This window comes from Nocardia sp. NPDC058640, from assembly GCF_042716995.1.
GTDB lineage: Bacteria > Actinomycetota > Actinomycetes > Mycobacteriales > Mycobacteriaceae > Nocardia.
This window is the reverse complement of record NZ_JBHXRG010000001.1, coordinates 1-224,054: the sequence shown is the minus strand read 5'-3', so window position 1 is coordinate 224,054 and position 224,054 is coordinate 1. Positions and strand designations below refer to the sequence as shown.

Genomic DNA, 224,054 nt, shown 5'->3' with positions numbered 1-224,054 from the left:
CGAGACCGTCGCGCTGCTGGGCCCCAGTGGGTCGGGCAAGTCGACCGCGCTCAAAGCGCTGGCCGGCTTCGTTCGACCCACCACGGGTTCGGTCCGCCTGGCGGGCCGCGACGTCACCGATCTGTCGCCCGCCAAGCGCGGAATCGGTGTCGTCGTGCAGTCCTACGCGCTGTTCCCGCACATGAACGTGCACAGCAATGTGGCGTTCGGTCTGAAATCGCATCGGGTGCCGCGCGGTGACATCGCCGCGCGGGTCACCGAGGCGCTGGACATGGTCGGCATGGGCGGATACGCGAAGCGGCTGCCTCGCGAGCTGTCCGGTGGACAGCAGCAGCGCGTGGCGATCGCTCGCGCACTGGCCATCAAGCCCAGTGTGCTGTTGCTCGACGAGCCGCTGGCCGCGTTGGATGCGCAGTTACGTCACTCGATGCTGGGTGAACTGCAGGCTCTGCGAAAAGCGTTGCCCGACACGGCGATGCTGTATGTGACGCATGATCAAGCCGAGGCGCTGGCGCTGGCCGACCGGATCGCGGTGATGCGCGATTCGCGTCTGGTCGATATCGACACTGCCGAGAACTTGTGGCGGCGTCCACCCACCGACTTCACCGCCGGGTTCCTCGGTGGCGCAAACCTGGTGCCCTGCACGGTCAATCACGTCACCGGCACCGCCGCACTGGTCACTGCGGGCGACGCCACCTTGCGCGCGGAAGCTCCGCAACCCGGTGTGGGACTTGCTGATTGGGCACCCGGCGACGACGCCCTACTCTGCATCCGCCCGCACACGATCACGATCTGCAAGCCCTGCGACCGAGATGCCTTGCGCGCCACAGTGTTGACGTCGGTATGGCGTGGCGCGACGACCAGAGTCGAACTCGCGGTCGACGGGCTCTCCGACGCGCTGGCCGCCGATGTGGCGGGGCACTTCACGGCGGAGATCGGCGCCGTCGTCGGAGTGAAACTCCCGGATCCAGCGGGAGTGCTCATCCCGCGCGCAGTCGGTGACACAGCCACCAATTCCGGGAGCGCGTCATCGTGAGTGCCGTCGTTCTAGAACACCCCGATGCGTCCCAGCCGACCAACGCACCACGGCGTTCGTGGTTGCCGATCCTGTGGACCTTGCCGCCCGTGCTGGTCGTGCTCGGCATCGCCGGCTATCCGATCCTGCGGGTGCTGACCGAGTCCACCCAAACCCCGACCGGCCGCGGCACCGAAGTCTGGACCTCGGTACTCGGCTCGGAAGCATTCCGAGAAGCCTTGTGGCGCACGGTATCCATCGCCGTCTGCGCCACGGCGGGTTGCCTGGTCCTTGGCACCTTCCTGGCGATCGTGTTGGCTTTCGTCCCGTTCCCCGGATCGGGTGTGGTCGGCAGGCTCATCGACACGATCCTGACGCTGCCGTCGTTCCTGATCACCCTCGCCTTCACCTTCCTCTACGGAACAGCGGGCGCGGTGAACGCCCTGATCGCCGAATTGACCGGCGCCACAACACCTGTCATCGACTTCCTCACCACCCCCCTCGGCGTGATCCTGGCCGAGATCACCTACTTCACCCCGTTCGTAGTGCGCCCGGTGCTCGCCGCCTTCGCGCAAATGCCGCGCGAACAACTCGACGTAGCAGCAAGTCTGGGCGCCTCACCCTGGCGAGTCCTGCGCCAGGTGATCCTGCCCGAGGCGTGGCCCGCACTCGCCGCAGGCGGCTCCCTGGTCCTGCTGCTCACCCTCAACGAGTTCGGCATCGTGCTGTTCACCGGCGCCAAGGGCGTCATCACCCTGCCCGCCCTGATCTACACCCGCGGCATCATCACCTTCGACCTCCCCGGCGCGGCCGTGCTCGCCTCGGTCCAGGTCCTGCTGTCGTTGAGCCTGTACCTGGTCTACCGGTTCGTCTTCGCCCGCTTCATCGCCCGCCCGAAGGGGGACTGATCATGCTCGTCTGGACGCCACGCGGAAAAGCCCTGGTACTGGGCGCCTTCGCCCTGGTGGTCACGGTGGTCTTCATCGCCCCCATCGCCACCGTGATCGCCGCCGCCCTGGCAGGCAGCTGGACCGGCCCCCTGCCCTCGGACCTGGGCTTCACCAACATCGGCAACGCCCTGACCGGCGAACAAGCCGCCAGCCTCTCGGTCAGCCTACAAACCGCCCTCCTAGCAGGCGCGATCTCCCTGATCCTGGGCACATGGGCAGCCCTGGCCTCCCGCGAAGCCCCCACCTGGCTACGCCGCCTCACCGACGCCGTCTTCCACCTCCCCGTAGCCGTCCCCTCCGTAGCAGTAGGCCTAGGCGTCCTCATCGCCTTCAACGAACGCCCCCTCCTCCTCGGCGGCACCAAGTGGATCGTCATAGTCGCCCACACCGTCCTGGTCCTGGCCTACGCCTTCAGCGCAGTCTCCGCCGCCCTCGACCGCCTGGACCCCGCCTACCGCCAAGCCGCCGAATCTCTAGGCGCAGGCCCGGTACGAGTCCTCTGTCAAATCACCCTCCCCCTCCTACTCCCCGCCCTAGGCGCCGCCGCAGGCCTGGCAGTAGCCCTGTCCATGGGCGAACTCGGCGCCACCATCATGGTCTACCCCGCCACCTGGAAAACCCTGCCCATCAGCATCTTCGCCCAAACCGACCGCGGCGAAGTCTTCGACGCCGCAGCCGGAACGACGGTGCTCGTAGTGGTCACCTTGATCGTGCTGGTAGTCCTCGGCCGCGTCCGAGGACGTGCCGCCGTCCGCTGATCCGGCTCGATGCGCGGGTCGCGCCAGATCAGCACCGGCCTGCGGGTGCGGCGGCCCAGAGTCGAATGCGCATCGAGTGGGCCACGCTGAACGCCCACTATTCGCACAAACGGTGCGATTCTCGACCCAAATTCGAAGTTGTGGGCGCTCAGCGTGGTGTGACCTACCCGAACGCCCCAGCGGCGACCGCGGTCAGTCCGCCATCGACGCGAAGGTCGTGGCCATTGACGTAGGCGGCGTCGACCGACCCGAGGAACGCGACAGCGGCGGCCACATCTTCGGAGGTACCGACACGGCCCGCAGGCGGCAAGGTCGCCACGGCACGCCTCGCATCCTCGGGCATTTCCCGATGGAAGGCAGGGGTGTCGATATAGCCGGGGCTCACCGAATTCACCCGGATTCGTCGCGGCGCCAATTCCGCCGCGAGACTGCGAGTCAGGTTGTGAACCGCGGCCGTGCTCGCCGAGTACAGAGCCGAGCCGGCGACACCGAGATGCAGACCGAACGACGCGTTGATGACGATCGAGGCATGGTCGGGGAGCAGCGGCAGAGTCTTCTGAACAGTGAAGAAGGCACCCTTGAGGTTGCTCCCGATCACGTGATCGAAGAGCTCACCGGTGACCTGATCGATCGTCTGGAACGAACCGATGCCCGCATTGGCGAACACCAGATCGAGGTGCCCGAAGTGGTCGCCAACCGCCGCCGCGAGGATATCGAGATCATCGAGATCGGTAGCGTCACCGGCAATTCCGTGCGCCTGACCGCCGAGCTCGGCGACAGCCCCATCGAGCCGTGTCTTGTCCCGCCCGGTAATCACCACCCGGGCCCCCTCCGCGATCAACCGATGCGCGGTAGCCAACCCCATCCCGCTACTTCCGCCGGTGATCAGCGCGGTCTTGCCATCGAATCGAGAACTGTTGTGTGTCATGGGATTCAGCGTGGTGGATGGTCGGCGGAGTAGGCAGTGCGCAGTTATCAGGGGTGTGCCACCACCAGGCTGGCTTGATGTATCGCGAGCATTGCTCAGCATCCGCTGCCCGACATGGACTCGACCAGCGAGCACGCTCGGATCACGCGGATTCGGTCAGTCGCAATCGCGGAAGTCCGGCTAGACGTTGCGCGGTGTCGGTCTCGGGCCGCGGGTTGTAGAGCACCAGTGACCAATTCGGGTGGTCAGCGACAGTGAGCGTAGTGGCATCGAAGTACAGATCCCCGACCTCGGGATGGCGCAGCGCATTCACAGCCTGCAGCGGCGCACCGACTTCGTGGCGTTCCCAGAGTTCAGCGAACTCCGGCTCGGAAGCAGCGAGTTCGCTTGCCACACGCCGGAATTCGATGTCGTGCGGAACGAGCGCCGCATCCGCCCGATACGCGGCAACCACACCGGGCGCGGCCTCGGCCCACACCTCGGGCAACTCCCGGTAGCGGCGGCTGGTGAAGAACGTAACCAGGCAATTGTGCGGCTCACCGTCCTCGCACCCGAACACCCGCCCCGCAATCCCGTTGAACGCCAAGATGTTCCAGTACCGATCCCGCACAATGGCGGGCCCCCGCTCCCACCCGTCGAGCACCGCCCGAATCTCCGCAGTAACGTCCACCGCGGACCCACCAGCCACCGGCGGATTCAACCCGGCCAACACATACAAATGCGCCCGCTCCACCTCACTCAACCGCAACACCGACGCCACCGCATCGAGCACTTCCCCCGACACCGTGATGTCGCGCCCCTGCTCCAACCACGTGTACCAAGAAACCCCGACCCCCGCCAACATAGCGACCTCCTCCCGCCGCAACCCAGGAGTCCGCCGTCGCCCGGCCGCAGGCAACCCCACCTCACCCGGCCCGATCCCTTCCCGCCGCGACCGCAGAAAATCGCGCAGCTCTTCGCGCCGCCGGGCAGATGCCGCACTGACCATGCAACCAAGGTAACAACGTCGGAGTCGCCGCGGCGGCGGTGAGCCGGTTCTACTCGGGGCGAGGCCCGGTGCGATCAGTGGTGGAAGATGCGACTGGTCACCTCACCGGTGGCGATGAGGGATTTCGTGGTGTCGACGACACGGACATGGGTCAGAGTCGAAGAGCGGGTTCGGCTCACCACGGTCGCTTCGGCGGTGAGCTCGTCGACTGCCGGCGCGAGGTGGGCAAGCCGTTCGACGACTACGACGATCCGCAAGCTGTGATCGCGGCGTCCTTCGCGGTGAAGTAGCGGGTCTGGGCTGTAGTGACCACGGCCGAATCGCCGGACCCCAGCGCCAACTTGTTCAGTTCGGTGCCGAAAGCGTGTGCGGCAGAAGCATATTCGGTCAGGGCGGTGTTGAGGCTGGTCGAAACCTTGTTGGCGGCCAATGCGGTGTCGACCTTGTCGCCCGAGTCGTCGAGTGCGGTCGCCGCGTCCTGGGCGGCGGTCCGCGACGCCGCACGGTCGTCCTTCTCGTCGAGCCGGCGTTTCAACGCGTCGATCTTGAGTTTCACCTGCAGCGCACTGGTCAGAAACGGCCCACACACCGCCCCCTGCGCGGCCCTCGCCTTCGACGACGACGTGGCCGCAGCAGCGCTGACCGAGGTGACATGCGCCGCCCGATCGGCCTCATTGACAGTGGCTTGCCCGCTCACGGTATCCGCGCATCCGACGGTGATGAGACCGCCGAAAACCGCCACTACCGCCAAGATCAAACCAGCAATACGCCTGTTCACTGAACCCCCACGTCGAGTACCCACAATCCCGATCCCGTTGTGCGACAAGCACGCCACCGCCGCGCCCGAGCAGAATACAGGCAAGACCGCGCCCGAACCGCACCGATCACCCCACCGACCACCGCTCCCGTTCGTCACGAGTAGCGAAGTGTTGTGAGTGTGGATAGGGATCCACAGCAGCGCCGCTTCTGCGCGGACACGGTAGCACTGGCGTAATCGACCACTTCGTCGCCGAATTGGCGGAAAACGGGCTGGATGGTGGGCGAAGTGGTCGATTACGCCGGGCTCGGCGTGGACGGTCGGCGAGGCGTGCCTGGGTAGCTGCAGGAGTTCTAGACTCACGCTATGACAGCGTGGATCGAGGTTCTGACAGCGCTTACTGATGGTCCTGACCTGCCTATTCATGGCACTATTCGGGAGGTTGCTCCCGCGGATCGGGCTGAGCGGTCCGTCTCGGTCGGGTCGCGAATGCCCATGATGGTCGTCGCCCGGGACGGATGTCGCGTGTGGCGAAACGGGGAACGGCTGCGGGTCGATCAGGAAGATGGGCGGCCGATCTTCATCACCGATGGGGTCAAGGCGTGGGATTTCACCGCAGATCCTGAGCGTCCCCGCGTCGGTCCACCTGACCGCGTTCGTTACCTCGGGCGGAATCAGTTCCTGTTGCGGCGACGCGATGCGGCGGACTGGGCGGGGGAGGATTTCACCCGGCCTGTCGGTCCGGTGGAAGAGGTCGAGTTCGTCGGGAGGGCGTGTTGGACTGTCGAGTTGGCTCCGCCTCCGAACAAGCCGACGCCGCTGCGGATTTGGGTAGACATCGAGTCGGGGCAGATGCTCGGATATCGGTCCGAGGAGGCTGGTGTGGGGGCGCAGTTCGTCGACCTTCACGTGGGCGAGGACATCGACGATGCGCGGTTCGTGTGGGACGGTCCGGTCTACACGCCGGAGCAACACCAGCAGATACAGAGGGAGCAGTTCGAGGCGGTGAAGCGTGCGCAGACTGAATGGTTTGCTGAAACAGTCACTGCTGCACCGATTGTGGTGCGCGTGCCGATCGACTTCACGCCGGACGCCGTGCCGTTCAGTGATCCCGAGTCAGGGGCCTTCGACGCCATGAACCGGAACACGTCGATCTCCCGCCGCCCGCGCAGTGAGGAAGGGTGGGCTCCCCGTTCGGGTGTGCTGCAGTATGTCTGGTCCACCCCGAATTGGGACTGGGCGGCCGCCGCGCACGACGCCGACCTCGACGACGAGGCGATCCGCGATCTCCAACAGACCCTGCATCCCGACGATCCTGTCGACCGGCAGCAACGCGTCGATCCACCAGGCCGAGGCAAAGTCGGCTGACCCTGTCCTGCGCAACGTCCGACCGAATCCAGAATTGAGGAGAACGATGAGCACGACAGTGACCGACGAACAGATTCAGGCTTTGGCTGCGACTGCGAAACCGTTCAGTCTGGTGCTGCTTCGGTGGACCACGGAGCGGACGATGGACGGCGCCGACGCCATCGAACTCGAGCATCAGCGGCGGATGGTTTCGCTGCGTGCCGACGGGGTGATCGTGGTTCTGTGTCCGGTGGGCTCCGATGACCTGGCCGGCGTTGCGATCATGATCGGGCCTGTCGAGGAGGCGGCCGAGATCATGGCCGAGGACCCCTGCGTGCTGGCCGGAATGATGACGTACGAGGTGCATTCGTGCCACGGCTTCCCCGGAGACGCTGTCCCCGCATGAACGCCGCGCTGGGTTGGCGTGCATTGTCGGTGGGGCGGTTTACGCTGGGCGCGTGTCGGTACTTCCACTGATTTTTACCGCGGGCTGGGCCAGCGGGATCAATGCGTATGCGGTGGTGTTTCTGCTCGGGTTGTTCGGGCGGATCGGGTGGGCGGGGGAGGTGCCGCCGGGGTTGCAGCGGACTGATGTGCTCGTTGCCGCTGGGGTGTTGTTCTTGATCGAGGCGGTGGCGGACAAGATTCCGTATCTCGACTCGTTTTGGGACGCCGTGCATACGGTGGTGCGGCCTGCGTCAGGCGCGATCGTGTCGGGTTTGATTGCGGGGCAGGATGATTCGTTACCGACAATGTTCGCCGCGGCGGTGGGTGGGACTACGGCGTTGCTCAGTCACATCGTCAAGGCGGGGACTCGGATGGCGATCAATACTTCACCGGAGCCGGTGACCAATATTGCGATGAGTACCGCTGAGGACTTCACCGTCGGTGGCGTTATCACCTTGGCGGTGTTCTTTCCGGTGTTGGCGGCGGTGATCGCCGCTGTCCTGCTGGCGATCGGTTTATCGGTGGTCTATCTGTGCGCCAGTCGAATCCGCCGGTACCTCCGACGAAGGAGGGAACGCGACGGTGCGCGGAAGGCCGGCATCGATCCCGCCGTCGAGTGATTCCGGGCGTCGGGGACCGATCTCACCACTTCCGCGCAGCGCGCAGGCGACTGTCAGAGCACTGACAGTCGCCTGCGACGAAACACCCTCGGTCGGCGCGAGTTTCACCGCACCTGCGGCGCCACCTTCGTGCCCAGCAGGTCGATGCTGTGCAGCACCTGCTCGGGCGGCAGCGTCCCCACGCTGGTGTGCAACATGAAGCGGTCCAGCCCGAGCGTGTCGCGGACCTGCGCGATCTTGTCGGCCACGTAGTCGGCAGTGCCGACGAACAGCGAACCGCTGGGTGAGCGAAGGCCGTCGAACTGCTGGCGCGTCATCGGACCCCAGCCGCGTTCACGACCGATGGTCGACATGGCCAGGGCGTACGGCTCGTAGAACTCGGCGACAGCCTGCGCCTCGGTGTCGGCCACATAGCCGTGCGCGTGCACCGCCACCGGCTGCTTCTCGTGGCCGCCTTCGGCCAACGCCCGGTGATACAACTCGACCAGCGGCTTGAACCTGGCAGGCTCGCCGCCGATGATCGCGATAGCCAACGGCAAGCCGAGCAACCCGGCGCGAATCACCGATTCGGGACTGCCACCGACCGCGATCCACACCGGTAGCGGCCGGTCGTCGGTGCGCGGGTACACCGTCGCGTCGTGCAGCGGTGCACGGAATCGGCCCGACCAAGTGACCGGTGATTCCTCACGCAGACGCAGCAGCAGCGCGAGCTTCTCTTCGAACAGCGCATCGTAATCGGACAGCTCGTACCCGAACAGCGGGAACGACTCGGTGAACGACCCGCGCCCCGCCATCAACTCCGCGCGCCCGTTCGACAGCCCGTCCAGCGTCGCGAAGTCCTGATACACGCGCACCGGATCGTCGGAGCTGAGCACGGTGACCGCGCTGGTCAGCTGGATGCGCTCGGTGCGCGCGGCGGCGGCGGCCAGCACGACGGCGGGGGAGGACGCGGCGAAATCCTTGCGGTGGTGTTCGCCGACGCCGTAGACATCCAGGCCCGCGGCCTCGGTCGCCACGGCCTCGTCGACCACCTGGCGCAGCCGCACGGCGGCGGTCGGCGCGGGCTGGTCGCCGGTGGGGTACAGCTCGGCGAAGGTGGTGAGCCCCAGTTCCATGGTGAACCCTTTCTGCGGTATCCGGTCACCTTCTAAACGGACCGCAGTCCGATAACATTCCCGCGCGCAGTTGTGGATGTATGCGGATTATCTATGACGAAACTATAGTGGGCGGTATGACCGCTCTGGCGCCCACGCGCAACGAACCCGACCTGTCGTTCCTGCTCGACCGCACCAGCCACGTCCTGCGCACGCAGATGGCGGCGGCGCTGGCCGAGATCGGGCTGACGGCCAGGATGCACTGCGTGTTGGTCCACGCGTTGGAAGCCGAGCGCACGCAGGCGCAGCTCGCCGAACTCGGTGACATGGACAAGACGACGATGGTCGTCACCGTCGACGCGCTGGAGAAGGCGGGCCTGGCCGAACGCAAACCGTCGAGCACCGACCGCCGCGCCCGCATCATCTCGGTGACCCCGAAAGGCGCGGAACTCGCCGCCCAGAGCGCGGAAATCGTCGATGACGTCCATCGGGGCGCGCTGGATTCGCTACCGAAGGCGGAGCGCGAAACCCTGCTGCGTGCATTGAATCTCCTGGTGGAAGGCCCTTTGTCGACGCTGGTCGAAGCCGCGCCCGCGCGTCGCGCCCGGCAATAGTCCGTTAGAGATTGTCTGCAACGAAACTATCTAGTAGTGTCACTCTTGTTCGAGACGAGCAGGAGATGACCCATGACGAAGTCCCAGCGCACCGCCCTCGCGGTGCTGTCGGCAGCGATGCTGATGACCATCCTCGACGGCAGCATCGTGACCGTTGCCATGCCGGCGATCCAGGAAGACCTGGGCTTCACGCCCGCCGGTCTGAGCTGGACCGTGAACGCCTACCTGATCGCGTTCGGCGGACTGCTGCTGCTGGCAGGGCGCCTCGGTGACCTGATCGGCCGCAAGACGATGTTCGTCACGGGCAATATCGTTTTCACCGCCGCCTCGGTGCTGGCAGGCGTCGCGACCACTCCCGCCGTGCTCGTCGCGGCCCGTTTCCTGCAGGGCGTCGGCAGCGCGATCGCCGCGTCGGTGGTGCTCGGCATTCTGGTGACGATCTTCACCGAACCACGCCAACGCGCAACGGCCATCGGTGTTTTCAGCTTCACCGGCGCCGCGGGCGCCTCGATCGGGCAGGTGCTGGGCGGGGTGCTCACCGACGCGTTGAACTGGCACTGGATCTTCCTGATCAACGTGCCGATCGGCCTGGTGACCGTGCTCGTCGCGCACAAGGCCCTGCCCGCCGACCGTGGTCTGGGCTGGTCCGCCGGTGCTGATGTATTGGGCGCCGTCCTGGTCACCGCCGGTCTGATGCTGGGCATCTACACCGTGGTCGAGGTCGAACGCTACGGCTGGGTCTCGACGCACACCCTGGGTCTGGGTGCACTGGCTGCCGGGTTGCTCGCCGCGTTCGTCCTGCGTCAGGCCACCGCCGCAAACCCGCTGCTGCCGCTGCGAATCTTCCGCTCCCGCACCGTTTCCGGCGCCAACGTGGTGCAAATGCTCACGCTCGCAGCGATGTTCGCCTTCCAGATTATCGTCGCGCTGTACCTACAGAAGGTGTTGGGCTACAACGCTTTGCAGACCGGCTTGGCTATGCTGCCCGCCGCTGTCGCGATCGGCGGAGTGTCGCTGTTCGCGTCGGCTCGCCTGATCACCCGCTTCGGTGAGCGCGCGGTCCTGATTGCCGGTCTGACGCTACTGCTGGCCGGAATGTCCTGGCTGACCAGGCTGCCTGTCGACGCCACCTACCTGACCGACGTGCTGCCGGTCATGGTGGCCATCTCCGGCGGCGGCCTGGTGCTGCCCGCCCTGACCGCGCTGGGTATGTCCGGCGCCGAGGCCGACGACGCGGGCCTGGCGTCGGGTCTGTTCAACACCACCCAGCAGGTAGGCATGGCGATCGGTGTCGCGGTCCTGTCGACCCTGGCCGCCGCGCGAACCGGCACCGACCTGCTGGCCGGTGCATCCAACGCCGAGGCTCTGACCAGCGGTTACCGGCTGGCGTTCACTGTCGCGGCCGGTCTGCTCGCCACCGCCCTGCTCATCAGCGTCACTGTGCTGCGCAAGCAGCAGAGCGCCGACATGACGCCGACAGACGAGCCGATCCTGGCCGCGTAACCCGCCGAGCGGACATCCACCCCCACGGTTCACCCCCCGGGTGGATGTCCGCCCGGGGGTTCGGTGGTGTCCTCGAAGAATGCTGACCGATCGCACGACGTTGACCCAATTCCTCATCGAAGAGCGCCGCCGCTATCCCGGTTCCAGCGGTGAGCTCAATTCCCTGATCCTCGACGTCGCGCTGGCCTGTAAGGCGATCTCCAAACGCATCGCCTCGGGCGCCCTCACCGGCGTGCTCGGCCATGCCGGGGTGGTGAATGTGCAGGGTGAGCAGCAGCAGAAGCTCGACGTGGTCGCCAACGACTTGTTCCTGCGGGCCAACGAATGGGGCGGCCAGTTAGCGGGGATGGTGTCGGAGGAACTAGACGATCCGTATCCGATCCCGCCGGACTACCCGCGCGGAAAGTATCTGTTGGCCTTCGATCCCCTGGATGGCTCCTCTAATATCGACGTGAATGTCGCTGTGGGCAGCATCTTTTCGATTCTTCGTGCCCCGACACCGGGCACAGACGCGACACCGGAGGACTTCCTGCAGCCCGGCACCGAACAGGTCGCCGCGGGCTACGCGATCTACGGTCCCGCAACACAACTCGTGCTCACCGTCGGCACCGGCGTGCACGCGTTCACCCTCGACCCCGAACTGGGCGAATTCTTCCTGACCGGCCAGAACCTGCGCCTGTCGGAGTCCACCTCGGAATACGCGGTCAACAGTTCCAACCGGCGCTTCTGGGAACCGGCCGTGCGCCGCTACATCGACGAGTGTCTGGCAGGCGCGACGGGCCCGCGCGAGAAGGATTTCAACATGCGCTGGGTGGCGTCGCTGGTGGTGGAAACGCACCGAATCCTCACGCGCGGTGGCGTTTTCCTGTATCCGCGCGACTCCAAAGACCCATCTAAAGAGGGCCGGTTGCGGCTGCTGTACGAGGCCAACCCGATCGCGTTCCTGATCGAGCAGGCCGGCGGTCTCGCCTCGACCGGGCGGGAACGGATTCTCGAGATCGCCCCCACCGAACTGCATCAGCGGATCGCGTTCATCTTCGGTTCGCGCGACGAGGTGGCCCGGATCGTGAGATACCACGCCGAGGCGCCCGAAGAACCCGATGGCCAGTGGAGTCCGCTGTTCGGTCTGCGCGGTCTCTACCGTTCCACCACCTGAGGAGGAGTTTCATGTCCGCCAAGCACCCCGTCGTCGCCATTACCGGATCGTCCGGTGCCGGAACAACTTCGGTGATGCGCACGTTCGATCAGATCTTCCGCAGGGAAGGCATCGATGCCGCGTATGTCGAGGGCGACAGCTTCCACAAGTTCGACCGGGTCGGCATGAAGGAGGAACTGGCTCGGGCCCTGGACGAAGGCGACCACACTTTCAGTCACTTCGGTTCCGAAGCCAACCTGTTCGAGGACCTGGAGAAACTGTTCCGCGGCTACGGCGAGAACGGGACCGGTCGGGTGCGAAAGTACCTGCACGACAAGGAAGAAGCCGCACCGTACAACCAGGAGCCCGGAACGTTCACCCCGTGGGAGGACATTCGCCCCGGCACCGACATGCTGTTCTACGAGGGCTTGCACGGTGCGGTGGCCAACGACCAGGTCGACGTCGCGCAGTACGCGGATCTGCTCATCGGGGTGGTGCCCGTGATCAACCTCGAGTGGACCCAGAAGTTGCACCGCGACAAGGACAAACGGGGCTACTCCACCGAGGCGGTCACCGAGACGATCCTGCGCCGCATGCACGACTACGTGAACTTCATGTGCCCGCAGTTCTCCCGCACCCACGTGAATTTTCAGCGGGTTCCCGTGGTCGATACATCGAATCCATTTGTCGCACGGACGATCCCGACGCCTGATGAGTCCATGCTGGTGATCCGGTTCGCCGACCCGCACGGCATCGACTTCCCATACCTGCTGTCGATGCTGCACGACTCGTTCATGTCCCGCCCGAACACGATCGTGTGCCCGGGCGGGAAAATGGACCTCGCCATGCAGTTGATCTTCACGCCGATGCTGTTGCGGCTGATGGAACGCAGCCGCTCCCGCCGTTGATAATTCGACGACCACCTCATGCGAGGTGGTCGTCGAACCATGTCACCAGTTCCGGGTCGTCGAGTCCGTCGGCGACCAGGACCGCCGCGGACAGGTCGTCGGTGCGTGTGTAGGCGTTCTGCGCCGCCACGCACCGCAGTCCGGCAGCCACGGCGGATCGAACACCGTTGGCTGAATCCTCCACGGCCACAACCTGATCAGCGGACAGCCCGGTCTGGATCAACACGTCCAGGTACACCGCAGGGCTCGGCTTCAAGATGGGCACTTCGGTTCCCGTGGTGACCGTGTCGAAGGGGTCACCGAAGGCGTGCTTCAGCAGCGGTTCGACCCAGGCGCGGGTGCCGGTGGTCGCGACATGCAACCGGACACCGCGCGCCCGCAGCCGTTCGATCAGTTCCCGCGCGCCAGGACGGGCACTGATGCGCCCGTCCGCAGCCATCTGCCGCATGATCCGAGTCTTGTTGCGGTGCAACTGTTGTGCCAGATGCCGGGCCTGCCCGGCGGGCATACCGTGCTGTTCGAACCAGAATGTGAGCCGCTGCGCGCCGCCGGCGACCTTCAGCAGGTCCCCGTACTCGTCGACGTCCCAGCGGTCGGGTAGCCCCGCCTCGGCGAAGGCCGTGTTGAAGGCCACCCGATGGCCGTCTCGTTCACTGTCGACCAGCGTGCCGTCGACATCGAAGATCACTGCTCGAAGTTCGGTCATGGTGTGCCGTGCAGGTATTCGCGGATGCGGTCGAGCACGGCCGCCACGGTGAAGCCGTGATGGGCCATGACTTCGTCGCCGGGACCGCTGTGGCCGAACTCGTCGATACCGACCGCCAAGTCGACCAGACCCGCCCAGCCTGCCGTGCTGCCGGCTTCGAGGCTGATCGTGTGCGCGGCGGGGTCGGGGGAGAAGCGGGACCGGTCCAGTGCCGACACCACCCGCACGGTGTATCCCTCGGCGCGCAACTGCTCGGCGGCGGCCGCTGCCAACGCGACTTCCGAACCGGTAGCGACGATTTCGACAGAGGCGGCAGTCGGTGCATCGGGGATGTCGAGCTGAGGCAATGACTGGCGCGACAGGATCAGCGCGGTGGGCCCATCGGTGCGGGTCAGTGCGAGTTCCCACGCGAGGGCGGTCTCGGCATCGTTGGCCGGTCGCAACACCTGCAGGCCGGGGATCACCCGCAGCGACTCGACATGCTCGACCGGCTGATGCGTCGGTCCGTCCTCACCGACCGCGATCGAATCGTGCGTGAGCACATAGATCACCGGCTGTTTCATCAACGCCGACAACCGCAGCGCCGGCCGCAGGTAGTCGGCGAACACCAGGAACGTGCTCCCGAACACCCGGAACCCACCGTGCAGGCTCATCCCGTTCAGAATCGCGGCCATCCCGAACTCGCGGATACCGAAAGCGATAGCGCTGGAAGCGAAGTCATCGCGCGAGATCACGTCACCACACACCGTCCCCGTCGACCCGGCGAGATCGGCCGACCCGCCGACCAACTCCGGCATGGTCGACAGTGCCGCGTTCAAACACGCCTGCGACGACTGCCGGGTGGCACGAGGTGCGCCCGCGACGACGGATTCCAGTGCAGGCAACAGTGTTTCAGGCAGCAGTCGTGCATGAGCACGTCGGAACTCCGCGGCTCGCGAAGGCGCAACAGCGTCGAAGGCCGCGAACTCGTCGAGCCAGGTTGCGTGCTCCTCACCACCCAGAGCCGCCAACGCCGCACACGTCGCGGCAACTTGCTCGGGCACCGAAAAGGGCGGAAGCGACCATCCCGCAAGGTCTTTGGCTTGCGCCAACCGCTCGGCACCCAACGGCGCACCATGCGCCTTGGACGTCCCCGCGACACCGGGCGCCCCATGCCCGATCACCGTCCGCACCGCCAGAAAACTAGGCCGAGGATCACCCTTGGCCCGGGTCAGAGCAGCATCGATCGCCTCGATATCGGTCCCATCCGAAACCACCTCGGTATGCCACCCATACGCCGCGAACCGCGCCACCTGGTCATCACTACACGACCGCCCGACAGCACCATCGATGGTGATCTCGTTGTCGTCCCACAGCACGACCAACCCACCAAGCCCCAAATGCCCTGCGAAAGAAGCAACCTCGTGGCTGACACCCTCCATCAGGCACCCATCACCCACGATCGCGTAGGTCCGATGCCCGGTGATCTCGGGAAACCGGGCAGCAGTCATCCGCTCGGCCAAAGCCATCCCGACCGCCATCGCCAACCCCTGCCCCAACGGCCCGGTCGTGCATTCGACGCCGGGGGTATCCCCGTACTCCGGGTGCCCCGGCGTCGCCGAACCCAACTGCCGAAACCGCCGCAACTCCGAAACGGGCAGGTCATACCCGAACAGGTGCAAAAGCCCGTACAGCAACGCGGACCCGTGCCCGGCGGACAGCACGAACCGGTCCCGATCAACCCACTGCGGGTCAGCCGGATCATGACGTAAATGCCGACTCCACAGCGTCCACGCCATCGGCGCCGCCCCCATCGGCATCCCCGGATGCCCGGACTGGGCGGCCTCCACCATGTCGGCGGCGAGGAACCGCAGCGTGTCCACGGCCAGCCGGTCGGTCTGCACCGACGGAACGAAAGCGATATCGGTCATCAGGCTGCCTCTCCCGACGTGGTGGCGGCATCGCGCAAACGCTTCACCGCGGCCGCTTTGCCCTCGGGATACCCGTACATCCACGACCCCGAAATGAACACATCAGCCCCCGCCGCAGCCGCGCCACCGATGGTGTCGGCGGTGATCCCGCCGTCGACTTCCAGCTCGATGGACCGCCCCGACTCGTCGATCATCCGCCGCAACTGCGCGATCTTCGGCTCGACAGCCGGAATGTAGGCCTGCCCGCCGAAGCCCGGATTCACGGTCATGGCCAGGATCAGATCGGTCTCGGCCAACACGTGGGCCACGGTTGCGGCGGGCGTGTGCGGGTTCAGCGCGACCCCGCTGCGCGCCCCGAGATCGCGGATCCGCGCCAGGGTGCGATGCAGGTGCGTGCAGGCTTCCGCGTGCACGATGATCAGCTCGCACCCGGCGTCGATGTACTCGGGCAGCAGCTCGTCGGGGTTCACCACCATCAGGTGCGCCTCGAACCCGACGGTGCTGTCCGCGCGCGTGGACGCGATCACCGCGGGGCCGAACGTGAGGTTGGGGACGAACACACCGTCCATCACGTCCCATTGGATCCGGTCGACGCCGGCCGCGCACAGATCACGCACCTCCTCACCCAGTCGAGCGAAATCTGCGGGCAACACCGAGGGCACTATGAGCGGCCGGGGGACTGGGGACTGCGGCATGGCACGGCCTTTCTGATCGGGTCCGTTCATCGGACCGCACCGGCGCACCTTCGGGGCTCCCCCTCGGGGGTGGAGGTCCGGGTGAGATCTCGTCAATGCCGGTAGCGCGGACTCCCGCCCGCCGTAGGGTGGAGGGATGCCGGAGTTACCTCCGACCCCGTTGAAGCTTGTGCTCGTCGACGATCACGAGATGGTGCTGCACGGGCTCGACGCCATGCTCGGCCACTTTCCCGACGAGGTCGTGATAGTCGGCCAGTCCACCACCGACACCGCCGCGTTGCGGATGGTCGCCGAACACCAACCCGACATCGTGCTGTGCGACGTGCGCATCGGCAAGGCCAGTGGCCTGGATCTGTGCCGTCAGATCACGTTGCAATATCCCGACACCAAAGTCGTGCTGCTGACCGTGTACGACGACGAGCACTACCTGTATCAGGCGCTGCGCGTGGGCGCCTCGGGCTACATTCTCAAACGCGTCGACGGGCGCGAACTCGTCGCCCAGCTGCGGCGCGTGCAGGACGGGGAGACGGTGGTCGACGCGTCGCTGGCCGGCCGGGTGGCATTGGCGGCGGCCAGGCTCAACGCGGGGCAGTTCTGGTCGGGGGCGCACCTGGGGCTGACGCAGCGTGAATCAGAAGTGTTGGGGCTGTTGGTTTCCGGTCATTCGAACCGTGCGGTGGCGAGCAAGTTGGTGGTGAGTGAGGACACCGTGAAAACCCATATTCGCGGGTTGTATCGCAAGCTGGGCGTGTCCGATCGCAGTGGGGCGATCGCGGTTGCGTTGCGGGAGGGGCTGTTTCGGTGAGTTACGCCGGTGGCGCGGTTCCTACGGCGGCGGAGCTCGCGCCGCTGCTGGGCGCTGACGGTGTGCTGCTGTACGCGATCGACGGCCAGGATCTCAGCATCGTCGACATGTGGCCGGTGCATCCGTCGGCGAGTTCGCTGCGACTGCAGGTGGGGTTCGGCGTGACCGGGCTGGTGGCTCGTACTCGCAAACCCGTGCTGATCGACAACGACTCGCCGCGAAATGCCTTGCACCGCAGGTTGTTACGACTGGACCCCCACCAGACCCTCGCGCGCATGTGCCTGCCTTTGCCGGGACTGGAGGGCGAGATAGTCGGCGTGCTGGCGGTGCATCGCGATCCGCGAAATCCCTTCGGGCAGCAGGATTTAGACGGCGCGCAGCACTACGCCGCCGTGCTCGGCCTGTGGTTGCACGCGCAGCGCCTGTTCCGCACCGTCCATCGTCAACGCACCGAACGCGACCGTCTCGTCGAGCAGGCGATCACCGCCCAGGAAGCCGAACGCCGGCGCATCGCCTTCGACCTGCACGACGGCGTCACCACCGCCCTGGCCTCGATGTCGTTCCACCTGTCCGCCGCCGACCTCACCGTGTCGGAACTGGTCGCGCACGTCGACGTCACCGACGAGGCCAGCCTGCGCGACCTCGCCCGCGCCCGCGCCGAACTGGTCAGCGCCCGCGAGCTCGCCGATTTCGCCTACAACGAGACCCGCGCCGCCATCTCCGGCCTGCACAGCCTGGTCCTGGACGACCTCGGCCTGGTCGCCGCGATCGAATCGTTGGTGCGCACGGTCAGCGGCGACGGGCCACCGGAGATCGAATTCCTCGTCGACCCCACCGCCGCCATCGACGACATCCCCGACCACGCGGCCGCCACGCTGTACCGCATCGCGCAGGAGTCCCTGGCGAATGCGGTGAAACATGCTGGGGCACAACGAATTGTGGTCTCCCTGCGTCGGGTCGGTGATTCGATCGTGCTCGGATGTTCCGATGACGGCGAAGGTTTCGACCACGCCGAACGTCGCGCGAACCGTGCCGCCGACCTCGACGGCGAACAACACTTCGGCCTGACCTCGATCGCCGAACGCTGCGCCATCATCGAAGCCTCGCTGCGCGTGGAGTCGATGCAGGGACGTGGGACCACCGTCCTGGTGGAGCTGCCCGTTCGCTCGCCGGGGCTTTTCCCCTAGCGTCCCTAACTCCACCCCTCCGCGCCCCCAATTGCCGTTTTTGGTCGTGACCTGCGGAAAGACTGGTCATACCCTGGAATGAGATCACCGACAGGTCCCCCCGGTCGGACTCCCAGAAAGGGGTAGGTACATGACCGATCCGAGCACCCCGATGCAGCGCCACGCCGCCCGGATGCAACGCGCCCTACCCCAAGGATGGCTGGTCGACATCGTCGAAGAGCCGATCCCCGGGGGAGTGGGCACGCGACCCGTATTGCGGTTACGCCCGCCCAGCGCCTTCGTCGCCCGCCTGTTCGGCTATTCCGCCGCAGCCTGAGCCGCGGCTGCGCAGTTGTCGAGCAGAACCCCTTGTGCGGCAGTGACTTCGGCCGGCGATCCCGCCCAGGTGTGTAGCGCGGCGCTCACGAGCGCGCGACCGAACGAGAACGTCACCGGCCACGGTCGACGATCATCCGCGGCGAGCGCGCTGAGAAATGCGCACACGTTCGCGGTCGGATGCCCACCGGACAGGAACGCGATCCCGGCGACTTCGGCAGGCACGTGTTCGTTCAACACCGCGAACGTGGCCGCCGCGACCTCGGCCGCGGGAACCGGCGAGGCGTCCAGCCCCGGCGTGACGAAGTTCGGCTTCAGCACGATCCCGCTCAGCTGCACCCCCGCATCGACCAGCGCCTCGAACACCGCGCCCAACGCCAGCGAGGTGGCCGCCGCCGACGCCGCGAGGTCGTGATCGCCGGTGCACAGCACCTCGGGCTCCACGATCGGCACGATGCCGTGCTGCTGACACAGCGCCGCGTACCTGGCCAGGGCCTGCCCGTTCGCCCGCGCCGAGTACGGCGTGATCGTGTGCACGTCGAACACCGCCCGCCACTTCGCGAACGCCGCACCGCGCTGTGCGTACGACGCCAACCGCGCACCCAGGCCGTCCAGACCCTCGGTGATCAGCGCCCCACCCTGACCCGGCAGCGGAGACGTGCCGGTATCGACCTTGATCCCCGGCAGGATCCCGAGTTCGCGCGCCGCGATCGGGAACGGCCGCCCGTCGGCGAGATCCTGGCCGAAAGTCTCGTCGCACAGGATGATTCCGCTGATGCACTGCGACAGGTCGGCGGCGGTGAGCAGCAGTGCGCGGTAGTCGCGCCGGGCGGTCGCACTGGCGGCGATCCCCTCCTGTTCCAGGCGCGATGACATGGTTTTGATCGACTCGTCGGCGGCGAGGATGCCGCGGCCGCCGCTGGTCAGCTGTCGGGCGATATCGGCGAGGGCGGTGGCGGTAAGTGTCGTCATGACGACCAGCATCGCGGCACCCGCGACCGCCGTCCTCACCCCTTCGGGCGAGAGCGGGTGTGAAACGCGGCAGCGCCCACCTGGTCCGGATCGCACAGATGGGCCACGAACAACCGGGTCGCCGAGGTCGGTTCCGGGGTTGTGCAGACGTGCCACGGCCGGTCGAGGGGTGTTCCGGGCAGGTCGTAGGCGACCAGTTCGCCCGAGGCGAGTTGCTCGCGCGCGGCCTCCTCGTGCACGAGGGTGACCCCGAGTCCCTCGCGCGCGGCGGCCACGGCGGCGCCCGACGTGCCGAGGGTGAGTAGCGGGGGCGCGGCCTGTAGCCGGCTCAGCAACGACAGCGCGGTATCGCGCGTACCGGACCCGACACCGGTCAGCAGCCAGGGGAGCGTGAGCGGGTCATCGAGCAGTCCCGGCCGCCCGACCAGCAACAACCGGTTCGCCCGCCGCGCCGCCGTGACCAGCCCGGACCCCGTCGGCGGCCGCCCCGCCAACGCGATATCGAAGACATGATCGGCCGCGCGCGCGAACAGCTCCCCGCGCGTGAGCACCGACAGCGACAGCTCGACATGCGGATGCGCCTGTGCGAACGACGCCATCAGCGCGGGCAGCACGTACTCACTGGCCGTGGCCACCGCCCCGATCCGCACCCGCCCCCGGTCCGCATCGTGCACCGCCCCCGCCGCCTCGGCCAGCAGTCCGAGCAGTTTTCGCACGTACCCCGCGAAGATCTCACCCGAATCCGTCGCCACGATCCCACGCCCGGACTTCCCGAAAAGCCTTGTGCCCAAAGCCTCTTCCAACGCGGTGATCGCCGCCGACACCGCAGGCGGCGTGACATGCAGTGTTTCCGCCGCCGCCCGCACACTGCCGGTCTCGTACACGGCGAGAAACGTGCGCAACCGACCCCAGGTGGCGGCGGCGGGCAGGTCCGGGCTGGCGAACATCGTTCAATTATGCCTTAACAGTTCACAGGAAACATTCCATTGTCGTTGAACAATCGCGCCCACACACTGGAAGAGCTTCTCCAGGCGTGACCGAAAGGAACGGCGATGACCACGATCGAGAACGAGGGACCAGTCACCAAAGAACGCTGGGATCCGGGCGTGCAGAGTTACGCCGGAATGGGTTACTGGAACCCCGATTACGTCCCCAAAGACACCGACGTGCTCGCCGTATTCCGTGTCACCCCGCAGGACGGCGTCGACCCCATCGAGGCCGCGGCCGCCGTGGCAGGCGAATCCTCCACTGCCACTTGGACTGTCGTGTGGACCGACCGGCTCACCGCCAACAGCCACTACCAGGCCAAGGCGTACAAGGTCGACCAGGTTCCCGGTCGGCCCGGCGAGTACTTCGCCTACATCGCTTATGACATCGACCTTTTCGAGGAAGGCTCCATCGCGAACCTGACCTCGTCGATCATCGGCAATGTCTTCGGCTTCAAGCCGCTCAAGGCCCTGCGCCTGGAAGACATGCGCATCCCCGTCGCCTACACCAAGACCTTCCAGGGCCCCGCCCACGGCATCGTCATGGAACGCGAAATGCTCAACAAGTACGGTCGACCGCTGCTGGGCGCCACCATCAAACCCAAGCTCGGCCTGTCCGCGCGCAACTACGGGCGCGTGGTCTACGAGGCCTGTCGCGGTGGACTGGACTTCACCAAGGACGACGAGAACATCAACTCCCAGCCGTTCATGCGCTGGCGCGACCGCTTCCTCTACGCGATGGAGGGGGTGAACCGGGCAATGGCCGAAACCGGCGAGATCAAGGGCCATTACCTCAACGTCACCGCGGGCACCATGGAGGAGATGTACCGGCGCGCCAACTTCGCCAAGGAACTCGGCAGCGTCGTGGTGATGATCGACCTCACCATCGGCTACACCGCCATCCAGTCCATGGCGCACTGGGCGCGCGAGAACGGCGTGCTGCTGCACCTGCACCGGGCAGGCCACTCCACCTACACGCGCCAGAAGACCCACGGCGTGAGCTTCCGGGTGATCGCGAAGTGGTCGCGACTGATGGGTGTCGATCACGTGCACGCAGGCACGGTCGTGGGCAAGCTCGAAGGCGATCCGGCGACCACGCGTGGTTTCTATGACACGTTGCGCGACAACGACGTTCCCGCCAACCTGGGCAACGGCATCTTCTTCGATCAGGACTGGATCTCCATGCCCGGCGTGATGCCGGTGGCCTCCGGCGGCATCCACGCAGGCCAAATGCACCAGCTGCTGGACCTTTTCGGCGACGACGTGATCCTGCAGTTCGGCGGCGGCACCATCGGCCACCCCTACGGCATCGCCGCGGGCGCCGAAGCCAACCGGGTCGCGCTGGAGGCAATGGTCAAGGCGCGCAACGAAGGTCGCGATCTGCTCCTGGAGGGCCCGGGCGTGCTGCGCAACGCGGCCAAGCACTGCGCACCACTGCAGGCGGCCCTGGACACCTGGGGCGACATCACCTTCGACTACACCAGCACCGACGCGCCCGACGTGGTGGCGACCCCGGTGCCCTCGATCTAAGGAACACCCGATGAAACTGCGCTACGGCACCTTCTCCTACCTGCCCGACTTGACCGACGACGAGATCGCCGCCCAGGTGAAATACGCCCTCGACCACGGCTGGCCGGTCTCGCTGGAATACACCGACGACCCGCACCCCCGCAACGTCTACTGGGAGATGTGGGGGCTGCCGATGTTCGACCTGACCGAACCCGACGGCGTGCTCGCCCAACTCGCGGACTGCCGAGCCACCTTCCCGCAGCACTACATTCGCCTGCTGGCCTACGACGCCACCCTGGGTCGACAGTCCACCGCGATGTCGTTCCTGGTCCAGCGCCCCGCGCACGAACCGGGCTTCCTGCTCGAACGCGTGGAGGGACCCGACCGCACCCAGCGGTACTCGGTGAAGTCCTACGCCACCGCCCGTCCCACCGGCGATCGGTACACGGGCGAGTGAACTGATGGACACACCAAAGGGATTCGGGTTCCACCGGCCGGGCGTGCACGGCGCGACCGACACCGCCGTCGACGAGGAAACGCGCGAACCCGCGATTCTCGGCGACGACGAGGTGCTCGATCTCTCGGCCGACGAGGCCGCGGCCAGGGTGACCGACACCCTGGCCGCACTCGACGCCGAGCTGGTCGGCCTGGCCGCGGTGAAACGCCGCGTCCGCGAGATCGCCTCACTGCTGCAGGTCGACCGGGCCCGGCGCCGGTTCGGCCTGACCACCACACGACCCACGCTGCACATGAGTTTCACCGGCGGCCCCGGCACCGGCAAGACCACGGTCGCCCTGCGGATGGCGGCGATCCTGCACGCCCTCGAGTACATCAGGGCGCCGCGCGTGCACACCGTCACCCGCGACGACCTGGTCGGCCAGTTCATCGGCCACACCGCACCCAAGACCAAGGAGGCGATCGCGCGCGCCGCGGGGGGCGTGCTGTTCATCGACGAGGCCTATTACCTGTTCCGGCCGGAGAACGAACGCGACTACGGGCAGGAAGTCATCGAGATCCTGCTCACCGAGATGGAGAACGAACGCGGCGACCTGGTGGTGATCTTCGCCGGCTACCCCGACCGGATGGCCACGTTCTTCTCCGCCAATCCGGGCCTGAGTTCCCGTGTGCCGCACCATCTCACGTTCGAGGACTATGACCATGCGGAGCTGACCCAGATCGCCGGTCTGATGGTGGAGTCGGAGGGGTTCGCCTTCGACGACGACGCGCACAAGGCGTTCGCGGAGTACCTGACGTTGCGGATGCAACAGCCACGGTTCTCCAACGCGCGCAGCGTGCGCAACGCCATCGAACGCTGTCGACTGCGGCAGGCACGACGGCTGGTGGCGCTGGACCGGCCGCTGGGCAAGGCCGACCTGATCACGCTGACCGCCGAAGATGTCTACGGCAGCAGCATTTTCGAGTAATCGCAAGGAAAGTGGGCGGCCCGATAACCTGTACCTATCAGGCGATCGGGCTTTCCACTTTGACATCGGTGAGCATTGTGAGAAGCCTTTGATCACAGATGTCGAACTGAAAAGAAGCTGATACATGACCTCGATCGAGGACCCCGAAGACGATCTGCGCGTGACCCCGCCCAAGACCTGGGCGGTTGGCGTACCCGCGGTAGTGCACGCGATCGAATACTCGCTGTCGCAGAACTCCCCGGCCCGCACGGCGCTGACCCTGCTGAACATCAATCAGACCAAGGGATTCGACTGTCCGGGGTGCGCGTGGCCGGAGCCGAAGAACCGGCACCTGAACGAGTACTGCGAAAACGGTGCCAAGCACATCAACGACGAGGCCACCACCCGTCGCGTGACCAGGCAGTTCTTCGCCGAACATCCCGTGGCCGAGCTGGACACGATGTCGGACTACTGGCTCAACCAGCAGGGTCGGCTCACCGAGCCGATGGTGAAGCGCCCCGGCGCCACGCACTACGAGCCCATCGGCTGGGACGAAGCCCTCGATCTGATGGCCCGCGAACTGCGCTCCCTGGACACCCCCGACCAGGCGCTGTTCTACACCTCGGGCCGGCTCAACAACGAGGCCGCGTTCCTGCTGCAACTGTTCGCGCGCGCGTACGGCACCAACAACCTGCCCGACTGCTCGAACATGTGCCACGAGTCCAGCGGTTCCGCGTTGCAGCAGACCATCGGTGTCGGCAAAGGCACTGTGTCCCTTGACGATATCTACGAAGCGGACCTGATCTTCGTCGTCGGCCAGAACCCCGGCACGAACCATCCGCGGATGCTGTCGGCGCTGGAACAGACCAAACGCAACGGCGGCAAGATCGTGGCGGTGAACCCGCTGCCCGAGGCCGGGTTGATCCGGTTCAAGAACCCGCAGAAGGCGCGCGGGGTGATCGGGCGCGGCACCGAGATCGCGGACATCTTCCTCAAGATCCGGCCCGGCGGCGACCTCGCGCTGTTTCAGATGCTGAACAAGCTGCTGCTGGAAGCCGAGGACGCCGCGCCGGGCACGGTGCTGGACCGCGAGTTCATCGCCTCGCAGACAACAGGTTTCGACGAGTTCTCCGTTTACGCCAGGCAGGTGAGTTGGGAGCACACGCTCACCGCGACCGGTTTGACGCGCGAAGAGATCGAGGCCGTGCACCAGCAGGTGCTGGGCAGCAAGAAGATCATCGTGTGCTGGGCGATGGGTTTGACCCAGCACAAGCACGGCGTTCCCACCATTCGCGAAGTGGTCGACTTCCTGCTGCTGCGCGGCAATCTCGGCCGACCCGGCGCCGGGGTGTGTCCCGTGCGCGGGCACAGCAATGTGCAGGGCGACCGCACCATGGGCATCTGGGAGCGGGTGCCGCAGTCGTTCCTGGACGCGTTGGGTAAGGAGTTCGACTTCACCCCGCCCGCTGAGCACGGGCTGGACGCGGTGGATTCGATTCGGGCCATGCGTGACGGCGAGGCGAAGGTATTCGTCGGTGTCGCAGGCAATTTCGCGCGCGCCACGCCCGATAGCGACGTCACCGAGGCCGCTTTGCGGAAGTGCTCGCTGACGGTGCAGATCTCCACCAAGCTCAACCGCTCGCACACGGTGTGCGGGGAGACGGCTCTGATCCTGCCCACGTTGGGTCGCAGCGACCGCGACATCCAGGCCACCGGTGAGCAGTTCTACACCGTCGAGGATTCGATGAGCCAGGTCCGCACGTCGCGAGGACGTCTGGATCCGGCCTCGCCCGACCTGCTCAGCGAGGTCGCGATCATCTCGCGGCTGGCGCGCGCCACGCTGGGGGAGCAGTCCACGATTCCGTGGGAGGAGTTCATCGCCGACTACGGCACCGTGCGCGACCGGATTTCCCGGGTCGTGCCGGGGTTCGAGGACTTCAATGCCCGCGTCGGTCAGCCGGGCGGAATGCTGCTGGTCAATCCGGTCAACGAGGGCATCTACAACACCGCCAGCGGTAAGGCCGAGTTCACCTGCAACGGGTTCGACATGATCGAACCGCCGCCGGGATACCTTGTACTGCAGTCACTTCGGTCGCACGACCAGTGGAACACGATTCCGTACGCCGCCAACGATCGCTACCGCGGCATTCACGATGCGCGTCGGGTCGTGATGGTCAACCCGGACGATCTCGCCGAACGCGGCATCGCCGACGGGGACGTGGTCGACATCGTGAGCATCTGGGAGGACGGCACTGAGCGTCGGGCGGAGAAGTTCGTCGCGGTGGGGTATCCGGCCAGTCGCGGATCGGCGGCTGCCTACTACCCGGAGACCAATGTGTTGGTACCCCTGGACAGTGTGGCCGACATCAGCAACACGCCGACCTCCAAGGGCATCATCGTTCGCCTGGAACCGGTTGGCTGACACCGCATTTCGGCCCGGTCGCCATTGATCGGGCCGAAACGGTGGCCTACATGACCGCGTGCTGCGCCAGGCGCATCGCGCCCGTGTAGACATTCATGGACGAGCCGCGCAGGAAACCCACCAGCGTCAACCCGTTGTCGTGCGCCAGATCCACGGCCAGCGACGACGGCGCGGACACCGCGGCCAGCATCGGAATACCCGCCATCAGCGCCTTCTGCACCAGCTCGAACGAGGCCCGACCGCTCACCATCAGGATCGTGCCGCGCAACGGCAGCATCCCCGACTGCAGCGCGTACCCGATCACCTTGTCCACGGCATTGTGTCGGCCGACATCCTCACGCAGGCACAGCAATTCGCCGTACCCGGTGAACAGCCCGGCCGCGTGCAAGCCGCCGGTGGTGTCGAAGACCCGCTGCGCGCCGCGCAACTGTTCGGGCAGGGTCGACAACACCCCGGCGGTGCTCTGCATCGGATCGTCGGCGACCGACCAGGTCGTGTGGGTGCGCACCGCGTCCAGGCTGGCCTTACCGCACAGCCCGCACGAGGACGTGGTGTAGAAATTGCGTTCCAACGAGGCATCGGGCGGGGCCACGCCGGGCGCGAGCACCACGTCGACGATGTTGTAGGTGTTGCTGCCGTCGTCGGTGGCGCCCGCGCAGTACCGGATGGTGGCGATGTCGTCGGGCGACCGCACCACCCCTTCGCTGACCAGGAAACCCGCCGCCAGATCGAAATCCGCACCGGGCGTGCGCATCGTGATCGTCAACGGTGTGCCGCCGACCCTGATCTCGAGGGGTTCCTCGGCGACCAGGGTGTCGGGCCGTTCGGAGTACTGACCGTCTCTGATGCGCAGCACCCGTCGCCGCGCGGTCACTCGCCCCACTGTGTACTCCATTCTCCCGAAGCCGGCTCCGGACGTGCGGTGCTCGTCAGCGGACGGGCACTTCGAGCAGTTCGGCGGTGGCCCGCACGTGTGCGTCGCAGGTCGCGCCCGCACGGATCACCTGGTCGCGCAACTGGTCTCGCATCCGCGGGTCCCAGTACTTGCGAATATGCGTGGCCATCACCGACGCCGCCTCCTGCTGCGGCAGGTCACGGAACTGGGCGGCGATCTCGGTGGCCAGCCGCATCGCCTCGGGCAGGTGCTCGCGATGCGAGGCGTCGCGCAACGGCGAACCCAGGGCCACCTGCACGGCGGTCACCTTGTATTCGGGGCAGTTGGTGGCCCAGTCGGAGTTGTCGGTGGTCACGACATTGGCCCCGGTGGTGGGGTAGTGGAACGTCGTGTACACCACGCCCGGCGGCATTCGATCGGAAATCACCGCGTGCAAACGGGTTTCGCCTGCCCGGCTGGCCAGGCTCACCTGAGCGCCGTCGGTGATGCCGCGGACCTCGGCGTCGTGCGGGTGGATTTCGAGGATGTCCTCGGCGTGCCACACCACATTGGCGGTGCGGCGAGTTTGCGCACCCACGTTGTACTGGCTCAGGATTCGGCCCGTGGTCAGGATCAGCGGGAACCGGCGGGTAGCCCGTTCGCTGGTCGGCACGAACGTGGTGGTGACGAATCTGCCCTTGCCACGCACGAATTCGTCGACATGCATGATCGGTGTTCCGTCGGGCGCGGTCGCGGTGACCGGCCACTGCAGACTGCCCACCTGATCCAGCTTCGCGAACGACACTCCAGCGAAAGTCGGTGTCAGCGCCGCGATCTCGTCCATGATCTGACTGGGATGGTCGTAATCCATCGGGTAACCCATGGCCTTGGCGATCTCGCACGGAATCTGCCACTCGTGCTTGCCGGTGGCGGGCGCCATCACCGGACGCACCCGGTTGATCCGCCGCTCGGCATTGGTGAAGGTGCCGTCCTTCTCCAAAAACGAAGTGCCCGGCAGGAATACGTGCGCGAACTTCGCGGTCTCGTTGAGGAACAGGTCCTGCACCACCAGCAGATCCAGTGCCGCCAGGGCCGCGAACACGTGCTTGGTGTTCGGGTCGGACTGGGCGATGTCCTCGCCCTGCACATACAGGCCACGGAACGTGCCGTCGATGGCCGCGTCGAACATGTTCGGAATCCGCAGGCCCGGTTCGGCGGAAATCGGTCGCCGCCACAGGCTTTCGAACACCTCGCGCACCGCATCGTCGGACACGTGCCGGTAGCCGGGCAGTTCGTGCGGGAACGACCCCATATCGCACGAGCCCTGCACATTGTTCTGCCCGCGCAGCGGGTTCACGCCCACCCCGTCGCGGCCGATATTGCCGGTGGCCATGGCCAGGTTCGCCATGCCCATCACCATCGTGGAACCCTGGCTGTGCTCGGTGACACCCAGGCCGTAGTAGATCGCGGCATTGCCGCCGGTGGCGTACAGGCGGGCGACCGCGCGCAGGTCCGCGGCGGGGATGCCGGTGAGGTCGGCGACGGCTTCGGGACTGTGTTCGGGCTGGGCGATGAACCGCGCCCATTCCTCGAAGTCCTCGCAGCGGCTGTTCACGAACTCGGTGTCGACGAGGCCCTCGGTGACCACCACGTGCGCCAGGGCGTTCACCACCGCGACATTGGTGCCCGGCCGCAACGGCAGGTGGTACGCGGCCTCGATATGCGGCGAGCGCACCAGGTCGATGCGACGCGGATCGATTACCACCAGCTTCGCGCCCTCGCGCAACCGTCGCTTCATCCGCGACGCGAACACCGGGTGCCCGTCGGTGGGGTTGGCGCCGATCACCACGATCACATCGGCCTTCGCGACCGACCGGAAGTCCTGCGTGCCCGCGGACTCACCGAAGGTCTGCTTGAGCCCATATCCGGTGGGGGAGTGGCACACTCGCGCACACGTGTCGATGTTGTTGTTGCCGAACGCCGCGCGCACCATCTTCTGCACGACATACACGTCCTCGTTGGTGCAGCGCGAGGAGCTGATCCCGCCGATCGCACCCGCACCGTGCCGGTCCTGGATGGCGCGCATCTTCTCGGCGACATAGCCGATCGCGGTGTCCCAGTCCACGACTCGCCACTCGTCGGCGATCTTCTCCCGGATCATCGGCTCGAGCATCCGGTCGGGGTGCGTGGCGTAACCGAACGCGAAGCGGCCCTTCACACAGGCGTGGCCCTCGTTGGCGCCGCCGTTCTTGTCCGGGACCATCCGCACCAGTTCCGTGCCGCGCAGCTCGGCCTTGAACGAGCAACCCACACCGCAGTACGCGCAGGTGGTCGACACGGTGCGCGTCGGAATGCCCAGCTGCACTACGGATTTCTCCTGCAGCGTGGACGTCGGGCACGCCTGCACACACGCGCCACAGGAGACACATTCGGAGTCCACGAACGACTCGCCCGCTCCCGCCGACACTTTGGAATCGAACCCGCGGCCCTCGATGGTCAGCGCGAAGGTGCCCTGGATGTCGCCGCACGCGCGCACACAGCGCGAACACGCGATGCACTTGGACGGATCGAAATCGAAATACGGGTTGCTGGTGTCCTTTTGAAGGTCGAGGTGGTTCTCACCCTCGTAGCCGTAGCGGACCTGACGCAGCCCCACCACCCCCGCCATGTCCTGCAGTTCGCAATCGCCGTTCGCGGGGCAGGTCAGACAGTCGAGGGGATGGTCGGAGATGTAGAGCTCCATGACACCCTGGCGCAGCTTCTCCAGCTGCGGTGTCTGGGTGCGCACCCGCATCCCCTCGGTCACCGGGGTCGTGCACGACGCGGGCGTGCCACGTCGGCCGTCGACCTCCACCAGACACAGCCGACACGAGCCGAACGCGTCGAGACTGTCGGTGGCACACAGTTTCGGAATGTCGATACCGGCCAGGGCGGCGGCGCGCATCACCGAGGTGCCCTCGCCGACTGTCACCGGCAGGCCGTCGATGTCGACAGTGATCGGGGCGGCATCCGACGGTGGTGCCGGCGTGCCGAGATCTCTTTCTGGTAGGAGTGTCATCTCAGGTCTCCTCGGGTGGTGCGGGGGTGAAGTCCTCCGGGAAATGCAGCAGCGCGCTGCGAACCGGGTTGGGGGTGAGTCCGCCCATCGCGCACAGGGATCCACTCACCATGAGGTCACACAGGTCGTTGAGCAGGGCGAGGTTGCCGTCGGTATCGACACCGCCGGTGATGCGGTCGATCACCTCGACCCCGCGCACCGCGCCGACCCGGCACGGGGTGCACTTGCCGCACGACTCCTCGGCACAGAACTGCATCGCGAAACGCGCCATCCCGGCCATGTCGACGGTGTCGTCGAACACCACGATCCCGCCGTGCCCCAGCATCGCGTCAGCCGCGCCGAACGCCTCGTAATCCGTTGGCAGGTCCAGTTTGTCGGCCGGCAGGTAGGAGCCCAGCGGCCCGCCGACCTGCACCGCGCGCACCGGCCGACCCGAACGGGTGCCGTTGCCGTACCTGTAAACCAGATCGTGCAGCGAGATACCGAACGCGGACTCGAAAACCCCGCCGCGCGCGATGTTTCCGGCCAGCTGGAACACTTGGGTGCCACGCGAACGGTCGACACCCAGTGCCGCGTAAGCCTTTCCGCCGTCGGCGAGGATCGCGGGCACGCTCACCAGGGTGAGCACATTGTTGACCGCGCTCGGCTTGCCGAACAAGCCGCTGATCGCGGGGATCGGCGGTTTCGGGCGCACCATGCCGCGTTTGCCCTCGAGGCTTTCCAGCATCGAGGTCTCCTCGCCGCAGATGTAGGCGCCGCCGCCGATCCGCAGGTGGATGTCGAAGGTGAAACCGGTGCCGAGAATGTCGGTGCCCAGCCAGCCCTGGTTGCGGGCGATCTCGATGGCCTGTTCGAGCACCGAGGCCGCGTCCGGGTATTCCGACCGCAGGTAGATGTAGCCCTCGCTCGCGCCGACCGCGTACGCGGCGATGGTCATGCCTTCGAGCAGGCTGAAGGGGTCGCCCTCCATCACCACCCGGTCGGCGAAGGTGCCGCTGTCGCCCTCATCGGCGTTGCAGCACACGAACTTCAGCGGACCCTCGGCGTCGGCCACGGTCTGCCACTTGATCCCCGCCGGGAACCCGGCGCCGCCGCGCCCGCGCAACCCGGACTCGGTGACTTCCTCGATCACCTGTGCGGGGGTGAGCTCGAACGCGCGGCGCAGCCCGGCCAGGCCGCCGTGTGCCACGTAGTCGGTAGGCGACAGCGGATCGGTGACGCCGACGCGAGCCAGGCACAGTCGCTGCTGCTCGCGCATCCACGGAAGATCGTCCACCACACCGTGATTCAGCTCATGTGGCAGACCGTCGAGCATGCCCAGTTCGACCAGGTCGTCGATGTCCTGGGGTCGCACCGGCCCGAAACCCACTCGCCCACGGTCGGTTTCGATCTCGACCAAAGGTTCCAGCCACAGCATCCCGCGGGTGCCGGTGCGCACCACGGTGATCTCCCGGCCGATCCGCGACGCCGCCGAGTACAACCCGATCACGACCTCGTCGGCCCCGACCGAGGCGGCGGCGGAGTCGCGCGAGACATAGACCTTGGTGACCTTGCTCATTCTTCCTCCGCCAGCACGATCTGCGCGACGCGGTCTCGGTCGAGCCGGCCGTATACCTGTCCGTTGATCAACGCCGACGGCCCCAGCGCGCAATTGCCCACGCAGAACACCTGATCCAAGGTGATCCGGCCGTCGGGAGTGGTCTGCCCGGTCTTGGTGCCCAGCCACTGCTCCAGGTCACCGGCCAGCTGTTCCGAGTCCACCGACCGGCAGGCCTCGGCCCGGCACACCTGCACGCAGACCCGACCCACCGGCTCGGCGCGGAAGTCCTTGTAGAACGTCACCACGCCGTGCACGTCGGCCCGCGAGAGATTGAGTTCGGTCGCGACCAGACCGACGACCTCGGGCGGGATATAGCCGAGCAGATACTGCAGGTCGTGCAGGATCGGTAGCAGCGGCCCGCGATCGTCGCGGTGCTTGTCGGCCACCGTGCTGACCAGGTCGGCCAGCTGTCCGGTCGTGTCTTGCATCGGGTCCCCTCTATCCGCTGAAGAGTTTGAGTGCGGCTTTCACCGCGTTGAAAATCCCGTAGGCCAGCGGTATTCCGACAGCGAGCCAGGAGATGACCAGCTGCGTGCGGTAGCTGTGCGGTGCGGGAGTATGTGTTTCGGTCATGATCGGAGCTCCTTACGTGCGCGCCAAGGGATTTCAGGTGCGAACCGCGGCCGGCGGGGCAGCGCCGTCGGCGGCATCGGTGACCGGCTGCTTCTCGTGCCAGCGCGCGGCGACCGGGCGGACCAGCAGGTTCGCGCAGAACCCGACGGCCAACACACCGACCATGATGAACAGCGCGGGTCGGTAGTCGCGGGCCATGAGATGCCCCGGTTCGCCCTGGGCGTCCAGCACCCGGTTCACGATCAGCGGCCCGAGCACACCCGCGGTCGACCAGGCGGTGAGCAGTCGGCCGTGGATCGCGCCGACCTGGAAGGTGCCGAACAGATCGCGCAGATACGCGGGCACCGTGGCGAAACCGCCGCCGTAGAAGGAAATGATGATCACGCACAGGATCACGAACAGCGCGGTCGCGTTCGAACCGATCAGCGCCAGCGTCAGATACGCGGCCATGCCCACGCCCAGGTACATCATGTACGTGGGTTTGCGGCCCAGATAGTCCGAGGTGCTCGACCACACGAACCGGCCCGCCATGTTCGCCACCGACAGCAAGCCCACGAACCCGGCCGCCACCGACACGCTCACCGTGGACACGCCGTCGCCGTTGCGGAAGAAGTCCTGGATCATGTCCGCGGCCTGCTCGAGAATGCCGATGCCCGCGGTCACGTTGCACAGCAACACCACCCACAGCAACCAGAACTGCGGCGTCTTGATCGCATTGGCCGCGGACACATTCGCGGTGGTCACCATCGGCTTCGCCGCGATCGTTTTCGGATCGAAGCCGTCGGGCTTCCAACCCGGCGCGGGCACCCGAACGGTGAACACACCCAGCATCATCACGATGAAGTACGCGATGCCCAACGTGATGAACAGTTTCATCACCGCGTCGCCACCGGCCGCGGCACCGCCGAAGCGCGCCAACAGTTCCCGCGACAACGGTGCGGCGACCATCGCGCCACCACCGAAGCCCATGATGGCCATGCCCGTCGCCAGACCCGGCCGGTCGGGGAACCACTTGATCAGCGTCGACACCGGCGAGATGTAGCCAAGGCCCAAACCGATGCCGCCGATGAAGCCGTAACCGAGATAGACCAGCCACAACTGTTCGGTGGCGATACCGGCCGCGGCGACCAGGAAGCCCGACGACCAACAACACGCCGAGGCGAACATGGTCTTGCGCGGGCCCACCCGATCCACCCAGGTGCCGAAGATCGCCGCCGACAGCCCCAGCATCACGATCGCGATCGAGAAGATCAGGCCGATCGCGGTGAGACTGGAATCGAAATGCTTGACCAACGCGTCCTTATAGACGCTGGTCGCATACGCCTGACCGATGCACAGATGGATGGCCAACGCGGCCGGTGGAATCAGCCACCGGCTGTAGCCGAGGGGAGCGATCGTGTGCTCCCGGTCCAGAAAAGTAAGCGCAGGCACTGCGCACCTCCTCGAGGTGTCCCTCAGTAATGGGTCACCGGTGCGGTGGCTGTGGCGAGGCGGCACAAAACACCGACGGCGTTGCGGCCATCGGTGTTTCGACGTCGAACCCTGCTCATGATCACCTGCCGGTCAGCGGGCCGCGCTGCGCCGCTGATCGCGCCGCGCCGTCCCGTGTTGTGAATAGTGCGGCCGCAGTGTGATCAGCGTCAAAGTTTCATTTTCGATGAATTGATAAGCGTCAGTTATCAGAAATCGTGTGTGAGCACGCGGGCCAGACCGCGGTCCAGCTCACCGGCGATATCGAGTTCGCCGACCGTGTCCACCAGCGTGCGCGCCAGGATCGACCGGGGGTCCTTACCGGCCAGTACCAGTCCCACATGGAAGGATCGGCGCGGCTGCGGCATCGACAGCAGCTTGGCTCCCCGCGGGATGTCGAAACTGTGCAACCACGCGTGCGGGATGACACTGGACAGTCCCATCGACTCTAGATGAGCGTAGATCGCGGAAACAGTGTCTGTCTCGACCACCGGTTCGATCCGAGCACCCGCCTCGGCGAAATGCCCGTCCAGGATCCGCCGGTTCTGCATCACCGGCGTGAGCAGACACAGCGGCGCGGTCGCCGCATCGGCCCAGCTGATCGACTCGCGGCCACCGAACTCACCGTCGGCGGGGGTCAGGAACAGGTAGCGCTCGCGATACAGCGGCACCACCCGCACCCGGCCCAACGGATCACCGTCGACATAGGTCATCCCGATATCGATATCGAAGTCGTTGAGCCGGGTCGCGATCTCCCGCGACGACATCGACTCCAGCGAGAACCGCACCATCGGATGCCGCAGATGCAGCGGCGTGGTCACCAGCGACGCCGCGGTCAACGCCGTGGGGATCGCGCCGATCCGCAACACACCCGTGAGGCCCCCGCGCATCCCCGACAGCGTCGAATGCAACTGTTCCTGCTCGGCGATCATCCGCTGCGCCCACTCCAACACCTCGGTGCCCTCCGCGGTGAAGCCGCCGAATCGCTGCCCACGCTGCACGATCTGCACCCGCAATTCGCTTTCCAACTTGCGGATGCCCGCCGACAGCGCGGGCTGCGACACATGACACGCTTCGGCCGCGCGACCGAAGTGCTGCTCGTGGGCCAACGCGATCAAGTACTCCATCTGACGCAGCAGCATGAGCCCATAGATACACTGCAGGCATGTCCGTTCGCACCCGTCAGCCACTAGTTCCCGGTACCCAGTCGCCGATCCGGGACGTCCCGCGCTCCATCGAGCGCCCCGAATACGTGTGGAAGAAGACGGCGAACGAGGGCAACGAGCCCTGGGTGCAGACCGCCGAGACCATCGAGAAGATGCGGATCGCGGGGAAGATCGCGGCGCAGGCCCTCGACGAAGCGGGCAAGGCGGTAGCGCCCGGCGTCACCACCGACGAACTCGACCGCATCGCCCACGAGTACATGTGCGACCACGGCGCCTACCCCTCCACGCTGGGCTACAAGGGCTTTCCCAAGTCCTGCTGCACCTCGCTGAACGAGGTCATCTGCCACGGCATCCCCGACTCCACGGTGATCGAAGACGGTGACATCGTCAACATCGACGTCACCGCGTTCATCCACGGCGTGCACGGCGACACCAACCGCACCTTCCTGGCCGGCGATGTCGACGAGGAAGTGCGGCTGCTGGTCGAGCGCACCGAAGAGGCCACCAACCGGGCGATCAAAGCTGTCAAGCCGGGTCGCGCCCTGAACGTGGTCGGCCGCGTCATCGAGGCGTACGCCAACCGCTTCGGATACGGGGTGGTGCGCGACTTCACCGGGCACGGTGTGGGGCCCACCTTCCACAGCGGTCTGGTGGTGTTGCACTACGACCAGCCCAACATCGAGTCGGTGATCGAGCCCGGCATGACGTTCACGATCGAGCCGATGATCAACCTCGGTGGGATCGACTACGACATCTGGGATGACGGTTGGACCGTGGTGACCGCGGACCGCAAGTGGACGGCGCAGTTCGAGCACACGTTGGTTGTCACCGAGACGGGCGCTGAGATTCTCACGCTGCCGTGAGCACGCCCCTGCGTGGCGCACTGCTGATCGCGGGCACTACCTCCGACGCCGGGAAAAGCGTTGTGGTGGCGGGTATTTGCCGGATGCTCGCGCGGCGCGGGGTGCGGGTGGCGCCGTTCAAGGCGCAGAACATGTCCAACAACTCGGTGGTCACCCTCGATGGTGGGGAGATCGGGCGGGCGCAGGCGTTGCAGGCTCGGGCGTGTGGGTTGGAGCCGAGTGTGCGGTTCAACCCGGTGCTGTTGAAGCCCGGTAGTGATCGGCGTTCGCAGTTGGTGGTTCGGGGTAAGGCGGTCGGAACTGTTGGCGCGCGTGACTATTTCACGCGTCGACAGGAGCTACGCGAGGTCGTCGCTGCTGAATTGGCTTCGCTGCGAGCCGAATTCGATGTGGTGATCTGTGAGGGCGCGGGCTCGCCTGCCGAAATCAACCTCCGGGCAACCGATCTGGCGAACATGGGTCTGGCGCGCGCCGCCGACATCCCCGTCCTCGTCGTCGGCGACATCGACCGGGGCGGGGTCCTGGCGCATCTGTTCGGCACCGTCGCCGTCCTGGAACCCGAAGACCAGCAACTCATCTCGGGTTTCATCATCAACAAATTCCGCGGCGACGTATCGCTGCTGCAACCAGGCCTGGACCAACTGACGGCGTTGACCGGCCGCCCCACCCTCGGCGTCCTCCCGTTCGCCGAAGGCCTCTGGCTCGACGCCGAAGACTCCCTCGGCACCATCTCCGGCGCCACCGTCGGCCGCCCGTCCCCACCGCACGGCACCGACTGGCTCACCGTCGCCGCCATCCGCCTACCCCGCATCTCCAACTCCACCGACATCGAAGCCCTGGCCTGCGAACCCGGCGTCTCGGTCCGCTGGGCCGACAGCCCCCACCAGATCACCACCGCCGACCTCGTGGTGATCCCCGGCAGCAAGTCCACGGTCTCGGATCTGGAGTGGTTGCGCGCCAACGGTTTAGGTGAGGCCATCCGAGCCCGCGCGGCAGCGGGACGCCCGATCCTGGGCATCTGTGGCGGGTACCAAATGCTGGGCACCCGCATCGTCGACGGCGTGGAGCACGGCGCGGCGCAAACCCTGGCCGCAGGTGCTGACGTGGCACCCCACACCGCAGCCGGCCTCGGCGTACTCGACCTCGACATCGAATTCGCCAACCCGAAAATCGCCCGCCAGGTACACGGCACCGCAGCCTCGATTCCCGTGCACGGCTACGAAATCCACCACGGCAGAGTCACCCGCACCGCCGACCCCGCCTGGCTGACCATCGACGGCACCCCCGAAGGCAGTGCACGCGAAGCAATCTGGGGAACCCACGTCCACGGCCTCCTGGAATCCGACGAGTTCCGCCGAACCTGGCTCACCGAAGTAGCCACCCGAGCAGCCCGCCCCGGCTTCACCCCCGCCCCCACCACCTCGGTAACCGCCACCCGCACAACCCAACTCGACCTACTGGCCGACCTGATAGAAACCCACCTAGACCTCCCCGCCCTGGAATCCCTGATCAACCAAGGCGCCCCCACCACCCTCCCCACCATCGCCACCGCCCTCCTCGACCCACGGCAACCCTGACCGGCTCACTCCCGAAGCGCCGCCGAGCCCCTGGCGGAAAATGGGGCGACTGGGTCGGATCGTGCCTGGTAGAACGTAGTCGGCAGTTGCCACGTCGATGACATCGAAAGGCGCGGAGCGTGAATGACTGGGAACGGCTCACCCCGGCTCGGATCGTTTGTGCGGGGGACTGGCATGGCAACAGCTTTTGGGCTGATCGGGCGATTCGGTACGCGGCTGAGCAGGGGGCTCGAGCGATCCTGCACGTCGGTGATCTCGGATATAAGTTCGCGCCGAACTTCCTTGCGCGGGTGCAGCGGGCGCTCGAGGACACCGGGCTGTTGATGGGGTTCGTGCCGGGTAATCACGACTCCTACGACTACCTCGACCCGCGCGAACACGAGCATGGATGTACAGCGATTGCGTTGCGCCCGAACATCTTCTACCTGCCGCGCACTTATCGATGGTCGTGGTCGGGGGTGACGTTTCTCGCGCTGGGCGGCGCGCATTCGGTGGATCGGTTGTGGCGGGCGCGGGGTGAGTGGTGGGAACGGGAAACCATCACGCTGTTCGAGGCGGCGAAAGCGGCGAACGGTGGGCCCGCGGATGTGATGCTTTGTCATGACGTCCCGGACGGCGTCCACATTCCCTGTATCGAGGGCAATCCGCATGGGTTCCCTGACTCGGAAATCGCTGCGGCGCAACAGCATCGCGAGCTTCTGCGGCGGGTCGTCGATGTCGTTGCGCCGGGGAGCCTGTTCGCCGGGCACTATCACTGCCGCCTCGACACAACCCTTGATGATCCGGCGCACGGGTACCGGACCGATGTGCACGTTCTGGACATGGACGGTGGTCAGCTGACCGAGAATCTGATGGTTGTCGACCTGGCGGACCTACCGGTAGCGCGAGGGCGTCGGCTCTGACCTGTCGGAAGCCGGGGTCCTGCCTGCTCCTCGCGTGCGGTCCGTCGCTACCAGCGTGTGGTGTGCGGGCCGTCTCGCCTCACCGTGTGCAGCGGCGGGTTGTGACAGGTCTGTCAATTCTTGTGTCCGGGGCGGTGAAAGGCCAGTACACGGGGGTGTCGGGGCTGGCCGGTCGCAGCGGAACAACCTGTGCGGTTCAGCGGGGCCGTGTACCGTAACCCGGCATGAAATCTCGGCAGATCACGGTCGGTGACCAGGCCTGGACAGTGCGGGTCGACGGCCCAACTTCGCGGCACAATGTGCTGCTGCTTCCCGATGCGGACGACCCTGCCGACGTGTTCGACAAGGTGTGCGCGCGGCTGCACGAATCCGAGTTGCAGACCGTGGTCGTGGAGTCCGCGGGCGGCCTGGATCCCCAGGGGGTGCTCGCGATTCTCGACGAGCTCGAGATGCCCTATGTGAACGTCGCCGGACGTGGCACGGGCGCGGAGTTGGCTTGGAGGGTATGCGCGGGACGATTCGGGCGGTTCATGAGCCTGGTCGTGGCGGACCACGGCCACCCGGCCGTCCCCGGCGCCGACGGCACCATCCCCGACGCGACTTGCCCACCCCTGGAGCTCCCGGTCACCATGCTGGTCACCAAGAGCCTCCCGCGCGCCACCGCCGACGCGTCGGGCCGCTACGTCTACGGCGAATTCCGCGTAGTCCCACTCGAAGTCGACAACATCGCCACCGAAGCAGGCCACGAACTCGCCACCGAGATCGTGCTGCGCACCAGCCTCTGGTAGTCGACCAAGATCACCACGCTGTGGTGGCGCAGGCCTCTCGGGCGATGCCGCCATCACAGCGTGGTGATCAACCGTCCAGGACTAGGACTTGCGGAAGGCCGCTAGCCAGTCGAGCCAGTTGTCGGTTTCTTGGAAGGCGTTGGCGCGTACGGACTCCGAGGACAGGAAGACGTCGTGGCGGGCGCCGTCGATGGGGACGATCGAGGTGCGTTCGCCCAGGCAGCCTGCCCAGCGTTGGATCTGTTTGACGTCGAGTACGGCGTCGGCCACGTCGACGGCGGGGGAGTGTTCGCGGGCGAACTTGGTGATCCGGGAGCGCAGGATCAGCGCGGGCACGCCGATGGTCAGACCCTGGTGCAGGCGGGCCTGGCCGTGGCGGATCGCGCGCAGCCAGCCCAGACGCACGGGTTCGCCGTTGAGCGGCTTCCAGTCCAGGTTGTAATCCCACTCACCCGAACGGGTGTTGTGCAGGCTGTCGCCGTACGCGGTACTGACCCCGCCGGGCAGCTGGGCGAACGCGCGGAATCGGCCGACCGCGTTGATCACCGGCGTGCCGATGGTGCGGTAGAACGACGGGCCCTGCAGGTCGAACCAGGGGCTGTTGAGCACGACACCGGCCACCCCGGCCGCCGCGCTGCCGCCCGCGGATTCGAGCCGATCCAGCCACAGCGGCACGATCAGACCGCCGGTCGAATGCGCGAGGATCAGCACATCGTTGCCGGTTTCCTCGCGGGCGATCCGCAGCGCTTCGTTGAGCTCGGCGTCGTACAGCGCGAGATCGCTGACGTAGTGCGCGCTCTGTCCTTCGCGGCGCGAGCGCCCGCATTTGCGCAGGTCGAGGGCGTAGAACCGGTGCCCGCGGGAAGCGAAGTGCTCGGCCAGGTGCTCCTGGAAGAAGTAGTCGGTGAACCCGTGCACGTACAGCACGGTCGGCTCGACCGCGGGGGCCGCGGCGTCGGGCAGGTAGCGCACCAGCGTGGCCACCACGTCGCCCTCACCGTCGGGGTCTACACCCAGCGGCAGGGTCCGCTGCTGATAGGCGGTACCGAGGACATCGGGCTGCCACTGCTGCCCGGCGAGGGTTTCGTTCGTCACACCGCTCAATCTAACGCGCGGTCGCGGGCACGCGCAGGGTTGGTTTGCGTCACATAAGTGACCTCCGTTGCAGAAGTCCGCCGCACGCAGGTGCACAATTGGCGTCAGGTGAACGACGGGTAACCTACCTCCCGGCGATTCACCGCGAGTCGCCGCAACACCGCCAAAGCGCCCGCGCCAAGCGAACTCACCCGCCGGTGAGTAGCTGAGAAGGACAAGGAAGTCGATCTACCCGTGTCGAACGCTGCGAAGATGGAAAAGACCGATGTAGTTCTCATCGGCGCAGGCATCATGAGTGCCACGCTGGGCGCGCTGCTGCGGCAGCTGCAGCCCGACTGGACGATCTCGGTGTTCGAGCGCCTCGACGCCGCCGCCGCGGAGAGCAGTGACCCGTGGAACAACGCGGGCACCGGCCACTCGGCGCTGTGCGAGCTCAACTACAGCCCGCAGAACGCTGACGGCTCGGTCGACGTGAGCAAGGCCGTCGACATCAACGAGCGCTTCCAGGTCTCGCGCCAGTTCTGGGCGTCCGCGGTCGACACCGGTGTGCTGGACGACCCCAGCGGCTTCATCAACCCCATCCCGCACGTCAGCTTCGTGCACGGTGCCGACAACGTCGACTACCTGCGCAAGCGCTACGAGGCTCTGGCCCCGCACCCGCTGTTCCGCGGCATGGAGTACATCGACACCCCCGACGAGTTCGCCGCGCGCCTGCCGCTGATGGCCAAGGGCCGCGACTTCAGCGACCCGATCGCGCTGAACTGGACCGACGGCGGCACCGACATCGACTTCGGCGCGCTGACCAAGCAGCTGCTGGCCTACATCGGCTACTCCGGCGGCGAGATCGCCTTCGGCACCGAGGTCCGCAACCTGGACAAGCAGGCCGACGGTTCCTGGAACGTCACCGTGCGCAACCTGCGCACCTACCAGTCGCGCACGATCAACGCGAAGTTCGTGTTCGTCGGTGCTGGTGGTGGCGCGCTGCCGCTGCTGCAGAAGGCCGGTATCGCCGAGGCCAAGGGCTTCGGTGGCTTCCCGATCAGCGGCCAGTTCCTGCGCTGCACCAACCCCGACCTGATCGCCGCGCACGAGGCGAAGGTCTACGGCAAGGCCGCCGTCGGCGCGCCGCCCATGTCGGTGCCGCACCTGGACACCCGCGTGATCAACGGCCGCAAGGGCCTGCTGTTCGGCCCGTACGCCGGCTGGACGCCCAAGTTCCTCAAGGACGGCTCCAACGCCGACCTGTTCAAGTCGATCAAGCCCAACAACATCGCCTCGCTGGTCGGCGTCGGTCTCACCGAGATGGGCCTGACCAAGTACCTGGTCGAGGAACTGCTCAAGTCGCAGAACGGCAAGGTCGGCGTGCTCGAGGAGTTCCTGCCGCGTGCGCAGGGTCGCGACTGGGAGCTGATCACCGCCGGTCAGCGTGTGCAGGTCATTCGTCGTAAGGGTGCCGGTGGGGTGCTCGAGTTCGGCACCGCGGTCATCTCCGCCGAAGACGGTTCGATCGCGGGTCTGCTGGGTGCGTCGCCGGGTGCGTCGACCTGTGTGACCGCGATGCTGGATGTGATGCAGCGTTGCTTCCCGCAGCAGTACGCGGGCTGGGAGCCGCGGCTGCAGACGATGATCCCGTCGCTGGGACAGAAGCTGTCGGAGAACCAGGCGCTGTTCCAGGAAGTGTGGGACTGGACCAACTCCACGTTGAAGCTGGACCGCAACCACGCGCCCGCGGCTGCTCCGAGCTTCGCGCAGGTGTGAATGTCTCGCTGAGGCGGTCGTGGGCGGCGGATCTGGATGCCGCCACCCTCTACCGGCTGCTGCGGTTGCGGGTGGATGTGTTCGTCGTGGAGCAGGAATGCGCCTATCCGGAATTGGATGGGCGTGACCTGCTGCCTTCGACGCGGCATTTCTGGCTCGATGACGGGTCGGTGCTGGGCACTTTGCGGCTGCTCGAAGAGGTTGTCGATGGGGTGACCAGTTTTCGCATCGGTCGGGTTTGTGTGGCGTCGGACGCTCGCAAGCATGGGTACACCACTCGGTTGATGCAGGCCGCTTTGGCTGAAACCGGTTCTGCCACTGTGCGATTGGATGCGCAGTCGCATTTGGTGGGGATGTATGCGAAGTTCGGGTTCGTTGTCGACGGGGCGGAATTCGATGACGACGGGATCATGCATACGCCGATGCGGCGCGGGTAGTCCGGTTTGTGCGAAGGACCGGCGTAATCACGCACTTCGCCTCGTTTCAATCAGAATTCTGATTCTGCGGGGACCATTTGTGCGTTTACGCCGGTTCGGGTCGCTGATGCCCGAGGGTTGGCGGCGATCGCAGCACGCATAGAGTTGGGGCGTGCCTGGTTTTGCTGATGTTGCCGCTGGTCCGCACATTCCCGCGCGTGTGGGGGGTGAGGCGGGGTTTCCGTTCTCGGCTGTGGTGGGGCAGGAGCGGTTGCAGTTGGCGTTGATCTTGTCCGCTGTGCATCCGGGGATCGGTGGGGTGTTGGTGCGCGGGGAGAAGGGGACCGCGAAGTCGACTGTGGTGCGGGCGTTGGCGCAGTTGCTGCCGCCGGTGGTGGACGAGACGGGGGCGCGGCCCGCGAAGCTGGTGGAGTTGCCGGTGGGGGCGACCGAGGATCGGGTGGTCGGGTCGCTGGATCTCGAGCGGGTGTTGCGGGATGGGGAGCAGGCGTTTCGGCCTGGGTTGTTGGCTGCGGCTCACCATGGGGTGTTGTACGTCGACGAAGTGAACTTGCTGCACGATCACCTGGTCGATGTGCTGCTCGACGCGGCTGCCATGGGGCGGGTGCATGTCGAGCGGGATGGGGTGTCGCATTCGCATCCGGCGCGGTTCGTGCTGGTCGGGACGATGAATCCCGAAGAGGGGGAGTTGCGGCCGCAGCTGTTGGACCGGTTCGGGCTCACTGTCGATGTGGCTGCCTCGCGTGAGGTGAATGTGCGGATGGCGGTGGTGCGGCGGCGGCTCGACTACGAGGCCGACCCCGACGCGTTCGCCGCTCGGTATGTGGACGCGGATCAGGTTGTGGCGGAACGGATTCTGACCGCACGGGATCGGCTGTCCGAAGTGGCGCTGGACAATGCGGAGTTGCGGCGGATCGCGGCGCTGTGCGCGTCCTTCGATGTGGACGGGATGCGGGCGGATCTCGTTGTCGCGCGGACCGCGACCGCGCACGCGGCGTGGCGTGGGCGGGACCGGGTTACCGAGGACGATGTGCGGATCGCGGCGGAGTTGGCGTTGCCGCATCGGCGGCGGCGGGATCCGTTCGACGAGCCGGGGATCAGTGAGCAGCAGCTCGACGAGGCGATGGAGTCTGCTGCTGCTGAGGTCGAAAAGGCTTCGGGGGATGAGGAGTTCGATGGTCCGTCGGGAAACGGGCGTCACCGGGCTGAGGACGAGTCCGCACTCGGTGATGATGGGGCGGGTGGCGATTCTCGTGGGCGCACCGGGGGCGATGGTCGTGCGGCGGATGATCGGCGTCTCGACGGGGGGCGGGATCGCCGGTTCGATGGTGGGCCGGACGGCCGGGGGCCTGAGGATGGGCCCGACGGTGATGGCCCGGATGGTGGTGGTCCCGAGGGTGGCGGTCCGGATGGTGGTGGCCCGGATGGTGGTTCGGCCGGTGGTTCCGATCGCGGTGGTCCAGACGGCAGTGGACCTGACGACGGTGGACCTGACGGCGGAGGCCCTGACGGTGGAGGACCGGGTGGTGGTGGATCGAACGGCGGTGGGCCGAACAGCGGTGGTTCCGGCGGTGACCGCTCGGATGGTTCTGATCGCGACGGTTCGCGGCCGGGGCCCGAAAGGCTGACGGGCACACCGACTTCGACCGGAAAGGCGATCCCGCGCTGGGAAGTCCCCGGTATCGGCGAAGGCGCACCCGGCCGACGTTCACGCGCCCGCACCAGAACCGGCCGCACAGTGCGCCCCGATGCCGACCCTTCGACCGGCCTGCACCTTCTCGGCACCGTCTTCGCCGCTGCGCCAAAGCAATTCGAGCGCGGCCGACTCAGTGGCCCCCTCGCGCTGGCCGCAGAGGACTTGCGCGGCGCGTATCGCGAAGGGCGAGAAGGCAATCTGGTCGTGTTCGTGGTCGACGCGTCGGGCTCGATGGCCGCGCGTGATCGTCTCACCGCGGTGACCGGCGCCATCGTCACCCTGCTGCGCGACGCCTACCAGCGCCGCGACAAGGTGGCCGTGATCAGCGTCCGCGGTAGCGTTGCCGAACTGGTCCTGCCGCCGACATCCTCGGTCGACATCGCCGTCCGACGTTTGGCGGGAATGCGCACCGGCGGCAAGACCCCCCTGGCCGCGGGTTTGCTGAAGGCCCGCGAAGTGATCGCCCGCGAACACGTCCGCGACCCGCGCCGCCGCCCCATGCTCGTGCTGCTCACCGACGGCCGAGCCACCGGAGGCACCGACCCCCTCCCACGCGCCCGCACCGCCGCCCGGCTGCTGGCTGCCGAAGGCCACACGGCGATGGTCATCGACTGCGAACGCGGCATGATCCGCCTCGGCCTGGCCGGCGAACTGGCCCGCGACCTGCGCGCGCGCTACCTGCGCTTGAACGAACTCACCGGCGACACGGTCGCCGACGTAGTCCGCGCCACCGGGCTGCCCGCTCGCGCGGCGTAGACCGGTGACACGGTCGTCGGCGCGGTCCTCGCCACCGGCCCCGCCGTCCACTCGGCATGGACCGGCGTAATCGACCAATCGGTGCGCTCGGAGTCGGTTTTCGGGGCTTCGGGGCATCGAAATGGTCGATTACGCCGGTGCAGCGCGCACTCGGGGCCCGGCGTAGGTTCCTACCTGCTCACGACGTCGAGGTCACCGGGTGCGCCCTGATAGAAATGGTGGACCGGCGGCCGGAGATCGACCGGCGAGGTTGCGAGGAATGCGCACAGCGCGTGCGTCGAGAAGAGGAGTTTCTGTGCCCAAAGGTGTTCCGGACAGCGTCCCCGAGGACGGTCTGACCACTCGGCAGCGGCGTAATCTGCCGGTGCTGGCCGTGCACACCGGGCCGGGCAAGGGGAAGTCCACCGCGGCGTTCGGGATGGCGTTGCGGGCCTGGAATCAGGGCTTCGACGTGGCGGTTTTCCAGTTCGTGAAAAGTGCCAAGTGGAAGGTCGGCGAGGAAGCCGCGTTCCGCACGCTGGGCACCCTGCATGACGAGACCGGGGTGGGCGGCTCGGTCGAATGGCACAAGATGGGCGAAGGCTGGTCCTGGACTCGCAAGCACGGCACCGAGGAAGATCACGCGGCCGCCGCGCTGTCGGGCTGGCAGGAGATCTCCCGCCGTTTGGCCGCCGAACAGCACCGGTTCTACGTCCTCGACGAGTTCACCTACCCGCTGAAGTGGGGTTGGGTCGACATCGACGAGGTTGTGGAAACCCTCACCCACCGCCCCGGCAACCAGCACGTGGTCATTACCGGCCGCGACGCACCGCCTGCGCTGATCGAGGCCGCCGATCTGGTCACCGAGATGACCAAGGTCAAGCACCCCATGGACGCGGGTCGCAAGGGCCAGCGCGGCATCGAATGGTGATGTCCTTCGTGACCGGTGACCGGCCGGCCGGGCTCGCCATGGCCAACGGTGCCGCGCTGCGGCGCGCAGCGGGCTGCGGTGCCGCGGTCGCTGCGCCGATCGCCGCCGGGCAGAACGCGCCGGGAGATCGGCGTCGGCGTGGGGTCGAGGACGGATGTCAGTGGTGAGCGCGCCCGCGGTGGTGATCGCCGCTCCTGCGTCGGGCAGTGGGAAGACCACCCTTGCCACCGGGCTCATCGGCGCGCTGCGGCGGGCCGGGCATCGGGTGGCGCCGTTCAAGGTGGGGCCGGACTACATCGACCCCGGCTATCACGGGCTCGCGGCCGGGCGGCCGGGGCGAAATCTGGATCCTGTTCTGGTGGGCGAGGATCGGGTGGTGCCGCTGTATCGGCACGGCGCGCAAGGGTGCGATATCGCGATCGTCGAGGGCGTGATGGGCCTGTTCGACGGGCGCATCGACGAGAACCGCACCGACGCGATCGCCGAGGGTTCCACCGCGCAAGTGGCCGGGCTGCTCGGGGCGCCGGTCGTGCTGGTTGTCGACGCTCGCGGACATTCCCAGAGCCTGGCCGCCCTGCTGCACGGTTTCGCCACCTACGACTCCTCGGTTCGCCTCGGCGGCGTGATCCTCAACCGCGTGGGTAGCGAACGCCACGAACAGGTTCTGCGCGCGGCGTGCGACCGGGTGGGCCTGCCGGTTCTCGGCGCGCTGCCTCGCATGGCCGAATTGGAAGTTCCCTCACGGCATCTCGGCCTGATCCCCGCCGTCGAACACGGAGCCGCTGCCACGGCTGCGGTCGACGCGATGACGGAACTCGTTGCGGCACATGTGGATCTGCGCGCGATCGTCGATCTCGCGGGTGGCTCGGTGCAGGGTGCCGCGTGGGATCCGGTGGCGGAGTTGGCCGCATCCGCCGAACACCGTGCGAGCGGAACAGAATCGGTGCGCACACAAGCCGAGTTCGAAGGCGGTACCTCGGGACAGGGGCCGTTGATCGCGATGGCGGGTGGGCCTGCCTTTACCTTCGGGTATGCCGAGCACCGGGAACTGCTGGTCGCGGCCGGTGCGCGGGTGGTGGTGTTCGACCCGCTGTCAGACGAACTCCCAGATGGCACTGCGGGTTTGGTGCTTCCGGGTGGTTTTCCGGAGGAGCATGCCGGGCAGCTCTCGGCCAATGAACGGTTGCGCGTCGCGGTGGCCGATGGGGCTGCCAGGGGGTTGCCGATTCATGCCGAGTGCGCGGGTTTGCTCTATCTCACTCGCTCGTTGGACGGTCACCAGATGGCGGGTGTCGTCGATGCCGATGCGGAGTTCGGTCCTCGTCTGACGCTGGGTTATCGGGATGCCGTGGCGTTGCACGATTCTGTGCTGTGGCGGGCTGGGGCGCGGGTGCGCGGGCACGAATTCCATCGCACGCGATTGGTTCGCGCGGGTGCCGAGACTGCCGCATGGGGTTGGCGGGCAATGGGTTCCATGACCGAGGGTGCTGTGGTTCGCCAGGTGCACGCCTCCTACCTGCACACCCACCCGGCCGGGAACCCTGACGCGATCGATCGATTCGTCGCGGCAGCAACAAAATTCGACTCCTGATGGGAGACCAGCCCGCGCACTCCCGCCCAACGGTGGCGGTCGGAGTCGGTGTTCGGCCGGGCGCCGATGCGGAGCGGATCGTTCGTGCTATCAGCGCAGTGGTCGGCACGGCCGGAATCGCTTGCCTGGCAACGCTGGATCGTCGCGCCGACGAACCCGGCATCCGTGCCGCCGCGCAGACCCTCGGCGTGCCCGTGGTGGCATTCACCGCCGAGCAATTGGCAGCGGTGGACGTGCGGCACACTTCCGATCGGGTGTCGGCGGCCGTGGGCACGCCCAGTGTCGCGGAGGCCGCAGCCCTGCTCGCCGGCGGCGGTGAAATCGTCTGCGGCAGAACCATTGTCGAAGGCGTCGTGGTCGCCTCAGCCTCAGCCTCAGCCTCAGCCTCAGCTTGAGCCTGAGCCTCGGCTAATGCCCCAGCCCCGGCCTCGGCGCCTGCCTCGGCTTATGGTCCAGCCCAGCCTGAGCCTCGGATACGGCCCCAGCGTCGGCGACGGTCCGAGCGTCGGCGACGGCCCCAGCGTCGGCGACCGCCCCGCCTCGGCCCCGGTATCTGCCTCGGCTAAAGCATCGGCCTGGCGCCTGGCGCCCCCGAGCATCCTTGGCAGCAATAGGTTTCACCGACAATCAAGAAATCGGAGCCGCCGCGACCTCGTTGTCGCGGCGGCGCCTTTCCTCTCGCGCGAGAGTTCCGTCAAGGGGCGACGGAGGACCAATCGGCGAAACCTGTGGGGTCGTGGCGGCCCATGGAGGCGTGTTCGAACAGGCCCCAGCCTTCGGCGTCGCCGCAGCGGGCGTGGCCGATGTGGTCGATCACGCCGTAGGGGGTGCGGGCGATGATCGACGGGTCGGTGAGGTCGTACGTTGTCGACAGCGACCAGTTCTCGCCCATCCAGTGGCCGTGGGTCCAGTCGGGGTCGGCGCCGTACCCGCAGCCCACGTGCAGGGCGATGCCGGGGCGCGATTCGATCTCGACCTCGAGGGGTTTGCCGTCGGGGGTGGTCATGTCAAGGCGCACCGACTGCGGGTGTCGGGTGCCGGGTTCGTAGGTCCACTGCATGCGCGGCCAGCCCAGTTGTTCTTTGCGGCCGTCGTTCCAGATCCGGACCGCGTTGTTGAGCGTGCGGGTGCCGTCGGGTTCTTCCTGCACGATCACGATGATCGAGAAGTCGGCGAACCGCAGCGGTGCGTACAGCCACCAGAAACCGTCCATGCCGGTGGGGCGACCGGCCGGTTCGGGCTCGCCGGAGGGTCGGATGCCCCACGAGCGGTCGCGACTGCCGGTCCATGCCGTCGGGTCGACCGTGAAGTCGATGCCGTCGACGGCGAGAGTTCCTTCCCACGAACCCAATTGGGCGAAACGGGAGGCCTCGATGATCGGCCGGGTGCCGGACAGGATCAGGTGCGGCTGTTCCTGCACGGCCGGTTGCGCGCCGGTCCAGGTGAGGTCGAAACCGAGGTCGTCGTGCTCGCACACCACCCGCAACTTCCGCAGCGGCTCGAGCACTTCGATCCGATAACCACCCACGGCGGTGTTCAGGTCGCGGGAGGTCAGCGCGTCGGAGAACCGGACGCTGCGCTGGGTCCGGCCGTGCCGCACCGTCGCGAACGCGTCGACCACGCCGAGGTTCGGGTAGACGCCGAATCCGGTGATCAGCATGGTGTCGCCGGCGGGGTCGAAGGCGTTGAAGTAGTAGCGGTCGTAGAAGTTTCGGTCGCTGGTGGCCACGCGGGCCAGCGACAGCGGGGTCTGATGGACCGGGTATTCGTCCAGGGGGACGGGCATGATCGCGGGCATGGTCAGTCCCATTCGTAGGTGCCGTCGAGCAGCGCTTCGAGGCTGAGGCGGTGCATCACGTAGTCGTCGAGGTCGTCGGGCACGGTGTCCTCGCCGAAGTGGATCATCCGGCATTTGATCCGCGCCATCACGATCGCGTGCCGCAGTGCCGCGTAGACGATGTAGAAGTCCAGGTCGCGGACCGAATGTCCGGTCAGCGCTTCATATTTCGCCACTACCGCGTCGCGGCGCATGAAGTCGGGCAGGCCGGGCTGGTCGAAGCGGGTGGCCAGATCCTGGAAGAACCGGTGGATGAAGATGGTCCAACCCAGATCCAGTTCGCGCGGCGCGAATGTCGCCATCTCCCAGTCCAACACCGCAGTCGGGACGAACCCGTCGAACAGGATGTTGCCGGGACGGGCATCGCCCCAGTTGAGCACCTCGGGGCTGGGATCGGCGGGCCAGTGGGCCTCGAGCCAGTCGAAGGCCCGTTCGATCAGCGGTACTTCGACGTCGTGGTCCAGCAGCGCCCACTTGTACCAGTCGCGCTGCGCCTGGAAGTGCCTGCGCAGCGCGGTATCCGGACCGTCGAGCAGCGGAAACCGTTGGGCCACATCGTCAATCGCGTGCACCGCGGCGATCACCTCGACCGTCGCGTCGGCGATCAGCGCGCGCTCGGCGGGGGTGGCATCGAACAGCCAGCCGAAGAACACGTACGGCGGATTGTCCGTGGGCGCGCGGCCCCGCACCTGTTCCATCACCAGGAACGGCGACCCGAACACCGACTCGTCGAGTTCGAGCCAGCGCACCGGCGGCACCGCGACCGCCGACGCCGCGCCGACCCCCGCCATCACCTGATACTGCATCGCCAGGTCATAGGACTCGAACACCGGAAACGAACTGTCCTCCGGCGCCATCCGGACGACGAAGGATCCCTGCTCGGCGCCCGACCAAGAAGCGTCGAAAAGGATTGTGGTGCTGGACATTCCGCCACTGGACGGTTTGCTCAGATTGCTGGTTGTGGCCTCGGCGCCGACCTTGTCCGACAGCCACCGCGCCAATTTCCCCGCCAGCTCGTCCAGATCGCGCTCATTGACCGTGAGCGCCATCCGAACGGCCGGATCCAGATCTTCGGACATCTGCGGGGTACCCCTGTCAGCAAAACTGTAACGTGTGTCACTACTGGGTACCGGAAGACCGCTCGGAATGTAAGTCCCGCGTCGGTGAGTGGGATTGCGGGTTGACAGGACGCGGATCGTGGAGCGCGGAAGCCAGGCGGCAGGCGCGTTCGGGCCGCGTGGACGCACGAACTAGGCTCGGACACTGTGCCGAACACCTCTGACACCGCATCGACCCCGCCCGCAGGCGACCCGAACTACCTGGTCGGGCTCGATCTGCGAGGACGCAGAGTGGTTGTGGTCGGCGGTGGGACCGTCGCGCAGCGCAGGCTCGGACTGCTCGTGGCCGCCGGTGCGGATGTGCACGTGGTGAGTCGAGTGGTCACGCCGGCCGTGGAAGGGATGGCGACCGCGGGGCAGATCAGTGTCGAATTGCGTGCCTATGCCGACGGCGATCTCGATGACGCCTGGTACGCGATGGCCTGCACCGACGAGCCCGAGACCAACGCCGCCGTGGTGGCCGAGGCGACCGCCAAGCGCATCTTCTGCGTGCGCGCCGACATCGCGCGCGACGGCACCGCGGTCACTCCCGCGACCGCCCGCTACGACGGACTGTCCCTCGGCGTGCTCGCGGGCGGCGCGCATCGACGATCCGCGGCCGTGCGCAACGGACTGCTGGAAGCATTGCAATCCGGTGTGGTGACCGATGATTCGGAACCGGTGACCCCCGGCGTCGCCCTCGTCGGCGGTGGCCCCGGCGACCCCGACCTGATCACCGTGCGCGGCCGCAGGCTGCTGGCGCGCGCCGATCTGGTTGTCGCCGACCGCCTCGCACCGCCGGAACTGCTCGCCGAACTCGGCCCGCACGTGGAGGTCATCGACGCCGCGAAGATCCCGTACGGCCGGTCGATGGCGCAGGAGGCGATCAACCTCGCGCTCATCGAGGGGTACAAGGCGGGCAAGTTCGTGGTCCGGCTCAAGGGCGGCGACCCGTATGTGTTCGGGCGCGGGTACGAGGAACTCGAGGCGTGCACCGAAGCGGGCATCCCCGTCACGGTCGTGCCCGGCATCACCAGCCCGATCTCGGTACCCGGCGCGGCAGGCATCCCGGTGACCCATCGCGGCGTCACCCACGAATTCGTCGTGGTCAGCGGCCACGTCGCCCCCGACCATCCCGATTCGCTGGTCGACTGGTCGGCGCTGGCCAAGCTGCGCGGCACCATCGTGCTGATGATGGCGGTCGAACGCATCGACAAGTTCGCCACCGCCCTGCTGGAAGGCGGCCGCCCGGCCGACACCCCCGCCACGGTCATCCAGGAGGGCACCCTGCGCACCCAGCGCGTGGTGCGCGCGGACCTGGCCACCGTGGCCGCACGGGTCAAGGAAGAGGGCATCCGCCCGCCCGCGATCATCGTCATCGGGCCCACCGCGGGCTTCGGAGCCGCGTTCGACCCCCAGCCCTGAGATCGTCGGCCGCACGATCTGGACCTGCGCCCTTATCGGCGTCGTTTACAGTGTTCGACTGTGCTCGAAAACCCCGCTGCCTCGCCGCAGTCCCCCGTGAAGCAGTCGGCCTTCGGGCTAGCCATCATCGTGCTCAGCGGTTTGCAGTTCATGGTCGTACTCGACGGCACGGTGGTGATCTTCGCGTTGCCCCGGTTGCAGGAGGAATTGGGGCTGTCCACGTCCGGCGGCGCCTGGACCGTGACCGCCTACGGCCTCACCTTCGCGGGATTGATGCTGCTGGGCGGGCGACTGGGTGACGTCTTCGGACGCAAACGCACCCTGATCGCGGGCGTCGGACTGTTCACGGTGGCCTCGCTGGCGTGCGGTCTGGCCCAGGGCGAGTTGACCCTGCTGATCGCGCGAGCCTTCCAAGGCGCCGGTGCGGCGATCGCGGCACCGACGGCATTCGCGCTGGTGGCCACCACTTTCGCCCCGGGCAAGGCACGCAACCAGGCGATCGCCGTGGTGGGGTCGATGGCAGGCATCGGCTCGGTCAGCGGCCTGGTGATCGGTGGCCTGCTCACCGAACTGTCGTGGCGGTTGATCTTCCTGATCAATGTGCCGATCGGCGCGCTCATCGTGGTCGGCGCGATCTACACCCTGTCCGACACCGCCCATCACCGGGCGCCGCTGGACATCAAGGGTGCGATCCTGGGCACCCTGGCCTGTGCGCTGGTGGTTTTCGGTGCGACCGAAGGACCGTCGTGGGGCTGGGGCAGCCCGGTCATCGTGGCGTCGCTGATCGCCGGTGTGGTGCTGCTGATCGTGTTCGTTTTCGTCGAACGCAACGAGCCCGACCCGCTGCTGCCGTGGTCGCTGTTCAACAGCCGCGACCGCAACGCGACCTTCCTGCTGATCTTCCTGGCCGGCGCCATCCTCGGCTCGATGACCTTCTTCGTCGCGCAGATGCTGCAGAACTCCATCGGCTACAGCCCCCTGCAAGCCGGCATCGCCTGCATCCCGTTCACCATCGGCATCGGCGTGGGCGGCGCACTGGCCTCCAAGGCGGCGCTGCTGGTCTCGCCGCGCTGGCTGCTCACCGGCGCCTCGGTGGTCCTGGCCGCCGGGCTGCTGTTCGGCTCCACCCTGGACCGGCACATCGGCTACTTCACCACCCTGCTGCCGCTGCTGATCGTGATCGGCTTCGGCGTCGGCATGGCGATGGTCCTGGCACCACTGTGCGTGCTCGTGGATGTGCCGCCGTCGGATATCGGCCCGCTGGCCGCGGTCGGCCAGATGTTCATGAACCTGGCCACCCCCATCGCCATCGGCCTGCTCACCCCCGTGGCGGCCTCGCGCACGCTGTCGCTGGGCGGAGACACCGACATCAAGGTCTCGATGATGAACGGCTCGCAACTGGACGCCCTCACCAGCGGGTACACCACCGTGCTGCTGGTGTGCTTCGGCATGGCGGTGCTGACCGGGGCGGTGGCGTTGACGCTGCGCTTCACTCCCGGACAGCTGGCGCAGGCCCAGCATGTCCAGGAGGAAGCCCAGAACGTCTGAGGGCGGCCGTCAGCGGCTGCGGAAGATCAGCTGGTGCCAGGACTTGTCGGCGACACCGGTGAGTTCGGCCATCACGTGCTTGACGTTGGTGTACTCCTCGAACGAGTAGGCCGACATGTCCTTGCCGAAACCGGAGGCGCCGAAGCCGCCGTGCGGCATTTCGCTCACGATCGGGATGTGGTCGTTGAGCCACACGCACCCCGCGCGGATTTCGCGGGCGGCGCGCTGGGTGCGAAAGACATCGCGCGACCAGGCGGACGCGGCAAGGCCGTAGGGGGTGTCGTTGGCCAGTGCGATGGCTTCGTCGTCGGTGTCGAACGGCAGACACACCAGCACCGGGCCGAACACCTCGTGCTGCACGATCTCCGAATCCTGGGTCGCGCCGGTGATCAAGGTCGGCTCGTAGTACGCGCCCGCGGTCGGCATGTGTTGCGGAATGCGGCCGCCACGAACAACTTTCGCCCCCGCGGTGCGCGCGCGGTCGACCATGGCGACGACTCGGTCGCGGTGGGTGGGGGAGATGAGTGAACCGAGGTCGGTGTCGGGATCGTCGACCGGGCCGATCCGCACGCCGTCCATGAGATCGGCTACGCGAGAAACGAATTCGTCGAAGCGAGGTCGTTGAATGTAGGCGCGGGTGGCCGCGGTGCAGTCCTGTCCGGCATTGATCAGCGCGCCCGCGACCGCGCCTCGGGCGGCGGCCTCGAGGTCGGCATCGTCGAACACCACGAACGGTGCCTTGCCGCCCAACTCGAGGTGCACCCGTTTGACCGCGCCCGCCGCGGTGGCGGCGACCTGCTTGCCGACGGCGGTCGACCCGGTGAACGACACCATCGCGACGTCCGGGTGCGCGACCAATGCGGCACCCGCTTCGCCGCCCGTGCCGGTGACCACATTGATCACGCCCGTCGGAATCCCTGCCTCGACAGCGGTTTCCGCGAAAACGAGTGAGGTCAACGGCGTCAGCTCGGAAGGCTTGAGCACCACGGTATTTCCCGCCGCGACTGCGGGCAGGATCTTCCACGCGGCCATCTGTAGGGGGTAGTTCCATGGGGCGATCGAGCCGACCACGCCGATCGGCTCGCGCCGCACCGAAGACGTGTGCTCACCGGAATACTCCGCTACCGCACGGCCTTCCAGGTTGCGGGCCGCACCGGCGAAGAAGGCGATGTTGTCGATGACGCCCGGTAGGTCGAAACCCTTCGCCAAGGAGATCGGCTTGCCACCGCCACGGCTTTCCATGGCGGCCAGTTCGTCTGCGCGCGAGGACAATACGTCGGCCCAGCGGTACAGGGCGGCCGACCGTTCGGCAGGCGCCGAACCCGACCAGGCAGGAAATGCCGCTCGGGCCGCGGCTACGGCATCGTCGACGTCGGCGGTGGACGCGGCCGCACCGGTCGCGATCAGGGCACCGGTGGCAGGCTCGGTGATCGTCAACTGTTCGCCGCGTCCGGGGCGTCGTTCGCCGCCGATGTACTGCAACATCACGTCGTTCATGAATCGGGACTCCACTGAGAAGGCCGCCGAACCTGCTCGGCGACAACGAAGTTGGATGCGCGAAGCCGGGCTCGGCGACTATCTCCGAGCCCGGCCGCGTGGTTCGCCGATCAGCTCGACGCCCCCTCGACGGTGTGCGCGTCGGCCACCGTCAGCGCCTGATCGAGAATGGCCAGTCCTTCCTTCGCCTCGGCCTCGGTGATCACGCACGGCGGGACCACGTGCAGGCGGTTGAAGTTCACGAACGGCAGCATCCCGCCGGCGCGGCAGGCGCCGATCAGTTCGTTCATCGCGGGGCTGGTGCCGCCGTAGGGCGCCAGGGGTTCGCGGGTGGTGCGGTCGCGGACCAGCTCCAGGGCCCAGAACACGCCGAGACCGCGGACTTCGCCGATGCTGGGATGGCGTTGGGCCAGTTCGCGCAGGCCGGGGCCGATGACGTTCGCGCCGATGTCCGCGGCGTTGTCGACGATGCCTTCTTCGGTCATCGCGTTGATCGTCGCGACGGCCGCGGCGGTGGCGAGCGGATGGCCCGAATAGGTGAGCCCGCCGGGGTAGGGGCGGTCGGCGAAGGTGGCCGCGATCGCCGCACTGATGGCCACACCGCCGAGCGGGACATAGCCCGAGTTCACGCCCTTGGCGAAGGTGATCAGATCGGGGACGACATCGAAATGCTCGATGGCGAACCACTTTCCGGTCCGGCCGAAGCCCGACATCACCTCGTCGGCGATGAACACGATGCCGTGCTTGTCGCACAGTTCGCGCACCCCGCGCATGTACCCCGGGGTCGGCACCATGATGCCGGCGGTGCCAGGCACGGATTCCAGGACGATCGCGGCGATGGTGGCCGGACCCTCCATTTCGATGGTGCGCTGCAGGTGGGCCAACGCCCGTTCGGTTTCCTGGGCCTCGTCGGTGGCGTGGAATTCCGAGCGATACAGGAACGGGCCGAAGAAGTGCACGGTCCCGGTGTTGCCGCGGTCGTTGGGCCAGCGACGCGGGTCGCCGGTGACGTTCACCGCGGTCTCGGTGCCGCCATGGTACGAGCGGTAGCGCGACAGCACCTTGTAGCGGCCGGTGTGCAGGCGCGCCATGCGCACGGCGTGCTCGATCGCGTCGGCGCCACCATTGGTGAAGAAGATGGTGTCCAGGTCGCCGGGGGTGCGTTCGCTGATCAGGCGAGCCGCTTCCGAACGGGCGTCATTGACGAATTGCGGTGCGACCGTACACAGTTTGGCCGCCTGCTCCTGGATCGCGGCCACGACCTTCGGATGCTGATGGCCGATATTGGTGTTCACCATCATCGACGAGAAGTCGAGCAGGCGGTTGCCCTCGCCGTCCCACACGTAGCAACCCTCAGCCGCGGTGAGCACTGTCGGCGTCAAAGCCGCTTGCGCGGACCAGGAATGGAAGACATGGCGGCGGTCGAGCTCGTAAGCCCGAGCGGCTTCTTCAGAAAGCATTGATGTCTCCTCGAGTCACTTGTTCTGCGGGAAGCCGAGTTCCAGGCCGCCGTGGCTGGGGTCGAGCCAGCGCGTGGTGACCGCCTTGGTGCGGGTGAAGAAGTGCACGCCGTCGGTGCCGTGCGCGTGCGAGTCGCCGAACAGCGAGTTCTTCCAACCACCGAAACTGAAGTAGGCCATGGGAACTGGGATCGGCACGTTGATGCCGACCATGCCGACCTCGACCTCGTGCTGGAATCTACGTCCCGCGCCGCCGTCGTTGGTGAAGATGGCGGTGCCGTTGCCGTAACGGTTCGCGTTGATCAGCGCCACGGCCTCCTCGTAGGTGTCCACGCGCACGACCGACAGCACGGGGCCGAAGATTTCGTCGGTGTACACGCTCATCGTGGGGGTGACATTGTCGAGAATCGTTGGGCCGAGCCAGAATCCGTCCGGCGCACCTTCCACGGTCAGACCGCGGCCGTCGAGAACCACACTCGCACCGGCGGTTTCGCCCGCGTCGATGTATTCCGCCACGCGATCACGGTGGGCGAGGGTGATCAGCGGGCCCATCTCGGCGCCGCTGGTGCCGTCACCGGTGACAATGCTCGACGCCCGCTCGCTGATCTTGGCTACGAGCTCGTCGGCCACCCCGCCCACGGCGACGACCACACTGATCGCCATGCACCGCTCGCCCGCCGACCCGAAACCGGCGTTCACGGCGGCATCGGCGGCCAGATCCAGATCGGCGTCGGGCAGCACCACCATGTGGTTCTTAGCCCCGCCCAGCGCCTGCACGCGCTTACCCGCCGCGGTGCCGCGCTGGTAGACGTACTTGGCGATCGGGGTCGAGCCCACGAACGAGATCGCCTTGATCCCCGGGTTGTCCAGGAGTTCGTCGACGGCGACCTTGTCACCCTGCACCACATTGAACACACCGTCGGGCAGGCCTGCCTCCTGCCACAGCCGAGCCAACCACAGCGCCGCCGACGGATCCTTCTCGCTCGGCTTGAGCACCACCGTGTTGCCCGCGCCGATGGCCAGCGGGAAGAACCACATCGGCACCATCGCCGGGAAGTTGAACGGTGCGATGATCGCGACCGGGCCCAGCGGCTGGTGGATCGAGTAGATGTCGACATCGGTCGAGGCGTTCTCGGTGAACCCGCCCTTGAGCAGATGCGGTATGCCACAGGCGAATTCGACCACCTCGAGACCGCGGGTCACCTCGCCCAGCGCATCGGAGGCGACCTTGCCGTGCTCGGCGGTGATGATCGCGGCCAGGTCGGCCTTGCGCTCGGACAGCAGCTCGCGGAAGCGGAACAGCACCTGCGTGCGGCGGGTGAGCGAGGTGTCACGCCAGGACGCGAACGCCATCGTCGCGGCGTCGATGGCGGCGCGGGTATCGGCCACGTTCGCCAGGGCCAGCTCGCCGGTGACGACGCCGGTGGCCGGGTTCGTCACCGGCGCGGTGGACTCACTGGTGCCGTTGACCGACTTGCCGTCGATCCAGTGGCCGATGGACTGCATGAGTGCCTCGTTTCGCTCCGGGTGATGTGGTGCTTCCACCATGGACTATCGGAGGGCGCACAGTGTCGGACGATCTGTACATAATTCCGAGTTCCATATTACGATTCGTCGGGTGTTGTTGACTGTGGCCGATGTACTCGCGATGCCGGTGGTGCAAGCCGGACAACCCGAGGTCATCTGTGCCGCGAACCTCGGGCGGGCGGTGCGCTGGGTGCACGTCAGCGACCAGGCCGCGGTCGCCGATGTGCTGGTCGGTGCCGAGTTGATCCTGACCACCGGGCAGGCGCTGGCCGCACCGGAACAGGCGCGGATCACCTATCTGCGATCGTTGGCGGCAGCGGGAGTGTCGGGGCTGGTCGTCGAACTCGGCAGCTATGTGAGTGAGCTCGGTCCGGTCGTGGCCGCCACGGCCGCCGAACTCGGGATGCCGGTGATCGCGCTGCATCGGGTGACCCGTTTCGTGGAGATCACCGAAGCCGTGCACCGTGCGATCGTGGCCGATCAATACGCCGAGCTCGAATTCGCGCGCACCGTGCACGAGACCTTCACCGAGCTGAGCGTGCGCCGGGCCGCGTTGGCCGAGATCGTGAAGACCGCGGCGAGCATGCTCGATGCCTCGGTAGTGCTCGAGGATCTCGCGCACCGGGTGCTGGCCGCCACCGCTCGTCACACGAGTTCGGCTGCGCTGCTGGATAATTGGGAGTCCCTCTCGCGGATGCTCGCGAGCGGGCCGGGCGTCGTCGCTGTCGGCCCGCACACCCAGCGGTGGGGCAGGCTGATCCTGCGCTCGGAACGAGTCCAGACACCGCGCGCGACCATGGTGCTCGAACGCGCCGCGCAGACCCTGACCCTGCACCGGATGATCGACAAGGACCGCTTCGGACTGCATCGCCAAGCCCAGACCGGGCTCATCGACGACCTGGTGGACGGCCGCGTGATCGACGAGAACGACGCTCAGGCGCGCGCCGCCGCGTTGGGACTGGCGCGTCGGGCCCGCTACGTTCCGCTGTCCATCGAGCTCGAGACCACCGCCGAAGACGACCCGGTGTCGGCGCAACGGCGCAGCGCCTCGATCGTGGAAGCGGTGACGCACGGGCTCGGGCTCGCGGACGCGTCGGCGCTCAGTGCGCTGGAACATCGGCCCGCCGTGCGCCCCGCGCCTGCCGTCGGGCGGCCGGCGAACCGCAGAATCGCGGCTGACGGCGATCGTGTCGCGGTGATCCTCGCTGTCGCGCGCGGTGCGAACCTCGACGAACACCTGCGATCGGTGTGTGCCACGGTGCTGGCGGAAGTCCTGCGCGTGGACGGCGTGCGCCGGGCGGTGGTCGGACTCGGCGCCGACTCGGATTCACTGCTGGACACCGCGCACCAACTCGCGCACGCGGCCGGGGTCGCGGCCGTCGCCCTGTCGATGCGCGGGGTGGTGGTCCGCCCGTTCTATCGCAGCGCCGACATCCGATTGCGTGGCCTGCTCTCGCTGATCCGTGACGAACCCGGCGTGCAGAGCTTCGCCGAAACCGAACTCAGCGCGCTGCTGCGCTACGACATCCGCCACGCCGCCGACCTCACCGGCACCCTGCGCCGCTTCCTCGAACTGGCAGGCAACAAAACCGAACTCGCCAAAACCCTCAACATCAGCCGCCCCACCCTCTACGACCGCCTCGCCCGCATCGAACGGATCCTGGCAGTGGACCTCGACGACGGTGAATCCCGCACCTCGCTGCACACCGCCCTGCTGATCCGCGAGCTCACCGCGGGCGACAAACTGTAAGTAGCAAGGGCTTTCGGCCCGCAGTCCGTCAAGAATGTGACGTGGATCATATTGTTGGTGCGTCTCGGTAACCCCGTTTCATATCCGCGCAATATTCCCGGACCCACAATCCTCACCAGGTCAATTGACCAGTGATGAGGGAGTTTTCAGATGGAATCGACATCGCCATCCACCGCCACCGAGCCCACCGAGAAGGCGGTTTCGCGGCTCAAACCGAACGCGATCGGTCTGCTCGGCGTGGTCTTCATGGCCGTGGCCACCGCCGCACCGATCACCGCGATGACCGGCAACGTGCCGTTCATGGTGTCGTCGGGCAGCGGAATCGGCACGCCTGCAGCATTTCTCATCGCCATGGTGGTGCTGGCGATCTTCTCCGTCGGCTTCACCGCCATGTCGCGGCACATCACCGCGACCGGCGCGTTCTACGGGTTCATCTCCTACGGCCTCGGCAGACGAGTCGGGCTGTCGGCCGGACTGCTCGCCGCCTTCGCCTACATGGTCTTCGAGCCGTCGCTGATCGGCATCTTCTCCAGTTTCGCCACCAATACGGTGAGTGACCAACTAGGACTGGACATTCCGTGGTGGGTCTTCGCCATCGCGATGCTGGCGATGAACGCGATCGGCACCTGGTTCGGCGTCGCGGTCGCGGAGAAGATCCTGATCGTGCTGCTGGTCACCGAAGTGGCGGTGCTCGCCGCGATGGGAATCGGCGTGGCGATCAATGGTGGTGGGCCGGACGGGTTTTCGCTGGCACCGCTGAACCCGATCAACGCGTTCACCGGCGTCTCGGCGGGCCTTGGCCTGTTCTTCGCGTTCTGGTCGTGGGTCGGTTTCGAATCCACCGCCATGTACGGCGAGGAATCGCGCGACCCCAAGCGGATCATCCCGAAGGCCACGATGCTGGCCGTGCTCGGCGTCGGTGTGTTCTACGTGTTCGTGTCGTGGATGGCGATTCTGGGCAACGGCCTGGACGGTGCGCAGGCGCTGGCCGCCTCGGCGAGCCCGGCCGACCTGTTCTTCAACCCGACGCAACATTACGTCGGGCAGTGGGCGGTTGTGGCCATGCAGTGGCTGATGGTCACCGGGTCGCTGGCCTGCGGCATGGCCTTCCACAACTGCGCGGCCCGCTACCTCTACGCCCTCGGACGCGAAGGCGTGCTGCCCGTATTGCAGCGCACCATCGGCCGCACCCACCCCGGTCACGGCTCCCCGCACATCGCCGGGCTCGTGCAGACCGGGTTCGCCGCCGCGCTGCTGCTGGCCTTCGGCCTCGCGGGCAAAGACCCGTACACGGGCACCTACACGCTGCTCGCGATCCTGGGCACCACCGCGATCCTGGTCGTGCAGGCCACCTGCTCGTTCGCGGTACTGGCCTACTTCCGCACCCACCATCCCGAGAGCAAGCACTGGTGGCGCACCTTCACCGCACCGCTGATCGGCGGCATCGCGATGCTCGGTGTGGTGGCGTTGCTGGTGGTCAATATGGACACCGCGGCCGGTGCCGAAGCGGATTCGCTGGTGCTGTGGGCCAGTCCGTGGATCGTGGCGGTGATCGCGATCGCCGGGTTCGCCTACGCCCAGTATCTGAAACAGCGCGCGCCGGAGAGGTATGCGTTGTTGGGGCGCACGGTGCTCGAGGAGTCGCACGAACGCTGACGAACACGGAACCCGGAAGATCTTTCCGGGTTCCGTTCGTCGTATCGAGCTGTGCGGCAGTGACATTGGGAAAGGGGGGTTGTGGGGGCGGGGGTGGGCGACGAAACTTTGGGGATGAGCGCGTTGTCGGAGGACCTGTTGCAGCGGTGGATCGCGTTGGCCGGGGGCGATGCCGCGCGCAGCGGTGCCGGTGTGATCGGGCGATATGAGGAACCGCATCGGCGGTATCACACCACCACTCACCTGGCGGTGATGCTCGCGGCGATCGATGAGTTGGCCGAGGCGGCAGACGATATCGATGCGGTGCGGTACGCGGCGTTCTTCCACGACGCGATCTACGCGGTTGCGCGCGCCGACAACGAGGAGCACAGCGCCGATCTGGGGCGCGATGTTCTCGAATCACTGGGTGCCCCACCGGAATTGGTCGACGAGGTCGTGCGGCTGGTCGTGCTGACGCGTGGGCACAAGCCGCAGCCCGGTGATGCGAACGGTGCCGTGCTCTGTGATGCCGACCTGGTCGTTCTCGGCGGAACTGCCGAGGAATACGCCGCCTACACCGTCGCGATCCGCGCCGAATACGCGCACGTGCCCGATGACCTGTTCCGGGCCGGCCGCGCCTCGGTGTTGCGCAATCTGGCCGACCAGCCCCGCCTGTTCCGCACCGACCTCGCCCACGACCGCTACGAGGCGATTGCCCGCGCCAACCTCGCGGCGGAACTCGCCGAACTCGCCGCCGCAATCGGCTGACGGCCTGGATCTCACCGGCATAATCACGCACTTCGACGTCTTCGAGTCAGATATCTGATCGGAACGAGGCCGAGTGCGTGATTATGCCGGTCCGACAAGCTTGACAGGCAAGTCAGCGCTTGCCTATTGTTCGGGGGAGCGAACAGGAGCGCCCCGTGACCGACATCTTCACCGCACTCGCGGATTCGACACGACGCGCACTCCTCGACGAACTCGCCGATCGCGACGGGCAAACCCTGTTCGAATTGTGCGCCCGTCTGGTGAGCAAACACGACATCAGCTCGTCGCGGCAGGCGATCACCCAGCATCTGGGGGTGCTCGAGGAGGTCGGGCTCGTGCATACCCGCCGTCAAGGTCGATACAAGTTCCATCACGCCGATTTCACGCCCCTGCACGCGGTTTCGCAGCGATGGCCCATCCCCAAGGAGGACACATGATCCGCATCGGAGTAACCAGCGTTTTCGTCGACGACCAGGCCAAAGCCGAGGCCTTCTACACCGACGTGCTCGGGTTCCAGGTCAAAGACAAGGTCCCCGTCGGCGAATACGACTGGCTCACCCTCGTCTCACCCGCCGACGTCGACGGCATCCAGCTGCTGCTCGAGCCCGACCAGCACCCGGCGGCCAAGGCCTACAAGACGGCGCTGAGCACCGAGGGCATCCCCGTGATCGTGTTCACCGTCGACGACCTCGACGCCGAATACGCGCGCCTGGTCGACCGCGGCGTGTTCTTCACCCAGCCGCCCGTGGTTATGGGCCCGGTCAGCACCGCGGTCTTCGACGACACCTGCGGCAACCTCATCCAGCTGATGGCGCCGATCGCGGAGTAGTTCAGCGGCCGAGCTCGGCTTCGATCGCCGAGGCGATCAACTCCGCGACGCCGCGCTGGCCGGCGAGTGTCGGGTGGTAGGGGAGCAGGGTCAGGTCGGCCACCAGGGGGTCGAACCAGCGGGTCGACGGGTCGGCGCACATTCCGAATTCCTTCGACGCGGCGACGGTGTCGATGTAGACGGCGCCGTGGTCGCGGGCTTCGCGGGCGACCACGGTGTTGAGACGTTCGAACTTGGACTGGATGTAGGCGGCGTCGGCGGGCCGCAGGCCCAGCATCGCCGGGCAGCTGGTGTCGGTGAGGTAGGTGGGCCACCCGTCGACGAAAATGGTGGCTTTCGGTGCGCGGCGGGCGATCTCGTCGAGCGCGGCGGCGTAGGAGGGGGCGATAGCGTCGATCTTGCTGTCCCACTGCGGATCTGCTTCGGCCGCGCAGCCACCCACGTGACAGTGGCCGAGAATGTACTCGGTCATGCCGGCGTCGTTGGCACCGATGTGCAGGGTGACGATCTCGGTGGCGGGCCCGAGCGCGTCCAGCTGCGGTGCTACTCCCGCGCCCTGCGAGCTGTACAGGTCGGCGATCTTCGCGGCGCTACAGGTCCGGTCGTCCAGCGACAACCCGAGTCGTTGCGCGACCAACTTGGGTGCGTTGGTCGTCGAGCGCACGCAGCGCAGGGGCGCGGTGAGGTCGAGGTTGACCGCGCCGGTGGTGGCCGCGCCGGAATCGCCGAGGGCCACGTACCGGGCTCCGGGCGTCGGTTGGCCGTGCACGGTGGCGGGGGTGATCGCCACTGCCGCGATCAGGCAGGTCGTCGCGAGCGCGCGCAGCCAGGTGTTCATCGGAGGTCCTGATCATCGGGGTTCGCGGCGGAACCGGTGGTCCGCATCGCGGCGGTGCCGATCACTGTGCCGCATCCGCGCGGTGCGCGCGGGCGCAACGCACGCAGGTTTGTGCGGGACAACAACTCTCGGCGACCGCGGACACCGCTATTCAGTGATGATGAGCAATTCGGTCGGGGACGCGATCTCGGTGCGCAGACCGGCTTTGGTGGCCACGCGCGCGACCGCGCGGATGTCGGTGGGGTCCGCGCGGGTGAGGACCAGGGCGCGGGCGAGCAGGCCCTTGTGATGTTTGTTGAAGTGGCTGACCACGGTGCGGGAGCCGTCGGGGTGCTCGGTGAGCACGTTGGCGGTGATGGCTTCGGGGACTCGGCCCAGTTGCTGGTAGGTGCCCGAGCGCAGGTCGATCACCAGCTCGCCCGCGGCTTCGGTGTAGAGGGCGTCGGGGAGCACGTCGCGCCACACGGCCGACAGTGTCGGCAGCCCTGGGAGTTTGGTGCCGCCGGAGAGGCGGTAGGCGGGGATGGGGTCGCTCGCGCGGACGGCGCCGAACAACGCCGAGCCGATTCCCAGCCGTGCGTAGGCCTTAGCGCGCTGGACCTTCGTGAACGATTTCGCGTCCAGTGCGTCGTAGAGGACGCCGGTGTAGCGCTCCAGAGCAGGGCGGGTGGCGCTGGTGCGCAGGGTGGCGTTGCGGGCGATCTCGGCGTCGGCGCCTTTGCCCAGGCCCAGCACGGCGGCCGAGACGGCGGGGTCGGCGGCCAGTTGCACGACCTCGGTGAGCAGCTTGTCGCGGACCGCGGACAGTTGCGGCATCGCGAGATCGTCGAGGTTCAACGGCGCGCCCGATCCGCCGTCGGACTTGGTTTCGGAGGGAGGCAGCAGCACCAGCACAATCGTCAACGGTAATCGTCGCCGGAACCGCCATCTCGCCCCGCCCCGTTCAGCGCACCGCCTCCAAGAACTTGCGCGTCCGTTCGTTGGTGGGCGCCTCGAAGATCTGCTCCGGCGGACCCTGCTCGATGATCCGCCCGGAATCGAACATCAGCACCCGGTCCGACACCTCGCGCGCGAACCGCATCTCGTGCGTCACGATCAGCATCGTGATGTCGGTGGTCTCGGCGATGGTGCGCAGCACGTCGAGCACGTCGCCGACCAGTTCCGGGTCCAGCGCCGAGGTCACTTCGTCCAGCAACATCACCTTCGGGTCCATCGCACAGCAGCGTGCGATCGCCACGCGTTGCTGCTGACCGCCCGACAGTTGCGAGGGGTGCGCGTTCTCCTTGTCGGACAACCCGACTACGTCCAGCAGATGCCGGGCACGTTCGCGCGCTTCGTCTTTGGACTTGCCCAGCACGTGAATCGGTGCCTCGGTGATGTTTTCGAGCACGGTCATGTTCGGGAACAGGTTGAACTGTTGGAACACCATGCCGATCTTCGTGCGCACCGCACGCAGGTGTTTCTCCTTGGCGGGCACCAGTTTTCCACCGCGCTGGGTGTGGGTCAGCGGTTCGCCGTCGACCCAGATCACGCCGTCGCTGATGGTCTCCAGTGTCATCAGCAGGCGCAAGATGGTGGTCTTGCCCGACCCGGACGGCCCGATCAACGTCACCTTCTCGCCGCGTCGGACGCTGAAATCCAGTTCGTCGAGCACGGTGAGCGCGCCGAAGCGTTTGACCACCTGATCGAATCTGATCATCTCGTCGTCAGTAGTAGGCAAGTCGCTTCTCCAGTCTTCTGATCAGCACAGACGTCGGGTAGCTGGCCACCAGGAAGAACACCCCGGCCAGCGTGATCGACTCCAGGTACGCGAAGTGGCGTGCCCCGAATTGCTGTGCGGCGGTCACCAATTCGACGACCGAGATGGCGAACAAGAACGGGGTGTCCTTGAACATCGACACGGCATTGGTGCCGAGGGCTGGCAGGCTGGCCCGGATCGCCTGCGGCAACACCACCGCACCCCAGGTGCGCGTGGGCGGCAGCGACAACGCGCGCGCCGCCTCCCACTGTCCCTTCGGCACCGCCTCGATCCCGGCCCGATACACCTCGGCCAGGTAGCTCGAATAGTGGATGCCCAGCACCACTACGCCGATCTGCAGCGCCGAGAACTGGGTGAGCAGGGTGTAGGCGAACAGCAGCTGCACGACCAGGGGAGTGAGCCGGATGAACTCGCTGCACGCGTGGACAGGCCCGGCGATCCAGGTCGGCGCCGTGCGGCGGATCAGCGCGATCGCCAACCCCAGCACCGCGGCCAGCGTGAAGCCCAATAGCGTCGCCAGCAGCGTGATCTGGAAGCCTTCCCACAGCACCGGCAGCGCTTCGCGGGCGCGTTCCCAACTCCATTCAGCGGTCATGACGCCACCTCCGGTGCCAGGCTGAGGACTTCCTTGAGCGACGCTCCGCGGCCCAGTTTGTTCTTGGCGCGGGTCTCCAGCAGGTTCATGCCCAGGGTGAGCAGGTAGCCGAGCACGAAGTAGATGAGCAGGCCGACACCGAACGAGAACAGCGTGTCGCCGGTGTCTTTGCGCAGGTCACCGATCTCGTACGTGAGGTCGTGCAGGGTGATGTACGACGCGACCGCGGTGCCTTTGAGCAGATGCACCAGCAGATTGGTCAGTGAGGGCAGCATCAGCGCCCAGGCCTGCGGGAACAGCACCCGCCGCATCCGCTGCCACGGACTGAAATTCAGCGCCACCGCCGCTTCGAACTGCGCGCGCGGCACCGCGTTGAGCGCGCCACGCACCACCTCCGCACCGTAGGCGCCGTAGTTCAGACCCAGCGCCAGGATGCCGCAGAACAGCGGGTCGAGCTTGTAACCCAGCAGCGGCAGCACATAGAACAACCAGAAGATCTGCACCAGAAGTGAAGTGCCACGGAAGAATTCGATCATGACCCGGGCGCTGCCGCGGGCCGCGAGATTGCGCACCCGGGCAGTGGTGCCCAGGGCGAGGGCGAGGACGAACGCGAGCAACGCGCCGCCGATGGTCAGCTCCAGCGTGACCACGATGCCCTGCCACAGCGCGGGCAGGGCATCGCGCACCGCATCGAAATTGCTCATGGGTGGATCAGATTTCGCCCTTGCACAGCTTGGCTGTCGTGTACTTCGGATCGGGCAGCTCACGCTCGGTGAAGCCGAACTTGCCCACGATCGACAGGTACTTGTCCTTGTCGCCGGTGATCTTGGCCAGCTCCGCGTTGTACGCGGCCAGCAGGTCCGGATCGGTGGTGCGGAACACCGTGCCGCCCGCGCCGACCTGCGGCTTGCCGTCGATGACCGCCACGAACGACGGGGTCACCTCGACCGCGGCGTTCGGGGTGCGGTTCTTCAGGTCGTTGAGCGAGATCGCGGTGAGCGCGAACACGTCGGCGCGCCCGGAGGTGACCGCGTCCATCCCGTCCTGCGGGGTGCCCACCTGAGTGGACTCGATGCCCAGTGCGTCGGCGTAATCGGATTCGATGGCACCGGTCATCGACGCCATTTTCGCGCCGCTGGCCTTCACCGACTGCATATCGGTCAATTTCATCGGATTGCCTGGTTTGACCATCAACGCGGTGGTGTACATGAATTCCGGTTCGCTGAAAGAAGCCTGTTCACAGCGTTTCGGCAAGATCGACATTCCGGCACTCACGGCATCGAAACGATTGGCCTGCAGGCCGGGGATCAGCGCACCGAACTCGGTCTGCACACCGTCGACGGTCTTGATGCCGAGGTTGCCGAAGATCTCCCGGTGCAGGGCCACCGTGGCGCCGGTGAGCTGGCCGCCGTCTTCGAACGAATAGGGGGCCTCACCGGCGAAACCCACGGTGATCGTGCCCTTGTCCTTCAGCGACTGCAGCAGCTGTCCGCTGTCTGCGGTCTCGGTCTTGGTGCAACCGGCGAGGGCTGCGGCTACTAGCGCGGTACCGGCGAACACTGCTGTACAGCGCTTCGACAGGGAATTCGTCTCAGCCATTGTGACCTCTCGCAAGGGTAGCGTCGCGCTACCAATTTTCTGTTGTACGTATGTAATTGACTTATAAGGGAAATCTACGCACCGGATAATTGTCAGGTGCGGTTACGTTATCAGGTTGTTATTTGATGATTCAACCGCGTTCGAAATGGGTACCCCCATATGGATTACCTGTCTCCGCACTCGTTTTCGGGCCGCCTCGAGCCCGCTAGAGGTAATCGGCTGTCGCCCCGTCCACACCAGGGACTACCCTGTGCATCCGTGATCACCCGCCTCTCCCGCCTGTTCCTGCGCACCCTGCGAGACGATCCCGCCGACGCCGAGGTGCCGAGCCACAAACTGCTCGTGCGCGCCGGCTACGTCCGCCGGATCGCCCCGGGTGTGTACTCGTGGCTGCCGCTGGGTCTGCGCACGCTGCGCAAGATCGAAGAGGTGGTGCGCCAGGAAATGGACGCCACCGGCGCCCAGGAGATCTCGCTGCCCGCGCTGCTGCCGCGCGAGCCCTACGAGACCACCAACCGGTGGACCGAATACGGTCCCGGCCTGTTCCGGCTCAAGGACCGCAAGGGCGGCGACTACCTGCTCGGCCCCACCCACGAGGAGTTGTTCGCGCTCACCGTGAAGGGTGAGTACAACTCGTACAAGGACCTGCCGGTCACGCTGTACCAGATCCAGACCAAGTACCGCGACGAGGAACGTCCCCGCGCGGGCATCCTGCGTGGGCGCGAATTCGTCATGAAGGACTCGTACTCCTTCGACATCGACGACGACGGCCTGACCAACAGCTACGCCACCCATCGCAAGGCCTACCAGTCGATCTTCTCGCGCCTCGGTGTCGAGTACGTGATCGTGGCCGCCACCTCCGGCGCCATGGGCGGCAGCGCGTCCGAGGAATTCCTCGCCGTGAGCCCCGTCGGCGAGGACACGTACGTGGCCTGCGCGGAGTCCGGCTACGCGGCCAACGTCGAAGCCGTGGTCACCCCCGCGCCCCCCGCGATCGCGATCGAGGGTCAGCCCGAGGCCGTGGTGCACGACACCGAGAACACCCCGACCATCGCGACGCTGGTCGACTGGGCCAACTCCGTGGACGTGCTCGGCCGCCCGGTCACCGCCGCCGACACGTTGAAGAACGTGATGGTGAAACTGCGCCACCCCGACGGCAAGACCGAGATCCTGGGCATCGGCATCCCCGGTGACCGCGAGGTCGACGACAAGCGTCTGGGTGCCGCCGTCGAACCCGCCGAGGTGGAACTGCTCACCGAGGCCGACTTCGCCGCCAACCCCTTCCTGGTGAAGGGCTACATCGGCCCGAAGGGACTGGCCGCCAACGGTATTCGCTACCTCGTGGACCCCCGCGTCGTCGACGGCACCGCGTGGATCACCGGCGCCGACGTCAAGGGCAAGCACGTGGTCGGCCTGGTCGCGGGCCGCGACTTCACCCCCGACGGCACCATCGAAGCCGCCGAAGTCCGCGACGGCGACCCCTCGCCCGACGGCGCAGGCGTGCTCGTCGCCGCGCGCGGCATCGAGATCGGCCACATCTTCCAGCTCGGCCGCAAGTACACCGACGCGTTCGACGTCGATGTGCTGGGCGAGAACGGCAAGCCGGTCCGCCTGACCATGGGCTCCTACGGCATCGGCGTCTCCCGCATGGTCGCGGTGATCGCCGAACAGCAGCACGACGACAAGGGCCTGCGCTGGCCCGCCGAGGTCGCCCCGTACGACGTCCACGTGGTCATCGCCAACAAGGACGCCGCCGCCCGCGACGGCGCCGAACACGTGGTCGCCGGCCTGAACGCCGAAGGCCTGGACGTGCTGTTCGACGACCGCACCGCCTCACCCGGCGTGAAGTTCAAGGACGCCGAATTACTCGGCATGCCCTGGATCCTCGTCATCGGCCGCGGTTGGGCCGAAGGCAAGGTGGAGCTGCGCAACCGCTTCACCGGCGAAGCCGAGGAGATCCCGGCCGAAGACGCCGTCAGCACGGTCACCGCGAAGGTCCGCGGCTGAGGCTCCTTCCCGACAATTCCGACCAGCCGCGGTGACACGGAGGTTCCATTCTCGTGAAGCGCACCTCCGTGTCCGGGGCTCTGTTGGTGCCGGGCAGCGCTTCGATGGGTGGGGTTGTGGCAGGTTCGGGGTGTCATCGAGCGAGGGGCGTAGATGCGACGGCGTAGGGGACCGGTGTCCGTGCCTGCTGCGGTTTTCGGCGCAGCGGCGCTGGTGGGTGTCGCTTGTGCTGGGGTGTGGTCGTTAGGCGGAGTCGAGCTCGGAGGTGTTGACCCCGGAGCCCTTGTCGTTGCGGTGTTGGGGTTTTTGTTCGCTGTCGCGCGGGGATGGCGATCTCAGCGATCCGATCAGCTGGCACAACGGTGGAACGACACGGATGCCCATGGTGTTGTTGATCGGCTTGCACCCTCGATAGCTGCAGTAGAGGGCACTGCTCGTTCCGACCTGGTGGGTAGCAGTGGGCGGCTCGACATAAGTTTTCGATTTCGAGCGGTTCCTTCCCATAACGCGAGTGGCTCGGGATCGGAAGGGGCTCTGTCGGAGGTTGTTCGCTATTACAGCGATCTTCAGCCACGACGGGTGGTCATCGCCGGAGCCGGAGGCGCAGGGAAAACGGTACTGGCGTTGGAGCTCGTGCTCGGCCTTCTGAATGCCCGCGCTCCTGGGGATCCAGTTCCAGTCCGTATCAGTGCTCCCACCTGGAAGACGGGAGATTCGATCGGAGTGTGGCTGGTTCAGCACCTGGTCGCCGTCTATCGGATGAGTCCGGCCTCGGCCGAATCCGTAGTCCATGCCAACTTGGTCATACCTGTCGTCGATGGACTTGACGAGATGGACTCCGGTGTACTGGGATACGGCTCGAGGTCCGCCAAGTTGGTTGCAGCCCTCAACAGCTTCCAGGATCTCAACCGCCGAGCTCCGATAATTGTCACTTGCCGGACCACGCAGCTCGAAGCGTTGATCGCGGCTCGAGTGTGGGTTCACGACTCCGCGACAATCGAGATCGAACCGGTGTCGCCAGCGAAAGCGCAGCTCTACCTGAAATCCGAGGTTGTTGATGTCGAACGTTGGCAGCCGGTGCTCTCGAAGCTGGCATTCGAACCGAATGGTGCCTTGGCGACTGCATTGAGCACACCGTGGCGGCTGTCGTTGGTGCGTCGGATCTACGAGTGGCGCGACCCCGACGGCAACTTTTCACGGGAACCTGTCGACGTGGTCAGCGTGGCTACGGGCGGTTCCGATGCCGTTCGGGATCATCTGTTGGCCCTTCTGATACCTGCTGCGGTTATCGATTCGAAAACCTGTAGCTACGCACCGGCGCAAGTGGAGCGCTGGCTGACCACGTTGGCGTGCGAGTACCTGAGCAACTTAGGGGGCACGACAGTCGGCGGTGTGACCGTTTCTGGGACTGATGTTGTGCCTCATCGGTTGTGGCCGCTGGCGGGTGTGCGTCGTGTTCGAGCTGTCACCATGTTGATTGCGTGGGTTCTGCTGTCAACCGCGTTGTGTGGCGAACTGGTTCGGGCCGATCCGCGGCTATCCGCTGCGTACGTTGCGACAGTCGGTGGTTTTGGTAGTGCTGTGTTGGCGACATCGATGCTATTCGTGCTATTGAACGAGGTGGAGCCGCACCGATTCGTCTGGACTTTCACCCATAAGGTAGGCGGGAGGAAACAGCTTCGCCGAGCCATAACGGCGGCACTGTTGCTCTGGGCAGGCGTCATCGCGCTGGGATTTGCAATGATTGCTCTGTCGGATCGCGTGGTGGCCAGCTGGGCATGGGGGGCTGTACCGGCATGTGGTGCTGCGTTCGCAGTAGCCGCACTTACCCGAGACGACGCCTCAGTCGCCGCGCGGCACCCACGCGAGGTGGTCGCTGCTGACGTTCGGTTCGGCGTCTTGTTTTCTGGAGTGTCGGGTGCGCTCATGGCGGTGCTTGTCAGGGTTGCGCCCCCACCGCCGGACGTCCCCGACGATTTCGGGTTACTTGTAGGTCCCGCGCTTGGGATCGTCATCGGGTGGACGATTGCCCCGACATCGATCTATTACCTCGCAATGCTGCTCAGTACGCGGCGCTGGTCGCGTAACCCACTGCCGTGGCGCCTCGTCCGCTTTCTTGACTGGGGTCATGATTGCGGCCTGCTTCGTACTGCCGGTATCGGCTATCAATTCCGGCACCGGGAGATTCAGGATTATCTAATTCGTCAGGCGCATCTCAGCGCGACTCACAGCCAGAGTCGAGGTGGGACGGCGGTCCCGAACCTGTCCTGACAGTTCGAAATCCGTACCCGATTCTGGGCAGTGACTTACGCCTACGTAAGGGAAACCTGCAGTTAGGCGCGTTGGCGTGTGGCGGGGCGCTGATAAGTTAGCGGGCATGACGAGTTCGCCCAGCCTGTTGTTCAACCCTGCTACCTACGACCCGCAGCACTTCGATGCTGAGACGCGGCGGCTGCTGAAGGCCACTATCGAGTGGTTCGAGTCCAAGGGCAAGGCGCAGTTGCTGGTCGAGGATCGCGATGCGGTGTGGACCTCGGAGTTCCTGGAGTTCGTCGGCAAGGAAAAGCTGTTCGCTACCTTCCTCACCCCCGCTGCCTACGCCGACGGCGACCCGAACAAGCGCTGGGACGCGGCCCGCAACGCGGCGCTGTCGGAGATCTTCGGCTTCTACGGCCTCGCGTACTGGTACGCGGAGCAGGTCACGATCCTCGGACTCGGCCCGATCTGGCAGAGCGACAACGAGATCGCTAAGCGCAAGGCTGCCGCTGACCTCGATGACGGTCAGGTGATGGCGTTCGCGCTGTCGGAGCGCGATCACGGTGCCGACATCTACAACACCGACCTGATCCTCACCCCGAGCGAGCCGGGTAGTGCCGACGCCGAAGCGGGAATTCTGTTCCGCGCCAACGGGGAGAAGTACTACATCGGCAACGGCAATGTGGCCTCGATGGTGTCGGTGTTCTCCCGGCGCGGTGACGTGGAAGGGCCCGACGGCTACATCTGGTTCGCCGCCGACAGTCGTCACGACAACTACCACCTGGTCGAGAGCGTCATCCACGGCCAGATGTACGTCAGCCACTTCCGGCTGGAGAACTACCCGGTGACCGCCGCCGACGTGCTGCACGAAGGGCCGGAAGGCTTCTCGGCCGCGCTCAACACCGTCAACGTGGGCAAGTTCAACCTCTGCCACGGCAGCATCGGCATGGTCGAGCACTCGTTCTTCGAGGCGATCACCCACGCCAACAACCGCATCCTCTACGGCAACCCGGTCACCGACTTCGGGCACGTGCGCGGCAATTTCGTCGACGCCTACGCCCGCCTGATCGCGATGAAGCTGTTCAGCGACCGGGCCGTGGACTACTTCCGCAGCGCCTCCCTCGAGGACCGCCGCTACCTGCTGTTCAACCCGATGACCAAGTCCAAGGTCACCTCCGAGGGCGAGGTCGCCATGACCCTGCTGCTGGATGTGTTGGCGGCCAAGGGATTCGAGAAGGCCACCTACTTCGCGCAGGCCTCGCGCTACATCAACCACCTGCCGCGCCTCGAGGGCACCGTGCACGTGAACGTGGGCCAGATCCTGAAGTTCATGCCCAACTACCTGTTCAACCCCAAGGAATACCCGGCCATCGGCACCAACCTCGACGCCGGTGACGAGGCGTTCTTCTGGGCGCAGGGACCGGCGCGCGGCGCGGGCAAGGTGCAGTTCGCGGACTGGACCCCGGCCTACGAGCAGGCCTCGGATGTGCCCAACGTCGCGCGGTTCTACGAGCAGGCCAAGGCGCTGCAAACGCTGCTGCTGACCGCGGCACCGGATGCGGACCAGCAGAAGGACCTGGACTTCATGCTGACCATCGGCCACCTGTTCTCCACGGTGGTCTACGGGCAGCTGATCCTCGAACAGGCGCAGCTCACCGGTCTCGACCGCGATGTCGTCGACCAGATCTTCGACTTCCAGATCCGTGACTTCAACACCCAGGCCTCGGCGCTGCTGGGCAAGCCGTCGGTTACCGAAGCGCAGCGTGACTGGGCGATCGGTGCCCTGCGCAGCCCGGTTGCGGACAAGGAGCGTTTCGATCGGGTGTGGCAGCAGGTGCAGGCGTACGACGGCGCGTACGCGATGCGGCCGTAGCGGAGGATCACCGGCGTAATCACGCAAAGCGCCTCGCTACAGTCAGTTTTCTGACTCGGCGACGGCGTTGTGCGTGATTACGCCGGATGCCCGGCGAAATCGTCCAAAACGGCACGTTCGGAGTCGGAATTCTGACTTGGAGCCGGTGTTTTGGACGATTACGCCGGATACGCGGTGGGTCGGCGGTTACGCCTGACCGGGGAAGGCGACGGTCCACGGGGTGGTGCCCAGGATCGACTGCCAACGGGCCCGGCGGATGGCGGCTTCGGTGAGCGCTTCGGTCGCGGTGGCGCGCACCGACTTGTCGGTCGCGTTCTCGACGACCGCGTACCACGCTGTGGCACAGTCGGTTTCGACGCTCACCGCCAGGTGGGCCGCCGGGATCGGGTCGTCGACGGGTGCGGGTGGGTCGTACGCGGCGGCGGGTGCTTCGGGGGCGGTGCCGTCCGCTTCCAGGAGTTCGATCGTGGCGTCGCGGCGGGCTCGATGCGCGGCGGTGAACTCCGCGACCAGGCGGGAGCGGTCGGTGTTGGCGTAGGCGGCGATCACGCCGTAGGAGTAGACGGCGGCGTACTCGGCGTCCAGGGCGTTCTGTAGGGCCGTGCGTTGTTCGGTCATGTCAGCAGGACTCCTGCCTGGGTGGCGCAGGCCGCACTGATCGACGCGAGAAGTCCTGCGCGGTAACCGGATTCGGTGGCAGCCAGCGTGGCGGCGGACTGTTGGGAGCGGACCAGTTGGTCACGCAACTGTGCGATGGTCACCGGCTGCTGGGCCGTGGTCTCGACCTGCGTGGCAGGCACCGGCGAACCGTCGGGGCCGGGCACGGTCAGTGCGCCGGTGCGGCGCACGGGGGTGGTGCCGTCGCCGTACACGCCGATCACGCGGTCGATTTCGGTGCGCAGTGCGTCGGCGTGGGCGGTGCGTTCGGCGGCGATGGTGGTCAGTGTGGTGTTCGACTGCGGTGCCAGTGCGATCGCGGCGGTCGCGGCGGCGGCGTCGGCTCGGGCCAGAACCTCTTGTGCGGCAAGGGGATCCGGGGCGTGCACGGTATCGTCCTCGGCGCAGGCGGCGAGTGCGGCGACAGTCGGAATGCCGATCGCGCTCGCTGCGGCGAATCGGAGCATGGTGCGGCGGGGCCAAGTCGATACGGTGTCGGCTCGCTCGGGGCCCATCGTTCCGGTGTCGGCTCGCACGGGCTCCATCGGTTCGGTGTCGACCCGCACGGGTTCCGATGCTGAAAACTGCTGCGCTGCAGGGGGATGCGGAACATGGACGGACGAGTGCGAGGGGGTCGCGGCAGTGGGAGTCGACGGCGGTCCGGTGACACGTTCGATCCGCAGGGTGCGGGGATCGTGCCGGTCGAAGCTCATGCCGGAAGGTCGCCCGGCGTGGCGCGGGACGGGATGGCGGTGGGGCACGTGCACCATCGTGCCAGATCGCGCGCGGGGGCCTCGCGCACGCCGCGACACGGGCGGGCACGCCGAGTCGGACCGGTGCGCGGTGCACGCCGCCTAGTCCTTTACACTCTCTGAGCGCGTTACGCTAGACCTTCAGCGTAGATATTTCCGATCGCGTCACAACTGAACCAGGAGCCGCCCATATGCCGATGCCCACCGAGGAAAGGGTGAGCCAGCTAGTCGCTGAGCTCGTCGCACGCCGGGGATTCGACCTCGAGGGCGTTGCGATCGTGGCCGCGGGCAATGGTGAGTTGGCTCCGGTGCGGGTGAAGGTGACCGTCGACAGCGACGGCCCCGCCGACCTGGACGCCATCGCCGCACTCAGTCGCGATATGTCCGAACTTCTCGATGCCGCAGGCGATTTCGGCGAATCCGCCTATCTGCTGGAAGTGACCACGCCCGGCGTGGATCGCCCGCTGACCACCGAACGGCATTGGCGCCGCGCGCAGGGCCGCAAGGTCCGCGTGAAGCTGGCCGACGGTGCCGACCGGGTCGAAGACAAAGCCCGTTTCGACGCGCGCGTGGGCCAGCTGGCCGACGACGCCGACAACCCCACCATCGCGCTCGTGCTCGGCGGCAAGAACAAGCCGCATCGCGTGCACGTGCCGCTCACCGACATCGCCGAGGCCGTCGTGCAGGTCGAGTTCAACGCACCCGGTGCCGCCGAACTCGAACTCGCGGGCGGCATCGCGCCGGGCCGCCCCGTTCCGGGCGCGGAACCGGCCGACCTCGCCGCACCAGGACAACACAGTGACACTCCCACCGAAGGGGTTGCGGAATGAATATTGAAATCGAAGCCTTGCGCGCGATCGTCGCCGACAAAGGCATCTCGATCGAGACCGTGATCTCGGCGATCGAGTCGGCACTGCTGACCGCCTACCGGCACACCGACGGCCACGAGGCCAACGCCCGCATCGACATCAACCAGAAGACCGGTGTGGTGCGGGTGATGGCGCGCGAGCTCGACGCCGACGGCAACCTGGTCACCGAATGGGACGACACCCCAGAGGGTTTCGGCCGCATCGCCGCGACCACCGCCCGCCAGGTGGTGCTGCAGCGACTACGCGACGCCGAGAACGAGAAGTCGTTCGGTGATTTCGCCGCCCACGAGGGCGAGATCGTCGGCGGTGTGGTGCAGCGCGACGCCAGGGCCAACGCCCGCGGCATCGTGGTGGTGCGTATCGGCAGCGAGGCCAACGGCGCCGAGGGTCTGATCCCGCCCGCCGAGCAGGTACCGGGCGAGACCTACGAGCACGGCGATCGCATCAAGTGCTACGTCTACGGCGTCTCGCGCGGCCAGCGTGGCCCGCAGATCCAGCTCTCGCGTACGCACCCGAACCTGGTGCGTCGACTGTTCTCGCTCGAGGTGCCCGAGATCGCCGACGGGTCCGTGGAGATCGTCGCGGTGGCGCGCGAGTCGGGCCACCGGTCCAAGATCGCGGTGCAGTCCACGGTGCCCGGCGTGAACGCCAAGGGCGCGTGCATCGGTCCGATGGGTCAGCGCGTGCGCAATGTGATGAGCGAACTGGCCGGCGAGAAGATCGACATCATCGACTACGACGAGGATCCCGCGACCTTCGTGGGCAACGCGCTGTCGCCGTCGAAGGTGGTATCGGTCACCGTCGTGGATCCGGAGGCCAGGGCCGCGCGCGTGGTCGTGCCGGACTTCCAGCTGTCGCTGGCGATCGGCAAGGAGGGGCAGAACGCCCGCCTGGCTGCCCGTCTGACGGGCTGGCGCATCGATATCCGCAGCGATGCCGCCCCGGAACCGGACGACTCGGTCCGGCCCGAAGCGCAGCGCGGCTGATCCGAACACGCGTCGAATCCCGGCCCGCGGATTTCATGTTCGTAACTTCCGACAGGGGAGGGTTCGTCGTTATGACCGGGTCACCGGTAGAGTGGGTACAGGACCGGCCCGCGCAATCCGTTCGCACCTGTATCGGATGCCGTCAGCGTGAGCCATCTGCCGACCTGTTGCGGATCGTGGCGCAGCATCGGAATTCCGATGTCGCGATTGTTCCCGATCCGCGGCGCAGACTTCCCGGACGGGGTGCCTGGTTGCACCCCGTTTCAGCTTGTTTGCGTTCCGCAGAGCGGCGCCGAGCATTCGGCAGAGCCTTACGAGTGTCCGGAAATCTGGATATCTCAGCCCTGGAGCAGTACCTCGAGAACAGGCACGAGCACTCATGAGCACACCGTGAAGCACCAACGATGAACGTCCGTCGGAGATAACCCGAGGTCGTGCGGGCCCGCCTTACCTAGGCGGCGTCACTGCTCGGCCTCTCAGTGAGGAGAGCAGTGGCAGGCAAGGCCCGCGTGCACGAGTTGGCTAAGGAACTCGGTGTCACAAGCAAGGAACTACTCGCGAAGCTCAAGGAGCAAGGCGAGTTCGTGAAGTCGGCGTCCTCGACGGTGGAAGCACCCGTCGCACGTCGTCTGCGCGAATCTGTCGCATCCAAGGCCGCCCCCGCGGCCGATGCGAAGTCGGCGGCCCGTCCGGGCCCGTCGGCCCCCGCAGCAGCAGCACCGGCCCGTCCGGCCGGCGCCAAGCCCACCCCCGGTGGCCCGCGCCCCGGTCCGCGTCCGGCTCCGGCCGCGCCCGCCCCGGCAGCTCCTGCCGCGCCGGTCGCGCCGAAGGTCGAGGCCGCTCCGGTGGAAGCCAAGCCCGCTACTACCCCGGCACCCGCGAGCACCGCTGCGGCCGCCGAGTCGGCTCCGGCCACCAAGCCCGCAGGTGCCCCCGCACCCGGCCCGCGTCCGGCTCCGGCCGCGCCGCGTCCGGCTCAGCAGGCGCCCGCGGCACAGACCCGTCCGGGTCAGGCAGCACCGGCCGCACCCGGCCCGCGTCCTGCCGGTCCCGGCCCCAAGCCGGGCCCCAAGGCTCCGCGCGTGGGTAACAACCCGTTCAGCTCGGCCCCCGATCGTGAGCGTCCCGCGCCGCGTCCGGCCGGTCAGGGCCAGGGTCAGGGCGGCACTCGCCCGACTCCGGGTCAGGGCGGTCCCCGTCCCGCACCCGGTCAGGGCGGTCCTCGCCCGGCTCCCGGTCAGGGCGGTCCCCGCCCGCAGGGTGGTCAGGGCCAGCGCCCGGCCGCCGCGCAGGGCGGTGCCCCGCGTCCCGGTGGTCCCCGTCCCAACCCGGGTTCGATGCCTCCGCGTCCGAACCCCGGTGCCATGCCCGCCCGTTCGGCACGTCCCGCCCCCGGTGGCGGCGCGGGTCGTCCCGGTGGCGGCGGTCGTCCCGGTGGCGCTCCCGGCGGTGGCGGCGCAGGCCGTCCCGGTGGTGGCGCAGGCGGTGGCGGTTACCGTGGCGGCGGTGGCGGTGCCCCCGGTGCTCCCGGTGCCGGTGCTCCCGCGGCCGGTGGTTTCCGTGGTCGTCCCGGTGGCGGCGGCGGTCGTCCCGGTGGTCCCGGTGGCCGTGGTGGCGCAGCCGGTGCGTTCGGTCGTCCCGGCGGTGCTGTCCGTCGTGGTCGTAAGTCGAAGCGGGCGAAGCGCGCCGAGTACGAGAACATGCAAGCTCCCGCCGTCGGCGGCGTGCGTCTGCCCCGTGGCAACGGTGAGGTCATCCGCCTCGCCCGTGGCGCCTCGCTGTCGGACTTCGCCGAGAAGATCGACGCGAACCCCGCAGCTCTCGTGCAGGCCCTGTTCAACCTCGGCGAGATGGTCACCGCCACTCAGTCGGTGAACGACGAGACCCTCGAGCTGCTCGGCGGCGAGATGAACTACGTCGTGCACGTGGTCAGCCCCGAGGACGAAGATCGCGAACTGCTGCAGTCGTTCGACCTCACCTACGGCGAAGACGCCGGCGGCGAAGACGATCTCGAGCACCGTCCGCCGGTCGTGACCGTCATGGGTCACGTCGACCACGGTAAGACCCGACTGCTGGACACGATCCGTAAGGCCAACGTCGCTGAGGGCGAGGCCGGTGGCATCACCCAGCACATCGGTGCCTACCAGGTGCTCACCAACCTCAACGACGAAGAGCGTCTGATCACCTTCATCGATACACCGGGTCACGAGGCGTTCACCGCCATGCGTGCGCGTGGTGCGAAGGCCACCGATATCGCGATCCTCGTGGTCGCGGCCGACGACGGCGTCATGCCGCAGACGGTGGAAGCGATCAACCACGCGCAGGCCGCTGATGTGCCGATCGTTGTCGCGATCAACAAGATCGATAAAGAGGGTGCGAACCCGGACAAGATCAAGCAGCAGCTCACCGAGTACGGCCTGGTCACCGAGGAGTACGGCGGCGACACCATGTTCGTCAACATCTCGGCCAAGCAGGGCACCAACATCGATCAGCTGCTCGAAGCCGTGCTGCTGACCGCGGATGCCTCGCTGGACCTGCGTGCCAACCCGGACATGGACGCCCAGGGTGTCGCCATCGAGGCGCACCTGGACCGCGGCCGTGGCCCCGTTGCCACCGTGCTCATCCAGCGCGGCACCCTGCACGTGGGTGACTCGATCGTGGCGGGCGACGCCTACGGTCGCGTCCGTCGCATGGTCGACGAGCACGGCGCGGACGTCCACGCGGCGACCCCGTCGCGCCCGGTCCAGGTCATCGGTTTCACCAGCGTCCCCGGCGCCGGTGACAACCTGATCGTGGTCGAGGAAGACCGCATCGCCCGTCAGATCGCCGATCGCCGCAATGCGCGCAAGCGCAACGCACTGGCCGCTCGCAGCCGCAAGCGGATCAGCCTGGAAGATCTGGATGCCGCACTGAAGGAGACTTCAGAGCTCAACCTGATCCTCAAGGGCGACAACTCCGGTACCGTCGAGGCCCTCGAAGAGGCCCTGCTCGGTATCGAGATCGACGACGAGGTGCGTCTGCGCGTCATCGACCGCGGTGTCGGTGGCGTCACCGAGACCAACGTCAACCTGGCGTCGGCCTCCAACGCGATCATCATCGGCTTCAACGTCCGCGCGGAGGGCAAGGCCACTGAGCTGGCCAACCGCGAAGGCGTCGACATCCGGTACTACTCGGTCATCTACCAGGCGATCGACGAGATCGAGAAGGCCCTCAAGGGCATGCTCAAGCCGATCTACGAAGAGGTCGAGCTGGGCCGCGCGGAGATCCGTGCGATCTTCCGCTCGTCCAAGATCGGCAACATCGCCGGCTGCATGGTGCTGTCGGGTTCGGTCAAGCGCAACGCCAAGGCGCGCCTGATCCGCGACGGTCGAGTGATCGCCGAGACGATGACCATCTCCTCGCTCAAGCGGGAGAAGGACGACGCCACCGAGGTGCGCGAAGGTTTCGAGTGCGGTCTGACCGTCACCTACAGCGACATCAAGGACGGCGACATCATCGAGGCTTACGAGCTTCGTGAAAAGCCGCGCGACTGATAAAACGCAACACCGTTTCGCACGCCGCATCCGAATTCTCGGGTGCGGCGTGCGGGCGTACAACCACCACAACACACACAGGAGGTGAGCACCGCTGTTCATTGGTGCGCTCGAATTCGATCTGTTGCTCGGTGACGTGCATTCGCTCAAAGAGAAGCGGTCGGTGATTCGGCCGATCCTTGCTGAGCTGCAAAAACGCTTCGGCGTGAATGCCGCGGAAGCCGGAGATCAGGACCTACACCGCCGGGCATTGCTCGGGGTGGCCATGGTCAGTGCGGAGACGGGACACCTGAACGAGGTGCTCGACAAGTGTGAGCGGCACGTTGCCGCGCGTCCGGAGATAGAGTTGCTGGCAGTACGCCGCCGCATCTTCGGGCCCGAAGACTGAAAGAGGAGGAACTCCCATGGTGGATCAAGCCAGGGCACGCCGACTCGCCAAGCGGATTTCCGCGATCGTGGCTACCGCGATCGAATACGAGATCAAGGATCCGCGACTGCGGTTCGTCACCGTCACCGATTGCAAGGTGAGCGGCGATCTGCGCGAGGCGAACGTCTATTACACGGTGATGGGTGAAACCATCGACGCCGAACCCGACTACCCCGAGGCCGCCGCGGGGCTGGACGCGGCCAAGGGCGTGTTGCGGTCCAAGGTGGGCGCGGGCACCGGCGTGAAGTTCACGCCGATCCTGTCGTTCACCCTGGACAAGGTGCCCGAGGTGGCGCGGGAGATGGAAGAGCTGCTGGCTCGGGCTCGCGCCATCGACGACGAGGTGGCCAAGGTCGCCGCGAACGCCAAGCACGCGGGCGACGCGGACCCGTACAAGGTCGATCGCGACGACGAGGACGAGTAGGCAGGCATGTCCGGTCAGCGCCCGGTAGCTCGAGTGACCACGCGGGGTGCGCAAGCGCGCCCCGCGGGCACCGCCCTGTCGGGCGCAGGACCGGTGGACGCCGGATGACCAGCGTCCGCGACGGGACCGAACTGGACGCCGCCGTCGCCGCACTGGCGGCGGCGCGTTCGGTGACCATCCTGTGCCACGTGCAGCCCGACGCCGACACCGTCGGCAGCGGGCTGGCGCTGGCCTTGGCCCTGCATCGGCGCGACATACCGGTGTGCGTGTCCTTCGCCGAGCCCGCCGAGCTGCCCGCGTCGTTGCGCACGCTGCCGGGCGTGGAGCTCGTCGTGCCGCCCGCGCAGGTGCCCGACGAGGTCGACCTGCTGATCGTCGTCGACTGCGGTGCGCGCAGCCGTCTCGGTGCGCTCGCCGACCGATTGCCCGGCGCGACAACGACATTGGTGATCGATCACCACCGCGCCAACGACGGCTTCGGCACCGTCGACCTGATCGACGAATCCGCGGCCTCGACCACCGAACTGGTCACCCGCCTGCTCGACGCGTGGGGTGTGCCGATCGACGCCGCCATCGCGCACTGCCTGTTCGCGGGCCTGGTCACCGACACCGGTTCGTTCCGGTGGGCGCGCCCCGGCAGTCACGCCATGGCCGAGCGTCTGCTGGCCACGGGCATCGACGGCACCGAGATCACCCGTGTCCTGCTCGATACCCATCCCTATGCATGGCTGCCGATGCTGTCGAAGGTGCTGTCCTCCGCTGTGGTCGTGCCGCAGGCCGCAGGCGTGGGCCTCGTCTACGCGCTGGTTCGCGCCGCCGACACCCACGATGTGGGGCCCGAAGAGGTCGAAAGCGTCATCGACGTCATCCGTACGACTTCCGAGGCGGGGATCGCCGCTGTCTTCAAGGAAGCTCGCGGCCAGAACGACCGCTGGACGGTCTCCCTGCGTTCCCGGGACTCCGCGCCCGGCCTGACCGACGGCGTCGACGTCGCGGCGGTGGCCAGTGGATTCGGCGGTGGCGGCCATCGGTTCGCCGCGGGCTACACCACTTATGGCGACCCCGACGGCGTTGTGCGCGCGTTGGTTTCCGCGCTGGGCTGATTCGCGGGGTGGGAAACCACGTTGAGCGGACAGAACTTCACTCAACGGTCGAGAATTCGACCGTTTTCGCGATTAGTGGGCGCTCAGCGTGGGCGCGTTGGTGCGCAACCGAAGGGCGAGGGGTACGCCCAGGATCGTGGTGGTGGCGCAGAGCACGAAAGCCCAGGCCGGGGTGTCCACCAGCAGGCCGGTGAGGCCCGCCACGACCAGGCCGCCGAGGTTGCCGGTCATCCAGATCAGGCCTGCCGCAGTGCCTTCGGCGGTGCCGGTGTGGCGTTCGGCCATGGCCAGCACGATCGGCAGGGCGGGCAGCAGGGTCAGGCCGATCAGGACGAAGGCCAGGAAGCCGGTGGCCAGGTTGGGGGCGACGGCAACCAGCAGGCAGGCGGCGGCGCTGGCGGTGAGGCCGACCATGACGGCGGGCAGCTCGATACCGCGACGCAGCACCGCGACCGGGATCACCGCGCACCCGACCACGCCCGCAAGGACGTTCACCAGCAGCACGATGCTGGCCGAGTCCGCGCTGACGCCGGCGGGTTCCAGCAGGGCTTGGCCGTAGGTGGCCAGGGCCACGAAGGTGCCGAAGGGGAAGAACACGGTCAGGCACAGTCGCCGCACGTAGGAGTCGCCGATGGTGGCTCGCACGGCCGCGAGCGAGGTCGAGGTGCTCGCGGCGGGTCCGGTGCCCGCGCGCATCAATTCGACGGTCAGTGCGATCGCGGCGACGGCGGCGAAGATCGTGCCGACCGCGGCCAGCGTGGTGAGCTGGCTTTCCGCGGGCAGGGCGGCGCCGAGCAGGAACGCGGCCGTCATGCCTGCGAAGGTGCTCGCGGTGCCGATCGCGATGCCGGTGGGGCGGTCCTTCTCGTCGAGGTAGTGACCGGCGATGCCGGTGATCGCGTTGAGCACCAGGGGTTGGGCGATCGCGACGACGGTTTGGCCGACCAGCACCATCACGAATCCGTCGTCGACCAGGCGCAACGCGGCGCCGATCGCGGTGAGGGCGGCACCGGCGATCAGGCTCGGCCGGAACCAGCGGTCCAGCATGATCCCGGCGGGGATGGCCAGCACGACGTAGAGCAGCGGGAACATGTTCGCCAGCCACCCGATCGCCGACTCGGAGACGCCGAAGTGCTCCGCGGCCACGGTGGTCACCGGCGCGTAGGTGAGCCATACGAGTTGGGTCGCCGCGCCGACCAGGGCGAATGCCGTGATCACCCGCCATCGCTGCACAAACGCCATGGGTGGTCCTGAGTCTTTTCGGGCGAACTCGGTTCGCGGGGTACTGCCCGAGCTGGGCAGGTGACCAGTATCACCGGTTGGGGGGCTGCCGTCCACATTTCGCGGGACTTCGTCGTATCGAGGCTGCGGGCGTATTCGTTCGGCCCTGTGCGACTGGCTTCGGTTGGTTAGGGTCAGAGCCTGGCTGTTGGGCTGACGTGTGGAGGCGATGTGGTGTCGAGGTGGGCCGGGTTGGCGTTGACGGCGTTGCTGGTCACGCTCGGTGGGTCGGTCGCGCAGGCCGCGCCGGACTCGACCGGGCAGCTGCTCGGGCGCACGGTGCAGGAACCAGGGTGGGGTACGTGGAATCGTGCATCGATTCTCGAGTACCGCACGGAAGGTCCTGTCGGCGAGACGGTTTCGGCTTCGGGGTTGCTGTTGCTGCCCGACTCGCCCGCTCCTGCCGATGGCTATCGGGTGGTTGCCTGGGATCACCCGACCATGGGTTTGGCCGGGCATTGCGGCATCACCACGTCCCGCGGTGTCCAGGAACAGGCCATCATGCAGGCGTTTCTCGATCGAGGATGGGCCGTTGTCGCGCCGGATTACCTGGGTCTGTCACCGAACTCGACGTTCCCGCACCCCTATCTACACACGCGCACCGAGGCGACCTCGACCATCGATCTGGTCCGCGCGGCCCGCGCCGCCGAGCCCGCACTGTCGACGACCTGGGCTGTGGTCGGGGCATCGCAGGGTGGACACGCGGCCCTGGCCACCGGCAGCATCGCGCCGCAGTACGCGCCGGAGCTGGATTTTCGCGGAACCGCTGCCATGGCACCGGAGTCCAACTTCGAAACTGTGTTCGCGCAGATCAGCCCCGCGACCACGAATTTCCCGATGGAGGACAAGCTGATCGGCCCGTTCGCGGGGATGTTGGCCGGGCTCAGGCTCACCCGTTCTGATATCGACGTGAACAGGATTCTCACGCCCACGGGCCGCGCACTTGTCGATGCCATCGCGTCCAGTTGCGTCGAGGATTTCGACCGAGTCGCCGCTGGTACCACTTTCGGCACGATGCTCGCCGCGCCCGTTTCCGAGATCGGCGAGGCTCTGCGCGCGTACATGGCCGCGCCGACTCGCTTCGAACAACCCTTGTTGATCACGCACGGGGCCACGGACATGGTGGTGCCGCTGCCCATGACGTTGGCCTACCTGGCCCAATTGCAGGCGGCGGGAACCGATTACGAGTTCGACGTGCACACGGTGGGTCACAGCGAGATCGAAGTGGTCTCGCGCGACAGTGTGCTGGAGTTCGTCGGAAACCTGTTCGCCCGGCCCTGACCTGGGGCGCAGCGTGGCCGGTCCGAAGTTGTCGGTGGGGTGTGCCACGATCGGCAGGTCGGTAGCGTTCGCGCCGATCGGTCCTAGGGACGGTGGTGGGTGTGGGGACTGCGAAGTCGATAGACGACACCGTTGAGACGGTCGGCCCGGCGCGCATTCTCGGGATCGCGGTGCCCACGTTGGGGGTGTTGGTCGCCGAGCCGCTGTACTTGCTGTTCGATATCGCGGTGGTCGGCAGGTTGGGTGCGCTGGCATTGGCCGGGCTCGCGGTGGGGGCGGTGATTCTCGGGACGGTGAGTACGCAGCTCACGTTCCTGTCCTATGGAACGACGGCGCGCGCGGCCCGCAGACATGGTGCGGGGGACCGGACCGGCGCTGTCGAGGAAGGTGTGCAGGCCAGCTGGGTGGGGTTGGCGGTCGGTGCGGTGATCGTGGCGGTGATCCAATTGTTCGCGGCACCACTGTGTTCGGTGCTGTCCGGTGGCGGGGAAATTGCCGGGGAAGCGTTGGTCTGGGTGCGGATCGCGATCTTCGGGGTGCCGTTGATTCTGTTGGCCATGGCGGGTAACGGGTGGATGCGTGGGGTGCAGGACGTCCGCAGACCGCTGACCTATGTTGTTGTGGGGCTGGCACTTTCGGCTGTGCTGTGCCCGGTGCTGGTGTACGGATTACTCGGCGCGCCGCGCATGGAACTGGCCGGTTCCGCGGTGGCGAACCTCGTCGGCCAGTCGGTCTCAGGAGTCTTGTTCGCCTATGCGCTGCTGCGCGAACGGGTTTCGCTACGTCCGCAACTCGCGGTGATGCGCGCCCAACTGGTCCTCGGCCGTGACCTCATCGTCCGCAGCCTGTCCTTCCAGATCTGCTTCGTCTCCGCCGCCGCCGTAGCCGCCCGCTTCGGCGCCGCCTCCGTGGCCGCCCACCAAGTAGTCCTGCAATTGTGGAATTTCCTTGCCCTGACCCTGGATTCGCTGGCCATCGCCGCCCAAACCCTGGTCGGCGCGGCCCTGGGCGCGAGCAATGTCCACGGCGCCAAAGCAATCGCCCGCCGCGTCACCGTCTGGTCCGTCCTGTTCGCCTTATTCCTGGCCGCAGTCTTCGCCGCAGGCGCGAACGTGATCCCCCTGCTGTTCACCGACGACGCCCAGGTCCTGGACCGCACCCACGTCATCTGGTGGTTCTTCGTAGCGATGATCCCCGTCGCCGGCGCCGTCTTCGCCCTCGACGGCGTCCTCCTGGGCGCAGGCGACGCCGCCTACCTCCGCACCACCACCCTGGCCGCCGCCCTCACCGGCTTCCTACCCCTGATCTGGCTCTCCCTGATCTTCGACTGGGGTGTGGCCGGAATCTGGACAGGTTTAGTCGCGTTCATGCTGCTGCGATTGATCGCGGTCGTCGCGCGAGCGAGGTCGGGTCGGTGGGCCACCGTGGGCGCGGAGGTGCCGAGCGGAGCGGCGTAGAGACGCGGTGTTCGCGTGGGTCGCCATGGTGCATGACCCGGCCGATGAGTCGTGTGCCACTGTGGACAGGTGATTCCGAAGTTGATGGCGGTCAGTGATGTGCATGTGGGGCATCAGGGGAATAGGCCTGTGGTGGAGCAGATCCAGCCTGATTCGCCCGAGGACTGGTTGATCGTTGCCGGGGATGTGGGGGAGAAGGCCGAGGAGGTGCGGTGGGCGCTGGGGTTGTTGCGTAGCCGGTTCGCCAAGGTGATCTGGGTGCCGGGCAATCACGAGTTGTGGACCACGCCGAAGGATCCGGTGCAGATGCACGGGGCCGCGCGGTACGACTATCTGGTGGCGATGTGTCGTGACCTGGATGTCGTGACGCCGGAGGATCCGTTTCCGGTGTGGACGGGGTCGGGTGCGGAGAAGTACGGCGGGCAGGTCACCCTCGCGCCGATGTTTCTGCTGTACGACTACTCGTGGCGGCCCGCGGGCACGAAGACCAAGGCGGAGGGTTTGGCGCTGGCGCGCGAACGCAATGTCGTGGCGACCGACGAGTTCCTGCTGACCCCCGACCCGTACCTCACCCGCGACGCGTGGTGCCACGCCCGCGTCCAGTATACCCAGCGCCGCCTCGACGCGCTGCCGCCGGAAACCCCGCTGGTGATGATCAACCACTTCCCCCTGGTCCGCCAGCCCACGGAAATCCTGTTCTACCCCGAATTCTCCCTCTGGTGCGGCACCGACCTGACCGCCGACTGGCACACCAGCTACAACGTGGTCTGCTCGGTCTACGGCCACCTCCACATCCCCCGCACCACCTACTACGACGGCGTCCGCTTCGAAGAGGTCTCGCTGGGCTACCCCCGCGAATGGAAGCGCCGAGGCGTCCCGGATCCGCTCCTGCGCCAAATCCTGCCCGAACCCACCTACGCCGAAGGCGACCTGAACGCCTGGGGCGGCCATTTCAAGGTCACCCCGGAAATGGAAGCCGCCGCCGAGGAAATGCGCGCCAAGGCAGAACGCAGAAGAGGCATCTAGAAGCAAATTTGCACGAAATCCCACCACCTGATTTCGTAAGCACAGACGTAACTCACCGGGCTCGAGCAAACCTGCCTACCCCGGTCCCGCCAGACGCCAACGCTGCCGCAACCGGCACCTGAGTCTGGCCTGAATACACGGAGAGGCGGGCCAGCCTTGCTGGAAAGGATTTTGCCGCGCAGTGTCGCTTCGGCGGAGCTCTTGGCGTTCCCGGATGATTTGACGGCGCACCCCGCCGAAGAACACCTCATCGCCAAGTCCGTCGAGAAGCGTCGCCGTGACTTCATCGGCGCCCGGCACTGTGCCCGCCTTGCTCTCGAGGAACTCGGTGAGAAGCCCGTCGCGATCGGCAAGGGGGAGCGCGGAATGCCGCTGTTCCCGCGCGGCATCGTCGGCAGCCTCACCCATTGCGACGGCTACCGCGCGGCCGCGATGGCGCACGCGCTGCGTTTCCGTTCGGTGGGCATCGATGCCGAACCGCACGGTCCGCTGCCCGACGGCGTGCTCGATTCGGTCAGCCTGCCCGCCGAGCGCGAGTGGCTGGCTGCCACCCCCGGCGAGGGTCTGCACCTGGATCGACTGTTGTTCTGCGCCAAGGAGGCCACCTACAAGGCCTGGTTCCCGCTGACCATGCGCTGGCTGGGTTTCGAGGACGCGCACATCACGTTCGAGATCGATTCCCGCACAGCGGATTCGGGATCGGGAACCTTTCACACGGAACTGCTCGTGCCGGGCCTGACCAACGACGGCGGCGCCCCGCTGACGAAGTTCGACGGCAGCTGGTTGATCGCCGACGGGCTGATCCTGACCGCGATCGCGCACGTCTGATGGCGGCGCGGGTGTCGCGGGTCGGCGAGCTCGGCGGTCTGGTGATCGTCGACAAGGACAGTGGGCTCACCAGTCACGATGTGGTGGCGCGTAGCCGAAAGATCTTGCAAACCAAGAAGGTCGGGCACGCGGGCACCCTGGACCCGATGGCCACCGGTGTGCTGGTGCTCGGGGTGGAGCGGGCCACGAAACTGCTCGGCCAGCTGCTTTTGACCACCAAGGCCTACACCGCGACAATCCGGCTCGGCCAGGCCACGAACACCGATGATGCCGAAGGCGAAGTCATCGCGACGACCCCCGCGCTGCACGTCACCGACGAGGCGATCGCCGCCGGCGTCGCCGCGCTGACCGGTGACATCGAGCAGGTGCCCGCCACCGTGAGCGCCATCAAGGTCGACGGCGAACGCGCCTACGCCCGTGTCCGCGCGGGCGAAGAGGTGCAGTTGGCTGCCCGCCCGGTCACGGTGTCGCGCTTCGACATTCTGGCCCGACGCGACATGGGCGAATTCGTAGACCTCGACGTAGATGTCGAATGCACCTCCGGCACCTACATCCGAGCCCTGGCCCGCGACCTCGGCGCCGCCCTCGGCGTAGGCGGCCACCTGACCGCGTTGCGCCGCACCAGAGTCGGCCCCTTCACCCTCGAACACGCCCGCACCCTCGAACAACTCGCCGCCGCCGCCGAAGCCGACCAGCCCCTGCTGAGCCTCGACGTCGACACCGCCGTCAAAACCGCGTTCCCCCTCCGCGACATCGACGAATCCCAAGCCACCGACTTGCGCACCGGCCGCTGGCTCGACCCCGTCGGCATCAAAGGCGTCTACGCCGCCATCGATCCCCGCGGTCGAGCCATCGCCCTGCTCCAGGAAAGCGGCAAACGCGCGGGTTCGGTCATCGTGGTGCGCCCGCGCGGAATCGGCGACTGACCTCACGGGCCGCCTGGCCGACTCGTGGTCCGGCCTAATCGACCAATCCGCCGCCTCGTAACCCGAAAAATCGGTTCAGGGAAGGCGAATTGGTCGATTAGGCCGGATCGCCGTCGGGGGTGAGCGGTGGTCAGCGCTGCCGAATCGGTAACGCCGCGCGTCTCGACGGTCATGCGAGCTGAGCGATCCCGACGAAAGATGTTGTCCTACAGCGTCTTAGGGGATGTCCGCGAGCGATGCGGATCTGCGGTGGAGTCCAGATCGATCCGGACCGTGAGCAGATCCGTGCCGAGCATGCGCACCATCATGCTGTTGAACCGGGGTAGCTCGCGAAGCCGAGCGCGTGCGTCATCGGCGGGAAGCGGGTGGGCGGTGCCGGTGTGCCAGCGGAAGCGAAGGCGCAGCCGGACCTGCGGATTCGCCTCGATGTTGCGGACGTAGGCCGAGGCTGCGCCGTGGTCGCTGACCAGCCAGAACGAGTCGCCCACGCGCATGCCGCCGATCGGCGTGCGGCGCGCGAGGCCCGTCCGGCGGCCGGTGGTCTCGAGCAGGGCCGAGCCCGGCATCGCCCGACCGGCCAGATGTCGAGTCAGTGGATTGGCGATGTGCCGGTGGCACCACGTGACGATGGTGCGTTTGACCTGCGGTGATGTCATGACGACCTCATTTGTCGAGACGTTGAGTCTCCACAAAGTATTGTCGAGACTCACGGTTCCGTCAATGACTATGATGGCGGCATGGAGTCGAAGCCGGTGCGCGCGCATACCGGGCGCAAACGAAACGACGCGGCCAAGCAGGCGATCCTGCGGGCGGTCCCCTCCCTGCTGGCCGCGGCGGACCGCATCGATGTCACGATGAGCGAGATCGCCGCCGCGGCGTGCGTGGGCAAGCAGACGATCTACCGCTGGTGGCCCTCGCGAGGTGCCTTGCTCCTCGACGCGATGAGTGAATGGGCCAGTGGTGCGGTGCCCGAACCCCGCACCGGCAACCGGCGCGACGACGTCGCCGCGTTCCTACGGGCGACGTTCGCCGCTGCGTCGACGCCGCCCGCCGATGCGCTGTTGCGCGCGATTCTGGCTGACGCCCAACGTGATCGACAGGTCGCGGACCAGCTCGCCGAGTTCGTCGCGGTTCGCCGGAATGCGCTCGCCGCGATTCTCGCCCGCGACGGGGCGAACCCCGACGACGTGGAGTTGCTGGTAGATCAAGCGTTCGGCGTGCTCTGGTATCGACTCTCGGTGACTCGTGCGCCGCTGAGCGGGAAGCTTGCCGACCGTCTGGCCGACTCGTTGTGTGCCGCACCGGCTTCGGGGAATCCGTAGAGTGGCGGGACCGGCCGAGGGTGGTCGCGGGAGAGGGATCGTGAGATGAGTGCAGAGTCGGTCGATACGTTCACGCTGTGGGATCGCGACGGGGACGGGCTGGTGTCGGTGGACGACATCGTCGACGGGATTCGTTCCGCGGGAGTCGAAGTCGATCGGGAGGCTGTCGAGCGGATGGTCGCCGCCGCGGACACCAACGGGGATTTTCTGGTCTCCCGTGCCGAGTTCGATGCGGCGGTGGTGCAGGGGCGGATCGAGGTCACCGACGCCGACGCGGCGTTTCGGGTCTTCGATATCAACGGCGACGGCCGGATCTCGGTCACCGAACTGGACGCGCTGATTCGGCACGTGGGTGCGGGGCGCATCGACGAACCGGCTGCCGACCTGCTCGCGGCCGCCGACCAGGACGGCGACGGGTATCTCTCGCTGTCCGAATTCCGTGTGCTGCTGGACTTCTTGTCGCGGTGAGACCGGCGTAATCACGCAATTCGACGCCGAATAATCAGAAAACTGATCGGTGGGCGACGTTTTGCGTGATTACGCCGGGTGTCAGGGGTGGTGGACAGGGGTTAACGCCGTAATCGGGGTGGGCGATAGCCGAGAAGTATGGCTTTCGCTGCAGAGGGGTAGATCATGATGGGAAAGTCTTGGATCGGGGTGATCGCCGGTGTGACACTGGTGCTCGCGGGGTGCGGTAGCGGGGATGCGCAGGCGCCGGGGTCGAGCTCGGTGCGGCCGAGCACCACGCCGACGACGAGCGTGACGACAACGGTCATCACGCCGGCTTCGGGCACCGACCAGCCCACGATCGTGCCCGCGCCGTCGACCACCGCATCATCCGGCGGATCGGTGACGACGAAACCGGCACCGACGCCGCAACCCACGGGCACGATCATCCTGTCGACCCGGACGGTGGCCGGTTCGCCGGTGCCGAATGTGCTGGTGCACTTGGCATTACATCGACCCTGTGACCCGGTCTCGCACGACATCAAGACGGGCGAGACGTCGGAGGCCGCGCGATTCGACGCGCACACCGACGCACAGGGCATCGCCACGTTCCCGAACGTGCCGGTCGGCTGCTACTACTTCGGCATGACCCCGCCCGAGGGCAGCAGCCCGGTCCCCGTCGGCATGCACACGCTGTTCCTGACGACCGCGGGCGCCACCCAGAAGGGGACCCTGGAGTTCAACAACATGACCAGCTCACCCAACTGCGACGAGACGACCATCGAAACCAGCCTCGGGGTCGATCCCGCGCCTGCGATCACCATCGACCTCTGCGACGGGGCGTGGGCGGTGGTCCGCTGGGACAGCCGAGGCGACAACCAGCAGATCATCAACTCCAACGTCGGCGGATGGCAGACGTACACGATCTTCCCGCACACCATCTGCTGGGCGAAGGCCACCGCCGACGGTGTTCCCGACCGGTTCAAGCGTTTCTTCGACTGCTAGGCGGTCAACCAAATAGCTTCGGCGGCAAGGGTTCCCAGTTCGGTAGGGGAATCGGCGGCGGCGATGCGCACGGCGATGGTGCCGGCGAAGTCGCGGCGTTCCTCGACGGCGATGGAGGTGTCGAGGGCGATGCCGACGGAGTCGAAGTAGCGCAGCATCGCGGGGTCGGAGTCGGAAATGCGCGCGACCCGGCCTGATTCGCCCGCGGCGAAGTCGCTGAGTTGGCGGGCGGGGGGTGTGGGGACCGCGCCGTCGGCGGAGGGGATCGGGTCGCCGTGGGGGTCGCGGTCGGGGTAGCCGAGTTTGGCGTCGATGCGCGTCATGAGCAGATCGGAGACGGCATGTTCGAGGATTTCGGCTTCGTCGTGGACCTCGTCCCAGCCGTAACCCAGTTCGTTCACCAGGAACGTCTCGATCAGGCGGTGGCGGCGCACCATCGCGACCGCGGCGCGGCGGCCGTGTTCGGTCAGGGTGATCGCGCCGTAGCGGGCGTGTTCGACCAGGCCCTGGTCGGTGAGTTTGCGGACCGCCTCGGACACGGTCGAGGCCGAGACGCCGATGCGTTCGGCGAGCAGCTTGGTCGACACCTTCTCCTGCGACCACTCCTGCGCGGTCCAGATCACCTTCAGATAGTCCTGCGCCACCGCCGACAAATCGGGGGCGAGGGTGGCGGTGGGACTGAGTTCGGCCTGCTCGCCGGGCTGCGTGGACGCACGGCGGGTCGCGACATCTCGTTTACCTGGCACGTTTTCAATGTTAGGCATCCCTGGCCCGAATGACACATCGGCGAACCGGCACGCCGGTGAACTCGTCGCACCGGAATTCTGTTCGCGTCGTGCTTTGCGTAGGCTTCGCGGTGTGCAGAGATGGCGAAGTCTGGACGACGTGCCCGGCGACTGGGGGCGTTGCGTTCTCACGATCGGCGTGTTCGACGGAGTTCACCGGGGGCACGCGCAGCTGATCAGCCGCGCGGTGGCCGCCGCCGAACAGCGTGGTGTCCCGTCGGTTCTGATGACCTTCGATCCGCACCCGATGGAAGTGGTGCGACCCGGTTCGCATCCCGCGCAGCTGACCACGTTGACCCGGCGCGCGGAACTGGCCGCGCAGCTGGGCATCGATGTGTTCTGTGTGATGCCGTTCACCCAGGAGTTCATGAAGCTCGCGCCCAGCGAGTACGTCAACGACCTGCTGGTGGATCGACTGCACGTGAGCGAGGTGGTGGTCGGCGACAACTTCACCTTCGGGAAGAAGGCCGCGGGCACGGTCGACACGATGCGTGAGCTGGGCGAGCGGCTGGGTTTCGAGGTCGACGGCGTGACCTTGCTCGGTGAGCACGCGGTCACGTTCTCCTCTACTTACATTCGCGCCTGCGTGAACGCCGGCGATATGGCCGCCGCGACCGAGGCGCTGGGCCGCCCGCATCGGGTGGAAGGCATCGTCGTGCGCGGCGACGGGCGTGGGCGTGGTCTTGGCTTCCCGACCGCCAATGTGGCGCCCACGATGCACGCCGCGATCCCCGCCGACGGGGTGTACGCGGGCTGGTTCACCGTGCTGGGCGACGGGCCGACCATCGGCACGGTCGCGCCCGGACAGCGGGCGATGGCGGCGATCTCGGTGGGCACCAACCCGACCTTCTCGGGTCGCACGCGCACCGTGGAGGCCTTCGTGCTCGACGGTGAGGCGGACCTGTACGGGCAGCACGTCGGCGTGGATTTCGTCGAACAGCTGCGCGGGATGCGCAAGTTCGACTCCATCGACGAACTGGTCGAAGCCATGGGCCGCGATGTCGAGGCCGCGCGCAAGGTCCTCACCGCCGACGAGGCCTGAGGCCGATTCGTTAGCGCATTGTTGCGTCGGGTAAAGTGGCTCCTCGGGTTTGCTGCGGTCCGCGGCGGCGCCCATCCCGGGTAACCGGAACTTCGAGCGCGGAACTGAAAATAGGAGTCCAGCCATGGCGCTGACCACCGAGCAGAAGTCGGCGATTCTCGCCGAGTACGGCCTGCACCCCACCGACACCGGCTCGCCGGAGGCGCAGATCGCGCTGCTGTCGAAGCGGATCTCGGACCTGACCGAGCACCTCAAGACGCACAAGCACGATCACCACACCCGTCACGGCCTGCTGGCCCTGATCGGTCGTCGTCGCCGCCTGTCGAAGTACCTGCAGGCCAATGACATCAACCGCTACCGTTCGCTCATCGAGCGCCTCGGCCTGCGTCGGTAATTTTTGCGGCTGGTGCCGCGGGTTTTCGGCCTCGTAACCCCGAATCCGAGGGGCGATACTGCGCCTTCGGCGTTCCGTCTCGCCCCTCGGATCCGGGGCGGCCGAAAACGTGGTGCTCGAGTTCGTATGACATGCCATCCTGAGGGAGGCGGTCGACATCTAGCCAGCGGGAAGAAGTACACTTCTTCTCGTTGGCTATTTGTGTATTCAACATGTGACAGCCGTGTGTACCCGTCCGCGTGGCGTCGGTCTTCGGTAGTGGCCTTTCGGCAGGCGTTGTTCTAACCGCCGTCGGGCTTCGATCGATGACCGCCTCTGCGTCGCCGCTTCCAAGGGGATTCGGCCGGGTGCTGCGCGTGGCAAGCCAGGAGGGTTTCCACGTGTCCGTGTCCGGTACGGCTGACGACAGCTGGTTCCGCGCCCACCAGGGTGCACATGCGCCTGGAAACGGCAGCGCGGTCCAGCGAGACGAGAGGTCGAGAGACGAAAATATGACGCAGACAACTGAACGTGCATCGACTGCGGTCGAGGTCGAGCCCGGTGTTTTCGAGTCGGTCGCGCTGATCGACAACGGTAGCTTCGGCACCCGCACCATCCGCTTCGAAACCGGCCGTCTGGCCAAGCAGGCCGCGGGCTCCGTCGCCGCCTACCTGGACGACGAGACCATGCTGCTGTCGGCGACCACCGCCGGCAAGCACCCCAAGGATCATTTCGACTTCTTCCCGCTGACGGTCGACGTCGAAGAGCGCATGTACGCCGCGGGTCGCATCCCCGGCTCGTTCTTCCGTCGCGAGGGTCGCCCCTCCACCGACGCGATCCTGACCTGCCGCCTGATCGACCGGCCGCTGCGCCCGACCTTCATCGACGGTCTGCGCAACGAGATCCAGGTCGTCGTGACGGTCCTGAGCCTCAACCCGGTCGACCTCTACGACGTGGTGGCCATCAACGCCGCCTCGGCGTCGACCCAGCTGTCGGGCATCCCGTTCTCCGGCCCGATCGGTGGCGTTCGCGTCGCCCTCATCGGTGAGCAGTGGGTCGCGTTCCCGACCGTCGAGCAGCTCGAAGGCGCCGTGTTCGACATGGTCGTCGCGGGCCGTGTCACCGACACCGGCGACGTCGCCATCATGATGGTCGAGGCCGAGGCCACCGACAAGGTCATCGCGCTGATCGAAGACGGTGCGCAGGCGCCGACCGAGGCCGTGGTGGCCCAGGGTCTGGAAGCCGCGAAGCCGTTCATCGCGCGTCTGGTCCGTGCGCAGGCCGACCTGGCGGCGCTGGCTGCCAAGCCGACTCAGGAATTCCCGCTGTTCCCGCCGTACGGCCCCGATGTGTTCGAGGCTGTCGAGGGCACCGCCAAGCGTGAGCTCAACGACGCGCTGAGCATCGCCGACAAGCAGGTCCGCGAGGCCAAGATCGACGAGATCAAGGCCGAGGTGCTCGGACGCCTGGGTGACGACTTCGTCGGTCGCGAGAAGGAACTGGGTGCCGCGTTCCGCTCGGTGACCAAGAAGCTGGTTCGCCAGCGCATCCTCACCGACGGTTTCCGCATCGACGGGCGTGGCCTGGCCGACATCCGCGAGCTGTCCGCCGAGGTCGACGTGATCCCGCGCGCCCACGGTTCGGCGATCTTCGAGCGTGGCGAGACCCAGATCATGGGTGTCACCACCCTCGACATGGTGAAGATGGCACAGCAGGTCGACTCGCTGGGCCCGGAGACCTCCAAGCGCTACATGCACCACTACAACTTCCCGCCGTTCTCCACCGGCGAGACCGGCCGCGTCGGTTCGCCGAAGCGTCGCGAGATCGGCCACGGCGCGCTCGCCGAGCGTGCGCTGATGCCGGTGCTGCCCTCGCAGGAGGAGTTCCCGTACGCCATCCGTCAGGTCTCGGAGGCACTGTCCTCCAACGGCTCGACCTCGATGGGTTCGGTCTGCGCCTCGACCCTGTCGCTGCTCAACGCCGGTGTGCCGCTGAAGGCGCCGGTCGCGGGCATCGCCATGGGCCTGGTGTCGGACACCATCACCAATGACAAGGGTGTCGAAGAGGTCCGCTACGTCGCGCTCACCGACATCCTCGGCGCCGAGGATGCCTTCGGCGACATGGACTTCAAGGTGGCAGGCACCCGTGACTTCGTCACCGCCCTGCAGCTGGACACCAAGCTCGACGGCATCCCCTCGCAGGTCCTCGCGGGTGCGCTGAACCAGGCGCACGACGCCCGCACCACCATCTTGGACGTGATGGCCGAGGCCATCACCGACCCCGACGAGATGAGCCCCTACGCCCCGCGCGTGACGGCCATCAAGATCCCGGTCGACAAGATCGGCGAGGTCATCGGGCCCAAGGGCAAGATGATCAACCAGATCACCGAGGAAACCGGCGCCAACATCTCCATCGAAGATGACGGCACTGTTTTCGTCGGTGCGACCGATGGGCCTTCCGCCCAGGCCGCGATCGACATGATCAACGCCATCGCCAACCCGCAGCTGCCCAAGGTCGGCGAGCGTTTCCTGGGCACGGTCGTCAAGACCACCGCCTTCGGTGCGTTCGTGTCGCTCCTGCCGGGCCGTGACGGTCTGGTGCACATCTCCAAGCTGGGCAACGGCAAGCGCGTGGCCAAGGTCGAAGACGTGGTCAACGTCGGCGACAAGCTGCGCGTGGAGATCGCCGACATCGACAACCGCGGCAAGATCTCGCTGGTCCCGGTCGAGGACGACGCCGCCGCCGAGCCGGTCGCCGTCGAGGAAACCGTCGTCGCCGAGTAAGCGTTCGAACTGATCACCAAAACCCCCGCCGTTGCGGGCGGGTTCACGCGGTCGTCGCAACACTCTCGATTGAGAGGTTGCGACGACCGTGTCGTTTTCAGAGGATCTGGACCAGTTCGGTGAGCAACTGATCCGTTTGGTCGATGCCGGGATCACGGTGAAAGATGCCGCGGTCTCGCTGGGTATCCGCCGCGATCGTTGTTATGCGATCCTGCGCGCGAAGGGCCGGCCGGTAGGCAAGCCGAAGCGGTCACGATCGGCGATGGACCAGGACCTGATCAGGTCGGTATTCGGGTCGAGCGGATCGGTAAATCAAGCAGCCAAAGCAGCGGGAGTGTCACACACGGCCGCCCGCGCGATCTTGGTCGATGCCGGACTGGTCGATGCGCAGACCGTTGCGATCGCCAAGCCTGAGGCCAAGGCGCGGTTCTTGGAGCTGGTCGAGGCCGGTTGGTCGACCACGCGTGCGGCCCGCGAGGTCGGCGTGCACGAACGCACCGGCCAGGACTGGCGTGGCGGGGTCCGCAGGGTTCGTAACTCCATAACCAATGCCCGGATTCACCCCGACGGAACGGTAGTGGACTACACGACCGGGACGCGCTACACAGCTCCGGTGACCAAGATCAGCACCGACGCGCCGACGGTGATCAGCGACCGCTACTTGTCGATCCGAGATCGGTTGGCGATCGCCGACGGGCTGGTCTGCGGGCTGTCGTTCACCGAGATCGCCATCCGGACCGGTAGGAACAAATCCACGGTGTCGAGGGAAGTTCGGGCCCATCGTGTCGACGGCCTCTACCTGCCCTATCAAGCCCATGAACAGGCCTCGGTCGCTCGGGGGCGTCCCAAGCAGTCCAAACTGGTGACCAACCATTCCTTGCGGGACGCGGTGGCCGAGGGGCTCGCGAACCAGTTCTCGCCCGAGCAGATCTCTGCCCGGCTCCGCAAGGACTTCCCCGACGACGAAAGCATGCGGGTGAGCCACGAAACGATCTACCAGGCACTGTATTTCCAAGCCCGAGGCGGACTCAAACGTGAAGTGGCCCAAGCACTTCGGACAGGCCGTACTCGCCGCAAACCGCATCGTAAACCCGAGCAGCGCACGCACCGGTTCGTCGATGAAATGGTCATGATCGCCGATCGACCCGCCGAGATCGAAGATCGGGCCGTGCCCGGGCACTGGGAAGGCGATCTCATCGTCGGCGAGCTCAACAAATCCGCGATAGCGACACTCGTGGAACGCACGACCCGCTACACCATGCTGGTGCACCTGCCCGGCAGCCACGACGCCGAAACCGTTCGTGACGGGCTGATCGCAACGATCTCGACCCTGCCCGCGCATCTGCGTGGCTCGCTGACCTGGGACCAGGGTGCGGAGATGGCACGGCACAAACAATTCTCGATAGCCACCGACATGGCCGTCTACTTCTGCGACCCGGCCAGTCCCTGGCAGCGCGGCACCAACGAAAACACCAACGGACTACTGCGCCAATACTTCCCCAAGGGAACCGACTTGAGCATCCACGGACCCGAAGACCTCGAACACGTCGCCCAGCAACTCAACAGGCGACCACGCAAAACGCTCGACTGGGATACCCCAGCCGAGCGTCTGCGTGATCTACTCACCGTCTAACACCAGCGGTGTTGCGACGACCCCTAGAAATCGCCCAGAGCTGAAGGGGATTTTCGATTACCGCGGACCTACCGCGTACCGAACGGGCTGTTCACACCCGTTCCCGCAGGTCAACGATCACACGTCGTAGTAGAGCTCGAACTCGTACGGGTGCGGGCGCAGGTTGACCGGGGCGATTTCGTTGTCGCGCTTGAGCTGGATCCAGGTCTCGATGAGGTCAGGCGTGAAGACGTTGCCCTCGGTGAGGTAGTCGTGGTCCTGCTCGAGGCGGTCGATGACCGCGGACAGGCTGGTGGGGGCCTGGGGGATGTTCTTGGCCTCCTCCGGCGGGAGCTCGTAGAGGTCCTTGTCCACGGGCGCCATCGGCTCGATCTTGTTCTTGATGCCGTCCAGGCCGGCCATCATCATGGCGGCGAAGGCCAGGTACGGGTTGCCCGAGGAGTCCGGCGCGCGGAACTCGATGCGCTTGGCCTTGGGGTTGTTGCCCGTGACCGGGATACGCACGGCAGCCGAACGGTTGCGCTGCGAGTACACCAGGTTGATGGGGGCCTCGTAGCCCGGCACCAGACGGTGGTAGGAGTTGACGGTCGGGTTGGTGAACGCCAGCAGCGACGGGGCGTGGTGCAGGATGCCGCCGATGTAGTGACGCGCCAGATCCGACAGGCCGCCGTAGCCGGCCTCGTCGTGGAACAGCGGCTTGCCGTCCTTCCACAGCGACTGGTGCACGTGCATGCCCGAGCCGTTGTCACCGAAGAGGGGCTTCGGCATGAAGGTGACCGACTTGCCGGCCTTCCACGCGGTGTTCTTCACGATGTACTTGAACAGCTGCAGGTCGTCAGCCGCGGACAGCAGCGTGCCGAACTTGTAGTTGATCTCGGCCTGACCGGCGGTGCCGACCTCGTGGTGGCCGCGCTCGAGCTCGAAGCCCGCGTTCTGCAGGTTGGTCGAGATCTCGTCGCGCAGGTCGACGTAGTGGTCGTACGGGGCCACGGGGAAGTAGCCACCCTTGTTGCGGACCTTGTAGCCGAGGTTGCGGCTGCCGTCCGGGTTGAACTCCTTGCCGGTGTTCCACGAACCCGAGACGGACTCGATCTCGTAGAACGAGCCGTTCATCTCCGAGCCGTAGCGGATGCCGTCGAAGATGTAGAACTCGGCCTCGGCACCGAAGAACGCGGTGTCGGCGATACCGGTCGAACGCAGGAACTCCTCGGCCTTACGCGCGATGTTGCGCGGGTCGCGGGAGTACGCCTCACGGGTGAACGGGTCGTGCACGAAGAAGTTCATGTTGAGCGTCTTCGCGTTGCGGAACGGGTCGATCCGCGCGGTGCTGAAGTCGGGGAGCAGGAGCATGTCCGACTCGTCGATCGACTGGAAGCCACGCACCGAGGAGCCGTCGAACGCCAGACCCTCTTCGGCCAGGTCGGCGGTGAACGCCTTGGCCGGAATCGAGAAGTGCTGCTGGACGCCGGGCAGGTCGGAGAAGCGGATATCGACGTACTCGATGTCCTCTTCCTTGATGTACTGGATGACCTCTTCGGCCGTGCTGAACGTCACTTGCTCTCCTTACGAATCGGTTCCCAGCCAGTCGCGATGCTGGCCCTTTCCCCACGACTGCGAGCAGTCGCCGCGAAGGGGTTCGTCGCGACCTGACGCTAAGGACGCGGTGTTTCCCAACAGTCAAGGCTGTGTTTCGCCAGTGTTACGCGAGCTGGATGCCTGGGTGATGTGAGCCAAACGGGTGCGTCCTTCAGGCTAATCCTGCCATCCGCGCGATCACGCGCTGACGTGACCTCCACGAATGCGCGCGTGGGCGGCCGATCGCGCGCCACTATCCTGGGCTCATGGCGCGTATTACCGGCACATGGCTCTCCGGCTCCCCGGCCGAACCCGGGCAGGGCGACACCCCCGGCTACCCAGGCGAGCTGTACGGGCTGCCGCGCGAGGGTGCGGGCTCGCTGGCGCCGACCTGGCGCCGAGTGGTCGCGATGTTTCTGGACTGGTTCATCGCGGTCGGGATCGCGGCGGTGGTCATGGGCGGCACGGTGAAGCCTTCGGTGCAGCTGCTGGTGTGGTTCACGATCGGGGTGGGCGCGGTGACGTTGTTCGGGTTCACTCCGGGCCAGTACTTCATGAAGCTGCGCGTGGTGCGGGTCGACGCCGCCGTGGCGGTGGGGTTCGTGCGCGCGCTGGCCAGGCAGGTGCTGCTGGTGTTCGTGGTGCCCGCGCTGTTCACCGACGCCGACGGCCGCGGCATGCACGACCAGGCCACCGGCACCGCGCTGGTCAACGCCCGCTGACATAGGTCCGGCCCGCGCTCTGGACAGAACACGGGCCGGGGAAGAACTGGCGGGGATCAGCGGCGACGGATCGCGCGCTGCATACCCTTCATCTTGGCGCCGGGGGGCATCGGACCCTTCGGCATCGCGGGACCACTGCGCGAGCTCAAGGCGGTGAGCCTGCCCTCGATCTGGTCGATCCGCTTGACGTCGATGTTGCGCGGCAGCTTGGTCAGGGTCTTCTGCAGCTCTTTGAGCGGCGTCTGACCTGCCTCGTTGCCGACGATCACTTCGTAGATGGGGGTGTCACCGACCAGCCGGGCGGTGCGCTTCTTCTCCTGTGCGATCAGCGACTTGACCCGCTGCGGGGAACCTTCGGCGACGAAGATCACCCCGGGCAGACCGATCACGCGGTGCACGGCGTCGAGCTGGGTGGTCGCGGCGACGCCGTTGGCGACCCGCCACTTGCCCTGCAGGTTCTCCAACACCCACGCCGCGGCGCCCGCCTGACCTTCGGCCTTGCGGTACACGTTCTTCTGCACGCGGCGCCCGAACAGGATGAATGCCAGCAGCACACCCAGCAGCAGACCCAGCGGCAGCAGGAACCACTGCATGTCGAAGATCAGGCCGATTCCGAAGAACACGACCGTGGTCCCGACCAGTGCGCCGATCATCAGCGGCAGCAGCGCCTTGTCTTCCTTGCGCTGCATGTTGAACGCCTGCCACAACTGCTGACGACGTTCGCGCGATGCCTGCTTACGGGCCGCTTTAGCCGCGGCCCTGGCTTCCTTCGACGGCTTGCCGCCCTTGCCTCCTGCCATGGGTGTCAGCTTAGATGGCGCGTCGCGCACGCGTCTGACCGCATCACACCGGGCGCGGATCCCGGCGTTTCGGGCGCGGTTCCCGCGCAGACGGCGCCCCCGCGGACCACAATGGGGGCGATGCGCCCGATCACCGAGATTCCCGCCCACTCCCCCGTGACCGATGGTGTCGACGACGAGGTCGCCCGGCGGCTGGCTGTGGCGCTGCAGTGCGTCACGGTGTCGACCGAGGATCCCGCGCGCACCGCCGACGCGGAGTTCGTCCGACTGGCCGCGCACCTCGAGTCGTCGTTCCCGCTCGTGCACGCGCAGCTGAGCTTGACCATGTTCGAGCACAGCAGGCTGTATCGCTGGGACGGCGTCGAGCCGGGCACGGTGTCGGCGATCCTGCTGGCGCACCAGGACGTGGTGCCCGTCGACGACGCGCAACGGTGGACCCATCCCCCGTTCGCCGGTGTCGTGGACGACGAATTCATCTGGGGCCGTGGGGCGATCGACGACAAGAGCCGCGTGCTCGCCGTGCTGGAAGCGGTCGAGTGGGCCCTAGAAGCCGGAATTCGCCCGCGGCACACCATCTTTCTGGCCTTCGGTCACGACGAAGAGGTCTTCGGTGACGGCGGCGCGGTGCGGATGGCACAGCATCTGCGCGACCTGGACGTGCGCGCGGACCTGCTGCTCGACGAAGGTGGCGTGATCACCGACGGCGTCGCCGACGGAGCGGATCGGCCGGTGGCCAGCATCATGCTCGGCGAGAAAGGCTATGCGACGGTGCGGCTTTCGGTCAGTGAGACCGGCGGGCACTCCTCGATGCCGGGCAAGCAGACGGCGGTGGGACGGTTGGCGCGCGCGGTGGCGCGGGTGCAGGACCATCCGATGCCGTTGCGGTTGACGCCGGTGATCAGCGACATGCTCGCCCGCATGCGGGTGGCGTTTCCCGAACCGCGCCGCAAGCTGCTCGCGCTCACCGACGCGCGCGGGCTGAGCACGCTGGCCCGGCCGCTGATCACCCGGATCATGGCGGCGGGGCCGACCACCGAGGCGCTGGTCCGCACGACCACCGCGCCCACGGTGATCAGCGGCGGCGTGAAAGCCAATGTGTTGCCTCAGAGCGCGGAGGCGTTGGTGAATTTCCGGATCCTGCCCGGTGATTCGGTGGCTGCGGTGCTCGCGCACTGCGCTCGGGTGATCCGCGATATCGGCGTGGCCATCGAGCTGGTCGGCCCCACTTCGGAGCCGTCGCGGTTCAGCGAACCGGGCCCGACCTTCGATCTGATCGCCGAACTGGCCAGCAGCGTGGTGCCGGGGATCGTGACCACCACCGGGATCGTGCCCGGCGCCACCGATTCGCGCCACTACGACGGCCTGGCCGCCACCCGGTGCAACTTCGCGCCGATCGTGCTGACCGCGGCGGATCTGGAACGGATCCATGGAACCGACGAGCGGATCTCGCGCCTGAACTACGCTCGACTGATCGAGTTCAACCGGCGTCTGCTCGAGCGGCTGGCCGCGACGCCCGAAGCCACAGGAGCGCGACCATGACCACCGATACGGGCGAATTCGCCGGCCACGGCGGCAAGATCGCGTGGCGCGCATGGCAACCCGACACCACGCCGCGCGGGGTGGTCGTGCTGGTGCACGGCGTCGCCGAACATTCCGGGCGCTACGAACACGTCGGAACGGCACTGGTCGACGAAGGTTTCGCAGTCTACTCGTTCGACCACATCGGACACGGACTGTCCGAGGGCGCCGCGGCCAATATCGGTTCGATGCAGGCCGCCGCCGACAATGCCGCGACCCTGCTCGAACTCGCGGGCACCGCCCATCCGGGGGTTTCGAAGTTCCTGCTCGGGCATTCGATGGGCAGTCTGGCCGTACTGCATCTGGCCACGCGCGGACCGGTCGACGTGGCGGGCATCGTGATCTCCGCCCCGCCGCTGGACATCCCACTGGGCAACCCGATCCAACGCCTGGCCGCCCCGCTGCTCACCCGGTTCGCGCCGAATCTCGGTGTGTTGACCCTGGATTCGTCCACGATCAGCCGCGATCCCGAAGTGGTTCGCGCCTACGACGACGACCCGCTGGTGTTCCGCGGCAAGCTGCCCGCGCGCACCGCGGTGGAGATCCTGCAGCACACCGCGCTGGTGAAGCAGCGGCTCGGCGCGCTCACCGCACCGCTGCTGGTGCTGCACGGCACCGCGGACCTGATCGCGTCACCGTCGAGCGCGGACCTGCTCGAACGCGACGCGGGCTCCTCGGATGTGACGGTGCTGCGGTATTCGGGGCTGTACCACGAGGTGTTCAACGAACCCGAACGCGCGAAGGTGCTCGGCGACGTCACCGACTGGCTCGCCGCCCATGTTACCGACCAGTAGCTTTTTGTCCCGGTGAGCTAGTAGACTGCCCGCATGACCACGTCTACCGGCGCCGTTGCCTTCATCCGGGCGAGCTGGCACAGCTCCATCGTCACCAAGGCACACGAGGGGTTCCTCGCCGAATACACCGGCTTCGGGTTCGATCCCGAGGTCGTGGAGGTATTCGACGTGCCCGGTGCCTTCGAGATTCCGCTGCACGCCCAACGCCTGGCCCGCACCGGCCGCTACGACGCGATCGTGGCCGCGGCACTGGTGGTCGACGGCGGCATCTACCGGCACGACTTCGTCGCCTCCGCGGTGATCGACGGCCTGATGCGGGTGCAGCTGGACACCGATGTGCCGGTGTTCTCGGTGGTGCTCACCCCGCACCACTTCCACGAGCACAGCGAGCACGTGGACTACTACACCAACCACTTCGTGACAAAGGGAGCCGAGGCTGCCCGCGCGGTGGCGAACACCCTCAGCTCCCTGCGGTCACTGCCTGCTATTTGAACTGATTCAGGCAGGCTTGTTCGTCTTGGAGGACGCCGATACGGAATGCCTCCAGACGCTGATGCCCGCTGGGCACCACCTTGCCGTTGACGTCAGAAGCGGCCAGCCCGTCGATGAGCAGCCCCGAGACCGCCTCGTCGAGGTCACCGGCCGACAGGCGCGGATCACTGTTGGGCTCACTGAGTTTGGTGGTGAGCACCCCGGTCAGGCAGGCGGTGCGCAGGCCCGCGGTGTCGGCGCCGGTCAGTGACAGCTTGCGATCCTGCTGCACCGCCAGCGCGTAGCGGGACACGAACACCGCCGCGGCGTTGTAGTCGCCGGTGACCACCGCCGACAGCGGCTCCTGCTTGGTGCTGGCACCCGCACCCGCGCGCTTGGCCATCGCGGGAATGTCGGTGCCGATCGTGTTCGAGGCCGGGCAGTAGGACGCGGGCTCGGTGGTGGTGGTCGACGCGCAGTTGCGGGTCACGCCCGTGTAGTCGAACTTCGGGGCGTTCTTCACCGGCATCGACTTGCCCAGCTGGGCGGCCAGAGCGGTCAGGGTTTCCTTGTCGACCGGCAGCTGCTCGTCGCGCTCGCCCTCTTCGAAGGTGACCGGCAAGCCCTCGCGGCGCTTCTCGATCTCCGCCTTGTCGATGCCCTTGCAGGTCTTGGCGCCCTCGGTGTACCCCATCTGCACTGCCGAGACGCGTTCGAACGCCGAACCGTGGATCGCGTTGGGGTCGTTGGGGTCGCGGTCACGCACGGCGACCGACGCCGCGAGCACACCGTTGAGTCCGTCGGTGGTGTTGAGGGTGAAGTGTTTCGAATTGCCTTCTGCCACATGGCGAAGGAACACCCCGGCCAGGCAGTCGGCCTGCTGTTCCTTCACCAGGCCGTCCATGGTGAACCCGCGCAGCAGGTCGGCTTGGGCTTGGATGGCGTGCCCGTACTCGTGGGCCAACACCATCACCACCGACATTTCCTTGTACTTGTCGATCAGCAGCGGCAGCAGCACGCTGCGGTCCCAGCCGATGGTGTGGTTGAGCGGGCAGTACGCGGCGTTGACCAGCTTGTAGGTGCTGCTGAAGCAGAAGCTGGCCGCCTCGGCTTCGGGCGCCTTCGCCGACCACGAGATGTACTTCGACGCGGGCTTGAAGTCGCCGCGGAAAGTCTTGGGGTACTCGGTCTTCCAATATTCTTCGATATCGGCGACCGCGTTCATCGCCAGGGTGTCGACCGCACCGTTGTCGGTGTTGTCGGCCTTCTTGTCGGTGGGCGGCACACCGGGGCGTTGGCCGCTGGGACCGGTGGCGGTCGTGGCGCCTGCCACCTCCCACGGGTTGTCCTGTGTGGCAACGGCTTTGTCGCTGGCGGCGTTGGTCGACGAACAGCCGGCGACCAGCACACCGACACTGATCAGTGCCGCGGCCACGGCGAACCGATGTCTTCTCATACGTTTGTCCTCCCCGGGGAATGACGCGGACACCTGATGGTCCGCGGCGATCACATGGTAATCCACTGTGTCAACGGTTCATTCGGATCGTGGCCAGCACCGCGCGATGATCGGAGCCGGGAACGGTGAGGGTGCGGATCTGTTCGGCCACCCCGCCGGCGACGAGGATGTGGTCGATGCCGATCACGGGGCCCCAGCGGCGGTCCGCGGGGAAGGTGAGCAGGACACCGTCGCCGGTTTGGTCTGCGGCGGAAGCGAACGCGCCGTCGAGCAGGGCTCGGTACTCCGAATGGTCGTGGGTGGCATTGAAATCCGCGCCGACGATCGCGGGTGCGCTTGTGGCGGCGAGGATTTCGTCGACACGGCGCATCTCGGCCGACCACGCGGCGAAGTCGAGATTCGGCGGGATCGGATGGAAGGCGAACACCGACATCGGGCCCCGCTGGGGATGTTCCATCGTCGCGGAGATATTGCTCATGATGAAGCCGTCGTATTTCTTGGTGTCGCGCAACGGGTATCGGCTGTAGATGCCGGTACCGCCACCGCCCGACTGGGTGGGCTCCACGTAGAAGTAGGGCAGCTGCTCTTCCAGACCGGCTTTACGCAGGCCCGCGATCGAGTCGATGGTCAGTTCCTCGACGGTGAGCACGTCGACGTTGTTGTCGCGCACGGTGGCGGTCAGGAAGGCTGGATCGGCCAGTCCGAACAGGATGTTGGACTGCAGCACCACCAGTTCCGGCCCATCGGCAGCTTCTGCTTCCGGAATGTAGGACGGCACCACCAACCACGCGGCCCCCGCCAACACCAACGCCGCCGCCCCCGAACTCCGCCACCCGCGCGCGACCAGCATCAACACCAACCCGACAACACCCGCCAACATCAACCACATCGCCCCCGAAGCCAGCAACACCATCCACTTCTGCTGCCAGTCCACAACATGCAACACGATCCCGACCACCGCCGCGACCACCGCGCCCCACCCCAGCACGAGCAACGCCCGCTCCACCCATTTACGCATCATGCGAGCGAGCCTAAGCGCGCCCACTTTCGACTCCCTTGTGACTGCCTTGAAGGTTTACTGAGGCCTACACTGGCCGCCGAGAAGGAGGTGACCGTGTACATCGAAGAATTCACCGCCGCGGGCCCACTCACCGAGCAGGCCGTCGACGAGCTGATGACCGTCGCGACCAGATACACCTCGGCGATCACCCTGACCGTCGGCGAGCGCACCGTGCAACTGCCGGTGCTCCCGGTCTGCTGGGACGAACTGCCGGTGCGCGCGGGCACCTCCATCACCGTCGAAGCCGACCGCGGCTACCGGCCGGTCGACGTCGAGGACCGCACCGCGCTGGCCGACTTCGTGCGAACCTTCCAGCGCGCGACCGGCAAGGCTTAGAGGGGCAGACCCGCTTCGATCCAGTTGTACGCCTGGATCTTTCGGGACGCCGGGTCGTTGACGACCTGGTTGATGAGGTCGTTGATCTGGTCGGTGGACAGGGGGTAGCCGTAGTGTTCTGCGGCGCCTGCGGAGGCCCACAGGGAGGCGAACAGGCCGGGGCCGCCCAGGAGGTGGGATAGGGCGGTGGCTACTTCGTCGACTGTTTCCAGGACGCCGTGGACCAGGGCGATGGCGATGTCTTCGTCGCCGGGGGTGGCGCCGGGGGCAAGGGCGCCGGATTCGACGGCGCGTTGGGCCAGCCAGGTGTGCGGGACCAGGGGGACGGGGCCGATGGCGTCGCCGAGGTAGTAGCGCCATTCGCCGGGATTGCCCTGGTCGAAGGCGTGGATGTAGAAGGTGCGGGTCAGCGCCCACAGGGCGATGTAGCGCAGGGCCAGGTGTTCGGGGCCCAGGTGGGATTCGGGGCCGTCGGCGCGGTCGTGTTCGAGCAGGTTCCACGCGAAGCGGAACCAGACCTGTTCGGAGTTGCCGACCCAGGTGGCGGGCAGGCGGTCGGCCAGCGCGGCCACGTCGGCGGCGGGGCCCTCGACGCCGGTGTCGCCGGAGGCTTCCACGCGCAGGTTGTCGACGTAGCCGCGCAGGGCGTCCACGGAGGTGAACACCGCGTAGCCCAGTTGGGCGAAACGGGTCAGGTCGGCGTTGGCGGGTTCGAGCACCAGCACCACCGGCATGCCGACGCCGGGCTGCAGGCCGTCGGGCCAAAATGCTTCCGCGACAGCGAGTTCGCGGCCGGTGATCGGGTCGGAGACCTCGCTGTCCAGCAGCGGGAAGCCGAAGCCGTCGGCGACCAGGTCCTCGACCAGGGCGTTGATCTGGTCCACCGCCGGATCGCCGATGGTCACCCCGGCCACCCCCACGGTCAGCAGGGTCGGGCGGTGCAGTTTGCCCGTGCGCAGTTTCTCGAGGAAGGCATCCGCCGACGCGGACAGCAGTTTGCGGCGCGCGCGCAGGAACTCGCGGTAGTTCTCCACCCGCCACAGCGCCGGATCGGTCGGAATCCACTGGGAGGCAAGAACTCCCGGATTCCGGCTCTCCACTTCGGCGAAGTAGTCGGCGGGTTCGCGCTCACCGATGGCGGTCTCGGAGCCGGAACTGAGGAAGCAGAAGTTGGCGATCGCGTTGATCTCGTTGCGCTCGTAACCGGCATCGCGCAGCACGGTTTTCGGGAACAGGTAGTGCACCTGCACCGGTGTGCGCTCACCGAACTGCTCGATCCCCAACTCCGAACCGGTGCCCAGATCGCGCGAACCGTCCACGCGGGTCAGCAGATACAGCAGCGGGTAGAACCGCGAGCCTCGAGTGGCGCCGGCGAAATCGTCGGCGCACAGGTCCAGTGAACCGCCGCGCAACCGTTCCAGCGAACCGATCAGCGCGTTGATACCGCCGCGTTCGAGGGTGTCGTAGTCCTGCTGCAGGAAGGTTTCGGTGGACCCGCTGAACCGTCCCCACAGCGCCGAATGCACGTACCAGTACAGGACGCGGTCGCGGTGCAGGTCGTCGTCGAAACGGCCGCCGTTGAGGAACAGCAGCCGGGTGATCACCGGAATCGCGTAGCGGCCCATCAGGACTCGGTCGTGATCCAGACCCAGTCGGCCTGCCACGGTATCGAGGAAGGTGTCGACCTGCTTCGCGGTGGCCAGCAGGGCCTGTTCGAATTCCGCCGGTTCGAGATCACCGAGTGCGTCGAAATGCGCGCGCCCGTTGCCGACGGCGATGACGTTGCGCAGCAACCAATCCAGGGTGAAGGTGTAACCGTCCTTGTCCCAGCGGATCAGGTGATCGCGCAGGTTGCCGCGCGCCTGCGGCCACTGCGCGCACAGCGTGGCCAGCGCCAGATCACCCTTGGACAGTTTGGTGCCACCGGAGTTGACCCGGTTGAAGATGTCGACCACCTCGTCGACCGTGCGGTCCGAACCGGTGATGGTCTCGACATTGAACTCGCGGTTGACCACCTCGCGCACCTTGTTCAACCGATTCAGGTACACCGCAAGGGTTTCCGGCGCTTCATCGGGGAACCGGGCCAGGTAGTGCATGGGCCCACGGGCGAACAGTTCGGTGATGTCGATCCATGTCGGCGCGGTGTCGCGGCCGGGCACCTGGAATTCGAAGACCTCGCGGTCGACATCGAAATGCAGGCCGGTGAACGCGATCTCGTCACCTTCGAAGAACGACGGCGCCGACCCGCGCACGATCCCGTAGAGGGTGGTGATCCGCTGCTGACCGTCCAGCAGCAACTGCCGCAGCCCCGACCCGTTCGTCGCCCCGCGCACCGCGATCTCCTCGGACCCGGTCTCCCACACCAACAACCCGCCGACCGGGTAACCCAGGTACAGCGAGCGCATGAGGCCGCGCACCTGGTCGCGGTTCCACACATACCCACGCTGGAATTCGGGCAGCAGCACAGCACCGGAGTCGATCTGGTCGAGCAGGGTGGACAGACGTGTCACGGCAGCCTTTCGATCGAGATCCGGTGGCGGACAAGCGCCCCATCGTTGCACGGATCGTACCGACACACTCCGACATGCCAGCGGCCGAACGGAACTGGCGCTACCGACCCGCGTCGGCGACCGCCGCACGGAAGGCATCGGAGGCATAGAACGGTGCCAACCTGCGGCGCAGCATCGCGTCGAGATAGCCACGCTCGTCCAGTGTTTCCAGCGCGGGCGGACCGAACCGCAGCGCCTCCTCGATCATCTCCGCACGCCCCACACCCAGCTCGCCGAGCAGTTCGGCAAGGGGGGTGTCGCCGTACTTGTCGAACACCCCGTCGATGCCCTCGTCCAGCAGCGCCCGGAAGTATTCGGTGTCGCGGAAGGTGCGCCAGAATTCGAACACCAGCACCACGATGTCCTCGACGTCGTCGGCCGAGACCACCTCGCGGAACGAGCCGACCGCGTCGCCGGTGTGCTTGCGCCAGGTTTCGCGGGCGCTGTCGATGAGCACCTCGTCGGCGTCACCGCTGTTGCCGCGCAACACGAATCGCGCGCCGGTGCGGGTGATCATGCCCACCCCGTTCTCGATCGCGGGCATCGCCGGTTCGGCCAGCCGCGACAGCGCGCCGCGCAACGATCGGGTCAGGCTGCTGCCTTCGGCGTGCTTGCCGTCGTCGACCGCGGTGACCACCGCGCGCTGCACCGCCTCCACGCACGCGTCGACGGTGACGGGACTGTTGAGGATCAAGCGAACCAGCCGGTGGGTGACGTCCAGATCGGCCACGGCGTCGATCAGCTCGTCGAACCGGCGGGGGTCGACCAGCTCGCCGACCTCGATCTCGTCGTTGGCGCGATGGTTGTACAACCGGGTCACGATCTCGCCGACGAGTTCGGGAATCGCGCCCTCCACCGGAACCTGCACGGCGAACTTGTGCGCGACCGCCTTGATCTGCTCGCGGGTCACCGCCTGCGCCAGCGTGAGCACCGCGGCCTCGTCGAGCATCCCGTCGATCTCCTCGGTGACGAACTCGAGGAACCCGGCGGGGTCGCGCAACTGCTGTTTGGTGAACGCCACATGCGCGTCGAGCACTCGCATCGCCAGGTCGACGTGACCACCGTTCGTTTCACCCATAATGCCCAGATTGGCACAGTCGGTGATGGGATGCGAAAGGGGCGCACACATTGGTTGCCTGCCGCCGCGACACGCCGGTCCACCACGCCAAACTCCGCCCAGATCGCGGTGCGAAAATCTCCTAGCGCGGTTTGCTGGCGAGTATGGCATACTGGGTTGCTGAGACTGGGCTGATCGCAAGTGATCGCCATGGCTCACCTACGGAAAAGACTTTTAAAACATGACTCAAGGCACCGTCAAGTGGTTCAACGGCGAAAAGGGCTTCGGCTTCATCGCCCAAGACGGAGGCGGCCCCGACGTCTTCGTTCACTACTCGGCTATCGGCGGCTCGGGCTTCAAGTCCCTCGAAGAGGGACAGCGGGTGGAGTTCGAGGTCGGCCAGGGCCAGAAGGGCCCCCAGGCTCAGGACGTCCGCGCCATCTGATTTCGGCGTGAACTTGGAAAAGCCCCGCACCTCTGGTGCGGGGCTTTTTCGTGCCCGAGTTACCCGCCGAACACGCGCTCGACGACTGCTTTCGCGCGACGGGTGATGCGCATGTAGGTGTCGAGGAATTCGCTGCCGTCGTCGGTGGGCCAGCCCGCCACGCGGGCGACCGCCGTGAGCAGCTTGCCCGGACCGGGGAGTTGGTCCGACGGTTTGCCCTTGACCAGGACCAGCGCATTGCGGGCCGCGGTGGCGGTGATCCACGATTCACGCAGCAGCGCAACATCTTCGGAGTCGAGAATGCCTTCTTCCTCGATCACGTCGAGGGATTGCAGGGTCGAGGTGTTGTGCAGGGCGGGCACCTCGTGGGCGTGGCGCAGCTGCAGCAGCTGGACCGTCCATTCGATGTCGGCCAGTCCCCCGCGACCCAGTTTGGTGTGGGTGGACGGGTTGGCGCCGCGTGGGAGGCGTTCGGCGTCCACGCGGGCCTTGATGCGCCGGATCTCGCGCACCGATTCCTCCGACACCCCGCCGGTCGGGTAGCGGATCGGGTCGATCACGTGCAGGAAACGCACGCCCAGGTCCTGATCGCCTGCCACCTGGTGTGCGCGCAGCAGCGCCTGCACCTCCCACGGCTGGGCCCATTGCGTGTAGTAGGCCTGATAGGCCGCCAGCGTGCGAACCAGGGCCCCGTTGCGGCCCTCCGGGCGCAGGCCCGCGTCCACCTGCAGCGGCGGGTCGACGCTGGGCGCGCCGAGCAGTCGCTGGACCTGTTCGGCGATGCCGTTGGCCCATTTCACCGCGGCGGCCTCGTCCTCGCCGGGGCGCGGGTCACACACGAACAGCACGTCGGCGTCGGAGCCGTAGCCCAGTTCCATGCCGCCGAGCCTGCCCATGCCGATCACCGCGAAGTCCGCGGGTGCGGGGGCCCCGCGTTCGGCTTCCGACGCCCGGATGACCGCGCTCAGTGCCGCTTCGAGCACCGCGACCCAGACCGAGGACAGTGCCGCGCACACCTGCGGGACGTCCAGCATCCCGAGCACGTCGGCCGAGGCGACCCGGGCCAGTTCGTGGCGGCGCAGCGAACGTGCCGCTGCCACAGCGCGTTTGGGGTCGTCGTAGCGGGCGGCAGCGGTCTGCATGCCGCGGGCCACGTCTTCGGGTTTGGTGCTCAGCAGTTGCGGGCCGCCGGGGCCGTCGGCGTACATGCGGATGGTGTCGGGAGCGTTGATCAGCAGGTCGGGCAGGTATTCCGAGGAGCCGAGCACGATCATCAGCCGTTGCGCGACCGCGCCCTCGTCGCGTAGTTCGCGCAGGAACCAGATCTGGTCGTCCAGCCCCTCCGACACCCGGCGGTACGCGAGCAGGCCCGCGTCGGGATTCGGTGTGTCACCGAGCCATTCGAGCAGGGTCGGCAGCAGCAGGGCCTGGATGCGGCCCTTGCGGGACACGCCGCCGGTGAGGGCTTTGAGGTGGGCCAGCGCGTTGGCGGGGGCGGCGTAACCGAGCGCGGCGAGCTGACGGACGGCGGCATCGGGGCTGAGACGCAGGGCGTCGGAGTCCATCCGGGCGACCGCGTCCAGCAGCGGACGGTAGAACAGTTTCGCGTGCAGGCGACGCACCCGCACGGCGTTGCGGCGGATGTCGGTGTCGAGCACGCCGACCGCGTCCTGGCGGCCGTCGGGGCGGATGTGGGCGGCGCGCGCGAGCCAGCGCATGCCGTCGGCGTCGTCGGCGGCGGGCAGGGTGTGGGTGCGCTTGAGGCGCTGCAGTTGCAGGCGGTGTTCGAGCAGGCGCAGGAATTCGTAGGAGGCGGTGAGGTTGGCGGCGTCGTCGCGGCCGACGTAGCCGCCCGTGGCCAGTGCGGTCAGTGCCTCGACGGTGTTGGTCACGTGCAGGGATTCGTCGACCCGGCCGTGCACCAATTGCAGGAGCTGGACAGCGAATTCGACATCGCGCAGGCTGCCCGCGCCGAGTTTGAGTTCGCGCTCGCGCATGTCGGCGGGGACCAGGTCCTCGACTCGGCGGCGCATGGCTTGCACGTCGGCGACGAAGTCGGGGCGTTCGGACGCGGTCCACACCATCGGCATCAGCGCGTCGCGGTATTGCTGGCCCAGTTCCAGGTCGCCGGTCATCGGCCGGTTCTTCAACAGTGCCTGGAACTCCCAGGTGCGCGCCCATCGCTTGTAGTAGGCGAGGTGGGAGTCCAGGGTGCGCACCAGGGCACCGGCTTTGCCCTCGGGGCGCAGGGCGGCGTCGACTTCGAAGAAGGCGGAGCTGGCCACGCTCATCATCTCCGCGGCCAGGCGGGTGGCGGTGGCGTCGGCCGGTTCGGCGACGAACACCACGTCGACATCGCTGACGTAATTCAGTTCTCGCGCACCGCATTTGCCCATCGCGATCACCGCCAGGCGCACCGGCAGTTCGCCGTTCTTGCACACCCGTGCGATCGCGACGGAGAGGGCGGCGGTGAGTGCGGCGTCGGCCAGATCGGACAGGTGTTTGCCGACCAGCAGGTACGGCGGGACCGGCTCGTTCTCGACTGTGGAGGCGAGGTCGACCGCGGCCAGCAGCATCAGCTGATCGCGATACCTGCTGCGCAACAACGCCACTGCCTCGGGGCCTGCGATTCCCGCACGGAACAGCATCGGGCCCGCATTAGGTCCGGTTTCCGGGGTGGCGTCGACAGCGTCGAGCAGATCGGCGATCAGTGCCGCGCGGGTCGGAAGTTGTTCCGTACGTAGAATTTTCCACGCGGCGGGGGCGGCGACCAGGTGATCACCGAAGGCGGTCGACGACCCGACCAGACCGAACAGCCTGCCGCGCAACGTCGTATCCGAACGGATCGCCGAATCCAGTTCGGGCCATTGGTTTTCCAGCGATTCGCGCAACCGCACCAGCGTGGACAGCGCGAGATCGGCATCGGGCGAACGCGACAGTGCCCAGAGCACGGGCACGCTGTCGACGTTGTCCCAGCCGAGCTGGTTCAGTGAAGCTGCCGCTGTCGGTTCGAGTAACCCGAGCCGGCCGACGCCGGGAACAGCGGAGCGGGCAGTCGGTGGCCGGACCATGAGGTTAAAACTACTACGCCACCGACTGCATCACCTCACAAGCTCAGGTACTCCTTGAGCTCCCACGGGGTGACCTGCGAGCGGTAGTCGGCCCATTCGCGGCGCTTGTTGCGCAGGAAGAAGTCGAACACGTGCTCGCCGAGGGTTTCCGCGACCAGCTCCGAACGCTCCATGGCCTGCAGGGCCTCGTCGAGGGTGCCGGGCAGGGTGCGGAAGCCCATGGCGCGACGTTCCGCGTCGGTCAGCGACCACACGTCGTCTTCGGCCTCGGGGGGCAGGGTGTAGCCCTTTTCGATGCCGCGCAGACCGGCGGCCAACAGCACCGCGAAGGTCAGGTACGGGTTGCAGGCCGAGTCTGGGCTGCGGATCTCGACGCGGCGCGAGGACGACTTGTTCGGGGTGTACATCGGCACGCGGACCAGCGCGGACCGGTTGGACCGGCCCCACGACGCCGCGGTCGGGGCTTCGCCGCCGTGGATCAGGCGCTTGTAGGAGTTGACCCACTGGTTGGTGATCGCGCTGATCTCGGGGGCGTGCTCGAGGATGCCCGCGATGAACGAGCGCGCGGTGTCGGACAGGTTGTTCGGGTCGTCCGGGTCGGCGAACGCGTTGTTCTCGCCTTCGAACAGGCTCATGTGGGTGTGCATGGCCGAGCCGGGGTACTGCGAGAACGGCTTGGGCATGAACGTGGCGCGCACGCCCTCGTCGATCGCGACCTCTTTGATCAGGTAGCGGAAGGTCATCACGTTGTCGGCCATCGACAGCGCGTCGGCGTAGCGCAGGTCGATCTCCTGCTGGCCGGGGGCGCCCTCGTGGTGGCTGAACTCCACCGAGATGCCCATGGACTCGAGCGAGTCGATGGCGTGGCGGCGGAAGTTCGGCGCGGCATCGTGCACGGCCTGGTCGAAGAAGCCGCCGTTGTCGGCCGGGGTGGGCTCGTAGCCGTCCTTGAGCTCGTTCTTCAGCAGGAAGAACTCGATCTCGGGGTGCACGTAGCAGCTGAAGCCCGCGTCGGCGGCCTTGTTGAGCTGACGGCGCAGCACGTGGCGCGGGTCGGCCCACGACGGCGAACCGTCGGGCATGGTGATGTCGCAGAACATCCGCGCCGAATGCTGGTGACCCTTGGAACTGGCCCACGGCAGCACCTGGAAGGTCGACGGATCGGGCCGCGCGACCATGTCGGCCTCGGACACGCGGGCGAAGCCTTCGATCGCGGAGCCATCGAAACCGATGCCCTCCTCGAAGGCGCCTTCGAGCTCGGCGGGGGCGATGGCCACGGACTTGAGGTAGCCCAGCACATCGGTGAACCAGAGACGGACGAAGCGGATATCCCGCTCTTCGAGCGTCCGCAGCACGAATTCCTTCTGGCGATCCATATCGGCGAGCGTAAGCACCCCGTGTTAAATCTGTATTACGTACACGGATGGGTTTTCGATCTCGTCACATCATTCGCACATCTCACCGGGCATGACAGGGCGTGGTGAGCACAATCGACTCTCAGCATGTGAGACCGGCAGCGGGCGTGGCGAGATCGACGAGGTAATTGATCACGGCTTTATCCAGGCATTGATCGCCTGCCACCAGCGCGGCGGTGTGCCGGTTTCCGCGGAAAGTGATCAGTTCGGCACCCAATTGGGCGGCCAGGTCGACACCGGCCTGATAGGGCGTGGCCGGGTCCTCGGTGGTGGAAACCACCACGATCGTGGGCAGGCCGGGCGCGGAGATGCGGTGCGGTTCGCTGGTGTTGGGCACCGGCCAGGCCGCACACAGTTCCAGCGGCGCGGCGCCGGTGCCCTTGCCGTCGTCGAGGAACGGGGCGGCCTTGCGGTATTCGGTGTCCTGACGGCCGGTCACCGCGGGATCGGTGATGCGCGGGTCGTCGATGCAGCGGATGGCGTTGAAGGCGTCCTGGGTGTTGGAGTAGGTGCCGTCGGCGCGGCGGCCGTCGTACATGTCGGCCAGTTGCAGCAGGGTGTCGCCGTTGCCCGCGCGCAGTTCGGTCAGGCCCTGGGTGAGGATCTGCCACATGTCGTCGCTGTAGAGGGCCTGTTGGACGCCGGTGATCGCGTCGTTGTAGCTGAGGCCGCGCGGGTCGGCGGTGCGGGCCGGGGTCTTTTCGAGGGGGGCGACCAGCTCGCGGAAACGGGCGACGGACCGGGAGGGGTCGGTGCCGAGCGGGCAGTCGGATTTGGTCGCGCAGTCGGTGGCGTACGCGGTGAACACGCCCTGGAAGCCCGCCGCTTGGCGCAGCGATTCCTGGACCGGATCCTGCGAGGAGTCCACGGCACCGTCGAGCACCATCGCGCGCACGTTCTGCGGGAATTTCTCGGCATAGGCCGAGCCCAAGCGAGTGCCGTAGGAATAGCCCAGATAGCTCAATTTCGCGTCACCGAGCACCGCCCGCATGACATCCATGTCCTGGACGACCTCGCGGGTGCCGACGTGTTCGAGCAGCTCCACGCCCGTGCGCTGGGCGCAACGGTCGGCGTACTCACGGTTGTCGGCCTCGGCCGCGGCGATGCCGGCGGGGGTGTTGTCGACGGGCACCTCGGCGCGTTCGGCGTCGGCCTGCTGCGGGGTCAGGCACACGATCGCGGGCAGCGACGAGCCGACACCGCGCGGATCGAACCCCACCCGGTCGAACCTCTCGGCCAACTCGGTGCGGTTGCCCACGCCCACCATCGACAGGCCGGAAACGCCGGGACCGCCCGGATTCATCAGCAGCGAGCCGACCTTCTTGCCGGTGGCCGGGATCCGCGACAGCGCGATCTGGGCGGTCGGGCCGTCCGGCTGCGCGTAGTCGATCGGGACGGTGATGCGCGCGCACTCGGTTTTCGGCGGCAGCCGGTCCTCGGGGCTGCCGAAGTCCGTGCAGGAGCCCCAGTCGACGCGCTGCTCGTAGAAGCTGTTCAGGCCCGCGGGCGAGGGCGGCAAGGGCGTGTTCGACGCGGTGTCCTCGCCCGTACTACAACCGGTGGCGATCAACGCGCAGGTCGCGCCGAGAAGGACGAACAGCCGGCCTCGCTGCACAGTGGGCCCACCTTTCCGCGCCCTGCGGCGCCGCACAAAACGCGCCCGGACGGGCTCGCGATCACGGTAGCCGAATCGTGGATGTGACCGATCACACCGGCTCCCGCACTTAAAACGGTCGCGCGCTGGTGCCACACTGGACAGGTCAGAAATGCCCGGGGACCCGGTATGGGCCTCGAGGAACCAGACGAAAGGGACGATGATGTCCGTATCCGATGAGCAGAGTCCTGCCTACGGTGCCACTCCCGTCGAGAACAAGCCCCGCCGCAAGACCCGCGTCCAACATCTACAGCAGATGAAGGTCGACGGGGAACGCTGGTCGATGCTGACGGCCTACGACTACTCGTCCGCCCGGCTGTTCGAAGAGGCCGGCATCCCCGTGCTGCTGGTCGGCGATTCCGCCGCCAATGTCGTCTACGGCTACGACACCACCGTGCCGATCACCATCGACGAACTCATCCCGCTGGTGCGCGGCGTCGTGCGCGGCGCACCGCACGCACTGGTCGTGGCCGACCTGCCGTTCGGCACCTATGAGTCCTCGCCGCAGCAGGCTCTTGCCACCGCCATCCGCTTCATGAAGGAAGGTGGCGCGCACGCGGTCAAGCTCGAAGGTGGCGAACGGGTCGCCGAGCAGATCGCGCTGATCACCTCCGCGGGCATCCCCGTGATGGCCCACATCGGCTTCACCCCGCAAAGCGTGAACACGCTGGGCGGTTTCCGCGTGCAGGGTCGCGGCGACGGCGCCGAGCAGCTGGTCGCCGACGCGATCGCGGTGCAGGAAGCCGGTGCGTTCTCGGTGGTCATGGAAATGGTGCCCGCCGAGATCGCGGGCCAGGTCACCCGCAAGCTCACCATCCCCACCGTCGGCATCGGCGCCGGAGTCGAATGTGATGCCCAGGTGTTGGTCTGGCAGGACATGGCCGGTTACACCAGCGGCAAGACCGCCAAGTTCGTCAAGCGTTTCGGCAATGTCGGCGACGAACTGCGCACCGCCGCAGCCACTTACGCGGCCGAAGTTCGCCAGGGCACTTTCCCCGGTCCCGAACACAGCTTCTGAGTTTCCCTCCGAGCGGCCGCTCCCATCACGGGGCGGCCGTTCTCGTGCGGGAACTTGTCGGCGGCTGATGGCAGACTCGATAGCGACACTGTTCGACTACCAGAGGTACCGATGCCGCGACGCTGTTGGATTACTCGTTCTGTGCTGTTGGGTGTGGTCGCCGTGGGGCTGACCGCGTGTGGTGGGGTGCAACCGGCGCCGACCGGTAGCGCGGAGACGACCACCTCGGCGGCGCCAACTCCGGCGGGGACGCTGACGATCAGCCCCTCGTCGGCCACCCAACTGTGCGACATGATCCGACCCGAGCTGTCGAACTTCCGCGTGCAAGGCCCGACGCTGGGTCGACTTTCGCTCAACGCCATGGTCCACGACTGGGGCCTGCGCCAGGGCGGGATCAACGGGCACGTGCTCGCCGACAAGGCGATGATCGACCGGGTGACCACCGAGGCGTGCCCGGACGTGCGCACCGAAACGCTGACCGCCCTCGAATTGCCCACCCTCGCTGCCGGATTGGCCTTCTGATGCGCACCTTGTACCCCGAGATCGAACCCTTCGAACAGGGACTCCTCGACGTCGGCGACGGCCAGTCGGTGTACTGGGAGGTCAGCGGCAATCCCGACGGGAAACCGGTGGTGTTCGTGCACGGTGGGCCCGGCGGCGGCACCGGTCCGATGCAACGGCGCTTCTTCGATCCGGCGGTGTACAAGATCGTGCTGTTCGATCAGCGTGGCTGCGGAAAGTCCATGCCGCACATCGCCGATGGGGCTTCGCTGGAGACCAACACCACCCAGAACCTGATCGCCGACATGGAGCTGCTGCGTGAGCGACTCGGTGTCGACCGCTGGCAGGTGTTCGGCGGTTCCTGGGGTTCCACGCTCGGGCTCGCCTACGCCGAAGCTCATCCGGAACGGGTGACCGAACTGGTGTTGCGTGGCATTTTCCTGTTGCGGCGCAAAGAGATCGACTGGTACTACAATGGCGCGGCGGGCAACGTCTACCCCGCCGAATGGGCGAAATTCCTTGCGCCGGTTCCGGTTGCCGAACGCGGGGACGACCTCGTCGAGGTCTACCACCGGCTGCTGCACTCCCCCGACCCCCAGGTCGCCCTCGAGGCAGCGGTCGCCTGGTCGACGTGGGAGGGTGCGACGAGTTCGCTTCTGCCACAACCGGATCGGGTCGCCGAAACCGGTGAAGCCCGCTTCGCTCTCGCCTTCGCCCGGATCGAAAACCACTATTTTCGTCACGGCGGATTCCTCGACGAGGCACAGTTGCTCACAGACATAGATCGGATCGCCGACATCCCCGGTGTGATCGTGCAGGGCCGCCACGACATCGTGTGCCCGGCGGTGAGTGCTTGGGACCTGCACAACGCGTGGCCGTCCTCGACCCTGCACATCGTCGAGGACGCCGGACACACCGCGCACGAGCCCGGCATCACCGCACACCTGGTGGAGGCGACCGACACGTTCGGAAAGCGAGGCTGACACCATGGCGCCAAGGGCCGGAAAAGCCGTCGTCGCGGCACTGCGCGAGGACATCGACCGGCTCACCGCCGCCGAACCCGACGTGCGCGCCGACGCCTACGACTCGGTGCACCAGATGCGGGTAGCCACGCGCCGACTGCGCAGCGTGCTGCGCTCGTATCGCCGACTGTTCGACGCCGAGCAGGCCGCGGGCACCGAGGCGGAACTGAAATGGTTGGCCGACCTGCTCGGCGTGGCCCGCGACGCCGAGGTGCGCGCCGAACGCTTCACCGACCTGCTCGCCAGTTACGACGACGTCCCCGCCGAGGTCACCGAGGCGTTGGTCGGCGCGTCCCGCCAGGCTTACACCGACGCCCACGCGGAAGTCCTGACCGCGCTGGACGGCAAGCGGTACCGCCGCTTGAAGAAAGTCCTCGACGCCTGGCGCACCGATCCCCCACTGTCGCCCGAGCTGTCCCGTGACGACGCCACCGAAGTCTTCGACGACGTCCTGCGTCGCGACCGCAAACGCCTACGCAAACTCGTGTTCGCCGAACCCACCGCCACCCCCGCCGATCGCGTAGAACTGCTGCACGATATTCGCAAGGGCGCCAAGCGTTTACGGTATTCCTGCGAAGCCGCGAGCACGGTGCTGGGCCCCGATGCCAGCGACCTGGGAGCGAGAGCCAAACGCCTGCAATCGGTGCTGGGCGACCACCGCGACGCCGTCGAATCCCGCGAAGCGATCCTGGCCGTGGCCACCACCGCGCACGGCCCCGCGGCCACCCTCTACGAACTCCTGGCCGACACCGAAGAAGCCGCCGCGGGCGCAGCAATAGCCCACTACCCCGCAGCCGCCGCCTTCATCTCTGCCTGATCAGCTGGTCACGTTTGCGGCCGTTCGTATTCGAAAACGATTGTGCGAGTTGCCGGGTCGGCGACGGTCAATCGCACGTCAACCGTCTGGCCTTCGGGCGGCTTCCCCTCGCATCGCGCCAGGATCGGCGGTTCGCTGACGAAGATCTCCGCGGGGCGAGAATCGGTGGCATCACGCAGGACAACCGCGGAGAACGTGGCGCCCACGCGTGGCTCCAGCAGGGTCGCCTCCGTCAGGTCGACGCAGGCACGGTCGACTTTGTTGGCCACCGCGTCGGTGCGCCGCATCGTCGGCGGCCGCCTTCGCACCGTCGGCTGCCCACTGCGGGACCTCCACGCCCGCGCAGTGTGCCAGGCAGATTTCGGTGGTGAAGCGGTCTGCCAGTCGTCGCAGTGGTGCCGTGACGTGGGCATAGGGCGCACCGATCGCACTGTGCGTCAGCTTGTCCGGGGACGGGTCGTCGAGGTCGGCGAGCAGTGTGTAGCTCGCGCCGCGCAGCAACCCGGTGGCTTCGGACATCAGCACCAGCGCCACGGGCGTATTCGCGTCGAGCCCGGCCAGCATCCGCCCGACCGGCATGTCATCGGGCCACTCGACGCCCATAGCCGCGGCTGTGCGCCGCATCGATTCGATCGCGCTGGCAGGCGGTGGTGGCATCGTCCGCAGCAGTCCGGCACCCTTGTGCTCCACCATGATTCGCGCCGCGCACATTCCGGTCAGCAGCGAAACCTGTTCGTTCCAATCGTCGGCGGCGGTACGCGGCTCGAGCCGCAACCGCCAACTGTCACCGTCGGCGACCACCTCCTGCGCGGGCAATCGCAACGAGATAGCGCCTTGCGCCAGCCCCGCCTCGATCCGCAGCCGGCCGAATTCGGGCAACGCGACCAGGGAAGGATGCAAAGTCCCCGCGTCAGCGGCAGCCTGCACTTGCGCGTAATCGAACCGTTCACGCGAGCGCACCAAAGCCCTTGTCACCGAAAAACTCAGCGGCACAGCATCATCGGACAGTTCGATAGTCCACAAAGCCACCGGCCGGTCGACGCCGGGCAGCAGACTGGCGGTCCCTTCCGACAGCACCGGTGGATGCAGCGGCACAGTGCCGTCGGGCAAATAGAAAGTCTGCCCGCGCAATTCGGATTCGGCGGCAAGGGCACTGCCGGGCACGATCACCGCACCCAGATCCGCGATCGCGTAGTGCAGCGTGAAGCCGGTGGGGGTGCGTTCGATATGCAGCGCCTGGTCCAGATCCATGGCGCCGGGGGGATCGATGGTCACGAACTCGATATCGGTCCGATCGATCCGCGTGCCCGCGAACGCGTCCACCGCGTCGCGGGCATCGGCGACCGCCTCGGCCGGATATTCCGAGGCAAGTCCGAATTCGGAACGGATGGCGCCGAAGTCGACCGGCGCCGAGACGATCCGCTGATGCAGTTGCATAACTCGCAGAGTAGCGGGACTTACTGCAGGGCGAGCATGGTGCCGTTGAGCTGATCGAACGGGCCGTAGACGGTGAAGGTGACGCGGCCGTTGGGCACCGTGGACGACACCGACGCGGCCGCCTGCAGCGCCTGGCCGAACGAGGCCGCCGACGGGTGCGGCAGACCCGCGAGGGTGAGACCGAATCGGGACTGGTGCACCCAGGCGGTATCGGCGGGGCTCAGGTCGACCTGGACCCCACCCGACAGCGGCGTCACCGCGACAGCACTCGCCGAGCCTGCGCCGAGGGTGGCCGCGACAGCAGCGGCTCCGGCGATGAGTGCACCGGCGACAATGGAACGAACTACCCGCATGTTAAATGTGACCTGCTTCCGCGATCGAATGTTGTTGGGCCCGAAGATGTGATAGCGAACCCGGCCGACGCGCACACTCTATGACCTCACTCACGTTCGCGGACAGTTCGGGCGCAAATTCATCGAGCCGACACACACGCGCGGCGCGAGAACGCGGGCATTGTTTCCGTGGCGGGGACGCGGTTACTGTGGCGGCGGCAGGCCCGTGCACTGTGCGGGTGTGTGGCACCGACGTCGACAAAGGGGAGTTTTCGAACGTATGTCGTGGATTGTTTTCGATTACCTGTTACCGATCATCGGACCGGACGCGGCCACCTATTGGGCCACCGTGCTCGCGATCAACCCGCTCTAGCTCACCGCACCGATATCGAACATGTCGCCTCCCGTTAACCCGACGGGAGGCGACATGTTTCCTGGGCCGCTACGATCGCGCTCCGTGAGTAGAACTACCGCCGCCATCGCGGCCAGCGCCACCGTCTTCGCCCTGCTTCTGGCCGGCTGCAGCGACGACTCTTCCTCCTCCGCCGGCGCCCCCGCCGCCGCCACCACGACCGCCGCGCCCGCGACCCAGGTCGACGCCACCAAGGCGGGCACGTTCGTGGTCAGCTACCGCAATGCCTTCCCGAAGCTGGCGCAGGGACGTGACGACGCCACCGTGGCCGCGGTGCTGAACCACTCCTGCTCCGACATCAAGGCCGGCAAGTCCCAGGACGAGGCCGTGGCCACGATCCAGAAGGCCGCCAAGAACGGCGATGTCGCCGCTACCAAGGAAGAAGCGACCGCCGTCTACCAGATGTCCACCATGATGTGCTGAGCCGATCATCGGCATAACGCGAAGGCGGCGGTCCCCGGGTGGGAACCGCCGCCTTTCGCGTTGGGCGGGCGAGCCGGCCTGTAAGCCGGATCCTGTCCCCGATTCGCACCGGGGGGCGACCATCCATCTGGACACACCGTCGCCGGGTGCCTCGAGCAGTCCACCCGCAGGCTCGGGCGAGCAGCCCTCGAACACCTGCGCAGCCGCACCGTTGCCGATGCGACCTTTGACCTTGCTCCGGGCGGGGTTTACCTAGCCGCCCCGGTCACCCGGGGCGCTGGTGCGCTCTTACCGCACCGTTTCACCCTTACCGCACTCGCGTGCGGCGGTCTGTTCTCTGTGGCACTGTCCCGCGGGTCACCCCGGGTTGCCGTTAACAACCGCCCTGCTCTGTGGAGTCCGGACTTTCCTCGGCGCCGGGCTGCGGCACTGCTGTGCCCGTTCCCGTCACCGCGGTCGCCCGGCCGACTCGCCCGCCGGTACAGACTACTCGCTACGGTATTGACTCATGGAACGTGTCGACGTCAGTTTCCCCTCGGGTGACCAGCAGTGCGCCGCGTGGCTCTACCTGCCCGACGGCGCGCCTCGGCCGCGCCCGTTGGTGATCATGGGACACGGGCTGGGGGCGAACCGCGAGATGGGGTTGGATCGGTATGCGCGGCGGTTCGTCGCGGCGGGGATGGGGGTGCTGGCCTTCGACTACCGGGGTTTCGGCGCCAGTGAGGGTACGCCCCGCCAGGTACTGAGCATCGCCCGTCAGCGGCAGGACTGGAAGGCCGCAATCGCCTACGCGCGCAGCATCCGCGGCTTCGACGCCACCCGGATCGCGTTGTGGGGCACCTCGTTCGGTGGTGGGCACGTGCTGGCGGTGGCACCCGACGACGATTACATCGCCGCGGTGGTGGCGCAGGTGCCGTTCACCAGCGGGTGGGCGTCGTCGATGGCGAAGGGTCCGATCAGCCTGACCAAGGTCGCCACGTTGGCGGCTACGGACCTGATCTTCGGCACGATCCGCCGCAAACCCGTACGCATCCGCCTGGCGGGCCGCAAGCGTTCCGCGGCCCTGATGAGCGCGACCGACGTCCCGGAGGGCTACGGCCGCCTCGCCGAGGAAAGCGACACCTACGACCCCAAAGTCGGTGCGCGCATCGGTTTCTCGACCCTGTTCGACGCCCCCGGCCGCCGCGCCAAAGCCCTGAAGGTCCCGGTCTTCTACGCCATCGCCGAAAATGACACCGTCGCCCCCGCGGGCCCCACCCGCAAAGCCGCCGAACGCACCAAACACGCCGTGATCAAGCAATACCCGGTCGGCCACTTCGACGTCTACTTCGACGATGTCTTCGAACAGGTGGTCAAAGACGAAACCGAATTCCTGGTCTCGGTCCTGCGCCCCTGAGACTGTCGAGTTGCTACGACAAGGGGCGCACCGCCTGATAGACGGTGCGCCCCTTGTTGTTTCGGGTGAGATCAGATGGGCTGGAAGCCCGCGCCTACCCCGCCTGCGCGGTTGAGCACGTCCAGGATCACCTGAATGGGCTGGAAGTAGGCGGGCGAGTGGACGGGGTTGACGCCGCCGGTGCAGGGGACGTCGAAGTCGACGGGGCCCAGGCCCGTGAGGCGGCCCTGGTTCATGCCGATCAGGCGGTCGCCGACGACGACGGGGCCGCCGGAATCGCCTGGCTGCGAGCAGTATTGGTTGATCGAGGTGCCCTCGAGCTCACCCCACACCACGCCGCAGCTGCGGCCGGTGGTGCGCCCGTCCGAGCACACGGTGGCGCCGGGGCCGGGTGCGGCGCCGATGCCGGCGACGGTGGTCGCGCCGATGGTGCGGACCGGGATCACCTTGGACGCATCCAGTTGCAGCACAGCGAAATCCAGGTAGTCGCCGTCGTCGGAGAACGCGACGGTGCCGATCACGCCGGCGTGCAGCGCCTGCTCGGCACCGACCCGCGAACCGGTGGGTGCGCAGTGACCCGCGGTGAGGCCGACGAGGCGGCCCGCGTTGTCGTGGCCGATGGCGGTGAGCGAACAACCGGAGTCGTTGTCGAACACGATGCCCGAGGCGGCGCCCAGCACCACGCTCGGGTCGGCCGTCACGCTGCCCGCGGACGCGGTGAGCACCCCCGCGATGGCCGCCGCAAACGCCGCCATCCGTAGAAACCTCATCAAGTACCTTTCCAGTGTGGCCGCGGCATTCCGCGTGCCCGATGATCTTTCGGGCGATGCGGCGTCGTCGTTACGTCGACCGTCAGCCGGGCGACCGTACCGTGCCCGGGTGACAAGCTGCTAGCTCACAGGTAAGAGGTGTCGTTGACCAGGCGCACCGAGGCGCCACCGTCGGGGTAGAACTCCGCGATACACAGCGACGCCAGGTCCAGGTGCAGGCGGTACAGCAGCGACGGGCCAACGCCCAGGGCCAGCTGCAGCAGGGTTTTGATCGGGGTGACGTGGCTGACCACGACCACGTTCTGGCCGGGGTACAGCGCGATCAGATCGCGGCGCACGCCTTCGACGCGTTCGCGTACCTGGTCGAAACTCTCGCCGCCGGGCGCGGGGATCGACGGGTCGCCGAGCCAGTCACTGTGCAGTTGCGGATCGCGTTCGGCGGCCTCGGTGAAGGTGAGCCCTTCCCAGTCGCCGAAGTCGGTTTCGGTGAGGCCGTCCAGGATTCGCAGCGGCACGTCGAGTGCGGCGGCGGCCGCTTCGGCGGTGGAGCGGGCACGCTGCAGCGGGGAACTCACCACTGCGGCGATATCGCCTTTGTTCGCAAGCATTTTCGCGGCGCGTGCGGCTTGTTCGCGACCGAGTTCGGTCAGTGGCGGGTTACCGCGACCGGAGTAGCGGCCTTCCACCGACAGCGCGGTCTGGCCGTGGCGTAGCAGCAGCAGGCGGGTGGGTTTGCCGACCGCGCCGGTCCAGCCGGGCGAAACCTGGTTGGTAGCAACCGATTTCGTCGCGGTGCTCGATGTCGGCACGGCGACTTCGTCACCGGGGGCATACCCGGCGGTGACAGCTTCGCGGACGGTGCCGGTGATCTCACCGTCATCCATCGCCTCGTTGGCCAGCCGATCCGCGTGCGAATTCTCGGCGCGCGGAATCCATTCGAAGCTCACCGCATCGAACCCGGCGACCAAAGCCCGCGCCTGCTCGGCGAGCGGAATCATCGAGGGGTGCTTGATCTTCCAGCGCCCCGACATCTGTTCCACGACGAGCTTGGAGTCCATCCGCACCGCGACAACCCGCGCGCCCAACTCGGCCGACGCCGCCAAACCCGCGATCAGACCACGATATTCGGCCACATTGTTGGTGGCCACGCCGATGTACTCCTTGCGTTCGGCGAGCACCCGCACGTGATCGTCGGCGAAGACCACCGCCCCGTACCCGGCCGGGCCCGGATTGCCGCGCGAACCACCGTCGGCTTCGACGATCACCGAACGCATCAGCGCACCGATCCGGTCACAGCCCCGATTCCTTGGTGCGCACCATGATCGCGCTGCATTCCGGGCAGCGCAGGACCGCGTCGGGCGCGGCCTTGGCGATGCGCTGCATCTCGCCGCGGTCGATCTCGATCCGGCACGCGCCACAGCGACGGGCCTGCAGCAGCGCCGCGCCCACACCGTTGGCCGCGCGCTGCTTCTCGTACAGCGCGATCAGCTCGGCGGGGAACAGTCCGATCAGCGCGGACCGGTCGTTCTCGCACCGCTGCTGCGCCACTTCCAGGTCGGCCATCGCCTCGTCGCGCAGGCGTTCGGCGTCGCCGAGGTCCTGGTCGGCCTTGCTCAGCCGGGCGCCGGCGTGCGCGTGGTCGGCGATCATCGCCTCGCGCTGTTCCATCACGGTCAACAGCTCGTCCTCGAGCACCGAGCGGCGACGCTCCAGGCTGCCCAGTTCGTGCTGCAGTTCCGACAGCTGCTTGGCGGCGACGGTGCCCGCGGTGAGCATGCCGCGGTCGCGGTCCTCGCGCTTGCGCACGGCCTCGACCTCGCCCTCTAGCTTGCGGATGTCGCGGTCCAGATCATCGATGCCGATCTCCACCGCCACGGCCGCGTCCTTGTAGCCGTTGCGCTCGGCGGCCAGCCGGGTGACTTCCAGCTGCTCGGGCAGCGCGGAACGACGGTGGGCGATGCGCGCGGACTCGGCATCTACTGCTGCCAGCTGCAGCAGCTTGGTCTGGACCGACGGTTCGACATTCAACGCGCACGAACTCCTGAACAGTGGATGGATGGGATCGATCAACCGTACCGCGCCGCGAGGGGTGATCTCGCCAAGACCCGAAGACCGCGGTCACTGGAAATGCTGGTGCGGCGCGTCCAGGAGGTTGATCCCACCCGATACCACCGGAGCGGATGCGAGGCAGCTCACGCGATGAACAGCACGGCGGGCCTAGCCGGTGAGCGTCCACGGGTCGGTGCGCAGGGTGCAGACGCTGGTTTCCACCGAGGGCAGGGCGGCGTTGACGAACTGTTCGGCCTGGCCGCACCACGGGAACTCGGTGGCCCAGTGGGCGGCGTCGATGAGGGCGGGGCCGCCGCGGCGTAGGTGTTCGTCGACGGGGTGGTGGCGCAGGTCGGAGGTGAGGTAGGCGTCGACGCCGGCTCGGATGGCCTTGTCGAGGTAGGAGTCGCCTGCGCCGCCGCACACCGCGACCCGTTCGATCATGCGGTCGGGGTCGCCTGCCGCGCGTACGCCCCAGACCGTGCGGGGGAGGCCGACGCCGACGCGCGCGGTGAATTCGCGCAGGGTTTCGGGTTGTGCGAGTTCGCCGATGCGGCCGATGCCCAGCGAGGAGGGCAGGGGTGCGCGTTCGGTGACGTGGTAGGCGGGTTCCTCGTAGGGGTGCGCGGCGCGCAGGGCGGCGAGCACGGCCAGGCGCGAGGTCGGGGGTGCGACTACCTCGACGGCGTCTTCGGTGACGGTTTCGACGGTGCCGATCGCGCCGATCGCCGGGTTCGCGCCGTCGACCGGGAGGAACTGGCCGGTGCCCGCGGTGTACCAGGCGGCTTCGCGGTAATCACCGATTGCGCCCGCGCCCGCGGTGAACAGTGCCGACATGAGCGAAGCGGTGTGGGTCTGCGGGACCTGGATGACCCACTTGTCCACGGAGGCAAGGGGTTTCGGATCGAGCGGGCCGGTGACAGTGAGACCGACGGCGGCGGCCAACGCATCGGAGACGCCCGGATCGGCGGAGTCGGCGTTGGTGTGCGCGGAGAACAACGCACACCCGGATCGGATCAAACGGTGCAGCAGTGCGCCTTTGGGCGTATCGGCGGCGACGGTGTCCACACCACGCAGCAGCAGCGGGTGATGCACGACCAAAGCCTGTGCGCCCCAGGCGATCGCCTCGTCGACCACGGCGGCAGTCGCATCGACGGCGAACATCACCTTGGTGACTTCCTGCGCCGGATCACCACACACCAGGCCCACGGAATCCCACTTCTCGGCCAGTCTCGGCGGGTATGCCGTGTCGAGTACCGCGATCAGTTCGGCCAGGTCGGTCACCGCCGCCTCCTTCGTTTCGTGGGAATGATGGTTATCGAATCATCTTGCGGTGCAAACGTTTCGGGTGATCGGCGGCTTCGCGCCCGCCATGACCGGTATTTCTGATGCGAGCCGGTCGGCACCGAGTCGACGGTTCTCACCCGGCGCAGGCGACTCACCACAGTGCCGCGTTCAACGCATCGATCAACCGGTCGACTTCCGCGGCACCGCGCACCGCCACGCGCAGATGGTCGGGACCCAGTCCGGGGAACGTGTCGGCGCGGCGAACGGCGATCCCGCGGTCGGCGAGGCGCTTGCGCACGAGCGCTCCGTCGGTGACCCGCAGCAGCAGGAACGGGCCAGTCGCGGGCGCGTGAACGTCGATGCCCAGCGCGGTGAGACGTTCGCTCATGGCGGCCCGGTCGACGGCGATGCGCTCGGCGTAACGGCGGGACTCCGCGACGGCGGCCGGTTGCGCGGTGGCGATGATCGCCTCGAGTTGCAGGGTGCCCAGCGGCCAGTGGGGGCGCCCGTGCGCAAGCCGTGCCAGCACCTCGGGGGCGCCGAGCACGTAACCACAGCGCAAGCCGGCCAGGGCCCAGGTCTTGGTGAGGCTGCGGAAGACCAGCACGTCCGCAGCGGAGACGCCTGCCACCGACTCCGGTTCGCTGCCGACCACCGCGTCGGCGAAGGCTTCGTCGACGACCACGATTCGGCCGGGGCGGCGCAGTGCCTGGATCGTCTCGGCCGGGTGCAGGATCGAGGTGGGGTTGGTGGGGTTTCCCAGGACGACCAGGTCGGCTTCTTCGGGGACCAGGGTCGGGTCGAGGGTGTACGGCCGGTCCAGGATCACGCGGGTGACCGGGACACCTGCCTCGCGCAGGGCCAGTTCCGGCTCGGTGAAGGACGGGTGGATGACGGCCGCCAGGCGAGACCCCAGACGCGGCAGCATCGCGAAGCCCTCGGCGGCGCCGGCCAGCAGCAGGACCTCGTCGGGTGAACGGCCGTGACGGGCGGCGACGGCGGTGCGGGCGGCGAGTTCGTCGTCGGCGCTCGGGTAGCGGCCGAGGTCTGTCAGGCGGGCCGCGAGGCGTTCGCGCAGCCAGGAAGGCGGGGCGACACCCTGGACGTTCACCGCGAAATCGACCATGCCCGGGCGCGCTTCCACATCGCCGTGGTGGCGCAACATCGCGGGGTCGACTGCGTCGGGGAACACAACTGAACACCCTACGTGGCGCCGATCGGGCGGCACCGGCGACAATGGGACCCGTGGAACCGTTGCACGTGACCTTCATCTGCACAGGCAATATCTGTCGCTCGCCGATGGCCGCGAAGATGTTCGAGGCGCACCTCTACCGTGCCGGTCTGGCGAACCGGGTGCGGGTGAGCAGCGCGGGCACCGGTTCGTGGCATGTCGGCGATCCGGCCGACCCGCGCACCGAGGCCACCCTGCGCCGCGCCGGCTACGCCGCCGAGCACGTCGCGGCCACCTTCGGACCCGAGCACAGCGACGCCGACCTGATCGTCGCCTTGGACACCGGCCACGACCGCGAACTCGCCCACCGCGGCGTCCCGTCCGACCAGCGCGCACTGCTGCGCAGCTTCGACCCCGCCGCGAACGGCCTCGACGTCCCCGACCCGTACTACGGCGACCAGTCCGACTTCGACCTGGTCCGCGACCAGATCGAAGCCGCCATCCCCGGCCTGCTCGACTGGGTCCACGCCGAACTCGACGCCCGCGCCGACGTGCCACGCTGATGCGCAAACTCACCTTCCTGCTGCGCCCCAGCTGGCTGATCCTCGCGGTGATCGTCGGCGCGTTCGCCTACCTGTGCTTCACCGTCCTGGCCCCCTGGCAATTGGGCAAGAACGACAGCACCGAACACCGCAATCAACTGATCGCCGACTCCGTCCAGGCCGACCCGGTACCGGTGACCGAAGTCCTCGGCGACTCCGACGCCCACACCGAATGGCGCAAGGTCACCGCGACCGGCACCTTCGTCCCCGAGTCGACAGTGCTGGTGCGCCTGCGCCACCTCGACGGCGCCCCCGGCTACGCCGTGCTGGCCGCCTTCCGCCTCGACGACGGCCGCACCCTGCTGATCGACCGCGGCCTGGTCGCCTCCGTGGACGGCACCCGCCCACCCGCGATCGCCGATCCGCCCCCCGGCCCGCAACGCATCGAAGCCCGCATCCGAGCCTCCGAAGGCGTTGTCCCCGACAAACTTCCGACCACCCAGGACGGTTTCCGTCAGGTGTACACAGTCGACACCACTCAGGAATCCACCGTCCTCGGCACCGAACTGACACCCATCCCCACCGGCACCGACAAGGGCGGCTACCTCCAACTGGCCGCCGACCAACCCGGCGCCTTCACCCCGACCCCCCTCCCCCAACTGGATGCGGGCCCCTACCTGTCCTACGGCCTCCAATGGCTGGCCTTCGGCCTGATGGCTCCACTGGGCCTCGGCTATTTCGTAGTCGCCGAACTCCGCGCCCGCCGCCGAGAGAAGGCCGAAACCGCGCCCACGGAACCCACTACGGAACCCACCACACCCACCACCGAAGCCCGCCTAGCCGACCGCTACGGCCGCAACTGACCGCGCCCCCTACCAGCCCCCGGAATCACCAAAACCCAGGTCATCTCTGCCTTCGCGAAACAACCATCCCCACCACACCCGCAACCACAACCGCCCCCACCTGCACCACTTCCGACATCACCACAGCCCGCCGCAAATCCCCAGTCGTCGGCGCAGGCCCCTCCCCCAACGTCGGCCGCAACTCCACCCCATGCCGGTACTGCGTCCGCCCCCCGAGCTGAACCCCCAGCGCCCCCGCCATAGACGCCTCGACCACCCCCGCGTTCGGACTCGGATGCTTCCCCGAGTCCCGCCGCCAAGCCCGCCAAGCGGACCCCGACCGGCCCCCCACCACCGGCGCGAGCGCAACGGTCAACAACCCAGCCACCCTGGCGGGCACCAAATTCGCCACATCGTCCACTCGAGCCGCGGCCCACCCGAACCGCAGGTACCGCTCGTTTCGATACCCGATCATCGCGTCGAGCGTGTTCACCGCCCGATATCCGAGCACCCCCGGCACCCCCGCGACCGCCCCCCACACCAGCGGCGCGACAGTCGCATCCGAGGTGTTCTCGGCAATGGATTCCAGCGCCGCACGAGCCAATCCATCGGCATCGAGGACCGACGGGTCCCGCCCGCACAGCGACGGCAACAGTTCACGTGCCCCCGCCAGATCGCCGGCGTCGAGCCGGTCAGCCATGGCACGCCCGGCACGCGCGAGACTGCGCCCACCCAGCGCAGTCCACGTGGCCAACGCAGTCACCAGCACACCCCCACGACCGACACGGGTGGCGAGCACACCGATCCCCACCACCGACCCGACGGCGACAATCTCGTGCACCACCCCGGCCCGCCGATCATCGGCATAGGTCACTTTCTCCAAAGCCGCTGCCGCCGAACCGAATCCAGCCACCGGATGCCACCGCGCGGGATCGGCGAAGACCCGATCGAGCACGAATCCCAGCACCAGCCCGGCCGCCGTCGATATCCCTGTACGCACCGGCCGACAGTAGCGGGCAGCCCGAATGTCACACCCACGCCCGCTGGTTCGTCATCACTGCGACGGCGCTTCTAGACTCGCCGGAACCGAGCAAGATCAACCGAACGGGCGCACACCATGACCGCACCGCAGCCGCTGGATCAGGCCGAGCTGGCCCGCCGCTTCGAGGAACACCGTCCCTATCTGCGGCGCCTGGCCTACAGCACGCTGGGCAGCATCAGCGACGCCGAGGACGTGGTGCAGGACGCGTGGTTGCGCCTGCAACGCCAGTTCGACGCGGGCAAAGCCGACGAGATCGACAACCTGCGCGCGTGGCTCACCACCGTCATCGGCCGTCTGGCCCTGGACCAACTCGGGTCGGCGCGTGCCCGTCGCGAGCAGTATGTCGGCGAGTGGCTGCCGGAACCGGAGGTCACGTCCTGGGACGATCCCGCCGACCGCATCTCCCAGGACGAGCGCGTCACCACCGCGCTGTTGGTCGTGCTCGAGTCGCTGTCGCCGGCCGAGCGCACCGCGTTCGTGCTGCAAGACGTGTTCGGCATGACCGGTCCCGAGGTCGCCGAGGTCGTCGGGCGCACCCCGGCCGCGGTGCGTCAGCTGGCGTCGCGGGCTCGCAAGCATGTCGAGAACGGCACCCCACGTTTTCCGGCGTCGCCTGTCGAACAGGAGAAGGTCGTCTCGGCCTTCGCGCTGGCTTGGCGCTCCGGTGACCTGAGTTCGCTGCTGGGCATCCTCGACGACAAGGTGGTGCTCACCGCCGACGGTGGCGGCAAGGTGCCCGCCATCCGGCAGCCGGTGCGCGGCGCGGAACTCATCGCGAAGATGCTGCTGGGCTGGTACCACGCGCCCTCGGCGGCGGACGGGTGGGGCCGGGCGGTGCTGGTCAACGGCATGCCGGGGCTGGTGGTGTTCGACGGCACCCACACCGGAGTCTTCTCGTTCGTGGTCGACGCGGGCCGGGTCGTGGCGATCAATGTGGTCCGCAATCCCGACAAACTCCGCGACCTGCCCACCGACGGCGCCCCCGACTGGTACCTGGGCGGCGGCCAGTAACAAGATCACCAGGCTCTGATGCAGATTTCAGCCGCTCGAATCCTGCACCAGAGCCTGGTGATCACTTGTCCATCAGCGCCGAAGCGCAAACAGCACGGCCTATGCCGGTGGTGCAGCCGACTGGCTCGACGTGGTTTCCGGTGCGGTCGCCGGGATCGTGGTGGTCGGCGCCGCCGTTTCCGAGGTGGTGGTGACCGGCGCAGTCGTGGTCGGGGCGACGGTGGTCGTGACCGGCGGCGGAACCACCCCACACGCCTCGGTACTGCAGTTGTCGGTGCCGCAGTGCTTCACTCCCGGCGGGCAGCCCGGACCGGTCTCGACCCCGCATTGGTCACCGCAGTTGTCGGTCCCGCAGTGCTTCACCCCTGGCGGGCAACCCGGACCGGTCTCGACCCCGCACTGGTCACCACAGTTGTCGGTGCCACAATCGGGCCCCGGAACGCAGTTGTAGCCCGGCGGGATCTCCCCCGGCGCGACCGCGGGCGGCTGCGTGGGCGAGTGGTAATACGACGACTCCGGACCCGCCCCACCCGGATCAGTAGACGCCGTAGGCGAACTCGTGGCCGTCACCGACTTCGTCACGGTGACCGAAGTCTTCGTCACCGAGCTCGGTCGCGAGACCCCCGAGTCTCCTCCCGACGAGCAAGCGCCGAGCACGAGCACCACAAGGCCGACCAGCACGACGAACGCCGCACGCAACTGGTTGCCCCTCAATACTTTCCGCAACATTTCGGCTCCTCAGCCCACGAAAGATGTTAGATAGCAGAACTATTCGTGACATCGACTCGCGCGCCGAAAACATTTCACTCGATCTGACGTCGGCCGCCGTCAGGAGTGTGTTGGCAGCCCCCCGCGCACCGTTCCCCGGGGCGGCGCGATAATCACAACCATGATCATCAAGGTGAACGGTGCCACGCCCGAGATCGACGAGACCGCCTGGATCGCGCCCAACGCGACCGTCATCGGCCAGGTACGGCTGGGCGCGGAGGTCGGCGTCTGGTACTCGGCGGTGCTGCGCGGCGACCTCGAGCAGATCACCATCGGCGCGCGCACCAACATCCAGGACGGCTGCGTGCTGCACGCGGACCCCGGTTTCGAACTCACCGTCGGAGCCGGAGTCTCGGTGGGGCACAACGCGATTCTGCACGGCTGCACCATCGGCGACGATGTGCTCGTGGGCATGGGCGCCACGGTGCTCAACGGCGCGGTGATCGGTGCGGGCAGTCTGATCGCGGCCAACGCGCTGATCCCCGAGGGGGCGCAGATTCCGCCCGGTTCACTGGTGGCCGGCGTGCCGGGCAAGGTGCGGCGCGAACTCACGCAGGCACAGCAGGACGGCATCAAGCTCAACGCCGCGGTGTATCTGCACAACCTGACCAACCACCGCGACGCCGAGGTGTTGTGACAGCTCACACTGAGCAAGTGTCCAGTAGGTAAACCTGATAGCATTTGTCCTGCGTATCGCGTCCGATCACCAGAGCGACGATCGGCTCCGGGTACGCGAGGCAGGAGGTATCACGGTGGCATACGTGCATTCCGGTGTGCGCCGAGCGGCGGGGCGCTTGAGCCTGGCCGACATCGCGGCCCAGCCCGGCGGGATCGAAGCGCTGCAATCGCGCGTGCACGAACTGCGTTCGCGCGGTGTGCATTTCGCGGCCAATGCGATCGAACAAGAGATGGCAGCGCTGGATCTGTCCCCGTAGGGATAATGGGGCAATGCCTACCGTTTCGTCCATCCTCGCGCGGATACTGGAAAAGCCCGTCACCGACGGGGAGAAGCTGCTCGACAGTGCGCTGTCGGCGTTTCTGGATTTCGGGATCAAGCGCACGAGCATGGGCGAGATCGCGCGGCGGGCCGGCATCAGCCCGGCCACCCTGTACCGACGCTTCGACTCCAAGAACGAGCTGGTCGAAGCGGTCGGTGTGCGCGAGGCGCAACGCTATGTCCGCGATATCGACGAGCGCGTGCGCGCGGTCACCGAGCCCGGCGAGCACCTGGTCGAGATCTTCGTCGCGTTCGTCACCACCATCGCGGGCAACGAACTGCTGCGCCGACTGCTGGCCACCGAGCCCGAGATCATTCTGCCGCGCCTGACCACGCAGGCCGGGCCGATCCTGGCCGTGGGCCGCGCGTATCTGGCCGACAAGTTGCGCGAACTGCAGGTCAGCGCACCGGTGCCCGAGTTCGACCCCGATCTGGTCGCCGAGGTCATGGCGCGGCTGGCGTTGTCGCTGGCGCTGACCCCCGATGGGCTCATCCCGCTCGACGACGCGGAGGCCGGGCGCGAGTTCGCGCGGCGCACACTGCTACCCATGGTCGGCATCCGCTGAGACACCGAAGGCCGCCGCAACGACCTCATCGATACACGAGTCCGCCACGGGCACACCGTCTTCCAACAGCGCACGCACTCTCCGCACGATCTCGCAGGCCGCCGGGCAGGCAGGATCGGGCAGCGGCAGCCGGGCGACATATTGGGTGATCCAGCGACGTCGACCCGAGTAGAGACGGTTCCCGCACACCGCGTCATAGAACTTCAACCCCAGCGTCGAATTCGCCACGCCCATCAGCAGATACGCCAGATCGGTGGGCGCGTCACCGAGATCGGTGAGCGAAATCCAGTAGCAGTCGCCGTTGACCACCGCGCCCGAGCGATCCAGCGCGAAGCGGGGTCGTTCGCTGATGTCGGGAAACACCAACTTTGGTGCGCGCCACAAGTGTGGGCGTTGCGGCACCCAGATCTCGAACCACTTCCGACCACCGTCGAGCACGTACCGTCTGCCCGACAGCACTTGTTCGTGAGAGCGGAGATACTCTGCCGCGCACGGGTATTCGGCCAGGTCGATCGGAGTGCGACGCGGTTGCAGCAGGTCGTAGGGATACAGCACCTTCGTTCCCCTGCTCATCGCGACCTGCCAGGGTTGGAGATCATGGTGAGTGATCAACTCCCGCAACAGTTCCGGCTCAGGGCTGGGATCCTTCTGATCCCACTGGTCAGAGATGAATACCCGATCCGCGGTCGTCTTGATCCCCACTCGAATGCGCCCGACCTCACCGAATGATCGCCAGGTGCGGTCGGCGATCCGGCCGAGCCAGTGGTCGATCGCGGGGCGCGACATCCGCCAGGCGGTGTCAGAGCCTGCCGTCACCGTGGGGGTAACTTCCCCCGTCACCAATACGCCGACCTCCACCGCGAACACCCGGCCCCCGGCACCGACACGACAGCCGTCCTCACCTGCTAATGCATCGAATAGTCCAGTCCCACAATCAGGTTCGACACCCAGCTCCTCGTAGACCGAGACGTAACGGCAGTTCGGCGGCCCGTTCGCGCGCAAGGCGACGGTGATCGCGGGCAGCACCGCGGCCGCGAACAGTTTCGTATCACCCAGGTCGTAGAGCTCGACCGGAGTCAGCTCGCTGGTGAGGATCCGGCGCAGGTTTGCCCCGGCCCTCGTGGTGAGAAACCTGTTGGCACACAGCAACCCGAGCACACCACCGGGAGTCAACAGCCGCGGCGCGATAGCAACGAAGGGGTGAGTGAGGTCGATCCGCCCACGCAGACCGAACTGCTTGCTCAGCAGTTGGGCCGTCGCGCCACCGAGCTGCTGGGTTCGGACATACGGCGGATTACTGATGATCAAATCGAACGATCCGTCAGCGAGACCATCCGAAGCGGTGAGAAAATCCACTGCCCGACAGTCGATTTCGACTCCGGCAGCCGCCGCACGCGTGCAGGTTTCGTCGACAGCCCGTCGATCCAGATCGAATCCAACGAGCTGGACCTCGAGATCCGGTGCGCTGGAACAGATTTCCCGATGCACCGCCAACAACAACTCGCCATCCCCGCACGCCGGGTCCAGCACACGCAGCACCCCGGCGCGTGGCACGTACCGCAGCGCCCGTCGCGCCAGGAACCGCGCGAGCTCCGGTGGCGTGTAGTGCCTGCCGTGCCGTTTGCGCTCCTGCGCGTCGCGGGCCTGCAAAGCCATACGTTCGATTGTGCCCCGGAACTGCCCCGATGTGCCGCAGGCGCGAGCCCGGCCGCCCCGGGATCGGCGTCGCGCTCCTCTCGCCACCCGCCCGACGCCCCCGAGTTACCCTGCCGCGTGATCGGCACAACTGCTAGCCTGGTCTCGAATTGAGACTAGGTCTCGGCCGAGCATGGGAGCCGCGCGATGACGCAGAACGACCACGACACCAGCGATTTCGCGACCCTCCAGCGACTGGCCGACCAGCGCTGGACCTGCCGCCAGTTCACCCCCGAACAGGTCGACCGCGCGACCGTCGAACAGCTGCTGACCCTGGCCCAACGCACCCCCTCCTGGTGCAATACCCAGCCCTGGCAGGTCGTGGTCACCTCGGGCGAGGGCACCGACCGGTTCCGCAAGGAACTGCTGGCCCACATCCAAACCACCGGCAGCACACCGGATTTCGAATTCCCGACTGCCTACGAAGGTGTCTACCGGGATCGCCGCCGCGCGTGCGGTTTCCAGCTCTACGACAGCGTCGGCATCGTCAAAGGCGACCACGAGAAGACCATGCGCCAAATGGTGCGCAACTTCGAACTGTTCGACGCCCCCCACGTGGCCATCGTGACCTCCGAAGCCGACCTGGGCATCTACGGCGCCATCGACTGCGGCCTCTGGCTCGAAAACTTCCTCCTGGGCGCCCAAGCCCTAGGCCTGGGCGCCGCCCCCCAAGCCGCCCTGGCCTCCTACGCCCCCTTCCTCCGCGACTACTTCGACATCCCCGACACCCGCAAGGTCGTGTTCGGCATCTCCTTCGGCCACCCCGACCTCACCCACCCCATCAACACCTTCCGCACCGCCCGCGCCCCCCTGAACGACCAAGTCACCTGGCACACCACCTAGCGTTTCAAGATCACCACGCTCTCACCGTGGTGATTACCGCTGATCGCCACGCTGACAGCGTGGTGATCAATCGTCCAGCTCGCGTCGGGGGGTGATTCCGGGGCCCGCTTGGGGGTCGATGTCGCGGGCGGTGACTTCGGCGGCGCAGTGGTCGCAGGTGAGGTGGGCGTGTGCCTCACCCTCGCATCCTCGATGCCGGTATTCGACCGGTGGTCCGTCGGGGGCCATGTAGGTGTCGCCCCAGTCGCGGATCGCCATCAGGATCGGGTAGATGGCGTGGCCTTTGTCGGTGAGGCGGTATTCCTCGTAGGCACCGTCGGCAGCGGGGCGCTTGACCAGGATTTCGTGGTCGATCAGGCGGTCGAGGCGGTCGCGCAGGCGGCTGCGTGAAATTCCCATGGCGCTTTGGAACGCGTTGAAACGGCGCACGCCGGCGAAGCTGTATTTCAGGATGAGCAGAGTCCAGCGGTCGCCGAAGATCACCAGCGGCCGCGTGATCGAGCACGGGACGTCGGCGAGTTCCTCATAGCGCACCCTGCCATTATGCGCGTGGTTCGGTGATAGCGACCGCGCACCGTCCCGGATGCTGGTATCGCGCGTTGTCATAGCGTGAACCGTTCGGGCCCAACGTGTTTGAATTCCCTTGCGCACCGGCCCGACTGGGGTCGGTGGGTATTTTCAGTGATCAAGGGAGCTCGACCGTTGTCTGTATTTCTATCCCGCGTCCGCAAGTCCGCAGTGGTGTTCGCGTTGCTGGGGGCTGTGCTGGTGATCGGCGCGGTGATCGTGCGGTTCGTCGTCGTACCGTCGTCGATGAAACTGCCCGATGACCTGAACCAGGTCCAGAAGTTCGAAGGCACCACCCAGGCGCTCAACGCGCAGGCGCTGATGACCGGCGATCTGGCCAACCTGCTCACCCCGCAGCTGCCGATCACCGCCGATGCGTCGCTGGTGGTGGACGCGGTCGACGGTGACACCGCGATCGTCACCCGATCCGCCGCGATCAAGATGCCCGACGCGTCGGTGCAGAACAACGTGCACACCTACGCCGTGAGCCGGGTGGACTACTCGCCCGTGCCGCTGGACGACGCGCAGCGCACCGCCCTGGTGCCCGCCGACAAGCTGTCGGGCTTCGAAGCGCATTCCGGTCTGGTGTTCAGCTGGCCGATGAACCCGGCCAAGGACGGCACCACCCTGTACGACCCGGTCACCCGCGTGGCCCAGCCCGTCACCTTCGCCGACGAGGGCGAACTGAACGGCCGCCCCGTGTTCAACTACCGCGTCGACGCGTCGGGTCCGATCGCCGACCAGGCCATCATGGCCCAGTTCACCGCCTTCCCCAAGCAGCTGCCCAAGACTCTGATCGCCGGCCTGCTCCAGGCGGGCGTGGTCCCCGAACAGTCCCGCGCGCCCCTGGCCGCCGCCCTGCCCACCATGCCGGACATGCTCGACCTCGGCTTCGCCGGCACCAACCAGGTCCGCACCGCCGTCGACACCGAATTCGGCGCCCCCCTGCGCTTCGACCAAACCCAGGGCATCTACGCCACCGTCAAGGCAAGCGGCCAAGACATCCCCACCGTGCCCCTGTCCATCACCGCCCTCCACACCACCGATGCCGAAGTAGCCACCACCGCAAAATCCATGTCCGACAACGCAACCCTGCTGTCGATCATGAACCTGTGGCTGCCCCTCGGCCTGCTCATCACCGGCCTGGGCCTCATCGGCTACGCGGCAACGCGCCCTCGCCCCGAAGCCTGACCCACCACCAATCGGTCGCCGCCAGCCACCCGCTGACGGCGACCGTGTGGTTGACGACTGCGTTTATGCCGCACCGGCATTCGCCCGGGCAGACATCGCAACCCGATTCTCGCGACGCCTCAGTTTGTAAGCCACCATCTCCCGCAGCGGCGCGTCCGGCACCTTCCGCCAACACCCCGTCTGCCACTTCGACCGTGTCGACAACATCCCGACCTCGCACTTCTCGGCAGCCGCAAGATCGACAGGCCCCGTCGCTTCGACGAGGACACTGTCACGACGCCGGTCGACCCGATTTCGGATCCGCTTGTTGCGTGCGATGTTCTTGCGCGAACTCTTGTCGTTCTCCCCGTAGCAGTTACGCCGATCCTTGGCATAACTGAACGCCTTCTTCTCCTGCGGACTCAACCGATGCGCCATCCCGGCCCCCTCTGATCAGACGGCACACTACCGCACCGCGGAGGGAAAGATCGCCTCAATTTTCGTCCACAGAAACGACTTCGGGCCCCAGGAAATCCTGGGGCCCGAATGTCGCTGTGTCACTTCACATCACAGTGGGATGTTCTTGTGGTGGCTCTTGCGGGCCGGGGCCGCGGCCAGGGCGGCGGCGATGGTGCTGCGGGTTTTGGCGGGGTCGATGACCTCGTCTACTACGCCGATGGCTACCGCGCGTTCGACGCCGCCCGCGAGGGCTTCGTGTTCGGCGGTGAGGCGTTCGTGGAGGGCTTCGCGTTCCGCTTCGGGCGCGGCTGCCAGTGCCTTTTTGTGGAGGATGCCCACTGCGGCCTTGGCGCCCATGACCGCTACTTCGGAGCCGGGCCACGCGTAGACGGCGGTGGCGCCCAGGGAGCGGGCGTTCATCGCGATGTAGGCGCCGCCGTAGATCTTGCGGGTGACCAGGGTGACGCGGGGGACGCGGGCTTCGGCGAAGGCGTGCAGCAACTTCGCGCCGCGGCGGACCACGCCTTCCAGTTCCTGGCCGACGCCGGGCAGGTAGCCGGGCACGTCGGTGACCACGATCAGCGGGATGCCGAACGCGTCGCACAGGCGCACGAAACGTGAAGCCTTCTCGGCACTTTCGGAGTTGAGGCAACCGCCGAGGCGCAGCGGGTTGTTGGCCAGCACGCCGACGGTGCGACCGCCCAGACGGCCGAGGCCGGTGACCATGCTGCGGGCGTAACCACCCTGCAGTTCCTCGAAGGAGGACTCACCGTCGACGTTGTCGAGCAGCTCGTGCACGATCGGCTTCACGTCGTAGGCGCGCTTGGCCGATTCGGGCAGCATCGCCTTGAGGTCGACGTCGCCGTGCTGTGCGGCCAACAGGTCGAACTCGCCCTGCTCGGCGAACATCGACACCAGGCGACGGGCGCGGTGCATGGCATCGGCTTCGTCATCGGCGGCGATGTGGCACACGCCGGACTTCTTGAAGTGTGTGGTGGGACCACCGAGGGTCTCCATGTCGACGTTCTCGCCGGTCACCGAGCGCACGACATCGGGTCCGGTGACGAAAACGCGGCCTTCGGGCGCCATGATGACCACATCGGTCAGCGCGGGACCGTAGGCGGCGCCACCGGCGGCGAAGCCGAGCACCACCGAGATCTGGGGAACAAGGCCGGACGCGCGAACCATGGCCTCGAAGACCAGGCCTACCGCGTGCAGCGCCTCGACACCCTCGGCCAGGCGTGCGCCACCGGAGTGCCACAGGCCGACCACGGGAATGCCGGATTCGATGGCGGTGTCGATCGCGTCGACCATGTGCTTGCAGCCGTCCACGCCCATCGCGCCGCCCATGATGGTGGCGTCGGAGCAGTAGGCCACGGTGCGAACCCCGTCGACCTCGCCGATCGCGGCGAGCACGCCGGAGCGGTCACGCGGATGCAGCGGCAGGACGGTGCCGGGGTCGAAAAAGCGTTGGAGCCGACCCAGTGGGTCGCGCGGATCGGTAGTGGTGTCTTGAAACGCGGGAGCAATGATGGTCATCGCGCTCACTCCTTCAAAAAATGTGCCGCGGTGGCGGCTGCTGTGGCGAACCGCCGGTGGGGGTCGAACCATTCAGTTGGCACGACCCCCAACCGGGGATCGGAATGCAGTCGATGCGGCTGTTACGCCCGACCGAAGGCGAGCGCGACGTTGTGCCCACCGAAACCGAAGGAATTGTTGATCGCGTACTCGATTTCCTGGCGACGGGCTTCCCCGTGCACCACATCGAGATCGATCGCCGGATCCTGGTTGTCCAGGTTCAGTGTCGGCGGAACGATGCCGTCCCGGATCGCCAGCACCGTGAGGATCGACTCGAGGGCGCCGACGGCACCGATCGAGTGACCCAGTGCCGACTTCGGCGCGTACACCGAAGCGTGCTTGCCGATCGCCTTGTGGATCGCGTTGCACTCGGCGGAATCACCGATGGGCGTCGCGGTCGCGTGGGCGTTGATGTGGGTGATGTCGCTCTTGGTCAGACCAGCGGTCTGCATCGCGCGGGTCATCGCCCTGGCCGCACCGGTGCCCTCGGGATCGGGAGCGACCAGGTGGAAACCGTCGGAGGTGATACCGGCACCCAGCAGTCGAGCGTGGATGGTGGCACCACGGGCCTTGGCGTGCTCTTCGGTCTCGATGACCATGAGCGCACCGGCCTCGCCGAAGACGAACCCGTCGCGATCCTTGTCGAAGGGACGCGAGGCGCCCTTCGGATCGTCGTTGCGGGTACTCATCGCGCGCATCATGGAGAACGCCGCGATCGGCACCGAGTCGATGAAGCCCTCGACACCACCGGTGACGACGATGTCGGCGTCACCCATCACGATCATCCGCCACGCGTTGGCGATAGCTTCCGAACCCGACGAGCACGCCGAGACCGGAGTGACCACTCCCGCCCTGGCCTTCAGCTCGAGACCGACGACCGCCGACGGACCGTTCGGCATGACCATCTGAACAGCCAGCGGCGAGATCTTGCGATAGCCGCCGTTCTTCAGCTTGTCGACCGAGTCGATCAGGGCGTCGCCGCCGCCGAGTCCGGTGCCGATCGCGACGCCGAGACGGTCGTTGTCGACCTCAGGGCTGCCCGCGTTCTTCCACACCTCACGACCGAGAACGGTCGCCAGGCGCTCGACATACGCCATGCGGCGAATCTCGACCCGGCTCAACAGGGTGTCGGGGCTGACCTTCAGGTGACCGCCGATTCGCACCGGCAGGTCGTATTCCTCGATGAAGGAATCCTCGAGAACGTCGATTCCGCTCTCACCGTTGAGGAGTCCCTTCCACGTCGCATCGACGTCACCCGCGATGGACGTGGTCGCCGCCATGGAGGTGACGACAACGTTGGGGAAGTTCCCGTTCAAAGTACTGGGAGCAGGAGTGGTCAAAGTTCGGCCCTACTCGCCGTCGAACTTGGCCTTGAGCTCCGCGGCGGCGTCGGAGTTCTCCGCCTCGAGCTTCTGGATGTAGGAGACAGCGTCGCCCACGGTCTTCAGGCTGGCGAGATCCTCGTCGGGGATCTTCACGCCGTACTTGTCCTCGGTCTGCACAGCGATCTCGACCATGGACAGCGAGTCGATGTCCAGGTCGTCGACGAAGGACTTCTCGATGGTCACCTCGGACGGTTCGATACCCGTCACTTCTTCGATGATCCTGCCGAGTTCTTCGACGATCTGTTCCTGGGTCAGAGCGGCCACTTTGGTGGTCCCTTCTTGTTGCTATTTGTGGGGTCGTGAACGGCTGCACGTCGCTGTGCGTAGCCGCCGGGGGAAAGCTAGCCCGCAGTGGTCAGCGCGACCAACGCGGGGAGGTCTTCGGGGGTCTTCAGGGCCAGATTGGGCGTGCCCTTCAGTTCCCGCTTGGCGATGCCGACCAGCGTGCCCGCGGGCGGCAGTTCGACCACGGCCGAGACGGCCGCGGCGCGAATGGTCTCGTTGCACAGGTCCCAGCGCACGGGGCGCGTGACCTGGGCGGCAAGTTTGTCGATCGCGTCGGCGCCCGAGGTGACCGGCTTGCCGTCGAAGTTCGACAGCAGTGTGCGGATCGGGTCGCTGGGCGAGATCGCCGCGATGGCTTCCGCGACGGCTTCCTGTGCCGAGGCCATGTACGCGGTGTGGAACGCGCCGGCCACCGGCAGTGCGCGAACGCGGGCCTTCTCCGGCGGGTTCGCCGCCAGTTCGGCCAGTGCGTCCAGGCTGCCCGCCGCCACGATCTGGCCGACCGCGTTGCGGTTGGCCGGAATCAGGTCGAGTTCGGCCAGGCGTGCGAGCACGGTGGCCTCGTCGCCGCCGAGCACCGCGGACATACCGGTCGGCTCCAGCGCACAGGCCTTGGCCATCTCCCGGCCGCGAATGGCGGCCAGTGAGACGGCCTCGTCGGCGGTGATGACACCGGCGACAGCGGCTGCGGCGAATTCACCGACCGAGTGTCCGGCCACGACTGTATCGGCCGGGATCGACGCGGGGGCGATTTCGGCAAACGCGAGCAGCGCGGCCGCCACCACCAGCGGCTGGGTCACCGCGGTGTCGACGATCTCCTCGGCCGTCGCGGTGGTACCGAGACGGACCAGGTCCAGGCCTGCGGCCTTGGACCACAGCTCGAGGCGGTCAGTCGCACCGGGAAGCGCGAGCCACGGCGTGAGCATGGCGGGAGTCTGGGACCCCTGTCCAGGGGTAAGCAACGCGATCACCCCCTAAGACAACACTGTGACCCCCGCCGCATGAGATGTCGGCGCGAATGAAGCTTGGGGATGGCTTTTGTAGGGGTCCCACAAAATCCGAGGTGGGGTGTCGGGATCGACCGATTCGCCGATCTCGTTACAGGGGTTCGTGGGCCACCGGGATGGACGGGGTTTCTGTGACGGGAGGTGACGATTCGTTATGCGTTCGTGTCAAACGACCTACTGTCGCCGCAATACGGAGCACATACGCGTCGCGCGGATTCATCGGATCGCGACCGGTCACCTCACCGATTCGTTTGAGTCGGTACCGAACGGTATTTGGATGGACGTACAGCTGCCGAGCGCAAGTCTCTACTGCTCCACCACAATCCAGGTACGCGTCGAGTGTGTCGGATAACGAAGATCCGGCAGCGGCCAACGGCACCACAAGATACTCGTTCAACGCCTCTATCGCAGCTCTATCGCCCAGCAACGCGCGTTCTGGTAACAACTCCGTGGCGTGAACGGGCCTTGGCGCGCCACGCCAGCCCACCACGGCCTCCATGCCGGCCAACGCCTCGATCGCCGACGCGTGCGCGGCGCCCAGTGTGCGCATGGTCGGCCCGATCACCACCGGACCGTCGGAGAACACCTCGGCCAGCAGGTCGGTGAGAAACGGCGACCCGATGCCCGAGTCCCCCAGATTCCCGCTGACCACCATCACCAGCCGCGCACCCTGCACCACCGCCAGCGCCGCGCGACCGTGTTTGGTCGCGATGGTGTGCACCGCGCCGACCGTGGACACGCTCTGGTCCACCGGCGGTGTGCCCACCAGCACGGTGGCGGGCGCGGTGGCGTCCCAGTTCAACGTGGCCGCGCGCGACAGCATGTCCGGACCCGTGTCGCCCCGGACCACCGCGTCGACCACCAGGGCCTCCAGGCGGGTATCCCACGCACCACGCGACTCCGCGGCGCTGGCGTACACCGAGGCGGCCGCGAACCCGAGCTCACGCCCGTATCGCAGCACCGCCTCGGTGAGCGCCACCAGCTGACGATCGTTGCGCGCCAGCGCGGGCAGCCACTGTTCGAAGAAGTCCATGGCCACCCGCACCATGTCCACGGTCTGGCGCAGCGTCAGCCGCCGCGCCAGATCCTGCGGAATCACCTGGAACGCGTCCAGGCTGAAGCGGATATCGGAGTCGGGATCTTGCAACCACTCCAGGAAGTTCACGACCGCGGTCTGCACCAGCATCTGCACGCCGGCACGTTGCGCGGCGTCCAGGTCGGCGAAGAACGGCAGTCGATCCTGCATCGACCCCACCGCCTCGGTGGACAGTCGGCCCGAGAACTGTTTGACCCGCCGTAACAGCGTGTCGGGCAGCGGATCACGGGTCTGCCGGTTCGGGGACAGTGCCCCCGTCGGCAGATAGACCTCGTGCTCGCTGGTGCCCTCGGTGATCCGACGGGGCCGCGGCGGTTTGCGCTCCACAGTCCAATAGTCCGCTACGCCAGTTCCTCTGCCGCGTCCGCACTGGGCTTCGGCGCGGCGGCGACACTGTCGATGCCGTATTTGCGCGCCGCTTCCACCGCCTTGGACCTGTCGAACGTGCCGTCGCGCGCCAGGCCTTCCAGCACCGCGACCACCACCGACTGCGGGTCGATGTTGAACACCCGACGCGCGGCGGTGCGGGTGTCGGAGAATCCGAACCCGTCGGTCCCGAGGGTGATGTAGTCGCCGGGCACCCACTGCCGGATCTGATCGGGCACCGCGCGCATCCAGTCCGTGGAGGCGATCACCGGGCCACGCGCGGCCGACAGCGCCTGGGTGATGTACGGAACGCCGGGGTCGGTGTCGGGGTGCTTCAAAGCCGCGATCTCCTTGTTCACCGCGTCCCTGCGCAGCTCGCCGAACGAGGTCACCGACCACACGTCCGCGGCCACGCCCCATTCGTCGGCCAGCATCTGCTGCGCGCGTATCCCGTCGGGCACGGTCACCCCGGACACCAGGATCTGGGCGCGAATATCGCCCTCACCACCGCGCTGGTACAGGTAGATGCCCTTCAACAGCCCTTCGACATCGAGGTCGTCGGGCTCGGCCGGTTGCTGGTAGGGCTCGTTGTACAGGGTGATGTAGTAGAAGACGTTCTCCCCGCCGAACGTGCCCACCGGCGCGACCTCGGTGCCCGGCAACTCACTGGGCGTCTGCGCGCCGCCGCCGTACATCCGCCGCAGACCGTCGCGGATGATGTGCGCGATCTCGAACGAGAAGGCCGGATCGTAGGTCACCACAGCGGGATTGGTCGAGGCCAGCAGCAGCGACTGCCCGTCGTTGTGTTGCAGGCCCTCACCGGTCAGCGTCGTGCGACCCGCGGTGGCGCCCAGCACGAACCCGCGCGCCAGCTGGTCCGCGGCGGCCCAGAAGCTGTCGCCGGTGCGCTGGAACCCGAACATCGAATAGAAGATGTACAGCGGGATCATCGGCTCGCCGTGGGTGGAGTACGCGGTGCCCGCGGCGGTGAAGCACGCGGTGGAACCGGCCTCGTTGATGCCCTCGTGCATGATCTGGCCGACGGCGCTCTCCTTGTAGGCGAGCATGAGGTCCGCGTCGACCGAGGTGTAGAGCTGGCCGTTGCGGTTGTAGATCTTCAGCGTCGGGAACCACGAGTCCATGCCGAACGTGCGGGCTTCGTCGGGAATGATCGGCACGATCCGCTTGCCGATCTCCTTGTCGCGCAACAGTTCCTTGACCAGGCGAACCAACGCCATGGTGGTGGCGACCTGCTGCTTGCCCGAACCCTTGCGCACCGAGCGGTACACCTCGTCGCCGGGCAGCTTCAACGGCTTGGCGTCGTTGCGCCGCTGCGGCACGAAACCGCCCAGCGACTTGCGGCGGGCCAACATGTATTCGATGGCCGGATCGTCCATGCCGGGGTGGTAGTACGGCGGCAGGTACGGGTCCTTCTCGAGCTGCGCATCGCTGATCGGAATGCGTTGCAGGTCGCGGAAGTCCTTGAGGTCCTGCAGTGCCAGCTTCTTCATCTGGTGCGTGGCGTTGCGGCCCTCGAAGTGCTTGCCCAGGGTGTAGCCCTTGATCGTCTTGGCCAGGATCACCGTGGGCTGACCCTTGTGCGCCATCGCCGCGGAATAGGCCGCGTAGACCTTGCGGTAGTCGTGGCCGCCGCGCTTGAGATTCCAGATCTCACTGTCGGACATGTTCTGCACCAACGCTTTTGTGCGCGGGTCGCGGCCGAAGAAATGGTCGCGCACGTACGCGCCGTCGTTGGCCTTGTAGGTCTGGTAGTCACCGTCGGGGGTGGAGTTCATCAGATTCACCAGTGCGCCGTCGCGATCCGCGCCCAGCAGCGCGTCCCACTCGCGACCCCACACGACCTTGATGACATTCCAGCCCGCGCCGCGGAAGAACGATTCCAGTTCCTGGATGATCTTGCCGTTACCGCGCACCGGACCGTCCAGGCGCTGCAGGTTGCAGTTGATCACGAAGGTCAGGTTGTCCAGTGCCTCGTTGGCCGCGACCTGGATCAGACCGCGCGACTCCGGCTCGTCCATCTCGCCGTCGCCCAGAAACGCCCAAACATGTTCGTCGGAGCAGTCTTTGATACCACGGTCGGTGAGGTAGTGGTTGAACCTGGCCTGGTAGATCGCGTTCATCGGGCCAAGACCCATCGACACGGTCGGGAATTCCCAGAAGTCGGGCATCAACCGCGGGTGCGGGTACGACGGCAAGCCCTTGCCAAGACCGCCGTGGCTGTATTCCTGACGGAAACCGTCGAGCCGGTCGGCACTGAGCCGACCCTCGAGGAAACCGCGCGCGTAGATGCCGGGCGAGGCGTGGCCCTGAATGTAGACGTGGTCGCCGCCGCCGGGATGATCCTTGCCGCGGAAGAAGTGGTTGAAACCCACCTCGTACAGCGCCGCGGACGACGCGTAGGTCGAAATATGTCCGCCCACACCGATTCCGGGGCGCTGCGCGCGATGCACCATGATCGCGGCGTTCCACCGGATCCAGGCGCGGAAACGGCGCTCGACTTCCTCGTCACCGGGAAACCACGGTTCGTTCTCGGTGGGAATGGTGTTGACGTAGTCGGTGGAGGTCAGCGCCGGAATCGACACACGCCGCTCACCGGCGCGCTCGAGCAGACGCAACATCAGATACCGGGCGCGGCCCGGACCCTCCCGATCCAGCATCGCGTCGAAGGATTCCAGCCACTCACCGGTCTCTTCGGGGTCGATATCGGGTAGGTACGACGCCACTCCTTCCCGAATGACCCGCACCCGCTCACCGGTGGGCTTGGTGGTGGGTTCACCGCCATCGGTCGACACGGAGTCGTCGGAAGCTGCAGAGTGGATCAGGTCGGTCAAATCTGCTCCTCGTACTAGGGGCTGAACTGCTTGTCGGCGTCGCTGTCCCCGGGCTTGCCCGCTTGGTGTGCGGAACGCCCGCTACGAATGGGTCGGGCGCACCCCCATCCTTACCGAAACCGCTGCCCAGGTCATCATGTCAGCAGGAAATCAATTAAGTTCGGCGATGAAAACGCGAGTCGCTTCGGCTAGTGAGAGGGCAACGATGAGGGTGCTACACGCGCGGCGGCTGGGGTCGGTCTGTGCCGTTGTCGCCGTCACCGTCGGTGCGGTGCTGGCAGGCTGCGCGCAGCAGGTTCCCGGCACGCCGACCACCGACGCCGCCGAAGTGGCCGCCTACAAGACCGCCGCGGCAGCCACATCGTCGGCCGCGGCGTCCTCGCGCGCCGCCGCCGCGCGCGACAAGGCGATCACCGACAACTGCACCCAGTTCCCCACCACCACCGGCGCGGGCGTGACCGCCTTCAACGACTTCGTGTCCGCCCACGACAGCAACGCGCCCGACTACGCCGCCAAACGCGAGTCCGCGGCCACCACCCTGGACAACGCGGCGACCAAGGTCGAGACGGGCGTGGTCGCCGCGGCGGGCGCGCTGCCCACCGAACTGGCCGACAAATTCAGCGCTTACGTCACCGCCGCGCGCGAACTGTCCACCCAAACCAGAAAGATGACCTACAACTCACCGGTGGACAAGCTCAACACCGCCAGTCGTGCCATCAACCAGGCACGGACCGCGGTCCACGACGCCTGTTGAGACAGCCGATTTTGCCCTCCCGACACGCGGCATACGGTACCGATTCACCCGATCAGCTTGCGCTGCGGCCGATAACCATGTTCGCTTGCACCTATCTTACTGTCGGAAGTTTAGGGAGGACACCACCGTGGTCGCCGCGGCGGACGCGCAGAACTACGCTCAGAAGCTTGGCATTTCTCACGGCTTGGTTGTTCAGGAATTGGGCTGGGACGAGGACACCGACGACGCATTGCGCGCCGAGATCGAGGAGGTCACCGGCGCGGAGATGGTCGATGACGACTCCGACGAGGTCGTCGACGCAGTCCTGTTCTGGTGGCGAGAAGGAGACGGCGATCTGGCCGACGAGTTGATGGACGCCATCAGCCCGCTGGCAGACGAAGGCTTCATCTGGGTCCTCACCCCCAAAACCGGTCAACCAGGCCATGTCGATCCGAGCGAGATCGCCGAAGCCGCACCCACGGCCGGCCTGACTCAGACATCCACCATCAGCCTCGGCGGTTGGACGGCCTCGCGGCTGGTTCAGCCGAAGGCACCGTCCAAACAGCGCTGAATCAGCCGTTCGCTAGGGTCTCAGTTGGGCGAGCAGCCCGGCTGAGACCCGACACGACGGAGGATTCGTACCCATGCCGCTAGAGGTTGGCACTCTCGCGCCGGATTTCACGCTCAAGGACCAGAACAACCAGCCCGTCACCCTGTCGGACTATCGCGGCAAGAAGAACGTGCTGCTGGTGTTCTATCCTCTCGCCTTCACCGGCATCTGCCAGGGCGAGCTGTGCAAGGTCCGTGACGAACTGCCCAAGTTCCAAAACGACGACGCCGAGATCATCGCGATCTCCGTCGGCCCTCCACCCACCCACAAGATCTGGGCCGCGGAACAGGGCTACCTGTTCCCCCTGCTGTCAGACTTCTGGCCGCACGGCGCCGTCACCCAGTCCTACGACGTCTTCAACGAGAAATCCGGCTACCCCAACCGCGGAACTTTCGTCGTCGACAAGTCCGGCTACATCACTTTCGCCGAGATGAACGAGCCCGGACAGGCCCGTGACCAGGCGGCTTGGGAGAAAGCGCTCGCCGCGCTAGATTCATAACTCGACACCGCCGGTTCTCCCCGGCGGTGCCAGGGCGTATAGCTCAGCGGTAGAGCACTGGTTTTACACACCAGCGGTCGGGGGTTCGATCCCCTCTGCGCCCACCTATAGATCGGCTGTCAGACGCCCGTCGATCTTGCCAACGGACTGCCGTGAGTCAGTTGCCTTGTCCCGCACATGAATTCCGATGGCCGTTCGCTGTCGAAGGACGTGCGCCTCGGGCAGGATGGGCGGCATGAGACAAGCACGTTCGGCTACCGCACTGTCCGCATTGTGTCTGGCCGGGTTCGTGGTGGGGGGCTGTTCATCGGAGGGGGCCGACTCGACGGCGTCCTCCCCTACCTCCTCGACCACGGCCCCCCGAACCACCACGCCTGCGAAAGCCACGGTCGGTGATCCGCTGGCCGTGACGTGCGGGCAATACACGGACCTGGACAAGGCATCCCAGCTCCAGGTGATCGTGGCTGTGTACGGCAATGATCCCGCGAAGAACGACGACCGGGTATCGATGGTCGACCTCCTGTGCATGTCAGACCTCGTGCGGGACAAGCCGGTCAAGGACGCCATGCCCCAAGGGTGACGACGTGGCCGCCGACCGGAGTTCTCCGGCCACTGGAACGGCGGCTCCGATCATCGACATCGGCCTCGTCATCCGCGACAATCGGGTGTGGCCACCAACAAGCGTTCCGTCGCTGCCTCCGACGTCCGTGAGGTTTGAACTACTTCGGGAAGTGTCCGGTCTGCGACCATCCGGCGCGAGCGTCTCTGATCACCGTGCGGTTCGCTGACGGTGGGCTGGAATCGCAGACGATCGCCGCGTGCGGAGGCTGGTGTGGCTGGAAGGGCCCGGTGACTGCCACACCGATGACTGGTAACACGTTGGTTCTGGCGGAATCTGCGGGGCCGGTGTCCCTACCGCTCGGGGGTGTTCCGATGAGCGGGTCAGCCGTGGCGGATTGAGCAACGATAGAGCCGAGCGAGAACGGGCGGCTGCTACGCCCGTGGCGTGTTTTCCCAGCGCCAGTCGGTCCGGCGTGCGTGGCCGGGTAGTTCGGTGCGTCCGGTGGCCCATAGCAGGGTGGGCCAGGGTTGCTCAGATGTCGGCGCGGTCGGGAACAGTCGGGTGAGGACGCGCGTGCACAGGTCGGCGGGTGGGTTCCAGGGGAGGCTGAGTCCCTGGGTCAGGTCGTGGGTGTGGACCAACGTTTCTACGATGCCCATCGCGGCGAAACCTTCGGCGTCGGAGAGTCCGTAGCCGTGGTAGGCGCGCGCTTGCGGCGGTGTCGTGCGCACCATCGCTACCAGCATCCCGGCGCACGCTGCCAGCCCCTGCAGCAAGCCGTCGGGCCCCGCCTGCCTATCCGCGTGAATCGCGTTCGCAGGGCCCCCTGGCCGCCGACTCTCGTACACGAACGGCACGTGCCGATCCAACGGCATGCCGGGGCTCAGCTGTGCCGCGTAGGAGAACAGGTCGTCGCTGAGATGCTCGACGGTTTCCCAGCAGTCCCACTCGAGCGTGCCCGCCTTCGCATCCCAGCCATCGGGGGACGCCGTGCGCAAGACTTCCACGGCGAGCCGGACGGCCAGGGCGAGATCGTCTGCGGTGACGGAAGTTTGGATGTTCTCCACTGATTGCGACACGACCCGACGGTATCGCGCCGTACTCGGCCGAAGAACTGAATTTCCGGACGATTTCGCAAGACGCTGGGTCGAATCTCGAATCGAGACAGTACCTGGCTCGACCGAGATCTCGACACCGAGTCGTTGCCGTTCGCACCGCAAGTCGCGGGTCATAGTGGTCGGATGGGAAACGAAACCTCCGTCGCGGCGGCGTTCGAACCATTGGTGCGGGCGGCGTTAGGGCCTGAGCCTGCGGTGCGGTTCGAGTTCTGGGACGGGAGCTCGATCGAATCCGGGAATGCGGGCACGATGCGAGTGCGGTCGCGGGACGCGTTGAGTCATATGGTCTGGGCCCCAGGCGAACTCGGGCTCGCGCGCGCGTACGTCGCCGGGAACGTGGACTTGGACGGCGACATCTTCACGATGCTTCGATCGCTGCAGTCGACAGCGTCGGACGACGCGCATCTCGGCCTCGGCGCCACCTGGAAGGCCGTCGACGCGGCCCGCCGACTCGGCGCGCTCTCCCATCGTCCGAAGCCGCCACCCGAAGAGGCCCAACCCCGTCGCGGACCGGTGCACACCAAGCGTCGGGATGCGGCGGCGATCAGCCATCACTACGACGTGGGCAACGACTTCTACCGGCTGGTTCTCGGCCCGAGCATGACCTACTCGTGCGCACGATTCGTCACCGAGGACAGCACCCTCGAAAACGCCCAGGAGGCCAAGCACGATCTGATCTGCCGCAAGCTCGGCCTGGCCGACCGCACCGGGATGCGCCTGCTCGACGTCGGGTGCGGTTGGGGTTCGATGGCCATGCATGCGGCGTCGGTCTACGGCGCGCAGGTAGTCGGCGTGACGATCAGCGGCGAGCAAGCCGACCTCGCGCGCAAGCGAGTCCACGACGCCGGGCTCAGCGCGAATGTCGAGATCCGGCTGTCGGACTACCGCGACCTCCCCGGCGAGCAGTTCGACGCGATCTCCTCGATCGGCATGTTCGAACACGTCGGCACGAAACGCGCAGCGGAGTACTTCGACACCCTGCGCGCCCTGCTGCGCCCCGAGGGCCGCCTGCTCAACCACGCGATCTCCTCCCCCGGCGGATCCACGATGCGTAGCCGCTCGTTCATCGGCCGCTACGTCTTCCCCGACGGTGAGCTCATCGATGTGGGCGAGGTGGCGTTGGCGATGCAGCGCGCCGGGTTCGAAGTGCGTGATGTCGAAGCGTTGCGCGAGCACTACGCGTTGACCCTGCGAGATTGGGTCGCGAATCTGGAAAGTGCTTGGGACCAAGCGGTTTCGCTCGTCGGCGAGGGTCGCGCCCGGATCTGGCGGCTCTACATGGCGGCCTCGGCACTGGGATTCGAGGACGGCGGTCTCGGAATCCACCAGGTCCTCGGCGTGGTGCCGACCGCGCAGGGCAACTCCGGTATGCCGGCGACCCGCCGCGCTTGGGGGTGAGCGGCCGGCACGTAAGACCGGCCGCTCGCTAGAGGGCTCCACCCACGGTCAACGTGCACTGACCGTCCGCACACGAGCGTTGCAGCCGACCCCTGGACAAGGTCTGCACCAGCCCGATCGCCCAGCACATCGGGCACCCACGCAGCGCGACAAAACCCACGGGCAGCAGCAGTAAACTGACCGCTCCGACCACGGGAATCAGCACCACCGCCCCGATCAGCGCACCGAACCCCACCCCGCCGCGCACCAGGTGCTCGACCATCGACTTGCTCGCGAAATCACCGCTCATCCTGTCCTCCGACAACATCGTCAGAAGCCCGCAGCGCTTGCTGAACCGCCGCCCGAGCCCGATGCAGCCGCGACTTCATCGCCGCTGTACTGAGCCCGAGCGCATCGGCGACCATCCGCCCGCTGTAACCCTGAATGTCGCGCATGATCAACACGCTGCGCTGATCCGCGGGCAAGGTGGCAACCGCAGCCGCCACCCTGCCCGCCTCCCACCGCCGCAGCACCTCATCCTCCGCCGAAGCAGCTGAGATGTTGTCTTCCAACGGAATTCGATACCGCATCCGCGCACGACGCAAACACTCGTTCCGAACGATCCGAAACATCCACGACGCCAACGCCCCCGAAGCCCGCAACATCCCGACCTTCCGATACAGGATGATCAAAGCCTCCTGCGCCGCGTCCTCCGCGTCTTCCGTTGTGGCACACAGGGAGTAGGCGAACCGCTGAATATGCGGATGCGCCCCCGCCACCACCGCCGCAATCGAATCCACATCCCCACCCCGCGCGGAAGCGATCAATTCCCCACCGGGCCAACCGGATTCACCCACGCCCAGCTCGTTTCCGCCTCAACACGTACACGCACGTGCAGACCAGACTCAACCCGACCACAACACCGATCCCGATGATCACAACAACCTCCCTATCCCGTCCGACGTCCGTCGCGACACACATAAGAGGCACGCTCGACCCGAAAGGATTCACCCATCCACGTCTGCCCTATGTTCGCGGAGCACCGCCGCCGAGGACAGGTCCCAATGACACTCGCCATCTAGCGTGGGACGCATGAAGTGTCCTGACATGTCGCGCGGCGCACGCCTGGCTGCCCACGGTGCCATCTCCGAAGCCCTTGCACTGCACAGCGATTCCGAGCTACAGGACCTCGTCGACGCAGCAGCGCCGCTAGGTTCCGGCATCGGTGGAAAATCGGCCATGTTGGAAGTCGGCGGCTCTCAGGTCTTCGTCAAGCGGGTGCCGTTGACCGACCTGGAGCGACTTCCGGAGAACGTCGGGTCCACGGCGAATCTGTTCGGGCTGCCGATGTTCTGCCACTACGGCATCGGCGGTCCCAGCTTCGGCGCGTGGCGAGAACTCGCCGTCCACATCATGACGACGAACTGGGTGCTCGCGGACGAATACCACGGCTTCCCGCTGATGCACCACTGGCGGATACTGCCGGACTCGACGCCGCTGCCCGAGGAACTTGCCGATGTCGACCGGGTCGTTTCGTTCTGGGGTGGTGGGGCTGCGGTGCGCGATCGGGTCGAAGGTCAGCGGCAGTCCGGTGCGAGCATCGCGCTGTTCCTGGAGTTCATCCCGCAGAACCTGCATCAGTGGTTGGGCGAGCAGGTCGACGCGGGCGCCGAGGCCACCGATCGCGCCTGTGCCATGGTCGACAATGATCTACACGCGGGAATCGCCTTCATGAACAGCCGAGGCCTGCTGCACTTCGACGCCCACTTCGAGAACATCCTCACCGACGGCCAACGGCTCTATTTCGCCGATTACGGTCTGGCGATCTCCACCGATTTCGCGCTGTCACCACAAGAATCCGACTTCTACGATTGCCACCGCACCTACGACCGCGCCTACGCACGCTTCTACTCCACCCGCTGGCTGGTCGCTGCCCTGCGCGGGCGCGACAACCTCGACGCGCGAATCAGCGAGTACGCCAACGGCAGGACACCTACCGGGATCCCGGAGGTTCCCTCCTCCATCATCACCGGCAATGCCCCACTCGCGACAGTGATGGCCGAATTCTTCCGCCGCCTCCAGCACGAGAGCAGGCGGACCCCGTACCCGCGGCTCGAGATCGCGCGAATGGTCGGCGATTGTGATTTCCCGCAGGGCATCATCGATGCATGACCAAATTCCTCATCTCCTTCCCGAGCGAAGCCATGGTGCTCGCCGACGAGGACTTTCCGATCGTCGTGGCCGAATCGCATGCGGTGATCGAGGAGGCGAAGGCGGCCGGGGTGTACGTGTTCGGCGGGGGGATCAATGCGGGGGTCGATCCGGTGTTGGTCGGGGCCGACGGGTCGGTGAGTGCGGAGATCTATCCGGGCTCCGTGCTCACGGGCGGGTTCGCGGTGTTGGAGTTGCCTACACGCGAGGACGCGGTCGCGTGGGCGGGGAAGTTGGCGGCGGCGTGCCGGTGTTCGCAGGAGTTGCGCGAGTTCGGGTTCGACCCGGCGAGCTAGATCCGGCGGTAGCGGTGGTGGCTACCGCCGAACCGATCGCTAGGACCCGAAGCTGCCGGTGGACGGCTTGGGGGTCGACGGCTTGGGGATCGTGACCGTGACGAACTCGGAGAACACGTATTCCGCGCCGTTGATGCAACCGGCGCGTGCGGTGAGCGTGGTGCCGGGCGCGAGGCCTTCGAGGGCGACGGTGATGGTCTTGCCCGCGTCGGCGATCGCTGCCAGGGTGCCGTCGCCGAAGAACACGTGGTTCTTCTCCGGTCCCACACCGGCTTCGGCCCAGCACTGACCCCGGTCGTTGGGGTTGTTCAGGGTGGCGGTCACGGTGCCCGACGCGGCGGCATCGAAGGCGACCTGGGGCGCTACGAACGGCGTGGCCGCGCCCGCGGGAGCGATGGGGCCGAACACGACCGCTGCGGCGGAGGCGGCCAGGAAAGCTCCGGTAATTCGTCTGTTGATCACTTCTGTGATGCTGCCCCACTGAACATTCCGACACAAGGACCGCATCGCATTGTCGGGCTGAAAGCCGTTAACCCACATCCCTACGCAACCACGTGACTTCCGCGCCGATGCAATCGGTTCCCTGCCGGAATGCCTCGAGATCCTCATCCCAGGGCGAACCCAATGCTCGGTCGAGTTCGGTGGAAAGGTCGAAGGTTCCGTGGGAGTCCAGTTCCGCGGCGGCTTGCAGTAAAGCGCGTAATCGCATTTCGCCGAGCATCACGTCACCGTTGGCGCCGGTGGAACCGTGCCACAGGCCCAGTTGGGGTACGAAGCTGTAGCGTTCGCCGTCGACGCCTTCGCTGGGGTCTTCGGTGACTTCGAAACGCAGTACCGGCCAGGTCCGCAACGATTGGGCTATCCGGGCGGCGGTGCCGACGGGTCCGATCCAGTCGCTGCTGGCACGCAGTTGTCCGTCGGCGGGCTGGGTGTTCCAGCGCAATTTCGCCGGGGACGACAGCGCGGTGGACAGTGCCCATTCCACGTGCGGGCACAACGCGGCGGGCGATGAGTGGATGTAGACCACACCCGCCGTCGCGTCAGCGAACTGACTCGATGCGCGCACTAACAACACCTCCAGCCTCGACAAGGAACGTCTTCCCCAACGGCCCGTCGTGGTCTGGCGTGGCCCGAGTGTAGCCAAGCGTGCGGTGTTGCGCGTGTTACTTTACTGCGTGTTATGTGTCTCTGCGATAACGGAATCGCTGAATTTCGGCCACGCGGTTCTGGCCCAGTCACCGAAATTCTCGTCGCTCAACGCGATTGTCGCCACCCCTATTTCCGGGTCGACCCACAGGAACGTGCCGGACTGGCCGAAGTGCCCGTAGGTGCGTGCGGAATTGGCTGTGCCCGTCCAATGCGGGGTTTTCCCGTCGCGGATTTCGAAACCCAATCCCCAGTCGTTGGGTCGCTGCGACCCGTATCCGGGCAGGATTCCGTTGCGATCGGGGAATTGCACGCTGGTCGCCTCGGTCGAGGTTTGCTCAGATATCAATTGGGGTGTCAGCAACTCTTGGGCGAATAGGGTCAGGTCGGCCAGGGAGGCGCTGCCCGCGTGCCCGGCGGAACCGTGCAGGGTCGCCGAGGTCATGCCCAGTGGTTCGAAAACCGCCTCGCGCAGGTACTGCGGGAATTCGATGCCGGTCTGCTCGGTGAGAAAGTCGGCGAGCAGTTCGAACCCCGCGCTCGAGTAGATGCGGCGGGCGCCGGGTTCGGCGAGGATTTCGGGGGTCGCGAAGGCGACGCCGGAAGTGTGGGCGAGCAGGTGTCGCACGGTGGATCCGGGTGGTCCGGCGGGTTGGTCGAGTTCGACCGCGCCTTCCTCGACCGCCACGAGCGTGGCGTAGGCGACCAACGGTTTGGTGACCGAGGCCAGCGCGAACACGCGCTCGGTGTCGCCGATGCTGTCCACCGAGTCGGCGGTGACCACCGCGGCGGCGGCGTTTCGGACCGGCCAGTGCTGAACCTGCTGCAGCGATCGCATATCGGCAGCGTACGAGACGCGGCTACGATCGTGGGCACCATGAGTGCAGCACCCTCGATCCACGGCGACACCGCGGCCGGTTTCGGCCCCCTCGCCGACGCCTTCCGCCGCAATTTCACCCATCACGGCGAGATCGGCGCCGCGGTCGCCGTGTATTCCGGCGACGAACCGCTGGTCGATTTGTGGGCGGGACATCGCGATCGCCGGCGCGAGGTGGCGTGGGAGCGCGACACGATCGTGCCGGTGTTCTCCTCGTCGAAGGGGATGTCGGCGTTCACGATCGCGACGGCGGTGTCGCGCGGGCTGCTGGACTACGAGGCGCCGGTGGCGAAGTACTGGCCTGAGTTCGCCGCGCACGGCAAAGACCGGATCACCGTGCGGCAGCTGATCGATCATCAGGCCGGGCTGTCCGGGTTGGACCGGATCGTGAAACTGCGTGAGCTGATCGACCGTGATGCGCTGGGCGAGCTGCTCGCCGCGCAGAAACCGGCGTGGGAGCCGGGCACCCGGCACGGTTATCACGCGTTGACGTTGGGGTTGTATCAGAGCGAACTGCTGCGGCGGGTGGATCCGGAAGGTCGCAGCCTCGGACAGTTCTTCGCCGAGGAGATCGCGGAACCGGTCGGCGCCGACCTGTTCATCGGACTGCCCGCATCCGAGCCGATGGAGCGGGTCGCCCAACTGTCTGCGACCAAAGGTTTCGACATCTGGCGGTACGAACGCCGTGATCTGCCGTTGCGCATCGGCGGCGAGGTCTACGCCAAGCGCGGGTATTCCTATGCGGCACTGACCAATCCGCGTCCCGGTGCGCCTGCTCGTGCCGCGCGTCGGGAGTTCCTCGAAGTCGAATGGCCCGGCATGAACGGCGTCGGGAACGCCCGCGCGCTGGCGAAGGTGTACGGCGCCGCGGCGGGCCGCACGGGATCGCTGCCCATCAGCGACGACATCCTCGACCGGCTCGCCGCGGCCGACACCGCCGACGATGTCCCCGCCGACGACCTGGTCCTGCACACCAAGAGCCGCTACCACCTGGGCTTCCGCAAATCGCGGGGCACCTTCCGTTTCGGCTCGGACAAACGGGCCTACGGCACCACCGGCCTGGGCGGCTCCTTCGGATTCGCCGACCCCACAACGGGATTGGGCTTCGGCTACAGCATGAACCGCCTGGGCATGGCGATTCTCGATGATGTGCGCAGTCGCAACCTGCGCGAGGTCGTCGTGCGGTGCGCCGACCGGTAGGCAGGTATGCGCGTAGCCAGGGCATTGGCATCCGATCCCGCCGTGTGCCGGGCCTACCGATTGCCCGGCCTAATCGTCCAAATCGGCGGCGTTCAGTCCGTATTTCGACGGAAACGGCCCCCGATTGGACGATTAGGCCGGTCTCGCGAGTCGTCCGGCTCCTACGTGGGCCGGGCGCAGCCGTGGATCAGTGTGCGGTGACGCCGGTGATCTCGTTCGGCGCGGCGGCGAGGGTGGCCGTGGCCGTGACCTTTCCGTCGGCCAGGTCGATGCGGTGGACCTGCTTGGTCGCCGGGTCGCTAACGTAGGCGATGCCGTCGCGCACGAACAGGGCCGGGCGGGCGTCCTGCCAGTCGAGGGGTTCCTGCCAGGTGCCCAGCACCGGAATGGTGCGGATTTCCTTGCCCGCGACGGGGTCGATCACGTGGATCTTGCCGTCGGTGCCCAGGACCAGGGCTTCACCCTGCGGGCCGCGCGCGAGTGAGCGGAAGGTGTAGCTGGTGCCGATGTCGACCAGGCGCAGGGTGCCGTCGGTGGTGTCGACCAGCGAGATCTGCTGTGGGCGTTCGAGTTCGGCTTCCTTGTCCTGCTTGTAGTCGCCGAGCACGATCGGCGAAGAGTCGCTGCCGGACATGTTGCCGATTCGGCCGTACGGTGTCGGGCTGGTCACCTTGGTGATCTTGCCGTCGCGGTAGACCACGGCCCCGGTCTGGCAGCCGACCACGACCGCTTCATTCTGTGCGGCGGCTTCGCCGTGTACGCCGGGGCAGTCCTCGTTGCGCGCGATTTCCCTACGATCCTTGTCCAGTGCCGCGAGGCCGACTCGTGCGTCCTCGGTGCCGAGGGTGACCAGCAGGTTCCCGTTGCCGAGTTCGAGGGCGACGCCGTGGTGCGCGGTGGGGGTCTTGTAGACCTCGGAGGATTTGCCGCTGTCGATCTTGTCGGTGTCGATGATGGTGACCTCGCCGGTACCGTCGGCGAACAGCACGGTCTTGCCCGCGTGCCGCACCACGTGGCCGGGTTTTGCTGCGGGATAGTCGGTTCCGGTGAAGGCGGCGCCGTAGGCGTCGAAGACGCGGAAGCCGTCCTTGGTCGACACCATGAGGTGGTCGTGGTCGCCGGCCGGGTTGAGGCGGTTGTATCCGTCGAGTTTCACGTCCCCTTTCTGGGCGAGCGAGGCGCCGTCGAGGACGTAGATGCCGCCGTCGTAGGTGAGCGCGATCGGTTCGGCGCCCGGTGTGTGCTCGTGGGCGTGGCCGGGTTCGTCCGCCGTGCAACCGCCCAGCGCGATCACCGAGGCGAGTGCCCCGGACATGGCCACCATCGTGGTGGTCCGTGACCTGTTCATGTACTGCTCCATTTCTCGGTGCGTGAATTACGTTGTGGGCCCGGCTAAACCACGGGCGATGGCCTCGGCGTTGACGCGGGCCATCTCCAGATAGGTGGCCGCGCCTTCGCCGGGCGGGGTGAGGGATTCGGTGTGCAGGGCGATCACCTGCACGTGCAACCCGGTGTGTTCGGCCAGGACGCGCGAAAGCCGGTCGGGCTGTGCGGAATCGGCGAAGATGGCGCTCACGCCCGCGGTTCTGATCGCGGTGGCGAGTGCGTCGAGGTCGGAGGCGCTCGGCGAGGCCAGGGTGGTGCCGCTGGGGATCACCGCACCGATCACCCGGAATCCGAATCGCTGGGCGAGGTAACCGAATACGTGATGGTCGGTGACCAGTTGTCTGCGCTCGGCTGGGATGGCGGCGAACTCGTCGGTCATCCACCGATCCAGCTGGTCGAGTTCGCCGAGGTAGCGTTGCGTATTGGCTTGCACCGCACCGGTATCGATGCCGTCGACCTGGGCGAGCACCTCCGCGCTGATCGCCTCGACGGCCAGGCGCACCCGTGCCGGATCGGTCCAGAAGTGCGGATCGGGTTGTCCCGCAGACTCATCGGAGGTGTAGCGGATCGGATCGGCCCGCTCGGCGACGGCGATCGTGGGCACTCCCGCTGATACCGCCGACTGCACATGCCGGGCGATGCCTTCCTCGAGCCCGAGGCCGTTGTGCACCACCAGCGCGGCGTGCTCGATGTCGGCCGCCTGACGTGCGGAGATCGCGAACGAATGCGGGTCGGCACCGGCCTGCATCAACACCGTCACCGGCACCGAGTCGCCCACGACCGCCCTGGTCAGGTCGCCGAGGATGTTCGTGGTCACCACGATCCCGGACCGCTCGGACCCACTGGTGCACGCGGCGAGCAACGGGATGAGCAGCGCGGCCGTGATGAACAGTCGGGCCGTCCGGCGCATCGCCGCGCCGACTCGCGACGTGCCCGCTCCCGGCGTGCCGCTGACGCGGAAAGCGCGGACCTCCCACCGGATTCGGCCGAACCGGCGCGATGCTGAGATCGGATTCGCAGGCATCGAGGGAACCTGTTCGCCCACGAACGGGTCGATTGCATCGGCTGTGGTCGACGGTCGGATGTCGAGAGACGCGGGGTTCACAGGCCTGTCTCCACCATCAGCGAGGGCGCGATATCCAGTTCGAACGTGCGCGCCGACCGGAGGTTGTCGTTGTAGGCGATCTCGTGGACCTTGCGGCCTCGAATGTCGTTGACGTAGGCGCGATCCGGGTCGACGAGGATCACCGGCTGCCCTTCGACGGGTCCGCTCGAGACAGCGAGTTGTCCTGTCTCCCCGCCGGATACGGGATCGATCGCGTGCAGGACACCGTCGCGGGTGAGCACCAGCAGCGGTGATCCCTCACCGGCGGTGTTCACCGCGACCGGATCCACGATCGCGGTCCGCGTCCAGGTCTTCTTCCGGATATCGAGCGTCCACACGCCGTCGCGACCAGCGAGTGCGGTCAGCGTCGTGCTGCCGGGTCGGTGTGTGAATGCGCTTGCCCGATCCGAGGTCGGCACCGGGAAGGGAATCTTCTCGGCGACGAAATCACCGTCGCGCTGCGCCACCACGAGTGCCCCGTCGGCGCAACCGAACACAACTCCGCGCCTGGTGACGGCCTGTCCCTCCGGCTGCGTACACGTGGCGTTCTGCACCTGTCCCCCCGCGCCGTCCCGCCCGCGCACCTCGACGCGACCCGAACCGTCGGCGACCACGATCCGCTCGGCGTACGGCAGAGCGATGCCCTCGACCCGTCGTTGCGCCTGGGCGACACCGCCGTCCAACATCGGCCGGTCGAACAAGATCGTCATGCCCGAATCCAGCACAACCGACGCGATGGCGACGTCACTGTACGCACCAACAACCCCGGAGCCCCCACCTTCGGGCCGCGATTCCAGGGCGCCGGAACCACCCGCACTCAGGCCTCCTTCAGCCCGCGAATCCGGGTCCGCGGAGACACCGCCATCACCGGCCCCTGAGTCCGATCGGCCACCACCGTCCCGGGCGGGAGAACTGTCCACCGCGCCGACGTCGCGGATCGGCGCCTGGTAGTAGTGCCGGTGGTCGCCGTGGTCGACAGTCCACGCCCCGGCGTCGATGATCCGAACCAACGCCCCCGAACTCAGATACGCGAAGCGCCCGTCACCAACGACACCGACAGTCGGTCTCCGCTGGTCGCCACCGATAGGCAACTGGCGATCTGTCGGTGGGCCGGAATTCGGCTGTGAGGAAACATTTTTCGGTGCAGGCGCGTCGACCGACGTGACCTTCTCCGTCAGTAGATCGATCACCCGAATAGCGCCGGCCGCGTCGGCAACAACCAGCCGCGCCTGAGCCTCGCTCGCCTCCTCCGCCCCGGCGACGAACCCGTGCGCAGGCTCCTCGACCACCGCAGGTTCCCCCGCCACAGAACACCCCACCAACGGCACCGCCGCCAGCGCGACCACCCAGACCTTCCCGAACCGCTCCCGCACCGCCGAGAAAACAGCCGACACGAAGAACAGCCCCACCGCCACAGCCGCGATAGTCGCCCCCGCCGCAGTCCCCCCATGCCACGAAATCACAAGTCCCGCAACGGTAGACAACCCACCGACCAGCGCGGCGATCACCATCACCACCGGCATCCGATCCGACCAATACACCGCGGCCGCAGGCGGAGCGATCAGCAACCCGAACACCAGCAACGTCCCCACAACGTGAAACGAGGCCACGATCGCCACCGTCAGCAACCCGATCAACGCCACCTGCGCCGCTTTCGGATGCAACCCGAGCGTGTGCGCTTTACGCGGATCGAAGGTGAGCGCGACGAACGCCCGATGCCCGAGCACTGCGATCACCAGCGCAATCGCCAGTGCCGCAACGAGATACCAGAGATCCACCGTGCGCACTGCCAGCACGTCACCGAACAGGAACCCGGTCAGATCGACGGCGAAGGACTGCGACCGCGACACGATGATCACCCCGGCCGCGAGCATCCCCACGAACAGCAACCCGATCGCGGTATCGGCGGCGAACCGTTTACCGCGCGACAGCGCCGACACCCCGAACGCCATGGCGGTGCAACTCACCGCGGCCCCGACGATCAGATTCCCGCCGAGCAGCGCCGCCACCGCGACACCGGGCAGCATCCCGTGCGCCATCGCGTCACCGAGAAATGCCATGCCGCGCACCACAACCCAGGTTCCGGCCAGCGCGCACACGCACGACACCAGCAGCCCACCCCACAGTGCGCGCTGCACAAATGCCACCTCGAACGGAGCGATCAGCCATTCCATAGGGCGGAACGATATACTGAAAATGATTATCGTTTCAATTGAGGTGAGATGCAGAACACAGAAGCAATCCGTATCCAGGGCCTGACAGTGGGTTACGCCGGGCAGCCCGTGCTGTCGGACATATCGGCGACCATCCCGCGCGGCCAGATCACCGCGATCGTGGGACCCAACGGTTCAGGGAAGTCGACCCTGCTCGGCATCCTCGCGGGCACGGTGACCGCCCAGTCGGGCAGCGTGCACCGATCCACCACGCACAAACCCGCATTCGTGGTGCAACACAACGCAATTCCGACGACGCTCCCGATGACGGTGCGTGAGGCGGTGGCAATGGGGCGCTGGGCGCATCGCGGGCCGTGGCGGCGCCTCACCAAACAGGATCGCGAGATCACCCGCGCCTGCCTGGAGCGAATGGACCTCACCGACCTGGCGCCACGGCGACTCGACACCCTCTCCGGCGGTCAGCGCCAACGCACCCTGCTCGCCCAAGCGCTGGCCCAACAGTCGGACCTGATGCTGCTCGACGAGCCGTCGACCGGCTTGGACGCGACCTCGCGCGCTGAGATCTCCCGCGCCCTGGCCGAGATCAGCGCCACCGGCGTCACCGTGGTGCAGGCCACCCACGACATGGCCGAGGCGGAGCAGGCCGACTATTGCCTGCTGCTACGCGACGGCCGCCTACAAGCGGGTCATCCGAAGAAAGTGCTGGTCAGAGGCTAGAATTGCCGCCTACCCAACAGGAGGAACCGTGGCAGACAAACCCACCTCCGTCGACGCCTACCTGGCCGACCAACCACCGGCCGAACGCGCCGTCCTGCAACAGATCCGCGCAACGATCCACCGCGCGGTCCCCGACACGGGCGAGAAGATCAGCTACGCCATCCCGGCCGCCACCATCGACGGCCGGGTGTTCATCTTCTTCGCGGGCTGGAAAGCCCACGTGAGCGTGTACCCCGTGCCCGAGGGCGACGCGGCGTTCGAGAAAACCATCGAGCCCTACAACTCGGGCCGTGGCACCTTGAAATTCCCACTCGGCGAACCGATTCCGTATGACCTGATCGCGCAGGTCGCGGTGCGTCTCGCCGAGCGGGCTCGAAACAGCTGACCTACCAGTCGGCTTCGGTGTAGCGGATGATGCCGCGAATGTTCTTGCCGTCCAACATGTCCTGGTAGCCCTGGTTGATCTCTTCGAGCGAGTAGCTGCGGGTGACCATGTCGTCGAGGTTGAGCTGGCCGGCCTTGTACAGCGCCAGCAGTCGCGGGGCGTCCTGGCGGGCGTTGCCGCCGCCGAAGATGGTGCCCTTCACCGTTTTCTGCAGCATTGACAGCAGGAAGCTGTTGAGCTTCACGTCGCTGGCGTCCATACGGCCCATCGAGGTCACCACCAGGGTGCCCGCCTTGCCGGTGAGGATCAGGCCCTCTTCGATGTAGTCGCCGTGCATCTCACCCATGGTGAGGATGACCTTTTCGGCCATCCGGCCTTCGGTGGCGTCGATCATCGGCATGATCGCGGCGGCCATGCTCTCGTAGGCGTGGGTGGCGCCGAACTTCTGCGCCTGCTCCAATTTCCACGGATTCGGGTCGATGGCAATGACTTTCGACGCACCCGACAGCACCGCGCCCTGCAGCGCGCTCATGCCGACGCCGCCGATGCCCGCGATCACCACGGTCTCGCCCGGCTGCACCTGTGCCACGTGTGTGGAGGAACCGAACCCGGTCGGCACGCCGCAACCCACCAGGCAGGCCACCTCGAACGGGATGGTGGGGTCGATCTTCACCACCGAGGTGTGGTGCACCGTCATGTACGGGGCGAAGGTGCCCAGCAGACACATCGGGATGACGTTCTCGCCGCGCGCCTGGATGCGGTAGGTGCCGTCCGAAATCGCCTGTCCCATCAGCAATCCCGCGCCCAGATCACACAGCGCCATATTGCCCGACACGCACGACGGGCAGCGCCCGCACGCGGGAATGAACGACAGGATCACGTGGTCGCCCACGGCCAGGTCGCTGGGACAGTTGGGGCCGAGCTTGGTGATGACACCCGCGCCCTCGTGGCCGCCCATCACCGGGAACGCCGGCATCGGCGTCGCCCCGGTGACGATGTGATGGTCGGAGTGGCACATGCCCGCCGTTTCCATCCGGATCTGCACTTCACCGGCGACGGGGTCGCCGACCTCGATCTCCTCCACCGACCATTGCTGATCGGTGCCCCACAGGATCGCGCCCTTCGTCTTCATTGCCGGTAGACCTCTCGCCAAGCGTGCCTCGTTGTGACTGCACTCACCCTAACGACAAATCACCGATTTCTGAAACACGTTCTAGAAATTGGTTGAGAAATCTCTATCCGCGCACGTCGTACACGTGGTGCACGAGGTCGTGCAGGAAGTAGCGACCCAGCGAGTCGACCGTGAACAGCGATCCGTCGCTGCGGGCGCCCCGCAATTCCAGCGATTCCGCGGGCACCGCGGCGAACGCGGCGGCGATCCGTTCGGCGGCTTCGGCCAGTTCCCGCGCGACGACGGCGGGGTCCTGCTCGTCGTAGCGGTCGGCGAGCGCGGTCGCGTCCTGATCCCAGTTCTCGAACTGCGGGGCGTGCACGCCGTCGCCGGCCAGCATGAGCGCGAGTCTGGTGTCGAAGATGCGGCACACGTCGCGCACGTGGGCGGCGTATTCGAGAACGGACCAGGTCTGCGCGTCCGGGCGCACCCGCGCGTCGTCGCGTTCCAGCGCCGCACCGAGGCGGGTGGCGCTGTCGAGCACCAGCGCGGGCACCGCGGTGAAGGCGGTGGTCTCGGCGTCGAATCCGCATTCGGCGCAGGCGCGTTCGAGCACCCAGGTCCAGTTCTTGCTGTCAGGCACGATCATGGAAGTGAGCCTAGGGTGTCCGCTTCTTGCACTCCATCGATTTTCCGCCAACTTCCGACATCATTGCGCCAGCTGACCGGCCTTCTCGAACAGTTCCATCGTCACCGCGTGCAGGAAGTCGCCGACCGGCTTAGGTGCCTTGCCCGCGAACGCGCGCGCGTACGTGCCCTCGAGCACGATGCCGAGCTTGAAGCAGGCCAGCACGGTGTACCAGGTGATCGCGCTCAGATCGCGGTCGGAGAACGTGCCGTAGTGCTCGATCATCTCCGCGGCGGTGGGCAGGCCGCCGACCGTGCCGAGCGTGCCCATCAGGCCCGCGCCGACCGTGCCGGGTTCGGGTCGGGTCGCCAGCTGCCAGCCCAGGTCCAGCAGCGGGTCGCCGATGGTCGACATCTCCCAGTCCACCAGCGCCGCCACCTCGGGGCCGTCGTAGTCGAACATCATGTTGGCCAGGTGGCAGTCGCCGTGCATGATGCCCGGTGTCCAGGTGGTGGGCCGGTGGCGTTCGAGCCAGTCGCCGATGCGGTCCACGCCCGAAATCTGCGGGCCGGGATAACCCTGGTTCGCGCTGTAGGAGTCCAGTTCGCGCAGCCAGCGCGGCACCTGCCGTTCGAGGAAACCCTCGGGGCGGCCGTAGTCGTGCAGGCCGAGCGCCTGGTAGTCGAGGGCGCCGAGCCTGGCGATCGCCTCGACGGCGGACAGGCCCATCTGGTGGCGGATCTCGGGGTCGCCCGCGTGCAGGTCGGGCAGTTCGGTCTGCGGGTTGAAGCCGCGGATGGGTTCCATGAGGTAGAACACCGCGCCGATCACCGACTCGTCGTCGCAGGCCGCGATCACCCGCGGGGACCGCACGTCGGTGCCGTCGATGGCGCGCAGCAGTCGCGATTCCCGGCCGATCACCTCGTTGCTCTTCGCCCGCAGATGCCGGGGTCCGCGCCGCAACACGTACTCGCGCCCGCCGCGGGTGAACCGCAACATGATGTTCTGCGTGCCGCCACCGATGCTGGTGATCGCGTCGAATTCCGTACCGGGCAGGCCCTGTCGGTCCATCCACCGCCCGATCGCCGCGAAGTCCGCGATCGACTGGTCGACATCAACAGGTTGAGAAACAGACATGGCGCACATTCTGCCCGCGCGTCCCCGGCCCTGCGCGGGAATGAACACCCGCGGGCCGAGCGTAAAGTTTGCGCCACAATGCGCACGCTCTTGATCGACAACTACGACTCGTTCACCTACAACCTCTATCAGCTGATCAGCGAGGTCAACGGCAACGAGCCGACTGTCGTGCGCAACGACGAGGCCCCGGTGGACCTGAACCAGTTCGACAATGTGGTGATCTCGCCGGGACCGGGCCGACCCGATCGCACCGGCGATATGGGGTTGTCGACGGCGGTGATCGCGGAGTCCGAGCTGCCGCTGTTGGGTGTGTGTCTGGGCCATCAGGGCATCGTGATCGGCGCGGGCGGAACGGTCGAACGTGCGCCGGAGGCCAGGCACGGTTTTCTCGATCAGGTGACCCATGACGATCGGGATCTGTTCGCGGGTCTGCCGCAGAATTTCACGGTCGTGCGTTACCACTCGCTGGCCGCGCAGAGCCCGTTGCCCGACACTCTCGAGGTCACCGCGTCGACCGGTGACGGGGTGATCATGGGGGTGCGGCATCGGGAGCGGCCGCAGTGGGGTGTGCAGTTCCATCCCGAGTCGGTGTCGAGTGAATTCGGTGCCGCGTTGCTGCGCAATTTCGCCGATCTCACCAAAGTGCGAGTGTCCGCGCCGGTTGTGGTGCGCGGGCCGTCGGTGAAACCCGTTTTCGTTTCGCCGCAGCGTTCATTTCGCTTGGCGCACAAGGTAATCGAACGGGCGATCGATACCGAAGCGATCTTCCTGCGTAAATATTCCGAGGGTACGGCGGCGTTCTGGCTCGACAGTGAGCATGTCGAACGTGGTCTCGACCGGTTCTCGTTTCTGGGTGATGCGAGTGGGCCGCATGCCGAAATCGTGGGCTATCGGGTCGGGGACGGCTCCGTCACGGTGACGGACGCGGCGGGTACTCGCACCGTCGCCGGTACCATCCTGGATTATCTGGATCGGGAACTGCGAACCCGGCATTGCGAAATCCCGTCGCTGCCTTTCGATTTCGTGGGCGGTTATGTCGGGTATCTCGGTTATGAAGTGAAGGCCGACTGTGGTGCGCGCAATGCCCACCGCTCCCCCACGCCGGATGCGCAGTGGATTTTCGCCGACCGGCTGATCGTGGTCGATCATGAGGCCGGGCAGACCCACTTGCTCGCTCTGACCGAGACCGATCAGGCCGCCGAACAGTGGCTCGACGACACTGCCGACGAACTGGCCGACCTGCCGACCTGGGTCAATCCGGCGGGCCTGTCCGTGCCCGCCGACCCGGACGCCGTGCAGGCCCACCTGGTGCGCGGGCGCGATCGCTATCTGGCCGATATCGCGGTGTGTCAGGACCGGCTGCAGGCGGGCGAGTCCTACGAGATCTGCCTGACCGACGCGGTCGCGGTCGCCGCCGAACCCGACGACGGACTGGCGCTGTACCGGCGACTTCGCCGCTGCAATCCCGCACCGTACGCCGCCTACCTGCGGTTCGACGGCCTGGACGTGGCATGTTCCTCGCCGGAACGGTTCCTGAAGATCGACCGCGATCGGGTGGTCGAGAGCAAACCGATCAAAGGCACCGCCCCGCGCGGACGCACCGCCACCGAGGACGAACAGCTGCGCCGCGCCCTGCCCGCCGACCCGAAAACCCGCGCCGAGAATCTGATGATCGTGGACCTGCTGCGCAACGATCTGGGCCGCGTGTGCGAAGTCGGATCCGTGCATGTGCCGAAGTTGATGGACACCGAAACCTATTCCACCCTGCACCAATTGGTGTCCACGGTGCGCGGCACCCTGCGCCCCGACGCCGGGGTGATCGACTGTCTGCGCGCCTGTTTCCCCGGCGGTTCGATGACCGGCGCGCCGAAGATTCGCACCATGGACATCCTCGACGAGTTGGAAACCGAAGCGCGCGGGATCTATTCGGGCACCATCGGTTTCCTCGGTCTGGGCGGCACCGCCGACCTCAACATCGTGATCCGCACGGCCGTGCGCTACGACGACGAATGGCGGATCGGCGCGGGCGGCGCGATCGTGCTCGATTCCGATCCCGAGGACGAGTACGCGGAAATGGTGCTCAAAGCGGCCGCGACCTTCCGCGCGTTGGACTGACTCAGCGCCTGCGGGACCGCTTGGTCGGCTCCGGTTCCGGCGCGGGTTCCTCGCCGCCACGCCCGGCGATCCGCCCGAGCAACCCGACCCCCGGCAGCTTCGCCACCGCACCGAACACGTCCTCCCCCAGCGAGATCACCGCCTCGAGCCGCGGCAACAACCGGTCATAGGTGGCGAACACCGGATCGGCCAACGCCAACGTGCGATCCAGCCGATCGATGGTGCTGTTGAGCCGCTCGACCGCGATCGACAGGTTCTCCACCAGATCGGGCAACTGCGCCGCCAACTGCGCCGAGGCAGGCGGCAGTCGCACGGCCGCGTCGAAGGCATACCCCGCCGTCTGCTGCGCGGCGTCGATCGCCTGCCCCGCCGTCTGCTGCGCGGCGTCGATCGCCTGCCCCGCCGCCGTCTGCGCGGCCCCCACCGCCGCCTGCGCGGCCGACAACAACTCGGCCCCCGGCACCTTCCGCGCCTGCGCCGCCGGAGCAGCCTCGTCAGCGCGCCCCCGCTTCCTCGGGTTCGTCATGACACCACTGTGCCGCAAGCCGGCCGCGCACGCAGGAATGGGCGCCCCGCCCCGCTTCGTGTCCTGGTCAAATTTCCTGTCGGACCCTCATGGCATCATGCGGGGACCATGGAACTACGCAAGGGTGCGCACGCGCCGGTCCCGACATCGCTTCTCGCCGTGGTCGTTTCATGGCGGTCCGCGCATACCGTGGACGCGCACGCCCTGCTGGTCACCGAGTCGGGGCTGGTGCGCGGCGACCGTGATTTCGTGTTCTTCAACGCCCCCCGGCACGCCTCGCAAGCGGTGACCCTCGATCAGGAGCCCGCCCCCGGTACCGCGCGACTGAGTATTTCGCTGCCGCGTACCGAAGATGATGTAGCGCGCATCGTCATCAGCGCGTCCCTCGACGATGCCACGTTCGACCAACTGCCCGACCTCACCTTGACCGTGCACGCCGCCGACGGGCCGATCGCCGAGTTCGCGATCGAGGGCATCGAAGACGTGCAGGCGATGATGTTCGGCGAGTTCTATCGTCGCGACGGTCAGTGGCGGTTTCGCGCGATCGGTCAGGGGTGGGCGGGTGGATTGCCCGGCTTGGCTGCGGAATTCGGGGTCACTGTCGATGAGCCGAGGCCGTCCGCGCTCCAGTCCGCGTCGGATCTCCCACTCGCCGGATATATGCCGTCGTCTGCCGAACCGTCCGAGCCGGACGACCGTCGACGCACCGGGTCCGCCGTCGCTGAGGATCCGACCCGGCGCCCGCCAGCCCTCACCCGCCGCGTCATCGACGTCCCACCCCCGCCCCCGCAGGACCCCGAACTCGCCGACTGGCACCCTGACCCGGAATCCCCCGATCAGCTGCGCTGGTGGGACGGCGACGAGTGGACCGCCAGCGTCCGCCCGCATATCCACGACCATCGTGCCCGCTGTGCTCGCTGCGGGAACCCCTTGCGCCGCAAGCTGTTCGGTGGTCACGCCCCCTGCAAGAACTGCGCCGCCGAAGTCGAGGAGTTCCTCACCCACTGGCGCAACAGAGCCAGGCGCGTCCTCGCGGGCCCCGGCACCCTGTCGCACGAGTGGACCGAAGTCTGGGCCGCCCTGCGCTTCCAACGCATCGACGAGGACCTCGGCCGCACGGTCCTGCGCGAAGCGGGCCTGACTCAGGTCGAGCGGATGGTCGCCTTCGCGTTCGCCGACGGTGAGGTCTTCGCCGACGAACTCGAAGCCTTCGAACATGTCGTGAGCGAACTGGCCCTGTCCGGCACCATCGTCGACGACCTCCGCCGCCGAATGCACCGCGGCCGCACCCTGTCCCGCCTGCGCGCGGGCGAACTGCCCACCATCAACACCCCCGGCCTGCACCTGGACCCCGACGAACGCGTCCACCTGGACCTACCCGCGGTCCACATCCGCATGCTCGCGCGCGGCCCACGCAACACCGAAGGTCGCCTCATCGGCAGCTCGAAGAAACTGCGCTTCGTCGGCGACGGCACCGGCATCGAACTGCCATGGAACCGGGTGGTCTCCGTGCATCCCGAGCACGGCACCGTCGTGCTCGCCGCCACCTCCGCCCGCGGCGGCGCGACCTTCGGCGTCACCGACCCCGACTACGTCGCAGCGGCGTTGGAAGGCGCGTTACGCGTGTCGAAACGCCTGGTCCTGACGCCGGGACAACGCGACAGCCGCAGCATCCCCCAGGACGTGAAAGCCCAGGTGTGGCAGCGCGACGGCGGTGCGTGCGTGGAATGCGGCGACGGCCACTACCTGGAATTCGACCACATCATCCCGCTCAGCCGCGGCGGTGCCACCAGCGCGACCAACCTGCAGATCCTGTGCCGGGCCTGCAATCGAGCCAAGGGCGCGCGGATCTAACCCAGGATCGCGTTCATGATGGTGCCGCCACTGGTGGCCACCACGCCGCCGATCATCGCGCCCGCGATCATCTTCGGCGACTCCATGGCGCTGCCGTTCCACTTCTCCCAGGCGAACTTGCCGCCGGCGACGGTGATGGCGAGCACGCCCGACAGGATCATGAACCAGGTCAAGTACTGCACCATTTTCATGATCTTGTCCGACAGCGGAGGTGCTTCCGGCGTGGGGTTTCCGATCTGCGCATACGTCGTGATGGTGTCGGCCATCGACGTCAGAATGATGCTCATAGCCTGCTCCCCTGTCGCGTGCAGCGAACTGCGTTCCAGCGCTGTCGTATTCGATCTGGTCCAGGATACGGGCGCGAACCCCTTGTGCACCAACAAAACCGATCGGTACGGTCGCACCGGGCCCCGACATCGCCGCAAACGACCGGATACCATCGACACAGAGTTCATCGTCGTTCCTCCCCGAGATACCGAGGCAGACCCCATGTTTCTGGCCGCCGTCACCGATACCTTGGCGCAGATCGGCAATCCCACCCCCGAGGCCCCGCCACTGGCGAACAAGATCATGCAGATGGTCAGCTACCTGACCTGGTTCATTCTGCTGTCGGGCATCATCGCCATCACCGTCGCGGGCGGCAAGTTCGCCTGGGAGAAATGGACCGGCGGCGCGATGCAGTCACCGAAGATGGTCGCGGGCGCGATGATCGGCGGCGTGGTCGCCACCAGCGCGGGCACCATCATGAACGCGATGCTCTAGGTTCCCGCTCCGCTCGGGCGGGTCCGGGGTCGTCCTGGGCCCACTCGACCGGCAAGGAACACCCGAGCTCTGTTGGTATTCAACAGAACTCGGGCCTTATGGGTTCTCGAGTGTCGGCGCACAGCATCTACCTCCTGTCGTGTCGGCGCGGCGGTTCAGCTACGTGTAGAGCCGGTCAACGAAGGCGTTCAGGTTCTCCACCACCCGCTGCGCCTTCTCCTCCGGCGTCAGATCCTCGCGATACCGGCTGCCCATCGAGGGCTTCTTCTTGTTGCGCGCGTACAGCGAGCAGGCCAGATCGGTGCACATGTAGCTGCCGACCGTGTTCCCTTTGCGCCCCGACTCACCGGTCTTGCTCGCGGTCATCAGCGAAACACCGCCACCGGAATGGGTGGTGAGGCAGATCGTGCACATCTGCGTCTTGCCGGACCCGCCGGTCTCGTGCCGCAACGCGACGCTGACCAGCCCGTCCGGCCGTGGCACCGAGATATAGCAGCGCCCCGCGTACGACGGGTCGGTCCAGCCGAGGAAGTCGAGATCCTCCCAGGGCCGTTGCTCCAGGTCACGCGGCACGTTCAACCGCTTCGCGTCACCTTTCGAACAGTTGACGAACGACGACCTGATATCGCGTTCGGTAATGGGTTCCATGAGCTCGTCCTTTCAGTTTGCCGAACAGCAAACGGTAGACACGCTAACGATCCCTCCGACCAGTGACAACCGGATTTCCCATGGTCCATAACTTAGGAGCCGACGATCCCCGCGGTGCGGGCGGCGCGCAGCCAGTCCGGGAACTCGCTGAGCAGCAAGCGGTAGAGCTCGGCGTCGTCGACCTGGTCGATGTCGTCGAGGGCGAAGAAGCCCGCGTTGTCGACGATGCGGCCGTCGAGTTCGTCGAGGGTGCGCAGGACGCCGAAGTTGGCTTTGCCGAGGCCGATGAACTGCCAGAAGGCGGGTAGGTGGGCGGCCTCCTGCATCAGGGCGGCGATCTCGCGCTTCTTGGCGAAGCCGCCGTCGGTGAAGAACAGCACCAGCGTCGGCTCGGTCAGGGTGTCGATGATCGCGCGCATGATCGGCAGTTCGTCGTTGCGGCCGCCGATGGCGTCGTAGTCGATGCCCGCGTGGCATCGTCGCCGCGCCCATATGTCCGCCGGAGCCCCCGAGCGGTGATGACGTCTGCGTTTCTCATGCTCTCCACGGTGCTCTCAACGGCGCGCCACCAGTAGTAAGCGCAGTCACCGATCCTCGATGGGATTCGCATGGGTCACCCATGACATAAGTCATCGGTCTTCGCTGGTGCGGAAGAGCGCGACGCCGTAGGCGACGAACCAGACCGCCCACAGCAGCCAGCCGGACAAACCGATCAGACCGAGTGGTCCGTCATGGTCGATGATCATCGGCGTAATAGTCGCAGCAGTGAATTGCAGTGCGGCAGCGAGGAATCCGACGGCCGCATGCCAAGGCCGCACCAATCCCCCGAGTCGGCCCGCAATGGTCAGACCCACCAGCGCCGTCGCGAGGAACGTGCCGTTCAGCGCGAGCAGTGCGTCTTGCATTGCCCACAGTGCCGCACCTTCACCGTTCGAAGTACTCAGGGCATAACGGATTCCGATGATCACGGCGAAAGTCGCGTTCTGCAACAGCAATCCGGCGAAGCCGACCAGCGACCACCCCGTGCCCGACGTCCGCTCGATCGGTCGCAATGCCGCCAGCACACCGGCGCCGAACAGCACCGCACAGAACCATCCCAGCGGCACGGGTGCCGTCGCCAGTGCCACGAGGTCACGGTGGTCGACAAAGAACGTGACGGCGGTATGTGGGTCAGTACCCGGCTTCGGCAGTCCGGCGGATGCCAAGATCAGGTTGGCCCCCAGGATGACCAGCGCGAACCCGACGCCCGCGATCCCCGCGACCCGCCGAAACGCCGCACCGCTCGGCATATTAGATTTATCACTCATACTTTTAATATAGGTACCGTAAAACGAAAGAGGAACCCTTGGCCACCGATCCGCCCCGCCGCCGCTACGACTCGCTGCGCCGCAGCCTCCAAGCCCAAGCGACCAGCGCCGAGGTCGCCCAGGCCGCCCGCCGCCTGTTCGTGGCACAAGGCTGGGCCGCCACCACGGTCCGTGACGTGGCCCGCGAAGCGGGCGTCTCCGTCCCCACCGTCTACTCCGCCTACGGCAACAAAACCGGCCTCATCCAGGCGATAGTCGACGCCGCCGACCTCTCCGCCGACGCTCCCCGAATGCTCGACGCCCTAGAGGCCGCCGCGGGCGACCCACGCGCCCAACTGGCCGCCATGGCCGCCTACGACCGCCGCCTCTACGAACGCGCCGCCGACGTCATCGCGCTGATCCGCGAAGCAGGCCGCACCGAGCCCGACCTCGCCACCACCTACGCCGACGCCCGCCTACGAGCCGACCGGACCCGCATCGAGGTCTTCACCTCCTGGCCGCCCGCCACTCTCCGCGAAGACCTCGCCACCTCGGTCGACATCTATGCCGCCCTCTGCACCATCGACGTCTACACCACCCTCATCACCGAACGAGGCTGGTCCCCCGACCGAGTCGAATCCTGGTGGACCACAACCCTTGCCCGCGAACTCCTCGCTTGACGATTCGCCTGTCCGTCAGCATCAACATGTCTACTATCGAACGTAGTAGATCAAACTCAGGAGGGGCGATGAGCAATTCGAACGAAGCCGATCCCGCACGAACCAAACGGTCATTGATGGCTCGAATGATGGAATCGGGGTCGCGATTCACGAGCAGTCACGGGATCTACCTGGGCCGCCGATCGACGAAACTCCACGTGGCCCTCTACCGCCGGACCAACGGCCGAATCGGCGGCCACTTCCCCGCCTTCCTTGATGCCCGAATCCTGCTCCTCGACCACGTCGGCGCCAGGACCGGGATCCGCCGAACCTCACCCGTCATGTTCCACGCGGACGGCGACAGTTTCGCCATCGCCGGATCCAAGGCCGGCCAACCGACCCATCCCGCCTGGTTCCACAACCTGAAAGCCAACCCGGACACCACAATCCGGATCGGCGCGGACGTCCACCCAGTTCGAGCCCGGGTTGCGACCGAAGCCGAACGAAACCGCCTGTGGCCGAACTTCGTCGAGGCTTTCCCGAGCTACGACTTCTTCCAACACAATGCAGGAAGCCGCACGATCCCGATCGTGATCCTCATGCCGCGCAGGTGATTCCACTGCGTGCATGATCGAAGCATGAGTTTCACCGTGGCCTACTTGCAGTACGCCGGATCAGGCCCGATGCGACACGAAGAGCAACTGCTCACCGAGGGCCTCGAAAGGCTCGACATTCCGATCCGCCACTACAGCCTGAAACGTATCCAGCGCAGGCAGTTGGCTTTGGGGCCAGACGTTTTCATCGCTGGGGACATGGATGCGATGCACGGCGCGATGCGCCAGCTACGTATCCCGATACCGCAACCCGACGACTACCCAGAGGCGCTTCGCGGGTTCCTGGGACGGAAGGTTTGGCCATCGACCCTGGGCGAGATCGAGCGGGCGATGGACAGCGCCTGTGCCACACCAGTTTTCGTCAAGCCCGCAGAGCGGCGAAAGAGCTTCACCGGAACCGTTTGCTACTCGGAACGCGATTTCGCCGCATGGGGACATGCCAGCCGGCGCCAGCGCGTCTGGTGCTCGGAGGTCGTCGCGTGGATTTCCGAGTACCGCGTCTACGTCATCGACCAGCGGATCGTCGCCGTCGACCACTACGACGGTGACAGCTCCGTGCCACTGAACATGGAAACAGTCGAATCCGCGATCACCGCCTACGGCCGATGCGCCACCGCACCCAACGCCTACGGCGTCGATTTCGGCGTCTTGGCCAGCGGCGAAACAGCACTCGTCGAGGCCAACGACGGCTACGCCCTCGGCGCCTACGACATCGCCGCGGACCAGTACACCGAACTACTGATGAACCGATGGAGCGAACTGCTCACCTCGAGGGCATGACCGACGGTGTGAGGCAGAGGGATTCCGCGAGAGGTGCTCCGCCGCTGAAATCTAGCACCGCTAGACTGTCTAGCTAGCAGCTGTTACCGTTGCTCCCCGTTCTAGCAGTGCTAGATTGATGAAGGGGAGCCGAAATTCAATACCCATTCTCACCGGCCAACTTGTCGCCGTCGTCGCCGTTCTCGCCAATGCCGTCATCTACGGCACCGATATCTGCGCGGCCGCGATCATGCGGTCCGTGTACCGCAAACTCGACGACGCGACCGTGACCGTGAGTGCGGGATGGGGTCACCACTACGGCGACAAGCGGATGCCGATTTTCGGGGCGGGCGGGGTGGTGACCGCGGTCCTCACGCTGGCGCTCGCGCTGTTGGCCGGTCAGACCGGCGCCGCCATCGCCGCCGGGATCGCGGTGGCAGCCCTGTTCACCTGGCTCGCCCTCTACGTCCGCATCGCCAAGCCGATCAACACCCAGCAGACCGCCGCCGCCCGGACCGGCGTCATTCCGCCCAATGCCCGTGCGCTGCAGGATAAGTGGGACAGCATCCTGAAGTACCGCGTCACCCTGCAGTTCATCGCCATCGTCGGCCTGTGCGCCACCCTGATCCTGTTCTGATCTCAACACCCGAGGAGTACCCGACATGACTTACACGACCAACGAACAGCAGTTCCTCGCCGAGGCCGGAATCGGCCGACTCGCCACCGGCGACACCATCGCGATCGTCGCCTCCAAGGCCGGTCAACCAACCCACCCCGCCTGGTATCACAACCTGAAAGCCAACCCGCACACCACAATCCAGATCGGCGCCGACCACCATCCGGTCACAGCCCGAGAAGCCACCGACGCCGAACGGACCCTACTGTGGCCCGAGTTCGTCGCGTTCTTCCCCAGCTACGACTTCTACCAACGCAACGCCAGCCCCCGCATCATCCCCATCCTCCTCCTGACACCCCGCCGATAAACCTCGCCGCCGCCCGTCAACGTGCCATCTGGCCGGCCAGTCGACGCGCATGCTCGCGAACCTCACCCCAAACGTCCGCGACACCCCACACCGGAGCGTCGGGAACGGGCCACCGCACCTCGATTCCCGCCCGCTCCGCGACGACGATCATGGTCGCGATGAAGCCGTCGGACAGCGCCTGGATCACTGCATGGTGGGTGCTCGCGCGCCGAACCAGCAGTACGTCCAGGAAATTCGCGAGCAGCCCGACGGTGATCTGACACTCGTCGGCCTCCATCGGTCCGATCCCGGACGGCAGGCCGAGTTCTTCCTCGAACAACCGCACTTGGCGAAGGAACAACCGTGAAGCCCCGTTCGAGGGATTCCAGAGGGTCACGGTGCCCAACTCGTAGTACTGGCTCAACGGGTACCTCCGACTGCCGGAAACTTCGCATGACATCGGTCGCGCAATAGTCTGTTGGTGTACGCGCGCCCCTCGGTCGAAACGTTCTGATGCGAATCAGGAACCGGGAGGTCAGGAGGGGAAAGTGGGGCGGGTGGGGCTCGAACCCACGACCAGCGGATTATGAGTCCGCGGCTCTAACCGACTGAGCTACCGCCCCTCGCCGCGGGGGTCTCCGCAGGCGAGTCGCATGATACCCGGACTGGTGCGGGGTTGACTACTCGGCGCGGTGGGGTGGGGGTGGGAAACGAACGATCGGTCGCGGCGGCTTCCGAGGGAAGGCGCTGCGACCGATCGTTGTTGTCTTGCACCCTGAGGGGTGACGGGTTACGAGCGTTCGGCTCGTTGGCCACCCCGTAATCGCTCATCACGATCGTGACTGTCGATGTTTCCCCCTGGGTTGCTGGCCAACTTGATCACTGCGACTACCAACAACAGAACCGCGGCGATGACCGCGATGATTATGATTCCCTGCACAGAACATAACTTAACGTGTATTCCGTTGGGGCGCTTGGTACTTTACAATGACGCGCCGATCGTCAAGACGGTACGGCCGAGGGTGGATCGGCTTTCGATGGCGGTGTGGGCCTGCTCGACTCGGTCGAGTGGGAAGGTTTGCCCGATCACCACTTCCAGATCGCCCGCGATCACCGCGGTGTGGATGCGATGAACGATGGCGTCCCAATCGATTTCACCTTTGACGATGTCGAACAGGCCGAGCACCGCGACGCCGCGTGCGGCAGCGGCTTCGGTGTCGCCGTTCGCGAAATCGCCTGCGGCGGAGCCATACCCGAGGAAGACCCCTTTGTCGGCGGTGGCGGCCAGTGCCGCGCCACCGATCGCCCCGCCCGCACCGTCGAACACCACGGCCGCTCCCCCTCCGGTGATCCGGCGAACTCGATCCTCCCAACCGGCGAGGGAGTAGTCGACAACCTCGACCGCACCCAATCGTGTTGCGAGAGACAGCTTTTCCGCACCGCGGGCAGCGGCGACCACATTCGCGCCGGCCGCGGTCGCCAACTGGATGAGCAGCGTGCCCAGACCGCCCGCCGCCGCGGTGATCAACACCCACGAACCCGGTTGCACCGCAGCACGATCGAACACGGCGAGCGCGGTTCGTCCGTCATGGGCGAGCCCGACAGCCTGCTGGGTGGTCAGACCGACGGGGATCTCGGTGAGCGTGGCCGCCTTGGCGAGGGATTTCTCGGCGTAACCACCGATGGGCAGCCCACCACCGATGCCGCTGGCGGCGGTCTGGGTGACCACGCGCTTACCGAGCCAACCGGGATCGACCTGCGCACCGACCGCGCTGACCACACCACCCACCGCACCGCCGGGGACGTAAGGCAGGCTCAGCTGGAAGAAGTCCTGCCCCCAACCGCTACGCAGGCGACTGTCGAGGAACATCACGTCGGCAACCTCGACGTCGACGACCACTTCGCCCGAATCCGGTTGGGGCACGGATAGTTCCACCACCTCGAGGACCTCGGGACCACCGAATTCTTTGACCTGCACTGCACGCATTGGAGACTCCTTACCAGTGGTGACAACCGAACGAGTCCAGCTTGAAACCCCAAGCCCACTTCAGGTCAAGCGCGCTGAGACGCAGGTCACTCGATCAGGAGCTCCCGCCGCAACTGCTGCTACTCCCGCCACCACAGCTACTGCTACTCCCACCACAGCTACTGCTGCTTCCACCACCACAACTACTACTGCTGCCGCCGCCGCCCCCACAGCTACTTCCCCCACCACACCCGCTACCGGAATCACCGGAGGGCCCCGGCTCCCACGGCTGCCCCGAAGCCCCGTCGAAGAACGGATACGCCCCCGCCGACCCTGCCACCCACCGCGGATCCCGCGGCCCGCCACTGTGCGGCGCGCTCAATTTCCGAATCAGCAGCGCGACGGCGGTCACCACCACGCCGATCAGCACAACGGAAATCCCCACCAGGATCACGAGCGTCATCACCATCCCCGCAGGCTAACCTCCCACCCCGACTACGACCAGTGGCCGTACAGTGAATTGTGGCGTTCACTCTCCCCCGACCGGGCAAACGGCAAGTCGACCTGCGCACCGTCGACCGCACCGTCGCTGCCCTGCATCTACCCGAGGCGGTCTTCAAAACCAGCCCGTGGCAGCCGCGCGAACTCGTGGAAACCGGTCTGCGCCAATGGTTGCGGTGCTGTGGCGCCGCCATTCGCGACGATCAGGTGATCGGTATGCCGTCGCACGCGGTCGACGAGGCCTGGCACGGTTTCATCCTCTGCACACAGCTGTATGCGAAGTTCTGCGAGCAGGCTTACGGCCGGTTCCTGCACCACTTCCCTGAGGGGGTGGGTGACAGCACGCAAGACCACGGCTCGATGCAGGAACAACTGGGCCGCACCGTGGTCGCCTGGTCGATGGTCGCGCAGCCTGAGGAGCAGTGCGTGCTGTGGGACCTGGACAGCAGGGTCGGGGTGGAGAACCCGTGGGGCGTGGACGCCCGGCACGTTGCCGCCGTGGAGAAGCAACTGCGCCGGGCGTAAACGAACTCAGACCAGCTTCATCCGACGGGCCGCGAACCGCACCGCGCCGGGTGCGATCCGGTTGACCCGGTACTGCAGCCACGATTCCGGCGTCACCGGCACGATGTCACGCCCGGTCCGCACGGCCTTCACGATCTGCTCCGCCACCCGGTCGGGGGTGTACCCGCGCCGCTGGTACAGCTTGTCGAACTTCTGCTGCGTGGCCACTTCTTCCTCGGCCGAGATGCCCGAGAAACGAGTGGTGGCAACGATATTGGTGTGCACGATGCCGGGGCAGACGGTCGACACCGAGATGCCGCGCTCGGCCAGTTCGGCGCGCAGGCAGTCGGAGAACATGAACACCGCGGACTTGCTGGTGGCATAGGCGGCCATGTCGCGCTGCGGGCTGTAGGCGGCCATGCTGGACAGGTTCACGATGTGACCGCCCAGGCCGCGATCGGCCATCGCCGCACCGAATGCCCTGCAGCCGTTGACAACTCCGCCGAGGTTGATCCGTAGCACCCGGTCGAATTCCTCCGACGGGGTGTCGAGGAAGGCACCGGCCTGGCCGACGCCGGCGTTGTTGATCAGCACATCGGGCACACCGTGCGCCGCGATCACCTCGTCGGCGTGTTCACGCACCGCATCCTCGTTCGACACGTCGAGTGAATACGAGTGCGCCACACCACCTTCGGCGATCACCAGTTCGGCGGTCGTCTTGGCGGCGAGCTCGTTCACGTCGGAGACGACAACTTCGGCGCCCAGACGCGCGAACGCCAGCGCGGTCTCCCGGCCGATGCCACTGCCGCCACCGGTGATGACCACCAGCTTGTGATCGAATTCCTTTCGCGCGACACCGACTTCGGCCCTGGCCAGTCCACGCGCCACCTCGGAACCGTCGAGCGCGTCGATCAGTTCGGTGGTGGCGGTGGCGAGCAGTTCGGGATGTGAGAACGGCATCCAGTGCCCCGCCGGCACATCGCGACGCCACAGCCGGTCGGTGCGCTGGGCGTAGTCGTCATAACCAGCGGGCCGAAGGGCGACGTCACGCCCGGCCACGATCAACTGCACCGGCACGGAGGTGTGCCGCTCGCGCGGGGACAGCAGACGCTGCACGATGTTCGCACGGTAGATCAGCAGCCCGTCGACCATGTCGCGACGGAACGTGGGCCCCAGCTTCACATTGGCGGTGGCCGTGTCGTTCATCAGGGAAACCGCACGCTGCCATACCTTTTCGGTGCCGACGGCGTTGAACGTGGCACGCGGCAGTCCGGGGATCATGAAGAAACCGGTGTAGGCCGAGGAAGCGAGCTGGGTCAACGGCTGCCACACATTGCGCAGGGTGGGCCGCGACAGTCGCGCGCGCACCCACTTGCCCACATGGTCGAGGTTGGGGCCCGACACCGAGGTGAACGAGGCAACGCGCTGCTGCGCCTGCGGCTCACACACCGACTCCCACAGCTGAATCGAACCCCAGTCGTGCGCCAGCACGTGCACGGGACGGTCAGGACTCACCACGTCGATCACGGCGTAGAAATCACGCGACAGTTCGTCGAGCCGGAAGTCGGCGGTGCGCTGCGTGCGAGTGGACTCACCGTGCCCGCGGGTGTCGTAGGCGACCACGTGAAAACGGTCGGTCAACAGCGGAATCACCCTGTCCCACAGGTGATGTGTGTCGGGCCAGCCGTGCACGAGCACGATGGTGTCGGCGGTCGGATCGCCGTATTCGAACACGGCGATGTCGAACTCGCCGCTGCGGACAATGCGCTGATTCGCGGGCTGGGGGCTGTCGTTGGTCATGGTCTTTCGGACTCCTTGTCCAGCATGGTTGTTCACAGGTCGAGCACCAAACGCTGTCCGTGGCACCGGGATACGCACGCCAGCATGGCACCTTCGGCATGGTCGGCATCGGACAGCGTGGTCTCGCGGTGGTCGGGTTCGCCCGCGCGCACGCGAATCACGCAGGTGCCACAGAAGCCCTGTCTGCACGAATACGGTTGGTCGGGGCGGGTTTTCAGGATGGTGTCGAGTACGGTGCGGTCGGCCGCGACCGTGACCACCTCGCCGGTGGAGGCGAATTCGATCTCGAACGGGGTGCCGTCGATGATCGGGGGCGGGGAGAACCGTTCGAAATGCAGTTCGACCGAGGGCATTTCGCGTACAGCGGCGACGATGGCCGATGTCATCGGGGTCGGTCCGCAGGCGTAGACCGCCGTGCCCGGCCGAACTCCGGGCAGCAGGTCTTGCGCGGTAGGAAGTCCGTGCTCGTCGTCGGTGCGCACCACGACATTTCCGCCGAAGCTCTCGATCTCGGCCAGGAACGGAATGGTGTCGCGGCTGCGTCCGCTGTAGACCAGCGTCCACGGCACGCCCAGCCGGTGCGCGAGTCGGGCCATCGGCAGGATCGGGGTGATGCCGATGCCGCCTGCCACGAAATGCAGTCTGTGCGAAGGTGATCCGTGACCGGGGATCGCGAACGGGAACGCGTTGCGCGGCCCACGCACCACCAGCCGACTACCGACGGTCAGCGTGTCGTGCATCTCGACCGAACCGCCACCACCGCCGGGAATGCGACGCACCGCGATCCGATACGCGCGCTCGTCGGCGGGGTCGCCGCACAGCGAATACTGCCGCAGTCGACCCGACGGCAACTCCAGATCCAGGTGCGCGCCCGGCCGCCAGCGCGGCAGCACCCGACCGTCGGGCGACTCCAGGCGCAGGCTCACCACGTCCTGGTCGTGCGCCTCGATCCGACGTTCGGTCACCAGCACGCGCAGGCGGCGGTCGTCCACGCGCGGGCGCAGATCACCGCGGTTGACCAGCGCGCTCCAGCGCAGCCGAGTGGACGCGATCGCGTCGATGACCTTGATCGCGGGGTCGTGGCGGCGCCTGCCGTAGAGGTCGGCGGGGATGTCGCGGGTGGTCACGACGCTGCCGCGCGGGCGCCGGGCGAGGCCGCCAGGTAGGCGATGGCCTGCGCCGTCGAGCCGACGGTTTGCGGGTTGTAGCCGGGTTGGAAGGTCGACAGGGCGCTTTGCAGCAGGGACGGAACGCCGGGCAGCGCACCGCGCCACATCGCCGCGAACACCCCGCCCAGCACCCGCGGGTAGCCGTGATCGGGCAGCCCGGGGTCCTGGTTCACCAGGAACCGCGCCCCACGCACCAGCACGATCAGGAAGATCGGGAACACGATCGTCATCGACGCGCACCGGCGCACATACCCGACCCCGAAGTACTCCGCCACGTCGTGGGCGACATTGCGATGCTCGACCTCCTCGGCGCCGTGCCAGCGGAACAGGTCGACCATGCGCGGGTCGGCACCGAACTTCTCCATGTCGGCGTTGAGGATCCAGTCGCCCAGCCAGGCGAAGAAGTGCTCGAGGCAGGCGATGAAAGCCAGCCGTTCGACCAGCATCTGGCGGCCCGCGCGGTCGTCGCCGCCGCGTGCGCCCAGCGAGATGCGGAACAGGTATTCCATCTGCCGCAGGTAGGGGCCCGCGTCGACGTTGTGCGCGGTGAACACGTCCTCGAGCACCTTGCCGTGGGTCTGGGCGTGCATGGATTCCTGGCCGATGAAGCCGAGCATGTCCTCGCGCAGCTTCTCGTCCTTGACGTAGGGCAGCGCCTCACGGTAGGTCTCGATGAACATGCGCTCGCCCTCGGGAAGCAGCATGTTCAGCGCGCTGATCAGGTGACCGGCGATCGGTTCGGACGACATCCACTGCAGGTCCACGCCCGTCCAGTCGAAGGCGACATTGCGCGCGTGCAGCGCGACCGTGCCCGGATCGACCTCCGGATTTCGGGTGTTCCAGCGAAGTAACTTCATCGATACTCCTCGATCAACCGCGCACGATCGGGGCGTGCTCGAGGATGCGACGCTGCATCCCGTTCGGTCATTCGAGGATACAACTATCCAGTACGGGAGGTAACACCTAAATCGGGTAACACCAAGATTCTTTACTGTGTGACACCGTAGATCGCCAGAAAGACCGGGAACGCCGCCATCAGCGCGCACATCACCGCATTGAGGATCTTGTGTTCGAACAGGATTCCGACGTACTCGCGCAGCAGCGCGCTGGGCAGGTAGTAGCGCGCGGTCGGCGCGCCGACGGCCTGCGCGTCGATGCCGACCGACCGGGCGAGCAGCGCGGTGCGCAGCACATGGAAATTGCTGGTGACCAGCAGAATGCGGCTGTCGATCCCCTGCCTGGCCAGCAGTTGCCTGCTGAACACCAGGTTCTCGCGGGTGGTCGTGGAGCGGTCCTCCTGCAGGATCTCGTCGGCGGGCACCCCGTGTTCGACCAGGTAGGCGGCCATGGCCGTGCTCTCGGCGACCTTCTCGTCGGAGCCCTTGCCACCGCTGGTGACCAGCAGCGGCGAGGGGCCGTGCGCGCGGTCGACCTGCCAGATGCCGCGCGCGCGATCGAGCCTGCTCGCCAGCAGCGGCGGCACCCGATCACCGAGCAGGCCGGAGCCGTGCACCACGATCGCGAGGGCGTTGTCGGTGCGGGTCACCCAGCCGTAGACCAGCGAGTACAGCAGGAACGCGGCCAGCACGAAACCCAGATAGGACGCGACCAGCACCACCGCCAACAGCAGCGCACCGAGCACGAACCACTCGGCGGTAACCGCCACCACCAGCAGCACGTACGGAACCAGCAGCGCCACGCCGAGGCCAAGCGACAGCAGGTTCGCCACCCGCATCCCTTCGCGTCGCAGCATCACCACCCCGTTGACCATGAGCAGCCCGGCCAGCACCAACACCAGCAGCGGCGACATCGCCAGCGCGAAGAAGAACAGCAGCTCGGCACCCACACCCTCGGTGCCCGAGCCCACCAGTTCCCCGCCGACGCACAGGAGTCCCAGCAGTAACAACACGCCGTTGCTGAACCGTCGCCGCTCCTGCCGGAAGCGCAGCGCGAACACACCGAGCAGAACCACACCTATCGCCAGCAAAATCACGTGCTCAGCCTAGTCAGCGTCGGGCGGCGAGCAGGCTCGTGGAGGGCGGTAGCGGGTGCGAAGTGCACCACATCGGCTACCTGTTGGCAATCATCGCCGGGCAGCCATCAGCGTGCGGGGATTCCATGGGCGGCCGCGGCCGCGGGTCAGCGGGTAGCAGGCGAAGCCGATGGCGGCGGCGCTCGCGTGGCCGATGTCGGTGAAGGTGCGGTTCAGGAAAATCGGCGGCAGGACCACCGCGAGCACGCCTAGGACGTACCACCAGCGCCACGGTGTCGTCAGGTGGTAGGCCAGCACCGCGGCGACGCCGGCCAGGCCGTAACTGACGCCGACATCGAGGATGTACATCGCCTTTTCCGGGGCTTCGTCGCTGCGGATGGCCCAGAGGAGCACGCCCTGACTGAGGTACGTGGCTCCGACATGCGCGAGTGCGACCACCGCGAGCCAACGCCAGGTGCCCAGCCAGCGTTCGGCGTTGGCGTGGAAGACGGTGAACAGCACGGCGTAGGCGAGCCAGCTGCTGCCGTCGATCCAGAATGCGCTGGTGATCAGGACTCGGACGGGTTCCTCGGCGAGGTGATGCAGGTTGGTCGAACGGTGATCGAGCCAGTCTTTCGCCTCGTCGGGTGGGAGGAGATCGATGATCAGGGTGGTGATGGCGAGGGTTGTCAGCCAGAGGTAGGTGCCGGGGGCGCTGCGAATCCACCGCCAGGTGCGGGTCGCGATCGCGCGGGGTGCGGGCACTTGGTCAGTGTGCCAGGAAAAGATTGGTTGCCGTGTTATTGCTAACACCTAATCGGGTACTCGCGATATGCCGGGTATCTAGCCCACCACCAGCGAAGAAGCTGGGCCCTCACCGCCTGATCTGTTGGCGCGGACCAGTAACTAGCTGGGCACAAAGGGAAGGAGGTGAACGTCATGGCGTGGGAATTTTTCGTGGACTTCGTCGAGGCCATCTTCGAACTGTTCTTCCCGTAAACCAAGATCGATTCGGGTGACGGCACCGGTTATGGTGCCGTCACCCGAGTCTGTCACTGGCTTTCTGTTTCCTCGGCCGATCTCCGGGTAGGCGGCAATCAGAGCCGCCCACCGATCGGAACAGGAGCAGCCTATGCCCCAGCAAGCGTGGAGCCCCAAACGCGAACGCCAATACAAAGACATCAAGAAATCCGAACTCGACCGCGGCCGCAGCGAAAAACGCGCCGAAGCGATCGCCGCAGCAACCGTCAACAAGACCCGCGCCGAACACGGCGAAACCGAATCGAGCGGTTCGGGTAAAACCCGCGACCAGCTCTACGCTGAGGCCCGCCGCCGCAACATCGACGGCCGCTCGAAAATGAACAAGCAGGAACTGGCCAACGCCCTCGGCCACAGCTGACCCCGCCCCAGCTGACCCCACTGCGAAAGGTTCGCCCATGCAGATCGGTTTCAAGTTGGCATCGGAAGCTTTCGGCCCGAAAGAACTTGTTCGACAAGCCGTGCGAGCCGAGGAAGTCGGCTTCGATTTCGTCGAGATCAGCGACCATTTCCATCCCTGGCTGGACAACCAAGGCCATTCCCCCTTCGCCTGGACCGTGCTCGGCACGATCGCCGCCAGCACCGAGAAGGTCGGCCTCGCTACCGGCGTGACCTGCCCGATCCTGCGCTATCACCCCGCGATCATCGCCCAGGCAGCCGCCACCACCGCCCTGCTGTCCGACGGCCGCTTCACCCTCGGCATCGGCGCCGGTGAACGACTCAACGAACACATCGTCGGCCACGATTTCCCACCGGTACTCATCCGTCACCGCATGTTGCGCGAAGCGCTCGAGATCATCCGCCTGCTGTGGCGCGGCGGTTATCGCAGTTACTACGGCGAATTCCTCGAACTGTCGGAAGCCCGCGTCTTCGATCTACCCGAAACTCTGCCGGTGATCGCGGTTGCCGCGGGCGGACCCAGCGCTGCCAAGATCGCCGCGGAATTAGGCGACGGCCTCTTCGCCACCGAGTCCGATCCCGCACTCGTGCAAGCCTTTCAACGCGAAGGCGGTTCGGGTCCACGCTATGTCGAAATAGGTGTCGCGTTCGCGGCCGACGCTCACACCGGCGCCGAAGCCGCGTTGTCGACGAACAGGTGGAGCACCGGCGGCTGGAAAGTCATGAGCGAGTTGCCCAATCCGGCGAATTTCGCCGCCGCGTCGACCACCGTGCGAGTCGAGGACATGCTCGATTCCTTTATCTGCGGCAGCGATCCGAAACCGTATGTCGACGCGGTACGCAAAGCCGTCGACGCGGGCTTCGATCACGTGGTGTTGATGAACGCGGGCCCCGACATGGACGCGTTCTTCGATTTCTATCGCAGCGACCTCGCACCACTGTTGCGCTGAGGCCGAAATGACCATGTATGTCGGCACTTCCGGCTGGCAATACCGTGATTGGCGTGGCGTGCTGTACCCCAAGGGAGTGCCGGTGCGCCTGTGGCTCGAACATTACGCGGAAGCGTTCGACACGGTCGAGTCCAACAATGCGTTCTATCGGCTACCCAGCCGGGAGAACTTCGCCGCGTGGCGCGAACGCACCCCCGCCGGCTTCGTCATGGCGGTCAAGGCCAGCCGCTACCTCACCCACATCAAGCGATTGCGCGACCCCGAGGAACCGGTGCAACGCCTGCTGGAGCACGCGGCGGGACTCGGCGATCGGCTCGGCCCGATCCTGCTCCAGCTGCCGCCGACCCTGCGCGCGGACGCCGAACTGCTCGACAACTGCCTGCGCTGTTTCCCCGCGAAGGTGCGGGTGACCGTGGAACCGCGCCACGATTCCTGGTGGACCGACGAGATCCGCGACGTCCTGAAGTCTCATAATGCGGCCCTGACCTGGGCTGATCGCGACTCCCGCCCGGTGACACCGCTGTGGCGGACCACCGACTGGGCGTACCTGCGCCTGCACGCGGGCCGCGCCGCGCCCCTGCCGTCCTATGGCAAACACGCGCTGAGCGCCTGGGTGCGTCGATTGCTGGACACCTGGTCATCCGAGGACGACAGCTACGTCTATTTCAACAATGACCACGGCGGTGCGGCTGTCCGCGATGCCGTGGTCTTCGCGCATCTGGCCGCGAACGCGGGCGCGAATACGACGCGAGTGCCCGACTTACCGTGACACACGAAACCCCCGCCTCGACAACGATTCTCGAGACGGGGGTTCGCTGATGGGTCACCAGCCCGGATCTTCACCCAGGGGCACGTTGATCCAGCTCGGACGCGACGGATCCAGCTCGATGTGCTGGGTACGCAGCCCACTCTCGTTCAGCAACGGCCGCAACGGGATCACGCTGGGGAAGTTGCTCGGGAACACATCCACGCGCAGCCGGTGACCCGGCTGCAGGACACCGTCGGTGCCGCGGATGCTGATGTCGACCGTGGTCGGTTCGCCGGGGACCACCGGTTGGCGGGTGTCCAGGGTGAGCACCGGGAACGGCTCGGTGTAGTCGCCATTGGGCGATCGAGTCGACTTGCTGTCGTCGACCGCACGCAAAGACGCCATGACCTGCCCCTGCGTCCACACCGTCGAACGACCGTCGGGCGCAACATCATTGACCGTCACCGTCCAGTACCCGTCGGTCGCGTCGAGCACGGTGTTCAGGTGCGCGGCGATCGAACCGGAGATCGTGGTCGGCTGCGTCACCGGCGCCGAAGTGAAGGTCAGGCCCGCGCTTTCGGCGATTCGGGCGTCCTTCGAACAGATATCCGGCAGCGGAATCAGACCGGCCGTGCCGCGCGCTGCATCACGCGAGCACAGCGTGGTCAGCCCCGGATCGACCGAAATACGCTGAGCCGCACGGGGTTCAGTGACCAGGCTGCCGTCGAAAAGCGCGCCCGGCGCGGTCCCCGACGACGCACCGTCGAGATACATCCGCCGATACTGCATGCCCGGACGGGGGAACGAGACATCGCTGGTCCACTGCTCGCTACCCTGCTGCCACAACGTGACCGGGTCGTAGCGGTCGACGCCGTTGTCGATTCCCTTGAGCCACTTGTCGAACCACGCACGCTGCAACGCGTCCAGCGGCGCGGGACCGGTCGGCTGGCCCATGCCCGAGCTCAACGTGATGTGGTAGATGTCGTCCATGACGAGCTTCTTCTGCTCGGCGGGCACATCGACCGCGTTGTAGATCTGCGGGGTGGTGTGGGTGAACAGATCGTGCCAACCGCCGTAGACGAACGTCGGCACTTCCACCTGATCCGGTCGCCCGATCCAGGAGGCGCGCAGCGGGCTGTCGTCGTCGAGGATCGGCGCCAGCTCCGGTGGGATCTGGTCGACGGTCGGCGTACTCAGCGCCGCGATCAGCACATTGAAGAAGGTGAACGGGTCGCGCACCCGGTCGGCCATCCAGACCCAGTCGAACTTGCCGGTCAGCACCGACACCATGTCGGGCAGCAGTTTCGCGCCGTTCACCGCGAGCAACCACATCGGGATGAAGCCGATGCCGAGGTTGCCACCCGGCGCGGCGACGTCGCGGATCAGGTCGCTGCCGGGCACGATCGGGAAGATCGCTTTCAGCGCTTCGGGATGACGCTGCGCGGTCTGCAGCTGGTTGATGCCCGAGTAGGACACCCCGCTCATCCCGATCTTGCCGTTGGACCAGCCCTGTTTCGCCGCCCAGTCCACGACCTCGGGGCCGTCGAGTTGCTCGCGTTCACCGAACACCTGCCAGGTGCCCTGCGAGAAACCGGTGCCGCGCACGTCGACGACCACCTGGGTGTAGCCGCTGCGGATCAGGTTGCGGTCCACCGAGAAGGTGCGCGCCGCGCCGCCGGGCACGATCCGCAACATGTCGCTGAGGCTGCTGAACCCGAACGGCGAGAAGTCCAGATTCCGCAGCACCGGATCGAGCAGTTCCGACAGCCCCGGCACCGACAGCGTCGAGTCCGCGACGTTGGAGACCAGCTTGGTGTACGGCGTCATATTGACGATGGTGGGCGTGGGCTCGGCGATCGGCTGACCATCAGCACCGGCCGGGTGATAGACATTGGCTTTCAATACCGTGCCGTCACTCATGGTGATCGGCACGTCCCACTCGATGAAGACCTTCGGGTACTGCTGCGGTCCGTTATGGGTGGCAACGAACTGCGCGTCCAGGCCCTCCGCGTTCGGTGATGCCTGTCCGACCTGCGTCGACACGACCCCGCCTGCCAACACGACAGCTGCTACGACCAGCGCGGCGAACCGTCCTCGATGTTTGATCATGCCTAGGTTGAGCCCTCCACCATCGGGAACCAGAACGTTCCTTACCGTGGAGTAACGTAGCGTGCGTCACGTACGATCGCAAGAACATGTTCTCGAACACCCCTGACCCGCACTCGCACCATCGGGACCACCTGACAGAATCGACGCGGTGACAACGCCCGAACTCGACTCCGATGGCCGCCGATACCGCGGCGCGGCTCCCGGGCAACGCCAACTCGAGCGCCGCACCCGGCTGATCGAGGCGGCCACGCAGGCCTTCGGCACCGACGGCTACCGCAACACCACGGTCATCACCATCTGCGCGACGGCCGGGGTGGGGAAACGGTATTTCTACGAATCCTTCACCGACAGTGAGGATTTGCTGCTCGAGGTCTTCCGCGAAATCGTGGCACGCATGCTCGAATCCATCCACGTGGGCCTGCGCGACGCCGACGCCGACCCCGAGACCCAGATCCGCAGCGCCCTCACCGCCTACTTCCAACTCATCCACGAAGACCCCCGAGTCCCCCGCATCGGCTTCTTCGAAATCCTGGGCGTGAGCCCCACGGTCGACCGCGCCTACCAGGACATGCTCGACGCCCTGGTCAACATCCTGCTGGCCCTGGTCACCCCCCACGTAGACCTGGAAACCCACCCCGCCGTCAGCGTGCGCACCGTGTTGTTCGGCCTGGTCGGCGCGATCGTGGTCATCGCCCAGAAATGGGTCCTCGACGAATACCGCCAGCCGCAAGACGATGTGGTGGACAGTGCGTGCCTGGTGGTCGGCGCGGTGTTGGCACGCATCGGCTCGAAAACGAACTAAGCCGGTACCCGCATCGTCGCGAGTACCGGCCCGGTCCTACACCGATGATCAGCGGAACCAGCTGTCCATCCGCATCACGGTGTGCTTGCTCCCCCGCACCCGCACCTTCCCGGTCGCCAACAGGTGCAGGCCGTTGGATTGCCGGGCGATCAACCGCAGGAACACGGTATCGCTCATGGTGAGGGTGACATTGGGCCGCTGCCCGGACGGTCCGGGCACGACCGCGCACGTTCCGCCCACCACGTGCATGTCCCACAGATCGGGCCCGCTGCCGATCGCCCAGCGCACGACCACATCGACCTTGGCCGTTTTCGCGACATCGACACTGACACAGCACAGTTCGAAGATCCGCTCGAACAACATCCGGCGCAGCACCGGCTCGTCGAGCAGCTCGACGAGCTCGGTGTCGGTGGACCGCAGGACCAGCTCCCGGAACTGCGCCTCGGTGATCTCCGGGGTCATGACGGCACCCGAATCCGGTCCATCAGCCGCGTCCCGACCGGACCGAGCACCCGCTGATAGCCTGCCCCGAACACGCGCTGGGTCAGGTCGATCAGCCACGCGTCGCGCCCGATCAGCACGCGCGAACGGCCCGCGCGCACGCCGGCGAAGATCGTCGCCGCGGCCGAGTGCGCCGACACCCCTGGATCACGGTCGAACGCCGCGGCCAGCACATCGACGTCGATGTCGGCGGCCGCGCTCGAGTTCCGTACCAGGGCGGTCTTGACACCGCCCGGACACACGCAGGTGACCTGCACGGGCTGGTGCTGTGCGCGCAGTTCCATTCGCAGGGCCTCGGTGAACCCGCGTACCGCGAACTTCGCGGCACAGTAGGCGCCTTGCCCAGGGAAGGCCGCCAGCCCGAACACACTGGAGACATTGACCAGATGCCCGTCGCCCGAGGCGATCAGGTGCGGCAGGAACGCCTTGGTCCCGTTGACCACGCCCCAGAAGTTCACGTCCATGACCCGCTCGAGGTCGGCGAACTCCGTGCGTTCGATCTCGCCGGTGAACGAGACGCCGGCATTGTTGATCACCACGTGCACGGCACCGAATCTCTGCGCGACGTCCGCCGCCCAGCCGAACACGCCGCTGCGATCGGTGACGTCGATAACGCGTGCGCTCACCTCCGCGCCGAGGTTGCGTGTTTGCCGCACAGTCTGTTCCAGCCCGGCACCGTCGAGATCGGCCAGCGCCAGCCGAGCACCCGCGTCGGCGAACCGCAGGGCCAGCGCCTGCCCGATCCCCGAGCCGGCGCCCGTGACGACAACGGTGCGGCCCGCGAATTGCCTCATCGCACTCCCACCGGGGGCAACGGCGGCGCGATGATCCGCGCGCCACGAGCGGGCGCGAACGCGACATGCTTGGACGTGGCGGGCTCGGGCCGGGGGCGATCGGTGGTGATCGCGCGCCGCGACAGCACCACCCGCAGTACTTCGACCGCCTCCATCATCGCGAAATTGGCTCCGACACATCGCCGCGCGCCACCGCCGAACGGCGCCCAGGTCGAGGTCGGGATATCGCTGCCGAGAAACCGTTGCGGCCGGAACCGGTCGGGTTCGGGATGGTGGGTTGGATCGTTCTGCATCACGCCGATCATCGGCATCACGGTGGCGCCCTTGGCAAGTCGGAACCCCGCCAGCTCCACATCGGTGGTCAACGTCCAGGTGACCTCGAAGATCACCGGATGCATCCGCAGCGACTCCTTCACCATCGCCTCCAGGTAGGCGGTGTCGTCGCCGCACGCCGCGGCGGTGGCCGTGCGTGCCGCCTCCGGGTCGCGGGCCAGTTCGTGCAGCGCCCACGCCAGGCCGGTCGCGGTGGTCTCGTGACCCGCGATCAACAGGGTGACCAGCTGATCGCGGATCTCGACATCGGCAAGCCGTTCGTCGGCGTCGCTTGCGATGAGCAACCGCGACAGCACATCGGTGCGCTGGGCCAGATCGGGCTCACCGCGGCGCCGGGCGATCACCCGATAGATGAGTTCGTCGATCTCGCCGAGCAATCGCATCGCCCGCTGCCACGGTCCGAACCGCCGCGCGGCAGGCACATTGAGCCCCATCAGGATCGCCAGGTCCATGTCGAGCAGTCGGCCCAGCAGGGTGCGCAGCTGATCGAACTCGGGACCTTCCGCGAGTCCGAAGGTCACGCGCGACATGATGTCGAGAGTCAATTCCCGCATCCTGTCGTGACTTTCGAACGGTGTGGCCATCGGCCAACTGTCGACCTCGGCGATGGTCAGGTCGCGCACCACGTCGAGGTAGCTGCGCACCGCGCTGCGGCTGAACAGCGGGGTCATCAGCTTGCGCAGGCGCTTGTGGTCGGCGCCGTCGACCATGAACACCGAACGGTCGCCCATGACGGGAGCCAGCACCCGATTGCCTTCTCCCGCATCGAATGTCGACGGTGGGGCGGCGAACATCGCGGCGATGTGGGCCGGGTCGTAGAGCAGCACGACCTTGCGCCAGGGGTAGATGTCCATCGAGATGACGTCGCCGAACTTCGTGCGCAACTGCGGTGCCCAGCGGTGTCGCCACCAGTTGAACACCACGGTCTGCACCACGGCGGGCAGCCACGGGCCGGGCGGGGTGGCCAGGTCGGTCGCGTGATCGGACTCGATTGTCTGCATCAGCATCAGATTTCGCCTTTCGTCCGGCGCGGTCACGCGAGGAACAGCCCGTGCTGTTCCATCTCGCCGATGCACTTGGCGAAGGCATCGGCGATGTGGTCGAGGTCGTCGGTGGTGTGCGCGGCGTTCAGGAACAGCCCGTGCAACTCGGGGAAGTACACGCCGTACTTGCGCATGTAGTAGCACAGCGCCAGGCTGGCTTTGATGTTCGTGCCGGCGATCTTGTCGCGCACCAGCTTGGGGCTGGCGTAGTCGAAGGCGATATTGAACATCGAGTGCGAGCCCTTGAGCTTGCAGGCGATGCCCAGTTCGTCTGCGGCAGCACCCATGTCGCGCAGTAGACGCTGGGTCTTGGCGTCGAGTTCGGGGTAGATCTCGCGGTGGTCGCCCAGATACTGCAGCACCGCGTGGCCCGCCGCGGTGGTGATGGAATTGCCGCTCATGGTGCCGCCGACGAACGCGCGCTCGTCGACGTCGCGGAACGGATCACCGGTCGTGCGACCGGATTCCATCACCTCGGGCGTGCCGACCACCGCGCCACAGGGCAACCCGCCGCCGATGATCTTGCCCAGCGCTGTGAGGTCGGGGCGCACGCCCGCCAGGTGTTGGGCGCCGCCGAAGTGCACCCGGAATCCGGTGACCACCTCGTCGAACACCAGCACGATGCCGTGCCGCGTGCAGGTTTCGCGCAACTGGGCGAGGAACTGCGCATCGTAGGTCAGTGTCGCGCCCGGCATGGGTTCGATGATCACCGCGGCCAGTTCGTGTGCGTGCGCGGCGATCGTGTCGAACGCCGAGGGGTGCCCGTATTGCAGCAGCACCGTGCCGTCGGTGACCGCACGCTGCGCGCCGGCCGAATTGATCGGTTCCGGTTGGTATTTCGAGCCGCTGAACACGAACCAGGAACTCACGGTGCCCTGATCGGAGAAGCCGTGATAGTGCCCTTCGAACTTGGCGACCCGGTCGCGCCCGGTGCGCGCCCTGGCGATGCGCAACGCCACCTGCACCGCCTCGGTGCCCGAATTGCACAGCACCACATTGGTCAGCGGGTCGAACGCCTGCGCGATGATCTCGGCCAGGCGCAGTTCGTCACGGTTACCCATCGCGTTGACCGAACCCTTGGCCGCGGCCCGCTGGATCGCCTCGACGGCCACCTCGGGGGCGTAGCCGAGAATGTGCGGTCCGTAACCGCAGGACAGGTCGATGTATTCGTTGCCGTCGATATCGCGGACCTTCGAACCCTTGGCCTCGTCGATGATCATCGGGAACTGGCTGGGCATCACATACCGATCCAGGTGGGTCGGTGCGATCAACGCCCGCGTGGTGTCGTTCTTGACCGCCATCGACTGCGGGCTCATCGTGCCGATCACCTCCTCGAACTCGGCCTGCAGTTCGGCGTTCATGTACGGGGAGTATTTGTCGTTGAACCGGCGCGCGTTGGCCCAGATGTCGATCTCGGGGTCGATCACGGTCACGAAACCCTCGCCGGTGAGGAAGGCCAGCGACAGCAGGGTGAACCGCGTGGTGGGTCGGGCGCCGTAGCGGTTGAGCAGGGTGCTGGCGTCGTCGAAGAACGACATCGTCGACCAGCGTTCGGTCTGCTCACGGAAGTGATGGGCCAAGATGCCCGACAGTTCCTTCGCGTATTCCGCCCAGTGCTGGTCGAGGGTGCCACGCTCGGCGATGAACGCCTTGGTGAACCGGTCGACCGCCTGATCCCATTCCTGCCGGGTGCACGCGAAGTAGAACGCGGCCAGCGCCCACTTGTCGTCTTCGCCGAGTTCGCCGACCAGGCCGAAGTCGATCATCACGATCTCGCCGCCCTCGCGGAACATCACATTGCCCGGATGCGGGTCGACGTGGAACAGCCCGTGGAAGTAGGCCATCGTGTCGAAGACGTCCTGCAGCCGCCGGGCCAGCTCGGGCCGGTGTTCGTCGGCGATCCGGTCGACCTGCTCGCCGGAGATGCCCTCCATGAACTCCATCACCAGCACCCGCTCGGTGGAGTACTGCTCGTACACCCGAGGCACTCGCAGGAAGGGGTGGGCGGTGAAGTTCTCGGCCACGGCCTGCTGACGTCCGGCCTCGGCGCGCATATCGCACTGCCCGGTGAGGAAGGGTCGCAGTTCGGAGAACAGCGCGGGTCCGTCGAGCTTGCGCACGGCGGGGACCAGCCGGTGCGCGGTGCCCAACAGCACGCCGAGCACCGCGGCGCTGGCCTTGAGCTGTTCGGGCACCCCGCGCTTGACCACCTTGATCGCGACGGTCTCACCTGTTCGCAGCACCGCCTTGTGCACCTGGGCCACCGAGCCCACTGCCACCGGTCGCCAGTCGAATTCGGCGAACAGCTCGGTCACCGGCGCGCGCAGATTCAGCCGCAGCGTCTGTTCCAGGTCGGCCCGGTCCATGGGCTCGAGGCCGGAGAAGAAGTCACGGAACTCGTCGGTGGCGTCCTTGGTGAGCAGCCCGGTCTGGGTGCCGAGCACCTGGCCTGCCTTCACATACAGCGGGCCCATGCGCAGCAGGTAGTCACGCAGCAGCCGGGCGGCGGCTTTCTGATCGTGGTCGCGGCGCGCGGCGCCCAACACGTAGCGGGAACCGTAGAAGCCGGTCCACAGCAGCAGCCTGCCCGCTTCGATGACGGCGAGCGCGGGCTTGGCCAGTGGGTCGGCGGTGGCGCGAGATTTCTTGCTCATTGTCTAACTCCAGAATTCGGATCGAACCGGTGATCAGGGCAGGCGGTAGGCCGCGCAGGCGGCGACGAAATAGCCGTCGGCGCCCAGGAACAGCGCGTGCGCGGCGTCACCGCGCGGGGTGTCGGCGTGCAGCCACGCCTGGTAGGCGAAAGGCAGTGCGGCACTGTGCGGATCGGCGGGCGCGTCGGGTGTGACGACCCGGTCCACACCCACTGCCGACGCCACCGACTTCGCGAAACCGGGACGAGGTTCGCTCGCCAGCAGCACGCACCGCGCCGGATCCAGTCCCTCCCGTTCCAGGCAGGCGGTGACGGCCTCGACAGCGACGTCGAGGCCCCGGTCGTAGGCCTGTTCGTCGGGGCGTTCGAAGCCGATGACCCGGCATCCCTGCGCGCCCATGGTGGTCAGCGGGAGGTAGCCGACCGGCAGGTCGGGAGCGGTCGTGCGGGCCCGGTAGACCCGCCCGAAACCGGTCTTGTCCGTGGCGGGGGCAACCACTACGGCGGCCGCGCTGGTCAGGTACGGGAAGGTGCTGTCCTCGCGCGCCGAGCCCGACGGGTGCCCTTCGCCGCCCACGATCACCGCCAGGCGCCGACCGCCGGTGCGGAAGATCGCCGAGGTAACTTCCATCGCGTCGAGGAATCCGCACGGGCCGTTCATCAGATCGAACGACAGCGCGGGCTGCGCCTGGCCTTCATACAGCGGATTGATGTCGGACTTCTTCTGGATCAACGCCGCGATCGCGGGCTCGACGATATTGTCGTCGCGGTGGATTCCGGTATTGATGAGCAGATCGACGTCGTCGACGTCGATGCCGCCCGCGGTCAGCGCTTCGCCGACCGCTATCGCCGATCGGTCCACCGAACCGCCACCACGCGATTCACCGACCGTGGTCGCGGAAGTAATCGAAATACGCATGTGTGGTCAACTCCCCAGAGCGGAAATACGAACGGACATGTGGCCGTAGACCATTCCCGATGCCGACGGAACGATCAGAACGGTGGAACCGGGCGTGATCGTGCCGCGCTTCAGGTGGTCGTGCAGGGCGACGAAATGTGAGGTGGACGCGGTATTTCCGTATTTCTCCAGCACGGTGAGACTTTCCGGCGCCGGAAGTCCTGATTCGCGTTCGAGCAGGGCGTTGATGTAATCCAGTGCCCTGGTGCTGAATTGGTGATGAATGATGAAATCGAGCTGCTCGGCTTCGATCCGGCTACCACGCTCGCGCAGGTAGTCCAGATACCAGACGATGCCCTGCAGATACCGCTGCTCGGTGTGCATCGACTTGTTGTCGGTGTACATCGCCAGGCCCTGGCTGGTCCGGCTCGGCCCGCCGATGCAGAACTCCGCGTACGACGAGGAGGTCATGAGGTCGACGTATTCGATGCGATCGGCATCGTCGACGGCGCGGTCCAGCAGCACACACGCCCCCGCGTCGCCCACCGACAGCGAGGCGAACTGCGGATCGTACTTCTCGCTGATCTCGCGCACCGCGGTCGCGGCGATCGGGGTGATCTGCTCACCGCTGACCACGATGCCGGTGCGAGCTATTCCCGCGCGAATCATCCGGTCCAGCAGCATGATCGAGGTCACCATGCCCGCACAGGCATTGCCGATATCGAAGGCCACCGCGTGTTCGGCGCCGATATCCTCGGCCAGCACCGCCGCGAACGACGGCTCCATGCTGTAATGCCCCCGTCCACGGGTTCGGGTGATCGATGCCGAAATCACGACGTCGATCTCCGATGGGGTGTAGCGCGACCGCGACAGGCAGTCGTCGATCGCGCGCCGGGCCAGCGTGAACGAGTCCTCATAGCCGGCATCGCTGTCGTCGTACACGCGCCTTTCCCGCACTCCGGTGAGTGCTTCCAGCGGCGGCGGGTTGTCGGTGTCCAATTGGGCGATCAGCTCATCGGTGCTGACGACTTTCGAGGGGAGATATGTCCCCAGCGATTCGATTCTGGTGTGGGTGTCTGTTATCGAAGGCATTTCGTTCGGCTCCATTTTCGAGTTGGCGCAGAAATGTCTGGAATTGATCCTTCAATACGAAACTACGGTCCGTCAATGCGCGGACCTCCGGTATCGCCGCGAAATACTCGCGCTCGAATACACGGACCGAAACTTGCGTGAATTCGGCGTGAATCGAAAGTCGTTCGAATTGCCGGGAAAGTCAGTCGGTTCGGTCCTCGAGCCGGCCGCCGACCTGGTCCGCGAAACGCTGCCAGGAGTGGGCGTTGTGCTTGGCCACCTCCAGGATCAGGTTGAGGCAGTGTTGCGGGAGCTGGTCGGCGAGGTCGGTGGATTCCGCGGTCGACTTGGGTACGGCGTCGAGCCAGCGCAGCAGTTGCCTGCCGCTCTCCGACAGTCGCAGCGACGGGTCGCGGCGCAGATTGTCGATCACCGTCGGCCCCGAACGCGGTGTGGCCGTTGGCTTTACGGGCGCGCGCCGGGATTGATCGGGCACGGGCTCGTCCTCGGGAACGACCACGGGGGGACCCGGCTTCGCTGTCGGCAGCGCGCGTACTCGCCCGTCGCGTCCCAGCCGGCCGGTCGACTGGGGAATTTCCCCACTCGTGCGGCGACGGATGACGCCCACCGTCTTGTGGTCCAACCCTGTCACGGTCGCGATCCGCCGGTCCGACCACACCGGATACATCGCGACCAGCCGCAATGCCGCGGCCTTGCGGTCCTTCAACGACAGCGGTAGACCGTGATCGGAATTCGATTCCACGGCGAGCACGAAGGCTTCCTCGACGCTGCCTTCGAAAAAGCGTGCCGTGATCGTGCGCGCACCCTTCGACCGCGCCGCGTGCAGCCGGTGCAAACCGTCGATCACCTGCATTGTGCCACGATGGACCAGAATCGGCGGCAACCCGGAATCGACCTGCGCCAGCATCTGCGCGTGCTCGATATTCACCGCCCGTACATGCAGGAATTCACCGGTATCGATCATCGCGAGCGGAATATCCACCACGGTGCGCGAAATCCCCACTCGGGACAGTCGTGCGGAATTGTCGGCCCCGGCGGTCTTCGGGGGAATTTGGGCAGCAGAGTTTCCGTTCATCACACAATCCTCGAATCGTGGTGGCACGCAGAGGCCCGAACGAAACCGGAACCACGATGTGCCGAACGATGTCGGGCCGCCCGACAAGAGAATTATTGCATGATGGTAACGCCGACGACAATGCCACCAGCGCTCCGGACGCCGCCTATTTCCAGCGTCCGGAGCCGGGCGTTATGGATATTACGGAAGGCGTTTGCCGCGCCGTGTCGGGAACCACCAATTCCAGCGCCCGAATATCTGCATCAGGGCCGGGACCAGCATCAACCGGACGATGATCGCGTCGATGGCCACCGCCACTGCCAGGGCGAACCCGATTTGTTTGTCTTCCATCACATGCGCGGTGACGAAGCTACCGAATACCACCACCATGATCGCGGCCGCGGCGGTGATCGGTCGTGCGGTATGGGCCAAACCGGCCGCGACCGCGGATTTGTTGTCGCCGTCGCGATCCCAATATTCCTTGATTCGACCGATCAGGAATACCTCGTAATCCATCGATAACCCGAACAGCACCGCGAAGACAACTGTTGGCAAGAATACTTGAATGAATCCGCGGCTGGTGAAGTCGAACAGCGATTCACCCAGCCCCCATTGGAACACCGCGACGGTGATGCCCATCGCGGCCCCGATCGCGAGCAGATTCATCACGATCGCCTCGAGCGGCAACAGCACGCTGCGGAATACCACGATCAGAAACAGCAGCGAGCTGGCCAGTACCAACCCGAATACCAGTGGCGATTTATCCTTGATCTCGCGGGAGAAGTCGACGTATTCCGCCGTTTCGCCACCGACCCGGATGACCGGACCGCCATAGGCGGTGACCATCCTGGCGTCCTTGCGGATCGACTCGACCAGCGCCGTGGCCTCCGGCGAATCGAACGGCACCCGCAGGATCACCGTCGCGACCACCCGGCCGTCGGCTTCCTCCGGGATCACCGACGAAATGCGGCTGTCCTTCGACAGTTTCGCGGCGAAGTTCTCCAGCCGCTGCCCGTGCGTCTCGGTCATCGGACCGTCACCCGGTGCGGTGGCCACGATCTGCACCGGCGCGAGCAGTCCGCTGGCGAACTTCTGCTCCACCAGCTCGGTCGCCCGGCCCGAGGGTTCCTCCGACAGCGCGGCCGCGCCCGCGTCGACGCCGAACTTCACCCCGACCAGCGGCGCCGCGGAGAGCACCAGCAGGCCGATCGCGGCGGCGGCGAACAGGATCGGCTTGCGCATGGTCATGCGCGCCCAGCGCTGCCACACCCCGGCGGGCTGGTCGGGCTGGATGTCGGGCGGGGTGAACTTCGCCGGCAGCGCGCCCTTGTTGATTCGGGTGCCGAGGCCCGCCATGACCGCGGGCAGCAGGGTCAGCGAGACCAGCAGCGCCGCGGTCACCGACGCGGCGACACCGCCCGCGACCGCGCGGAAGATGGGTACTCGCACCACGAACAGCGCGCCCAGCGAGATCATCACGATCAATCCCGATGCCGCGATGGTGCGACCAGTGGTGTCCATCGTCGCACCGACCGCGCGCCGCACGCTCGCGCGGTCACCGCCGCCTGTTGCCAGTTCTTCCCGGAATCTGCTGACCAGGAACATCGAGTAGTCGATGCCGACACCGGTGCCGATCATCGTCGCGATCGCGAGCACCAGCGTGTCGAAGTGCATCACCTGCGACAGCAGGTAGATCAACCCGTAAGCCCCCGCGATCCCCGCCAGGGCCATGCCGACCGGGACCACTGCCGCGATCAGCGCCCCCATGGCCAGTACCAGCAGCAGCAGGGCCACCGGCAGTCCGATCAACTCGGCCTTGGTGGTGTCTTCCACGCCGATGCGCACCTGATCGTTCTGCATCGGCGAGTGGCCGGTGAGCCCGACGGTCACCGGGCCCGCCTTGTGCTCGGATACCTTCTGCGCCAAGTCTTTCGCGATCTGTGCGCGCCGATCGGCCGAGCCGAGCAGACCCACGATCGCGATCGCGGTGCGGCGGTCGGTCGAGATCAGCGCGGCAGGCGCGTCGTCGAACGGCCCGACGACCTCTGAAACTCCTTGTGTGGCACGCACTTTCGTCAGCATATCGCCAACGACCGCTCGATACTGCGCACTGTCGGTCGTGAACTGCCCCGAGTCGAAGACAACGACGTCCTGCTCGGCGCCGATGGCCGGGAAGTGCTGGGACACCACCCGCCGCGCTTCCGCGGACTGTGCCGCGTCGACGGTGAAATCCGGTGCGCGCAAACGGTGTTCGAGCAGCGGCATGCTCACCGCGCAGGCCGCCAGCACCAGTGCCCACATCGCCAGAGTCAGGCGCCAGTGCGCGGCGAGGAACACCCCCCAGCGATGGGCCACGCTCGGCCGCTGAGGTGGCGACGCATCAGGCTTCGGTCTGGTTTGCACTTGCGTCATGGACCCGCCTCCAAGCTGGCAGTGACTGTCAGATATTCCTGAGCTTAGGCAGTGTCGCGCCATCCTGCAAGTCACTTTCCGTTTTTCGGGTTGCGAGATAGGCTTGCCGGATGCCTCCGACACAGCCGAGTGAGCCCACCTCCGCGTGGGGACGCAAGAAACTGCACGCCATGCGCGAGATCCAGCGGTCGGCACTGGATCTGTTCGACGAGTTCGGCTTTCGCAACGTCACCGTCGAACAGGTCGCGGCGGCGTCCAAGGTGTCGCCGAGCTCGATCTACCGCTACTTCAGCACCAAAGAAGCGCTCATCCTGTGGGACGAGCACGACCCCAAACTCATCGAATTGCTCAGCCAGGACGGCGAAACCGTGGTCTCGGTCGCCGAGTTCATCGAACTGATCCGCGCCGCGGCGCCCATGCTGGTGGACGACCTGGCCGCCGACGAGGAGCGCATTCGCCGCCGGATGCGGTACGTCGCCAGCGAGCCCGATGTCCGCGACGGATTGTCCAGGCAGACAAGAGAACTCGAGGAAGTGCTGCGCCACGCCATCGCCGCGCGCATCGGCCGCCGGGCCGACGAACTCGAGATCCGCCTGCTCGCGGCCACGCTGGCATGGGGGTTCGACGCCGCGCTCGACCACTGGGGATCGACCGATTTCGAACAGCCGTTGCGGTACGAACTCGCCTACATCCTCGAGGCGCTGACCCGCAGCGCCGAGGCGATCCTGGGCTTCGAACACTCGCCACCGTCCTGAAAGTCACTTGCACAAGCCTCGTGCCCACGTATAGTCGAACGAAACTGACAGTCACTGTCTGATTTGCCACGACTAGGCGATCACGGAGGTTCCAGCGATGACGAAGATCTTGGTTCTGGGGGGCGCGGGACAGATGGGGCGCGTGGCCGCCCGCGCACTCGCCGGGCAGCACGAGCTGGTGGTGACCGACCTCGACGCGCGAGTGGCAGGCCGGGTGGCCGCCTCGATAGGGCCCACGGTCGCCGGGCGCGGGCTCGACGTCACCGACGCCGCCGCACTGCGCGCCGCCCTGAACGCCTGCGACCTGGTCGTGAACACCGTCGGCCCGTACTACCGATTCGGGATGCCGATCCTGACCGCGGCGATCGAGGCGGGCTGCGATTACATCGACATCTGCGACGACTGGGAGCCGACGCTGACCATGCTCGACCTGCGCGAACGCGCCCGAGACGCGGGCGTCGTCGCGCTGGTGGGGATGGGCGCCAGCCCCGGCGTCGCGAATCTGCTCGCGGTCACCGCGGCCCGTGAACTCGACAGCGTCGACAGTGTGATCACCGCGTGGAGCGGCACCGACGCGGGGACCGCGCACGACAGCGATGCGGGCGGGCGGGCACCGGGGGCGGCCTACCTGCACGCGATCCGACAGATCACCGGCACGATCCGGGTCACCCGCGAGGGCGAACTCGTCGACCGGCCCGCGCTCGAGCGGGTCGACATCGACTACCCCGGACTCGGCGCGGGCGTCGGCTGGAGTTTCGGGCATCCCGAGGCCGTCACCCTGCATCGCGCGATGCCCGAGCTGCGCGACAACACCAACGTGATCACCGGCGGTCGGGCCCTGTACGCGCTGTGCCGCGGGTTGCGGATGTCGGTGGATCGCAAGCTGCTCAGCGTCGACCGGGCCGCGCGCGTGGCCGCACGGGTGGTGTCGATGCTGCCGCCCGGCAACCTCGGCGACGGAGTACTGCCGCCGTTGTTCGCCATGGTCACCGGTCGGCGAGATGGCGAACCGGCCACTGTCGCAACGGCTCTGGCCCAGGTTCCGGGGCGCGGCATGTCCGACAACACCGGCATTCCGCTGGCCGTCGCGGCGCTGCTGCTCGGGACCCGCGACCGACCGGCCGGGGTGCACACGCCGGAGACGCTGTTCGATCCCGATGAGTTCTTCGCCGCGTTCGCGCCGCACTGCATCGGCAACCCGGCGCCAGCCGCGATGACTGCGACCACTCGCTCATGGGTCGGCGCGCGCGACAATGCCGAGAGTCTGCGGGCGTCGCTACTGACCGGGCTACTCGTGCCGTAGCCACTGGCACCGAACGAATCGCGGCTTCCTGCGTGCCGCCGTATCTGTCGCCGACGATTTCCTCACGCTCCGTCGTCTGTCGCCGACCGATTTCCTCATGCTCCGTTGGTCGACGGCGTTCGCGGGTACTCCGGGAACATGACTACCCACGAGAACCGCCAGCTCGATGAAGTCATCGAGCGGTTGATCATCCGATACCCGACCATCGCCCCCGCCGAGCTCGCCGACATCGTCCACAACGTGTACGACGCGTTCGGCAAGGTGCATATTCGCGACTACGTTCCGTTGCTCGTGGAACATCATGTGAAGGAAGAGCTCGGTCCGCCCACCGGCGAGATCCCGCCCATCCCCAGTTGAGCGGCCCCGCTAGCGTTGACGTAGACCACGCCAACCAACAGGAGGTCCGCATGCCCGATACCGTTCGCGCAATTATCGCCCGCGCGAAGGATGCGCCGGTCGAAACCGTCGACATCGTCGTTCCCGATCCGGGGCCGCACGATGTGGTGGTTCGCGTGCAGGCCTGCGGGGTGTGCCACACCGACCTGCACTACCGCGACGGCGGGATCAACGACGAGTTCCCGTTCCTACTCGGGCACGAGGCCGCCGGTGTGGTGGAAACCGTGGGTGCGGCGGTGACCCATGTGGCGCAGGGCGACTTCGTGGTGTTGAACTGGCGCGCGGTGTGCGGCGAGTGCCGGGCTTGTCGGCGCGGGCGCCCCTGGTACTGCTTCGACACCCACAACGCCAGCGTCCCGATGACGCTGCTCGACGGCACCCCGCTCACCCCCGCACTGGGCGTGGGCGCGTTCGCGGACAAGACCCTCGTGCACGAAAAGCAGTGCACCAAGGTCGATCCCGAGTCCGACCCGGCTGTAGTGGGACTGTTGGGCTGTGGCGTGATGGCCGGCATCGGTGCCGCCATGAACACCGGAAACGTCTCGCGCGGTGACAGTGTCGCGGTGATCGGCTGCGGCGGTGTGGGTGATGCCGCCATCGCGGGCGCGCGACTCGCGGGCGCGGGCACCATCATCGCGATCGACCGCGAACAGCGAAAACTGGACTGGGCCAAGGACTTCGGCGCCACCCACACGATCAACGCGACCAGCGAAGACGTCGTCGAGGCGATCAAGGAACTCACCGACGGTTTCGGTGCCGACGTGGTGATCGACGCGGTCGGCCGCCCCGAAACCTGGCAGCAGGCGTTCTACGGCCGCGACCTGGCGGGCACGGTCGTGCTCGTGGGCGTACCCAACCCCGACATGCAGCTGAACATGCCGCTGATCGACCTGTTCTCGCACGGCGGCGCGCTGAAATCCTCCTGGTACGGCGACTGCCTGCCCGAACGCGACTTCCCGATGTTGGTCGACCTCTACCGCCAGGGCCGGTTGCCGCTGGACCGGTTCGTCACCGAGCGGATCGGCCTCGACGAGGTAGAGCAGGCGTTCACCGCGATGGCCGAAGGTCGCGTGCTGCGTTCGGTGGTGGTCTGGTGACCCGCATCGAAAGAGTCGTCACCTCAGGCACTTTCGCGCTGGACGGCGGCACTTGGGATGTCGACAACAACGTCTGGCTCATCGGTGACGACAACGAAGTCCTGGTCATCGACGCCGCCCACGATGCCGACGCCATCGCCGACGCGGTCGGCGATCGCCAGGTCACCGCGATCCTGTGCACGCACGGCCACAACGACCACGTCACCGTCGCCCCGGAACTGGCCCGACGCTTCGACGCCCCCGTCCTGCTGCACCCCGGCGACGACCCCCTCTGGCGCATGACCCACCCCACCGCCGACTACCGTTCCCTGGCCGACACCCCACGAATCACCGTTGCGGGCACCGACATCGACATCCTGCACACCCCCGGCCACTCCCCCGGCTCGGTCTCCCTGCACATCCCCGACCTGTCCGCCCTGTTCACCGGCGACACCCTGTTCCAAGGCGGCCCCGGCGCCACCGGCCGTTCCTTCTCCGACTTCGACACGATCATCGACTCCATCCGAGACCGCCTGTTCGCCCTGCCCGACAACACCACCGTCCACACCGGCCACGGCGACAGCACCTCCATCGGCACCGAAAAGCCCGCTTTGTCCGATTGGATCGCTCGGGGGCACTGAATCCCTTATTGGGCAATTGATCACCAGGCTTCTGTGCAGAATCCTTCTCGCGCGATGTTTGCGTGAATGCCTGGTGATCAATTGTCCAGAAGGGTGCTCAGTGGTGCGTGCGGGCGCGAACGCCCAGCACGATGGCCAGCACGCCGAAAAAGATCGCGATACCCGCACCGACGATTCCGTTTCCGGTGCCGGGACCCCCGTCGGCAGTCACGACACCGATCGCCCCGACAATCGCCGCGACCGTCCCGGCACCGATCGCGATCAAGGATCGGAGCGGACTTCCGGCCCGAACCACCGCCCAACCGCCGACGATCATCGCGGCTAGGCCGACGAACGCGGCCGACGTCGCGAAGAAGCGGTCGGTGGTCATGCCGTAGGAGTCCGCGAGGGTGGTTGTCGCGGCGGTGGCAGGCGCGGCCGTAAGGAGGGTGAGCGCCGCGGTGACAGTGGCTGCGGTGAGTGGGCGAATGGACATGGGGTGCTCCTCGTGTTGTCTGCGACGGCCGACGGACTTTGTACGGTCCGAGCCGATGAACTGATGGCCGGTCCGACGGAATCCATCGTCGGTGACTGGCACCGTGGAGTCATCGTGCGTCCGTGGACAATTCGAGCTGATACAGCTGCGGTATCGAGTACTGCGAATGAGGCAGCAGCCGGACGACTACCACCGCCGCAGTAGTCCGATTGCGGGATTCGCCGAAGCCGCGGGCGGGCTAGGGTTTGCCCATGGGCAGAACCGTCGACTGGGTGATCGCCGTCGGCGTGGCGGCAGCGCTGCTGATCACCGGGCTGAGCCGGGAGCACACGCCCACCCATCTCGACCCGCTGGGCTACACGTTGCTGGTGGTCGGCGGCCTGGCCCTGGTCGCGCAACGACGAGCGCCCGTCGCGGTGCTGGTCGTGACCGGATTGTGTGCGCTGGGCTACCAGGCGCTGGGCTTCGACGTGCCCGCCGTCGCGTTCCTGTTCGCGGTGTATTTCGCGGTCCGTGCGGGTTATCGGCTGGTCGCTGTGCTGGTCTCGGTGGCGGTGCTGGCCGCGCTGCCCCTCGCCGCGCTGGCGTCGCTGCACGACACCGCGGCGGCGCTGGCCCGCGCACGCGACGCGCTAGAGATCGCCTGGCTCATCGCCGCGGGCGCCGCAGGCGAAGCGCTGCGCCAGGCCGAGGGCCGCGCCGACGAGGCCGAACGCACCAGGGAGGAGACCGCGCGCCGTCGCGCCGACGAGGAACGGCTGCACATCGCCCGCGAGCTGCACGATTCACTCACCCACCAGATCTCGGTGATCAAGGTGCAGTCCGAGGCCGCCGTGCACGTGGCCCGCAAGCGTGGCGAGCAGGTCCCGGAAGCACTGCTGGCGATCCGCGAAGCCGGTCGCGAGGCCGCCCGCGAGTTGCGTGCCACCCTCGAGGCGCTGCGCGACGACGACACCTCCCCGCGTCCCGGGCTGGCCCATATCCCGGAACTTGTTGAGCGCGTGCGTATTACCGGCTTGAACACGATCCTGACGATCGAGGGCACACACCAGAATGTGCCCACAGCGGTCGACCGGACCGTCTATCGCATCGTCCAGGAGTCCCTCACCAACGTCACCCGTCACGCCGCCGCTACGACCGCGTCCATCCGAATCGATTACCGCACAGACAGTCTCGTGGTCGACATCGAAGACGATGGGACCGCCGGTGCGGTAATGCCGATTCCCGGCGTCGGTCTACTCGGCATGCGCGAGCGCGTCACCGCGCTGGGCGGACACCTGCACGCCGCACCGCGCACCGGCGGCGGATTCGCCGTGCATGCCGAATTACCGGTGGTGCGACCATGATTCGCGTCCTGCTGGTCGACGACCAGCCTTTGATCCGCAGCGGCTTCCGCGCCCTGCTCGACATCGAGGACGACATCGAAGTAGTCGCCGAAGCCGCCAACGGTCACGAGGGTGTCGAACTGGCCCGCCGACACCTGCCCGACATCGCCCTGCTCGACATCCAGATGCCGGTCCTCGACGGCATCGAAGCCACCCGCCGCATCGCCGCCGACCCCGCCCTGGCCGGCGTCCACGTGGTCATCCTGACCAACTACGGCCTCGACGAATACGTCCTCGAGGCCCTGCGCGCGGGTGCCGCGGGCTTCCTCGTCAAAGACATCGAACCGGAGGATTTCCTGCACGCCATCCGCGTCGCGGCCCGCGGCGACGCCCTGCTGGCCCCCTCGATCACCCGCCGCCTTATCCACCGCTTCCTCACCCAGCCGCACACCCCCACCCCCGGCACCGCACTGCACGAACTGACCACCCGCGAACGCGAAGCCGTCACCCTGGTCGCGCAGGGCCTGTCCAACGACGACATCGCCGCCCACATGACCATCAGCCCGCACACCGCCAAAACCCACATCAACCGCGCCATGGCCAAACTCCACGTCCGCGACCGAGCCCAACTGGTCGTTCTCGCCTACGAATCCGGCCTGGTCACCCCGGGTTCGGACTGACCGATCATCCACGCCGCCAAAGGCCGCCGCTGACCCACCCAGGACTTAGGTCCGCCCGACGCCCTTTCGCCCGGCGAACCCCGGGTGCTATCCCTGGATGCGACGGGTCAGTCGAGCGCGCACATCCGGCCAGTCCTCGGCGATGATCGAGAACAGCACGCTGTCACGGACGGTCCCGTCGGCTCGTCGGAAATGGCGCCGCAGAGTCCCCTCGTAAGTCGCGCCGAGCCGAGCGATCGCCTGCTGTGAGCGATGGTTTCGGACATCGGTCTTCAGCTGAACTCTCCCTGCTCGAAGAGTGCCGAATGCGTACTCCAGCAACAACAATTTGGCTTCGGGGTTGACCGCGGTGCCCCACACGGACGGCGTGTACACGGTGAACCCGATCTCCAACCCGGCATCGCGCGGATGGACGTCGAGGTAGGCGGTGACACCGACGATCGCGCCCGCAGGTTTGTCACCGATCGCCTGCCGGGTGCGCACGATCCAGATCTGCCAGTCATCGACCGACATCCGTTGCTGCAGAGCGTCTTCGAACTGTGCGAGATCGGTCGGACGCCCCGGGATATGCGCCCACACGACATCGTGATCGAGCGCGTCGAACAGCTCCGCCGAATCCGCTGCCGGATCGACAGTGCTCAACTGCACGACCCCGCCGGTCAACACCGCACCCTTCGGCACCGGCCACACCATTTCCGGCCACGCCTGGTCACCCGGACGGGGATCTGACACCGCCTGAAAGCGCTCCAACTCTGCGGTTGCACGAACCTGCCAGGCCTCGGTCGACATGTTCATCGGCCCTTCTCGTGTTTATCCATGCTTCGATGCGTCGGCACTCACCGACGCCGCGTCTAGCCGTAGTAGGCGAAGTTGCAGGTCGGGTTGGGTTCGTTCTTGACCGACAGCAGCATGCCGTTCATGGTGATCGTGCAACCCGACGCACCCTGGGCTGTCACCGTGGTCGGAACCTTGTCGTAGACCGGGTAGTCCTTCGTCCACGGCAGCGTCACGTCGGTCGCGGTCTGTTCGGCGGCGCCGTTGATCGAGTAGCGGATCGTGACCGGTCCGGTGCCACCGGTCACCGTCACTGTCGCCGTACCGACCTGTGGCCCAGTCGGTTTCGCGGCCTCAGCCGCCTTGCCGGTCGTTGACGCCGGTGCCGGAACGGCGGTGCCCGAGGTCGAGCATCCGGTCACCACCGCCGCGGCCACAGCCACACTCGCGAACAGGGCGGCACTTCTGCGCAGGGACATGGCGGCACACTATCGCGGCAGCCCGAAACCCACATCCACTACGCTCGGTGAAACCGCAGCTCAGGTAAATCACTACAAGGGGGAAAACCATGGCTGATCCACACCCGAACACCGGCGCCGTCCCGATGCCGCTGTTCAGCTCCGAGCATCACAATGACACCGGCACCGAAACCGCCGAACCCCAGTCCAGCAACCAGATGCCGACCTTCCTGGCGGCTGTGGTCCATCCAGACAACCCGTGACCGCACGCCAGGTTCATCCTGGAGGTTGAGTCGACCGCTCCTTGAGGTAGACCAGTACGGCACGCACCCGCCGGTCGTCGTCGGGTTGGATCTGCAGACCGAGCTTGTCGAATATGCGCATGACGTGGCTCTCGACAGTGCGTTTGGTGCAGCCGATGGCACGAGAGATCGCCAGGTTGGACTTGCCTTCGGCCATCGCCGAGAGGACCTCCCGCTCCCGATGCGTCAACTCGTCGATCGCGTGGCGGCCGCGACGCGGACGCTGTAGCAGCAGCGAGACCAACGACGGCTCGATCGCGATGCCACCCGCCGCGACCTGGTGCAGCGCCCCGATGAACGCCGACACATCCGCGCAGCGGTCCTTGAGCATGTACCCGATGCCCGTGGCGCCGCCACCGAGTAGGTGCACGGCCTCCTCGGTTTCGACGTGCGCGGACAGCAACATCACCGAAGTCCGTGGGAACATCGCTCTGATCTCTACGGCGGCGTCCAAGCCCTCGGTTCGGTGATTGGGCGGCATGCGAATGTCGACAATGGCCAGGTCGGGATCGTGGATACCGACCAGGTCGAACAGGGCGTCGGCGTCGCCGACCTCGCCGACAACCTCGATACCCTCGTGTTCGAGCAGATGTCGAAGTCCGGTGCGGAACAGCACTTCATCGTCGGCGAGGACTGCGCGCAACGTCATTTTCGGTCCTCCTCGTCGTTGAACGGCAGCATCGCGACCAGGGTCGTGCCTACTCCCGCAGGGCTTTCCATCCGCAGCGAGCCCCCGACCGCACCGGCCCGGTCGATCAACCCGTCGAGTCCGCCACCCCTGCTGACCGTCGCTCCACCGCAGCCGTTGTCCCGAATCGTCACCACCAACTCCGCCCCCCTGCGCTCGATGGTGATGTGCACGAACTCGGCGCCGGAATGCTTGCTCGCATTGGTAATCGCCTCCGCGGCGATGTAGTAGGCCGCGAGTTCGCTTGCCCCGCATGGACGTTCATCGAGGGAACTGGCCAGTTCGAGCGGAAGCGCACTGCGTTCGGCCAACGAGTTCAACGCCGCAACCAGTCCGTAGTCGGTCAGCGTGGCCGGATAGACCCCGCGGGCGAGCTCGCGCAATCCGTGCAGTGCCGTACGCGCGGCAACGACACCCGCGTCGAGGTGAATGCGCAGGTCATCGCTGTCGACCGACTGTTGCGCCCTGCCGAGTTGCAGTATCGCGGTGACAAGTAGCTGTTGGGCACCGTCGTGTAGGTCGCGGCCGATCCGCTGACGATGAATGTCGCCGGCGTGCACGATGCGCGCACGGGATTGCCGCACTTCGATGAGTCGCTGTTGCAGTTCGCTCTGCATACGTTCGTGTTCGAGCGCGAGCCCGGCGGCCACCCGCACCGCGGCACGAACCTCCCGCTGCGCCATCAAGGTCTTATCGTGCAACACCGCGCCGACCCGATTGCCCGCCCAGTCCACCAGGGTGACTCGCCTGCCTCGCGGCACCGGTTCCAGACAGCGCCGACCACCGCTGCTGTCGGAGTAGGTGTCAGCGACATTGTCGTAGGTCCACAATTCGAGGGTCGGGTCGCGCACGACGCGCCGCAGCGACTCGAGAAACCCATCGGTGACCGGCGTCGAACCCAACTCGGTCAGCGCGGAATGGACCGCGCCGTGCGTATGTCGATAGCGCCGCGCGATCACGATGAACACGAACGGCAACAGCACCACGCACGGATTGCGGAATCGCAGCACCCAATCTCCCGGCAGTACCCGGAGTTGGACAGTCGCGAACAATGCGAACGCGAGCACTCCGAAGCCGATCAGCGTGCTCAGGACTATCGGCGTGAAATCGGAGCGGTACGTGCGGGTTCCGGCAATCCACCGGGCCAGCACGGTGCACGCCAACATGACCGCGAATACGAGCATGGTGGCACCCACGGTGAGCTGAATCGTATGAGCCAACTCCGGCCGATGATCGATGAGCAGCAAATTCTGTGAGGTCGAGCCTGCTTCGATGAAGGCGATCCGTGGGTCGAAGAACAACCATTCACTCACCACCCCCACGGTGGCCAGTAGCCAGCACAGGCCGACGAAGACCCGTTCCCACGTCCGACGAAGGTGACCAGAGGGGTAGCCCAGGACAAGATGCACGACAATCGGTATCGCCAGATTGGTGAGTACGACACCCGCGGTGAACAGCAATGGCACATCGGATCTGCGTACCAAGCAGGCTAGCGAAAGCAGACCCGCCGCAACCATCATCTGACCGGTCGCGTGCTGCGGTCGCCGCTTCCACACCTCTAGTCCGGCGGCGACGGTGGCCAATGAAGTCGCCACCGTCACAACGAGTTCGAGGATCGAGAAGGGCGGCAGATAGTTTGCCTGATCAGCCACGAGGGCCTCCAACGGGCCCATCGACAGCGCACGCGCAGGGTCGCCCAGAGCGGCGTCCGACCAGTCGATGCCGACCACACCGATCACGGTGAGGACAGCGGTCACCGACGACACGACCGCGACTCGCCCCATGCCCCGCCCCCCGTTCGCCGGAAGGCCCAGGATATCGCGAGACATGGTGCGGGGAGCTCGATCTCGCTGCACAAGGTCGGTCGACGGCCAAAATTCTCCAATCCGACCAGTCGGTGCGGTCACCTCTGGTGAATCTGCTGCGCTTTCGATGCTAACGGCGCTGCGACGCAACGTAATCCGGGCATACACGCAATCTCGACCTCCGTGCGTACACGTAGACGGCCGTGTGCGCACGCACGCACCTCTCGGTGAATTTCCCAATAGAGGGAATGACTCGCGATCCGTACCGTAATTGAGGACAGCGAAATTCACGGACTGTCGATCATCCTCAGATACAAAGGAATTCCGATGACATTCATTTCTCAGTCCCTCAAAGTGGCCTTTGCCGCCGTCGCCATTTCTGCCGGCCTTTCCGTCGGAGCGGTCCAAGCCGCACCGTCGACCGGATCGAGTTCGGGGTCTGCGGTTTCGGCAGATCAGGCGTTCTTGAACGATCTGTCCGCCAATGGCGTCAGCACCGGAAATGCCAGTTCCGCGCTCGTCGTCGACGCCGCCCACACGGTCTGCGCTGCCCTGCGCACCGGCCAGTCGCGCTGGTCGGTCACCTACGACCTGGCATCGGGTGGAATGAACTGGAACCAGGCGAGCAAATTCGTCGCACTGTCGGCAAAGCATTACTGCCCCGCGTACTGATCAACGTTTCGACAGAATCTGCTCGGCGGCTCGTGGGGTTCCGCCGAGCAGATTCGCACACTATCTCGACCCGATCGGGCAGCGCGGTATCGACGTAAGCACCGATAGCGACGTCGCCGACTTGCACTACTCGGCAGCCAACGAAGCGAAACATCGCAATCAGCCCGGGTTTACCGCGAGATCGTCCTCGCGACGCTGGATACCGCGCGAGCACTGTGACAGGGTCAGTGGCCGACCCCGGTCGAACTCAGCTCAGCGGCGCAGCTGGTTGTGCGGAATCAGGACCGTGGTGCGCTCGTCGATCGGCTCCATCGGTTCCAGCTTCGGCTGCGTGCTCAACTTGTCCGACAGCTTCTGCCGGCCCACCGACACCAGCTTCCTGGTCACCGGGCTACCCGCGACCGCCCGCGACGCCGCAGAGATCTGCTCGTAGCGCGCCCGACCGGCCTTTGTGCCCAGCACATAACCGGCCGCTACGCCGATGATCAACCGCAGCATCTCCTGAAGCTCCTCCCACGTCTGTGTGCGCGCTCCATCCTGCCCCAGCGGCCCCGCCCGTGTCGATCCGGCCACTGTTCGACTCACACATCGTTATACGCCGCATGTGCGCAGGTAGCGCCCCGATTTGGGTTCCCGCGACACGATGCGCTAAAGTTTCATCTCGGTCAGCCCGCCAAGGCAGACCGCCTGAGTCTAGCCACTCAGGGCAATCCCCTATAGCTCAATTGGCAGAGCAGCCGACTGTTAATCGGCAGGTTTCTGGTTCGAGTCCAGATGGGGGAGCAGCAACAAGAGGTTCTGACCTGCGGATATCCGCATGCGTCAGGGCCTCTTTTTGTTTGTGTCCAAGTGCAACCGCCTTCGTACGGCCAACGGGCAGGCATGAAACCCTCGGCAATGGCAGAATAATTCGATTCGCTGCCGAGATAGTCAAGCGATTACGCTATTATTGCGTCATGGCCACCGATACTCGCGCGTCGCAGCTGGTGAGCCTCGCCAGCGAACAGTGGGGCTTGGTGACCAGTCGCCAGGCCGGTCGCGTGGTGGGTGTAAGCCCTCAGCATCTCAAGCAGATGGCCGATTCGGGGATGCTGGAGCGCGTTCGTCACGGCATGTACCGGGTGGCGCGATTCCCGTATGACATGCACCAGGACGTTCGTGTCGCGTGGATGGCGCTCGATCCAGACCGGGTGATCTGGGAGCGACTCGACGACCAGGTGCCAACCGGCGTGGTGTCGCATCGGTCGGCTGCGGTGATGCATGGGCTCGGCGATGTGGATGCCGACGTTGTCGAGCTGACAACGGTGCGGCGAGTACGACTTTCGATGTCGGAAGTCGAGCTCCGGAAGGGTCACCTCGACCGCGACGACTGGGAGGTAGTCGACGGTCTCGCAGTGACCACCCCGCTGCGGACGATCGCCGATCTTGCCGCCGAGGGAATCGATGCCGGTCATCTGGCAGGTGTTGTTCGCGACGCGCTCGGGCGCAGCGCCGTAGGGGTGGACCAGGTCGTTGCGATTCTGGCTGAGCACGCGCTCGAATACGGTTACCGACCGTTCGATGGGCAGGGGTTCCTCAGTGCGCTCATCGAGCAAGCTGGAGTACCGGAGTCAGCCGTAGCGCTGGCCAAGATCGCAGACCAGCAGGCCGGCCAAAGCGTCACCGATTCTCTTGTCGCAGCACTGGAGGCCCTGCTGCCGCCGGGCCAACTGGCGGCGGCGCTCAACAAGATCCGTAGCGAGCGAGGAGCCCGGTTCATGCCAGACCTTGTTTACCCGCTACACAACGACGTCGCTGTCGAGGTGGCGCTCGAGCCCGATGACGCGCGTGCCACCGAGATCGTCCGGCGAAGCGATCGGCAGGGCTGACCGGTGATGCGTTCTCCCGATGCGGTGCGCCGCAGCATCACCGACCACCTCCGACAGATATCCAAGTCGCAAGGACAGGACTTCAACACGCTCGCACGCAATTTCGTGATGTCGAGATTTCTCGCGCGCGTGTTTTCGGTCGACCCCGTCGGGTGGATCCTGAAAGGCGGTGTCGGGATGATGGTTCGGCTGCCGGAGTCGAGGTACAGCCGCGACATCGACTTGATGGCGGTCGACGGTGGACGTGGCTGCGACCCGGTCACCCAGCTGCGCAACGCCGTTCGCGACAATCACCTCGACCACTTCCGTTTCGAGGTCGGCGTGCCGACGCCATTGAGCAATGGCAAGGGCTCGACCGTGACAGTAAAGGCGTTGCTCGGCGGCCGGGTTTTCGACAGTTTCTCCATTGACGTGGTCGATGCTCGTCGCGAACTCGTCGGGGCGATCGAGCATCGGCCGGTTCCGAAAATGATCGCCACCGACGACTTCCCCAGCGAGGTCTGGATCGCCCTGTATCCGCTGGCTGATCAAATTGCCGACAAACTGTGCGCGATGTTCGAACGCTACGGACCAACGAGCGGTACCTCGGGTCGGTACCGCGACCTCGTCGACTTGCTGCTGGTCAGCATGTACCTACCGATCGACCTGCATTCGACGGTGTCAGCACTCGAGGCCGAACGGGCGCTACGTGGCATCACGGCACTGCCTCGGACCATGCAGGCACCTGGTCCCGATTGGGCAGCGATGTGGCCGAAGACAGCCAAGAAGAGCCCATTGGCTGTCGAACATCATGATCTGGAAGTCGCTCTGGCGACCGCCCGTGCCTGCTACGACCGCATCCTCACCAGCGTTCCTCCCGCCGACGCACCAGCGGCGTCGTGGGATCCAGAACCTCGCGCATGGATTGGCCTGGATCAGTAGGCCGACAGAGTCACCCTCGGTAACGGCAATGAGCTCCACCACGATCTGGGTCAGTCGGGCTCGGCTTGCTCCTGGAGCGACGATGAACGGCGCGGCAACCGCGACTACGGCTGCGCTGGGCACCGAGAGCACAGTGCCGAACAAGAGTTGATAGCCGTGGGGGTCTGTGAGCGGATCGGTGGACAGTCTGGAATGAAGCACGCTGTACACGCACCGCAACCAGAAAAGGCCCGCCGCACCGGCGACGAGACCAGCAGACAAGGCGACCGGTACGCGTCGCGCTTCCTTCGGTCTCACCACCCACGAACCATCCGCTCAGGCCCCCGCCGCGTACCCTTCGTTCCCCATGGCCTGCGCGGCAAGGCTCTTGCGGTACTGCTCCAGCGCCACCAGGTCGCCGAACAGCGTCATGTAGGCCTCGGGTTCCTCGCTGGCGGAGAGTCGCTGCAGCTTGGATTTGAGCTCGGCTATCTGGCGGCCTACCCAGGCTTCCTGGGTGCGGGCGAGGATGCCGGTGATGAAGCGGGGGGTGTCGTTCTGGGTGCGGACGGGCAGTTGTTCGTTGGCCAGTTCGGAGACCAGGGCGCGGATCATCAGGTCGTCGGTGTGGTCGGCCACGGCGGCTACCCATTCGGCGCCGCTCAGGCCCGCCGCGGTGCCGCCTGCTTGGGCGATCATGATGCGCACGGCCACGTAGGCGGGGTGGGTGAACGCGGCGGCGTCGATGGCGTCGAAGGCTACGCCTGCGATGCCGGGGTATTGCAGTGCGGCGCTGAGGGATTGGCGTTGCGCGTACAGGACCGGGTCGTTGGGGGCGGGGCGCACCGAGGAGCTTTCCTCCACGCGGGGGGCGGGGGCAGCCGATGCGCCGGTTTTCAGCGGCGTGGCAGTGTTGCCGCCCATCCGGTTCTTCTTGGCTTCCTCGCCGACCCGGCGCACGACCAGCTGGATGTCGTCCCAGCCGACCCAACCGGCCAGTTTGGTCGCGTACCCCTTGCGGGTGGCGTTGTCCTTGATCTGGGCCACCACGGGCACCGTGCGACGCAACGCTTCGACACGGCCCTCGACATCGTCGAGATTGTGTTCGGCGAGCAGTCCACGAATCACGAACTCGTACAACGGAGTTCGACGCGCGACCAGGTCGCGTACGGCACTGTCGCCGGAGCGCTGACGCAGCTCGCACGGGTCCTGACCGTCGGGCGCGATGGCGATATAGGTCTGTCCGGCCAGTCGCTGATCGCCACTGAAAGCCTTCAGAGCGGCGGCTTGACCGGCGGCGTCACCGTCGAAGGTGTAGATGATCTCGCCGCGCCAGAAGTTGTCGTCCATCAGAAGCCTGCGCAACACCTGCATGTGCTCTTCACCAAAAGCGGTGCCGCAGGACGCAACTGCGGTTTTCACCCCGGCCAGGTGCATGGCCATGACGTCGGTGTACCCCTCGACGACCACCGCCTGGTGCCCCTTGGAGATGTCACGCTTGGCGTGGTCGAGACCGAACAGCACCTGAGACTTCTTGTACAGCAACGTCTCCGGCGTGTTCACGTACTTGCCGGGCATGGTGTCGTCGTCGAACAGCTTGCGCGCGCCGAACCCGATCACCTCGCCGCCGAGGTTGCGGATCGGCCACAGCAGCCGACGATGGAACCGGTCGATGGGACCGCGCTTGCCCTGCTTGGACAGCCCGGCCGCTTCCAGCTCCTTGAACTCGAAACCCAAGCGCTGCAAGTGTTTTGTGAGCCCGTCCCACCCCGCGGGCGCGTAACCGCAGCCGAACTGCTGCCACGACGCCTTGTCGAAATTGCGGTCGGTCAGGTATTTGCGGGCGGTTTCGGCCTCGGGTTCGTGCAGCAACGCTGCGTAGAACTCCTGCGCGGCGGCGTTGGCGGCGACCAGCCGGGAGCGGGTGCCGCGGTCGCGCTGCACCGAGGTGCCGCCGCCCTCGTAGTTGATCTGGTAGCCGATGCGGTCGGCCATCTGCTCGACGGCCTCGACGAAACCGATGTGTTCCATCTGCTGCAGGAACTTGTAGACGTCGCCGCCCTCACCGCAGCCGAAGCAGTGGAAAAGCCCGTGGTTGGGTCGCACGTGGAACGACGGCGATTTCTCGTCGTGGAACGGGCACAGACCTTTGATCGAGTCGGCGCCCGCGCGCTTGAGCGCCACATACTCACCGACTACATCTTCGATCCGGACACGTTCACGGATCGCCGCGATATCGCGATCTGGGATTCGTCCGGCCACGGTGAGCGAGTCTAGTCGGGTCTGCTCAGCGGCAGTCCAGCGAGGCGGCGACCCGTTCGAAGCGGCTCTCGGTGTAGGAGGCGATCTGGTCGGTCACCACGCGCACGCGGGCGGCCTCGGTGGTGGCGGCGTTGAACCAGGGCAGCATCTGGTCGTCCAGGTGGGCGGGCGCGGTGGTGAGCAGGCGGTCGGCCACGGCCTGCACGCGTTCGCGCTGGGTCTGCTGACGGGCCAGGTGGCCACGGTCGGAGCGCACGTAGCGCAGGGCCATGGTCTTGAGCACGGCGACCTCGGCGGCCACGACCGGCGGCACGATCAGGTCGGCTTCGTAGCGGCGCAGCGGGACCTCGCCGTAGCGTTCGTGGGTGGCCGAGATGGCGGCGGTGGCGAAGCGGCCGACCAGTTCGCTGGTGAGGCGTTTCAGCGCCACCGAGGAGGCGAAGCTGCCGTCGTAGTTCACCGCGTCGGCCACGATGTCGAGCTCGGACAGTCGCTGCGCGGCGGCGGCCAGCGCGTCGATCGACTGGTCGGGGTGCTGGCCGTGGCCCTGTTCGGCCAGCGCCGCCTGTTCGCCGGGGTCGGCCAGCGCGCGCAGGTCGATGCGGCCCACGATCACGCCGTCCTCCACGTCGTGCACCGAGTAGGCGACGTCGTCGGACCAGTCCATGATCTGGCATTCCAGGCTCTGCTTGCGGTCGGGCGCGTCCTTGCGGACCCACGCGAGACGTTCGAGGTCGTCCTCGTAGGCGCCGAATTTGGTGCCGGAACCGCTTCTGCCCCACGGGTATTTGAGGGTGGCGTCCAGGGCGGCGCGAGTCAGGTTGAGCCCGAAGCTGTTTCCGTCGGCGTCGAGGATCTTGGGTTCGAGGCCGGTCAGGATGCGCAGGTTCTGGGCGTTGCCTTCGAAACCGCCGTAGGCGTCGGCGAATTCGTCCAGCGCGCGTTCGCCGTTGTGCCCGTAGGGCGGGTGGCCGATGTCGTGGGCCAGCCCGGCCAGGTCGACCAGGTCGGGATCGGCACCGACACCGTCGGCGATGCTGCGTCCGATCTGGGCGACTTCGAGTGAATGGGTCAGCCGGGTGCGCGGGGTGTCGCCTTCGCGCGGGCCCATGACCTGGGTTTTGTCGGCCAGGCGACGCAACGCCGCGGAGTGCAGCACGCGGGCGCGATCGCGGGAGAACTCGCTGCGGTGGCCCTTGCCCGCGGCGCCGGGCCACGCGGTCTTGCCGGGCTCGTGGACCATGCGTTCCTGGTCGTGCGCGGTATAGGTTTCGGTCATCTCACTGTCCCGCCTCGTATGGGAAGTCTGCCGAGAAATGAGTGAGCTGATACCACAGCAGCGCACCGGTTTCGCGGGCGATGCCATGGAATTGCGACTCCCTCGTGTAGACGGCCGGCCCCGTGCGAGTGGGTGCGGTCCACGCGTGCAGGCCGGCATCGCGAGCCATCGTCCTTGTCCGCAGTGAATGCCACGGATCGCTGACGAGTACGGCCGATGACATGTCGCGCTCCTGCATCGCCGCGGCCACCGCTTCGATGCTGCGCAGGGTGTCGGAGCCGGTTTCCACGGCGATGATGTTCTCGCTCGGAACGCCCTTGTCCTCCAAATACTGTTTGCCCGAAGCGGCTTCGGTGTAAAGGTCGCCCTCCTGCTTGCCGCCGACGGTGATCACCGTGGGCGCCACACCGTTCTCGTACAGCCGCCACGCCTGGTACAGCCGCGCCTCGAACACCGACGACGGCGTGCCCGAGTACTGCGCCGCGCCCAGCACCACGATCGCGTTCGCGGGCGTGTAGTCGTCGATCCGCGCGACCTGCCACACCCGAAACGCCGTCCCGGCGACCAGCACCAACCCCATCAGCACCGCGCCCGCGATCAACCGGACGAACCACACCGAGACCGTCGAAACCAGCCCGCGCGGATGCCTGACATCCGGGGCGGGCGCTGACGTTCGCGAGAAACCCGACTTCACGTTTGTCAGTCTGCCAGGTCGGTCCGACGCGTCGCGTGGTCTGCGGTCACCGCCGGGTTCCGGTCCGGTGAACGTGCCCTGCGACGCGACTACACTGGGCTGTCCTTGCGGGTCCGTACGTCGAAGAGGGCGAGATGGCACAGCAATTCGCGGTGGGTGACCATGTTCGATGGAATTCCGAGGCGGGGCACGTGTCGGGGGTCATCATCGACAAACACACCCATGATGTGGACTTCCACGGGTACACCCATCACTGCTCACCCGACGACCCGCAGTATTCGATCAAAAGCGACAAAACGGACCACATCGCCCTGCATAAGGGCGGCGCGCTGACGAAGTTGCCATGAGTGTTGTCGATCTTGTGCGCGAGGTGGTGACGTCGATTCCGGCCGGTCGGGTCGCCACCTACGGGGACATCGGGAAGCAGATCGGCGCGGGGCCGCGGCAGGTGGGGCGGGCGATGAGCGTGCTCGGTGACGATGTGCCGTGGTGGCGGGTGGTGTATGCCGACGGCAAGGCCGCGACCTGCCACGACGGCGGGGCCTTGGCGTTCCTGCTCGCCGAGGGCACTCCCCTGGTAGGCGACCGGATCGATCTGCGCCGAGCCCGGGTCACGTTCGGCTGATTCACCAGCCGCGCGCACGCCATTCGGGCAGGTTCGCACGGTCGGTGCCCAGGGTGGTGTCGTCGCCGTGGCCGGGGTGCACGACGGTGTCGTCGGGGTAGGCGTCGAACAGTTTCGTGGTGACGTCGGACAGCAGGGTGTCGAAGTCGGCGGGGCTGTGGGTTTTGCCTACGCCACCGGGGAAAAGGGAGTCGCCGGTGAACAGGTGGGTGTGGCCTTCGGTGTCGGTCAGCGCCAGCGCGATCGAGCCCGGGGTGTGGCCGCGCAGGTGGATGACGTGCAGGCTCAGGTCGCCGATGGCGATGGTGTCGCCGTCTTCGAGGCGGCGGTCGGGGCGGACCGGGATGTGGTCGGCGTCGAGGGTGTGGGCGGCGGTGGGCACGTCGAGGGTCTTGGCGACCTCGGTCAGGGCCTGCCAGTGGTCGGGGTGGCGGTGGGTGGTGACGATCTGCTCGACCTGGCCGGGGGTTTCGAGCGCGGTGAGTTCGATGATGCTCTCGGCGTCGTTGGCGGCGTCGATCAGCACGGTGGCGCCGGTGTCGGTGCTCTGGATCAGGTAGGTGTTGTTGTCCATCGGGCCCACCGACATCTTCACGATCCGGGCGCCGGGGACATCGAGCTGCTGGGCGTTTCCGCCGGGGGTGACGTGACCGGTGTAGTGGCGATCGACTGAGACCATGGGGTCGATCGTAGAAGCCACGCGCCGCGCTGTCGTGTTCGTGTCGGTGGGGACCGTTAGATTCGACACATGCCGCTGACGCGTTCGGCCCCACGTTCGGTTTCCGTGCTCTGCGCGGTGTTCGCCGTGTTGAGTCTGCTGTGCGCGCCCAGTGCGGTCGCGGAACCGCCGCAGCGGATGGGGCCGCAGGTGGTCGATGCCGCGAATGTGCTCGACGGGGGCGACGAGCAGCGGGTGCTCGATGCGGTCGACACCCTGTATCGCGATCACCAGGTCAAGCTGTGGGTGATCTATGTGCGCACGTTCGGGTCGCTGTCGGCGCGGGATTGGTCCGCGCGCACGTTCGAGCTGTCGGGGTTCAGCGAACGCGATCTGCTGTTGGCGGTGGCTACCGACGATCGTGGGTATTGGCTGGACGGCAACCTTCCCGAGGGCGTGACCGATTCGGAGATGGACTCGGTGTTCGCGAGTTCGGTGGAACCTGCTCTGCGCGACCAGAAGTGGGCGCAGGCCGCGGTCGCTACCGCCGAGGGGATCGGTTCGGAGATGAAGGGCAGCAGCGTGCCGTGGGGTGTGCTGATTCTCCTCGGGCTCGGGGTGATCGTGGTGGCCGGTGGGTTGATGTTGTTCTCGCGCAAGCGACGTGGTGATCGCGATCGTGCGGAACTGGCTACCGCACGGGAGATGGATCCGACCGATTCCGGTGCGCTGGCTCGTCTTTCGTTGCCGACGCTGCAGGCGTTATCGCGGGAACGACTGGTCGAGATCGACGATGCGGTGCGTACCAGTGCCGAGGAATTGACCTTGGCTACCAGTGAATTCGGTGACACCGCGGTGACCCCGTTCCGGTCCGCGCTCGATGCCGCGCGTGCGGCCACAGCGAAGGCGTTCGCCATTCGCCAGCAACTCGACGATTCGATTCCGGAGACGCCGGATCAGCAGCGCGCCATGCTCATCGAATTGATCACCACCACCGGCAAGGCCGATCGCGAACTCGACGCGCAGGTCACCGATTTCGACGCCATGCGCGATCTGCTGCTCGGGGCGCCCGCTCGATTGGACGGTCTCACGCGCGACGTCATCGAGCTGACCTCGACCGGTCATGGAAATAGGGTCTGACCTGCACCAGAAATGGCGAAAGGTGCTCTGACCTGCGATAATTCTTCTTGTCTAGGGAAGAAAAAT

Annotated in this window: 217 protein-coding genes, 3 tRNA genes, 1 other RNA gene and 4 pseudogenes (1 of these 225 running past the window's edge); 117 read left to right on the top strand and 108 right to left on the bottom strand. The window is 66.7% G+C overall.

Annotated elements, in window-relative coordinates:
- The 3 genes in view from ACFWU5_RS01125 to ACFWU5_RS01115 are tightly spaced (at most 2 nt apart) and all read left to right on the top strand, a layout consistent with a single transcriptional unit that may run on beyond the window.
- Positions 1-1,036: the 3' portion of an ABC transporter ATP-binding protein gene (locus ACFWU5_RS01125; RefSeq protein ID WP_379265721.1), read on the top strand. Its footprint begins 152 nt before the window's first position; 1,036 of the gene's 1,188 nt are visible here — the last part of the coding sequence; its start codon lies off the left edge, out of view; its stop codon occupies positions 1,034-1,036.
- Positions 1,033-1,923: a 2-aminoethylphosphonate ABC transporter permease subunit gene (locus tag ACFWU5_RS01120; RefSeq protein WP_379265720.1), complete on the top strand. Its 891-nt coding sequence runs from the start codon at positions 1,033-1,035 to the stop codon at positions 1,921-1,923. The genes ACFWU5_RS01125 and ACFWU5_RS01120 overlap by 4 nt, the downstream gene beginning before the upstream one ends.
- A gap of 2 nt (positions 1,924-1,925) precedes the next feature.
- Positions 1,926-2,723, top strand: a complete 798-nt coding sequence (locus ACFWU5_RS01115) for an ABC transporter permease (RefSeq protein WP_379240740.1) — start codon at positions 1,926-1,928, stop codon at positions 2,721-2,723.
- 163 nt (positions 2,724-2,886) lie between these two features.
- Here the strand turns inward: ACFWU5_RS01115 and ACFWU5_RS01110 are convergent, their stop codons facing one another.
- The 4 genes from ACFWU5_RS01110 to ACFWU5_RS01095 form a co-directional block, all read right to left on the bottom strand.
- A complete protein-coding gene (locus tag ACFWU5_RS01110; RefSeq protein ID WP_379265719.1) occupies positions 2,887-3,651 on the bottom strand; it encodes an SDR family oxidoreductase in 765 nt (254 codons plus the stop codon).
- 142 nt (positions 3,652-3,793) lie between these two features.
- Positions 3,794-4,639, bottom strand: a complete 846-nt coding sequence (locus tag ACFWU5_RS01105) for a helix-turn-helix transcriptional regulator (protein WP_379265718.1) — start codon at positions 4,637-4,639, stop codon at positions 3,794-3,796.
- Between the two features lie 74 nt (positions 4,640-4,713).
- Positions 4,714-4,896: a hypothetical protein gene (locus ACFWU5_RS01100; protein WP_379265717.1), complete on the bottom strand. Its 183-nt coding sequence runs from the start codon at positions 4,894-4,896 to the stop codon at positions 4,714-4,716.
- Complete coding sequence (locus ACFWU5_RS01095; RefSeq protein ID WP_379265716.1) at positions 4,881-5,381, bottom strand: hypothetical protein; 501 nt, start codon at positions 5,379-5,381, stop codon at positions 4,881-4,883. The genes ACFWU5_RS01100 and ACFWU5_RS01095 overlap by 16 nt, the downstream gene beginning before the upstream one ends.
- 510 nt (positions 5,382-5,891) lie before the next feature.
- Between ACFWU5_RS01095 and ACFWU5_RS01090 the strand changes: the two genes are divergently transcribed.
- The 3 genes from ACFWU5_RS01090 to ACFWU5_RS01080 are packed head-to-tail and all read left to right on the top strand — an operon-like array spanning position 5,892 to position 7,810.
- Complete coding sequence (locus tag ACFWU5_RS01090; protein ID WP_379265715.1) at positions 5,892-6,764, top strand: hypothetical protein; 873 nt, start codon at positions 5,892-5,894, stop codon at positions 6,762-6,764.
- A 46-nt stretch (positions 6,765-6,810) separates the two neighbouring features.
- Positions 6,811-7,149, top strand: a complete 339-nt coding sequence (locus tag ACFWU5_RS01085; protein ID WP_379265714.1) for a hypothetical protein — start codon at positions 6,811-6,813, stop codon at positions 7,147-7,149.
- A 52-nt stretch (positions 7,150-7,201) separates the two neighbouring features.
- A complete protein-coding gene (locus ACFWU5_RS01080; RefSeq protein ID WP_379240744.1) occupies positions 7,202-7,810 on the top strand; it encodes a DUF4126 domain-containing protein in 609 nt (202 codons plus the stop codon).
- Between the two features lie 104 nt (positions 7,811-7,914).
- On the opposite strand, the gene ACFWU5_RS01075 is transcribed toward ACFWU5_RS01080, so the two are convergent.
- Positions 7,915-8,925 carry an LLM class flavin-dependent oxidoreductase gene (locus ACFWU5_RS01075; RefSeq protein ID WP_379265713.1) on the bottom strand — a complete coding sequence of 337 codons (1,011 nt, stop codon included), beginning with the start codon at positions 8,923-8,925 and terminating at the stop codon, positions 7,915-7,917.
- A 116-nt stretch (positions 8,926-9,041) separates the two neighbouring features.
- Between ACFWU5_RS01075 and ACFWU5_RS01070 the strand changes: the two genes are divergently transcribed.
- The 4 genes from ACFWU5_RS01070 (at position 9,042) to ACFWU5_RS01055 (ending at position 13,064) form a co-directional block, all read left to right on the top strand.
- A complete protein-coding gene (locus tag ACFWU5_RS01070; RefSeq protein ID WP_379240746.1) occupies positions 9,042-9,518 on the top strand; it encodes a MarR family winged helix-turn-helix transcriptional regulator in 477 nt (158 codons plus the stop codon).
- A gap of 72 nt (positions 9,519-9,590) precedes the next feature.
- On the top strand, positions 9,591-11,021 hold the full coding sequence (locus ACFWU5_RS01065) for an MFS transporter (RefSeq protein WP_379265712.1): 1,431 nt from the start codon (positions 9,591-9,593) through the stop codon (positions 11,019-11,021).
- 79 nt (positions 11,022-11,100) lie between these two features.
- Positions 11,101-12,177 carry a class 1 fructose-bisphosphatase gene (locus ACFWU5_RS01060; RefSeq protein ID WP_379265711.1) on the top strand — a complete coding sequence of 359 codons (1,077 nt, stop codon included), beginning with the start codon at positions 11,101-11,103 and terminating at the stop codon, positions 12,175-12,177.
- Positions 12,178-12,188: 11 nt separating this feature from the next.
- Positions 12,189-13,064 carry a phosphoribulokinase gene (locus ACFWU5_RS01055; RefSeq protein ID WP_379240749.1) on the top strand — a complete coding sequence of 292 codons (876 nt, stop codon included), beginning with the start codon at positions 12,189-12,191 and terminating at the stop codon, positions 13,062-13,064.
- Between the two features lie 16 nt (positions 13,065-13,080).
- Here the strand turns inward: ACFWU5_RS01055 and ACFWU5_RS01050 are convergent, their stop codons facing one another.
- From ACFWU5_RS01050 to rpe, 3 genes are read right to left on the bottom strand one after another with little or no spacing between them, the layout of a single operon-like run.
- Positions 13,081-13,770, bottom strand: coding sequence for an HAD-IA family hydrolase (locus ACFWU5_RS01050; RefSeq protein WP_379265710.1), 690 nt, complete (start codon positions 13,768-13,770; stop codon positions 13,081-13,083).
- Complete coding sequence (gene tkt / locus ACFWU5_RS01045) at positions 13,767-15,680, bottom strand: transketolase (RefSeq protein ID WP_379265709.1); 1,914 nt, start codon at positions 15,678-15,680, stop codon at positions 13,767-13,769. The genes ACFWU5_RS01050 and tkt overlap by 4 nt, the downstream gene beginning before the upstream one ends.
- The gene (rpe, locus tag ACFWU5_RS01040) at positions 15,680-16,375 is read right to left on the bottom strand and encodes a ribulose-phosphate 3-epimerase (protein WP_379265708.1); all 696 of its coding nucleotides are present in this window, start codon (positions 16,373-16,375) and stop codon (positions 15,680-15,682) included. The genes tkt and rpe overlap by 1 nt, the downstream gene beginning before the upstream one ends.
- A gap of 136 nt (positions 16,376-16,511) precedes the next feature.
- On the opposite strand from rpe, the gene ACFWU5_RS01035 reads away from it, so the two are divergent.
- The 3 genes from ACFWU5_RS01035 to ACFWU5_RS01025 all read left to right on the top strand — a co-directional run bounded on the left by ACFWU5_RS01035 (position 16,512) and on the right by ACFWU5_RS01025 (position 18,683).
- The gene (locus ACFWU5_RS01035; RefSeq protein WP_379265707.1) at positions 16,512-17,180 is read left to right on the top strand and encodes a response regulator; all 669 of its coding nucleotides are present in this window, start codon (positions 16,512-16,514) and stop codon (positions 17,178-17,180) included.
- Positions 17,177-18,367 (top strand): GAF domain-containing sensor histidine kinase, encoded by a 1,191-nt coding sequence (locus tag ACFWU5_RS01030; protein ID WP_379240754.1) that lies wholly within the window; start codon positions 17,177-17,179, stop codon positions 18,365-18,367. Before ACFWU5_RS01035 ends, ACFWU5_RS01030 begins: the two co-directional genes overlap by 4 nt.
- A 130-nt stretch (positions 18,368-18,497) precedes the next feature.
- A complete protein-coding gene (locus tag ACFWU5_RS01025; protein WP_379240755.1) occupies positions 18,498-18,683 on the top strand; it encodes a hypothetical protein in 186 nt (61 codons plus the stop codon).
- On the opposite strand, the gene ACFWU5_RS01020 is transcribed toward ACFWU5_RS01025, so the two are convergent.
- Both ACFWU5_RS01020 and ACFWU5_RS01015 read right to left on the bottom strand, forming a co-directional pair.
- Entirely contained in the window at positions 18,665-19,654 is a 990-nt protein-coding gene (locus ACFWU5_RS01020; RefSeq protein WP_379265706.1) for a class I fructose-bisphosphate aldolase, read from the bottom strand. The genes ACFWU5_RS01025 and ACFWU5_RS01020 overlap by 19 nt on opposite strands.
- A 35-nt stretch (positions 19,655-19,689) precedes the next feature.
- Positions 19,690-20,601 (bottom strand): LysR family transcriptional regulator, encoded by a 912-nt coding sequence (locus ACFWU5_RS01015; protein ID WP_379240757.1) that lies wholly within the window; start codon positions 20,599-20,601, stop codon positions 19,690-19,692.
- Positions 20,602-20,706: 105 nt separating this feature from the next.
- On the opposite strand from ACFWU5_RS01015, the gene ACFWU5_RS01010 reads away from it, so the two are divergent.
- The 4 genes from ACFWU5_RS01010 to ACFWU5_RS00995 all read left to right on the top strand — a co-directional run bounded on the left by ACFWU5_RS01010 (position 20,707) and on the right by ACFWU5_RS00995 (position 25,974).
- Positions 20,707-22,170 carry a form I ribulose bisphosphate carboxylase large subunit gene (locus ACFWU5_RS01010; protein ID WP_379265704.1) on the top strand — a complete coding sequence of 488 codons (1,464 nt, stop codon included), beginning with the start codon at positions 20,707-20,709 and terminating at the stop codon, positions 22,168-22,170.
- A 10-nt stretch (positions 22,171-22,180) separates the two neighbouring features.
- Positions 22,181-22,606, top strand: coding sequence for a ribulose bisphosphate carboxylase small subunit (locus tag ACFWU5_RS01005; RefSeq protein ID WP_379240759.1), 426 nt, complete (start codon positions 22,181-22,183; stop codon positions 22,604-22,606).
- A 4-nt stretch (positions 22,607-22,610) separates the two neighbouring features.
- Entirely contained in the window at positions 22,611-23,573 is a 963-nt protein-coding gene (locus ACFWU5_RS01000; protein WP_379265703.1) for an AAA family ATPase, read from the top strand.
- 124 nt (positions 23,574-23,697) lie between these two features.
- Complete coding sequence (locus ACFWU5_RS00995; protein WP_379265702.1) at positions 23,698-25,974, top strand: FdhF/YdeP family oxidoreductase; 2,277 nt, start codon at positions 23,698-23,700, stop codon at positions 25,972-25,974.
- A 46-nt stretch (positions 25,975-26,020) separates the two neighbouring features.
- Here ACFWU5_RS00995 and fdhD read toward each other — a convergent pair whose 3' ends face one another.
- The 7 genes from fdhD to ACFWU5_RS00960 all read right to left on the bottom strand — a co-directional run bounded on the left by fdhD (position 26,021) and on the right by ACFWU5_RS00960 (position 34,691).
- Positions 26,021-26,857, bottom strand: a complete 837-nt coding sequence (gene fdhD / locus ACFWU5_RS00990; RefSeq protein WP_379240762.1) for a formate dehydrogenase accessory sulfurtransferase FdhD — start codon at positions 26,855-26,857, stop codon at positions 26,021-26,023.
- A gap of 46 nt (positions 26,858-26,903) precedes the next feature.
- Complete coding sequence (gene fdhF, locus ACFWU5_RS00985; protein ID WP_379265701.1) at positions 26,904-29,906, bottom strand: formate dehydrogenase subunit alpha; 3,003 nt, start codon at positions 29,904-29,906, stop codon at positions 26,904-26,906.
- A gap of 1 nt (position 29,907) precedes the next feature.
- Positions 29,908-31,464: a formate dehydrogenase beta subunit gene (locus ACFWU5_RS00980; RefSeq protein WP_379265700.1), complete on the bottom strand. Its 1,557-nt coding sequence runs from the start codon at positions 31,462-31,464 to the stop codon at positions 29,908-29,910.
- Positions 31,461-31,934: an NAD(P)H-dependent oxidoreductase subunit E gene (locus ACFWU5_RS00975; protein ID WP_379265699.1), complete on the bottom strand. Its 474-nt coding sequence runs from the start codon at positions 31,932-31,934 to the stop codon at positions 31,461-31,463. Before ACFWU5_RS00975 ends, ACFWU5_RS00980 begins: the two co-directional genes overlap by 4 nt.
- Before the next feature lie 10 nt (positions 31,935-31,944).
- On the bottom strand, positions 31,945-32,079 hold the full coding sequence (locus ACFWU5_RS00970) for a hypothetical protein (protein WP_379240766.1): 135 nt from the start codon (positions 32,077-32,079) through the stop codon (positions 31,945-31,947).
- Positions 32,080-32,112: 33 nt separating this feature from the next.
- A complete protein-coding gene (locus ACFWU5_RS00965) occupies positions 32,113-33,510 on the bottom strand; it encodes an OFA family MFS transporter (protein WP_379265698.1) in 1,398 nt (465 codons plus the stop codon).
- 248 nt (positions 33,511-33,758) lie between these two features.
- On the bottom strand, positions 33,759-34,691 hold the full coding sequence (locus tag ACFWU5_RS00960) for a LysR substrate-binding domain-containing protein (RefSeq protein ID WP_379240768.1): 933 nt from the start codon (positions 34,689-34,691) through the stop codon (positions 33,759-33,761).
- 23 nt (positions 34,692-34,714) lie between these two features.
- On the opposite strand from ACFWU5_RS00960, the gene map reads away from it, so the two are divergent.
- From map to ACFWU5_RS00940, 4 genes are all read left to right on the top strand, one after another.
- A complete protein-coding gene (map, locus tag ACFWU5_RS00955; RefSeq protein ID WP_379240769.1) occupies positions 34,715-35,578 on the top strand; it encodes a type I methionyl aminopeptidase in 864 nt (287 codons plus the stop codon).
- 8 nt (positions 35,579-35,586) lie between these two features.
- Positions 35,587-37,155, top strand: a complete 1,569-nt coding sequence (locus ACFWU5_RS00950) for a cobyric acid synthase (RefSeq protein ID WP_379266193.1) — start codon at positions 35,587-35,589, stop codon at positions 37,153-37,155.
- 119 nt (positions 37,156-37,274) lie between these two features.
- Complete coding sequence (locus ACFWU5_RS00945) at positions 37,275-38,057, top strand: metallophosphoesterase (protein WP_379265697.1); 783 nt, start codon at positions 37,275-37,277, stop codon at positions 38,055-38,057.
- A gap of 224 nt (positions 38,058-38,281) precedes the next feature.
- Positions 38,282-38,845, top strand: a complete 564-nt coding sequence (locus ACFWU5_RS00940) for an alpha/beta hydrolase (RefSeq protein ID WP_379265696.1) — start codon at positions 38,282-38,284, stop codon at positions 38,843-38,845.
- A gap of 81 nt (positions 38,846-38,926) precedes the next feature.
- Here the strand turns inward: ACFWU5_RS00940 and ACFWU5_RS00935 are convergent, their stop codons facing one another.
- A complete protein-coding gene (locus ACFWU5_RS00935) occupies positions 38,927-39,940 on the bottom strand; it encodes an alpha/beta hydrolase (protein ID WP_379265695.1) in 1,014 nt (337 codons plus the stop codon).
- 234 nt (positions 39,941-40,174) lie between these two features.
- Here ACFWU5_RS00935 and mqo point away from each other — a divergent pair, with 234 nt between their 5' ends.
- From mqo to ACFWU5_RS00900, 7 genes are all read left to right on the top strand, one after another.
- Positions 40,175-41,698: a malate dehydrogenase (quinone) gene (mqo, locus tag ACFWU5_RS00930; RefSeq protein ID WP_379265694.1), complete on the top strand. Its 1,524-nt coding sequence runs from the start codon at positions 40,175-40,177 to the stop codon at positions 41,696-41,698.
- Positions 41,695-42,135: a GNAT family N-acetyltransferase gene (locus ACFWU5_RS00925; RefSeq protein ID WP_379265693.1), complete on the top strand. Its 441-nt coding sequence runs from the start codon at positions 41,695-41,697 to the stop codon at positions 42,133-42,135. Before mqo ends, ACFWU5_RS00925 begins: the two co-directional genes overlap by 4 nt.
- A gap of 199 nt (positions 42,136-42,334) precedes the next feature.
- Positions 42,335-44,587: a VWA domain-containing protein gene (locus ACFWU5_RS00920; RefSeq protein WP_379266192.1), complete on the top strand. Its 2,253-nt coding sequence runs from the start codon at positions 42,335-42,337 to the stop codon at positions 44,585-44,587.
- A gap of 295 nt (positions 44,588-44,882) precedes the next feature.
- On the top strand, positions 44,883-45,497 hold the full coding sequence (cobO, locus tag ACFWU5_RS00915; protein ID WP_379265692.1) for a cob(I)yrinic acid a,c-diamide adenosyltransferase: 615 nt from the start codon (positions 44,883-44,885) through the stop codon (positions 45,495-45,497).
- Positions 45,498-45,505: 8 nt separating this feature from the next.
- Entirely contained in the window at positions 45,506-45,664 is a 159-nt protein-coding gene (locus tag ACFWU5_RS00910; RefSeq protein ID WP_379240776.1) for a hypothetical protein, read from the top strand.
- On the top strand, positions 45,652-47,088 hold the full coding sequence (locus tag ACFWU5_RS00905; RefSeq protein WP_379265691.1) for a cobyrinate a,c-diamide synthase: 1,437 nt from the start codon (positions 45,652-45,654) through the stop codon (positions 47,086-47,088). Before ACFWU5_RS00910 ends, ACFWU5_RS00905 begins: the two co-directional genes overlap by 13 nt.
- Complete coding sequence (locus ACFWU5_RS00900; protein ID WP_379265690.1) at positions 47,088-47,483, top strand: cobalamin biosynthesis protein; 396 nt, start codon at positions 47,088-47,090, stop codon at positions 47,481-47,483. The genes ACFWU5_RS00905 and ACFWU5_RS00900 overlap by 1 nt, the downstream gene beginning before the upstream one ends.
- 299 nt (positions 47,484-47,782) lie before the next feature.
- On the opposite strand, the gene ACFWU5_RS00895 is transcribed toward ACFWU5_RS00900, so the two are convergent.
- Positions 47,783-48,898 carry a hypothetical protein gene (locus ACFWU5_RS00895; protein WP_379265689.1) on the bottom strand — a complete coding sequence of 372 codons (1,116 nt, stop codon included), beginning with the start codon at positions 48,896-48,898 and terminating at the stop codon, positions 47,783-47,785.
- Positions 48,889-50,004, bottom strand: a complete 1,116-nt coding sequence (locus ACFWU5_RS00890; RefSeq protein WP_379265688.1) for a phosphotransferase family protein — start codon at positions 50,002-50,004, stop codon at positions 48,889-48,891. Before ACFWU5_RS00890 ends, ACFWU5_RS00895 begins: the two co-directional genes overlap by 10 nt.
- A gap of 186 nt (positions 50,005-50,190) precedes the next feature.
- Here ACFWU5_RS00890 and cobA point away from each other — a divergent pair, with 186 nt between their 5' ends.
- Positions 50,191-51,447: a uroporphyrinogen-III C-methyltransferase gene (gene cobA, locus ACFWU5_RS00885; RefSeq protein WP_379265687.1), complete on the top strand. Its 1,257-nt coding sequence runs from the start codon at positions 50,191-50,193 to the stop codon at positions 51,445-51,447.
- Positions 51,448-51,507: 60 nt separating this feature from the next.
- Positions 51,508-52,995: an MFS transporter gene (locus ACFWU5_RS00880; RefSeq protein ID WP_379265686.1), complete on the top strand. Its 1,488-nt coding sequence runs from the start codon at positions 51,508-51,510 to the stop codon at positions 52,993-52,995.
- Positions 52,996-53,004: 9 nt separating this feature from the next.
- Here ACFWU5_RS00880 and ACFWU5_RS00875 read toward each other — a convergent pair whose 3' ends face one another.
- The 3 genes from ACFWU5_RS00875 to ACFWU5_RS00865 form a co-directional block, all read right to left on the bottom strand.
- Positions 53,005-54,492: a gamma-aminobutyraldehyde dehydrogenase gene (locus ACFWU5_RS00875; protein ID WP_379265685.1), complete on the bottom strand. Its 1,488-nt coding sequence runs from the start codon at positions 54,490-54,492 to the stop codon at positions 53,005-53,007.
- Positions 54,493-54,602: 110 nt separating this feature from the next.
- A complete protein-coding gene (locus ACFWU5_RS00870) occupies positions 54,603-55,952 on the bottom strand; it encodes an aspartate aminotransferase family protein (protein ID WP_379240784.1) in 1,350 nt (449 codons plus the stop codon).
- A 15-nt stretch (positions 55,953-55,967) separates the two neighbouring features.
- Positions 55,968-57,458: a CoA-acylating methylmalonate-semialdehyde dehydrogenase gene (locus tag ACFWU5_RS00865; protein ID WP_379265684.1), complete on the bottom strand. Its 1,491-nt coding sequence runs from the start codon at positions 57,456-57,458 to the stop codon at positions 55,968-55,970.
- Positions 57,459-57,570: 112 nt separating this feature from the next.
- On the opposite strand from ACFWU5_RS00865, the gene ACFWU5_RS00860 reads away from it, so the two are divergent.
- The 5 genes from ACFWU5_RS00860 (at position 57,571) to ACFWU5_RS00840 (ending at position 62,461) form a co-directional block, all read left to right on the top strand.
- Positions 57,571-59,229 carry a PucR family transcriptional regulator gene (locus tag ACFWU5_RS00860; RefSeq protein ID WP_379265683.1) on the top strand — a complete coding sequence of 553 codons (1,659 nt, stop codon included), beginning with the start codon at positions 57,571-57,573 and terminating at the stop codon, positions 59,227-59,229.
- A 150-nt stretch (positions 59,230-59,379) separates the two neighbouring features.
- A complete protein-coding gene (locus ACFWU5_RS00855) occupies positions 59,380-60,885 on the top strand; it encodes an APC family permease (protein ID WP_379265682.1) in 1,506 nt (501 codons plus the stop codon).
- A gap of 114 nt (positions 60,886-60,999) precedes the next feature.
- The gene (locus ACFWU5_RS00850) at positions 61,000-61,632 is read left to right on the top strand and encodes a metal-dependent phosphohydrolase (protein ID WP_379265681.1); all 633 of its coding nucleotides are present in this window, start codon (positions 61,000-61,002) and stop codon (positions 61,630-61,632) included.
- A gap of 155 nt (positions 61,633-61,787) precedes the next feature.
- On the top strand, positions 61,788-62,069 hold the full coding sequence (locus tag ACFWU5_RS00845) for an ArsR/SmtB family transcription factor (protein WP_379240789.1): 282 nt from the start codon (positions 61,788-61,790) through the stop codon (positions 62,067-62,069).
- Positions 62,069-62,461, top strand: a complete 393-nt coding sequence (locus tag ACFWU5_RS00840) for a VOC family protein (protein WP_379240983.1) — start codon at positions 62,069-62,071, stop codon at positions 62,459-62,461. Before ACFWU5_RS00845 ends, ACFWU5_RS00840 begins: the two co-directional genes overlap by 1 nt.
- Before the next feature lies 1 nt (position 62,462).
- On the opposite strand, the gene ACFWU5_RS00835 is transcribed toward ACFWU5_RS00840, so the two are convergent.
- The 6 genes from ACFWU5_RS00835 to ehuB all read right to left on the bottom strand — a co-directional run bounded on the left by ACFWU5_RS00835 (position 62,463) and on the right by ehuB (position 67,252).
- A complete protein-coding gene (locus ACFWU5_RS00835) occupies positions 62,463-63,299 on the bottom strand; it encodes an SGNH/GDSL hydrolase family protein (protein ID WP_379265680.1) in 837 nt (278 codons plus the stop codon).
- 147 nt (positions 63,300-63,446) lie between these two features.
- On the bottom strand, positions 63,447-64,193 hold the full coding sequence (yaaA, locus tag ACFWU5_RS00830) for a peroxide stress protein YaaA (RefSeq protein WP_379266191.1): 747 nt from the start codon (positions 64,191-64,193) through the stop codon (positions 63,447-63,449).
- 49 nt (positions 64,194-64,242) lie between these two features.
- Positions 64,243-64,998, bottom strand: coding sequence for an ectoine/hydroxyectoine ABC transporter ATP-binding protein EhuA (ehuA, locus tag ACFWU5_RS00825; RefSeq protein ID WP_379240985.1), 756 nt, complete (start codon positions 64,996-64,998; stop codon positions 64,243-64,245).
- Between the two features lie 7 nt (positions 64,999-65,005).
- Complete coding sequence (gene ehuD, locus ACFWU5_RS00820) at positions 65,006-65,653, bottom strand: ectoine/hydroxyectoine ABC transporter permease subunit EhuD (protein WP_379265679.1); 648 nt, start codon at positions 65,651-65,653, stop codon at positions 65,006-65,008.
- The gene (ehuC, locus tag ACFWU5_RS00815; RefSeq protein ID WP_379265678.1) at positions 65,650-66,357 is read right to left on the bottom strand and encodes an ectoine/hydroxyectoine ABC transporter permease subunit EhuC; all 708 of its coding nucleotides are present in this window, start codon (positions 66,355-66,357) and stop codon (positions 65,650-65,652) included. Before ehuC ends, ehuD begins: the two co-directional genes overlap by 4 nt.
- A 7-nt stretch (positions 66,358-66,364) precedes the next feature.
- Positions 66,365-67,252 (bottom strand): ectoine/hydroxyectoine ABC transporter substrate-binding protein EhuB, encoded by an 888-nt coding sequence (ehuB, locus tag ACFWU5_RS00810; RefSeq protein ID WP_379265677.1) that lies wholly within the window; start codon positions 67,250-67,252, stop codon positions 66,365-66,367.
- Positions 67,253-67,510: 258 nt separating this feature from the next.
- Between ehuB and ACFWU5_RS00805 the strand changes: the two genes are divergently transcribed.
- From ACFWU5_RS00805 to ACFWU5_RS00795, 3 genes are all read left to right on the top strand, one after another.
- Positions 67,511-69,259: a proline--tRNA ligase gene (locus ACFWU5_RS00805; RefSeq protein WP_379240794.1), complete on the top strand. Its 1,749-nt coding sequence runs from the start codon at positions 67,511-67,513 to the stop codon at positions 69,257-69,259.
- 579 nt (positions 69,260-69,838) lie between these two features.
- The gene (locus tag ACFWU5_RS00800) at positions 69,839-71,530 is read left to right on the top strand and encodes a hypothetical protein (RefSeq protein WP_379265676.1); all 1,692 of its coding nucleotides are present in this window, start codon (positions 69,839-69,841) and stop codon (positions 71,528-71,530) included.
- Positions 71,531-71,636: 106 nt separating this feature from the next.
- A complete protein-coding gene (locus ACFWU5_RS00795) occupies positions 71,637-73,388 on the top strand; it encodes an acyl-CoA dehydrogenase family protein (RefSeq protein WP_379265675.1) in 1,752 nt (583 codons plus the stop codon).
- Between the two features lie 186 nt (positions 73,389-73,574).
- On the opposite strand, the gene ACFWU5_RS00790 is transcribed toward ACFWU5_RS00795, so the two are convergent.
- Both ACFWU5_RS00790 and ACFWU5_RS00785 read right to left on the bottom strand, forming a co-directional pair.
- On the bottom strand, positions 73,575-74,006 hold the full coding sequence (locus ACFWU5_RS00790; RefSeq protein ID WP_379265674.1) for a ferritin-like domain-containing protein: 432 nt from the start codon (positions 74,004-74,006) through the stop codon (positions 73,575-73,577).
- Positions 74,003-74,611 carry a hypothetical protein gene (locus tag ACFWU5_RS00785; RefSeq protein WP_379265673.1) on the bottom strand — a complete coding sequence of 203 codons (609 nt, stop codon included), beginning with the start codon at positions 74,609-74,611 and terminating at the stop codon, positions 74,003-74,005. The genes ACFWU5_RS00790 and ACFWU5_RS00785 overlap by 4 nt, the downstream gene beginning before the upstream one ends.
- A gap of 377 nt (positions 74,612-74,988) precedes the next feature.
- On the opposite strand from ACFWU5_RS00785, the gene rimP reads away from it, so the two are divergent.
- From rimP to ACFWU5_RS00750, 7 genes are all read left to right on the top strand, one after another.
- On the top strand, positions 74,989-75,627 hold the full coding sequence (rimP, locus tag ACFWU5_RS00780) for a ribosome maturation factor RimP (protein WP_379240800.1): 639 nt from the start codon (positions 74,989-74,991) through the stop codon (positions 75,625-75,627).
- Entirely contained in the window at positions 75,624-76,652 is a 1,029-nt protein-coding gene (gene nusA / locus ACFWU5_RS00775; RefSeq protein WP_379240801.1) for a transcription termination factor NusA, read from the top strand. Before rimP ends, nusA begins: the two co-directional genes overlap by 4 nt.
- 71 nt (positions 76,653-76,723) lie before the next feature.
- Positions 76,724-77,035: a YlxR family protein gene (locus ACFWU5_RS00770; protein ID WP_379240802.1), complete on the top strand. Its 312-nt coding sequence runs from the start codon at positions 76,724-76,726 to the stop codon at positions 77,033-77,035.
- Positions 77,036-77,143: 108 nt separating this feature from the next.
- Complete coding sequence (gene infB / locus ACFWU5_RS00765) at positions 77,144-80,185, top strand: translation initiation factor IF-2 (protein WP_379265672.1); 3,042 nt, start codon at positions 77,144-77,146, stop codon at positions 80,183-80,185.
- Between the two features lie 94 nt (positions 80,186-80,279).
- Entirely contained in the window at positions 80,280-80,573 is a 294-nt protein-coding gene (locus tag ACFWU5_RS00760; RefSeq protein ID WP_056811534.1) for a DUF503 domain-containing protein, read from the top strand.
- A 16-nt stretch (positions 80,574-80,589) separates the two neighbouring features.
- Positions 80,590-81,036, top strand: coding sequence for a 30S ribosome-binding factor RbfA (gene rbfA, locus ACFWU5_RS00755; RefSeq protein ID WP_379240804.1), 447 nt, complete (start codon positions 80,590-80,592; stop codon positions 81,034-81,036).
- A 104-nt stretch (positions 81,037-81,140) separates the two neighbouring features.
- The gene (locus ACFWU5_RS00750) at positions 81,141-82,139 is read left to right on the top strand and encodes a bifunctional oligoribonuclease/PAP phosphatase NrnA (protein WP_379265671.1); all 999 of its coding nucleotides are present in this window, start codon (positions 81,141-81,143) and stop codon (positions 82,137-82,139) included.
- Positions 82,140-82,211: 72 nt separating this feature from the next.
- Here ACFWU5_RS00750 and ACFWU5_RS00745 read toward each other — a convergent pair whose 3' ends face one another.
- Positions 82,212-83,381: an MFS transporter gene (locus ACFWU5_RS00745; protein WP_379265670.1), complete on the bottom strand. Its 1,170-nt coding sequence runs from the start codon at positions 83,379-83,381 to the stop codon at positions 82,212-82,214.
- Positions 83,382-83,591: 210 nt separating this feature from the next.
- On the opposite strand from ACFWU5_RS00745, the gene ACFWU5_RS00740 reads away from it, so the two are divergent.
- The 5 genes from ACFWU5_RS00740 to truB all read left to right on the top strand — a co-directional run bounded on the left by ACFWU5_RS00740 (position 83,592) and on the right by truB (position 88,938).
- Positions 83,592-84,701 (top strand): lipase family protein, encoded by a 1,110-nt coding sequence (locus tag ACFWU5_RS00740; RefSeq protein ID WP_379240807.1) that lies wholly within the window; start codon positions 83,592-83,594, stop codon positions 84,699-84,701.
- Positions 84,702-84,820: 119 nt separating this feature from the next.
- Positions 84,821-86,158 (top strand): MATE family efflux transporter, encoded by a 1,338-nt coding sequence (locus ACFWU5_RS00735; protein ID WP_379240987.1) that lies wholly within the window; start codon positions 84,821-84,823, stop codon positions 86,156-86,158.
- 69 nt (positions 86,159-86,227) lie between these two features.
- Positions 86,228-87,184: a metallophosphoesterase family protein gene (locus tag ACFWU5_RS00730; protein WP_379240808.1), complete on the top strand. Its 957-nt coding sequence runs from the start codon at positions 86,228-86,230 to the stop codon at positions 87,182-87,184.
- A gap of 156 nt (positions 87,185-87,340) precedes the next feature.
- Positions 87,341-88,012, top strand: a complete 672-nt coding sequence (npt, locus tag ACFWU5_RS00725) for a 4'-phosphopantetheinyl transferase Npt (protein WP_379265669.1) — start codon at positions 87,341-87,343, stop codon at positions 88,010-88,012.
- 11 nt (positions 88,013-88,023) lie between these two features.
- Positions 88,024-88,938 (top strand): tRNA pseudouridine(55) synthase TruB, encoded by a 915-nt coding sequence (truB, locus tag ACFWU5_RS00720; RefSeq protein ID WP_379265668.1) that lies wholly within the window; start codon positions 88,024-88,026, stop codon positions 88,936-88,938.
- 206 nt (positions 88,939-89,144) lie between these two features.
- On the opposite strand, the gene ACFWU5_RS00715 is transcribed toward truB, so the two are convergent.
- Positions 89,145-89,594 (bottom strand): nitroreductase/quinone reductase family protein, encoded by a 450-nt coding sequence (locus ACFWU5_RS00715; RefSeq protein WP_379265667.1) that lies wholly within the window; start codon positions 89,592-89,594, stop codon positions 89,145-89,147.
- 81 nt (positions 89,595-89,675) lie between these two features.
- On the opposite strand from ACFWU5_RS00715, the gene ACFWU5_RS00710 reads away from it, so the two are divergent.
- Positions 89,676-90,260 carry a TetR/AcrR family transcriptional regulator C-terminal ligand-binding domain-containing protein gene (locus ACFWU5_RS00710; protein ID WP_379265666.1) on the top strand — a complete coding sequence of 195 codons (585 nt, stop codon included), beginning with the start codon at positions 89,676-89,678 and terminating at the stop codon, positions 90,258-90,260.
- A 45-nt stretch (positions 90,261-90,305) separates the two neighbouring features.
- Positions 90,306-90,728: an EF-hand domain-containing protein gene (locus tag ACFWU5_RS00705; RefSeq protein WP_379265665.1), complete on the top strand. Its 423-nt coding sequence runs from the start codon at positions 90,306-90,308 to the stop codon at positions 90,726-90,728.
- 101 nt (positions 90,729-90,829) lie between these two features.
- Here ACFWU5_RS00705 and ACFWU5_RS00700 read toward each other — a convergent pair whose 3' ends face one another.
- A complete protein-coding gene (locus ACFWU5_RS00700; RefSeq protein ID WP_379240813.1) occupies positions 90,830-91,156 on the bottom strand; it encodes a hypothetical protein in 327 nt (108 codons plus the stop codon).
- A 31-nt stretch (positions 91,157-91,187) separates the two neighbouring features.
- Here ACFWU5_RS00700 and ACFWU5_RS00695 point away from each other — a divergent pair, with 31 nt between their 5' ends.
- A complete protein-coding gene (locus tag ACFWU5_RS00695; RefSeq protein ID WP_379265664.1) occupies positions 91,188-91,712 on the top strand; it encodes a hypothetical protein in 525 nt (174 codons plus the stop codon).
- Here the strand turns inward: ACFWU5_RS00695 and ACFWU5_RS00690 are convergent.
- Positions 91,709-92,458, bottom strand: coding sequence for a metal-dependent transcriptional regulator (locus tag ACFWU5_RS00690; RefSeq protein ID WP_379240815.1), 750 nt, complete (start codon positions 92,456-92,458; stop codon positions 91,709-91,711). The genes ACFWU5_RS00695 and ACFWU5_RS00690 overlap by 4 nt on opposite strands.
- Before the next feature lie 112 nt (positions 92,459-92,570).
- Between ACFWU5_RS00690 and ACFWU5_RS00685 the strand changes: the two genes are divergently transcribed.
- From ACFWU5_RS00685 to ACFWU5_RS00665, 5 genes and pseudogenes are all read left to right on the top strand, one after another.
- On the top strand, positions 92,571-93,539 hold the full coding sequence (locus ACFWU5_RS00685; RefSeq protein ID WP_379240816.1) for a bifunctional riboflavin kinase/FAD synthetase: 969 nt from the start codon (positions 92,571-92,573) through the stop codon (positions 93,537-93,539).
- 124 nt (positions 93,540-93,663) lie between these two features.
- On the top strand, positions 93,664-93,933 hold the full coding sequence (gene rpsO, locus ACFWU5_RS00680) for a 30S ribosomal protein S15 (protein ID WP_379231837.1): 270 nt from the start codon (positions 93,664-93,666) through the stop codon (positions 93,931-93,933).
- A 491-nt stretch (positions 93,934-94,424) separates the two neighbouring features.
- Complete coding sequence (locus ACFWU5_RS00675) at positions 94,425-96,695, top strand: polyribonucleotide nucleotidyltransferase (protein WP_379265663.1); 2,271 nt, start codon at positions 94,425-94,427, stop codon at positions 96,693-96,695.
- Between the two features lie 262 nt (positions 96,696-96,957).
- Positions 96,958-97,161 (top strand): annotated as a pseudogene (locus tag ACFWU5_RS00670) (IS30 family transposase); the annotation flags it as partial.
- 156 nt (positions 97,162-97,317) lie between these two features.
- Positions 97,318-98,328 carry an IS30 family transposase gene (locus ACFWU5_RS00665; protein WP_379266190.1) on the top strand — a complete coding sequence of 337 codons (1,011 nt, stop codon included), beginning with the start codon at positions 97,318-97,320 and terminating at the stop codon, positions 98,326-98,328.
- Positions 98,329-98,445: 117 nt separating this feature from the next.
- On the opposite strand, the gene glnA (ACFWU5_RS00660) is transcribed toward ACFWU5_RS00665, so the two are convergent.
- On the bottom strand, positions 98,446-99,882 hold the full coding sequence (gene glnA, locus ACFWU5_RS00660) for a type I glutamate--ammonia ligase (RefSeq protein WP_379246879.1): 1,437 nt from the start codon (positions 99,880-99,882) through the stop codon (positions 98,446-98,448).
- Positions 99,883-100,169: 287 nt separating this feature from the next.
- On the opposite strand from glnA (ACFWU5_RS00660), the gene ACFWU5_RS00655 reads away from it, so the two are divergent.
- Entirely contained in the window at positions 100,170-100,625 is a 456-nt protein-coding gene (locus ACFWU5_RS00655) for an RDD family protein (RefSeq protein WP_379265662.1), read from the top strand.
- A gap of 56 nt (positions 100,626-100,681) precedes the next feature.
- Here ACFWU5_RS00655 and ACFWU5_RS00650 read toward each other — a convergent pair whose 3' ends face one another.
- On the bottom strand, positions 100,682-101,425 hold the full coding sequence (locus tag ACFWU5_RS00650; RefSeq protein ID WP_379246875.1) for a DUF4191 domain-containing protein: 744 nt from the start codon (positions 101,423-101,425) through the stop codon (positions 100,682-100,684).
- 120 nt (positions 101,426-101,545) lie between these two features.
- Between ACFWU5_RS00650 and ACFWU5_RS00645 the strand changes: the two genes are divergently transcribed.
- The 3 genes from ACFWU5_RS00645 to ACFWU5_RS00635 are packed head-to-tail and all read left to right on the top strand — an operon-like array spanning position 101,546 to position 104,289.
- Complete coding sequence (locus ACFWU5_RS00645; protein WP_379265661.1) at positions 101,546-102,964, top strand: M20/M25/M40 family metallo-hydrolase; 1,419 nt, start codon at positions 101,546-101,548, stop codon at positions 102,962-102,964.
- Complete coding sequence (locus ACFWU5_RS00640) at positions 102,961-103,797, top strand: alpha/beta hydrolase (protein ID WP_379265660.1); 837 nt, start codon at positions 102,961-102,963, stop codon at positions 103,795-103,797. The genes ACFWU5_RS00645 and ACFWU5_RS00640 overlap by 4 nt, the downstream gene beginning before the upstream one ends.
- Positions 103,798-103,830: 33 nt before the next feature.
- Positions 103,831-104,289, top strand: coding sequence for a 6,7-dimethyl-8-ribityllumazine synthase (locus tag ACFWU5_RS00635; RefSeq protein ID WP_379246869.1), 459 nt, complete (start codon positions 103,831-103,833; stop codon positions 104,287-104,289).
- Here the strand turns inward: ACFWU5_RS00635 and ACFWU5_RS00630 are convergent.
- Positions 104,282-105,724, bottom strand: coding sequence for a metallopeptidase (locus ACFWU5_RS00630; protein ID WP_379265659.1), 1,443 nt, complete (start codon positions 105,722-105,724; stop codon positions 104,282-104,284). The genes ACFWU5_RS00635 and ACFWU5_RS00630 overlap by 8 nt on opposite strands.
- 70 nt (positions 105,725-105,794) lie before the next feature.
- Positions 105,795-106,745, bottom strand: coding sequence for an endonuclease/exonuclease/phosphatase family protein (locus ACFWU5_RS00625; RefSeq protein WP_379265658.1), 951 nt, complete (start codon positions 106,743-106,745; stop codon positions 105,795-105,797).
- A 93-nt stretch (positions 106,746-106,838) separates the two neighbouring features.
- Between ACFWU5_RS00625 and ACFWU5_RS00620 the strand changes: the two genes are divergently transcribed.
- Positions 106,839-107,120 carry a hypothetical protein gene (locus ACFWU5_RS00620; protein ID WP_379246863.1) on the top strand — a complete coding sequence of 94 codons (282 nt, stop codon included), beginning with the start codon at positions 106,839-106,841 and terminating at the stop codon, positions 107,118-107,120.
- Here the strand turns inward: ACFWU5_RS00620 and ACFWU5_RS00615 are convergent.
- Together ACFWU5_RS00615 and ACFWU5_RS00610 are read right to left on the bottom strand one after the other, a co-directional pair.
- Positions 107,117-109,630, bottom strand: coding sequence for a DUF262 domain-containing protein (locus ACFWU5_RS00615; RefSeq protein WP_379265657.1), 2,514 nt, complete (start codon positions 109,628-109,630; stop codon positions 107,117-107,119). The genes ACFWU5_RS00620 and ACFWU5_RS00615 overlap by 4 nt on opposite strands.
- A 100-nt stretch (positions 109,631-109,730) precedes the next feature.
- Entirely contained in the window at positions 109,731-110,747 is a 1,017-nt protein-coding gene (locus ACFWU5_RS00610; protein WP_379265656.1) for a hypothetical protein, read from the bottom strand.
- 220 nt (positions 110,748-110,967) lie between these two features.
- Between ACFWU5_RS00610 and ACFWU5_RS00605 the strand changes: the two genes are divergently transcribed.
- A complete protein-coding gene (locus ACFWU5_RS00605; protein ID WP_056821080.1) occupies positions 110,968-111,171 on the top strand; it encodes a cold-shock protein in 204 nt (67 codons plus the stop codon).
- A 59-nt stretch (positions 111,172-111,230) separates the two neighbouring features.
- On the opposite strand, the gene ACFWU5_RS00600 is transcribed toward ACFWU5_RS00605, so the two are convergent.
- The 3 genes from ACFWU5_RS00600 to ACFWU5_RS00590 all read right to left on the bottom strand — a co-directional run bounded on the left by ACFWU5_RS00600 (position 111,231) and on the right by ACFWU5_RS00590 (position 117,272).
- Positions 111,231-114,242: a bifunctional [glutamine synthetase] adenylyltransferase/[glutamine synthetase]-adenylyl-L-tyrosine phosphorylase gene (locus ACFWU5_RS00600; RefSeq protein ID WP_379246858.1), complete on the bottom strand. Its 3,012-nt coding sequence runs from the start codon at positions 114,240-114,242 to the stop codon at positions 111,231-111,233.
- A 35-nt stretch (positions 114,243-114,277) separates the two neighbouring features.
- Complete coding sequence (gene glnA, locus ACFWU5_RS00595; RefSeq protein ID WP_379246856.1) at positions 114,278-115,618, bottom strand: type I glutamate--ammonia ligase; 1,341 nt, start codon at positions 115,616-115,618, stop codon at positions 114,278-114,280.
- A gap of 121 nt (positions 115,619-115,739) precedes the next feature.
- Positions 115,740-117,272 carry an alpha/beta hydrolase gene (locus ACFWU5_RS00590; RefSeq protein ID WP_379265655.1) on the bottom strand — a complete coding sequence of 511 codons (1,533 nt, stop codon included), beginning with the start codon at positions 117,270-117,272 and terminating at the stop codon, positions 115,740-115,742.
- A gap of 202 nt (positions 117,273-117,474) precedes the next feature.
- On the opposite strand from ACFWU5_RS00590, the gene panB reads away from it, so the two are divergent.
- The 4 genes from panB to ACFWU5_RS00570 all read left to right on the top strand — a co-directional run bounded on the left by panB (position 117,475) and on the right by ACFWU5_RS00570 (position 120,669).
- Positions 117,475-118,329, top strand: a complete 855-nt coding sequence (gene panB, locus ACFWU5_RS00585; protein ID WP_379265654.1) for a 3-methyl-2-oxobutanoate hydroxymethyltransferase — start codon at positions 117,475-117,477, stop codon at positions 118,327-118,329.
- 141 nt (positions 118,330-118,470) lie between these two features.
- A complete protein-coding gene (locus ACFWU5_RS00580) occupies positions 118,471-118,851 on the top strand; it encodes a hypothetical protein (RefSeq protein ID WP_379265653.1) in 381 nt (126 codons plus the stop codon).
- The gene (pip, locus tag ACFWU5_RS00575) at positions 118,851-119,813 is read left to right on the top strand and encodes a prolyl aminopeptidase (RefSeq protein WP_379265652.1); all 963 of its coding nucleotides are present in this window, start codon (positions 118,851-118,853) and stop codon (positions 119,811-119,813) included. Before ACFWU5_RS00580 ends, pip begins: the two co-directional genes overlap by 1 nt.
- A gap of 4 nt (positions 119,814-119,817) precedes the next feature.
- On the top strand, positions 119,818-120,669 hold the full coding sequence (locus ACFWU5_RS00570) for a CHAD domain-containing protein (protein WP_379265651.1): 852 nt from the start codon (positions 119,818-119,820) through the stop codon (positions 120,667-120,669).
- Between the two features lie 8 nt (positions 120,670-120,677).
- Here ACFWU5_RS00570 and ACFWU5_RS00565 read toward each other — a convergent pair.
- Together ACFWU5_RS00565 and ACFWU5_RS00560 are read right to left on the bottom strand one after the other, a co-directional pair.
- Positions 120,678-122,106, bottom strand: a pseudogene (locus ACFWU5_RS00565) (RNB domain-containing ribonuclease).
- Positions 122,107-122,126: 20 nt separating this feature from the next.
- Complete coding sequence (locus tag ACFWU5_RS00560) at positions 122,127-122,459, bottom strand: hypothetical protein (RefSeq protein WP_379246842.1); 333 nt, start codon at positions 122,457-122,459, stop codon at positions 122,127-122,129.
- A gap of 436 nt (positions 122,460-122,895) precedes the next feature.
- On the opposite strand from ACFWU5_RS00560, the gene ACFWU5_RS00555 reads away from it, so the two are divergent.
- Positions 122,896-123,273, top strand: a complete 378-nt coding sequence (locus ACFWU5_RS00555; protein WP_379246840.1) for a hypothetical protein — start codon at positions 122,896-122,898, stop codon at positions 123,271-123,273.
- A 65-nt stretch (positions 123,274-123,338) separates the two neighbouring features.
- Here the strand turns inward: ACFWU5_RS00555 and rnpB are convergent.
- Positions 123,339-123,745, bottom strand: an RNA gene (rnpB, locus tag ACFWU5_RS00550) — RNase P RNA component class A.
- A gap of 36 nt (positions 123,746-123,781) precedes the next feature.
- Here rnpB and ACFWU5_RS00545 point away from each other — a divergent pair.
- The gene (locus tag ACFWU5_RS00545; protein WP_379246838.1) at positions 123,782-124,669 is read left to right on the top strand and encodes an alpha/beta hydrolase; all 888 of its coding nucleotides are present in this window, start codon (positions 123,782-123,784) and stop codon (positions 124,667-124,669) included.
- 71 nt (positions 124,670-124,740) lie between these two features.
- On the opposite strand, the gene ACFWU5_RS00540 is transcribed toward ACFWU5_RS00545, so the two are convergent.
- The 5 genes from ACFWU5_RS00540 to cobC form a co-directional block, all read right to left on the bottom strand.
- Positions 124,741-125,424 carry a S1 family peptidase gene (locus ACFWU5_RS00540; protein WP_379246836.1) on the bottom strand — a complete coding sequence of 228 codons (684 nt, stop codon included), beginning with the start codon at positions 125,422-125,424 and terminating at the stop codon, positions 124,741-124,743.
- Positions 125,425-125,564: 140 nt separating this feature from the next.
- Positions 125,565-126,713, bottom strand: a complete 1,149-nt coding sequence (locus tag ACFWU5_RS00535) for a bifunctional RNase H/acid phosphatase (protein ID WP_379265650.1) — start codon at positions 126,711-126,713, stop codon at positions 125,565-125,567.
- A 16-nt stretch (positions 126,714-126,729) separates the two neighbouring features.
- Positions 126,730-127,467: a zinc ribbon domain-containing protein gene (locus tag ACFWU5_RS00530; RefSeq protein WP_379246834.1), complete on the bottom strand. Its 738-nt coding sequence runs from the start codon at positions 127,465-127,467 to the stop codon at positions 126,730-126,732.
- A 189-nt stretch (positions 127,468-127,656) separates the two neighbouring features.
- A complete protein-coding gene (locus ACFWU5_RS00525; RefSeq protein WP_379246832.1) occupies positions 127,657-128,772 on the bottom strand; it encodes a Nif3-like dinuclear metal center hexameric protein in 1,116 nt (371 codons plus the stop codon).
- Between the two features lie 154 nt (positions 128,773-128,926).
- A complete protein-coding gene (gene cobC / locus ACFWU5_RS00520; protein ID WP_379265649.1) occupies positions 128,927-129,967 on the bottom strand; it encodes an Rv2231c family pyridoxal phosphate-dependent protein CobC in 1,041 nt (346 codons plus the stop codon).
- A 44-nt stretch (positions 129,968-130,011) separates the two neighbouring features.
- Here cobC and ACFWU5_RS00515 point away from each other — a divergent pair, with 44 nt between their 5' ends.
- Positions 130,012-130,509 carry a low molecular weight protein-tyrosine-phosphatase gene (locus tag ACFWU5_RS00515; RefSeq protein ID WP_379246828.1) on the top strand — a complete coding sequence of 166 codons (498 nt, stop codon included), beginning with the start codon at positions 130,012-130,014 and terminating at the stop codon, positions 130,507-130,509.
- A complete protein-coding gene (locus tag ACFWU5_RS00510; RefSeq protein WP_379265648.1) occupies positions 130,509-131,351 on the top strand; it encodes an SURF1 family protein in 843 nt (280 codons plus the stop codon). Before ACFWU5_RS00515 ends, ACFWU5_RS00510 begins: the two co-directional genes overlap by 1 nt.
- Before the next feature lie 40 nt (positions 131,352-131,391).
- On the opposite strand, the gene ACFWU5_RS00505 is transcribed toward ACFWU5_RS00510, so the two are convergent.
- Positions 131,392-132,330 (bottom strand): cobalamin biosynthesis protein, encoded by a 939-nt coding sequence (locus ACFWU5_RS00505; RefSeq protein WP_379246824.1) that lies wholly within the window; start codon positions 132,328-132,330, stop codon positions 131,392-131,394.
- Between the two features lie 117 nt (positions 132,331-132,447).
- Between ACFWU5_RS00505 and sigJ the strand changes: the two genes are divergently transcribed.
- Positions 132,448-133,383 (top strand): RNA polymerase sigma factor SigJ, encoded by a 936-nt coding sequence (gene sigJ / locus ACFWU5_RS00500; RefSeq protein ID WP_379246822.1) that lies wholly within the window; start codon positions 132,448-132,450, stop codon positions 133,381-133,383.
- Positions 133,384-133,482: 99 nt separating this feature from the next.
- Here sigJ and ACFWU5_RS00495 read toward each other — a convergent pair whose 3' ends face one another.
- Positions 133,483-134,112 (bottom strand): hypothetical protein, encoded by a 630-nt coding sequence (locus ACFWU5_RS00495; RefSeq protein ID WP_379246820.1) that lies wholly within the window; start codon positions 134,110-134,112, stop codon positions 133,483-133,485.
- A gap of 160 nt (positions 134,113-134,272) precedes the next feature.
- On the opposite strand from ACFWU5_RS00495, the gene ACFWU5_RS00490 reads away from it, so the two are divergent.
- The 3 genes from ACFWU5_RS00490 to ACFWU5_RS00480 all read left to right on the top strand — a co-directional run bounded on the left by ACFWU5_RS00490 (position 134,273) and on the right by ACFWU5_RS00480 (position 135,714).
- The gene (locus tag ACFWU5_RS00490) at positions 134,273-134,788 is read left to right on the top strand and encodes a gamma carbonic anhydrase family protein (RefSeq protein ID WP_379246818.1); all 516 of its coding nucleotides are present in this window, start codon (positions 134,273-134,275) and stop codon (positions 134,786-134,788) included.
- Positions 134,789-134,903: 115 nt separating this feature from the next.
- The gene (locus ACFWU5_RS00485; RefSeq protein WP_379246816.1) at positions 134,904-135,086 is read left to right on the top strand and encodes a hypothetical protein; all 183 of its coding nucleotides are present in this window, start codon (positions 134,904-134,906) and stop codon (positions 135,084-135,086) included.
- 13 nt (positions 135,087-135,099) lie between these two features.
- The gene (locus ACFWU5_RS00480; protein ID WP_379246814.1) at positions 135,100-135,714 is read left to right on the top strand and encodes a TetR/AcrR family transcriptional regulator; all 615 of its coding nucleotides are present in this window, start codon (positions 135,100-135,102) and stop codon (positions 135,712-135,714) included.
- Here ACFWU5_RS00480 and ACFWU5_RS00475 read toward each other — a convergent pair.
- Entirely contained in the window at positions 135,691-137,370 is a 1,680-nt protein-coding gene (locus tag ACFWU5_RS00475; RefSeq protein ID WP_379265647.1) for an Eco57I restriction-modification methylase domain-containing protein, read from the bottom strand. The two genes, ACFWU5_RS00480 and ACFWU5_RS00475, sit on opposite strands and share 24 nt — an antisense overlap.
- Before the next feature lie 186 nt (positions 137,371-137,556).
- Between ACFWU5_RS00475 and ACFWU5_RS00470 the strand changes: the two genes are divergently transcribed.
- Entirely contained in the window at positions 137,557-138,252 is a 696-nt protein-coding gene (locus ACFWU5_RS00470) for a nitroreductase (protein WP_379246810.1), read from the top strand.
- A gap of 66 nt (positions 138,253-138,318) precedes the next feature.
- On the opposite strand, the gene ACFWU5_RS00465 is transcribed toward ACFWU5_RS00470, so the two are convergent.
- Complete coding sequence (locus ACFWU5_RS00465) at positions 138,319-138,786, bottom strand: winged helix-turn-helix transcriptional regulator (protein WP_379265646.1); 468 nt, start codon at positions 138,784-138,786, stop codon at positions 138,319-138,321.
- Between the two features lie 168 nt (positions 138,787-138,954).
- Between ACFWU5_RS00465 and ACFWU5_RS00460 the strand changes: the two genes are divergently transcribed.
- Complete coding sequence (locus ACFWU5_RS00460) at positions 138,955-140,010, top strand: porin PorA family protein (RefSeq protein WP_379265645.1); 1,056 nt, start codon at positions 138,955-138,957, stop codon at positions 140,008-140,010.
- Positions 140,011-140,073: 63 nt separating this feature from the next.
- Here the strand turns inward: ACFWU5_RS00460 and ACFWU5_RS00455 are convergent, their stop codons facing one another.
- From ACFWU5_RS00455 to aceE, 7 genes are all read right to left on the bottom strand, one after another.
- Positions 140,074-140,427, bottom strand: coding sequence for a hypothetical protein (locus ACFWU5_RS00455; protein WP_379265644.1), 354 nt, complete (start codon positions 140,425-140,427; stop codon positions 140,074-140,076).
- A gap of 129 nt (positions 140,428-140,556) precedes the next feature.
- On the bottom strand, positions 140,557-141,987 hold the full coding sequence (locus ACFWU5_RS00450) for an acyl-CoA carboxylase subunit beta (protein WP_379246804.1): 1,431 nt from the start codon (positions 141,985-141,987) through the stop codon (positions 140,557-140,559).
- 122 nt (positions 141,988-142,109) lie between these two features.
- Positions 142,110-143,366 carry a KasA/KasB family beta-ketoacyl-ACP synthase gene (locus ACFWU5_RS00445; RefSeq protein ID WP_379246802.1) on the bottom strand — a complete coding sequence of 419 codons (1,257 nt, stop codon included), beginning with the start codon at positions 143,364-143,366 and terminating at the stop codon, positions 142,110-142,112.
- Between the two features lie 9 nt (positions 143,367-143,375).
- On the bottom strand, positions 143,376-143,675 hold the full coding sequence (gene acpM / locus ACFWU5_RS00440; RefSeq protein ID WP_379246800.1) for a meromycolate extension acyl carrier protein AcpM: 300 nt from the start codon (positions 143,673-143,675) through the stop codon (positions 143,376-143,378).
- A 77-nt stretch (positions 143,676-143,752) separates the two neighbouring features.
- A complete protein-coding gene (locus tag ACFWU5_RS00435; protein WP_379265643.1) occupies positions 143,753-144,667 on the bottom strand; it encodes an ACP S-malonyltransferase in 915 nt (304 codons plus the stop codon).
- Between the two features lie 127 nt (positions 144,668-144,794).
- Positions 144,795-146,096: a PucR family transcriptional regulator gene (locus tag ACFWU5_RS00430; RefSeq protein WP_379246923.1), complete on the bottom strand. Its 1,302-nt coding sequence runs from the start codon at positions 146,094-146,096 to the stop codon at positions 144,795-144,797.
- Positions 146,097-146,140: 44 nt separating this feature from the next.
- Positions 146,141-148,978 carry a pyruvate dehydrogenase (acetyl-transferring), homodimeric type gene (aceE, locus tag ACFWU5_RS00425; RefSeq protein WP_379246921.1) on the bottom strand — a complete coding sequence of 946 codons (2,838 nt, stop codon included), beginning with the start codon at positions 148,976-148,978 and terminating at the stop codon, positions 146,141-146,143.
- Between the two features lie 244 nt (positions 148,979-149,222).
- Between aceE and ACFWU5_RS00420 the strand changes: the two genes are divergently transcribed.
- The 4 genes from ACFWU5_RS00420 to ACFWU5_RS00405 all read left to right on the top strand — a co-directional run bounded on the left by ACFWU5_RS00420 (position 149,223) and on the right by ACFWU5_RS00405 (position 150,963).
- A complete protein-coding gene (locus ACFWU5_RS00420; protein WP_379265642.1) occupies positions 149,223-149,771 on the top strand; it encodes a hypothetical protein in 549 nt (182 codons plus the stop codon).
- A 127-nt stretch (positions 149,772-149,898) separates the two neighbouring features.
- Positions 149,899-150,321 carry a DUF3052 domain-containing protein gene (locus ACFWU5_RS00415; protein WP_379239034.1) on the top strand — a complete coding sequence of 141 codons (423 nt, stop codon included), beginning with the start codon at positions 149,899-149,901 and terminating at the stop codon, positions 150,319-150,321.
- A 73-nt stretch (positions 150,322-150,394) separates the two neighbouring features.
- Positions 150,395-150,859 (top strand): peroxiredoxin, encoded by a 465-nt coding sequence (locus tag ACFWU5_RS00410; RefSeq protein WP_266299002.1) that lies wholly within the window; start codon positions 150,395-150,397, stop codon positions 150,857-150,859.
- 32 nt (positions 150,860-150,891) lie between these two features.
- Positions 150,892-150,963: transfer RNA gene (locus ACFWU5_RS00405), tRNA-Val, on the top strand.
- Between the two features lie 53 nt (positions 150,964-151,016).
- On the opposite strand, the pseudogene ACFWU5_RS00400 reads toward ACFWU5_RS00405, so the two are convergent.
- Positions 151,017-151,106, bottom strand: a pseudogene (locus ACFWU5_RS00400) (hypothetical protein); the annotation flags it as partial.
- Here ACFWU5_RS00400 and ACFWU5_RS00395 point away from each other — a divergent pair.
- The gene (locus ACFWU5_RS00395; RefSeq protein WP_379265641.1) at positions 151,095-151,439 is read left to right on the top strand and encodes a hypothetical protein; all 345 of its coding nucleotides are present in this window, start codon (positions 151,095-151,097) and stop codon (positions 151,437-151,439) included. The pseudogene ACFWU5_RS00400 and the gene ACFWU5_RS00395 sit on opposite strands and share 12 nt — an antisense overlap.
- A gap of 413 nt (positions 151,440-151,852) precedes the next feature.
- Here ACFWU5_RS00395 and ACFWU5_RS00390 read toward each other — a convergent pair whose 3' ends face one another.
- The gene (locus ACFWU5_RS00390; protein ID WP_379265640.1) at positions 151,853-152,500 is read right to left on the bottom strand and encodes a maleylpyruvate isomerase N-terminal domain-containing protein; all 648 of its coding nucleotides are present in this window, start codon (positions 152,498-152,500) and stop codon (positions 151,853-151,855) included.
- A gap of 162 nt (positions 152,501-152,662) precedes the next feature.
- Here ACFWU5_RS00390 and ACFWU5_RS00385 point away from each other — a divergent pair, with 162 nt between their 5' ends.
- Complete coding sequence (locus tag ACFWU5_RS00385; RefSeq protein WP_379265639.1) at positions 152,663-153,937, top strand: class I SAM-dependent methyltransferase; 1,275 nt, start codon at positions 152,663-152,665, stop codon at positions 153,935-153,937.
- Positions 153,938-153,965: 28 nt separating this feature from the next.
- On the opposite strand, the gene ACFWU5_RS00380 is transcribed toward ACFWU5_RS00385, so the two are convergent.
- Positions 153,966-154,226: a hypothetical protein gene (locus ACFWU5_RS00380; protein ID WP_379265638.1), complete on the bottom strand. Its 261-nt coding sequence runs from the start codon at positions 154,224-154,226 to the stop codon at positions 153,966-153,968.
- On the bottom strand, positions 154,216-154,773 hold the full coding sequence (locus ACFWU5_RS00375; protein ID WP_379265637.1) for an RNA polymerase sigma factor: 558 nt from the start codon (positions 154,771-154,773) through the stop codon (positions 154,216-154,218). The genes ACFWU5_RS00380 and ACFWU5_RS00375 overlap by 11 nt, the downstream gene beginning before the upstream one ends.
- 235 nt (positions 154,774-155,008) lie before the next feature.
- Between ACFWU5_RS00375 and ACFWU5_RS00370 the strand changes: the two genes are divergently transcribed.
- Together ACFWU5_RS00370 and ACFWU5_RS00365 are read left to right on the top strand one after the other, a co-directional pair.
- The gene (locus tag ACFWU5_RS00370; protein ID WP_379265636.1) at positions 155,009-156,088 is read left to right on the top strand and encodes a protein kinase family protein; all 1,080 of its coding nucleotides are present in this window, start codon (positions 155,009-155,011) and stop codon (positions 156,086-156,088) included.
- On the top strand, positions 156,085-156,423 hold the full coding sequence (locus tag ACFWU5_RS00365; RefSeq protein ID WP_379265635.1) for a YciI family protein: 339 nt from the start codon (positions 156,085-156,087) through the stop codon (positions 156,421-156,423). The genes ACFWU5_RS00370 and ACFWU5_RS00365 overlap by 4 nt, the downstream gene beginning before the upstream one ends.
- A 39-nt stretch (positions 156,424-156,462) precedes the next feature.
- On the opposite strand, the gene ACFWU5_RS00360 is transcribed toward ACFWU5_RS00365, so the two are convergent.
- From ACFWU5_RS00360 to ACFWU5_RS00350, 3 genes are all read right to left on the bottom strand, one after another.
- Positions 156,463-156,885 (bottom strand): hypothetical protein, encoded by a 423-nt coding sequence (locus ACFWU5_RS00360; protein ID WP_379265634.1) that lies wholly within the window; start codon positions 156,883-156,885, stop codon positions 156,463-156,465.
- Between the two features lie 67 nt (positions 156,886-156,952).
- Positions 156,953-157,489 (bottom strand): DUF3145 domain-containing protein, encoded by a 537-nt coding sequence (locus ACFWU5_RS00355; RefSeq protein WP_379265633.1) that lies wholly within the window; start codon positions 157,487-157,489, stop codon positions 156,953-156,955.
- Between the two features lie 102 nt (positions 157,490-157,591).
- Positions 157,592-158,407: a serine hydrolase domain-containing protein gene (locus ACFWU5_RS00350; protein ID WP_379265632.1), complete on the bottom strand. Its 816-nt coding sequence runs from the start codon at positions 158,405-158,407 to the stop codon at positions 157,592-157,594.
- A gap of 39 nt (positions 158,408-158,446) precedes the next feature.
- Here ACFWU5_RS00350 and ACFWU5_RS00345 point away from each other — a divergent pair, with 39 nt between their 5' ends.
- Positions 158,447-159,646, top strand: a complete 1,200-nt coding sequence (locus ACFWU5_RS00345; protein WP_379265631.1) for a serine hydrolase domain-containing protein — start codon at positions 158,447-158,449, stop codon at positions 159,644-159,646.
- Positions 159,647-159,833: 187 nt separating this feature from the next.
- Here ACFWU5_RS00345 and aztD read toward each other — a convergent pair whose 3' ends face one another.
- The 3 genes from aztD to aztB form a co-directional block, all read right to left on the bottom strand.
- On the bottom strand, positions 159,834-160,994 hold the full coding sequence (gene aztD / locus ACFWU5_RS00340) for a zinc metallochaperone AztD (protein WP_379265630.1): 1,161 nt from the start codon (positions 160,992-160,994) through the stop codon (positions 159,834-159,836).
- A gap of 27 nt (positions 160,995-161,021) precedes the next feature.
- A complete protein-coding gene (gene aztC, locus ACFWU5_RS00335; protein WP_379266189.1) occupies positions 161,022-161,942 on the bottom strand; it encodes a zinc ABC transporter substrate-binding protein AztC in 921 nt (306 codons plus the stop codon).
- A 191-nt stretch (positions 161,943-162,133) separates the two neighbouring features.
- On the bottom strand, positions 162,134-164,311 hold the full coding sequence (aztB, locus tag ACFWU5_RS00330) for a zinc ABC transporter permease AztB (RefSeq protein ID WP_379265629.1): 2,178 nt from the start codon (positions 164,309-164,311) through the stop codon (positions 162,134-162,136).
- A gap of 48 nt (positions 164,312-164,359) precedes the next feature.
- Between aztB and aztA the strand changes: the two genes are divergently transcribed.
- Positions 164,360-165,028, top strand: coding sequence for a zinc ABC transporter ATP-binding protein AztA (gene aztA / locus ACFWU5_RS00325; protein WP_379265628.1), 669 nt, complete (start codon positions 164,360-164,362; stop codon positions 165,026-165,028).
- Positions 165,029-165,056: 28 nt separating this feature from the next.
- A complete protein-coding gene (locus ACFWU5_RS00320; protein ID WP_379265627.1) occupies positions 165,057-165,413 on the top strand; it encodes an iron chaperone in 357 nt (118 codons plus the stop codon).
- 1 nt (position 165,414) lies between these two features.
- Here ACFWU5_RS00320 and ACFWU5_RS00315 read toward each other — a convergent pair whose 3' ends face one another.
- The 3 genes from ACFWU5_RS00315 to ACFWU5_RS00305 all read right to left on the bottom strand — a co-directional run bounded on the left by ACFWU5_RS00315 (position 165,415) and on the right by ACFWU5_RS00305 (position 168,298).
- Positions 165,415-166,545: an NDMA-dependent alcohol dehydrogenase gene (locus ACFWU5_RS00315; RefSeq protein WP_379265626.1), complete on the bottom strand. Its 1,131-nt coding sequence runs from the start codon at positions 166,543-166,545 to the stop codon at positions 165,415-165,417.
- A gap of 103 nt (positions 166,546-166,648) precedes the next feature.
- Positions 166,649-167,173 carry a DinB family protein gene (locus tag ACFWU5_RS00310; protein WP_379265625.1) on the bottom strand — a complete coding sequence of 175 codons (525 nt, stop codon included), beginning with the start codon at positions 167,171-167,173 and terminating at the stop codon, positions 166,649-166,651.
- A gap of 60 nt (positions 167,174-167,233) precedes the next feature.
- Entirely contained in the window at positions 167,234-168,298 is a 1,065-nt protein-coding gene (locus tag ACFWU5_RS00305; protein WP_379266188.1) for a phosphotransferase family protein, read from the bottom strand.
- 69 nt (positions 168,299-168,367) lie between these two features.
- Between ACFWU5_RS00305 and pabB the strand changes: the two genes are divergently transcribed.
- Positions 168,368-170,404, top strand: coding sequence for an aminodeoxychorismate synthase component I (pabB, locus tag ACFWU5_RS00300; RefSeq protein ID WP_379265624.1), 2,037 nt, complete (start codon positions 168,368-168,370; stop codon positions 170,402-170,404).
- Between the two features lies 1 nt (position 170,405).
- Here pabB and ACFWU5_RS00295 read toward each other — a convergent pair whose 3' ends face one another.
- Positions 170,406-170,930 carry a hypothetical protein gene (locus ACFWU5_RS00295; RefSeq protein WP_379265623.1) on the bottom strand — a complete coding sequence of 175 codons (525 nt, stop codon included), beginning with the start codon at positions 170,928-170,930 and terminating at the stop codon, positions 170,406-170,408.
- 108 nt (positions 170,931-171,038) lie between these two features.
- On the opposite strand from ACFWU5_RS00295, the gene ACFWU5_RS00290 reads away from it, so the two are divergent.
- A complete protein-coding gene (locus ACFWU5_RS00290; RefSeq protein WP_379265621.1) occupies positions 171,039-172,784 on the top strand; it encodes a TerD family protein in 1,746 nt (581 codons plus the stop codon).
- Here the strand turns inward: ACFWU5_RS00290 and ACFWU5_RS00285 are convergent.
- Positions 172,781-173,071: a hypothetical protein gene (locus tag ACFWU5_RS00285; RefSeq protein WP_378921229.1), complete on the bottom strand. Its 291-nt coding sequence runs from the start codon at positions 173,069-173,071 to the stop codon at positions 172,781-172,783. The genes ACFWU5_RS00290 and ACFWU5_RS00285 overlap by 4 nt on opposite strands.
- A gap of 202 nt (positions 173,072-173,273) precedes the next feature.
- On the opposite strand from ACFWU5_RS00285, the gene ACFWU5_RS00280 reads away from it, so the two are divergent.
- Complete coding sequence (locus ACFWU5_RS00280; protein WP_379245791.1) at positions 173,274-173,546, top strand: hypothetical protein; 273 nt, start codon at positions 173,274-173,276, stop codon at positions 173,544-173,546.
- Positions 173,547-173,705: 159 nt separating this feature from the next.
- Here ACFWU5_RS00280 and ACFWU5_RS00275 read toward each other — a convergent pair whose 3' ends face one another.
- The 3 genes and pseudogenes from ACFWU5_RS00275 to ACFWU5_RS00265 form a co-directional block, all read right to left on the bottom strand.
- A complete protein-coding gene (locus ACFWU5_RS00275; RefSeq protein ID WP_379265620.1) occupies positions 173,706-174,194 on the bottom strand; it encodes an FBP domain-containing protein in 489 nt (162 codons plus the stop codon).
- A 92-nt stretch (positions 174,195-174,286) separates the two neighbouring features.
- Positions 174,287-174,676 (bottom strand): annotated as a pseudogene (locus ACFWU5_RS00270) (VWA domain-containing protein); the annotation flags it as partial.
- A 147-nt stretch (positions 174,677-174,823) separates the two neighbouring features.
- Entirely contained in the window at positions 174,824-175,501 is a 678-nt protein-coding gene (locus tag ACFWU5_RS00265) for a hypothetical protein (protein ID WP_379265619.1), read from the bottom strand.
- A 38-nt stretch (positions 175,502-175,539) separates the two neighbouring features.
- On the opposite strand from ACFWU5_RS00265, the gene ACFWU5_RS00260 reads away from it, so the two are divergent.
- The 5 genes from ACFWU5_RS00260 to ACFWU5_RS00240 all read left to right on the top strand — a co-directional run bounded on the left by ACFWU5_RS00260 (position 175,540) and on the right by ACFWU5_RS00240 (position 178,495).
- A complete protein-coding gene (locus tag ACFWU5_RS00260) occupies positions 175,540-176,160 on the top strand; it encodes a TetR/AcrR family transcriptional regulator (RefSeq protein ID WP_379265618.1) in 621 nt (206 codons plus the stop codon).
- Positions 176,161-176,228: 68 nt separating this feature from the next.
- Positions 176,229-176,753 carry a nitroreductase family deazaflavin-dependent oxidoreductase gene (locus ACFWU5_RS00255; RefSeq protein WP_379265617.1) on the top strand — a complete coding sequence of 175 codons (525 nt, stop codon included), beginning with the start codon at positions 176,229-176,231 and terminating at the stop codon, positions 176,751-176,753.
- A 24-nt stretch (positions 176,754-176,777) separates the two neighbouring features.
- Complete coding sequence (locus ACFWU5_RS00250; RefSeq protein ID WP_379265616.1) at positions 176,778-177,533, top strand: ATP-grasp domain-containing protein; 756 nt, start codon at positions 176,778-176,780, stop codon at positions 177,531-177,533.
- Between the two features lie 118 nt (positions 177,534-177,651).
- Positions 177,652-178,149, top strand: coding sequence for a DUF1772 domain-containing protein (locus ACFWU5_RS00245; protein ID WP_379265615.1), 498 nt, complete (start codon positions 177,652-177,654; stop codon positions 178,147-178,149).
- Positions 178,150-178,174: 25 nt separating this feature from the next.
- On the top strand, positions 178,175-178,495 hold the full coding sequence (locus tag ACFWU5_RS00240; protein ID WP_379265614.1) for a nitroreductase/quinone reductase family protein: 321 nt from the start codon (positions 178,175-178,177) through the stop codon (positions 178,493-178,495).
- A 16-nt stretch (positions 178,496-178,511) separates the two neighbouring features.
- Here the strand turns inward: ACFWU5_RS00240 and ACFWU5_RS00235 are convergent, their stop codons facing one another.
- The 3 genes from ACFWU5_RS00235 to ACFWU5_RS00225 all read right to left on the bottom strand — a co-directional run bounded on the left by ACFWU5_RS00235 (position 178,512) and on the right by ACFWU5_RS00225 (position 180,461).
- On the bottom strand, positions 178,512-178,898 hold the full coding sequence (locus ACFWU5_RS00235; protein ID WP_379265613.1) for a DUF6086 family protein: 387 nt from the start codon (positions 178,896-178,898) through the stop codon (positions 178,512-178,514).
- A gap of 125 nt (positions 178,899-179,023) precedes the next feature.
- Positions 179,024-179,097, bottom strand: a tRNA-Ile gene (locus tag ACFWU5_RS00230).
- Between the two features lie 359 nt (positions 179,098-179,456).
- Positions 179,457-180,461 (bottom strand): zinc-binding dehydrogenase, encoded by a 1,005-nt coding sequence (locus tag ACFWU5_RS00225; protein WP_379265612.1) that lies wholly within the window; start codon positions 180,459-180,461, stop codon positions 179,457-179,459.
- A gap of 501 nt (positions 180,462-180,962) precedes the next feature.
- On the opposite strand from ACFWU5_RS00225, the gene ACFWU5_RS00220 reads away from it, so the two are divergent.
- Positions 180,963-181,466, top strand: a complete 504-nt coding sequence (locus ACFWU5_RS00220) for a hypothetical protein (protein WP_379265611.1) — start codon at positions 180,963-180,965, stop codon at positions 181,464-181,466.
- Positions 181,467-181,472: 6 nt separating this feature from the next.
- Here ACFWU5_RS00220 and ACFWU5_RS00215 read toward each other — a convergent pair whose 3' ends face one another.
- The 5 genes from ACFWU5_RS00215 to ACFWU5_RS00195 all read right to left on the bottom strand — a co-directional run bounded on the left by ACFWU5_RS00215 (position 181,473) and on the right by ACFWU5_RS00195 (position 187,151).
- Positions 181,473-183,245 (bottom strand): SDR family oxidoreductase, encoded by a 1,773-nt coding sequence (locus ACFWU5_RS00215; RefSeq protein WP_379265610.1) that lies wholly within the window; start codon positions 183,243-183,245, stop codon positions 181,473-181,475.
- A gap of 32 nt (positions 183,246-183,277) precedes the next feature.
- Complete coding sequence (locus ACFWU5_RS00210; protein WP_379265609.1) at positions 183,278-184,372, bottom strand: PDR/VanB family oxidoreductase; 1,095 nt, start codon at positions 184,370-184,372, stop codon at positions 183,278-183,280.
- Entirely contained in the window at positions 184,369-185,271 is a 903-nt protein-coding gene (locus tag ACFWU5_RS00205) for a metal-dependent hydrolase (protein ID WP_379265608.1), read from the bottom strand. Before ACFWU5_RS00205 ends, ACFWU5_RS00210 begins: the two co-directional genes overlap by 4 nt.
- Before the next feature lie 131 nt (positions 185,272-185,402).
- The gene (locus ACFWU5_RS00200) at positions 185,403-186,407 is read right to left on the bottom strand and encodes a YdcF family protein (protein ID WP_379265607.1); all 1,005 of its coding nucleotides are present in this window, start codon (positions 186,405-186,407) and stop codon (positions 185,403-185,405) included.
- Positions 186,408-186,497: 90 nt separating this feature from the next.
- Positions 186,498-187,151: a rhomboid-like protein gene (locus ACFWU5_RS00195; protein ID WP_379265606.1), complete on the bottom strand. Its 654-nt coding sequence runs from the start codon at positions 187,149-187,151 to the stop codon at positions 186,498-186,500.
- A 367-nt stretch (positions 187,152-187,518) separates the two neighbouring features.
- On the opposite strand from ACFWU5_RS00195, the gene ACFWU5_RS00190 reads away from it, so the two are divergent.
- Genes ACFWU5_RS00190 through ACFWU5_RS00180 form a run of 3 tightly spaced genes read left to right on the top strand, consistent with a single transcriptional unit; the run spans position 187,519 to position 189,542 of the window.
- Complete coding sequence (locus ACFWU5_RS00190; protein ID WP_379245817.1) at positions 187,519-187,785, top strand: plasmid stabilization protein; 267 nt, start codon at positions 187,519-187,521, stop codon at positions 187,783-187,785.
- Between the two features lie 37 nt (positions 187,786-187,822).
- On the top strand, positions 187,823-188,773 hold the full coding sequence (locus tag ACFWU5_RS00185) for a TIGR03557 family F420-dependent LLM class oxidoreductase (RefSeq protein ID WP_379265605.1): 951 nt from the start codon (positions 187,823-187,825) through the stop codon (positions 188,771-188,773).
- A 7-nt stretch (positions 188,774-188,780) separates the two neighbouring features.
- Positions 188,781-189,542: a DUF72 domain-containing protein gene (locus ACFWU5_RS00180; RefSeq protein ID WP_379265604.1), complete on the top strand. Its 762-nt coding sequence runs from the start codon at positions 188,781-188,783 to the stop codon at positions 189,540-189,542.
- Positions 189,543-189,596: 54 nt separating this feature from the next.
- Here ACFWU5_RS00180 and ACFWU5_RS00175 read toward each other — a convergent pair whose 3' ends face one another.
- The gene (locus ACFWU5_RS00175) at positions 189,597-191,630 is read right to left on the bottom strand and encodes a CocE/NonD family hydrolase (protein WP_379265603.1); all 2,034 of its coding nucleotides are present in this window, start codon (positions 191,628-191,630) and stop codon (positions 189,597-189,599) included.
- A gap of 148 nt (positions 191,631-191,778) precedes the next feature.
- On the opposite strand from ACFWU5_RS00175, the gene ACFWU5_RS00170 reads away from it, so the two are divergent.
- On the top strand, positions 191,779-192,432 hold the full coding sequence (locus tag ACFWU5_RS00170; protein WP_379265602.1) for a TetR/AcrR family transcriptional regulator: 654 nt from the start codon (positions 191,779-191,781) through the stop codon (positions 192,430-192,432).
- Positions 192,433-192,480: 48 nt separating this feature from the next.
- Here ACFWU5_RS00170 and ACFWU5_RS00165 read toward each other — a convergent pair whose 3' ends face one another.
- The 8 genes from ACFWU5_RS00165 to ACFWU5_RS00130 all read right to left on the bottom strand — a co-directional run bounded on the left by ACFWU5_RS00165 (position 192,481) and on the right by ACFWU5_RS00130 (position 203,155).
- Positions 192,481-192,894: an SCP2 sterol-binding domain-containing protein gene (locus tag ACFWU5_RS00165; RefSeq protein WP_379265601.1), complete on the bottom strand. Its 414-nt coding sequence runs from the start codon at positions 192,892-192,894 to the stop codon at positions 192,481-192,483.
- Complete coding sequence (locus tag ACFWU5_RS00160; protein WP_379265600.1) at positions 192,891-193,727, bottom strand: SDR family NAD(P)-dependent oxidoreductase; 837 nt, start codon at positions 193,725-193,727, stop codon at positions 192,891-192,893. Before ACFWU5_RS00160 ends, ACFWU5_RS00165 begins: the two co-directional genes overlap by 4 nt.
- Positions 193,724-195,067: a cytochrome P450 gene (locus tag ACFWU5_RS00155; protein ID WP_379265599.1), complete on the bottom strand. Its 1,344-nt coding sequence runs from the start codon at positions 195,065-195,067 to the stop codon at positions 193,724-193,726. The genes ACFWU5_RS00160 and ACFWU5_RS00155 overlap by 4 nt, the downstream gene beginning before the upstream one ends.
- 26 nt (positions 195,068-195,093) lie before the next feature.
- Positions 195,094-197,757 carry an aminotransferase class III-fold pyridoxal phosphate-dependent enzyme gene (locus ACFWU5_RS00150; protein WP_379265597.1) on the bottom strand — a complete coding sequence of 888 codons (2,664 nt, stop codon included), beginning with the start codon at positions 197,755-197,757 and terminating at the stop codon, positions 195,094-195,096.
- 33 nt (positions 197,758-197,790) lie between these two features.
- Positions 197,791-198,675 carry a hypothetical protein gene (locus tag ACFWU5_RS00145; RefSeq protein WP_379265596.1) on the bottom strand — a complete coding sequence of 295 codons (885 nt, stop codon included), beginning with the start codon at positions 198,673-198,675 and terminating at the stop codon, positions 197,791-197,793.
- A gap of 6 nt (positions 198,676-198,681) precedes the next feature.
- Positions 198,682-199,746: a 3-oxoacyl-ACP synthase III family protein gene (locus tag ACFWU5_RS00140; RefSeq protein WP_379265595.1), complete on the bottom strand. Its 1,065-nt coding sequence runs from the start codon at positions 199,744-199,746 to the stop codon at positions 198,682-198,684.
- Positions 199,747-199,927: 181 nt separating this feature from the next.
- Positions 199,928-200,821, bottom strand: coding sequence for a ParB N-terminal domain-containing protein (locus ACFWU5_RS00135; protein ID WP_379265594.1), 894 nt, complete (start codon positions 200,819-200,821; stop codon positions 199,928-199,930).
- 180 nt (positions 200,822-201,001) lie between these two features.
- Positions 201,002-203,155, bottom strand: a complete 2,154-nt coding sequence (locus ACFWU5_RS00130) for an MMPL family transporter (RefSeq protein ID WP_379265593.1) — start codon at positions 203,153-203,155, stop codon at positions 201,002-201,004.
- Between the two features lie 167 nt (positions 203,156-203,322).
- Between ACFWU5_RS00130 and ACFWU5_RS00125 the strand changes: the two genes are divergently transcribed.
- The 5 genes from ACFWU5_RS00125 to ACFWU5_RS00105 all read left to right on the top strand — a co-directional run bounded on the left by ACFWU5_RS00125 (position 203,323) and on the right by ACFWU5_RS00105 (position 207,383).
- The gene (locus ACFWU5_RS00125) at positions 203,323-203,967 is read left to right on the top strand and encodes a TetR/AcrR family transcriptional regulator (RefSeq protein WP_379265592.1); all 645 of its coding nucleotides are present in this window, start codon (positions 203,323-203,325) and stop codon (positions 203,965-203,967) included.
- Positions 203,968-204,064: 97 nt separating this feature from the next.
- Positions 204,065-205,270, top strand: a complete 1,206-nt coding sequence (locus ACFWU5_RS00120) for a saccharopine dehydrogenase family protein (RefSeq protein ID WP_379265591.1) — start codon at positions 204,065-204,067, stop codon at positions 205,268-205,270.
- Between the two features lie 138 nt (positions 205,271-205,408).
- The gene (locus ACFWU5_RS00115; protein ID WP_379245849.1) at positions 205,409-205,627 is read left to right on the top strand and encodes a three-helix bundle dimerization domain-containing protein; all 219 of its coding nucleotides are present in this window, start codon (positions 205,409-205,411) and stop codon (positions 205,625-205,627) included.
- A gap of 50 nt (positions 205,628-205,677) precedes the next feature.
- Positions 205,678-206,763, top strand: a complete 1,086-nt coding sequence (locus ACFWU5_RS00110; protein WP_379265590.1) for an S-(hydroxymethyl)mycothiol dehydrogenase — start codon at positions 205,678-205,680, stop codon at positions 206,761-206,763.
- Positions 206,757-207,383: an MBL fold metallo-hydrolase gene (locus ACFWU5_RS00105; protein ID WP_379266187.1), complete on the top strand. Its 627-nt coding sequence runs from the start codon at positions 206,757-206,759 to the stop codon at positions 207,381-207,383. The genes ACFWU5_RS00110 and ACFWU5_RS00105 overlap by 7 nt, the downstream gene beginning before the upstream one ends.
- A gap of 97 nt (positions 207,384-207,480) precedes the next feature.
- Here ACFWU5_RS00105 and ACFWU5_RS00100 read toward each other — a convergent pair whose 3' ends face one another.
- Positions 207,481-207,858 (bottom strand): DUF6223 family protein, encoded by a 378-nt coding sequence (locus ACFWU5_RS00100; RefSeq protein ID WP_379265589.1) that lies wholly within the window; start codon positions 207,856-207,858, stop codon positions 207,481-207,483.
- A 251-nt stretch (positions 207,859-208,109) separates the two neighbouring features.
- On the opposite strand from ACFWU5_RS00100, the gene ACFWU5_RS00095 reads away from it, so the two are divergent.
- The gene (locus ACFWU5_RS00095) at positions 208,110-209,204 is read left to right on the top strand and encodes a sensor histidine kinase (RefSeq protein ID WP_379265588.1); all 1,095 of its coding nucleotides are present in this window, start codon (positions 208,110-208,112) and stop codon (positions 209,202-209,204) included.
- Positions 209,201-209,863 carry a response regulator gene (locus ACFWU5_RS00090; protein ID WP_379265587.1) on the top strand — a complete coding sequence of 221 codons (663 nt, stop codon included), beginning with the start codon at positions 209,201-209,203 and terminating at the stop codon, positions 209,861-209,863. Before ACFWU5_RS00095 ends, ACFWU5_RS00090 begins: the two co-directional genes overlap by 4 nt.
- Before the next feature lie 87 nt (positions 209,864-209,950).
- On the opposite strand, the gene ACFWU5_RS00085 is transcribed toward ACFWU5_RS00090, so the two are convergent.
- Positions 209,951-210,658: a GNAT family N-acetyltransferase gene (locus tag ACFWU5_RS00085; protein WP_379265586.1), complete on the bottom strand. Its 708-nt coding sequence runs from the start codon at positions 210,656-210,658 to the stop codon at positions 209,951-209,953.
- Positions 210,659-210,714: 56 nt separating this feature from the next.
- Entirely contained in the window at positions 210,715-211,116 is a 402-nt protein-coding gene (locus ACFWU5_RS00080) for a hypothetical protein (RefSeq protein WP_379265585.1), read from the bottom strand.
- Positions 211,117-211,205: 89 nt separating this feature from the next.
- Here ACFWU5_RS00080 and ACFWU5_RS00075 point away from each other — a divergent pair, with 89 nt between their 5' ends.
- Complete coding sequence (locus ACFWU5_RS00075; protein ID WP_379245862.1) at positions 211,206-211,358, top strand: hypothetical protein; 153 nt, start codon at positions 211,206-211,208, stop codon at positions 211,356-211,358.
- Positions 211,359-211,371: 13 nt separating this feature from the next.
- Here the strand turns inward: ACFWU5_RS00075 and ACFWU5_RS00070 are convergent, their stop codons facing one another.
- Both ACFWU5_RS00070 and ACFWU5_RS00065 read right to left on the bottom strand, forming a co-directional pair.
- On the bottom strand, positions 211,372-212,046 hold the full coding sequence (locus ACFWU5_RS00070; RefSeq protein ID WP_379245864.1) for a response regulator: 675 nt from the start codon (positions 212,044-212,046) through the stop codon (positions 211,372-211,374).
- Positions 212,043-213,869 carry a sensor histidine kinase gene (locus ACFWU5_RS00065; RefSeq protein WP_379265584.1) on the bottom strand — a complete coding sequence of 609 codons (1,827 nt, stop codon included), beginning with the start codon at positions 213,867-213,869 and terminating at the stop codon, positions 212,043-212,045. The genes ACFWU5_RS00070 and ACFWU5_RS00065 overlap by 4 nt, the downstream gene beginning before the upstream one ends.
- Before the next feature lie 348 nt (positions 213,870-214,217).
- Here ACFWU5_RS00065 and ACFWU5_RS00060 point away from each other — a divergent pair, with 348 nt between their 5' ends.
- On the top strand, positions 214,218-214,562 hold the full coding sequence (locus ACFWU5_RS00060; RefSeq protein ID WP_379245868.1) for a DUF732 domain-containing protein: 345 nt from the start codon (positions 214,218-214,220) through the stop codon (positions 214,560-214,562).
- A gap of 252 nt (positions 214,563-214,814) precedes the next feature.
- Here the strand turns inward: ACFWU5_RS00060 and ACFWU5_RS00055 are convergent, their stop codons facing one another.
- Positions 214,815-215,060, bottom strand: a complete 246-nt coding sequence (locus tag ACFWU5_RS00055) for a hypothetical protein (RefSeq protein ID WP_379245869.1) — start codon at positions 215,058-215,060, stop codon at positions 214,815-214,817.
- A 212-nt stretch (positions 215,061-215,272) separates the two neighbouring features.
- Here ACFWU5_RS00055 and ACFWU5_RS00050 point away from each other — a divergent pair.
- From ACFWU5_RS00050 to ACFWU5_RS00040, 3 genes are all read left to right on the top strand, one after another.
- Positions 215,273-215,345 (top strand) — tRNA-Asn (locus ACFWU5_RS00050).
- A 173-nt stretch (positions 215,346-215,518) separates the two neighbouring features.
- Positions 215,519-216,430, top strand: coding sequence for a type IV toxin-antitoxin system AbiEi family antitoxin domain-containing protein (locus ACFWU5_RS00045; protein WP_379265583.1), 912 nt, complete (start codon positions 215,519-215,521; stop codon positions 216,428-216,430).
- A gap of 6 nt (positions 216,431-216,436) precedes the next feature.
- On the top strand, positions 216,437-217,351 hold the full coding sequence (locus tag ACFWU5_RS00040) for a nucleotidyl transferase AbiEii/AbiGii toxin family protein (protein WP_379265582.1): 915 nt from the start codon (positions 216,437-216,439) through the stop codon (positions 217,349-217,351).
- Positions 217,352-217,666: 315 nt separating this feature from the next.
- On the opposite strand, the gene dnaG is transcribed toward ACFWU5_RS00040, so the two are convergent.
- The 3 genes from dnaG to ACFWU5_RS00025 are packed head-to-tail and all read right to left on the bottom strand — an operon-like array spanning position 217,667 to position 221,451.
- Positions 217,667-219,592: a DNA primase gene (gene dnaG / locus ACFWU5_RS00035; RefSeq protein WP_379265581.1), complete on the bottom strand. Its 1,926-nt coding sequence runs from the start codon at positions 219,590-219,592 to the stop codon at positions 217,667-217,669.
- 25 nt (positions 219,593-219,617) lie between these two features.
- Positions 219,618-220,871: a deoxyguanosinetriphosphate triphosphohydrolase gene (locus ACFWU5_RS00030; RefSeq protein ID WP_379265580.1), complete on the bottom strand. Its 1,254-nt coding sequence runs from the start codon at positions 220,869-220,871 to the stop codon at positions 219,618-219,620.
- A gap of 1 nt (position 220,872) precedes the next feature.
- The gene (locus ACFWU5_RS00025; protein ID WP_379246084.1) at positions 220,873-221,451 is read right to left on the bottom strand and encodes a YdcF family protein; all 579 of its coding nucleotides are present in this window, start codon (positions 221,449-221,451) and stop codon (positions 220,873-220,875) included.
- 248 nt (positions 221,452-221,699) lie between these two features.
- On the opposite strand from ACFWU5_RS00025, the gene ACFWU5_RS00020 reads away from it, so the two are divergent.
- Both ACFWU5_RS00020 and ACFWU5_RS00015 read left to right on the top strand, forming a co-directional pair.
- Complete coding sequence (locus ACFWU5_RS00020) at positions 221,700-221,912, top strand: DUF2945 domain-containing protein (RefSeq protein WP_379245885.1); 213 nt, start codon at positions 221,700-221,702, stop codon at positions 221,910-221,912.
- A complete protein-coding gene (locus tag ACFWU5_RS00015) occupies positions 221,909-222,190 on the top strand; it encodes an MGMT family protein (RefSeq protein ID WP_379265579.1) in 282 nt (93 codons plus the stop codon). Before ACFWU5_RS00020 ends, ACFWU5_RS00015 begins: the two co-directional genes overlap by 4 nt.
- A gap of 1 nt (position 222,191) precedes the next feature.
- On the opposite strand, the gene ACFWU5_RS00010 is transcribed toward ACFWU5_RS00015, so the two are convergent.
- A complete protein-coding gene (locus tag ACFWU5_RS00010) occupies positions 222,192-222,869 on the bottom strand; it encodes an MBL fold metallo-hydrolase (RefSeq protein WP_379265578.1) in 678 nt (225 codons plus the stop codon).
- A 69-nt stretch (positions 222,870-222,938) separates the two neighbouring features.
- Between ACFWU5_RS00010 and ACFWU5_RS00005 the strand changes: the two genes are divergently transcribed.
- Positions 222,939-223,988 (top strand): TPM domain-containing protein, encoded by a 1,050-nt coding sequence (locus ACFWU5_RS00005; protein ID WP_379265577.1) that lies wholly within the window; start codon positions 222,939-222,941, stop codon positions 223,986-223,988.
- Positions 223,989-224,054 lie beyond the last annotated feature (66 nt).

What these genes read in the sequence shown, in the direction of transcription:
- ACFWU5_RS01115 (WP_379240740.1), top strand. Translation starts at nt 1,926, where the DNA reads ATGCTCGTCTGGACGCCACGCGGAAAAGCCCTGGTACTGGGCGCCTTC.
- ACFWU5_RS01110 (WP_379265719.1), bottom strand. Translation starts at nt 3,651, where the DNA reads ATGACACACAACAGTTCTCGATTCGATGGCAAGACCGCGCTGATCACC.
- ACFWU5_RS01105 (WP_379265718.1), bottom strand. Translation starts at nt 4,639, where the DNA reads ATGGTCAGTGCGGCATCTGCCCGGCGGCGCGAAGAGCTGCGCGATTTT.
- ACFWU5_RS01090 (WP_379265715.1), top strand. Translation starts at nt 5,892, where the DNA reads ATGATGGTCGTCGCCCGGGACGGATGTCGCGTGTGGCGAAACGGGGAA.
- ACFWU5_RS01085 (WP_379265714.1), top strand. Translation starts at nt 6,811, where the DNA reads ATGAGCACGACAGTGACCGACGAACAGATTCAGGCTTTGGCTGCGACT.
- ACFWU5_RS01075 (WP_379265713.1), bottom strand. Translation starts at nt 8,925, where the DNA reads ATGGAACTGGGGCTCACCACCTTCGCCGAGCTGTACCCCACCGGCGAC.
- ACFWU5_RS01070 (WP_379240746.1), top strand. Translation starts at nt 9,042, where the DNA reads ATGACCGCTCTGGCGCCCACGCGCAACGAACCCGACCTGTCGTTCCTG.
- ACFWU5_RS01065 (WP_379265712.1), top strand. Translation starts at nt 9,591, where the DNA reads ATGACGAAGTCCCAGCGCACCGCCCTCGCGGTGCTGTCGGCAGCGATG.
- ACFWU5_RS01060 (WP_379265711.1), top strand. Translation starts at nt 11,101, where the DNA reads ATGCTGACCGATCGCACGACGTTGACCCAATTCCTCATCGAAGAGCGC.
- ACFWU5_RS01055 (WP_379240749.1), top strand. Translation starts at nt 12,189, where the DNA reads ATGTCCGCCAAGCACCCCGTCGTCGCCATTACCGGATCGTCCGGTGCC.
- ACFWU5_RS01050 (WP_379265710.1), bottom strand. Translation starts at nt 13,770, where the DNA reads ATGACCGAACTTCGAGCAGTGATCTTCGATGTCGACGGCACGCTGGTC.
- tkt (WP_379265709.1), bottom strand. Translation starts at nt 15,680, where the DNA reads ATGACCGATATCGCTTTCGTTCCGTCGGTGCAGACCGACCGGCTGGCC.
- rpe (WP_379265708.1), bottom strand. Translation starts at nt 16,375, where the DNA reads ATGCCGCAGTCCCCAGTCCCCCGGCCGCTCATAGTGCCCTCGGTGTTG.
- ACFWU5_RS01035 (WP_379265707.1), top strand. Translation starts at nt 16,512, where the DNA reads ATGCCGGAGTTACCTCCGACCCCGTTGAAGCTTGTGCTCGTCGACGAT.
- ACFWU5_RS01025 (WP_379240755.1), top strand. Translation starts at nt 18,498, where the DNA reads ATGACCGATCCGAGCACCCCGATGCAGCGCCACGCCGCCCGGATGCAA.
- ACFWU5_RS01020 (WP_379265706.1), bottom strand. Translation starts at nt 19,654, where the DNA reads ATGACGACACTTACCGCCACCGCCCTCGCCGATATCGCCCGACAGCTG.
- ACFWU5_RS01015 (WP_379240757.1), bottom strand. Translation starts at nt 20,601, where the DNA reads ATGTTCGCCAGCCCGGACCTGCCCGCCGCCGCCACCTGGGGTCGGTTG.
- ACFWU5_RS01010 (WP_379265704.1), top strand. Translation starts at nt 20,707, where the DNA reads ATGACCACGATCGAGAACGAGGGACCAGTCACCAAAGAACGCTGGGAT.
- ACFWU5_RS01005 (WP_379240759.1), top strand. Translation starts at nt 22,181, where the DNA reads ATGAAACTGCGCTACGGCACCTTCTCCTACCTGCCCGACTTGACCGAC.
- ACFWU5_RS01000 (WP_379265703.1), top strand. Translation starts at nt 22,611, where the DNA reads ATGGACACACCAAAGGGATTCGGGTTCCACCGGCCGGGCGTGCACGGC.
- ACFWU5_RS00995 (WP_379265702.1), top strand. Translation starts at nt 23,698, where the DNA reads ATGACCTCGATCGAGGACCCCGAAGACGATCTGCGCGTGACCCCGCCC.
- fdhF (WP_379265701.1), bottom strand. Translation starts at nt 29,906, where the DNA reads ATGACACTCCTACCAGAAAGAGATCTCGGCACGCCGGCACCACCGTCG.
- ACFWU5_RS00980 (WP_379265700.1), bottom strand. Translation starts at nt 31,464, where the DNA reads ATGAGCAAGGTCACCAAGGTCTATGTCTCGCGCGACTCCGCCGCCGCC.
- ACFWU5_RS00975 (WP_379265699.1), bottom strand. Translation starts at nt 31,934, where the DNA reads ATGCAAGACACGACCGGACAGCTGGCCGACCTGGTCAGCACGGTGGCC.
- ACFWU5_RS00970 (WP_379240766.1), bottom strand. Translation starts at nt 32,079, where the DNA reads ATGACCGAAACACATACTCCCGCACCGCACAGCTACCGCACGCAGCTG.
- ACFWU5_RS00960 (WP_379240768.1), bottom strand. Translation starts at nt 34,691, where the DNA reads ATGCTGCTGCGTCAGATGGAGTACTTGATCGCGTTGGCCCACGAGCAG.
- map (WP_379240769.1), top strand. Translation starts at nt 34,715, where the DNA reads ATGTCCGTTCGCACCCGTCAGCCACTAGTTCCCGGTACCCAGTCGCCG.
- ACFWU5_RS00940 (WP_379265696.1), top strand. Translation starts at nt 38,282, where the DNA reads ATGAAATCTCGGCAGATCACGGTCGGTGACCAGGCCTGGACAGTGCGG.
- ACFWU5_RS00905 (WP_379265691.1), top strand. Translation starts at nt 45,652, where the DNA reads ATGTCAGTGGTGAGCGCGCCCGCGGTGGTGATCGCCGCTCCTGCGTCG.
- ACFWU5_RS00900 (WP_379265690.1), top strand. Translation starts at nt 47,088, where the DNA reads ATGGGAGACCAGCCCGCGCACTCCCGCCCAACGGTGGCGGTCGGAGTC.
- ACFWU5_RS00895 (WP_379265689.1), bottom strand. Translation starts at nt 48,898, where the DNA reads ATGGGACTGACCATGCCCGCGATCATGCCCGTCCCCCTGGACGAATAC.
- ACFWU5_RS00890 (WP_379265688.1), bottom strand. Translation starts at nt 50,004, where the DNA reads ATGTCCGAAGATCTGGATCCGGCCGTTCGGATGGCGCTCACGGTCAAT.
- ACFWU5_RS00875 (WP_379265685.1), bottom strand. Translation starts at nt 54,492, where the DNA reads ATGAACGACGTGATGTTGCAGTACATCGGCGGCGAACGACGCCCCGGA.
- ACFWU5_RS00870 (WP_379240784.1), bottom strand. Translation starts at nt 55,952, where the DNA reads ATGCTTTCTGAAGAAGCCGCTCGGGCTTACGAGCTCGACCGCCGCCAT.
- ACFWU5_RS00865 (WP_379265684.1), bottom strand. Translation starts at nt 57,458, where the DNA reads ATGCAGTCCATCGGCCACTGGATCGACGGCAAGTCGGTCAACGGCACC.
- ACFWU5_RS00855 (WP_379265682.1), top strand. Translation starts at nt 59,380, where the DNA reads ATGGAATCGACATCGCCATCCACCGCCACCGAGCCCACCGAGAAGGCG.
- ACFWU5_RS00850 (WP_379265681.1), top strand. Translation starts at nt 61,000, where the DNA reads ATGAGCGCGTTGTCGGAGGACCTGTTGCAGCGGTGGATCGCGTTGGCC.
- ACFWU5_RS00835 (WP_379265680.1), bottom strand. Translation starts at nt 63,299, where the DNA reads ATGAACACCTGGCTGCGCGCGCTCGCGACGACCTGCCTGATCGCGGCA.
- ehuA (WP_379240985.1), bottom strand. Translation starts at nt 64,998, where the DNA reads ATGATCAGATTCGATCAGGTGGTCAAACGCTTCGGCGCGCTCACCGTG.
- ehuD (WP_379265679.1), bottom strand. Translation starts at nt 65,653, where the DNA reads ATGACCGCTGAATGGAGTTGGGAACGCGCCCGCGAAGCGCTGCCGGTG.
- ehuC (WP_379265678.1), bottom strand. Translation starts at nt 66,357, where the DNA reads ATGAGCAATTTCGATGCGGTGCGCGATGCCCTGCCCGCGCTGTGGCAG.
- ehuB (WP_379265677.1), bottom strand. Translation starts at nt 67,252, where the DNA reads ATGGCTGAGACGAATTCCCTGTCGAAGCGCTGTACAGCAGTGTTCGCC.
- ACFWU5_RS00795 (WP_379265675.1), top strand. Translation starts at nt 71,637, where the DNA reads ATGACGAGTTCGCCCAGCCTGTTGTTCAACCCTGCTACCTACGACCCG.
- ACFWU5_RS00790 (WP_379265674.1), bottom strand. Translation starts at nt 74,006, where the DNA reads ATGACCGAACAACGCACGGCCCTACAGAACGCCCTGGACGCCGAGTAC.
- rimP (WP_379240800.1), top strand. Translation starts at nt 74,989, where the DNA reads ATGCCGATGCCCACCGAGGAAAGGGTGAGCCAGCTAGTCGCTGAGCTC.
- nusA (WP_379240801.1), top strand. Translation starts at nt 75,624, where the DNA reads ATGAATATTGAAATCGAAGCCTTGCGCGCGATCGTCGCCGACAAAGGC.
- ACFWU5_RS00770 (WP_379240802.1), top strand. Translation starts at nt 76,724, where the DNA reads ATGACCGGGTCACCGGTAGAGTGGGTACAGGACCGGCCCGCGCAATCC.
- rbfA (WP_379240804.1), top strand. Translation starts at nt 80,590, where the DNA reads ATGGTGGATCAAGCCAGGGCACGCCGACTCGCCAAGCGGATTTCCGCG.
- ACFWU5_RS00750 (WP_379265671.1), top strand. Translation starts at nt 81,141, where the DNA reads ATGACCAGCGTCCGCGACGGGACCGAACTGGACGCCGCCGTCGCCGCA.
- ACFWU5_RS00745 (WP_379265670.1), bottom strand. Translation starts at nt 83,381, where the DNA reads ATGGCGTTTGTGCAGCGATGGCGGGTGATCACGGCATTCGCCCTGGTC.
- ACFWU5_RS00715 (WP_379265667.1), bottom strand. Translation starts at nt 89,594, where the DNA reads ATGACATCACCGCAGGTCAAACGCACCATCGTCACGTGGTGCCACCGG.
- ACFWU5_RS00710 (WP_379265666.1), top strand. Translation starts at nt 89,676, where the DNA reads ATGGAGTCGAAGCCGGTGCGCGCGCATACCGGGCGCAAACGAAACGAC.
- ACFWU5_RS00705 (WP_379265665.1), top strand. Translation starts at nt 90,306, where the DNA reads ATGAGTGCAGAGTCGGTCGATACGTTCACGCTGTGGGATCGCGACGGG.
- ACFWU5_RS00700 (WP_379240813.1), bottom strand. Translation starts at nt 91,156, where the DNA reads ATGATCGTGCCCGTGGGTTGCGGCGTCGGTGCCGGTTTCGTCGTCACC.
- rpsO (WP_379231837.1), top strand. Translation starts at nt 93,664, where the DNA reads ATGGCGCTGACCACCGAGCAGAAGTCGGCGATTCTCGCCGAGTACGGC.
- ACFWU5_RS00675 (WP_379265663.1), top strand. Translation starts at nt 94,425, where the DNA reads ATGACGCAGACAACTGAACGTGCATCGACTGCGGTCGAGGTCGAGCCC.
- ACFWU5_RS00655 (WP_379265662.1), top strand. Translation starts at nt 100,170, where the DNA reads ATGGCGCGTATTACCGGCACATGGCTCTCCGGCTCCCCGGCCGAACCC.
- ACFWU5_RS00650 (WP_379246875.1), bottom strand. Translation starts at nt 101,425, where the DNA reads ATGGCAGGAGGCAAGGGCGGCAAGCCGTCGAAGGAAGCCAGGGCCGCG.
- ACFWU5_RS00645 (WP_379265661.1), top strand. Translation starts at nt 101,546, where the DNA reads ATGCGCCCGATCACCGAGATTCCCGCCCACTCCCCCGTGACCGATGGT.
- ACFWU5_RS00640 (WP_379265660.1), top strand. Translation starts at nt 102,961, where the DNA reads ATGACCACCGATACGGGCGAATTCGCCGGCCACGGCGGCAAGATCGCG.
- ACFWU5_RS00635 (WP_379246869.1), top strand. Translation starts at nt 103,831, where the DNA reads ATGACCACGTCTACCGGCGCCGTTGCCTTCATCCGGGCGAGCTGGCAC.
- ACFWU5_RS00630 (WP_379265659.1), bottom strand. Translation starts at nt 105,724, where the DNA reads ATGAGAAGACATCGGTTCGCCGTGGCCGCGGCACTGATCAGTGTCGGT.
- ACFWU5_RS00625 (WP_379265658.1), bottom strand. Translation starts at nt 106,745, where the DNA reads ATGATGCGTAAATGGGTGGAGCGGGCGTTGCTCGTGCTGGGGTGGGGC.
- ACFWU5_RS00610 (WP_379265656.1), bottom strand. Translation starts at nt 110,747, where the DNA reads ATGGGTGAAACGAACGGTGGTCACGTCGACCTGGCGATGCGAGTGCTC.
- ACFWU5_RS00605 (WP_056821080.1), top strand. Translation starts at nt 110,968, where the DNA reads ATGACTCAAGGCACCGTCAAGTGGTTCAACGGCGAAAAGGGCTTCGGC.
- ACFWU5_RS00600 (WP_379246858.1), bottom strand. Translation starts at nt 114,242, where the DNA reads ATGGTCCGGCCACCGACTGCCCGCTCCGCTGTTCCCGGCGTCGGCCGG.
- glnA (WP_379246856.1), bottom strand. Translation starts at nt 115,618, where the DNA reads ATGGATCGCCAGAAGGAATTCGTGCTGCGGACGCTCGAAGAGCGGGAT.
- panB (WP_379265654.1), top strand. Translation starts at nt 117,475, where the DNA reads ATGTCCGTATCCGATGAGCAGAGTCCTGCCTACGGTGCCACTCCCGTC.
- pip (WP_379265652.1), top strand. Translation starts at nt 118,851, where the DNA reads ATGCGCACCTTGTACCCCGAGATCGAACCCTTCGAACAGGGACTCCTC.
- ACFWU5_RS00570 (WP_379265651.1), top strand. Translation starts at nt 119,818, where the DNA reads ATGGCGCCAAGGGCCGGAAAAGCCGTCGTCGCGGCACTGCGCGAGGAC.
- ACFWU5_RS00560 (WP_379246842.1), bottom strand. Translation starts at nt 122,459, where the DNA reads ATGCGGGTAGTTCGTTCCATTGTCGCCGGTGCACTCATCGCCGGAGCC.
- ACFWU5_RS00545 (WP_379246838.1), top strand. Translation starts at nt 123,782, where the DNA reads ATGGAACGTGTCGACGTCAGTTTCCCCTCGGGTGACCAGCAGTGCGCC.
- ACFWU5_RS00540 (WP_379246836.1), bottom strand. Translation starts at nt 125,424, where the DNA reads ATGGCGGCGTTTGCGGCGGCCATCGCGGGGGTGCTCACCGCGTCCGCG.
- ACFWU5_RS00535 (WP_379265650.1), bottom strand. Translation starts at nt 126,713, where the DNA reads ATGCGTTCGGTGATCGTCGAAGCCGACGGTGGTTCGCGCGGCAATCCG.
- ACFWU5_RS00515 (WP_379246828.1), top strand. Translation starts at nt 130,012, where the DNA reads ATGGGACCCGTGGAACCGTTGCACGTGACCTTCATCTGCACAGGCAAT.
- ACFWU5_RS00510 (WP_379265648.1), top strand. Translation starts at nt 130,509, where the DNA reads ATGCGCAAACTCACCTTCCTGCTGCGCCCCAGCTGGCTGATCCTCGCG.
- sigJ (WP_379246822.1), top strand. Translation starts at nt 132,448, where the DNA reads ATGACCGCACCGCAGCCGCTGGATCAGGCCGAGCTGGCCCGCCGCTTC.
- ACFWU5_RS00495 (WP_379246820.1), bottom strand. Translation starts at nt 134,112, where the DNA reads ATGTTGCGGAAAGTATTGAGGGGCAACCAGTTGCGTGCGGCGTTCGTC.
- ACFWU5_RS00490 (WP_379246818.1), top strand. Translation starts at nt 134,273, where the DNA reads ATGATCATCAAGGTGAACGGTGCCACGCCCGAGATCGACGAGACCGCC.
- ACFWU5_RS00480 (WP_379246814.1), top strand. Translation starts at nt 135,100, where the DNA reads ATGCCTACCGTTTCGTCCATCCTCGCGCGGATACTGGAAAAGCCCGTC.
- ACFWU5_RS00475 (WP_379265647.1), bottom strand. Translation starts at nt 137,370, where the DNA reads ATGGCTTTGCAGGCCCGCGACGCGCAGGAGCGCAAACGGCACGGCAGG.
- ACFWU5_RS00470 (WP_379246810.1), top strand. Translation starts at nt 137,557, where the DNA reads ATGACGCAGAACGACCACGACACCAGCGATTTCGCGACCCTCCAGCGA.
- ACFWU5_RS00455 (WP_379265644.1), bottom strand. Translation starts at nt 140,427, where the DNA reads ATGGCGCATCGGTTGAGTCCGCAGGAGAAGAAGGCGTTCAGTTATGCC.
- ACFWU5_RS00450 (WP_379246804.1), bottom strand. Translation starts at nt 141,987, where the DNA reads ATGACCATCATTGCTCCCGCGTTTCAAGACACCACTACCGATCCGCGC.
- ACFWU5_RS00420 (WP_379265642.1), top strand. Translation starts at nt 149,223, where the DNA reads ATGAGGGTGCTACACGCGCGGCGGCTGGGGTCGGTCTGTGCCGTTGTC.
- ACFWU5_RS00410 (WP_266299002.1), top strand. Translation starts at nt 150,395, where the DNA reads ATGCCGCTAGAGGTTGGCACTCTCGCGCCGGATTTCACGCTCAAGGAC.
- ACFWU5_RS00395 (WP_379265641.1), top strand. Translation starts at nt 151,095, where the DNA reads ATGAGACAAGCACGTTCGGCTACCGCACTGTCCGCATTGTGTCTGGCC.
- ACFWU5_RS00385 (WP_379265639.1), top strand. Translation starts at nt 152,663, where the DNA reads ATGGGAAACGAAACCTCCGTCGCGGCGGCGTTCGAACCATTGGTGCGG.
- ACFWU5_RS00380 (WP_379265638.1), bottom strand. Translation starts at nt 154,226, where the DNA reads ATGAGCGGTGATTTCGCGAGCAAGTCGATGGTCGAGCACCTGGTGCGC.
- ACFWU5_RS00370 (WP_379265636.1), top strand. Translation starts at nt 155,009, where the DNA reads ATGAAGTGTCCTGACATGTCGCGCGGCGCACGCCTGGCTGCCCACGGT.
- ACFWU5_RS00365 (WP_379265635.1), top strand. Translation starts at nt 156,085, where the DNA reads ATGACCAAATTCCTCATCTCCTTCCCGAGCGAAGCCATGGTGCTCGCC.
- ACFWU5_RS00350 (WP_379265632.1), bottom strand. Translation starts at nt 158,407, where the DNA reads ATGCGATCGCTGCAGCAGGTTCAGCACTGGCCGGTCCGAAACGCCGCC.
- ACFWU5_RS00345 (WP_379265631.1), top strand. Translation starts at nt 158,447, where the DNA reads ATGAGTGCAGCACCCTCGATCCACGGCGACACCGCGGCCGGTTTCGGC.
- aztD (WP_379265630.1), bottom strand. Translation starts at nt 160,994, where the DNA reads ATGAACAGGTCACGGACCACCACGATGGTGGCCATGTCCGGGGCACTC.
- aztC (WP_379266189.1), bottom strand. Translation starts at nt 161,942, where the DNA reads ATGCGCCGGACGGCCCGACTGTTCATCACGGCCGCGCTGCTCATCCCG.
- aztB (WP_379265629.1), bottom strand. Translation starts at nt 164,311, where the DNA reads ATGGAATGGCTGATCGCTCCGTTCGAGGTGGCATTTGTGCAGCGCGCA.
- aztA (WP_379265628.1), top strand. Translation starts at nt 164,360, where the DNA reads ATGCAGAACACAGAAGCAATCCGTATCCAGGGCCTGACAGTGGGTTAC.
- ACFWU5_RS00315 (WP_379265626.1), bottom strand. Translation starts at nt 166,545, where the DNA reads ATGAAGACGAAGGGCGCGATCCTGTGGGGCACCGATCAGCAATGGTCG.
- ACFWU5_RS00310 (WP_379265625.1), bottom strand. Translation starts at nt 167,173, where the DNA reads ATGATCGTGCCTGACAGCAAGAACTGGACCTGGGTGCTCGAACGCGCC.
- ACFWU5_RS00305 (WP_379266188.1), bottom strand. Translation starts at nt 168,298, where the DNA reads ATGTGCGCCATGTCTGTTTCTCAACCTGTTGATGTCGACCAGTCGATC.
- pabB (WP_379265624.1), top strand. Translation starts at nt 168,368, where the DNA reads ATGCGCACGCTCTTGATCGACAACTACGACTCGTTCACCTACAACCTC.
- ACFWU5_RS00295 (WP_379265623.1), bottom strand. Translation starts at nt 170,930, where the DNA reads ATGACGAACCCGAGGAAGCGGGGGCGCGCTGACGAGGCTGCTCCGGCG.
- ACFWU5_RS00290 (WP_379265621.1), top strand. Translation starts at nt 171,039, where the DNA reads ATGGAACTACGCAAGGGTGCGCACGCGCCGGTCCCGACATCGCTTCTC.
- ACFWU5_RS00285 (WP_378921229.1), bottom strand. Translation starts at nt 173,071, where the DNA reads ATGAGCATCATTCTGACGTCGATGGCCGACACCATCACGACGTATGCG.
- ACFWU5_RS00280 (WP_379245791.1), top strand. Translation starts at nt 173,274, where the DNA reads ATGTTTCTGGCCGCCGTCACCGATACCTTGGCGCAGATCGGCAATCCC.
- ACFWU5_RS00275 (WP_379265620.1), bottom strand. Translation starts at nt 174,194, where the DNA reads ATGGAACCCATTACCGAACGCGATATCAGGTCGTCGTTCGTCAACTGT.
- ACFWU5_RS00265 (WP_379265619.1), bottom strand. Translation starts at nt 175,501, where the DNA reads ATGAGTGATAAATCTAATATGCCGAGCGGTGCGGCGTTTCGGCGGGTC.
- ACFWU5_RS00255 (WP_379265617.1), top strand. Translation starts at nt 176,229, where the DNA reads ATGAGCAATTCGAACGAAGCCGATCCCGCACGAACCAAACGGTCATTG.
- ACFWU5_RS00250 (WP_379265616.1), top strand. Translation starts at nt 176,778, where the DNA reads ATGAGTTTCACCGTGGCCTACTTGCAGTACGCCGGATCAGGCCCGATG.
- ACFWU5_RS00245 (WP_379265615.1), top strand. Translation starts at nt 177,652, where the DNA reads ATGAAGGGGAGCCGAAATTCAATACCCATTCTCACCGGCCAACTTGTC.
- ACFWU5_RS00240 (WP_379265614.1), top strand. Translation starts at nt 178,175, where the DNA reads ATGACTTACACGACCAACGAACAGCAGTTCCTCGCCGAGGCCGGAATC.
- ACFWU5_RS00225 (WP_379265612.1), bottom strand. Translation starts at nt 180,461, where the DNA reads ATGCGTGCAGTGCAGGTCAAAGAATTCGGTGGTCCCGAGGTCCTCGAG.
- ACFWU5_RS00215 (WP_379265610.1), bottom strand. Translation starts at nt 183,245, where the DNA reads ATGACCAACGACAGCCCCCAGCCCGCGAATCAGCGCATTGTCCGCAGC.
- ACFWU5_RS00205 (WP_379265608.1), bottom strand. Translation starts at nt 185,271, where the DNA reads ATGAAGTTACTTCGCTGGAACACCCGAAATCCGGAGGTCGATCCGGGC.
- ACFWU5_RS00190 (WP_379245817.1), top strand. Translation starts at nt 187,519, where the DNA reads ATGCCCCAGCAAGCGTGGAGCCCCAAACGCGAACGCCAATACAAAGAC.
- ACFWU5_RS00185 (WP_379265605.1), top strand. Translation starts at nt 187,823, where the DNA reads ATGCAGATCGGTTTCAAGTTGGCATCGGAAGCTTTCGGCCCGAAAGAA.
- ACFWU5_RS00180 (WP_379265604.1), top strand. Translation starts at nt 188,781, where the DNA reads ATGACCATGTATGTCGGCACTTCCGGCTGGCAATACCGTGATTGGCGT.
- ACFWU5_RS00175 (WP_379265603.1), bottom strand. Translation starts at nt 191,630, where the DNA reads ATGATCAAACATCGAGGACGGTTCGCCGCGCTGGTCGTAGCAGCTGTC.
- ACFWU5_RS00165 (WP_379265601.1), bottom strand. Translation starts at nt 192,894, where the DNA reads ATGACCCCGGAGATCACCGAGGCGCAGTTCCGGGAGCTGGTCCTGCGG.
- ACFWU5_RS00160 (WP_379265600.1), bottom strand. Translation starts at nt 193,727, where the DNA reads ATGAGGCAATTCGCGGGCCGCACCGTTGTCGTCACGGGCGCCGGCTCG.
- ACFWU5_RS00155 (WP_379265599.1), bottom strand. Translation starts at nt 195,067, where the DNA reads ATGCTGATGCAGACAATCGAGTCCGATCACGCGACCGACCTGGCCACC.
- ACFWU5_RS00150 (WP_379265597.1), bottom strand. Translation starts at nt 197,757, where the DNA reads ATGAGCAAGAAATCTCGCGCCACCGCCGACCCACTGGCCAAGCCCGCG.
- ACFWU5_RS00145 (WP_379265596.1), bottom strand. Translation starts at nt 198,675, where the DNA reads ATGCGTATTTCGATTACTTCCGCGACCACGGTCGGTGAATCGCGTGGT.
- ACFWU5_RS00140 (WP_379265595.1), bottom strand. Translation starts at nt 199,746, where the DNA reads ATGCCTTCGATAACAGACACCCACACCAGAATCGAATCGCTGGGGACA.
- ACFWU5_RS00135 (WP_379265594.1), bottom strand. Translation starts at nt 200,821, where the DNA reads ATGAACGGAAACTCTGCTGCCCAAATTCCCCCGAAGACCGCCGGGGCC.
- ACFWU5_RS00125 (WP_379265592.1), top strand. Translation starts at nt 203,323, where the DNA reads ATGCCTCCGACACAGCCGAGTGAGCCCACCTCCGCGTGGGGACGCAAG.
- ACFWU5_RS00120 (WP_379265591.1), top strand. Translation starts at nt 204,065, where the DNA reads ATGACGAAGATCTTGGTTCTGGGGGGCGCGGGACAGATGGGGCGCGTG.
- ACFWU5_RS00115 (WP_379245849.1), top strand. Translation starts at nt 205,409, where the DNA reads ATGACTACCCACGAGAACCGCCAGCTCGATGAAGTCATCGAGCGGTTG.
- ACFWU5_RS00110 (WP_379265590.1), top strand. Translation starts at nt 205,678, where the DNA reads ATGCCCGATACCGTTCGCGCAATTATCGCCCGCGCGAAGGATGCGCCG.
- ACFWU5_RS00100 (WP_379265589.1), bottom strand. Translation starts at nt 207,858, where the DNA reads ATGTCCATTCGCCCACTCACCGCAGCCACTGTCACCGCGGCGCTCACC.
- ACFWU5_RS00095 (WP_379265588.1), top strand. Translation starts at nt 208,110, where the DNA reads ATGGGCAGAACCGTCGACTGGGTGATCGCCGTCGGCGTGGCGGCAGCG.
- ACFWU5_RS00090 (WP_379265587.1), top strand. Translation starts at nt 209,201, where the DNA reads ATGATTCGCGTCCTGCTGGTCGACGACCAGCCTTTGATCCGCAGCGGC.
- ACFWU5_RS00085 (WP_379265586.1), bottom strand. Translation starts at nt 210,658, where the DNA reads ATGAACATGTCGACCGAGGCCTGGCAGGTTCGTGCAACCGCAGAGTTG.
- ACFWU5_RS00080 (WP_379265585.1), bottom strand. Translation starts at nt 211,116, where the DNA reads ATGTCCCTGCGCAGAAGTGCCGCCCTGTTCGCGAGTGTGGCTGTGGCC.
- ACFWU5_RS00075 (WP_379245862.1), top strand. Translation starts at nt 211,206, where the DNA reads ATGGCTGATCCACACCCGAACACCGGCGCCGTCCCGATGCCGCTGTTC.
- ACFWU5_RS00070 (WP_379245864.1), bottom strand. Translation starts at nt 212,046, where the DNA reads ATGACGTTGCGCGCAGTCCTCGCCGACGATGAAGTGCTGTTCCGCACC.
- ACFWU5_RS00065 (WP_379265584.1), bottom strand. Translation starts at nt 213,869, where the DNA reads ATGGGGCGAGTCGCGGTCGTGTCGTCGGTGACCGCTGTCCTCACCGTG.
- ACFWU5_RS00060 (WP_379245868.1), top strand. Translation starts at nt 214,218, where the DNA reads ATGACATTCATTTCTCAGTCCCTCAAAGTGGCCTTTGCCGCCGTCGCC.
- ACFWU5_RS00055 (WP_379245869.1), bottom strand. Translation starts at nt 215,060, where the DNA reads ATGCTGCGGTTGATCATCGGCGTAGCGGCCGGTTATGTGCTGGGCACA.
- ACFWU5_RS00045 (WP_379265583.1), top strand. Translation starts at nt 215,519, where the DNA reads ATGGCCACCGATACTCGCGCGTCGCAGCTGGTGAGCCTCGCCAGCGAA.
- ACFWU5_RS00040 (WP_379265582.1), top strand. Translation starts at nt 216,437, where the DNA reads ATGCGTTCTCCCGATGCGGTGCGCCGCAGCATCACCGACCACCTCCGA.
- ACFWU5_RS00030 (WP_379265580.1), bottom strand. Translation starts at nt 220,871, where the DNA reads ATGACCGAAACCTATACCGCGCACGACCAGGAACGCATGGTCCACGAG.
- ACFWU5_RS00025 (WP_379246084.1), bottom strand. Translation starts at nt 221,451, where the DNA reads ATGGGGTTGGTGCTGGTCGCCGGGACGGCGTTTCGGGTGTGGCAGGTC.
- ACFWU5_RS00020 (WP_379245885.1), top strand. Translation starts at nt 221,700, where the DNA reads ATGGCACAGCAATTCGCGGTGGGTGACCATGTTCGATGGAATTCCGAG.
- ACFWU5_RS00015 (WP_379265579.1), top strand. Translation starts at nt 221,909, where the DNA reads ATGAGTGTTGTCGATCTTGTGCGCGAGGTGGTGACGTCGATTCCGGCC.
- ACFWU5_RS00010 (WP_379265578.1), bottom strand. Translation starts at nt 222,869, where the DNA reads ATGGTCTCAGTCGATCGCCACTACACCGGTCACGTCACCCCCGGCGGA.
- ACFWU5_RS00005 (WP_379265577.1), top strand. Translation starts at nt 222,939, where the DNA reads ATGCCGCTGACGCGTTCGGCCCCACGTTCGGTTTCCGTGCTCTGCGCG.